Source organism: Sphingobium sp. TKS, assembly GCF_001563265.1.
Lineage (GTDB): Bacteria > Pseudomonadota > Alphaproteobacteria > Sphingomonadales > Sphingomonadaceae > Sphingobium.
In genome coordinates, this window is record NZ_CP005083.1 from 1860863 (window position 1) to 2091548 (window position 230686).

202 protein-coding genes, 1 tRNA gene and 5 pseudogenes (2 of these 208 cut by a window edge) are annotated in these 230686 nt (G+C 64.3%); 108 read left to right on the forward strand and 100 right to left on the reverse strand.

Features of this window, described 5'->3' with window-relative positions:
* Positions 1-348, reverse strand: partial view of a sensor histidine kinase gene (locus tag K426_RS09345; protein WP_237229994.1) — the beginning only. It extends 1326 nt beyond the left edge of the window; 348 of the gene's 1674 nt are visible here — the first part of the coding sequence; the start codon lies at positions 346-348; its stop codon lies beyond the left edge, outside the window.
* Between the two features lie 222 nt (positions 349-570).
* On the opposite strand from K426_RS09345, the gene recO reads away from it, so the two are divergent.
* The 15 genes from recO to K426_RS09420 all read left to right on the forward strand — a co-directional run bounded on the left by recO (position 571) and on the right by K426_RS09420 (position 25129).
* Positions 571-1305, forward strand: a complete 735-nt coding sequence (gene recO / locus K426_RS09350; protein WP_066561584.1) for a DNA repair protein RecO — start codon at positions 571-573, stop codon at positions 1303-1305.
* 126 nt (positions 1306-1431) lie between these two features.
* Positions 1432-2478 carry a 3-isopropylmalate dehydrogenase gene (leuB, locus tag K426_RS09355; protein WP_066556203.1) on the forward strand — a complete coding sequence of 349 codons (1047 nt, stop codon included), beginning with the start codon at positions 1432-1434 and terminating at the stop codon, positions 2476-2478.
* A 24-nt stretch (positions 2479-2502) separates the two neighbouring features.
* Entirely contained in the window at positions 2503-3711 is a 1209-nt protein-coding gene (locus tag K426_RS09360; RefSeq protein ID WP_066556204.1) for a trans-sulfuration enzyme family protein, read from the forward strand.
* 33 nt (positions 3712-3744) lie between these two features.
* Positions 3745-4143 carry a Co2+/Mg2+ efflux protein ApaG gene (gene apaG, locus K426_RS09365; RefSeq protein ID WP_066556206.1) on the forward strand — a complete coding sequence of 133 codons (399 nt, stop codon included), beginning with the start codon at positions 3745-3747 and terminating at the stop codon, positions 4141-4143.
* Positions 4140-4931 carry a LysR family transcriptional regulator gene (locus K426_RS09370; protein ID WP_066556208.1) on the forward strand — a complete coding sequence of 264 codons (792 nt, stop codon included), beginning with the start codon at positions 4140-4142 and terminating at the stop codon, positions 4929-4931. The genes apaG and K426_RS09370 overlap by 4 nt, the downstream gene beginning before the upstream one ends.
* Before the next feature lie 175 nt (positions 4932-5106).
* Complete coding sequence (locus K426_RS09375) at positions 5107-5811, forward strand: tetratricopeptide repeat protein (protein WP_237229999.1); 705 nt, start codon at positions 5107-5109, stop codon at positions 5809-5811.
* Between the two features lie 784 nt (positions 5812-6595).
* On the forward strand, positions 6596-16306 hold the full coding sequence (locus K426_RS09380) for an Ig-like domain-containing protein (RefSeq protein WP_066556214.1): 9711 nt from the start codon (positions 6596-6598) through the stop codon (positions 16304-16306).
* Positions 16307-16358: 52 nt separating this feature from the next.
* The gene (locus K426_RS09385) at positions 16359-17066 is read left to right on the forward strand and encodes an OmpA family protein (protein WP_197672775.1); all 708 of its coding nucleotides are present in this window, start codon (positions 16359-16361) and stop codon (positions 17064-17066) included.
* Between the two features lie 12 nt (positions 17067-17078).
* Positions 17079-18473, forward strand: coding sequence for a TolC family protein (locus K426_RS09390; protein ID WP_066556215.1), 1395 nt, complete (start codon positions 17079-17081; stop codon positions 18471-18473).
* 50 nt (positions 18474-18523) lie between these two features.
* Positions 18524-19513: an ABC transporter transmembrane domain-containing protein gene (locus K426_RS09395; protein WP_237230001.1), complete on the forward strand. Its 990-nt coding sequence runs from the start codon at positions 18524-18526 to the stop codon at positions 19511-19513.
* A 54-nt stretch (positions 19514-19567) separates the two neighbouring features.
* Positions 19568-20923, forward strand: a complete 1356-nt coding sequence (locus K426_RS09400; RefSeq protein ID WP_006473457.1) for an IS1380-like element IS1247 family transposase — start codon at positions 19568-19570, stop codon at positions 20921-20923.
* Between the two features lie 221 nt (positions 20924-21144).
* Positions 21145-21609 (forward strand): HPP family protein, encoded by a 465-nt coding sequence (locus K426_RS09405; RefSeq protein WP_020817765.1) that lies wholly within the window; start codon positions 21145-21147, stop codon positions 21607-21609.
* Between the two features lie 63 nt (positions 21610-21672).
* Positions 21673-22875, forward strand: a complete 1203-nt coding sequence (locus tag K426_RS09410) for an ATP-binding cassette domain-containing protein (protein ID WP_237230003.1) — start codon at positions 21673-21675, stop codon at positions 22873-22875.
* Complete coding sequence (locus K426_RS09415; protein WP_237230005.1) at positions 22872-23858, forward strand: cell wall hydrolase; 987 nt, start codon at positions 22872-22874, stop codon at positions 23856-23858. Before K426_RS09410 ends, K426_RS09415 begins: the two co-directional genes overlap by 4 nt.
* Complete coding sequence (locus tag K426_RS09420; protein WP_066556219.1) at positions 23855-25129, forward strand: HlyD family type I secretion periplasmic adaptor subunit; 1275 nt, start codon at positions 23855-23857, stop codon at positions 25127-25129. The genes K426_RS09415 and K426_RS09420 overlap by 4 nt, the downstream gene beginning before the upstream one ends.
* 50 nt (positions 25130-25179) lie before the next feature.
* Here K426_RS09420 and K426_RS09425 read toward each other — a convergent pair whose 3' ends face one another.
* The 3 genes from K426_RS09425 to K426_RS09435 all read right to left on the reverse strand — a co-directional run bounded on the left by K426_RS09425 (position 25180) and on the right by K426_RS09435 (position 29108).
* Complete coding sequence (locus tag K426_RS09425; RefSeq protein ID WP_066556220.1) at positions 25180-26238, reverse strand: transglutaminase-like cysteine peptidase; 1059 nt, start codon at positions 26236-26238, stop codon at positions 25180-25182.
* 114 nt (positions 26239-26352) lie between these two features.
* Positions 26353-28326 (reverse strand): DNA topoisomerase IV subunit B, encoded by a 1974-nt coding sequence (gene parE / locus K426_RS09430; protein WP_066556221.1) that lies wholly within the window; start codon positions 28324-28326, stop codon positions 26353-26355.
* Between the two features lie 104 nt (positions 28327-28430).
* Positions 28431-29108, reverse strand: a complete 678-nt coding sequence (locus K426_RS09435) for a GcrA family cell cycle regulator (protein ID WP_066556223.1) — start codon at positions 29106-29108, stop codon at positions 28431-28433.
* 117 nt (positions 29109-29225) lie between these two features.
* On the opposite strand from K426_RS09435, the gene K426_RS09440 reads away from it, so the two are divergent.
* A complete protein-coding gene (locus tag K426_RS09440; protein WP_066556225.1) occupies positions 29226-30074 on the forward strand; it encodes an ABC transporter permease in 849 nt (282 codons plus the stop codon).
* A gap of 52 nt (positions 30075-30126) precedes the next feature.
* Here K426_RS09440 and K426_RS32845 read toward each other — a convergent pair whose 3' ends face one another.
* Positions 30127-30252, reverse strand: a complete 126-nt coding sequence (locus K426_RS32845; protein WP_254911636.1) for a hypothetical protein — start codon at positions 30250-30252, stop codon at positions 30127-30129.
* Positions 30252-31571, reverse strand: a complete 1320-nt coding sequence (locus K426_RS09445) for a UDP-glucose dehydrogenase family protein (protein WP_066556227.1) — start codon at positions 31569-31571, stop codon at positions 30252-30254. Before K426_RS09445 ends, K426_RS32845 begins: the two co-directional genes overlap by 1 nt.
* Before the next feature lie 157 nt (positions 31572-31728).
* Here K426_RS09445 and wecB point away from each other — a divergent pair, with 157 nt between their 5' ends.
* The 5 genes from wecB (at position 31729) to K426_RS09470 (ending at position 37745) form a co-directional block, all read left to right on the forward strand.
* Positions 31729-32871, forward strand: a complete 1143-nt coding sequence (gene wecB / locus K426_RS09450; protein ID WP_066556229.1) for a non-hydrolyzing UDP-N-acetylglucosamine 2-epimerase — start codon at positions 31729-31731, stop codon at positions 32869-32871.
* 118 nt (positions 32872-32989) lie between these two features.
* Positions 32990-34285, forward strand: a complete 1296-nt coding sequence (wecC, locus tag K426_RS09455; RefSeq protein WP_066556230.1) for a UDP-N-acetyl-D-mannosamine dehydrogenase — start codon at positions 32990-32992, stop codon at positions 34283-34285.
* A 122-nt stretch (positions 34286-34407) separates the two neighbouring features.
* Entirely contained in the window at positions 34408-35118 is a 711-nt protein-coding gene (locus K426_RS09460) for a polysaccharide biosynthesis/export family protein (protein ID WP_066556231.1), read from the forward strand.
* Entirely contained in the window at positions 35118-37226 is a 2109-nt protein-coding gene (locus K426_RS09465; protein ID WP_066556232.1) for a GumC family protein, read from the forward strand. Before K426_RS09460 ends, K426_RS09465 begins: the two co-directional genes overlap by 1 nt.
* Before the next feature lie 165 nt (positions 37227-37391).
* Positions 37392-37745, forward strand: a complete 354-nt coding sequence (locus K426_RS09470; protein ID WP_066556236.1) for a hypothetical protein — start codon at positions 37392-37394, stop codon at positions 37743-37745.
* A 350-nt stretch (positions 37746-38095) separates the two neighbouring features.
* Here K426_RS09470 and purQ read toward each other — a convergent pair whose 3' ends face one another.
* Genes purQ through K426_RS32000 form a run of 3 tightly spaced genes read right to left on the reverse strand, consistent with a single transcriptional unit; the run spans position 38096 to position 39304 of the window.
* Positions 38096-38770 (reverse strand): phosphoribosylformylglycinamidine synthase subunit PurQ, encoded by a 675-nt coding sequence (gene purQ / locus K426_RS09475; protein WP_066556238.1) that lies wholly within the window; start codon positions 38768-38770, stop codon positions 38096-38098.
* 3 nt (positions 38771-38773) lie between these two features.
* On the reverse strand, positions 38774-39004 hold the full coding sequence (purS, locus tag K426_RS09480; protein ID WP_007682101.1) for a phosphoribosylformylglycinamidine synthase subunit PurS: 231 nt from the start codon (positions 39002-39004) through the stop codon (positions 38774-38776).
* A 54-nt stretch (positions 39005-39058) separates the two neighbouring features.
* Positions 39059-39304, reverse strand: a complete 246-nt coding sequence (locus K426_RS32000) for a hypothetical protein (RefSeq protein ID WP_162492910.1) — start codon at positions 39302-39304, stop codon at positions 39059-39061.
* 37 nt (positions 39305-39341) lie between these two features.
* Between K426_RS32000 and K426_RS09485 the strand changes: the two genes are divergently transcribed.
* Positions 39342-40094 carry a sulfite exporter TauE/SafE family protein gene (locus K426_RS09485; RefSeq protein ID WP_066556239.1) on the forward strand — a complete coding sequence of 251 codons (753 nt, stop codon included), beginning with the start codon at positions 39342-39344 and terminating at the stop codon, positions 40092-40094.
* An 18-nt stretch (positions 40095-40112) separates the two neighbouring features.
* Here K426_RS09485 and purC read toward each other — a convergent pair whose 3' ends face one another.
* The 6 genes from purC to K426_RS32115 form a co-directional block, all read right to left on the reverse strand.
* The gene (gene purC / locus K426_RS09490) at positions 40113-40895 is read right to left on the reverse strand and encodes a phosphoribosylaminoimidazolesuccinocarboxamide synthase (RefSeq protein ID WP_066556241.1); all 783 of its coding nucleotides are present in this window, start codon (positions 40893-40895) and stop codon (positions 40113-40115) included.
* Positions 40896-41025: 130 nt separating this feature from the next.
* Positions 41026-41154, reverse strand: a complete 129-nt coding sequence (locus K426_RS32850) for a hypothetical protein (protein ID WP_254911527.1) — start codon at positions 41152-41154, stop codon at positions 41026-41028.
* Positions 41155-41245: 91 nt separating this feature from the next.
* Positions 41246-42649, reverse strand: coding sequence for an alpha,alpha-trehalose-phosphate synthase (UDP-forming) (gene otsA / locus K426_RS09495; RefSeq protein WP_082748794.1), 1404 nt, complete (start codon positions 42647-42649; stop codon positions 41246-41248).
* Positions 42650-42674: 25 nt separating this feature from the next.
* Positions 42675-44444, reverse strand: coding sequence for a glycoside hydrolase family 15 protein (locus K426_RS09500; protein WP_254911528.1), 1770 nt, complete (start codon positions 44442-44444; stop codon positions 42675-42677).
* A 107-nt stretch (positions 44445-44551) separates the two neighbouring features.
* A complete protein-coding gene (otsB, locus tag K426_RS09505; RefSeq protein WP_066561588.1) occupies positions 44552-45316 on the reverse strand; it encodes a trehalose-phosphatase in 765 nt (254 codons plus the stop codon).
* Between the two features lie 76 nt (positions 45317-45392).
* Entirely contained in the window at positions 45393-45533 is a 141-nt protein-coding gene (locus tag K426_RS32115; RefSeq protein WP_169576061.1) for a hypothetical protein, read from the reverse strand.
* A gap of 129 nt (positions 45534-45662) precedes the next feature.
* On the opposite strand from K426_RS32115, the gene gcvA reads away from it, so the two are divergent.
* From gcvA to K426_RS09520, 3 genes are all read left to right on the forward strand, one after another.
* Complete coding sequence (gene gcvA, locus K426_RS09510; protein WP_197672776.1) at positions 45663-46583, forward strand: transcriptional regulator GcvA; 921 nt, start codon at positions 45663-45665, stop codon at positions 46581-46583.
* 112 nt (positions 46584-46695) lie between these two features.
* Positions 46696-48984, forward strand: coding sequence for a DNA topoisomerase IV subunit A (parC, locus tag K426_RS09515; protein ID WP_066556247.1), 2289 nt, complete (start codon positions 46696-46698; stop codon positions 48982-48984).
* Positions 48985-49066: 82 nt separating this feature from the next.
* Positions 49067-50818, forward strand: coding sequence for a putative bifunctional diguanylate cyclase/phosphodiesterase (locus K426_RS09520; RefSeq protein WP_066556248.1), 1752 nt, complete (start codon positions 49067-49069; stop codon positions 50816-50818).
* Here the strand turns inward: K426_RS09520 and K426_RS09525 are convergent.
* Genes K426_RS09525 through K426_RS09540 form a run of 4 tightly spaced genes read right to left on the reverse strand, consistent with a single transcriptional unit; the run spans position 50782 to position 53712 of the window.
* Positions 50782-51993 (reverse strand): CCA tRNA nucleotidyltransferase, encoded by a 1212-nt coding sequence (locus tag K426_RS09525; protein ID WP_066556249.1) that lies wholly within the window; start codon positions 51991-51993, stop codon positions 50782-50784. The genes K426_RS09520 and K426_RS09525 overlap by 37 nt on opposite strands.
* Positions 51974-52585, reverse strand: coding sequence for a CoA pyrophosphatase (locus K426_RS09530; RefSeq protein ID WP_066556250.1), 612 nt, complete (start codon positions 52583-52585; stop codon positions 51974-51976). Before K426_RS09530 ends, K426_RS09525 begins: the two co-directional genes overlap by 20 nt.
* Complete coding sequence (locus K426_RS09535) at positions 52582-53148, reverse strand: DUF1285 domain-containing protein (protein WP_066556251.1); 567 nt, start codon at positions 53146-53148, stop codon at positions 52582-52584. The genes K426_RS09530 and K426_RS09535 overlap by 4 nt, the downstream gene beginning before the upstream one ends.
* A 45-nt stretch (positions 53149-53193) precedes the next feature.
* Positions 53194-53712, reverse strand: a complete 519-nt coding sequence (locus K426_RS09540) for a GNAT family N-acetyltransferase (RefSeq protein ID WP_066556252.1) — start codon at positions 53710-53712, stop codon at positions 53194-53196.
* Positions 53713-53855: 143 nt separating this feature from the next.
* On the opposite strand from K426_RS09540, the gene K426_RS09545 reads away from it, so the two are divergent.
* Positions 53856-54239 carry a dihydroneopterin aldolase gene (locus K426_RS09545; RefSeq protein ID WP_066556253.1) on the forward strand — a complete coding sequence of 128 codons (384 nt, stop codon included), beginning with the start codon at positions 53856-53858 and terminating at the stop codon, positions 54237-54239.
* 46 nt (positions 54240-54285) lie between these two features.
* On the opposite strand, the gene K426_RS09550 is transcribed toward K426_RS09545, so the two are convergent.
* Complete coding sequence (locus tag K426_RS09550; protein WP_066556261.1) at positions 54286-55230, reverse strand: isopenicillin N synthase family dioxygenase; 945 nt, start codon at positions 55228-55230, stop codon at positions 54286-54288.
* A gap of 105 nt (positions 55231-55335) precedes the next feature.
* Between K426_RS09550 and K426_RS09555 the strand changes: the two genes are divergently transcribed.
* Positions 55336-55743 carry an EVE domain-containing protein gene (locus K426_RS09555; RefSeq protein WP_066556268.1) on the forward strand — a complete coding sequence of 136 codons (408 nt, stop codon included), beginning with the start codon at positions 55336-55338 and terminating at the stop codon, positions 55741-55743.
* 134 nt (positions 55744-55877) lie between these two features.
* A complete protein-coding gene (locus K426_RS09560; RefSeq protein ID WP_237230007.1) occupies positions 55878-56162 on the forward strand; it encodes a hypothetical protein in 285 nt (94 codons plus the stop codon).
* Between the two features lie 64 nt (positions 56163-56226).
* Here K426_RS09560 and K426_RS09565 read toward each other — a convergent pair whose 3' ends face one another.
* Positions 56227-56529, reverse strand: coding sequence for a glycine zipper 2TM domain-containing protein (locus K426_RS09565; RefSeq protein WP_066561591.1), 303 nt, complete (start codon positions 56527-56529; stop codon positions 56227-56229).
* 121 nt (positions 56530-56650) lie between these two features.
* Between K426_RS09565 and K426_RS09570 the strand changes: the two genes are divergently transcribed.
* Positions 56651-57091, forward strand: a complete 441-nt coding sequence (locus K426_RS09570; protein WP_066556272.1) for a cupin domain-containing protein — start codon at positions 56651-56653, stop codon at positions 57089-57091.
* A 484-nt stretch (positions 57092-57575) separates the two neighbouring features.
* Here K426_RS09570 and K426_RS09575 read toward each other — a convergent pair whose 3' ends face one another.
* From K426_RS09575 to K426_RS09595, 5 genes are all read right to left on the reverse strand, one after another.
* The gene (locus tag K426_RS09575; RefSeq protein ID WP_066556274.1) at positions 57576-57956 is read right to left on the reverse strand and encodes a YkvA family protein; all 381 of its coding nucleotides are present in this window, start codon (positions 57954-57956) and stop codon (positions 57576-57578) included.
* Positions 57957-58005: 49 nt separating this feature from the next.
* Positions 58006-58080: transfer RNA gene (locus K426_RS09580), tRNA-Thr, on the reverse strand.
* A 29-nt stretch (positions 58081-58109) separates the two neighbouring features.
* A complete protein-coding gene (locus K426_RS09585; protein ID WP_066556276.1) occupies positions 58110-58970 on the reverse strand; it encodes a hypothetical protein in 861 nt (286 codons plus the stop codon).
* Positions 58967-60280, reverse strand: a complete 1314-nt coding sequence (locus K426_RS09590) for a replication-associated recombination protein A (protein ID WP_066556278.1) — start codon at positions 60278-60280, stop codon at positions 58967-58969. Before K426_RS09590 ends, K426_RS09585 begins: the two co-directional genes overlap by 4 nt.
* Positions 60281-60342: 62 nt before the next feature.
* Positions 60343-61521, reverse strand: a complete 1179-nt coding sequence (locus tag K426_RS09595) for a glycosyltransferase family 4 protein (protein ID WP_066556280.1) — start codon at positions 61519-61521, stop codon at positions 60343-60345.
* Positions 61522-61644: 123 nt separating this feature from the next.
* Between K426_RS09595 and K426_RS09600 the strand changes: the two genes are divergently transcribed.
* Together K426_RS09600 and K426_RS09605 are read left to right on the forward strand one after the other, a co-directional pair.
* Entirely contained in the window at positions 61645-61863 is a 219-nt protein-coding gene (locus tag K426_RS09600) for a DUF2945 domain-containing protein (RefSeq protein ID WP_066556281.1), read from the forward strand.
* Positions 61864-61920: 57 nt separating this feature from the next.
* Positions 61921-62571: an MOSC domain-containing protein gene (locus K426_RS09605; RefSeq protein WP_066556283.1), complete on the forward strand. Its 651-nt coding sequence runs from the start codon at positions 61921-61923 to the stop codon at positions 62569-62571.
* A gap of 173 nt (positions 62572-62744) precedes the next feature.
* Here K426_RS09605 and purU read toward each other — a convergent pair whose 3' ends face one another.
* From purU to K426_RS09620, 3 genes are all read right to left on the reverse strand, one after another.
* Positions 62745-63617 carry a formyltetrahydrofolate deformylase gene (purU, locus tag K426_RS09610; protein ID WP_176392425.1) on the reverse strand — a complete coding sequence of 291 codons (873 nt, stop codon included), beginning with the start codon at positions 63615-63617 and terminating at the stop codon, positions 62745-62747.
* 53 nt (positions 63618-63670) lie between these two features.
* Entirely contained in the window at positions 63671-64699 is a 1029-nt protein-coding gene (locus K426_RS09615; RefSeq protein WP_066556288.1) for a DUF1338 domain-containing protein, read from the reverse strand.
* Positions 64700-64764: 65 nt separating this feature from the next.
* Positions 64765-65793, reverse strand: a complete 1029-nt coding sequence (locus K426_RS09620; RefSeq protein WP_066556293.1) for an SPOR domain-containing protein — start codon at positions 65791-65793, stop codon at positions 64765-64767.
* A 167-nt stretch (positions 65794-65960) separates the two neighbouring features.
* Between K426_RS09620 and K426_RS09625 the strand changes: the two genes are divergently transcribed.
* From K426_RS09625 to K426_RS09635, 3 genes are read left to right on the forward strand one after another with little or no spacing between them, the layout of a single operon-like run.
* Positions 65961-66680: a ParA family protein gene (locus tag K426_RS09625; RefSeq protein WP_066556294.1), complete on the forward strand. Its 720-nt coding sequence runs from the start codon at positions 65961-65963 to the stop codon at positions 66678-66680.
* 15 nt (positions 66681-66695) lie between these two features.
* Entirely contained in the window at positions 66696-67232 is a 537-nt protein-coding gene (locus K426_RS09630) for a hypothetical protein (RefSeq protein ID WP_066556296.1), read from the forward strand.
* Positions 67233-67247: 15 nt separating this feature from the next.
* Positions 67248-68567: an SPOR domain-containing protein gene (locus K426_RS09635; RefSeq protein WP_066556303.1), complete on the forward strand. Its 1320-nt coding sequence runs from the start codon at positions 67248-67250 to the stop codon at positions 68565-68567.
* An 845-nt stretch (positions 68568-69412) separates the two neighbouring features.
* Here K426_RS09635 and groL read toward each other — a convergent pair.
* Both groL and groES read right to left on the reverse strand, forming a co-directional pair.
* A complete protein-coding gene (gene groL / locus K426_RS09645) occupies positions 69413-71038 on the reverse strand; it encodes a chaperonin GroEL (protein WP_066556309.1) in 1626 nt (541 codons plus the stop codon).
* 54 nt (positions 71039-71092) lie between these two features.
* Positions 71093-71407: a co-chaperone GroES gene (gene groES, locus K426_RS09650; protein WP_066556311.1), complete on the reverse strand. Its 315-nt coding sequence runs from the start codon at positions 71405-71407 to the stop codon at positions 71093-71095.
* Between the two features lie 252 nt (positions 71408-71659).
* On the opposite strand from groES, the gene K426_RS09655 reads away from it, so the two are divergent.
* From K426_RS09655 to K426_RS09665, 3 genes are all read left to right on the forward strand, one after another.
* A complete protein-coding gene (locus K426_RS09655) occupies positions 71660-71896 on the forward strand; it encodes a hypothetical protein (RefSeq protein ID WP_066556320.1) in 237 nt (78 codons plus the stop codon).
* Entirely contained in the window at positions 71893-72162 is a 270-nt protein-coding gene (locus K426_RS09660) for an usg protein (RefSeq protein WP_066556322.1), read from the forward strand. The genes K426_RS09655 and K426_RS09660 overlap by 4 nt, the downstream gene beginning before the upstream one ends.
* 74 nt (positions 72163-72236) lie before the next feature.
* Positions 72237-72524, forward strand: coding sequence for a hypothetical protein (locus tag K426_RS09665; RefSeq protein ID WP_236036561.1), 288 nt, complete (start codon positions 72237-72239; stop codon positions 72522-72524).
* Between the two features lie 50 nt (positions 72525-72574).
* Here the strand turns inward: K426_RS09665 and K426_RS09670 are convergent, their stop codons facing one another.
* The 5 genes from K426_RS09670 to K426_RS09690 all read right to left on the reverse strand — a co-directional run bounded on the left by K426_RS09670 (position 72575) and on the right by K426_RS09690 (position 75849).
* On the reverse strand, positions 72575-73135 hold the full coding sequence (locus K426_RS09670) for a hypothetical protein (RefSeq protein WP_145907229.1): 561 nt from the start codon (positions 73133-73135) through the stop codon (positions 72575-72577).
* A gap of 38 nt (positions 73136-73173) precedes the next feature.
* Complete coding sequence (locus tag K426_RS09675) at positions 73174-73662, reverse strand: NADH dehydrogenase ubiquinone Fe-S protein 4 (protein WP_066556325.1); 489 nt, start codon at positions 73660-73662, stop codon at positions 73174-73176.
* Entirely contained in the window at positions 73646-74167 is a 522-nt protein-coding gene (locus K426_RS09680; protein ID WP_066561595.1) for an Hsp20/alpha crystallin family protein, read from the reverse strand. Before K426_RS09680 ends, K426_RS09675 begins: the two co-directional genes overlap by 17 nt.
* Before the next feature lie 96 nt (positions 74168-74263).
* On the reverse strand, positions 74264-74737 hold the full coding sequence (locus tag K426_RS09685; protein WP_066561596.1) for an Hsp20 family protein: 474 nt from the start codon (positions 74735-74737) through the stop codon (positions 74264-74266).
* Between the two features lie 350 nt (positions 74738-75087).
* The gene (locus K426_RS09690; protein WP_066556329.1) at positions 75088-75849 is read right to left on the reverse strand and encodes an AraC family transcriptional regulator; all 762 of its coding nucleotides are present in this window, start codon (positions 75847-75849) and stop codon (positions 75088-75090) included.
* A gap of 93 nt (positions 75850-75942) precedes the next feature.
* Here K426_RS09690 and K426_RS09695 point away from each other — a divergent pair, with 93 nt between their 5' ends.
* The 4 genes from K426_RS09695 (at position 75943) to K426_RS09715 (ending at position 80000) form a co-directional block, all read left to right on the forward strand.
* Positions 75943-77148, forward strand: a complete 1206-nt coding sequence (locus tag K426_RS09695; protein WP_066556332.1) for an MFS transporter — start codon at positions 75943-75945, stop codon at positions 77146-77148.
* Positions 77149-77422: 274 nt separating this feature from the next.
* Positions 77423-78256 (forward strand): universal stress protein, encoded by an 834-nt coding sequence (locus K426_RS09705; protein WP_066556336.1) that lies wholly within the window; start codon positions 77423-77425, stop codon positions 78254-78256.
* Between the two features lie 284 nt (positions 78257-78540).
* Entirely contained in the window at positions 78541-79203 is a 663-nt protein-coding gene (locus tag K426_RS09710) for a hypothetical protein (RefSeq protein ID WP_145907231.1), read from the forward strand.
* A gap of 422 nt (positions 79204-79625) precedes the next feature.
* Positions 79626-80000, forward strand: a complete 375-nt coding sequence (locus K426_RS09715; protein WP_066556348.1) for a response regulator — start codon at positions 79626-79628, stop codon at positions 79998-80000.
* Between the two features lie 58 nt (positions 80001-80058).
* Here the strand turns inward: K426_RS09715 and K426_RS30260 are convergent, their stop codons facing one another.
* On the reverse strand, positions 80059-80400 hold the full coding sequence (locus K426_RS30260; protein ID WP_257721810.1) for a response regulator: 342 nt from the start codon (positions 80398-80400) through the stop codon (positions 80059-80061).
* Here K426_RS30260 and K426_RS09725 point away from each other — a divergent pair.
* Positions 80395-81633: pseudogene (locus tag K426_RS09725) on the forward strand (Tn3 family transposase); the annotation flags it as partial. The gene K426_RS30260 and the pseudogene K426_RS09725 sit on opposite strands and share 6 nt — an antisense overlap.
* A gap of 139 nt (positions 81634-81772) precedes the next feature.
* On the opposite strand, the gene K426_RS30265 reads toward K426_RS09725, so the two are convergent.
* From K426_RS30265 to K426_RS09770, 9 genes are all read right to left on the reverse strand, one after another.
* Positions 81773-82237, reverse strand: coding sequence for an HPP family protein (locus K426_RS30265; RefSeq protein ID WP_020817765.1), 465 nt, complete (start codon positions 82235-82237; stop codon positions 81773-81775).
* A 221-nt stretch (positions 82238-82458) separates the two neighbouring features.
* Positions 82459-83814, reverse strand: a complete 1356-nt coding sequence (locus tag K426_RS09735) for an IS1380-like element IS1247 family transposase (protein WP_006473457.1) — start codon at positions 83812-83814, stop codon at positions 82459-82461.
* Between the two features lie 293 nt (positions 83815-84107).
* On the reverse strand, positions 84108-84728 hold the full coding sequence (locus tag K426_RS09740; RefSeq protein WP_066556351.1) for a response regulator transcription factor: 621 nt from the start codon (positions 84726-84728) through the stop codon (positions 84108-84110).
* Positions 84718-86598 carry a PAS domain S-box protein gene (locus K426_RS09745; protein ID WP_066556353.1) on the reverse strand — a complete coding sequence of 627 codons (1881 nt, stop codon included), beginning with the start codon at positions 86596-86598 and terminating at the stop codon, positions 84718-84720. Before K426_RS09745 ends, K426_RS09740 begins: the two co-directional genes overlap by 11 nt.
* 745 nt (positions 86599-87343) lie before the next feature.
* Positions 87344-87784 (reverse strand): baeRF12 domain-containing protein, encoded by a 441-nt coding sequence (locus tag K426_RS09750; RefSeq protein ID WP_145907232.1) that lies wholly within the window; start codon positions 87782-87784, stop codon positions 87344-87346.
* 29 nt (positions 87785-87813) lie between these two features.
* Positions 87814-88518: a phosphoribosyltransferase gene (locus K426_RS09755; RefSeq protein ID WP_066556358.1), complete on the reverse strand. Its 705-nt coding sequence runs from the start codon at positions 88516-88518 to the stop codon at positions 87814-87816.
* 2 nt (positions 88519-88520) lie between these two features.
* Positions 88521-89174 carry a dienelactone hydrolase family protein gene (locus K426_RS09760; RefSeq protein WP_066556360.1) on the reverse strand — a complete coding sequence of 218 codons (654 nt, stop codon included), beginning with the start codon at positions 89172-89174 and terminating at the stop codon, positions 88521-88523.
* A 2-nt stretch (positions 89175-89176) separates the two neighbouring features.
* Complete coding sequence (locus K426_RS09765) at positions 89177-90514, reverse strand: erythromycin esterase family protein (protein ID WP_066556362.1); 1338 nt, start codon at positions 90512-90514, stop codon at positions 89177-89179.
* Between the two features lie 27 nt (positions 90515-90541).
* Entirely contained in the window at positions 90542-91477 is a 936-nt protein-coding gene (locus K426_RS09770) for a universal stress protein (protein ID WP_237230011.1), read from the reverse strand.
* Positions 91478-91536: 59 nt separating this feature from the next.
* Between K426_RS09770 and K426_RS09775 the strand changes: the two genes are divergently transcribed.
* Positions 91537-91758 (forward strand): hypothetical protein, encoded by a 222-nt coding sequence (locus tag K426_RS09775; protein WP_066556366.1) that lies wholly within the window; start codon positions 91537-91539, stop codon positions 91756-91758.
* A gap of 261 nt (positions 91759-92019) precedes the next feature.
* Here the strand turns inward: K426_RS09775 and K426_RS09780 are convergent, their stop codons facing one another.
* Positions 92020-92673: a BON domain-containing protein gene (locus K426_RS09780; RefSeq protein WP_066556368.1), complete on the reverse strand. Its 654-nt coding sequence runs from the start codon at positions 92671-92673 to the stop codon at positions 92020-92022.
* Between the two features lie 338 nt (positions 92674-93011).
* Here K426_RS09780 and K426_RS09790 point away from each other — a divergent pair, with 338 nt between their 5' ends.
* Genes K426_RS09790 through K426_RS09800 form a run of 3 tightly spaced genes read left to right on the forward strand, consistent with a single transcriptional unit; the run spans position 93012 to position 95381 of the window.
* Complete coding sequence (locus K426_RS09790; RefSeq protein ID WP_145907234.1) at positions 93012-93257, forward strand: hypothetical protein; 246 nt, start codon at positions 93012-93014, stop codon at positions 93255-93257.
* A 56-nt stretch (positions 93258-93313) separates the two neighbouring features.
* Positions 93314-93823 carry an Hsp20/alpha crystallin family protein gene (locus tag K426_RS09795; protein WP_066556375.1) on the forward strand — a complete coding sequence of 170 codons (510 nt, stop codon included), beginning with the start codon at positions 93314-93316 and terminating at the stop codon, positions 93821-93823.
* Between the two features lie 4 nt (positions 93824-93827).
* Entirely contained in the window at positions 93828-95381 is a 1554-nt protein-coding gene (locus K426_RS09800) for a bifunctional aminoglycoside phosphotransferase/ATP-binding protein (RefSeq protein WP_066556377.1), read from the forward strand.
* 54 nt (positions 95382-95435) lie between these two features.
* On the opposite strand, the gene K426_RS09805 is transcribed toward K426_RS09800, so the two are convergent.
* Complete coding sequence (locus tag K426_RS09805; protein ID WP_237230013.1) at positions 95436-96395, reverse strand: L,D-transpeptidase; 960 nt, start codon at positions 96393-96395, stop codon at positions 95436-95438.
* Positions 96396-96735: 340 nt separating this feature from the next.
* Here K426_RS09805 and K426_RS09810 point away from each other — a divergent pair, with 340 nt between their 5' ends.
* From K426_RS09810 to K426_RS09830, 5 genes are all read left to right on the forward strand, one after another.
* Positions 96736-97539, forward strand: a complete 804-nt coding sequence (locus K426_RS09810) for a universal stress protein (protein ID WP_066561599.1) — start codon at positions 96736-96738, stop codon at positions 97537-97539.
* Positions 97540-97588: 49 nt separating this feature from the next.
* Positions 97589-98812 (forward strand): SAM-dependent methyltransferase, encoded by a 1224-nt coding sequence (locus K426_RS09815; RefSeq protein WP_066556379.1) that lies wholly within the window; start codon positions 97589-97591, stop codon positions 98810-98812.
* Between the two features lie 324 nt (positions 98813-99136).
* Positions 99137-100150: a universal stress protein gene (locus K426_RS09820; RefSeq protein ID WP_066556380.1), complete on the forward strand. Its 1014-nt coding sequence runs from the start codon at positions 99137-99139 to the stop codon at positions 100148-100150.
* Between the two features lie 2 nt (positions 100151-100152).
* A complete protein-coding gene (locus K426_RS09825) occupies positions 100153-108609 on the forward strand; it encodes a GH36-type glycosyl hydrolase domain-containing protein (RefSeq protein ID WP_066556382.1) in 8457 nt (2818 codons plus the stop codon).
* Between the two features lie 409 nt (positions 108610-109018).
* The gene (locus K426_RS09830) at positions 109019-111349 is read left to right on the forward strand and encodes a heavy metal translocating P-type ATPase (protein WP_066556384.1); all 2331 of its coding nucleotides are present in this window, start codon (positions 109019-109021) and stop codon (positions 111347-111349) included.
* Positions 111350-111396: 47 nt separating this feature from the next.
* Here K426_RS09830 and K426_RS09835 read toward each other — a convergent pair whose 3' ends face one another.
* Positions 111397-111954, reverse strand: a complete 558-nt coding sequence (locus K426_RS09835; RefSeq protein ID WP_066556386.1) for a nitroreductase family protein — start codon at positions 111952-111954, stop codon at positions 111397-111399.
* Positions 111955-112272: 318 nt separating this feature from the next.
* Between K426_RS09835 and K426_RS09840 the strand changes: the two genes are divergently transcribed.
* From K426_RS09840 to lon, 5 genes are all read left to right on the forward strand, one after another.
* A complete protein-coding gene (locus K426_RS09840; RefSeq protein ID WP_082748509.1) occupies positions 112273-113130 on the forward strand; it encodes an ABC transporter ATP-binding protein in 858 nt (285 codons plus the stop codon).
* Entirely contained in the window at positions 113123-113911 is a 789-nt protein-coding gene (locus K426_RS09845; RefSeq protein ID WP_066556388.1) for an ABC transporter permease, read from the forward strand. Before K426_RS09840 ends, K426_RS09845 begins: the two co-directional genes overlap by 8 nt.
* A 106-nt stretch (positions 113912-114017) precedes the next feature.
* Positions 114018-114575 carry a flavin reductase family protein gene (locus tag K426_RS09850; protein ID WP_197672777.1) on the forward strand — a complete coding sequence of 186 codons (558 nt, stop codon included), beginning with the start codon at positions 114018-114020 and terminating at the stop codon, positions 114573-114575.
* A 225-nt stretch (positions 114576-114800) separates the two neighbouring features.
* On the forward strand, positions 114801-115223 hold the full coding sequence (locus K426_RS09855) for an Hsp20/alpha crystallin family protein (RefSeq protein ID WP_066556390.1): 423 nt from the start codon (positions 114801-114803) through the stop codon (positions 115221-115223).
* Entirely contained in the window at positions 115220-117658 is a 2439-nt protein-coding gene (lon, locus tag K426_RS09860; protein ID WP_082748513.1) for an endopeptidase La, read from the forward strand. Before K426_RS09855 ends, lon begins: the two co-directional genes overlap by 4 nt.
* A gap of 5 nt (positions 117659-117663) precedes the next feature.
* Here lon and K426_RS09865 read toward each other — a convergent pair whose 3' ends face one another.
* Positions 117664-118665 carry a zinc-dependent alcohol dehydrogenase family protein gene (locus K426_RS09865; protein ID WP_066556392.1) on the reverse strand — a complete coding sequence of 334 codons (1002 nt, stop codon included), beginning with the start codon at positions 118663-118665 and terminating at the stop codon, positions 117664-117666.
* Between the two features lie 137 nt (positions 118666-118802).
* Between K426_RS09865 and K426_RS09870 the strand changes: the two genes are divergently transcribed.
* Positions 118803-119627, forward strand: a complete 825-nt coding sequence (locus tag K426_RS09870) for a universal stress protein (protein ID WP_145907237.1) — start codon at positions 118803-118805, stop codon at positions 119625-119627.
* 32 nt (positions 119628-119659) lie between these two features.
* Here K426_RS09870 and K426_RS09875 read toward each other — a convergent pair whose 3' ends face one another.
* From K426_RS09875 to K426_RS09880, 3 genes are all read right to left on the reverse strand, one after another.
* Positions 119660-121402: a SulP family inorganic anion transporter gene (locus K426_RS09875; protein ID WP_066556395.1), complete on the reverse strand. Its 1743-nt coding sequence runs from the start codon at positions 121400-121402 to the stop codon at positions 119660-119662.
* Positions 121392-121601: a hypothetical protein gene (locus K426_RS31235; RefSeq protein ID WP_145907238.1), complete on the reverse strand. Its 210-nt coding sequence runs from the start codon at positions 121599-121601 to the stop codon at positions 121392-121394. The genes K426_RS09875 and K426_RS31235 overlap by 11 nt, the downstream gene beginning before the upstream one ends.
* Before the next feature lie 98 nt (positions 121602-121699).
* Positions 121700-121960 (reverse strand): hypothetical protein, encoded by a 261-nt coding sequence (locus tag K426_RS09880; RefSeq protein WP_066556396.1) that lies wholly within the window; start codon positions 121958-121960, stop codon positions 121700-121702.
* A 111-nt stretch (positions 121961-122071) separates the two neighbouring features.
* On the opposite strand from K426_RS09880, the gene K426_RS09885 reads away from it, so the two are divergent.
* The 4 genes from K426_RS09885 to K426_RS09900 all read left to right on the forward strand — a co-directional run bounded on the left by K426_RS09885 (position 122072) and on the right by K426_RS09900 (position 126621).
* On the forward strand, positions 122072-123109 hold the full coding sequence (locus K426_RS09885; protein ID WP_066561605.1) for a zinc-dependent alcohol dehydrogenase family protein: 1038 nt from the start codon (positions 122072-122074) through the stop codon (positions 123107-123109).
* A gap of 5 nt (positions 123110-123114) precedes the next feature.
* Positions 123115-124230, forward strand: coding sequence for a VIT1/CCC1 transporter family protein (locus K426_RS09890; RefSeq protein ID WP_066556397.1), 1116 nt, complete (start codon positions 123115-123117; stop codon positions 124228-124230).
* Positions 124231-124297: 67 nt separating this feature from the next.
* A complete protein-coding gene (locus tag K426_RS09895; protein WP_066556400.1) occupies positions 124298-124921 on the forward strand; it encodes a hypothetical protein in 624 nt (207 codons plus the stop codon).
* A 98-nt stretch (positions 124922-125019) separates the two neighbouring features.
* A complete protein-coding gene (locus K426_RS09900) occupies positions 125020-126621 on the forward strand; it encodes an MBL fold metallo-hydrolase (protein WP_066556402.1) in 1602 nt (533 codons plus the stop codon).
* Between the two features lie 30 nt (positions 126622-126651).
* Here the strand turns inward: K426_RS09900 and K426_RS09905 are convergent, their stop codons facing one another.
* From K426_RS09905 to K426_RS09915, 3 genes are all read right to left on the reverse strand, one after another.
* Positions 126652-128121 carry an acetyl-CoA hydrolase/transferase family protein gene (locus K426_RS09905; protein ID WP_066556404.1) on the reverse strand — a complete coding sequence of 490 codons (1470 nt, stop codon included), beginning with the start codon at positions 128119-128121 and terminating at the stop codon, positions 126652-126654.
* 163 nt (positions 128122-128284) lie between these two features.
* Entirely contained in the window at positions 128285-130819 is a 2535-nt protein-coding gene (mgtA, locus tag K426_RS09910) for a magnesium-translocating P-type ATPase (protein ID WP_066556406.1), read from the reverse strand.
* On the reverse strand, positions 130816-131541 hold the full coding sequence (locus K426_RS09915; protein WP_082748515.1) for a Bax inhibitor-1/YccA family protein: 726 nt from the start codon (positions 131539-131541) through the stop codon (positions 130816-130818). Before K426_RS09915 ends, mgtA begins: the two co-directional genes overlap by 4 nt.
* 171 nt (positions 131542-131712) lie before the next feature.
* On the opposite strand from K426_RS09915, the gene K426_RS09920 reads away from it, so the two are divergent.
* The 6 genes from K426_RS09920 to K426_RS09950 all read left to right on the forward strand — a co-directional run bounded on the left by K426_RS09920 (position 131713) and on the right by K426_RS09950 (position 139559).
* Entirely contained in the window at positions 131713-133491 is a 1779-nt protein-coding gene (locus K426_RS09920) for a PHA/PHB synthase family protein (protein ID WP_082748517.1), read from the forward strand.
* Entirely contained in the window at positions 133475-134527 is a 1053-nt protein-coding gene (locus K426_RS09925) for a lysylphosphatidylglycerol synthase transmembrane domain-containing protein (RefSeq protein WP_197672778.1), read from the forward strand. The genes K426_RS09920 and K426_RS09925 overlap by 17 nt, the downstream gene beginning before the upstream one ends.
* A 77-nt stretch (positions 134528-134604) precedes the next feature.
* Complete coding sequence (locus K426_RS09930; protein WP_066556410.1) at positions 134605-135213, forward strand: murein L,D-transpeptidase catalytic domain family protein; 609 nt, start codon at positions 134605-134607, stop codon at positions 135211-135213.
* A gap of 928 nt (positions 135214-136141) precedes the next feature.
* Entirely contained in the window at positions 136142-138475 is a 2334-nt protein-coding gene (locus K426_RS09940) for a nitric-oxide reductase large subunit (RefSeq protein ID WP_066556414.1), read from the forward strand.
* 61 nt (positions 138476-138536) lie between these two features.
* Positions 138537-138884, forward strand: a complete 348-nt coding sequence (locus K426_RS09945) for a cupin domain-containing protein (protein ID WP_066556416.1) — start codon at positions 138537-138539, stop codon at positions 138882-138884.
* 267 nt (positions 138885-139151) lie between these two features.
* Positions 139152-139559 (forward strand): DUF488 domain-containing protein, encoded by a 408-nt coding sequence (locus tag K426_RS09950; protein ID WP_237230015.1) that lies wholly within the window; start codon positions 139152-139154, stop codon positions 139557-139559.
* A 227-nt stretch (positions 139560-139786) separates the two neighbouring features.
* On the opposite strand, the gene K426_RS09955 is transcribed toward K426_RS09950, so the two are convergent.
* Both K426_RS09955 and K426_RS09960 read right to left on the reverse strand, forming a co-directional pair.
* Positions 139787-140902 carry a SufD family Fe-S cluster assembly protein gene (locus tag K426_RS09955; protein WP_066556423.1) on the reverse strand — a complete coding sequence of 372 codons (1116 nt, stop codon included), beginning with the start codon at positions 140900-140902 and terminating at the stop codon, positions 139787-139789.
* On the reverse strand, positions 140899-141657 hold the full coding sequence (locus K426_RS09960) for an ABC transporter ATP-binding protein (protein ID WP_066556425.1): 759 nt from the start codon (positions 141655-141657) through the stop codon (positions 140899-140901). The genes K426_RS09955 and K426_RS09960 overlap by 4 nt, the downstream gene beginning before the upstream one ends.
* A gap of 336 nt (positions 141658-141993) precedes the next feature.
* Between K426_RS09960 and K426_RS09970 the strand changes: the two genes are divergently transcribed.
* The 13 genes and pseudogenes from K426_RS09970 to K426_RS30270 form a co-directional block, all read left to right on the forward strand.
* The gene (locus K426_RS09970) at positions 141994-143289 is read left to right on the forward strand and encodes a glycoside hydrolase family 130 protein (RefSeq protein ID WP_066556428.1); all 1296 of its coding nucleotides are present in this window, start codon (positions 141994-141996) and stop codon (positions 143287-143289) included.
* Positions 143290-143358: 69 nt separating this feature from the next.
* A complete protein-coding gene (gene rpiA, locus K426_RS09975; protein WP_066556430.1) occupies positions 143359-144054 on the forward strand; it encodes a ribose-5-phosphate isomerase RpiA in 696 nt (231 codons plus the stop codon).
* A 72-nt stretch (positions 144055-144126) separates the two neighbouring features.
* Positions 144127-146217, forward strand: coding sequence for a transketolase (gene tkt, locus K426_RS09980; protein WP_066556433.1), 2091 nt, complete (start codon positions 144127-144129; stop codon positions 146215-146217).
* Entirely contained in the window at positions 146214-149039 is a 2826-nt protein-coding gene (locus K426_RS09985) for a bifunctional transaldolase/phosoglucose isomerase (protein WP_066556436.1), read from the forward strand. The genes tkt and K426_RS09985 overlap by 4 nt, the downstream gene beginning before the upstream one ends.
* 27 nt (positions 149040-149066) lie before the next feature.
* A complete protein-coding gene (gene gnd, locus K426_RS09990; RefSeq protein WP_066556437.1) occupies positions 149067-150053 on the forward strand; it encodes a phosphogluconate dehydrogenase (NAD(+)-dependent, decarboxylating) in 987 nt (328 codons plus the stop codon).
* Positions 150050-151483, forward strand: coding sequence for a glucose-6-phosphate dehydrogenase (gene zwf / locus K426_RS09995; protein WP_066556438.1), 1434 nt, complete (start codon positions 150050-150052; stop codon positions 151481-151483). Before gnd ends, zwf begins: the two co-directional genes overlap by 4 nt.
* Positions 151480-152295 (forward strand): Cof-type HAD-IIB family hydrolase, encoded by an 816-nt coding sequence (locus K426_RS10000; RefSeq protein ID WP_066556440.1) that lies wholly within the window; start codon positions 151480-151482, stop codon positions 152293-152295. The genes zwf and K426_RS10000 overlap by 4 nt, the downstream gene beginning before the upstream one ends.
* Positions 152292-152960, forward strand: a complete 669-nt coding sequence (gene rpe / locus K426_RS10005; protein WP_066556443.1) for a ribulose-phosphate 3-epimerase — start codon at positions 152292-152294, stop codon at positions 152958-152960. Before K426_RS10000 ends, rpe begins: the two co-directional genes overlap by 4 nt.
* Complete coding sequence (locus tag K426_RS10010; protein WP_066556448.1) at positions 152957-153706, forward strand: HAD-IIB family hydrolase; 750 nt, start codon at positions 152957-152959, stop codon at positions 153704-153706. Before rpe ends, K426_RS10010 begins: the two co-directional genes overlap by 4 nt.
* Before the next feature lie 412 nt (positions 153707-154118).
* A complete protein-coding gene (locus K426_RS10015; RefSeq protein WP_237230017.1) occupies positions 154119-156410 on the forward strand; it encodes a TonB-dependent hemoglobin/transferrin/lactoferrin family receptor in 2292 nt (763 codons plus the stop codon).
* 7 nt (positions 156411-156417) lie between these two features.
* The gene (locus tag K426_RS10020; protein ID WP_066556450.1) at positions 156418-157404 is read left to right on the forward strand and encodes a DUF6607 family protein; all 987 of its coding nucleotides are present in this window, start codon (positions 156418-156420) and stop codon (positions 157402-157404) included.
* A 128-nt stretch (positions 157405-157532) separates the two neighbouring features.
* Positions 157533-157703, forward strand: a complete 171-nt coding sequence (locus tag K426_RS31805; RefSeq protein WP_158511733.1) for a hypothetical protein — start codon at positions 157533-157535, stop codon at positions 157701-157703.
* Positions 157691-158092: pseudogene (locus tag K426_RS30270) on the forward strand (NRDE family protein); the annotation flags it as partial. The gene K426_RS31805 and the pseudogene K426_RS30270, both read left to right, overlap by 13 nt.
* Before the next feature lie 53 nt (positions 158093-158145).
* Here K426_RS30270 and K426_RS31240 read toward each other — a convergent pair.
* From K426_RS31240 to K426_RS10045, 3 genes and pseudogenes are all read right to left on the reverse strand, one after another.
* Positions 158146-158361 (reverse strand): annotated as a pseudogene (locus tag K426_RS31240) (electron transfer flavoprotein subunit beta/FixA family protein); the annotation flags it as partial.
* A gap of 245 nt (positions 158362-158606) precedes the next feature.
* Positions 158607-159500 carry an enoyl-CoA hydratase gene (locus tag K426_RS10040; RefSeq protein ID WP_066556454.1) on the reverse strand — a complete coding sequence of 298 codons (894 nt, stop codon included), beginning with the start codon at positions 159498-159500 and terminating at the stop codon, positions 158607-158609.
* A gap of 360 nt (positions 159501-159860) precedes the next feature.
* Positions 159861-161216 carry an IS1380-like element IS1247 family transposase gene (locus K426_RS10045; RefSeq protein ID WP_006473457.1) on the reverse strand — a complete coding sequence of 452 codons (1356 nt, stop codon included), beginning with the start codon at positions 161214-161216 and terminating at the stop codon, positions 159861-159863.
* 87 nt (positions 161217-161303) lie between these two features.
* Here K426_RS10045 and K426_RS10050 point away from each other — a divergent pair, with 87 nt between their 5' ends.
* Positions 161304-161621, forward strand: a complete 318-nt coding sequence (locus K426_RS10050) for an NRDE family protein (RefSeq protein ID WP_066556455.1) — start codon at positions 161304-161306, stop codon at positions 161619-161621.
* 78 nt (positions 161622-161699) lie between these two features.
* On the opposite strand, the gene K426_RS10055 is transcribed toward K426_RS10050, so the two are convergent.
* Positions 161700-164015: an FAD-dependent oxidoreductase gene (locus K426_RS10055; RefSeq protein WP_237230019.1), complete on the reverse strand. Its 2316-nt coding sequence runs from the start codon at positions 164013-164015 to the stop codon at positions 161700-161702.
* Positions 164016-164378: 363 nt separating this feature from the next.
* On the opposite strand from K426_RS10055, the gene K426_RS10060 reads away from it, so the two are divergent.
* Together K426_RS10060 and K426_RS10065 are read left to right on the forward strand one after the other, a co-directional pair.
* Positions 164379-164564 (forward strand): hypothetical protein, encoded by a 186-nt coding sequence (locus K426_RS10060; protein ID WP_066556458.1) that lies wholly within the window; start codon positions 164379-164381, stop codon positions 164562-164564.
* Between the two features lie 74 nt (positions 164565-164638).
* Complete coding sequence (locus K426_RS10065; RefSeq protein WP_066556460.1) at positions 164639-165232, forward strand: sigma-70 family RNA polymerase sigma factor; 594 nt, start codon at positions 164639-164641, stop codon at positions 165230-165232.
* A gap of 148 nt (positions 165233-165380) precedes the next feature.
* Here K426_RS10065 and K426_RS31245 read toward each other — a convergent pair whose 3' ends face one another.
* The 6 genes and pseudogenes from K426_RS31245 to K426_RS10095 all read right to left on the reverse strand — a co-directional run bounded on the left by K426_RS31245 (position 165381) and on the right by K426_RS10095 (position 170974).
* Entirely contained in the window at positions 165381-165854 is a 474-nt protein-coding gene (locus K426_RS31245) for a hypothetical protein (RefSeq protein ID WP_145907240.1), read from the reverse strand.
* 188 nt (positions 165855-166042) lie between these two features.
* Entirely contained in the window at positions 166043-166690 is a 648-nt protein-coding gene (locus tag K426_RS10075; RefSeq protein WP_066556467.1) for a DUF2059 domain-containing protein, read from the reverse strand.
* A gap of 34 nt (positions 166691-166724) precedes the next feature.
* Positions 166725-167306 carry a glycine zipper 2TM domain-containing protein gene (locus K426_RS32940; RefSeq protein WP_335339803.1) on the reverse strand — a complete coding sequence of 194 codons (582 nt, stop codon included), beginning with the start codon at positions 167304-167306 and terminating at the stop codon, positions 166725-166727.
* Positions 167307-167543: 237 nt separating this feature from the next.
* Positions 167544-169840, reverse strand: a pseudogene (locus K426_RS10085) (NADP-dependent malic enzyme).
* Positions 169841-170037: 197 nt separating this feature from the next.
* Positions 170038-170529, reverse strand: coding sequence for an NUDIX domain-containing protein (locus K426_RS10090; protein WP_066556468.1), 492 nt, complete (start codon positions 170527-170529; stop codon positions 170038-170040).
* Between the two features lie 25 nt (positions 170530-170554).
* Positions 170555-170974 carry a secondary thiamine-phosphate synthase enzyme YjbQ gene (locus K426_RS10095; RefSeq protein ID WP_066561615.1) on the reverse strand — a complete coding sequence of 140 codons (420 nt, stop codon included), beginning with the start codon at positions 170972-170974 and terminating at the stop codon, positions 170555-170557.
* A gap of 359 nt (positions 170975-171333) precedes the next feature.
* Here K426_RS10095 and K426_RS10100 point away from each other — a divergent pair, with 359 nt between their 5' ends.
* The gene (locus tag K426_RS10100; RefSeq protein ID WP_066556471.1) at positions 171334-171813 is read left to right on the forward strand and encodes a hypothetical protein; all 480 of its coding nucleotides are present in this window, start codon (positions 171334-171336) and stop codon (positions 171811-171813) included.
* Between the two features lie 255 nt (positions 171814-172068).
* On the opposite strand, the gene K426_RS10105 is transcribed toward K426_RS10100, so the two are convergent.
* A complete protein-coding gene (locus K426_RS10105; RefSeq protein ID WP_066556474.1) occupies positions 172069-172800 on the reverse strand; it encodes a DUF6629 family protein in 732 nt (243 codons plus the stop codon).
* A 295-nt stretch (positions 172801-173095) separates the two neighbouring features.
* On the reverse strand, positions 173096-175516 hold the full coding sequence (ppsA, locus tag K426_RS10110) for a phosphoenolpyruvate synthase (RefSeq protein WP_066556477.1): 2421 nt from the start codon (positions 175514-175516) through the stop codon (positions 173096-173098).
* A gap of 273 nt (positions 175517-175789) precedes the next feature.
* Between ppsA and K426_RS10115 the strand changes: the two genes are divergently transcribed.
* The 3 genes from K426_RS10115 to K426_RS30280 all read left to right on the forward strand — a co-directional run bounded on the left by K426_RS10115 (position 175790) and on the right by K426_RS30280 (position 177427).
* Positions 175790-176122: a hypothetical protein gene (locus tag K426_RS10115; RefSeq protein ID WP_066556482.1), complete on the forward strand. Its 333-nt coding sequence runs from the start codon at positions 175790-175792 to the stop codon at positions 176120-176122.
* Positions 176123-176258: 136 nt separating this feature from the next.
* Entirely contained in the window at positions 176259-177173 is a 915-nt protein-coding gene (locus tag K426_RS10120; RefSeq protein ID WP_066561618.1) for a class I fructose-bisphosphate aldolase, read from the forward strand.
* A 65-nt stretch (positions 177174-177238) separates the two neighbouring features.
* Positions 177239-177427: a hypothetical protein gene (locus K426_RS30280; protein ID WP_082748524.1), complete on the forward strand. Its 189-nt coding sequence runs from the start codon at positions 177239-177241 to the stop codon at positions 177425-177427.
* Between the two features lie 97 nt (positions 177428-177524).
* Here K426_RS30280 and K426_RS10125 read toward each other — a convergent pair whose 3' ends face one another.
* The 3 genes from K426_RS10125 to K426_RS31250 all read right to left on the reverse strand — a co-directional run bounded on the left by K426_RS10125 (position 177525) and on the right by K426_RS31250 (position 179487).
* Complete coding sequence (locus tag K426_RS10125) at positions 177525-178505, reverse strand: 1-phosphofructokinase family hexose kinase (protein WP_066561619.1); 981 nt, start codon at positions 178503-178505, stop codon at positions 177525-177527.
* A 123-nt stretch (positions 178506-178628) separates the two neighbouring features.
* Positions 178629-179129 (reverse strand): hypothetical protein, encoded by a 501-nt coding sequence (locus tag K426_RS10130; RefSeq protein WP_066556485.1) that lies wholly within the window; start codon positions 179127-179129, stop codon positions 178629-178631.
* Positions 179077-179487: an alpha/beta fold hydrolase gene (locus tag K426_RS31250; RefSeq protein WP_145907242.1), complete on the reverse strand. Its 411-nt coding sequence runs from the start codon at positions 179485-179487 to the stop codon at positions 179077-179079. Before K426_RS31250 ends, K426_RS10130 begins: the two co-directional genes overlap by 53 nt.
* 171 nt (positions 179488-179658) lie before the next feature.
* Between K426_RS31250 and K426_RS10140 the strand changes: the two genes are divergently transcribed.
* The 6 genes from K426_RS10140 to K426_RS10170 all read left to right on the forward strand — a co-directional run bounded on the left by K426_RS10140 (position 179659) and on the right by K426_RS10170 (position 187803).
* Positions 179659-180474, forward strand: a complete 816-nt coding sequence (locus tag K426_RS10140; protein ID WP_066556489.1) for a universal stress protein — start codon at positions 179659-179661, stop codon at positions 180472-180474.
* A gap of 603 nt (positions 180475-181077) precedes the next feature.
* Complete coding sequence (locus K426_RS10150) at positions 181078-183834, forward strand: cation-translocating P-type ATPase (protein WP_237230022.1); 2757 nt, start codon at positions 181078-181080, stop codon at positions 183832-183834.
* A 630-nt stretch (positions 183835-184464) separates the two neighbouring features.
* Entirely contained in the window at positions 184465-185442 is a 978-nt protein-coding gene (locus tag K426_RS10155; RefSeq protein WP_237230023.1) for an MlaE family ABC transporter permease, read from the forward strand.
* Positions 185439-186212, forward strand: a complete 774-nt coding sequence (locus K426_RS10160) for an ABC transporter ATP-binding protein (RefSeq protein WP_066556496.1) — start codon at positions 185439-185441, stop codon at positions 186210-186212. The genes K426_RS10155 and K426_RS10160 overlap by 4 nt, the downstream gene beginning before the upstream one ends.
* The gene (locus K426_RS10165; RefSeq protein ID WP_066561622.1) at positions 186212-187156 is read left to right on the forward strand and encodes an MlaD family protein; all 945 of its coding nucleotides are present in this window, start codon (positions 186212-186214) and stop codon (positions 187154-187156) included. The genes K426_RS10160 and K426_RS10165 overlap by 1 nt, the downstream gene beginning before the upstream one ends.
* Complete coding sequence (locus K426_RS10170; RefSeq protein ID WP_082748529.1) at positions 187153-187803, forward strand: ABC-type transport auxiliary lipoprotein family protein; 651 nt, start codon at positions 187153-187155, stop codon at positions 187801-187803. Before K426_RS10165 ends, K426_RS10170 begins: the two co-directional genes overlap by 4 nt.
* A 43-nt stretch (positions 187804-187846) precedes the next feature.
* Here K426_RS10170 and lptB read toward each other — a convergent pair whose 3' ends face one another.
* Positions 187847-188644: an LPS export ABC transporter ATP-binding protein gene (gene lptB / locus K426_RS10175; protein ID WP_413243696.1), complete on the reverse strand. Its 798-nt coding sequence runs from the start codon at positions 188642-188644 to the stop codon at positions 187847-187849.
* Positions 188645-189028: 384 nt separating this feature from the next.
* On the opposite strand from lptB, the gene K426_RS10180 reads away from it, so the two are divergent.
* The 3 genes from K426_RS10180 to K426_RS10190 all read left to right on the forward strand — a co-directional run bounded on the left by K426_RS10180 (position 189029) and on the right by K426_RS10190 (position 191340).
* Positions 189029-189787, forward strand: coding sequence for a sensor histidine kinase (locus K426_RS10180; protein WP_066556502.1), 759 nt, complete (start codon positions 189029-189031; stop codon positions 189785-189787).
* Positions 189759-190412 carry a BON domain-containing protein gene (locus K426_RS10185; RefSeq protein WP_066556506.1) on the forward strand — a complete coding sequence of 218 codons (654 nt, stop codon included), beginning with the start codon at positions 189759-189761 and terminating at the stop codon, positions 190410-190412. The genes K426_RS10180 and K426_RS10185 overlap by 29 nt, the downstream gene beginning before the upstream one ends.
* A 373-nt stretch (positions 190413-190785) precedes the next feature.
* Complete coding sequence (locus K426_RS10190) at positions 190786-191340, forward strand: HdeD family acid-resistance protein (protein ID WP_066556514.1); 555 nt, start codon at positions 190786-190788, stop codon at positions 191338-191340.
* 236 nt (positions 191341-191576) lie between these two features.
* Here K426_RS10190 and K426_RS10195 read toward each other — a convergent pair whose 3' ends face one another.
* The 10 genes from K426_RS10195 to K426_RS31255 all read right to left on the reverse strand — a co-directional run bounded on the left by K426_RS10195 (position 191577) and on the right by K426_RS31255 (position 201361).
* The gene (locus K426_RS10195) at positions 191577-192107 is read right to left on the reverse strand and encodes a GNAT family N-acetyltransferase (protein WP_066556517.1); all 531 of its coding nucleotides are present in this window, start codon (positions 192105-192107) and stop codon (positions 191577-191579) included.
* Positions 192104-193315: an acetate/propionate family kinase gene (locus tag K426_RS10200; RefSeq protein ID WP_066556520.1), complete on the reverse strand. Its 1212-nt coding sequence runs from the start codon at positions 193313-193315 to the stop codon at positions 192104-192106. The genes K426_RS10195 and K426_RS10200 overlap by 4 nt, the downstream gene beginning before the upstream one ends.
* Positions 193312-194736 carry a bifunctional enoyl-CoA hydratase/phosphate acetyltransferase gene (locus K426_RS10205; RefSeq protein ID WP_066556525.1) on the reverse strand — a complete coding sequence of 475 codons (1425 nt, stop codon included), beginning with the start codon at positions 194734-194736 and terminating at the stop codon, positions 193312-193314. The genes K426_RS10200 and K426_RS10205 overlap by 4 nt, the downstream gene beginning before the upstream one ends.
* Positions 194737-194739: 3 nt before the next feature.
* Positions 194740-196500 (reverse strand): PHA/PHB synthase family protein, encoded by a 1761-nt coding sequence (locus K426_RS10210; RefSeq protein WP_145907246.1) that lies wholly within the window; start codon positions 196498-196500, stop codon positions 194740-194742.
* A gap of 385 nt (positions 196501-196885) precedes the next feature.
* A complete protein-coding gene (locus K426_RS10215; protein ID WP_066561628.1) occupies positions 196886-197686 on the reverse strand; it encodes a universal stress protein in 801 nt (266 codons plus the stop codon).
* A 229-nt stretch (positions 197687-197915) separates the two neighbouring features.
* Positions 197916-199262: an MgtC/SapB family protein gene (locus K426_RS10220; RefSeq protein ID WP_082748537.1), complete on the reverse strand. Its 1347-nt coding sequence runs from the start codon at positions 199260-199262 to the stop codon at positions 197916-197918.
* Positions 199263-199433: 171 nt separating this feature from the next.
* Positions 199434-200495, reverse strand: a complete 1062-nt coding sequence (locus K426_RS10225; RefSeq protein ID WP_066556528.1) for an AI-2E family transporter — start codon at positions 200493-200495, stop codon at positions 199434-199436.
* A gap of 10 nt (positions 200496-200505) precedes the next feature.
* Positions 200506-200844 carry a TraR/DksA family transcriptional regulator gene (locus tag K426_RS10230; RefSeq protein WP_066556531.1) on the reverse strand — a complete coding sequence of 113 codons (339 nt, stop codon included), beginning with the start codon at positions 200842-200844 and terminating at the stop codon, positions 200506-200508.
* Complete coding sequence (locus K426_RS10235; RefSeq protein WP_066556533.1) at positions 200832-201092, reverse strand: YdcH family protein; 261 nt, start codon at positions 201090-201092, stop codon at positions 200832-200834. Before K426_RS10235 ends, K426_RS10230 begins: the two co-directional genes overlap by 13 nt.
* Positions 201093-201103: 11 nt before the next feature.
* Entirely contained in the window at positions 201104-201361 is a 258-nt protein-coding gene (locus tag K426_RS31255; protein WP_145907248.1) for a hypothetical protein, read from the reverse strand.
* An 84-nt stretch (positions 201362-201445) separates the two neighbouring features.
* On the opposite strand from K426_RS31255, the gene K426_RS10245 reads away from it, so the two are divergent.
* The 4 genes from K426_RS10245 to K426_RS10260 all read left to right on the forward strand — a co-directional run bounded on the left by K426_RS10245 (position 201446) and on the right by K426_RS10260 (position 204539).
* On the forward strand, positions 201446-201658 hold the full coding sequence (locus K426_RS10245; RefSeq protein ID WP_066556536.1) for a hypothetical protein: 213 nt from the start codon (positions 201446-201448) through the stop codon (positions 201656-201658).
* Between the two features lie 159 nt (positions 201659-201817).
* Complete coding sequence (locus tag K426_RS10250; protein ID WP_066556537.1) at positions 201818-202558, forward strand: SDR family NAD(P)-dependent oxidoreductase; 741 nt, start codon at positions 201818-201820, stop codon at positions 202556-202558.
* Positions 202559-202607: 49 nt separating this feature from the next.
* Complete coding sequence (phbB, locus tag K426_RS10255; RefSeq protein WP_066556539.1) at positions 202608-203330, forward strand: acetoacetyl-CoA reductase; 723 nt, start codon at positions 202608-202610, stop codon at positions 203328-203330.
* Positions 203331-203354: 24 nt separating this feature from the next.
* Positions 203355-204539 (forward strand): thiolase family protein, encoded by a 1185-nt coding sequence (locus K426_RS10260; RefSeq protein WP_066561633.1) that lies wholly within the window; start codon positions 203355-203357, stop codon positions 204537-204539.
* Positions 204540-204618: 79 nt separating this feature from the next.
* Here the strand turns inward: K426_RS10260 and K426_RS10265 are convergent, their stop codons facing one another.
* Positions 204619-205311, reverse strand: coding sequence for a TetR/AcrR family transcriptional regulator (locus tag K426_RS10265; protein WP_082748827.1), 693 nt, complete (start codon positions 205309-205311; stop codon positions 204619-204621).
* Between the two features lie 169 nt (positions 205312-205480).
* Here K426_RS10265 and phbB (K426_RS10270) point away from each other — a divergent pair, with 169 nt between their 5' ends.
* The 6 genes from phbB (K426_RS10270) to K426_RS10295 all read left to right on the forward strand — a co-directional run bounded on the left by phbB (K426_RS10270) (position 205481) and on the right by K426_RS10295 (position 213264).
* Positions 205481-206209 (forward strand): acetoacetyl-CoA reductase, encoded by a 729-nt coding sequence (gene phbB / locus K426_RS10270; protein WP_066556542.1) that lies wholly within the window; start codon positions 205481-205483, stop codon positions 206207-206209.
* Between the two features lie 108 nt (positions 206210-206317).
* Positions 206318-206746: a hypothetical protein gene (locus tag K426_RS10275; protein ID WP_145907249.1), complete on the forward strand. Its 429-nt coding sequence runs from the start codon at positions 206318-206320 to the stop codon at positions 206744-206746.
* 87 nt (positions 206747-206833) lie between these two features.
* The gene (locus tag K426_RS10280; protein ID WP_145907251.1) at positions 206834-208300 is read left to right on the forward strand and encodes an efflux transporter outer membrane subunit; all 1467 of its coding nucleotides are present in this window, start codon (positions 206834-206836) and stop codon (positions 208298-208300) included.
* Positions 208297-209370, forward strand: a complete 1074-nt coding sequence (locus K426_RS10285; RefSeq protein WP_066556547.1) for an HlyD family secretion protein — start codon at positions 208297-208299, stop codon at positions 209368-209370. Before K426_RS10280 ends, K426_RS10285 begins: the two co-directional genes overlap by 4 nt.
* Positions 209367-212138: a ribosome-associated ATPase/putative transporter RbbA gene (gene rbbA / locus K426_RS10290; RefSeq protein ID WP_066561634.1), complete on the forward strand. Its 2772-nt coding sequence runs from the start codon at positions 209367-209369 to the stop codon at positions 212136-212138. The genes K426_RS10285 and rbbA overlap by 4 nt, the downstream gene beginning before the upstream one ends.
* A 1-nt stretch (position 212139) precedes the next feature.
* Positions 212140-213264, forward strand: a complete 1125-nt coding sequence (locus K426_RS10295) for an ABC transporter permease (protein ID WP_066556549.1) — start codon at positions 212140-212142, stop codon at positions 213262-213264.
* 48 nt (positions 213265-213312) lie between these two features.
* Here the strand turns inward: K426_RS10295 and K426_RS10300 are convergent, their stop codons facing one another.
* Positions 213313-218058, reverse strand: a complete 4746-nt coding sequence (locus tag K426_RS10300; protein ID WP_082748539.1) for a chemotaxis protein CheB — start codon at positions 218056-218058, stop codon at positions 213313-213315.
* Positions 218059-218243: 185 nt separating this feature from the next.
* Here K426_RS10300 and K426_RS10305 point away from each other — a divergent pair, with 185 nt between their 5' ends.
* Positions 218244-218471 (forward strand): hypothetical protein, encoded by a 228-nt coding sequence (locus K426_RS10305; RefSeq protein WP_145907254.1) that lies wholly within the window; start codon positions 218244-218246, stop codon positions 218469-218471.
* Positions 218472-218734: 263 nt separating this feature from the next.
* Here the strand turns inward: K426_RS10305 and K426_RS10310 are convergent, their stop codons facing one another.
* The 10 genes from K426_RS10310 to K426_RS10355 all read right to left on the reverse strand — a co-directional run bounded on the left by K426_RS10310 (position 218735) and on the right by K426_RS10355 (position 226242).
* Positions 218735-219589, reverse strand: a complete 855-nt coding sequence (locus K426_RS10310; RefSeq protein WP_082748541.1) for a F0F1 ATP synthase subunit gamma — start codon at positions 219587-219589, stop codon at positions 218735-218737.
* A complete protein-coding gene (locus K426_RS10315) occupies positions 219586-221097 on the reverse strand; it encodes a F0F1 ATP synthase subunit alpha (RefSeq protein ID WP_066556567.1) in 1512 nt (503 codons plus the stop codon). Before K426_RS10315 ends, K426_RS10310 begins: the two co-directional genes overlap by 4 nt.
* Positions 221087-221818: a F0F1 ATP synthase subunit B family protein gene (locus K426_RS10320; protein WP_066556571.1), complete on the reverse strand. Its 732-nt coding sequence runs from the start codon at positions 221816-221818 to the stop codon at positions 221087-221089. The genes K426_RS10315 and K426_RS10320 overlap by 11 nt, the downstream gene beginning before the upstream one ends.
* 9 nt (positions 221819-221827) lie before the next feature.
* Positions 221828-222076, reverse strand: coding sequence for a F0F1 ATP synthase subunit C (locus K426_RS10325; RefSeq protein WP_066556573.1), 249 nt, complete (start codon positions 222074-222076; stop codon positions 221828-221830).
* Positions 222073-222762, reverse strand: a complete 690-nt coding sequence (locus tag K426_RS10330) for a F0F1 ATP synthase subunit A (protein WP_066556581.1) — start codon at positions 222760-222762, stop codon at positions 222073-222075. Before K426_RS10330 ends, K426_RS10325 begins: the two co-directional genes overlap by 4 nt.
* Positions 222759-223037 (reverse strand): hypothetical protein, encoded by a 279-nt coding sequence (locus tag K426_RS10335; protein ID WP_145907256.1) that lies wholly within the window; start codon positions 223035-223037, stop codon positions 222759-222761. The genes K426_RS10330 and K426_RS10335 overlap by 4 nt, the downstream gene beginning before the upstream one ends.
* Positions 223034-223312, reverse strand: a complete 279-nt coding sequence (locus K426_RS10340; RefSeq protein ID WP_066556585.1) for an AtpZ/AtpI family protein — start codon at positions 223310-223312, stop codon at positions 223034-223036. The genes K426_RS10335 and K426_RS10340 overlap by 4 nt, the downstream gene beginning before the upstream one ends.
* Positions 223309-223734 (reverse strand): ATP synthase F0F1 subunit epsilon, encoded by a 426-nt coding sequence (locus K426_RS10345; protein ID WP_066556589.1) that lies wholly within the window; start codon positions 223732-223734, stop codon positions 223309-223311. The genes K426_RS10340 and K426_RS10345 overlap by 4 nt, the downstream gene beginning before the upstream one ends.
* The gene (atpD, locus tag K426_RS10350; protein WP_082748543.1) at positions 223731-225188 is read right to left on the reverse strand and encodes a F0F1 ATP synthase subunit beta; all 1458 of its coding nucleotides are present in this window, start codon (positions 225186-225188) and stop codon (positions 223731-223733) included. Before atpD ends, K426_RS10345 begins: the two co-directional genes overlap by 4 nt.
* 349 nt (positions 225189-225537) lie before the next feature.
* Positions 225538-226242, reverse strand: coding sequence for a TorF family putative porin (locus tag K426_RS10355; RefSeq protein WP_082748545.1), 705 nt, complete (start codon positions 226240-226242; stop codon positions 225538-225540).
* A gap of 88 nt (positions 226243-226330) precedes the next feature.
* Here K426_RS10355 and K426_RS10365 point away from each other — a divergent pair.
* A protein-coding gene (locus K426_RS10365; RefSeq protein WP_145907259.1) for an IS3 family transposase occupies positions 226331-227478 on the forward strand; the annotation gives its coding sequence in 2 pieces (ribosomal slippage) (positions 226331-226592 and positions 226592-227478; 1149 coding nt in all).
* 262 nt (positions 227479-227740) lie between these two features.
* Here K426_RS10365 and K426_RS10370 read toward each other — a convergent pair.
* From K426_RS10370 to K426_RS10385, 4 genes and pseudogenes are all read right to left on the reverse strand, one after another.
* Positions 227741-227935 (reverse strand): annotated as a pseudogene (locus K426_RS10370) (transposase domain-containing protein); the annotation flags it as partial.
* A 107-nt stretch (positions 227936-228042) separates the two neighbouring features.
* Positions 228043-229050, reverse strand: a complete 1008-nt coding sequence (locus K426_RS10375) for a tyrosine-type recombinase/integrase (protein WP_066556614.1) — start codon at positions 229048-229050, stop codon at positions 228043-228045.
* Positions 229043-229999 (reverse strand): tyrosine-type recombinase/integrase, encoded by a 957-nt coding sequence (locus K426_RS10380; RefSeq protein ID WP_197672780.1) that lies wholly within the window; start codon positions 229997-229999, stop codon positions 229043-229045. Before K426_RS10380 ends, K426_RS10375 begins: the two co-directional genes overlap by 8 nt.
* Positions 229999-230686: the 3' portion of a tyrosine-type recombinase/integrase gene (locus tag K426_RS10385; protein WP_053085704.1), read on the reverse strand. 554 nt of this gene lie beyond the right edge of the window; the window shows 688 of its 1242 coding nt (coding positions 555-1242); its start codon lies beyond the right edge, outside the window — the gene reads right to left on this strand; its stop codon occupies positions 229999-230001. Before K426_RS10385 ends, K426_RS10380 begins: the two co-directional genes overlap by 1 nt.

Here is a 230686-nt window from a genome sequence, read left to right on the forward strand (position 1 = left end):
GACAAGAGCCCCCCGGCCGAACCTGTCGGATGCCGACCATGCGACGAAGAACAGGCATCCCAGCGCCGCGATCTGCAAGGGTTCGCACAGCACGATGATCGTCAGGAAGATGATCAGGTCGAATATCAGGAAAATGGGCCGCAGCAGCAGCCCCAGCGGCGGCGTCAACGAATTTTGGGCGATGCTGATCGCCGTCCATGTCCAGACGGCCGCCTTCAGCAGCAACGCCGTATGAGCGAAATCCGGCTCATTGTTGAACATGGCAGCGATCTGCCAGATCGAGGCAGCCGCAAAGGCGACACGGGATATGGCAAAACCCAGCGTCGGTGAACGTCCGAGCCAAAGCACCAGGTGGTCCATCGCGGACGATGACGCCAAGGGCATGTGATACATGGCGAAATTTGTCCCCCGACAAGTCCCCAGCGATAATTGTGGGCATGACCTGATGGAAAAGCAACTTATATCGAAAGGCAGAAGACTGCGAAACCGCGATTCTGCACGATTTCGGGACAATATGATCCATGCAGGGCGCGGATGGCGCGGCGGGCCATTGGCCGATATGAAGGCGGCATGGCGACGCTGATCACCCCGGCCCTTGTCTGCGCCCTGCGGGCCCATGGCGAACATGGCGCGATCGCGCGGCTGTTGACGCCCGACCATGGCCTGCTGCCCGGCTATGTGCGGGGTGGGCGCTCGCGTCAGATGCGTCCCGTCCTGCTGCCGGGCAATGCCGTCAAGGCCGAGTTTCGCGCCAGGACGGAGGAGCAGTTGGCCGGGCTAACCGTCGAACTGGACCATAGCCGCGCGCCCCTGTTGGCGGAACCGTTGCCGGCGGCGGCGATCGATTGGGCCTGTGCGCTGACGGCGGTCGCCTTGCCGGAAGGAACGCCCTATCCGGCGCTCTACCAGGCGCTGGACGGCGTGCTGGGCGCGGTGGAGGCGGCGCCTGCGGCAAGAGGCTGGGCGGTGGCGCTGATCCGTTATGAATTGTTGATGTTGGCCGAGCTGGGTTTCGGACTGGATCTGACCCGCTGCGCAGCGATGGGCGGCAATGACGATCTGGCCTATGTCAGCCCGCGCAGCGCGGCGGCGGTCAGCCGCGCGGGCGCCGCCGGTTATGAGGATCGGCTGCTGCCCTTGCCCGCTTTTCTGCTGGAGGGCGGGGCAGGGGATTGGCCTGCCATATTGGACGGCCTGCGATTGACTGGCTTCTTTCTCGAACGGTCCGTACTCACGGATTGGCGGATCGATGTGCTCGCCGCGCGGGAGCGGTTGGTTGACCGGTTGAAAAGAGCGGTTGCCTAAACGCTTGCGCTTGCGGGTAGGGCTTCATAAGGGGCGGCACGAAGCGTTCTTGTTGTCGCATTTTCCGAGTCATCGGCCGTGAATGGCCGATTTGAAAATGCTGGTGAGTTTGAAGGAGTTGCCCCCATGTTGATCGCCCTGTTCCCCGGAGATGGCATCGGTCCCGAGATCGTCGCTCAGGCGAAGCGCGTGCTGGATGCGCTGGCGATCCCCGGCATCACCTATGAGGAAGGCCTGGTGGGCGGCGCGGCCTACAAGGCGGTCGGCCATCCGTTGCCGCCGGAAACGCTGGACCTCGCCAGGCGCGCCGATGCGGTCCTGTTCGGCGCGGTGGGCGATCCGGATTGCGACTCGCTGGAGCGGCATCTGCGCCCGGAACAGGCGATATTGGGCCTGCGCAAGGAACTCGGCCTCTTCTCCAACCTGCGCCCGGCCAAGGTCTTCCCCGAACTGGCCGATGCCTCCGCGCTCAAGAAGGAGGTGGCAAGCGCCATCGACCTGTTGATCGTGCGCGAAACCAATGGCGACGTCTATTTCGGTGAGAAGGGCATGCGCAAGACGCCCGAAGGCCTGCGCGAAGGCTATGACATCATGTCCTATAATGAGGAGCAGGTGCGCAAGATCGCCCATAGCGGTTTCCAGGCGGCACGCGCGCGCCGGGGCAAGCTCTGCTCGGTGGACAAGGCCAATGTACTGGAAACCAGCCAGCTCTGGCGCGATGTGGTGATCGAGGTGTCGGCGGACTATCCCGATGTCGCCTTGAGCCATATGTATGTCGACAATGCCGCGATGCAGCTCGTGCGCAATCCTGGTCAGTTCGACGTGATCGTCACCGGCAATATGTTTGGGGACATCCTTTCCGATCAGGCGAGCATGTGCGTCGGCTCCATCGGCATGTTGGCTTCGGCCACGCTCAACGACAGCAATCAGGGCCTGTATGAGCCGATCCACGGCTCCGCGCCCGATATTGCCGGGCAGGGCAAGGCCAATCCGCTGGCAACGGTCCTGTCGGCGGGGATGATGCTGCGCTACTCGCTGAACTTGGCCGATCAGGCCGACCGCATCGAAGCCGCCGTCGCCAAGGCGCTCGCCAATGGCGCGCGCAGCTTCGATCTGGGCGGCACGATGAGCACGGTCGAAATGGGCGATGCCGTGCTGGCGGCGCTGGTCTGAATATTGGGGTCTGAGGGTAAGCACATGAAGCGCAAGAGCGGGCAGAACCCCGAAATCACCAAGCACTGGCGTCCGGCCACTCTGGCGGTGCGCGGCGGCAGCGCGCGCAGCGAATGGGGGGAAACCTCCGAAGCGCTGTTCCTGACCAGCGGCTATAGCTATGACCGGGCGGAAGACGCCGCGATGCGCTTCGCGGGCGAGCAGCAGGGCATGACCTATTCCCGCCTCCAAAATCCTACGGTGGAGATGCTGGAACAGCGCATCGCTTTGCTGGAAGGCGCCGAAGCCTGTCGCGCGACCGCGACCGGCATGGCGGCGATGACGGCGGCCCTGCTCTGCCAGCTTTCGGTGGGCGACCATGTGGTGGCGGGCAAGGCGCTGTTCGGTTCCTGCCGCTGGCTGACCGACACGTTGCTGCCCAAGTTCGGGATCGAGGCGACCACCGTCGACGCGACCGACAATGCGGCGTGGGAAGCGGCGATCCGCCCCAACACCAAGGCCTTCTTCTTCGAGACGCCCGCCAACCCGACCATGGATGTGGCGGACCTCGCTGCGATCTGCGGCATTGCGAAGGCGCATGGCATCGTCAGCGTCGTAGACAATGCCTTTGCGACGCCCGCGCTCCAGCGGCCGATGGAATTCGGGGCGGACGTGGTGGCCTACAGCGCGACCAAGATGATGGACGGGCAGGGCCGCGTTCTGGCGGGCGCGATCTGCGGCACTGAAGATTTCATCATCAACACGCTGCTGCCGTTCCACCGCAACACCGGGCCGACCCTCAGCGCCTTCAACGCCTGGGTGGTGCTGAAGGGACTGGAGACGCTCGACCTGCGCATCCGCCGCCAGAGCGAGAATGCGCTCAAGGTCGCCAAATTCCTTGAGGGGCGCGTGGCGAAGGTGCTCTATCCGGGCCTCGAAAGCCATCCGCAGCACGCCCTCGCCATGAAACAGATGGAGATGGCCGGTCCCATCTTCTCGCTCTATGTCGGCGGCGGCCGCGCGGAGGCGCACGGCCTGCTCAACGGCCTCGAACTGGTCGACATCAGCAATAATATCGGTGACTCGCGCTCGCTGATGACGCACCCGGCCTCCACCACCCATTATGGCATGGCGGAAACGGCGCGGCTGGAGGTCGGCATCACCGAGGATATGCTGCGCCTCAATGTCGGCCTGGAAGACCCGGACGATGTGATCGAGGATCTCGATCGCGCGTTGAAGTCGATAGGCCGTTGACGGATAAGGGGTGAAAGGCGCATTTCTTACCTTGTGAACGCACTTTTCCCCTTCCACGCGACCACGCGCGACATCAACGTGCATGTGGCCGTCACCTTCCTGCCCGAACAGTCGGAGCCGGACCGGGGCCGATGGTTCTGGGCCTATCATATCCGCATAGAAAATGACGGGAACCAGCCGGTTCAACTGCTGACCCGTCACTGGATCATTACCGATGGGCGGGGCACGCAGCATCGGGTCGATGGAGATGGCGTCGTGGGGGAACAGCCAGTGGTGCAGCCGGGCAGAAGCTATGATTATGTGTCGGGCTGCCCGCTCAACACGCCGACGGGTTCGATGAAGGGCCATTATCACATGATCGGCGCGAGCGGCGAGACGTTCGACATCGCCATCCCCCATTTCGCGCTGATCGCGCCGGCGGTGGCTGAATGAAGCGTACCCATTTGCCGTTGAACGGCCTGCGCGTGCTGGATGCGGCGGCGCGGCACCTGTCCTTCACCCGCGCGGCCGATGAACTGGCCGTGACCCCTGCTGCCGTGGGTCAGCAGATCCGCGCCCTGGAAGATCTGCTGGGCGTCGTGCTGTTCCGCCGCACGCCCAAGGGGTTGGAACTCACTCCTGAAACCGAGGCGGGCCTTTCAGCCCTGCGCGCCGGTTTCCTGGAGTTTGAGGAGGCGGTGCGGGCCATGCAGGCGGGCCAGTCCAGCTCCTCGCTCACCATCGCGGCGCCACGCGACCTCACCGCCAAATGGCTCCAGCCGCGCCTCGCGGGCTATGCGGCCAGCCAGCCCGACCTCAAATTCGCGCTGGTCGCGGCGGATGAGACGCTGGACTTCACTGAAGCCAATCTCGACCTTGCCCTGCGCCTTGCCGAAGGGCCGGGCGAGAATGAAGGCATCAAGCTGGGTGAAGCGTCCTTCGTCACCATCGAAGCAGCCGGGGGCGGCCCCGACCACCGCATCGAATGGCCCGGCTGTCCCAAGGGAGACGCGCCCGCGACGATCCGCGTGGCCGATGCGGGGCTGGCGATCGAAGCGGCGGCCAACGGCTTCGGCCATGCCTGCGTGCCCTTTTTGCTGGCGCAGGCGGATATAGCCGCGGGACGGGTCCGGCAGGTCGGTGATCCGGCGCCTTCGCCGCTGGCCTATTGGCTGATCGCGCCGCTGCCGCAATGGCGGCAGAAGAAGGTCAAGGCTCTGGTCGAGGCGCTGACCGGGTAGCGCCGGTCCGCGCTTGCACTTTCTTAAGACTGTTGGGCGTAGAGTGTTTTCGAAGCAGATGGTATCATCTGCTGGCTTGGAAAACGCGTAAAATCAAAAGACTAGAGCATTCGAGCTGATGCAATCGGATCGGAATCCGCTCTAGCATCCATCGGCAAGGGATTGTGTAGGGAGAGTGGCCTTGAGCGGCGGCAAGAGGGTCTGGATGATGCGGGGCGCTTTGCTGCTCTGCCTTGCGGCGCCATTGCACGCGCAGGCGCCCTATGTGCCGGACATTACCGAAGCGCGGGAAAAGGAATGGCGCAAGCTGGTGGCGGCATCCCAGGCGGCCTATGCCTTGGGCAAGCCCGCAGACGGCATCGATCCGGCGCGCAAGGGTTTGGCGCTGGCCGATGAACTGTTCGGCGCGGATGATCCCCGCACGCTGATTTCCGCAAACGACCTGGCGCTGCAACTGGATTCGACCGGACATTATCGGGAGGCGGAGAGCCTGTACCGGCGCGTCTTCGACAGCTATTTGCGGACGCGGGGGGAGGATGATCCCAACACCCAGCTTGCCGTGGAAAATCTGGTCGATTTCTATGTGGCGCGCAAACGCTATGACGCGGCGGGGCCGCTGGCCGATTATGCGCTGCGCAGTTTTCGGCGGACCACCGGCTCGGGCAGCACGCGCAGCCAGCGGATGGAACAGATCGTCGCCGCCATATCGCAGCCTGTTGCCGCCCCATCGGCGTCTGCGGAATCCGCAGCCACCAAGGGCGCGACAATGGATAGCGCCGATCCGGCAGCAACGCCCGTGCCGGAACTGGCGCCCCATGTGGATAACGTGGAAAAAACACCTGCAACGGCAATGGAATCGATAGACGAAAAGCGTCCATGAGGACCGATATGCTTGCATTTTCGTCACATCGTCTTGAAAATTAACCTTGGATATAAGTCATCGGGTTAATTGTTAAAAATATCGCACCCGCTATTCCTGATTCTCATCGGAGGGGGGTTGATTTTCCATAGCTTATCGCCAGTCACAGGCCGACTGGACGAAGCCGGGGAAAGGAAAACACGGCTCCGTAAAGATAAGCCTATGGGTCGCAATTCGGGCGGGCGGCTGGCTGTATAAGCCGGTCGCCCGTTTCCATATCCGCTCGAGCGGGATTTCGGGCTGATCGACCAGCGCCGATGCGCCTTTCCGATAAGTTTCGAAGCCGAACCGCACACAGCTTCCGGAAGAGCCAAAAGCCAATCGACTCGTCCGAGTCGCATATGTCGTAAGCCTTGTTTGTTAACCAAACCCAAGTTCAGCATAGGCTGAAGGATATGCATGGCTGATAAAAACTATATCTTTAGTAATAGACCTTAAGTTATTTTTCAGTCCCTATCGCATTAAAATGGTTAACAAAACTGGAATCTGCGTGACTCATTTCGCACGGCGGCGAATAAGGTCAGCCATCGGGTCAGTAAAAACACAAAAGCAGATGGTTAATCCGGGGCGGCAGTCGACTTTGGCAAAGAGTCCTGCCGGCGGGAGAACGTTGACTAGGGGCAATAGCTGATCCGCTGATTGCCGCAATGTCGGGGAAGGCGCCAGGTCCGTATGCACCATGCATTCGGAGCGAGGCCTTCTGCGCGCTCCTTCCATGCCCCCATGGCGACAGGTGGGATGGACAATGGATTTCGAGCGCGACTGGAACAGCAAAGACACCGCCGACCATCAGCAGACCCTTCATCCTGAAGCGGCTGCTCTGGCCGCAAAGGGCAAGGCGGTCCATCCCGGCAAGATGCATCATGCGGACGTCGTTCGGACGGTCGCTCCCAATCCCGACGGCACCGTCGTGCTGCCCGCCGGAACCGACATCAACCAGATCGAGGTTTCCGGACGCAATCTGATCGTCCACCTGCCCGACGGCACCGACATGGTGATCCTGGACGGCGCGGTGGTCATGCCCCGCCTGGTCGTGGGCGATGTCGAAATTCCTTCGGTCAACCTGGCCGCCCTGCTGATCGGGGAAGAGCCCCAGCCTGCCGCGGGTCCGCCGCGCAGCTCCGGTGGCAATTTCCTCGGTCCGGACGGCAATGTGGGCGATCCTCATGGTCTGGGCGATCTGCTGCCGCCTACCGAATTGCTGTTCCCTCAGCCCGAAACGCGGGAAATCCTGCCGATCGCGCCCGATGAAGAACCGGAAGTCACCATCATCACGCCCGATCAGCCCACCGGCGCCACCGCCGCGACTGCTGGCGTGAGCGAAGCGGGCCTCCCTGCGCGCGGTAATGAACCGGCCGGTTCGGCGGCTGCCAGCGACAGCGAACGCACCACGGGCACGATCGCCATCACCGCCAATGACGGCCTGGCCGGCGTGACCATCAATGGCGTTGCGATCACGACGGTCGGTCAGACGGTCGTGACGCCGCTCGGCGTGCTGACCATCACTTCGATCGCGCAAGACGCCATCGGCTACAGCTATGTGCTGAGCGACAATGTCGTCGGCGCGCCGCCCGCCGAAGTCTTCACCGTTGTCGTCACCGACAATGACGGCGATCAGGCGAGCGCGACGCTGACCATTTCCATCGCGGACGATGCGCCGACCGCCGTCAACGACGTCGACAGCGTGACCGAAGACGGCCCGCTGGTCGCGGACGGCAACGTCCTGACCGGCAGCGGCGGCAGCGATGCGAACGCCACCGATGGCGTTGCCGACATCCAGGGCGCCGACGGTGCCGTAGTGTCGACCACCGGCACCTTTCAGGGGACTTACGGCACGCTGACGCTGACCGCGTCGGGCGGTTACAGCTATACGCTCGCCAACGGCAATGCGGCGGTGCAGTTCCTGGTGCCCGGCCAGACGCTGACCGACAGCTTCAGCTATACGATCACCGATGCCGATGGCGACACCTCCACGGCGACGCTGACCATCACCATCAACGGCGCGGACGATGGTATCACCATCACCGGCCTCAACGGCGCACCGGGGATCGAGGGCGCCGAAGTCATCGTGCTGGAAAATGACCTGTCGGACGGCAGCTCTCCCGACGCGGCGGCGCTCACCAAGACCGGCTCCTTCGGCGTCAATGGCGCTGATGGCCTGTCGGGCGTCACGGTCGGCGGCGTGTCGGTGCTGGCCAATGGCGCATTCGTCGCCGGGCAAGTGGTGACGACGCCGGTCGGCACACTGACCATCACCGGCTTCACCGCGACCGCTACGCAGGGTGGCGTGCCGACGGCCGGAACCTTCACCTACAGCTTCGTGCTGACCGACAACAGCCTGGGCCACAGCGGCGCAGGCGTGGACAGCATCCTGCAGAGCTTCGCCGTGGTGGCGACCGACCGCAACGGGTCGACCGCCAATGCCACGGTCGACGTGCAGATCGTCGATGACGTGCCGACCGCCAACAATGATGTCGATGGCGTCGCGGCTGGCACCTATGGCCCGGAAACCGGCAATGTCATCACCGGGGCGGGCACCGTCTCCGGCGCGGCCGGCGCCGACGTCAAGGGTGCGGACGGTGCCGTGGTGGCGACCACCGGCACCTTCGAGGGCGCCTATGGCACGCTGACGCTGAACGCCGACGGCAGCTACAGCTATGTCCGCGCGGCCGGAACGCCGGGCGGCGTGAGCGACAGCTTCAGTTACACGCTGCGCGACGGCGATGGCGACCTGTCCACCGCCACGCTGCGGATCGATATCGCCAATAGCGACGTCATGATCATCTCCATCCCGAAGGTGGGCGAGGGCACGATCGTCGACGAATCCGGCCTGACCGATCCGGTGGGCTCCAATGCGGGCAGCGGCGTCGACACCACGGACGGCACGATCACCTATACCGCGCCGGACGGTCCGGCGAGCGTCACCATCAACAATATCCCGATCACCAGCGTCGGGCAGGAAATCGTCACCGACAAGGGCATTTTGACGATCACCGGCATCAGCGAAGGCAGCATCGATTATAGCTACACGCTGACCACCAACACGACCGGCGACAATGTGACCGACAGCTTCGTGGTCACTGTCACCGACGTTGACGGCGACCAGGCGACCGACACGCTGACCATCACCATCATCGACGACGTGCCGACCGCGACCAACGACGCGGATTCGGTTCGCGAGGATGGTCCGCTGGTGGCTGACGGCAATGTCATCGCCGGTTCGGGCGGCGGCGACGCCAACGCAACGGACGGCAATGCCGACGTGCAGGGCGCCGACGGCGCGCATGTCAGCGCCATCGTCTTTGGCGAGACGGCTGGGACCGTCGGCGCGCCGCTGGCCGGGCTGTACGGATCGCTCGTGATCCAGGCGGACGGCAGCTATGCCTATACGCTGAACAATGAAAATGGCGTGGTCCAGGGTCTGGACAAGAACCAGACGCTGACCGAAACCTTCACCTACACGTTGACCGATGGCGACGGCGATCCGTCCAGCGCGACGATCACCATCACCATCCAGGGTAGCGACGATGGCGTGACCATCAACGGTCTGGACGGCGAGGGCGCTGAGGAAACCGTCCTCGAAAATGATCTGCCGGGGGGCAGCTCGGAAGATGCGGCGGCGCTGACCCAGACGGGCAGCTTCACCCTGTCCGCGCTGGACGGCGTGGCGACCATCACGGTCGGCGGCCAGCCGATCTTCGGCGCGAGCGGCTTCATCAGCGGCGTCACCCTGTCCAACGCCTATGGCACGCTCAGCATCACCGGCTTCACGCCGACCGTGGGCGCGGATGGCGATGTGATCGGCGGGACGGTCAGCTACAGCTATGTCCTCAACGACAATACGCTGCTGCACACCGGCGCGAACGATGGCAGCCTGACCGACAGCTTTGCGGTCGTCGTCACCGACACCGATGGGTCGACCGATAGCGCCAGCCTGGATATCCGCGTGGTCGACGACGTGCCGACGGCAGTGGACGACAGCGCGGGCCAGCTCACGGAAAATGCGGCGGTCACGATCGACGTTTTCGCCAATGACGTAGCCGGGGCCGACGGCGTCGACCTCGCCAGCGGGGTAGCTCTGGAAACCGGCGCGGCCAAAGGCACCGTCGTCTATCAGGGCAATGGCGTATTCCTCTACACGCCCAATGCGGGCGCGGAGGGCAGCGACAGCTTCACCTACACCATCACCGACGGCGATGGCGACAAGTCGACCGCCACGGTGACGATCAATCTGCTTCAGGATTCGACGCCGACCGTCACCGTGGCAGACATGACCGTGTCCGAAGCCGGCCTGCCCGGCGGCACGCAGGAGGACGGGAACAGCGAGACGGCGACCGGCTCCATGACCATCGCGACCGGCGGCGATACGCTGACCAAGGTCGAGGTGCAGGACAAGAACGGCGCCTGGATCGACGTGACGGCGGCCAATGCGGGAACGCCGGTGGTCGTCGCTGGCGCGGCGGGCATGCTGACCGTGACCTCCGATGGGGCGGGCCATTACAGCTACAGCTACACGCTGGCGGTCAATGATCCGATCCATCCCGACAATAACCCGCTGGATGGTGACGGCATCAGCGGCGCGGCCGATCCCAAGGCGGGCGACGCCTTCGCCGTGCGCGTGACCGACAGCGACGGCGATCTCTCGCCGGCCGATACGATCAATGTCACCGTGCTGGACGACGCGCCGATCGCGGCGCCCGACAGCGGTTCCGTGACCGAAGGCGACTCGCTGGTCGTCACGGCTGGCGACGGCGTGCTCCACAACGACCAGCCGGGCGCGGACGGCTATGCGCCGGGCGTGGTCGGCGTGGCCAAGGGCAGCGACGCGAGCACGTCCGTCAGCGGTGATGTCGGCACGGCGGTCGCGGGCGATTACGGCACGCTGACTCTCTTTGCCGACGGCAGCTATCGCTATGATGCGACGCCCAATGTCATCTCGGCCGACAAGCAGGATGTGTTCGTCTACACGATCCGCGATGCGGACGGCGATCTGGCGACGACGACGCTGACCATCAATGTCGCCAATGTCGCGCTGGCGGCGGACAATCAGACGAAGACGGTCTTTGAGGCGGCGCTGGACACCAGCATCACCGGCGACGACATCGCCGCTGGCAGCGTCACCGGCAGCACGCCGGGTCAGCCGACGGAAACGACGACGGGCCAGCTCAATGTCGTGGGCGCAGTCAGCTACACGCTGACCGGCCCGGCGACTGGCAGCCATGGCCAGCTTCTGCTCAACAGCGACGGCAGCTACACCTATACGCTGACCTCGCCGGTCGATGGCCCGACCGCCAATGACGGCGCCCTGCCGCTGGCGGGTGTGGAGGTCTTCACCTATCAGGCGGTCGACGGCTCCGGCAATATCGCCAACGGCACGATCACCATCGATGTGGTGGACGATATTCCGACGGCGGTGGACGACGCCGCCCAGACCGTGGCGGAGGACGGCGCCAATATCGGCGGCAACGTCCTGACCAACGACACGCAGGGGGCGGATGGCGCCACCCTGACCTCGGTCACGATCGGCGGCGTCACGACGGCGGTCAACGCCGAGGGCACAACCAATGTGAACACGGCCTACGGCGCCTATACCTTCACGGCGGCGGGGGCGTGGACCTTCAACCCGTCGACCAATCTCAACAATGCGAGCGGCGTCAGCGCGGGCTTCTCCTATGTCATCACCGATGGCGACGGCGACCAGTCGACCGCCGTGCAGCCGATCACTGTCACGGACGGCGCCGACCCAAGCGCAAGCGGGCCGGTCAGCCTGACGCTGGACGATCAGAATCTGGCGGGCGGCACCAGCTCCGGCAATCCGGACTCGACCAGCGGCACCATCACCTTCACGCCCGGTTCGGACGCGATCACCTCGATCGTGTTCGGCGGCACGGGCAGCCTGACCGGCGACCTGAACTGGGTGCGGGTATCCGACAATCAGATCACCGGTTCCGACGAGCGCGGCGTGGTGGTGACGCTGGACCTGTCGGTCGTCGGCAATGTCGCGACCGTCACGGCCACGCTCAACGACAATTACGACACGCATCCGGGCATCAATGTCGACGATCTGGTCGCGCTCGGATCGGTACAGGTGATCGCGCAGGACACCGATGGTGATACGGCCACCGGCACCGTCTCGGTCAGCGTATCCGACGATCTGCCGGTGGTCAGCGCCAATCCGGTGGTGCAACTGGACGACGACGCGCTGGGCGGCAATGCCAACGGCACGGGCGACGATGCGAACAGCGTCAACGCCACCGGCACGCTGGGGCATGACTATCGCGCTGATGGCGCGGGCGGCATCACCCTGCTCGGCACCGGCGCGCCAGCCGGCTTCACGTATGAAAGCAACGGCAGCGTGCTGCTGGTGAAGCAGGGCGGCACCACCGTTCTGACCGTGACGCTGACCGATCCGGTCGCCGGCACCTATTCGGTGGCGCAGAATGCCGCGATCGTCCACCCGCTCGGCGGTGACGAGAACAATGTCAGCTTCGACATCGCCTATCGGGTCACGGACGCCGACAATGATACGGCCACCGGCACGCTGACGATCAATGTCGATGACGACACGCCGGTTGCGGCCGACGATACCGACATCGTCAAGGAAGATGTGACGCTCAGCGCCAGCGGCAATGTGCTGACGGGCGTGGGCAGCGACGGCAATCCGGCGGGCGCGGACTCGCTGGGCGCCGACGGTCCGGCGGCGGGCGGCGCGGTGACGGCGGTCACTGGCGGTCCTATCGGCGGCAACGCGATCGGCAGCTATGGCACGCTCGTCCTGAATGCCTCGGGCGGCTATACCTATACGCTGAACAACGGCCTGGCGGCGGTCCAGCATCTGGACGACGGCCAGACGCTGACGGACAGCTTCACCTATACGATCACGGACGGCGACGGCGACAGCACCACGGCTGTGCTGCGCATCACCATCCAGGGCACCAATGACGCGCCGCAGGTCGGCAGCGGTGTTGCGGTTGTTTCGGAAGAGGGGCTGACCGGCGCCAATGCAGATAGCGCACCCGGCCTGCCGAACGACACCACCAATGCGACGGTGGCGACCGGCACGATCACCGCGAGCGACGTGGACGGCGACGGCATCAGCATGACGCTGGACAATCCGGGCGCGGTGCTGACCGCCGACGGCCTGCCCGTCACCTGGAGCGGCGTCGGTACGCAGACGCTGACCGGCTCGGTCGGCGCGGTGCCGGTGATCACGATCACCATCACCAATGGCGGCGCCTATACGGTGACGCTGCTGCAGTCGGTCGATCATAGCGGCATCAATGTTGAGGATGTGAAGAACTTCCTGGTCCCCGTGAACGTCAGCGACGGCACCGCCACGGTCGCCACCAGCATCGCCGTCACGATCGAGGATGACAGCCCGATCGCCGTCGACGACAATGTGACGACCATCGAAAAGGCGGCTGCCTCCACCGGCAATGTCCTCACCAACGACCATGTCGGCGCGGACACGCCTGGCGCCGTCGTATCGGTCGGCGGCAACGCCATCGCCCTGGGCGGTAGCCAGACGATCGTCGGCGCCTATGGCACGTTGCAGCTATTCTCCGACGGCAGCTACATCTACACGCCCAAGGTTTCGGTGCCTTCGGGATCGTTCGACAGCTTCACCTATGTCATGCGCGATGCCGACAATGACACGGCCAGCGCGACGCTGAAGTTCACCTTCCAGGGCGACGCGAACAAGCCGACGGCGGACAACACCGCCGCCAAGCTGGATGATGACGGCCTGACCGGCGGCAACGCGGCCAGCACGACCGGCGACGTCGACGCCAATGTGGGCGACAACGGCTTGGCCGGCCCCAGCGAGGCGAGCTACAGCGGCACCTTGCCCTTCACCTTCGGCGCCGACGGCGGCGGCAGCGTGAGCTTCGCCAATCTGAACGGCACGACCGGCACGGTTGGTACGGATACCGTATCCTATAGCTGGAACGGCACGACCAACACGCTGACCGCGACCATTACGACGGTCGGTGGCCGGGGCACGCCGCTGTTCCAGGTCGTCGTCAATCCGACGACCGGCGCCTATACGGTGACATTGCTCGACAATGTGCTGCACGCGGCCGGCGGGAATGAGAATGACGCCTCGGTCAGCCTCAATTTCCTGGTCACCGACAGCGACTATAACGCTACGACCAACCCGACATCCTCGGCCATCGGGCAGCTCAACATCTCGTTCAACGACGACATGCCCAGCGCCTTCACGCCGGCGGCGGGATCGGTGGCGAACAATGACAGTCCGGCGACGGCCTTCAACCTCAACTTCGCCAACGTGGCGGGCGCCGATGGCGTCGGCAATGCGCTGTTCACCGTCACCGACGGCGCGCCCGCCAAGGATACCAGCGGCGCGACGCTGCGCCTGGCCGGCGAAGACCTGTTCATCTTCGGCAACGGCACGAATGTGCTGACGGCGAAGACGGCGGACGGCGACATCGGCTACACCATCACGCTTCAGCCGGGGACGGACAAATATGTGTTCGACCTTTACGGCACGATCACCAACGGCAGCGAGATTTCGATCAGCAGCTTCAGCGCGGCGAAGGCGGGCAACACCGACTATCGTGGCCTGGGCGTCGATACCACCGATGCCATTGACGTGCTGTTCTCCGGCCGCAGCGCTTCGGGCGCCCGGGGATCGGTCAACACGGACAGCGACTCGATCGGCGTCGACAACCAGTCGGTCAATCCCGACGAGGCGGTGCGCATCGACCTCATCAAGACGCTGGTCGGCAACCCCGCCACCACCACCGGCTTCGCCTATGCCGATCATCAGAGCGTCATCAGCTTCGAGCAGAATATCGCTCAGGTCGGCGGCAATCCCAACAATACGGTGTCGATCAAGGTCACGGCCATCGATGCCGACAACGACCAGGATTTGGGCTTCTCGTCCGCGACGCCAGAGACAGGCGAAAGCTTCGTCCCGATCGCCAAGGTGATCGTGACCGATGTGAGCACGGGCAATATCTACACCTTCACCGGCACAGGCTCGCAGGGCAGCATCGGCGTGACATTCGCTTCAGGCAGCGTCACCATCTCTGGCCTGCAGGTAAACGACAAATATGAGATTGTCGGAACCAAGGGCTTCGATGCGGTGCTGGTGGAATCGCCGCACGTCAACAACCCCTTCGACCTTGGCGTGTTCTCGGTCGAGACGCTGAACAGCGGCGCCCCGATCAACATCAACCACGCCATCGTCGCTTCGGATGCTGACGGCGACAGCGTCAACAGCTCGGTCAGCGTGACGCTGACTCCGGTCGCTGTTCCCCCGGTCGCCATCGATCTCGACGGGGACGGGCTGGAGTTTGTCGGCCTGTCGAGCGGCGTGACCCATGATTATGGTCATGGCGAGGTTGCGACGGCCTGGGTGTCTTCCGATGACGGCCTGCTCGCCCATGCGACGGGTGGCAGCTATGACATCGTCTTTGCCGACGACGCGCCCGGCGCGGCGAGCGATCTGGACGGCCTGCGCCTTGCCTATGACAGCAATGGCGACGGCGTGTTCGATGCCAAGGATGCGGCATTCGCTGAATTCGGCGTGTGGCAGGACGCAAACGGCAATGGCGTGGTCGACGCGGGCGAATTCAAGTCGCTCACCGATGCGGGCATTGCCGCGATCGAACTGAACGCCGACGGCAAGAGCTACACCGCCGCCAATGGCGACGTCACCGTGCTGGGCGAAGCAAGCTTCGTCCGCACCGACGGCACCAAGGGCACGATTGGCGACGTGCTGTTTGCGACCGGCGCCAAGGAAAGCGACGCCAGCAAGACGGAGAGCACGGCCAGCGGCTTCAACCAGGCGCTGGTAGCGGCCAGCCTGGTCGCGGTGGCGGGCGCAACCGCGACCACCACCGAGGAGCAGCCCGCGCCGACCGCGACCGATAGCGCCGCGCCGGTCACGGAAACCGCGCCGGCCGCCACGGTCACGGCCGAGCCGACCACGACGCAGGAAGACTCGTCGACCAAGATCGCGGCAACAGACGACAAGGCGACGCATGAGCAGCCCGCCGCGCCGGCCAGCCATGGCGGCGAGGAAGCCGCGCCCGAGCATGCTACCCTGTCCGGCGGCGGCGATGCGCATGCCGCAGCAACCGAAACGGCTGAGGCGCCTCAGCCCGATCTGGGCGGTCATCAGGGTCTGCTGGCGCAGTCGATCGACCTGCCGCCTGTCTTTGACGGCAATGCGGCGGCGGTTCTGGCGGCCCAGCAGGCGGCTCCCGCTGCGAATGCGGCCGAGGTCGTGAAGGAGGCGCTGGGCGCCCATGATGTGCCGAATATCGATGCGCTGCTGGCCGCCCTGCCGGGTGGCGAGCATGTCGCCGCGCCCTTCCTCCTCAACCCGGTAGCGGGCGAGGCGATGGACAGCGGGCATCTGGCAGCGGCCACCGCCATCTTCGACGCGGCGATGGTGGCGCATGAAGCGATGGCGGTCGCCCATGGCTGATTTTGGGGCTGATCTGGAAATTTTCTCGCGGGGAATTTTGGGGAGAGTGAATATGCGAAATGCGTTGGAAAGGGCGGCGGCCGTCGGGCTGGTGACTGCCATGCTGACGACGACTGCGGCCTGGGCGGCGCCTGCTTCGCCCTTGCTGCAACTCGGCAAGTCCGAACTGAGGGATGCGCTGACCAGCCGTTACGACACGGCGGTCAAGGCTGTGGGCGACGCCAGCGTGCGTGCGGCCCAGGACAGCCGCTGGACCTACGCCGTCGAGGCGAAGAACCAGTGCGGCATCGCCATCGGTTTCATCAAATCCGGCACGAAGGATGCGGACAGCATCAACAAGTGCGACGACTTTGTGGCACGCCTTTCGGCGCCGCCACCGCCGCCGGTGTCGGCAGCTTCAGCCCCACCCGCGCTGGACTGTACGGCACCGGCGGTGTCCATCTTCTTCGACTGGAACATGGACACCCCGCTTTCCGAAGGAGCGAGCACCATCTCCACGCTGACGCAGACGGCGGCGCAATGCGGCTGGAAGCGCTTCGGCGTCACCGGCTACACCGATACCTCGGGCGGCACCCGCTATAATGACGGTCTGTCGCTGCGCCGGGCGCAGAATGTCGCCAGCCTGATGAGCCAGGGGGGCATCGCCACGGATGCCATGACCGTCAACGGTCTGGGCGAAACCCAGTTGAAGATCGAAACCGCAGATGGTGTGCGCGAACCGATGAATCGTCGGGTCGAAATCACCGCCAGCGCGAATTAAGGGGAAGAAGGCATGACTATCATGCGCAAGACATGCGGCAGCCTGATCGCCCTTTGTGCGGCGGCGATGGTTAGCACGGGCTGGGCCCAGACCACCGATCTCAAGAGCGCGATCGCCGCGGCGATCGACAGCCATCCGGAGATCAACCAGGCGATCCAGAACAAGGAAGCGATCGAGTTCGAACGCGAACAGGCGCAGGGTCTTTACCTGCCCCGCGTCAGCGTCGAGGGATCGGCTGGCGTCCGCCGTCTGGAAAACGACACCCGCCGCGCCCTCAACCTTGACAACCAGACGCTCTGGCCGCTGGAAGCGAGCGTGCGGGCCGAAGAGACCGTCTGGGACTCCGGCTATCGCAGCGCGGAAAAGCGGCGGCAGGCAGCGCGGACCGATGGCGCAGCCCTGCGCGTCGGTGAACGCTCGCAGTTCGTGGCGCTGAACGTCACCCGCCAATATCTCGACTATATGCTCCAGCAGCGGGTCGTGGCGGCGGCGGACGACAATATCGCCTTCCACCGCAAGTTGCTGGGCGATTTGGGCGAAGGCGTGACCAAGGGGTCGATCAGCATCGCTGACCAGCAGCAGGCCGAAGAACGGCTGCAAGCCGCCCTCGTCCGCAAGAGCGAGGCGGAGCAGGACATGACCAATGCGGCCATCCAGTTCCGCACGCTGACCGGCCTGTCGATCGATCAGGTCACCATGCCCGATCCGGTGATGAGCGCGGTGCCGCCGACGCTGGACGAAGCCATTGCCGCCGCGCGCACCAACAATCCGCTGGTGCGTGAGGCAGAAGCCGATATTCAGGCGGCCCATGCCGTAGTGGATGAGGCCAAGTCCGAGCTCGGGCCGACGGTCTCGCTGGAAGGAACCGGCCGCGTCGGTCAGGATGTGGACGGCTTCAAGGGCAACACCAACGACATTCAGGGCCGGGTGGTCGTGCGCTGGCAGCTCTATAATGGCGGCATCAACCGGGCGAAGGTCCAGGAAATGACTCGCCGGTCGAGCGAAGCGCGTTTTCGCTTGAGCCAGCGCCAGCGCGAGGCGGAGGAAGATGTCCGCACCGCCTGGAATCGCTGGGACACGGAAAAGAAGCGCGTTACCGACCTGTCGCGGCAGGGCACGGTGTCCGACGGGCTGCTGGTGTCCTATCGCGAGCAGTTCAATGTCGGGCGGCGCTCGTTGCTGGACGTTCTGGATAGCCAGAACACCCGCTTCAACACGCAGGTGCGGACCGAGACGGCGCGTTTTTCCGAGATTTTCGCGCAATATCAGATCCTGGCTGCCACCAACACGCTTCTCGATACTCTGGGCATAGCGGCACCTTCGGGCGCAAACCCCTATGCGCGGAAGAAATATGATGTCCCAGATTTGCCGCCCGCTGAATTGCAGCGGCGGCGTTATCCGGGCTAAGATCCATCTTTGGGGTCATCCGGGCGCAAGCCCGGATGGGCGGGGAAACAATGTTGGAACGAAGCACACTCAGTCTGGCCGAATGGCTGGACCATCAAGGCACGCCTAGCGACGAGCTGGTGGAGAGCATCGCCCATGCGGCGCGGCATTTCGACCGGTCGCCGGGTATCGTAAGCCTTCGCGCCGGCCTCGCCGTCGATGAATCCGGGCGCTTGCCCTTTCATCAGGCGGAATCCGCGCTCGACCAGATCGGTCTCTTGAGCGATCATGTCCGGGGACGGCTGGACAAATGGCGGCCGGGCAATCTGCCCGCCATCCTGCCGCTCCGGGGCGGGCGCTTCCTGCTGCTGCTGGATATCAAGGCCGGCGATGCGCTGGTCCAGCTTCCTCATGCGAGCGAAGCGGTCTGGGCGCCGCTCAGCGATCTGGAAGGCTATTTCACTGGCGAAGCGCTGGTCGTCATGGCCGACCATGGCCGTGAACGCGCCGAGGAACGTCCCTGGGACGAGCGAGTGCGCCAGCACTGGTTCTGGCGGGAAGTCTGGCGCGCGCGCGGCGGCTTCGGCTATGTGATGCTGGCCGCGGCGATCATCAACCTGCTCGCCTTCGCGTTGCCGCTGTTCACGATGAACGTCTATGATCGGATCATCCCGAACAAGGCGGCGTCCAGCCTTTGGGTGCTGGGGGTCGGCGTGATGCTGGCCTTCAGCCTGGATTTCGCGCTCAGGATCGCGCGCGCCAGGCTGGTTGACGAGGCGGGGCGCGAGATTGACGAACGCCTTTCGCAACGCCTGTTCGAAAAGGTGCTGAACACGCCGTTGGCAAGCCGCTCCGGCAGCACCGGCGCATTGGCGCGGCGCGTGTCCGAGTTCGAATCCGTGCGGGAATTCTTCACCTCGACCACCGTGGTCCTGGTGGTGGACATTGCTTTCCTCTTCTTCTTCGTCGGCATTATCGCGCTTCTGGGGGGCTGGCTGGCCATCGTACCGGTCGTCATGATCCCACATTTCCCAAGTAAGGCGCTGATTTCGCTGTCCTGACCATTATATTTCCTATATAAAACATGGTGTTGAAGGCTGCGAGGGGCGCGTTTCATGGATCACCCAGAGGGTGCGGGCTTGCAACGGGCAGATCGGGTGGATTTCGACCCTCGCGTGCGGCTGGAATTTCGCGGCACGCAGCTCAGTTCCGACGGCGGCCTTCTGGTGATGCGCGAGCTTGATGACGCGCTCGGGTTGTCCGATTTGGCGTCAGCGGCGCTGCGCGATACTCGCTCTGGCAAGAACACGGTCCATCGGCTCGACGGCCTGTTCCGGCAATCAGTCTTTGGGCGGCTGGCCGGATACGAGGATGTCAACGACGCCAACCGTCTCGCCTGCGATCCGGTCATGCGCCAAGTTGTCGGCGGCAGAGCGGTCGATGCACAAGCGGCCTCGGCATCGCAGATGGGACGGTTCGAGACCGAGACGCTGGCTCTGGCCGGGAACCGTGCCGCGCTGGCCGACCTGAACGGGCAATGGATCGACCGGTTCCATGACCGTAACGGGCTGAAGTACATCGTTCTGGACATGGACAGCTCGGTCAGCCCGACCCATGGCGACCAGGAAGGGTCCGCCTGGAATGGCCATTTCGACTGTAGCTGCTATCACCCCAACTTTCTGTTCAACCAGTTCGGGATGCTGGAACGCTGCGCCCTGCGCCATGGCAACGTCCACAGCGCCGATGGCTGGCGTGATGTTCTCGACCCCGTCATTGCGCGCTACGCGGAGCGCGACCTTGGTGGCAGGTTCTTCCGGGCCGATGCTGCCTACGCGATCCCGGCGATCTATGAGCGATTGGAAGAAGCGCGGTTCTTCTACGCCATCCGGCTGCCCGCAAACGCGGTCCTCAAGGACAAGATCGCGCATCGGCTAACGCGCCCTGTCGGGCGGCCGTCACTGACCAAGGTCAAGCGGTTCTTCGAGGAATTCGAGTATCAGGCGGCGTCCTGGGACAAGGAACGCCGGGTGATCGCCAAGATCGAATGGCATCCGGGCGAACTGTTCCCGCGTGTCGGCTTCATCGTCACCAACCTGCCGATGGAGCCGGACTGGGTGGTGCGGTTCTACAACCAGCGCGGCACCGCCGAGCAGCACATCAAAGAGGGCAAATACGCCTTTCGCTGGACGCGGCTGTCGTGCCGGAAGTTCCGCGACAATGAGGTGCGGCTGCAACTGCACGCCCTGGCGTACAACCTGGCCACCTTCTTGCGCTGCATCGAGCTGCCCGAGGCCATGGCCGACTGGTCGTTGACCAGCCTGCAACTGAAGCTGATCAAGATCGGGGCACGTGTGGTCCGTCACGCCCGCACCATCACCTTCCAGCTGGCCGAGGTCGCTGTCACCGGCACGATGGTACGCGCCATCCTCGCCGCTATCCGCCGATTGCGAGCGCCACCGCTATGCGCATGATCGCGATCCACGCTCAAACTGAACGAAAGCGGCTGGACAGATCTGTCCGCTGCGCTGAAAAACGCCGCCCCTGGGCAAGGAAACAGCGGCTTCGCGGTCTGATCCGTCCAGATCCAGCAGTCTGCGCGACCGCAGGTGCCGCTTGCGGCAGAAAATCCTTGTCTAGCGCTCGGATACAGGCGATCTTCACCTCAAACGACACGCCACTTGGGGAATGCAGGATGAAGTGGGCGACGACCGATGCGATGTCGTGGCGGCGGATCGGGCTGGCAGGCTCGGTCTTTCTCGCCACCCTCGCGCTGTTCGGTGGGCTCGCTTATCATTTCGCGATCGTTGCGATGTGGATGCCGCTGGTCAATTCGGTCGCGTTGATTGCCACGACCCCCTCGGCTCCCTCGGCGCGGCCCTGGCCGATCATGGCGGGGCATGCCGCGACCGCGTTCGTCGGTTCGCTGGCCGGCTGGATGTTCGGCGCTTCGGTGCTGGTCGCGATCATCGCCGCCACGCTCGGCCTGCTGCTGATGATGGCGGCCCGTGCGGTCCATCCGCCCGCGGCGGCGACGGGGCTCGTCTTCACGCTGCATCCGGTGCCCCCGCATGTCGCGGTGCCGCTGCTGATGCTGGGCGCCGGTGCGGTGACGCTGATCGGCATGGCGCTGCGCCGCTGGGATCGCCCGTCCGCATGACCCCCGGATTGGGCATCGCCTGAATTTCGGCTAGGAGCCGGCGGATCGGGAATGATGGGGATCATGGCGAGCGCAGGATTTTTCCTGCAACGGTCGATGGCCCGCCTGTCACGCGATGCCCAGGCGGATTCGAGCCTGCAAAGCGCGGCGCTGGTCGAAGCCATTGGCGGCATCGAGACGCTAAAGGCCTGCCGGGCCGAAGGGCGCATGCTGGAACGCTGGCGCCGCTACGCCCGCATGAGCGCGGCGACGCAGGAAAAGCTACGGCGCTTGAGTTCGAAGAGCGTGACCCTGGCGGCCCTCTGCCAGCAGGTGACGAGCATCGCTCTGGTGATCGGCGGCTTCTATATGTTCGCGGCGGGCGACATTTCGATGGGCGCGATCATCGCCATCGTCATGCTGGCCGGGCGTTCGCTGGCGCCGGTCGGGCAACTCGCCTTCGTCATTGTGCGGGCGCGGCAGGCGATGACGACGCTCGACAGCCTCCAGACGCTGATCGATCAGCCCGACGAGCGGCTGGACGGCGCGCGGGGCATTATCCCCAAGATCCGTAAAGGCGCCATCGTCGCGCAGGGGCTGGAGTTCGCCTATCCCGGCGCCAGCCAGCCAAGCCTGCGCGGCATCAATCTGCGGGTCGAGCCGGGTGAGCGCATCGGCCTGATCGGCCGGGTGGCGTCGGGCAAGTCGACGCTGGGCCGGGTGATCTGCGGCCTTTATCCGCCCACCGGCGGGTTGCTGACCATCGATGAAATCGACAGCCGCCAATATCATCCGCATGAGCTGCGTTCCGCCTTCCGCTATGTTGGCCAGGATGCCGAACTGTTCAGTGGGTCCGTGCGCGAGAATCTGTTGCTGGGCGCCCGCGAAGCCAGCGAGGAAAAGCTGCTGGAGGCGCTGGAGCGTTCAGGCGCGTCGCGCTTCTTCGGACGCGATGCGGCGGGGTTCGACCTGCATATCGGTGAACGCGGCAGCCGCCTCTCGGGCGGGCAACGCAGCTTCCTCGTCATGGCGCGCGCGCTGGTCGAACCGGCAAAGCTGCTTTTCCTGGACGAGCCGACCGGCGCGATGGACAACCAGACCGAGAATCTCTTCATCGACCATCTGGAAAAGGCGCTGGAGCCCGATCAGACGCTGATCGTGTCGACCCACCGCCATGCGCTGTTGCGGATCGTGGACCGGCTGATCGTGATCGATCAGGGCGTGGTGCTGGCCGATGGACCGCGTGACGAGATCATCGGCCAGCTCCAGCGAGGGACAGGGCTATGAGTGTTCTGGTCCGAAGCGTCGGCATCGCAGCGCCAGTGGCCTTGGCTATCGCAACGGCCGCACTCTGGCACCATGAACAGCCTCGACCCGCCATGCAGGCAAAGATCGTGGAATCCGCTCCTGCAATCCCGCGCCAATATCTCGCTTTGGTCCAGATGACCGAGCAAACCGACACCGCAGCGGAAGGCGACGAGGCTCGCGAGGAAAATCAGCGTCTCGGCTTCTCTGGCGGCATGATCGCTTCGGCCAAGCCCTTCCGCGCTCTGGGACAAGCGGGCGAGGATCATGACCGCGCGCTCCAGTGCCTGACGCAAGCCGTCTATTATGAGGCGGCCCGCGAGCCCGAGAGCGGCCAGCGCGCCGTCGCGCAGGTGGTGCTGAACCGCGTTCGCCACCCCGCCTTCGCCAAGACGGTGTGCGGCGTCGTCTACCAGCGCTTCGACGCGTCGGTCTGCCAGTTCAGCTTCGTCTGCGACGGCTCCCTTGCGCGCCACCCGCTGCCTGACCTCTGGAGCCGGGCGAAGCGGATCGCCGCCGATGCGCTGGCCGGACGGGTCGAGAAAGAGGTGGGCACCGCGACCCATTATCATGCCGATTATGTCTTCCCGCGCTGGGCGCCGCATCTGGCGAAGTTGGCGCAGGTCGGCGCGCATATCTTCTATCGCTGGCCGGGCGGCTGGGGTCTGCCGGGGGCATTCACCGGGCGTTATGCAGGCGGGGAGCATATTCCGGCCTTCGATCCGGCGCGCTTCGCCACGGTCGCGGAACCCGCGATCGACTATCCGCCCGTCGCGGCCTTGCCCGAACGCCGGGCGTCCAACGATGTGGGCGGCCGCATGGATCCGACCAAGGGGTGGAAGCTCTCCATTCCCGATCCTTCGGCAAGCGGCGGCGCGTTGGGCGACATGCTCGCCCGCCAGCAAAAGGCCGCGCCCATAGCGCTGGCGGCCGACGACCATAATCTTCAAGGGGTGCAACCATGATTTCGCGCTGGGTACGCTGGCTGCGGGGGCAACCGGGCAACAAGCAGGTCATTCTTTACAGCGGCGGGGGCATGCTGGTCTTCCTGATGTGGGCCAGCCTGGCGCCGGTGGATGAAGTGACGCACGGGCAGGGCAGGGTGATCCCGTCCAGCAAGGCGCAGGTCATTCAGTCCGCCGAACCGACCACGATCGAGGAAATCCTGGTCCGCTCCGGGCAGAAGGTGGGCAAGGGGCAATTGCTGGTGCGCCTGGATGACGCCATGCTGGCGTCCGAACTGGGGCAGATTCAGGCGGAGACGCGCTCGTTGACCGCGCGCGCCGGACGTCTGGAGAAGGAAGGCACAGGCACCGGTGCGGCCTGCGCGACCGGCGGGCCGGAATGTCAGCAGGAACAGGCGCTTGCCGCAGTCCGCCAGTCCGCGCTGCGCAGCAAGCAGGATGCGATGGCGGCCGCCGTCGACCAGCGCCGCCGCGAACTGGGCGAAGCGCAAGCGACCATCGACAGCCTTGGCGGCAGCGTGCAACTGGCGCGCCAGCGTGTGGCGATGTTGGAACCGCTCGCCGCAAAGTCGATCATCCCGCAGACCGAATTGCTGGATGCGCGCCGCGATCTGGTGGATGCGCAGGGGCGGCTGAACGCGGCGCAACAACAGGCGTCGCGTGCCTCCGCCGCGATCCGCGAGGCGCAGGCGCAACTGTCCGAGGCGAATTTCCAGTTCCGGCAGGACGCGCTCAATGAACGCAGTCAACTCGAGGCCAAGATCGCCGTCAACAGCGAGTCTCTTCGGGGCGCAAAAGGACGGGCGCAGCGGGCGGAGATCCGCTCGCCCGTCGACGGCGTGGTCAATGACGTGCAGGTGACGACCATCGGCGGCTTCGTCAGTCCGGGGCAGAAGATCATGCAGATCGTGCCGGTGGGCGATAAACTGCTGGTCGAGGCGCGGGTGAAGCCCAACGATATCGCCTTCATCAAGACCGGCGACCGCGCCGTGGTGAAGGTGACGGCCTATGACTTCTCCATCTATGGCGGGCTGTCCGGGACCGTGCAGCAGGTTTCGGCCGACAGCGTCTATGACGAAGCGACGCGGGAAGCCTATTTCACCGTGGTTGTGGAGACGGACCGCGCATGGCTCGGCACTGGCGCGCACAAGCTGCCGATCACGCCGGGCATGGTGTGCGATGTGGAGATCATGACCGGCCGCAAATCGGTGCTGGCCTATCTGCTCAAGCCCATCATGAAGGCGCGGTCGGAGGCTTTGAGGGAGCGTTAAGGATAGCGTGCTCCTGCGCAGGCAGGAGCACGGTCACCAGCATAGCTCACTCAGCGCGCGGCGAACTGCACCGGCTGCGGCGTCGTCACGCGATAGCCATGGGTCCAGCGCCCAAAGGCGTTGAAGCTCATGATCGGCCGATAATCGCTGACGCTGGATGAAGGCAGCACCCGGTCGGTCATATTGTCGAGGATCATCAGATCGCCGCCGATCCGCACCGCCAGCACGGCATGGTCCGCCTGCCGCACCAGATCGCGGGCGATCACCAGGAACATGGCATGCCGGTCGAAGCCCGCGGCTTCCAGCAGCTTCATCTTGGCGATGGCATAATCCTCGCAATCGCCGGCGCCGCTTTGCAGCGTCCGCGCCGCCGAACCCCAATTGTCGCCGCCCTGCCGGTCGTCCACGAAACGCAGCCGCCGGTTGACCCAGCTATTGATCATCTCGACCTGCTGCTGCGTCGACGAGCCGCGAGCTGCATTGAGGACAGCGCTCCAAACCCCCTTGCCGGGTAGGGCCGCCGAAACCGAGGCCCATTTGCCGTCGAGCAGAGTCCGGGAGATCGGCATGGCCACCGAGCCGAACACGTCGGGCTGCCCATTGCGTGGCGGCTGGCCCGCCAGAGCGGGAACAGGACGAGCAGGCATGACGAAAGCGCTTGCCTGCGGGATCGCAGCAGCCGTCGGTGCTGGCAGAAAGCCGCGCATGAAGCCGGGCACCAGTTCCGGCTGGCGATAGCTCACCACGGAAAGCTGGACGCCCTGCAACTGCCAGCCGGGCAGCTTGCCGATGAAGCCGTTGATGCGCCGGTCGTTGACGATAGCGTCCGGAACGGCGGGCTGCGCGATCCAGGAGGTTTGGATGCTCCCGCCGCCCTGCTGCGCGCTGATCGCCGCCAGACGGCTCATGCCGCCCGCGAGGAGATTGGCGGAAATTCGTTCGGCCGGCGTATAGGCGGCAACGTTCCGCCCCAGAGCGTCCGGAAAGGCTGCCAGCGGCGCTTGCGCCAGCGCATGACCGCTTGCCGTTGCCAGCAACAGGGCAGGCGCAGCGCGGAGCGCGACACGGCACAGGGCCGGGGAATGAAGGGGCGGGGCGAAGCCTGACATGCTTGCCCGTATCGCGCCAAAAATTGAACATCCGGTGCGCCACGCTGGTTAACGCGGCGCTAGGCAAAAAATTGCCGCCCCTTTTTGCCGCCCCTGTTCAGGCGAGCCTTTCGATCAGGCGTCGATCGCCTCTTCATCCACGGTCGCGGCATTTTCCTGAATGAAGGCAAAGCGATGCGCCGGGTTGGTGCCCATCAGCCGCTCGACCAGTTCGCGCACCTGTTGCCGGTCCTCGATATCGTCGGGCAGGGTGACGCGGATCAGACTGCGTGTCTTGGGGTCCATGGTCGTCTCGCGGAGCTGGCCCGGATTCATCTCGCCCAGCCCCTTGAAGCGGCTGACCTCGACCTTCTTGCCCTTGAATTCCTTGCGCAGAATCTCTTCGCGATGCGCATCGTCCTTGGCGTAGAGGCTCTTGCCCCCGGCAACGAGGCGATAGAGCGGCGGCTGCGCCAGATAGAGGTGCCCGCGACGCACCAGTTCCGGCATCTCCTGGAAGAAGAAGGTCATCAGCAGCGTCGCGATATGCGCGCCATCGACGTCCGCGTCGGTCATGATGACGATGCGTTCGTAACGCAGATGATCGGGGTTGCAGTCCTTGCGCGTGCCGCAGCCCAGCGCCAGGATCATGTCGGCAATCTCCTGATTGGCGAGGATCTTGGCGGTGTTGGCTGATGCTACGTTGAGGATCTTGCCGCGCAAGGGCAGGATGGCCTGCGTCTTGCGATCACGCGCCTGCTTGGCCGAACCGCCCGCCGAGTCACCCTCGACCAGGAAGATTTCCGCGCCTTCGGGATCGTCATTGGAACAATCGGTCAGCTTGCCCGGCAACCGCAGCTTGCGCGAATTGGTCGCGGTCTTGCGCTTGACCTCTTTCTCCTGCTTGCGCTTCAGCCGCTCGTCCATGCGGTCGAGCACATAGGCGAGCAGCGCCTTGCCGCGCTCCATATGGTCGGACAGATAATGGTCGAAATGATCGCGCACGGCGTTCTCGACCAGCCGCGCAGCCTCCGGACTGGTGAGCCGGTCCTTGGTCTGGCTCTGGAACTGGGGATCGCGGATGAAGACCGACAGCATCACCTCCGATGAGGTCACGATGTCGTCGGCGGTGATGTCCTTCGCCTTCTTCTGTCCCACCAGTTCGCCAAAGGCGCGGATGCCCTTCACCAGCGCGGCGCGCAACCCGGTTTCATGGGTGCCGCCGTCGGGCGTCGGGATGGTGTTGCAATACCAGCTATAGCTGCCATCCGACCAGAGCGGCCAGGCGACTGCCCATTCCACGCGCCCGACCGAATCGGGAAAATCCTGCGACCCGGAGAAGAAGGCGCTGGTCGCGCATTCCCGGTCGCCCACCTGTTCCTTCAGATGATCGGCCAAGCCGCCGGGAAACTGGAACACGGCCTCAGGCGGCGTATCGTCGGTGATGAGTTCGGGCGCGCATTTCCAGCGGATTTCGACGCCCGCGAACAGATAGGCCTTCGACCGTGCCAGCCGGTAGAGACGGGACGGCTTGAACTTCTGCTCCCCGAAAATCTCATGATCGGGCACGAAGCTGACCGACGTGCCGCGCCGGTTGGGCGCGGCGCCGACCTTCTCCAGCCCGCTGCTGGGCAGGCCTTGCGTGAAGCTCTGGCGGAACAGCTCCTTGTTGCGTGCCACCTCCACCACGGTGATGATCGAAAGCGCATTCACCACGCTGATGCCGACGCCGTGCAGGCCGCCGGAGGTCGCATAGGCCTTGTCGGTGAACTTGCCGCCCGAATGGAGCGTGGTGAGGATGACTTCCAGCGCCGACTTGCCGGGAAATTTAGGATGCGGATCGACCGGGATGCCGCGGCCATTGTCGGTGATGGTAAGCTTGTTGCCCGGCTCCAGCAGCACCTCGATCCGCGTGGCATGGCCCGCCACCGCTTCGTCCATGCTGTTGTCGAGCACTTCGCTGGCGAGATGATGCAGCGCCCGCTCGTCCGTGCCGCCGATATACATGCCGGGGCGGCGGCGAACCGGTTCCAGTCCTTCCAGCACTTCGATGGTGGAGGCGTCATAGCCGGGGGAAGAAGTGGGCTGGCTCTCGAACAGATCGGACATGGATATAGCTATAAGCGGGTGCGCGTCGTGCGCAAGCGCGACGCGCAAAGGAAAAGGGCCGGCTCTTTCTAAGAACCGGCCCTTTTCCGCATCTATCGCATTTTTTACCGGACCCTGGGTCCGCCAAAGGGCAGTGGCGGCGGCGGACGCCGCGTGCCGCGCGGCAACTGCGCCTGATAGGCACGGCCGCAATGTTCGACGCAATAGGGAAAGCCCGGATTGACCGTCTCACCGCAGAAGTGGAAGTCCGGCTCGCCCGGATGGCCCATCGGCCATTTGCAGATGCGTTCGGTTAGGTCCAGCAGCGTGGTCTTGCCGGCGATTTCCGGGCTGGGCTTGGCCGGCACCAGGCGACGGGGCGGCGCGGGCGGAATCGGCGCCTGCTGGTCGCCGGGCCCTTGGCGCAGGAAGCCGCCCGGCCCGACCGAGATGATGCGCGGCTGCGGCTTGGGCGGTTCCGCATCCGGAGCGGCCGCCACTGGAGCCGGTGCGGGCGTGGCAGGAGCCGCAGGCCGGACCGGCGAGGGGGCGGCGTGATGCACCGGAGCGGCCGGCTTGGGCGCTTCGGCCTCTGGCGCGGGTTTGCGCAGAGGCGGTGCGGCCTTTTTCGGCACTTCGTTGGCTTTAACCGGGGAAGGGCGGGATTGCAGGCCCAGACGATGCGCCTTGCCGATCACCGCATTGCGGCTGACCCCGCCCAGTTCGTCCGCGATCTGGCTGGCGGTCAGACCCCGTTCCCACATTGCCTTGAGCTGGTCGATACGCTCGTCGGTCCAGGACAATGAATGACTCCTCAAAATTTCAAATCCGCGCCCTATATGGGGCGCGCCAGCACAGGTTCAATTTCCCGTGCATAACGCCCTTGCGGCACAACCCCTCAGCCGATAGTCGATCCGATCATGAACGACCAGTCCAAAATTGCTGCCTCCCTGTCGCATCAGCCGCCTTTCCATGAACCCGGCGAGCTGGTCATCCGCAATGTCAACTGGGCGGGAACCCGCGCGCTCTACCGGAAAGAAGTCAGGCGCTTCATGAAGGTGCAGCTTCAGACCATCTGGGCGCCCGCCGTCACGACGCTGATGTTCCTGGTGATCTTCACCCTGGCGCTTGGCGGGGCCAATCGTCAGGTGCTGGGCGTGCCGTTCCCGGATTTCATCGCGCCGGGCCTGATGATCATGGGCATGATGAACAATGCCTTCGCCAATAGCAGCTTTTCCCTGCTCGCGGGCAAGATGCAGGGGACGTTGATCGATTATCTGATGCCGCCGCTGTCGGTCAGCGAATTGCTGCTGGCGCTGGTCGGCGCGGCGGTGACCCGGGCTGTCTGCGTGGGGCTTGCGCTGTGGGGCGCGATGGCGCTTTGGCCGGGCGTGCATGTTACCCCGGCTCACCCCTGGGCGATCCTGTGGTTCGGGCTGATGGGCGCGGGACTGACGGCCTTTATCGGCGTGCTGACCTCGATCTGGGCGGAAAAGTTCGATCATGCCGCCGCCATCACCAATTTCGTGATCGGGCCGATGACGCTCCTGTCGGGCACTTTCTACTCGATCGATCGGCTGGCGCCCGTCTTTCGCGCTATCAGCCATGCCAACCCCTTCTTCTACGCCATTTCCGGCTTCCGCTACGGATTCGTAGCGGCGGCGGACGGCGATGTGGTGGTGGGCAGCCTGGTGCTGTTGGGATTGAATATCGGTCTGGGAGTGCTGTGCTATGTGCTTCTCAAGCGCGGGTGGAAGCTGAAGGCCTGATTGGAGAGACGCCGTCCTCCTGCGAAGGCGGGAGCACGGCATTTTCAGGTACTCAGGTCAGGCCTGCAATGACCGGCACGACCAGTATGATCGCAAACAGGGTAACAGTCGCCATCACCCAATGATGTAGCCGGGGAAGGACGCGCTCCTCGCGCCCTTCCGAGGGTTTCAACAGCATCAGACCGAAACGCCCTTGCCCCCGACCCGCGTCAGCGCAAAGCCCGCCGCTTCAGCCTCCCTGCGCGGATAGATGTTGCGCAGGTCGACCAGCACCGGCCCGTTCATCGAAGCGGCGAGGCGCTTCAGGTCCAGCGCCCGGAACGCGTCCCATTCCGTCACCAGAACCAGCGCGTCGGCGCCGGTCGCGGCTTCATAGGCATCCTTCGCCATGGTCACGCCCGGCATTAGCGGCGCGGCCACCTCCATGCCCTCCGGATCATAGGCGACGATCTTCGCACCCGCATCCTCCAGCGCCTGCACGATGGCCAGGCTCGGCGCATCGCGCATATCGTCCGTATTGGGCTTGAAGGTCAGGCCCAGCAGCGCGACCGTCTTGCCTCGCGCTTCGCCGCCCAGCGCCTTGACGATCTTGCGGCCCATGGCGCGCTTGCGCAGGTCATTCACCTGCACGACGGTTTCGACGATGCGGATCGGCGTGTCGTAATCCTGACCCGTTTTCACCAGCGCCAGCGTGTCCTTGGGGAAGCAGGAACCGCCATAGCCCGGCCCGGCATGCAGGAACTTCGATCCGATCCGATTATCCAGCCCGATTCCCCGCGACACATCCTGCACCTCGGCGCCGACTGCTTCGCACAGGTCCGCCATCTCGTTGATGAAGGTGATCTTGGTCGCCAGAAAGGCGTTGGCGGCATATTTGATCAGCTCCGCCGTCCGCCGCCCGGTGAACATGACCGGCGCCTGATTGAGGTTCAGCGGGCGATAGACTTGCGCCATCACCTCGATCGCTCGCTCGCTGCCGGTGGTGCCGACGACCACGCGGTCGGGCCGCTTGAAATCCCCGATCGCCGCGCCTTCGCGCAGGAATTCGGGGTTGGAGACGACATGGATGTCGAGATCGGGCCGGGCTTCCCTGACGATCCGCTCTACTTCGTCGCCGGTGCCGACGGGGACGGTGGACTTGGTGACGATGACCGTCGGCCCGTCCAGCGATTCCGCGATTTCCTTCGCAGCGGCATAGACATAGCTCAAATCCGCGTGCCCGTCGCCGCGCCGCGAAGGCGTGCCCACGGCAATGAAGATCGCATCCGCGCCCTTCACGCCCGCCGTCAGATCGGTCGTGAAGGTCAGCCGCCCCGCGGATGCGTTGCTGCCCACCAGATGGTCGAGGCCCGGTTCATAGATCGGCATCCGCCCGGATTCGATCGCGGCGATCTTGCCCGCATCCTTGTCCACGCACACCACGTCATGGCCGAAATCGGCAAAGCAGGCGCCTGACACCAGCCCGACATAGCCCGTGCCGATCATCGTGATCTTCATAAAATAACTGAGCCTTCGTTTGGGAAGAGGGTTCGGCTGGCCTCTAGCATAGGTTTTTGCCAATGCGAAAGCGTGCGTCGGGGGTACTCATGTTCAGGGGATGGTTACCATTTTCTGCCAGGCACTTATCCGAATGGCGGCTTGCAAAGGGTAGGAAATGAAGGTTGCGCTGGTGTTCGGGACGCGCCCCGAAGCGATCAAGCTGTTTCCGGTGATTCACGCGCTACGGGAGCGGGAGGATGTGGAAACGCGCGTGATCGTGACCGCGCAGCATCGCGGCCTGCTGGACCAGGTGCTGGAGATTGCCGGGATCGCGCCCGACATCGACCTGGACGTGATGACGCCCAACCAGACGCTGGATGGCCTCACCGCAAAGCTGATCGTGGAACTGGGCCGCGCCTTCGATGCCGAAAAGCCCGACCGTATCGTCGTGCACGGCGATACGCTGACCACCATGGTCGCCAGCCTTGCCGCCTATTACCGGAAGATCCCCGTGGCCCATGTCGAGGCGGGCCTGCGCAGCGGCGACATCCACCACCCCTGGCCGGAGGAAGTGAACCGCCGCGTGGTGGCCTGCATCGCGGACATGAACTTCGCTCCGACGCAGCAGGCCGCCAATGCCCTGCTGGCCGAAAATCGCGATCCGGCGACCATCCACATTACCGGCAACACCGTGATCGACGCCCTGCTGGCCACCCGCCAGCGCGTTCTGCAGGAGCCCAGCCTTGCCGCTGGGCTGGACGATCTCGCCCAGCGTTTCGCGGACAAGCGGATCATCGCCGTCACCAGCCATAGGCGGGAAAATTTCGGCGGCGGCATGGAAGCGATCGCCCGCTCCATCGCGGATATTGCCGGACGGCCTGACGTCGCGGTGATCTTCCCCGTTCACCCCAATCCCAATGTGCGTCCGGTGATGGACGCGGTACTCGGCGGCCTTCCCAATGTCGCGATGATCGAGCCGCTGGACTATCCTCATTTCGTCCGCCTGCTCGACCTGTGCGACCTTGTCCTGACCGATAGCGGCGGCGTGCAGGAAGAGGCGCCCTCGCTCGGCAAGCCGGTGCTGGTGATGCGCGAAACGACGGAGCGTCCCGAGGGGGTGACGGCCGGGACGGCGAAGCTGGTCGGCACGGACCGGGCGGCAATCGTCCGCTCCGTCTTCGCCCTGCTGGATGATGAGGCTGCCTACGCCGCCATGTCCCGCGCCCACAACCCCTTTGGCGATGGCCACGCGTCGGAGCGCATCGGGGACATCATTGCCGCCAGCGCAGCGGCTGACGATCTGGAAGAGGCGGCCTGACGTTTAGCGATGTTCCTGCCTGCGCAGGAACACAACGCATTCAAACCCTCGTTACCGAAATCTTCAGCATTTCCAGTCAGAAACCGGGGGAAATCATCGGCTTCCCCAGGACCTCCAAATGCCCCTCGACAAGCTTCAGCAGAAGGTTTCCGTCATCGGACTAGGCTATATCGGCTTGCCGACCGCCGCCCTGATTGCGCGAGGGGGCGCAAAGGTGGTCGGCGTCGACGTCAGCGCCCATGTGGTGGAGACGGTCAACTCCGGCCGCGTCCATATCGAGGAGGTGGACCTTGACGGTCTGGTCCAGGGCGTCGTCTCCCGCGGCAATCTCCGCGCCAGCATGGAAGTCGAACCCAGCGACGTCTTCATCATCGCCGTGCCCACGCCCGTAGCCGAGGACCGTGCCCCCGACATCAGCCATGTCCTCAAGGCCGCCCGCACCGTCGCGCAGGTTCTGAAAGCGGGCGACACCGTCATCCTCGAATCGACCTCCCCCGTCGGCACCACCGAAGCCATGCGCGACCTCTTCGCCCAGCTTCGTCCCGACCTCAAAATGCCCGAGCCGGGGGTCGCCGGCGACATCGCCATCGCCTATTGCCCGGAGCGCGTCCTGCCCGGCCGCATATTGGTTGAACTGATCGACAATGACCGCTGCATTGGCGGCATCACGCCCCGCTGCGCCCGCAAGGCGCTGGGCTTCTACCGCCAGTTCGTGCGCGGCGCCTGCATCACCACCAGCGCTCGCGCGGCGGAAATGGTGAAGCTGGTCGAAAACAGCTTCCGCGACGTCAACATCGCCTTCGCCAACGAACTGTCCGTGATCGCGGAACGCATGGACATCGACGTGTGGGAAGTCATCCGGCTCGCCAACCGTCACCCCCGCGTGAACATCCTGCAACCCGGCCCCGGCGTCGGCGGCCACTGCATCGCGGTCGACCCCTGGTTCATCGTCCATGGCGACCCGGAAAACAGCCGCCTCATCCGCACCGCCCGCGAAGTGAATGACGGCAAGACCGACCATGTCGTCGCGAAAGCATCCGACCTAATCGACGAATTTCCGCGCGAGCAGGTCGCCTGTCTTGGCCTCGCCTTCAAACCCAATATCGACGATTTCCGCGAAAGCCCCGCCGTGAAGGTCGCCGCGCGCCTCGCCAAACGCTATGGGCGCCGGATCAAATTGGTCGAACCCTATGCCCATGACCTGCCGATGGAGTTCGCCGGGACCGGCGCCGATCTGATCGATCTCGATACGGCTCTGGAACAATGCGGCGTTTTCGTCATTCTTGTCGATCATGACATGTTCAAATCGGTCCCGGTGGACGAACGTTCCGACAAGGCGGTCTACGATACGCGCGGCGTCTGGCCCGATCAGCCCCGGCGAGTCGTCCCGGATCAGGCCCGGATCGCCATCTGATCGGGCGCATGGGCTCGCCTTCCGACGAGCCCATGGTTGCCATGTCCCCGTCGCGCCGTTAACCCCGCCCGCAATGGCAGGCTTCATGCGTGCCCAGAGAATTTGCGGGGATTTTTAACGGCATGAACCGGCCGACCGACAGCAGGAACCAGATGCTGGCCATGATCATGGCCACTGCGCTGCTTGGCGCCTGCTCGACCGTGGAGGACGCGCCGAAGGGGGATGCCGCCTATGCCGCGATCCCGCCCGCCCCGGCGGTAGGTGTCGATTACCGCATATCCCCCGACGATATCCTACGCATCCATATCTATCACGAGCCGGGCCTGTCGCTGGAAGATGCGCAGGTGACGGCGGCGGGCATGGTGCGCATGCCGCTGGTCGGAGACGTCTCCGTCGCCGGTCTTTCCGCCAGCGAAGCCTCGGACGTCATCGCCGGGCGCTTGGGCGACCGCTATCTCGTCTCCCCGCAGGTGACGATATTCGTCAAGAAGGCGGTGGGCCGCCGCATCACCGTCGACGGCGAAGTCCGCGAACCGGGCCTGTTCCCGTTCGACGGCCGCCTCGGATTGTTGCAGGCCGTCGCCTTGGCCAAGGGACCGACCCGGCTCGCCAGCCTCGGCCAGATCGTGGTGGTCCGGCAATCGGACGGCGAGCGCAAGGCCGCGATGTTCGACCTTGGCGCGATCCGTAAGGGGCAGGCGCCCGATCCCGAAATTCTGCCGGGCGACACCATCATCGTCGGCCTGTCGCGAGCCAAGGCGATCCTGGGCGGCGCGCTGCTGGCCCTGCCGGTGGTCGGCGCGGGCTTCGTCGCGCTGGATGGAGGGCTCTGATGGCGGGGCCGGGCCTGTTGATCGACGGCGCCTCCGCCACGATGGAAGGCCGCGCCGCCCGCTTCGCCACTGCCGCGAGCGGAGCTTGGACGGCGGTTCGGCGGCATCGCATCATCCTGTTCGTCACCATGGCGCTTTGCGTGCTGGCGGGCGTGGTCTTCATCCTGCTGTCGACCCCCGATTATCAGGCGACCGCCTCGGTCGAGGTGGAGGATATCCCGGCCGGTGCCGCAGGTGCCGCCGCCGCGCAAAGGCAGGCGACACCGTCCGACAATGAAGCGCTGATGCAGACCGAACTGGAGGTGCTGCGCAGCCGCGCTCTGGCGGAGGATGTGGCCCGCGAACTGGCGTTGGTCGGCAGCCGCACCTTTTTCGACGGCATGGATGTCCGCCGCCCGGACCGGGGAGCGGGATCGCTCACCCAGCGGCAGGTCGAAACCGAGATGGTCGTGGGCCTGCTGCGCGACAATCTGCATGTCGAGCTGCCGGGCAAGTCCCGCGTCATCCGCATCAGTTTCACCAGCGCTGACCCGGTTCTGTCGGCCCGCGTCGCCAACAGCTATGCCGACAGCCTGATCCGCGCCGACCTCCGGCGCGGCTTTGAATCCGGGGTTCAGGCCCGCCGTTTCCTGCTGGGCGAACTGGACGGGGCGCGCAAGGATCTGGAACGAGCGGAGCGCGATCTGGCGGTTTATGCCGCCAATGCCGGCGCGATGGCTCCACCGGGGTCGAAGGACGATGAAAGCGGCGACACGCCGCCCGAAGGCACCACGGCGACCCGGCTGGCCCAGCTCAACGCCTTCCGCGCACAGGCGACGGCGGACCGGATCGCCGCCCAGAAACGCTGGGAAAGCGCGCGCATGTCCAGCGTCGAAACCCTGCCCGAAGTGCTGAACAACGGTGCCATGCAACAGATCATGACGGAGCGGGCCCAGGCGAGGGCGCAGGTCGTGCAGGAACGCCAGTTCCGCAAGGATGCCCATCCCGAAATGCGCGAAGCCCGCGCGCGGCTGGCGGCGCTGGACGATCAGGCCGAAGGTATGGCGAACACCATCCGCGCCTCGCTCAAGGAACAGTTCGACGTCGCCATCCATGGCGAAAAGCAGATCCAGTCCGAAATCGCCAAGGTCGAGCGGCAGGCGCAGGCCGAACGCGGCCGGGGCGTGCAGATGAACATATTGGAACGGCAGGTCGACACCTTCCGCCTGTTGCACGACAGCCTGCTCCAGCGCTATCGCGACATGGCCTCGCAGGCGGGCTTCCAGGCGGGCCGCATCCAGCCGCTGGACCGGGCGGCGGTGCCATCGCGGCCTTCCTCGCCCAATATCGGCGTCACCATGCTGCTGGCGTCGCTGGGCGGGCTGTTCCTCGGATTATTGGCGGTGGCGGGGCGGCATATTTTCGACGATGCGGTGACCTCCGCCGATACGCTGGCGGAGCGGGTCAACCTGCCGCTGCTGGGCGCGGTTCCGGCGGGCGAGAAGCCTGGGGCGGAGATTTTCGCGCCCATGGCCTCCTCGCTGCTGCTGGGTTCTGCGGTGGGCCTGCCGCGCTCGATCCTCGTCACCAGCGCGCAGGAGGGGGAGGGCAAGTCCTCGACCCTATATGCTCTGGCGAAGGCGCTGGCGAAGCTCGACAAGCGGGTGCTGGTGATCGACGCCGACATGCGGCGGCCCAGGCAGCATAGCCTGTTCGGCGTATCGCCCGCGCGCGGCATCAGCGAACTGATGACGGGACAGGCGAAGATGGACGATGTCATCATCGACAGCGGCGTGGCGGGCGTGGCTCTGCTGCCCTGCGGCGCGATCCCGCCCAGCCCGGCCGAATTGCTGGTCACGCCCGCGATGGATTCCCTGCTGGCGACCGTGCGCGAACGTTATGACACGGTGCTGATCGACGCGCCGCCGGTCCTGGGCCTTTCGGACGCCTGCCTGCTGGCGAGCAAGGCGCAGGTGACGCTGCTGGTGGTGGAATGGGGACGCAACCATCATGGCGGCCTGCGCGTGGCTGTCGATCGCCTCCGCCGCGCAGGCGGCGCGATTATCGGCGCGATCCTCACCAAGCAGGAAGGCCGCGCCTTCGAATATGACTATCACCGGGGCGGCTAGAGCGGAAAGCGCACCCTACCAGTCATTCCCGCGGAAGCGGGAATCCATCTCCGGACATTTCCATAAATTTCGGCTGCCAGGGGATGCATATCCGGCAGAGTGGGAGTCTCGTTAAACGGCATTTGCCGCCATCCGTCATCCCAGCGAAAGCTGGGATCTCAGGCGATGATGCAATATCAATCCTCACGGGATTCCAGCTTTCGCTGGAATGACGAAATTGGGTGGAAAGCGGTCATTAACTCGATAGCCTTACAGCGGCGTCGGAAAGGAAACGCCGTGCGGAAAAAGAAGTTGTCTCAGTGGGCGCTTATATATGGGATAGCCTTCGCGTTATTCGCCGCTGGCTTTGCGGTCCGGTTTCTTTCCCTTCCTGCATGGCTCAATCTGACGATTTACGGGATTGTCGCTGCGCCAGTGATATGGCTGGCCTGCCGCGAATTGATCAAACGAAAGGCCGAAAAGCGGATGGACCGAAAGGCAGCTTGGCGCACCTTTATCCGCGACCGCAACGTCCGGTAGTGGTCGTTTTCCGACTCTCCTTTCAATCATCCGGCCCCTGAGCCTGATGGCTGGCTGAGGATAATGGGTGACCCAATGGCCACAGCATCCTCAAAAGCATCCTATTTCTCCAACAATGTACAATTTCGCCTGTCCTATTTCGCGCCGACGGGTCTATCTCGCTTCCCTCTTTGAAACGTCCGACACATCGCGCCGCCACGCATACGCGCGCCCGGGCACGCGCGCGCATACACTGTGAACTTCGGCGTGGAACGCTCGACCGCGAACAGGAAAAAGGCCCGGAAACCGCAGTTTTCCGACCTTCCATAGCGTCAACTATGTCACTCTACCCCTCGGAGGGACAGCGCCTCTTAGGCCCGGGCCAGCAGCCCTTCCACCAGCCCCTCGAACAACCTTCGGCCGTCGGTCGCGCCATGGGCCGCTTCGATCACCCGTTCGGGATGCGGCATCATGCCCAGCACATTGCCCGCTTCGTTGAGGATGCCCGCAATGTTCCGCGCCGAACCGTTGACGCTCTCCGCATAACGCAGCGCCACCCGGCCTTCACCTTCCAGCCGGTCCAGCGTTTCGGCATCGGCAAAATAATTGCCGTCATGATGCGCCACCGGAAAGCTGATCGCCTCGCCCGCGCCATAGCGGCTGGTGAAGGCGCTCTGCGCATTCTCGACCGTCAGCGCCACGTCGCGGCAGACGAAATGCCCGCCCGCATTGCGCAGCAACGCGCCGGGCAGCAGCCCGCTCTCGGTCAGCACCTGGAAGCCGTTGCAGATGCCGAGCACATAAGCCCCGCGCTCAGCCGCTTGTCCGACCGCCTGCATTACCGGCGAACGGGCCGCCATCGCGCCGGAACGCAGATAGTCGCCATAGGAAAAGCCGCCCGGGACGCCGATCAGGTCGATATCGTCCGGCAATTCGGTGTCGCGGTGCCAGATCATGGCAGGCTTCGCGCCGGTCGCCGCCTCGAACGCCACGGCGAGGTCGCGGTCGCAATTGCTGCCGGGGAAGACGATGACGGCGCTCTTCATGGCTCAGGCCTTTTCGATGCGGTAGTTTTCGATCACCGTGTTCGCCAGCAGCTTGCGGCACATGGCGTCGATATCCTCGTCGCTGGTGCCGTCGGCCAGGTCCAGCTCAATCAGCTTGCCCGCGCGCACATCGTTGACGCCGCCAAAGCCAAGGCCTTCCAGCGCGTGGTGGATCGCCTTGCCCTGCGGGTCAAGGACACCGCCCTTGAGGGTGACGAAGATGCGGGCTTTCATGGGGCAAGGAACTCCGTAAACAGGCTTTCGCGCACCCCCTAATCTCCTCGGCTCCTACAGGCAAGGCATTATGCTTTTGTTAGCGACAGCCGCGCTATCTTCCGGGCCGGAGGGAAGGGTTTTTGCATCATGGCTGGTCTTGCTTTGGCGATGTTTGTCGGGCTTTTCGCCTTCGGTCAACAGGTTATGGGCTACGACGATCCCCATGGCCGGGTTCAGCTTGCGCTTCTGGCGACCTTCACCTTCGGCGTCTTGATCGGTTATCGCGCGCATAGCTGACACGCTCGGAAGAAAAAACATGCTCCCGCCATCGGCTTCCTTGCTTTAGGCGGACGCCATGAATCCGGAATATCTCTATTATGCCTGCGCCATCGCAGCGGTGATCCTGTCCGGCCTTGCCAAGGGCGGATTCGCCGGAGTCGGCGCGCTCGCCATGCCGATCATGGCCCTGGGAGTCGATCCGGTGAGGGGAGCGGCGATCCTGTTGCCGATCCTGATCCTGCAGGATGCCGTCAGCGTCTGGTCCTTCCGGCATAGCTGGGACCGGCATGTCCTGAAGGTCATGCTGCCGGGCATGGCGACAGGGATCGGCCTTGGCTATTTCTTTGCGGCCCAGGTGTCCGAAGTCGCGGTGTTGGGGGTGCTGGGCCTGATCTCGACGCTGTTCGGCCTTCAACGCCTGTGGGTCGAGCGGGGAGGGGCAATCGTGCTGCCGTCCACCTCGCCGGCTTGGGTGGGTGTGCTGTTCGGCGTGGCGAGCGGTTTCACCAGCCAGATCGCCCATGCCGGATCGCCGCCCTTCCAGATGTGGGTGCTGCCCAAGCGCCTGCCCCGTGACGTTCTGGTCGGAACGACGGCGATCGCTTTCGCCACGATGAACTGGATGAAGGTGCCCGCCTATGCCGCCCTGGGGCAATTCACCAGAGGCAATCTGCTGGCGACAGCGATGCTGACCCCGTTGGCCGTGGCCGCCACTTTTGCGGGTGTGGCGCTGGTCCGGAGGGTCGATGCCGCGCGTTTCTACACGCTCATCTATGTGCTGATGGTGCTGCTGGGCGTCAAGCTGATGGCGGACGCGCTGCTCGCCTGAGCAGCGCGCCGAACTCCATCAATCCTTGCCGCGCTTCTTGCGGTGGGTGTCGAGGTCGAGCACGGTCGTGTCCGCGCCTTCGGGCATCAGGCCCAGGCGGCGGGCGACTTCCTGATAGGCTTCGACTTCGCCGCCCAGGTCGCGACGGAAGCGGTCCTTGTCCAGCTTTTCGCCGGTGGTCATGTCCCACAGGCGGCAACCGTCCGGGCTGATCTCGTCGGCCAGGATGACGCGGCTATATTCGCCGTCCCACAGCCGGCCGAATTCCAGCTTGAAGTCGACCAGGCGGATGCCGATGCCCGCGAACAGGCCGCACATGAAGTCGTTGATGCGGATCGCCATGTCGGCAATGTCATGCATCTCGTCCTGCGTTGCCCAGCCGAAGCAGGCGATATGCTCTTCGGACACCAGCGGGTCGCCCAGCGCGTCGTCCTTGTAGCAATATTCGATCAGCGTCCGGGGAAGCTGCGTGCCTTCCTCGATACCCAGCTTCTTGCTCAGCGAACCGGCGGCGACGTTGCGCACAACGACTTCGATCGGCACGATCTCGACCTGGCGGACGAGCTGCTCGCGCATGTTGAGGCGGCGGATGAAGTGGGTGGGAACGCCGATCTGGCCGAGCAGGGTGAAGATATGCTCGGAAATCCGGTTGTTGAGGACGCCCTTGCCTGAAATCGTGCCCTTTTTCTGGGCATTGAAGGCGGTCGCGTCATCCTTGAAATATTGGATGATCGTGCCCGGCTCGGGGCCTTCGTAAAGGATCTTTGCCTTGCCTTCGTAGATCTGGCGGCGACGGGCCATATGCGGTTCCTGTCTTCCCAATAATGAATGTGCCCCGGCAAACGCGAATCGGGAAGGATCAGCGGGTGCCGGGGCTGCTTGGGCTGGCCCTTAGACCAAAGTGGGCAAGGGTGCAAATGGATGGCGGCTCCTACAGGACGTCCCCGAACATGAACCAAACCAGCGCGATCCAGGCCACCAGCCCGATCGCGCCCAATATGACGCCCGATCTGGCGCGAATGGCGGCGATCGGGCCGCGTGCTTGTTCTTCGTCTTCCATCGCCGCTCCGAGTCTTTTGTTGACCGCGATTTCTTAACCAGCGATCAATGCTGATCGTTTGGAAATCGCTCTAGCGGCAGATGCGGGAAAGTTAAGCCGGTTCCGCTTCCGGCTTCATTTCGCCGTTGCGCTGCACCGCCATCAACCGCTCGGTAAAGCGCTGGCGCCACCAACTGATGTCCTGTTGTTCCACGCTGTCCATCATGGCGCGCCAGCGGCGCTTGCGCTCATCGAGCGGCATGGCGAGAGCGCGGGTGATGGCGTCGGACATCTCCTCCGGGCTGTAGGGGTTGATCAGCAGCGCGTCCTTGAGCTGCTGGGCGGCCCCCGCAAAGCGCGACAGGATGAGGACGCCGGGATCGTCGGGATTTTGCGCCGCCACATATTCCTTGGCGACCAGGTTCATGCCGTCGCGCAGGGGGGTGACGAGGCCGATCTTCGCCGCGCGATAGATGCCCGCCAGCTTGTCGCGGGGATAGCCCTGGTTGACGTAGCGGATCGGCGTCCAGTCGACATCGCTATATTCGCCGTTGATGCGGCCGGCGAGGGAATCCAGGGTTGCGCGGATATGCTGATAGCTCTCCACCTCCCCGCGTGAGGGCGGAGCTATCTGTGTCAGCACGACGTTGCGATGGTGTTCGCTATGGTCCTTCAGGAAGCGGGCATAGCCGTTGAAACGTTCCTCCAGACCCTTGCTATAGTCCAGCCGGTCGACCCCCACGATCATGACGCGATCCTGGAGGGAGCGGCGGACCTTTTCATACATGTCGCTGGCCGCTTCGCTGACGGCGGCATGGGCATATTCCTGCGCATTGATGCCGATTGGGCAGGCGATGGCCTGAATGGTGCGGTCGCCCAGCGTCACAAAGTCGCCGTCCACGGAGCCGTTCATTTCCCGTTCCACATAATGGCGGAAGGATTCCAGCCATTCCTCGGTATGGAAGCCCACGACATCATAGGCGAAAAGAGCCTGCACCAATTTGGTATGATGGGGGAGCGATACCAGCAGCCGGGTCGGCGGCCAGGGGATGTGCAGGAAGAAGCCCATGCGATTGTCATGGCCTCGGTCCCGCAGCATCCGGCCCAGCGGGATCATGTGATAATCCTGGACCCAGATGACGTCTTCCGGTTCGATCAGCGGGCTGGTGGTGTCCGCGAAACGCTGGTTGACGCGGTTGTAGCCGCCCTCGAAATCGCGCTCATATTCGGCCAGGTCGATGCGGAAATGGAACAGCGGCCAGAGCGTCTTGTTGGCATAGCCGTTATAATATTCGTCGACATCCTGTTCCTCCAGGTCGATGGTCGCGGTCTTGACGCCTTCATCCTCGGAAAAGCCGATCTGCCCGGTGAAATTTTCCGTGACTTCGCCGGACCAGCCGACCCATATGCCGCGGCTTTCCCGCAGCGCCTGGGAAAGGGCGACGGCCAGCCCGCCCTGATTGCCGGTTTTGCTGGGTTTGCTGACCCGGTTGGAAATGACTATCAAACGGCTCATGCCAAGCGCCTCCATGCCAAGCGCCTCATCGCATCACGCTCCATGGTTTGCTCAATAGCACGGCGCAGTTGATAATGCCGACCAATGAGTAGGTTTGAGGATAGTTCCCCCATAACTCGCCGGAAACAGGGTCGATATCTTCGGACAACAGCCCGGCGGCGGTGCGGCGGGAGAGCATTTCCTCGAACAGGGACCGCGCCTCCTCCCCGCGGCCGGTGCGGTGCAGCGCCTCGATCAGCCAGAAGGTGCAGACGTTGAAGGCGGTGACCGGCTCCCCGAAATCATCGGGCGCGCTGTAGCGGAGCATGTCGTTGCCGCGCCGCAAATCCTTTTCCAGCGCCGTCAGCGTCCCCACGAACATGGGATTGTCCGCGGTCAGGAAGCGCAGGTCGAGCAATTGGAGCAGGGAAGCGTCCCGCGCATCATCCTCAAAATTGGCGGAAATGGCATTGCTGTCGGTCCGCCAGGCGGATTGGAGGATGCGGGCCTTCATCACCTCCGCCCGCTCGCGCCAATAGGCTTCGCGTTCTGGCAATCCCACGGCGGTCGCCGCATGGGCAAGCCGGTCGCATGCCGCCCAGCACATGACCGCGCTATAGCTGTGGACATGGGCGCGGGTGCGCAGTTCCCACAGGCCCGCATCGGGCTGGTCATAGACCTGCCAGGCACGTTCGCCCACCGCCTCCAGCGCCTCGAAATCCGCCGGGCCGGCCATGCGCAGCAGCCGCTGGTCGATGAAGCCCTGGACGGAGGACAGGACGATCTGGCCATAGGCGTCATGCTGGATCTGCGAATAGGCGGCATTGCCGATCCGCACCGGCCCCATGCCCCTGTATCCGGGGAGATTTTGGGCCTCCCGCTCCTCCAGCGTGGCATTGCCGCGCACGTCGTAGAGCGGCTGGATATGGCCGCCCCGCGCGCCGTCGACGATGTTGCGCAGATAGACGAGATAACTTTCCAATACGTCCAGCGCACCCAGGCGATTGAGCGCCTCGACAGTATAATAGGCGTCCCTGATCCAGCAGTAGCGATAGTCCCAGTTACGGCCGCTATCGGCATGTTCGGGGATGCTGGTGGTGAGCGCTGCTACGATCGCGCCGGTTTCCTCATGCTGGCAGAGCTTGAGCGTGATGGCGGAACGAATGACCGCCTCCTGCCATTCGGCGGGGATGGCCAGGCTGCGCACCCAGATCTGCCATTCGTGGATCGTATCGTCCAGCATTCGTTCCACCGCTGGGCGGAGGGCATCGGAAAAGCTCTCATCCGGCCCCAGGAAGAAATGCATGTCATGTTCGATGCGGAACCAGCTTTCCTGGGAAATGAGGCCGATGGGCGCGTTGGTGGACATGCGCATCGCCATATAGGACAGCACCAGCCGGATATGGTTGGATCCGTAGCTGATCGGCACTTTTTCAGAATGCCAGGAGGTGGTCGGGCGCAGCCTGACGCGAACGCGTGGACTCCCGGAAATCGGCCGGACGATGCGGGCGAACGCCACCGGCCGGTACATGCGGCCCTGATGCTTGTGGCGCGGGCAGAAATCGTAAAGCTCTATCGCATTGCCCTGGTCATCGGTCTGGCGCGTGACCAGTATCGGCGTGTTGCGAATATAATACTGTTCGATCCGGGTGCAGTTTTCCAGCTCGATGGCCCAGAATCCTCGCGCTTCCGGCTTGTCCCAGGCGGCATCGTCCAGCAGCGCGGAAAAAACGGGATCGCCGTCCACGCGGGGCACGCACGCCCAGACCATCCGCCCGGCGCGGTCGATCAGCGCGGACGCCTGGCAGTTGCCGATGGGCCAAAGGTCGAGCGTACGCTCGTTCCCGCCCGGGCGGTCGTTTTTCTGCGTTGCTATCGGTCCGTCCCCCTAGTTCGTGCACGACGGGGACGACGGACATCGGATCAGTCGGTGCCAGCGAACCCCTGAGCAAGATAATGCCTGACGGCGGCAACCTGTTCCAAAGAGAATGCGGCGAGCGTCGATCTGGGCGCGCCGACCAGAATTCCTGCGCCGCCCAGATCGCGGGCGACGGCAAAGCCTTCCTCATCGGTGACATCGTCTCCGATGAACAGGGGGGTGCCGCCTGTCATGGGCGCGCGCTGCATCAGCGCGCGGACGGCGCTGCCCTTGTCGGCGCCGCCGGGACGCAATTCGTAGAGCATCTTGCCCGGCTGGAGCGCGAGGCCAAACTGATCCGCGAGGCGCGTCGCCAGATCGCCCGCCTCCCGGCCCCACTGGGGCGCACCGCGAAAATGAAGGCCGACGCTGATCGTCTTGCGTTCAACAAGGACGCCGGACTTGCCCGCTGCGAAACTCTGGAAGGCGGCTTCGGCCTCATTGATCGCGGGCAGGCGGGCCGGCGCCTCGGCCAGACGGCCGGGTTCCGCCAATTCCAGCCCATGCGTGCCCGCCAGCAGAAATGCGCCAAAGCCGAAGTCGCGCAGCGTCGCGACCGATCGGCCGCTCACGATCGCGAGCCGTCCCTCCAGACGATCGCGCAGGCGACCGAGCAAGGCGAGCAGATCGTCATCGACCACGACGCTATCGGGGGTATCCGCGATCGGGGCCAGGGTTCCGTCGAAGTCGAGGAACAGCGCGGCCCCGATCAGCAGCGCGGGCGGCGGAGGGGGAAGATCGGGAAGAGAGGAAAGACGGGAATCGGACACGCGCGCAAGGTGGCGCATGGCGCGGAATGTGCAAGCCCCGTCGGACGGTCTTCGCGATTTTTGAGCGGCTTCATCGCTATTCCTCCGTCCAGGGCGCTGACCAGGCGATGCGGTGAAGCGTGCAGAAGGCCTGCATGATGGTGGCGATCAAACCGGAAAGGGCGGTGGATGTTTCATGGCTGTTGGCGCACAGCTGGTCGTCGTCAGACAAGCGCATGACGGGCTCCTTTTTCCATGATTGAAGTGCGAAACGCTTTCGTTTCGCTGGAATGTCTATCGCTTTTTTCCGTAGCGGCCGCCAACAAAAGGATGGACCTTTCATATAAGGTCTGCTTATCAATCCGTCATGAGCCAATTGCCGCCTTTGTCTGCCGTCCGCGTGTTCGAGGCCGCGGCGCGGCTCGAAAATTTCACCGCCGCCGCGCAGGAATTGGGGATGACGCAGGCGGCCGTCAGCTATCAGGTGAAATTGCTAGAAGAGCGGCTGGGGATCGGCCTGTTCCAGCGGGCAGGACGGAAGGTGGCGCTGACCGACAAGGGGCGAGAGATCGCGCCCATCATCACCCGCGCCTTCGACCAGATGCGGCAGGGTTTCGCCGCGCTGACGCAGGATCATTCGACGGTGCTGACGATCAGTTGCTCCATTAGCTTCGCGCATCTCTGGCTGGCGCCCCGGATAGGGACTTTCCAGATGCGCCAGCCAGGGTTGGCCGTGCGGATCGATGCGACAAACCAGGTCGTGGATTTTGCCCGCGACGGCGTGGATGTTGCGGTGCGCGGCGGGGAAGGGAAATGGCCGGGGGTGGAGGCGAAGTTGCTGACCCACAACCGGCTGGCGCCCTTGTGCAGCCCCGGGTGGCTGGCGAAGAACGGGCCGATTGCCGATCCTCGGGCGCTACATGCCATGCCGCGCCTGTCGCCGGATGACATGTGGTGGCATGAATGGTTCGCGGGCGTCGGCGTGGAAGCCGACGGAAAGGTGCTGCCGCCGGGCATCGCGCTGGATTCCCAGGTGATGGAGGGCCGCGCGGCCATGGCGGGACAGGGGGTCGCGATCGTCAACCTCTTCCTGTGGAAGGCGGAGGTTGAGGCCGGGCTGCTGGTGGAGGCTGTTCCATCCTATGTGAAGGAACGGGCGAGCTATTGGGTGGTCTATCCGCCCCACGCCCGCAACATGCCCAAGGTGAAGGCGTTCCGCGACTGGATCAGCGCGGAGTTCGCTCGGGAGATCGCGGCCGATCCGGAAGGGCGGTTCCTGCCGCGTTAGTAATGAGGCGCTCGGTGCTCCTGCGAACGCGGGAGAGCGATTCCTTTAACTGGATCGATCGCCTATCTAAACTTCGTTTCCGTTTTGTCACGGCGCTGCTATTCCGATCTCGATGACCGATTTTCGCGACCCATTCGATGCTATCAAGGACCACCCGTTCGACGATGCGCTGTCCCAGCGCTATCTCGTCTATGCGCTTTCGACCATCACGGCCCGATCGTTGCCGGACCTGCGCGATGGGTTGAAGCCGGTGCATCGCCGGCTGCTCTGGGCGATGCGGCTGCTGCGGATGGAGCCAGGCGGCGCCTCCCCGGACGTGCTGGTCGCCAATCCGGCGCGCAACACCACCTCCTACAAGAAATGCGCTCGCGTCGTCGGTGACGTCATCGGTAAATATCATCCGCATGGCGACGCATCGGTCTATGACGCCATGGTGCGTCTGGCGCAGGATTTTTCGCTGCGCACGCCGCTGGTCGATGGACAGGGCAATTTCGGCAATATCGACGGCGATAATGCGGCGGCGATGCGCTATACCGAGGCGCGGCTGACGCAGGCGGCGGCCGATCTGATGGCGGGGCTGGACGAGGGCACTGTCGAGTTCCGCCCGACCTATAATGGCGAGGATCATGAGCCGGAGGTCTTTCCCGGCCTTTTCCCCAATCTGCTCGCCAATGGCGCCACCGGCATCGCGGTCGGCATGGCGACCAGCATCCCGCCGCACAATGTCGCGGAACTGATCGACGCCGCCAGCCTGTTGATCGACAATCCGGAGGCGGAGCATGCCGATCTGATGCAGATCGTGCGAGGGCCGGACTTTCCGACGGGCGGCGTGTTGGTCGACAGCGCTTCCATCATTTCAGAGGCTTATGCGACGGGGCGGGGATCGTTTCGAACCCGCGCGCGCTGGCACAAGGAGGATGGCGGGCGCGGCACCTGGGTCGCCGTGGTCACCCAAATCCCCTTCCAGGTCCAGAAATCCAAGCTGATCGAGCAGATCGCGGTTCTGATCAACGACAAGAAGCTGCCGATCCTGGCCGATGTGCGCGACGAGAGCGACGAGCAGATTCGCATCGTCATCGAACCACGCGCCCGCACCGTCGACCCCGATGTGCTGATGGACAGCCTGTTCCGGCTGACCGACCTCGAAAACCGCTTTCCGCTGAACCTGAACGTGCTCGACGCCACTCGGACGCCGCGGGTGTTGGGCCTGAAATCCGTGCTGGTCGAGTGGTTGAAGCACCAGATCGATGTGCTGGTGCGGCGCGCGCAGCACCGGCTGGAGAAGATCGCGGCGCGGCTGGAACTGCTCGACGGCTATATCATCGCCTATTTGAACCTCGACCGGGTGATCGAGATCATCCGCACCGAGGATGAGCCCAAGGAAGTGATGATGGCCGAATTCGGCCTCAACGACCGGCAGGCCGAGGCGATCCTCAACATGCGGCTGCGTTCTTTGCGCAAGCTGGAGGAGATGGAACTGCGGCGCGAACATTCGGAGCTGCTGAAAGAACGTGACGAACTGATCAAGCTGGTCGAAAGCCCGACGCGGCAACGGACCCGGCTGAAGAAGGATCTGGCGGACCTGCGCAAGCGCTATTCGCCCGACAGCGATTTCGGCAAGCGGCGCACTTTGGTCGAGGAGGCCGCCCCGGCGCGGGAAATCCCGCTGGAGGCGATGATAGAGAAGGAGCCGATCACCGTGATCCTGTCCGAGCGCGGCTGGATCAGGGCGATGAGTGGACATCGCGACCTTGCCTCGGCAGACACGCTGAAGTTCAAGGAAGGCGACGGTCCGATGATCGCCTTCCACGCTCAGACCACGGACAAGCTGTTGCTGGCCACGGAAACGGGCCGCATCTTCACCCTGGGCGCGGACAAGCTGCCGGGCGGGCGCGGCTTTGGCGATCCGGTGCGGTCGCTGGTCGATATGGATGGGACCGGCAATATCGTTGCCTTGATGCCTGCGCGGATCGGCGGCGAACTGTTGTTGGCGGCCTCTGACGGTCGCGGCTTCGTGGCCGCTGTGGCCGACGTGATCGCGGAAACGCGCAAGGGCAAGCAGGTCGTCAATGTGCGGACCGGCGCGAAGCTCAGCGTCGTGCATCCCATCGCATCCGAGGCGGACAGCGTCGCAGTGGTGGGCGAGAACCGCAAGTTGCTGGTCTTCACGCTGATCGAAATGCCGCGCATGGCGCGTGGACAGGGCGTCCAGATGCAGCGCTATCGCGATGGCGGATTGTCCGACGCCATCGCCTTCCGCCTGTCGGACGGCCTTAGCTGGGCCATGGGCGGAGGATCGGGCCGTACCCGGACGGAAGCGGACATGACGCCATGGCGCGTCGCAAGAGGCGCGGCGGGGCGGATGCCGCCCACGGGCTTTCCCCGCGATAACCGGTTCTGACAAGCTGATTTTTTGCCATTAGCGCATCGGGTACGGGAATGTCGTTTCCCGAAAATTTACCGATTGGGCCTATCGCGGGCCTATGAAATCCATGTCGATGCGCGATCGGACGAGTGAGATGCCGAAGATCGAGCTCCTTAAGGGGGCGGATGACGCGCATCTTTCGCATCGCGTGGCGATAGCCGACTGGCTGGCCGCATTGCCCTATCCGGCGGCGACATTTTCGTTCAAAAATAATAAGTTGTCGATGATGACGAGCAATGTGCCGTTCGGCAATTATTTCAATCCCCGCGGGCCGGGCGAAGCCGAACGATCCCATGTCGCGGAATGGCGCAAGCGCATCGTGCAATGCGTCTTGTCAGGGCGTGATTCGGAAGGTTTCGAATTGCGCCGTGACGGCGTTTTGGGCCCTGAATATTTTTATTGCACGGTGGGCCGCCTGCCCGAAATGGAGGGTGAGTCCAATCTTTTTCTATTCACCGCGCTCGACCGAACCAGCGACCGGACCATCGAGAAGAATTTGCGGCGGGAATTGCTGTCGGACGGCTTGACCGCGCTGCCCAACCGGACCGGCTTTGGCGAGGAAATCGAGGAACGGCTGGCCAATATGCCTTGGCCGGACAATGCGCAGTTCGGGATCATCGCCATCGATCTCAGCCGGTTCAGCCGGGTCAATGAGTCATTGGGACCGATGGCCGGTGACGAATTGCTGATCACGGTCGCCAAGCGATTGAAGTCGAGCCTGCGGCAGGGCGATGTGCTGGCGCGCATTGGGGGCAATGATTTTGCAATTTTTGCTCGCTTGAACAATGGCCTATCGGATGCTCTTCATATCGTTCAGCGCATTCGCGATGCGCTTAGCTATCCGATCAGGCTGAGCGATCTGCAAATCCGGGTCGATTGCGCGATCGGCTGCGCCTTGTCGACCAACCTGACCGAAGACCCCGAAGATGTGGTCCGCAAGGCGCAGGCGGCGGTGAAAATCGCCAAGCGCAGCGGCAAGGTTGAAATCTACCGAAACGGCGTACTCAAGGAGGCGCAGCGGCGCTTTTCCATAGAGAGCCGTCTGCGCGATGCGCTGGCCCAGGGCGGGTTGACCCTGGCCTTCCAGCCGCTCATTCATTTGCAGACCGGAGAAATTACCGGCTTCGAGGCATTGGCCCGGTGGGAGGATGAAGAACTGGGCCATGTCTCACCCACTGAGTTCATCGCCGTGGCGGAGGAAAGCGGGCTGATCACGCCGTTGGGGCGTTGGGCAGCCTATGAGGCGGCGCAGGCAATCAGCCGTTGGGACGCGAAATTCGGCCAGCCGCTGCCGGTGGGCGTCAATGTGAACCTTTCGCCCATTCAAATGGCGCGGGACGATGTCGCTTCCATGTTCGAGGAAGCGCTGCGCTATTCGGGCATTTCGGGCAATCGGCTGACCGCGGAACTGACAGAGAGCGCCATCGTGGCCGATCCGGAAAAGGCGCGGAAGCTGCTTTTCGCGCTCAAGGATCTCCACATGCCGATCGCCATGGACGATTTTGGCACGGGCTATTCGAACCTGGCGAGCCTGCACAGCCTGCCGATCGATATTTTGAAGATCGATCGCAGCTTCGTGACCTCCATGCTGGAGGACCGCGACAAGGAAATCATGGTTCGCACCATCCTGTCGCTGGCCGAATCGCTGGGCCTGCATGTGACCGCCGAAGGGATCGAGACGCAAGAACTGGCCCATGCGTTGCAGAATCTGGGCTGCTGGCAGGGGCAGGGCTATTATTTCGCGCGGCCGATGCCGGAGAGCGAAGCTTTTGATTATTGGCGGGCGCGCTGGAATTTCGAAACGGTCTGATCCGCGATTTCGGCCACGCGGGCGTCATCGGGAAAGCCCTCGGCCACCCAGATCTTCTGAACCTCCGCCAGCGCCTTGGCCACATCTGGGCCGGGTTGCAGGCCGCGCGCGATGAGCGCGCCGCCGCCTAGCGGCAATCGGGGCGGGGTCCAGTCCATGAGCGTCGCTATGCCGTCGAGCGGCGCTTCGGGATCGATCAGGAGGCGATCGATCGCCCCTTCAATGCCGATCTGAAAGGCGAGGGTGCGGGGTGCCGCGCTGGTGGCGCTTCCGTCAAGCGCGGTCATGAGCCGCTTGCGGGCCTTGTTGGACAATTTGAGCCGGGCGCCGACCTGATCGGCTATGCGCGGATCGGGAGGGAGAAGGGCGGCCAGACGGCGCATCGCCGAAGGGCTGGTGCCCGAAGCGGATTCGCGCTCGATCAGCGTGGACAGGCGAGCGAGCCCGCTTCCATCGATCTCGGGAATGACCGGCAGCAATATGCCACCCTCGATCATGAGTTGAAGCGAGGCAAGGGGCCGGGGAATGGCGAGCAATTTGAGCAACTCGTCCGCGATCCGCTCTCGCGAAAGCGCCATCAGGCTGTTGGCGGCGGCACGGCAGGCGGTATAGGCCTCTTCGTCCGGTTCATCTTGACCGAAGCGGGCGAGGAAACGGAAATAGCGCAGGATGCGGAGATGGTCCTCTGCGATCCGGGCGTTGGCATCCCCGATGAAGCGGACGCGGTGCGCCTTCAAGTCAGCCACGCCGCCGAAGAAATCCGTGATTTCGTGGGTGAGGGGATCGGCATAGAGGGCGTTGATGGTGAAATCGCGCCGGGCGGCGTCTTCGCGCCAGTCGTCGGTATAGGCGATGGTGGCGCGGCGGCCATCCGTGCTGACGTCGCGGCGCAGAGTCGTGATCTCGACCGGCCAGCTATTGATGACGGCGGTGATCGTTCCGTGATCTATGCCGGTGGGCACGGCCTTGATCCCGGCGGCTTTCAGCCGGTCGATAACGCCCTTGGGTTCGATGACGGTCGCGATGTCCAGATCGCTTACCGGCAGGCCGAGCAGCCCATCCCGCACCGCGCCGCCGACGAAGCGGGCAAGGCCTTGTTCGCTCCCCAGAGCCTTCAGCAGCGCGTCCAGGCCGGGCCGATGGCGCCAGTCGGCGTCAGGCAACAGGCTGGTCATGGCCGAGCCTTCGCGAAAGATTGGCGAGGATGGCGGCGGTAATCCCCCAGATGCGGCGTCCTTCCCACATTATTTCGTAATAATGCCGTTCAACACCCTGAAATTCTATTGATTTCTTGATTCGATTGGAGGGATCAAGGGCGAAGGAGAGCGGAAGTTCGAACAATTCCGCGACCTCCGTCTCTTGGGGGAAAAGCGGGAGATCTGGCGGGATCACGCCGAGCACCGGGATAATATCGAAGCCAGTAAAGGTGTGATAGCGATCCGACGTGCCGATGATGTCCACCATATGCGGGACGAGGCCGATTTCCTCCTGCGCCTCACGCAAGGCGCCCGCGATTTCGTCTGCATCATCGTCATCGACGCGTCCGCCGGGGAAAGCGACCTGTCCCGCATGTTTGCGCAATCGGGCCGAACGCTGGGTCAGAATGAGGCCGGGTTCGGGGCGGTCGGTAATGGCGACCAGCACGGCAGCGGGGGCCAGGATGAGGTCGCCCTCTATGCGCGGGTCGCGGGTATCGGATAGCAACAGGCCGACTTCGCGCTCATGCCCTTCCTTCAAGGCGGCGCGCAACCGCTCCGCCAGGGTCATGCCGATCCGTCCAGCGCGAAGAAGGCGCCGTTGCTCCACAGGCCGATGGGGTCGGCGCCTTCGTCCAGCGCGAGGTTCATCAACTCATAATAGACGCTGCGGGCGATGAGCGCCTCCAGCCCGCCGCGCACATGCAGATAGGGATGGGGGCCGTCCGGCGTCTCACGCAGGATGAGGGCGTTGTCCGGACCGGCGGCGACCAGATCGCCGGTGTTGAGCCGGAAGGCCAGGCTGCGCTCCCGGCCTTCGCCTTCGGTCTTGAGTTCGACGGCGATGAAGGGCGCGTGCTCCACCTCGATCGACAGCTTTTCGACCGGCGTGACGAGGACGTAGCTGCCATCGGCTTCTCGGCGCAGGATGGTCGAGAAGAGGCGGACCATGGCTTCGCGGCCGATGGGCGAGCCTTGGTGGAACCATGTGCCGTCGCGGGCGATGCGCATGTCGCTGTCGCCGCAATGATCGGGATTCCATTTTTCCACGGGCGGCAGGCGCTTTTCCGCAAGCAGATGCGCAATGTCGGTCAGGGACAGGCTGGCAAGATCAGGAGGCGGTTCCATCGGCATAGGGTCGAGATAGGAGCGCGCGCGTCCGAAGGCAAAAGGGAAATTTCAGGCCTGAACCGTGATCCGCGGGCTGAGCATGCCCCTGCCGTCAATGGGGCGCCCGTCGACGGAGAGCGCCAGCAGGCGGCGCGCCTCGAATGGGCCGGGGCAATCCCAGCCGCTGGTGCCTTCCGCAGAAAAGCCCCAGAAGCGGCCATAATATTCGGGATCACCGATCATCATCAGCGGGTCGCTGCGATGGGCGCGGGCGGCGGTGACGACGGTATCCATCATCGCGCGGCCATGGCCGGTGCCTTGGGCGGACGGGTCGACGGCGACGGGCCCGACCATGATGAGCGGCGTCTGGCTGCCGTCGTCATGAGTGAGGGCGACGGGCCAGCTTTGCAGCGATCCGATGAGCCTGCCCTTCTCATCCTCGATCCCGAAGGACAGTTCGGGCAGCCAGGGCATGCCGTCGCGAATCAGATAGGCGGTGCGGCCGTGCCGGTCAGGGCCGAAGGCGGCATCGAGCAGATGCTCGATCACTTCCTGCGACATGATGTTGAGGGGCACTATCACAGACACGTCTTGCCGATCCGTTCTCAATGGCGCATGGACGCGCCGAGAGCGGCGGGCTTTAGCGCGTGGCTCGCAAAATAAAAGTCTAAACTGGCCCCCGCCCGCAGCAGGCTATATCTGCCGCAGGGACCGGCCGAATGTGGCGAGCTATGAGCAGCGGATTTGACGATTTTCTGACCTTGGAGGTCAATCATCTGGATGTGGATGTCCTGACCGGCATCTATTCCGAAGAGACGCACCTGCCGCAGCCGCTGCGCATCTCGATCCGGGCGAAGCTGAAGATCGCGGATCATTATGAGTCCGATACGCCGCTGTCCCGGTCCAAAAATTATATGGACCTGAAACATGCCGCGACCACGGCGCTGCCGGAAGGGCAGCATTTCACGCTGATAGAGGCGGTGGCGGATCATATCATCGAGACGATCTTTCTTCAGGACGACAAGGTGACGCATGTCGAGGTGAAGATCGTGAAACTCGCCCTTAGCGAGAAGGGCGAGGAGATCGGGATTACCATGGGACGCGGGCGGAGGTAGTTTTCTTCGTGATCCTGTCCGCATAGGCCATGCTGAAGCTCAGCTCTTACCCCTTGATCAGCCCGATTTCCCGCAATCGCTCCGTCAGATAGTCATGCGCAGTGATCGGCGGATCGCGCCGAAGATTCTCCGCGTCCACGCATTGCGGCAGAGCGTCGATCAGGAAATCCGGCCGCAGGTGCATGAAGAAGGGCATGGAATAACGCGAAAAGCCGCGGCGTTCCGGTGGCGGATTGACGACGCGGTGGCTGGTCGAGGGCAAATGATAGTTGGTCAGCCGCTGGAGCATATCGCCCACATTGATGGCCAGCGCACCCGGCGGCGGCACCACAGGTAGCCAGTTGCCGTTGCGATCCTTGAGTTCAAGTCCGCCTTCCTCAGCGCCCAGCAGCAGGGTGATGAGATTGATATCCTCATGCGCCCCGGCGCGGATGCCGGGGGCTTCCGGCGATACGGGCGGATAATGAAGCAGGCGCAGGATCGAATTGCCGTTCTCGATCGGTTTGTCGAACCAGCGCTCCTCCAGGCCCAGATAGAGGGCGATGGCGGAAAGCAGTTCGGCGCCAACGCGGTCGAACTCGGCATAGAGCTGCGCAAAAGTCTCTTGAAATTCGGGCAGCTCGTCCGGCCAGACATTGGGCGGCATGGTTTGCGCCAACGGATCGTCTTTGGGCAGGTCGCGGCCGACATGCCAGAATTCCTTGAGGTCGTTCTCGCTCGCGCCCTTGGCGATTTCCACGCCGAAAGCCGTGTAGCCGCGCTGGCCGCCATTATATTTGGCGTCGTAGCGGCGCTTCGCCTCTTCGGGCAGCGCGAAAAACTGACGAGCCAACGCCCAACCCTTGTCGATCAGCGTCTGGTCCATGCCGTGGTCCTTCACCATGGCAAAGCCGAAGCGCTGGAAGGAGCCACCGAAAGCGGCGGCAAAGTCGGCCTTGGTCATATGGCCCAGGGACAGGACAGGCACTTGTTCCAGCACCGATTGCGACACTTTTAGTCTCCGAAAACAACATGATCGGCCCGGCGCACCGTCCGGGCGCCACGTGGCCATGCACACATCCTTGATCGTCCTTGGCGGCTGATGCAAGGAGGAGCCATGAACTACTGGCTGATGAAATCCGAACCCGATGTCTTTTCCTATGACGATCTGGTCGAAAAGGGAAAAGCGGAATGGGACGGCGTGCGCAATTATGCCGCCCAGAACAATATGAAGGCGATGAGGAAGGGCGACCTGTCGATCTTCTATCACAGCAATATCGGCATCGAGGCGGTCGGCATCATGGAAATTGTCGAGGAAGCTGCGCCCGACAGCACCGACGACAGCGGCAAGTGGATCGCCGTCCATGTGGGACCGAAGGAAAAGTTCGACAAGCCGGTGACGTTGAAGACCATGAAGGCCGATCCGGCGCTGGCCGACATGGCGATGATCCGCCAATCGCGCCTGTCCGTTTCCCCGCTGACGGAGGCGGAGTTCAAGCATATCATCAGTTTATCAAAGGCTTGAGAAAGCGGTTGCGGGAAATGCAATCGTTTCGCCTTTGTTTGCGATTGAGCTTTTGCCGCACTGCACCATAAATTGACGCCAACAGAAAAGAATATTCCAGAGGTGTTTGATCGGCATTCACAAGGAGTTTACCCATGCGAATGCTGTCCAAGTTTGTCCTTTCCGCCCTGTTCGCCCTTGGTGCCGCCAACGCTCCGGTCCATGCCGAAGATGCTGCCAAGCAGAAGTTCACGCACGAGGGTTACACCTATGTGTATGACGTCAAGGACACCAAGACCGGCAAGGTGATTTCGGGTCGTCGTTATCCCGACGCCGTTGCCTTCAATCTGTCTGTCAAGAACGGCCGCGTTTCGGGCGTTTCGGGCGGTCAGGCCGTTGCGTTCAAGGTTGAAGACGCTCGCGGCGCTGCTGCCGAATAGGCGTTTCGAAGCTGATCGATCAAAAAGGGCGGCTCCCCATCGGGAAGCCGCCCTTTTTCATATTTTAGCGGCAGCGACGCTTGCTGTCGATTTCCTTGCCGAGCAGCGCGCCGCCCGCGGCGCCCAGGATCGTGCCGGTGGCGCGATCGCCACGAGTGTCGATCGCGCGGCCGACCAGTGCACCGCCGACGCCGCCGACGATCAGGCCGGTCGTGCCGTTGGACTTGCGGCAATAGGTGCGACCGTCCCGGCCGCGCCATTCGCGATACTCATAATGACGGCGGGCATTCGCGCCATCCGTCGGGACGGCCATCGAAACAGGAATGGCCAGCGAAACGGCGGCCAGGGCCATAAGGGCTTTACGCATTTTATCTCCTCCAAAAGGCGTGCTTTGGTCGTTCAACTCACCCATATTGATCGAGGTTGCATGAACCTGCGACAACGGCACATCATATTGTTTTTTCAAGAATAAAATTTAAGGTAAAGTGATGAACGGATGCGACGAAGCGGCGGCGAAGGCGCTGATCCAGTCTCTTGGCCTGTTGCCTCATCCCGAAGGAGGATGGTTTCGGGAAAGCTGGCGGGCGGCGGCCAAGCCGGGCGAGCGGGCTGCGGGTACGGCAATCTATTTCCTGTTGGAAGCGCATCAGCGTTCGCATTGGCATAGGGTCGATGCCGATGAACATTGGTTCTGGCATGCCGGGGCGCCGCTGACCTTTTCCATCGCTCCGGAGGACGGGCCGGTAAGGGATTGGCTGCTGGGCGGCGATGTGCTGGCGGGGCAGCAGCCCCAAGGGTTGGTTCCGGCGCATCATTGGCAGGCGGCCCGGCCCATGGGCGGCTGGACATTGGTGAGTTGCACCGTGGTTCCAGGCTTTGAATTTTCGGGCTTTACCCTGGCGCCCGAAGGGTGGTCGCCGGGCGGCTGAATCGCCATGAAAAAATTATCCACATTTATCCACAGCTTTAGGGGCAATCCGTCTTCTAGGTGCAAGATTCCGCTTTGAACGACTCGCTTTTGGTGAGAGCATCTTCTTATCGGAAAGGACGGGAGACAGAGGAATCTGAATGCCAAAGTCAGTGAGAAATCAGTGACTTGAAGGACTTTTCGAGCGTCGGGAAAGAAGCATGGACCGGAAGGAAAATGTGGAAAGCCGATGGTTCTCAATAGACGATGCTGTGCACGCGCGTGAGTGAACGTCGGGTATCGAATAAAGAGAACAGGCTGCGCGAGAACGGCCGACCGGCCGGGCAAACGGAGCCGACACGATAGGAAAACCTTGGAGGCAGACCTATCGCGCGCCGAGTCCGATGATCGCATCTTGAAAGAGAAGCGGATCGAGAGACACGACGGAAGTGGGGACCGGCAGAAATGTCGGCCCCCATTTTGCGTTGGGGGGCATCGGGATTTGCTCAGGCCCGGTATCGCAAGATCCAGAGACCGGCCAAAAATGACATGCCCAGCCAGAACAGGATGATCAGCGCCATCGCGGTCCGGCTTTTCGGGCGGTCCGCTTTGCTGCGCGCCTGGAGACGGAATTCGGCCATCAGCGCGGGCGGGATGAGACGGATCGCCAGGGCTATGCCCAAGGGAAGGATGATCAGGTCGTCCAGATAGCCCAGGACCGGGATGAAGTCCGGAATGAGGTCGATCGGGCTGAGCGCGAAGCCGGCGACGCTGGCTGCCACCAGCTTGGCGATAAAAGGCGTGCGACTGTCGCGGGCGGCAAGCCACAGGGCGATGATGTCGACCTTCAGCGCGCTGGCCCAGCTTTTTAGACGTTGAAATGCCATCTGCCGATTTTAGGTGCAAAGGACCGTGCCGCAAGGGCACTGGCCGATATGGTGCCGGATGAGGGGATCGAACCCCCGACCTTCGGTTTACAAAACCGCTGCACTACCGCTGTGCTAATCCGGCCCATCGTTCTGACGGGGAGCGCCTTACTATCAGATGATGCCGAACGTCCAGCCCTCTGTTGCTGCGATTTTTTCGTCGAGGTGCGCGGGTGTCCACAGGCTCGGGCGGGGCGCCGCGCGACGGAGCCAAGCGGCGGTGAGGATCGCGTCGGCGCCGTGATCGTCCGGGGGCGGGCCTTCATGCGGCTGCGATTCGACGGCGAGCAGCGCGTCGTTCAGCGCGGCGAGGCTTCGCATCTTGGCCTTGCCCTTGGGACGCCCGGCGGCGCGCGCGGCTATGCTGGTGTAGATTTCAATGACCAGCGAGCCATTTTGAGGCGGCGGGTCGAACGGCCAGACCGGGACATGGGCGTGGACATGGTGGAGCAGGCGCATGCCTGCAAAGCTCGCCTTGGCGACCTGCGCCGCGCCGATGGCGTCGTAGACCGTGGAGGGCTTGCCTCCGCCCCGCACGTTATAATGCGCTTCGCAGGCGCGGTTGTGCATATAGTCGGCCTTGATGCCATCGGCCTTGCCGAAATAGAAATGGCGGCGGTGGGTGCGTTCGAGCAGGCTGGCGGCGCCCAGATCCTCATCATCGCAGACACTGTCGACATAGGCCCAGAAGGCGGGGCCGGTGATGGGGACTGGATCGCCGGGCAGATAGCTTTGGCGGGCGATATAGGGCGGAGCGAAGCTGAAATCGAAGCCGAAGAGGGTGGGCGCTTCGCTGGCCGTTCGGATGAGCCATGCCGCCACGGCCTGACGCGACCAGAAGCCGCCGCCTTCGGGATGCTGGAGCAGGGGAACCTCGTCGCCCGCTTCGCAGAGGGCGATGGCTATGCCCTTGTGGCGGGCACCTTTGGCCCCGGACCAGTCGATGACGGCATAGCGGGCAAAACTGGGCGTCATTGCTGACGGCGTTCGGCTCTCAAGCGGTCCCAATAGGCCAAACGCTCTGCAATGCGCGCTTCGAATCCGCGTTCGGTGGGGGCGTAGAAGCTTTGGGGCTGCATTTCTTCCGGCCAATAATTGTCGCCGGAAAAGCCGTCCGCCGCGTCATGGTCATAGTGATAGCCTTGGCCATAGCCGATGGTCTTCATAAGCTTCGTTGGTGCGTTCAGGATATTTTGCGGCGGCATCAGCGAGCCGGTTTCGCGGGCGGACTTCCAGGCGGACTTCATGGCGCTGTAAGCGGCGTTGGATTTGGGCGCGGTGGCGCAATAGAGACAGGCCTGGACGATGGCGAGTTCGCCTTCCGGGGAACCGAGGAACTCATAACTGTCCTTGGCGGCCAGGCACTGGACGACGGCCTGCGGGTCGGCAAGGCTGATATCCTCCACGGCGAAGCGGACGAGGCGGCGCAGGACGTAGAGCGGTTCCTCGCCTGCGGTCAGCATGCGGGCGAGATAATAGAGCGCGGCTTGCGGGTCGGAGCCGCGCAGGCTTTTGTGCAGCGCGGAGATCAGGTTGTAATGGCCCTCGCGGTCCTTGTCATAGACGGCGACGCGGCGGTGGAGCAGGGCGGAAAGGCCCGCCGGATCGAGCGGCTCTGGTATGTCAATGGAATAAAGGGTTTCGACCTGGTTGAGCAGGAAGCGTCCGTCACCGTCGGCGCTGGCCAGCAGGGCATCCCGGGCGGCCGGATCGAGCGGGAGCGGGCGGCCGGTCAGGGCCACGGCGCGGTCGAGCAATTGTTCCAGAGCGCTGGCGTCCAACCGGCGTAGGATCAGCACTTGCGCGCGGGAAAGAAGCGCGGCGTTAAGTTCGAAGCTAGGGTTCTCCGTGGTCGCGCCGACCAGGGTGACGGTGCCGTCCTCCACGAAGGGGAGGAAGCCGTCCTGCTGCGCGCGGTTGAAGCGGTGGATTTCGTCCACGAAGAGCAAGGTTTTTTCGCCGCGCCGGGCATATTCCTTCGCTGCGGCGAAGACCTTCTTGAGATCCGCAACACCGGAAAAGACGGCGGAGATCGGCTCGAAGCGCATGCCGACAGCGTCCGCGAGCAGGCGGGAGATGGTGGTCTTGCCCGTGCCCGGCGGTCCCCACAGGATGATCGAGGAAAGGCGGCCAGCAGCAACCATGCGGCCGATCGCACCCTCAGGGCCGGTCAGATGATCCTGCCCCACCACATCGGCCAGGGTGCGGGGACGCAGCTTGTCCGCCAACGGGGCGTCGGCCGGAGTCGCGGTAGGGAGGTCGTCGGGAGTGAAAAGGTCAGCCATCGCCCTCGATATAGGAAGGCTTTGGCTTTCAGGAAATGAGTTTGATCAGGGAGCGCTTCTGATCAGGGAACTGGGCTCGACCTTACCAATGCGCCATGTTCGCGCTGGCGGATGACCCGGACATAGGTATCGACCAGCGCCTGGTTCACCTGATCCCAGCCATAGCGCTCCGCTTCGGCCATGGCGGCTGCGCCAGCGGCGGAGCGAATGGCGGGATCGGTGCAATAGGCGGTCAGCGCATCGGCAAAGGCGGTGATCGCGCCGGGTCGGATCAGGCGGCCGGTGACGCCTTCGGTGACCAGGCTCTCGCTGCCGGTGGCGCGGGCGGCGACGGTGGGCAGGCCACAGGCCATCGCCTCCAGCGTCACATTGCCGAAGGTTTCAGTGACGCTGGGGTTGAACAACATGTCCATGCTGGCGACTGCGCGGCCAAGGTCCGGGCCTTTCTGAAAGCCGGTGAAGACGGCGTCGGGCAGGCGGTTGGCGAACCATTCGCGGGCCGGGCCTTCCCCGACGACCAGCACCTTATGGCGCACATTCTTCGCCGCCAGATGGTCGATCGTGTCGGAAAAGACGTCGAGACCTTTTTCCATCACCAGCCTGCCGATGAAGCCGATCACGGGTTCGTCGCCTGCTATGCCAAGCGACTGGCGCCAAGCAGTGTCACGGCGGCCGGGGTTGAAGATTTCCCGGTCGATGCCGCGGGTCCAGATGCCGACATCATAGCTCATCCGCTGTTCGCGCAGCAGTTGCGCCATCGATTCGGACGGCGCGACGATGGCGTCGCAGCGGCGATAGAAGCGGCGCAGGATCGATTCGATCAGCGGCTCCAGAAAGGCGAGGCCATAATAGCGCGGATAGGTTTCGAAGCGGGTATGGACCGATGCGACGGCGGGCAGGCCGCGCGCGCGCGCCCAACTGATTGCGCGGTGACCGAGCGGGTCGGGACTGGAGACATGCACCAGATTGGGGGCGAAGCGCTTGAGATCGCGGCGGACGGCGCCCGAAAGACGATAGGGAATCCGATATTCGCTGCGCCCCGGCACCGGTACGGAAGGCGTGCTGACCAGGTCGCCCGCAGGGTCGAAGGCCGGAGTATCGGTCGTGGGCGAATAGACGCGCACCGCCGCCCCCTGCCGCAGCAAATAGCCTACGAAGCGGTTGAGCGCCTGGTTCGCGCCGTCTCGCACATAATTATAATTGCCGCTGAAAAGCGCGACGCGAAGCCCCTTAACATCCATCCGCCGCCCTTAACGCAGACAATCGCAAAACCCAAGGGAACCACGACGCCATTTGGGATTTTTGCATGCCGGCAGCAGTGATGCCCGGCCGGCGCGGTTGTTCCCTATAGGAGAGAATGCTTGATGACCGAAAGCTTTCGCAAAGGAGCGAGGGTCAAGTGGAATTGGGGGCAGGGCGTCGGCCGCGGGAGAATATCCGAGCGGTTTGAACGGCATGTCGAACGCAAGATTGAAGGCGCCGTCATCCGCCGCAACGGGTCCAGCCGTAACCCGGCCTATCTGGTGACGACAGACAGCGGCAGCGAAGTGCTGAAATTGGGGTCGGAGCTTTCCCCGGCCTGAGGCCTTTTCCTGTCGACCGGCCTTTCCCCGCCGACGGCTTCCGTGCCAAGAAAAGCCATGACCGCGCTTTCCATGACCATCGACGCGCTGCTGACCGGCAAGCCCGTTCCTTTCCGGGATGGCGAATATAGTGCCATTGCGAAGACGCCGGTGACAGGCGCCGTGCGGATCGGCTGGCTCGGCCTTGAGGGTGACGGGGTAGCCGATACGCTGCATCATGGTGGCTGGGACAAGGCGATCCATCTCTATCCGCAGGACCATTATGACTGGTGGCGCGACCTGAAGCCGGGACATCCTCTGCTCGACGGGCCAGGCGCCTTTGGCGAGAATATCGCGTCGCATGGGATGACCGAGGCGGAAATCTGCCTGGGCGATCGCTTCACCCTAGGCAGCGCCGTGGTGGAGGTGAGCCATGGGCGGCAACCCTGCTGGAAGCTCGACCACCGTTTCGGTGCGCGGGACGTGATGGCGACCATCGTGAAGACGGCGCGTTGCGGCATCTACTTCCGGGTTATCCGGGAGGGACAAGCGGAAGCGGGGACGCAGATGGAATTGCTGGAGCGGCCTTTACCGGACTGGCCGATTGCGCGGGTGTTCCGGTTGCTGATCGGTGGTGGACACAAGGCCGAGCCGGACGCGGTGCGGGCGCTGGCGGATATGCCGGTGCTGGCCGAAGCCTGGCGCGAACGGGCGCGGAAATTGGCGTGATGTTAGCGCGGCAAATTTTGGCCAATAACGCACGTTGATAATGTCGTCATCCCACGGAAAGCTGGGATCTCAGGCGATAGGGCACAGCTTAGTCTCACGAGATCCCAGCTTTCGCTGGGATGACGGGAATGATGTCCCACCCATCACAACCGCACCCTCCGGCTCGCTCGCTCCTAACGGAATACCACCGTCTTCCCGCCATTCTGAAGCACCCGCCGGTCCGCCAGCCAGCCTACTGCGCGGGCCAGCACCTGCGCTTCGATGTCCCGCCCGATCCGGATCATATCCTCCGCCGTTGCGCGATGATCGACTCGCTCCACCGCCTGCTCGATGATCGGCCCTTCATCCAGATCGGCGGTCACGAAATGCGCCGTCGCGCCGATCAGTTTGACCCCACGTTCATGCGCCCGGTGATAGGGGCGAGCGCCCTTGAAGCCTGGCAGGAAGCTGTGGTGAATATTGACGCAGCGTCCCGCAAGCGCCTCAACCAGACCTTCCGACAGCACCTGCATGTAGCGCGCCAGGATCAGATATTCCGACTGCGTCCGCTCGAAAATGCCTAGAAGCGCTTTCTCCTGTGCCGCCTTGTCGCCATTGGGCGGCAACTCATGATAGGGGATGCCGTGCCATTCGGTGATCCGGCGCATGTCGGGATGGTTGGACACCACGCCCATGATGTCGACCGCCAGCGTTCCGGTCTGCCAGCGATGCAGCAGGTCCGCCAGGCAATGCGACCCTTTGGACACGGCGATCAGCATGCGCGGCTTTTCCTCCGCCGCCGTCAACCGCCAGTCCATGGCGAAGCGCGTGCCGACATTGGCGAACTCCTGGCGCAGCCGCCCTGTGTCGCCCATGCGCTCGTCGGTCGCCTCGAACGCGACGCGCATGAAGAAGCGGCCTGCTTCCCGGTCGGCATATTGCTGGCTGTCGGTGATGAAGCCGCCGCGCTCCGCCAGGAACTGGCTCACCGCAGCGACAATGCCCACCCGATCGGCACAGGCCAGAGTCAGCACCCAGGATGGAACAACCGGATCAGTCACGCGCATCTCCCCGCAAACAGGGGAACGCGTTGCCCCAAGCCTGCGCGCCGATCAACCCGTTACGCGCTTCCTTCGCCCTGGGCGCTGGTCATCGCGAAAATGCCTGTCGCATTGCCGGTGTCGAAGGCCAGGTCCAATCCGCCCGTCTCAGGATCGATGTCCCGGCTGATGAATTCATAGAAAGACCCTGGCACCCGGCGCAATTCATCCCCGGCAAAGAGCCGTTCCACGGTATCGGCGCGGAGGGCCGTCTGCCGCACCCGCCCAGTGCGGGAAATCTCCAGCCGATCCTTGATCGGCCAGTCCTCCGCCTTCAGCCGCTCCGCCAGCGCGGCCACATCCGCCACCCGGTCCGTCGCATGATTGAAGGCATTGCCCTCAGTCGCGATCCAGCCCGCTTCATGGGACCGGGAGAGCAGCAACTCATAATCCTCTATGCTGGCGGGTTCATGCTGCCGGTCGAAGGCCGCGACGATCACCGGCAACGCTACCGCAGATTCTGCGAGGGAGACGGGGCGACCGTCCGCATATTTCTCCAACACCGCCTTGGCTTCCGCGGTCAACGGATCGCGGGAGGTGCCGAACACCCGCGCCGCAACCTCGGCAAATTCCGGGTCAAAGCGGTCGACATGCAGTTCGGACAGGAAGAATTGCGGAATGGCTTCGGGCAGATCGGCATGGCGATAGGCCCGCCCGGTCATCCGCAGCCGGTCCAGCGGATAGACCGCCGCCATCTCATAGCCCAGCGGCACCAATATGCGGGTAAAGGCCTCTTCGCCCGGCGGCAATTCGCCGGTCGGGCCTTGGGCCAGCCGCACCGTGCGCAACGCGCCATGATCGAACACCACCTTGCCGCCTCGCGCCAGCCGGTCTTCGACATAGGCCGCGCCGCTCGGCACGCGTTCCAGCAAGTCGTGAAACAGGGCGATGTTCATCGCCATGGCGAAGGCGGCGCGGGATATAGTGGGACCGCGCTCAGCCATTAGCGCGGGATTGATATCGAGCGCCGCCAGCGCTGCCTGCGCTGCCTCCAGACCCAATATCCTCTCCACCAGCGCGTTGATCACCGATTGACTTTCGACCGACATGAGACGCTCCGTGCTGAAGTCCCATTATCGCATGCTTGAAATTAAATTCCAAGCTTTGGCAAGATTTATATCTTCTTGGGCATGCACTCCGCGCCCGCAGCCTTGATCGCGCCGCACAGCTTGGCGGCGTCCGCATTGCTCGCAAGGGGGCCGGCCTGCAACCGCGTCACCCCGCCGCTCGTCAGTATATAGGGGTGATAGCCCGACAAGCCGCTGACCTTGGCGCTGAGCTGGCTCCAGAGCGTCCGGGCGCGCGTTTCCGCACTGAATGCGCCGATCTGCACGCGCCATCCGCCGCTGCTTGCCTTGGGCAAGGCAGGCTTGGGAGCGGTCGGCTTGACTGCTGCCACCTTCGCGGGCGTGGGTGCGGGCTTGGGGGATGGCGCGACTTCAGGAGCCTTGGGTTTGGGCGGAGTGGAGGGCGGCAATTGCGCCGTCCGGATCGGCTTGGGCGCTTCACGCGACACGGGCGCGGACTGGCGAGACTCATCCGCCGTCAGCGCCGTCTTTTCCTGCTGGCCGATGGATCGTGCCATGGCGATGCCATCATTGCGCTGATCCTGCGGAATATATTTGTCCATCTGGCGAAGGCTTGCGGTCGCCTGCGCCAGCCCGGATTCGGACGCCCGCGTCATCAGCGCATAGGCCCGCACCCAGTTCTTTGTCGTCAGGTCGCCGTTGAACAGGGCCGTGCCGACGATATATTGGGCACGCGGCTCGCCCCGGTCTGCGGCACGCTGCAAATAAGGGAGGGCGCCCGCCCGATCGCCCTGCTGGAACATCAGCAGCCCCAGATTGTCCTCGGCGCGGCTATGACCCTGTTTCGCCGCCTTGCGATACCAATCGATCGCGGCGGCTGGATCGGCCTTAACGCCCCGGCCCAGCTTATAGGCCTGCCCCATGTTGAACTGCGCATCGGGATCGCCGGCCTGCGCGAGCGGCTGCCAGACGGTGATGGCCTTGGCATAGTCGCCCTGCTGCCAGGCATCGACGCCCGCCTTCACATCGGCCATCGCGGCCCCGGCCAAGGCCAGTTGCGCCAGGCTCAACATCGTTCCAGCGGCCAGCACGCCCCAAATACGCCTCATGCTCATGCTCCCAATGGGTTCTTGCGCGATCCTATGCCGCATCAAGGTTAATAGCGACTTAGCATTAAGAACATCGCCTTTTTACCGTCCGTCAGGCTTCCACGCGGATTAACCAATTCTTAGGCGGGGCTGTGGCACTCCTTGCCTCAATTGGATTTTCTGGGGGAAGTTGCGTGCGCATATTGGCATTGGCATCGCAAAAGGGGGGATCGGGCAAGACCACCCTGTCGGGGCATCTGGCCGTTCAGGCCCAGATGGCGGGCGCAGGTCCGGTCGTGCTGATCGACATCGACCCGCAGGGGTCGCTGGCCGACTGGTGGAACGAGCGCGAGGCCGAATATCCCGCCTTCGCCCAGACCACGGTCGCCCGCCTGGCCGCCGACCTTGAAATTCTTCGCCAGCAGGGTTTCAAGCTGGCCGTCATCGACACCCCGCCCGCGATCACCATGGCGATCCAGAGCGTCATTTCGGTCGCTGAGCTGATCGTCGTCCCGACCCGTCCCAGCCCGCACGACCTGCGTGCCGTGGGCGCCACGGTCGACCTGTGCGAGCGTGCGGGCAAGCCGCTGATCTTCGTGGTCAACGGCGCGACGCCCAAGGCGCGGATCACCTCCGAAGCCGCCGTTGCCCTGTCGCAACATGGCACGGTTGCCCCAATCACGCTGCACCATCGCACCGATTTCGCCGCCTCGATGATCGACGGCCGCACAGTGATGGAGGTCGACCCCAAGGGCCGTTCGGCCGGAGAGGTCACGCAGCTCTGGACCTATATTTCGGACCGGCTGGAAAAGAATTTCCGCCGCACCGTCTTTTCCGTCCCGCACAATGCGGTCGGCGCGGCAGGCACGGTTCGTCCGGCAAGCGGTGGCTTCGGCCGCCGGGTCTCACAGTAAGGGGAGGGGAATATCATGGTCGAACCGAAACCTCTCGCCTCGCTGACTTCCGGTCTGCTGGCCCGCAAGGGCGCTGCTTCCCCCGCCATGCGCCGTCCGGTATTCGGCCTGACTGCTGGAGCCACTGCGCTCCAGGAGGATCTGGGCTGGAACGACATGGGCTTTGACGTGACGCAGCCCGAACCTGCGCCGACCGAATCCCGCTCCGTGGCCGGTCTGACGCCGATGACCGCCGTTCCGGTCATGGCGCCAGTGCCCGTCGTGGTGACCGAGCGCGAGGAACTGGCCGAACGCATTGCCGAGGCCAGCGTCCCGGCCAAGGTCGAAAAGCCGAAAAGGAAGGCCCATGCTGCCGCCGTGGCGAAGGGCCGCAAGGCCGCCTTCACCCTGCGGCTTGACGCCGACCGCCATCTGAAGCTGCGGCTCGCCAGCGCCATCGTCGGCCGTTCGGCGCAGCAGATGGTGACCGAAGCGCTCGACTCGTTCCTCAGCAGCTTGCCGGATGTCGACCGGCTGGCCCAGCAACTGCCGCGCGTTCGCGGCAACAATTAAGGGTTGGGAAAAGCCATGAAGCGCAAGGCCTTCGCCAAAGCAGCGGTCGCGTCGATGCTTATCGGCACGACCATGGTGGGATGCACCGGCGCGGCCTTCCGCCCCGCCGCGATCGCTCCGCAGCATGATCCTGATCGTCTCGCCGCCAATGTCGAAAAGGCGCTGGCCGATCGCGACGGCGCCCGCGCGGTCGAACTGGCCGAAGCCGCCGTACAGGCAGCGCCGCAGGACGTCCGCTATCGCCAGTTGCTCGGCCGCGCCTATGTGGCGGACGGTCGCTTCGCTTCGGCCGAAACCGCGCTGTCGGACGCGATGACGCTGGGCAATCGCGATGCGCGCACCATCATCACCCTGGCGCTGGTCGAAGTTGCGCTAAGCAAGGATCGTGCCGCCCGCGACCTGCTCGCCAACCATGCCGACATCGTGCCTGCCGCCGACTATGGCCTCGCCATGGCGATGGCGGGTGACGCGCCGGAAGGCGTGCGTATCCTCTCCGAAGTGATCCACGACCCGTCGGCCACTGCGCGCACCCGTCAGAATCTGGCCTATGCCTATGCATTGGCTGGCCGGTGGAAGGATGCGCGCATGATGGCGGGCTTCGACCTCGATCCGCTCGCCGCCAATCAGCGCATCACCCAATGGGCGCAGAACGCCGCGCCTGGCCTTTCGCAGCAGCGGGTAGCCGCTCTGATGGGCGTGACGATCAACGGCGCCGATGCAGGTCAGCCGGTCGTCCTGGCCCTGGCGCCTGCGACCACGCCAGCGCAGATGGCGGAGGCCGTTCCCGTGGAGCAGGCCGTTTCCGCCGCGCAAACCGTCGAAACCGCACCCGTTGAGATCGCCGCTGCCGATCCCGCGCCACAACCGGCCGTTGCCGAAGCGTCCGCACCGATGATCCAGGCCATCGCGACCCCTGTCCGTGTTGCTGCGCCGCATCAGGCCTCGTCTGTTCGTGCCGCTCAGCCTGCGCGCGCCCCGCAATCCGCGCGCATCCAGCAACTCGCCTTCCGTCCGAGCGGCAAGGGCGGCAGCAACTGGGTGGTTCAGCTTGGCGCCTATGACAATGCGGCCATCGCGAAGGAAAAATGGTATGCCATGGCCCGCCGCAATGGCGCTTTGGCGAGCCTGCCTGTCCTCACCAGCCAAGTCACGGTGAACGGCGCGACCTTGGCCCGTCTAGCCGTCGGCGGCTTTGACGATCGGGCTGAGGCGATGGCGCTTTGCCACGCGGTCAAGGCCCGTCGCGGCCAATGTTTCGTGCGGGAAAATGTGGCCGACGCCACGCCGCAACGCTGGGCTCTGGCAACACGGGGCCGGCAATACGCCTCCCGCTGAAACGGGCTTAAAGACTGCATATCTTGCGGGCGGCACCCCTGGTGTCCGCCCGCAACTATTTTGCGGGTACATCCTTGGGCATTCCGGATACCGAACCAGATCCCTGCACAGGCAGGATGGCAGTTCCACCGCCGGAACCGCGGTTAAGGTAAGCCACTGGTCACGCATTGGCGCTGAGCGTCAGGAAAAACCGGTCTGGCCCGGTCAAATTGGCTCCCATTTCCGGATACGTCTAAAACAATTTTACGATTTGCATCAGACGAGGCCCGACAAACCATATCACGATATCGAGCTGTCGCAAGATCTTCCTTATTCCAGCGTGCAGAAGAATCTACCGCATTTGCGTCTGACGCGACCCTCGCACCTCCTCGGGAGCCGACACACGGAATTCGAAAGCGTGACCGCGATCGCGCGGAGCGCGTGCGCTTGGCGGGAGGTCCGAAGCAATCATTGAGGGAGCGTGCCGTCGCCTTCGCTCGAAAGCGAGGTGAGGTTCGGACAAAGGATCTCACCGAGATTGGCGTCCATCGCTGCTATCTAGCCCGCATGTGCGACGAAGGCTTGCTCGTGAAGGTGGGCTATGGCCGCTACCGGGCACCTGATTCAGGGGCTGACCGCGCGGGCGGCGCTGCTTGAGCGTGGGATTACCCAGGTGCAGTCCCATAACTTTTCGTCCCACTGGCGGTCGCGCCTTAGGTGTGATGGAGCCAGCTTATCCGCGGCTTATCCCAAGCAATAGATTGATACACCAAACGTGCTACGTCTTCATTCGAGATCGCTGATCACCTCGGCGCATTGGTGGCCAGAAAGTGAGGCCCGGTCCCGACAGACCGGGCCGTCACGCTTCAATATTCCATCGCCGGCGCAGGCATGGCCGCGCCCTTTTCCTCCTTCGGGGCCTCGGCGACCAGCGCTTCGGTCGTGATGAGGAGCGAGGCTACCGAGGCCGCGTCCTGCAGCGCGGTGCGCACAACCTTGGCCGGATCGATCACGCCCGCCTGGACAAGATCCTGATATTCGCCGGTCGCGGCATTGAAGCCCCAATTATAGTCTGGGCTTTCGAGCAGCTTGCCGACGATCCAGGCTCCGTCCTCGCCGGCATTCTCCGCAATCTGGCGGGCCGGGGCGCGCAGCGCCCGCCGGACAATATCGATGCCCGACTGCTGGTCGTCGTTCGCGGCCTTGAGGCTGTCGAGCGCCTTCAGGGCCCGGAGCAGCGGGACGCCGCCCCCCGGAAGAACGCCTTCCTCTACCGCGGCGCGGGTTGCATGGAGCGCGTCGTCGACCCGGTCCTTCTTCTCCTTGACCTCGACCTCGGTCGCGCCGCCGACACGGATGACCGCGACGCCGCCGGCCAGCTTGGCAAGGCGCTCCTGCAGCTTCTCGCGGTCATAGTCGGATGTGGTGGTGTCGATCTGCTGGCGGATCTGGGCGACACGAGCATCGATATCCGCCTTGGTGCCGACGCCATCGATGATGGTGGTGTTGTCCTTGTCGATCGTGACCTTCTTCGCCCGGCCGAGCATGTTGATCGTGACATTTTCGAGCTTGGTGCCGAGTTCTTCGCTGACGACATTGCCGCTGGTGAGCACGGCGATGTCCTCGAGCATCGCCTTGCGGCGATCGCCGAAGCCCGGCGCCTTGACCGCCGCGACCTTGAGGCCGCCGCGCAGCTTGTTGACGACCAGCGTCGCCAGCGCCTCGCCCTCGACATCCTCGGCGATGATCAGCAGCGGCCGCCCCGATTGGACGACCTTCTCGAGCAGCGGCACCAGCGCCTGCAGGTTCGAGAGCTTCTTTTCGTGGATAAGGATATAGGGATCGTCCAGTTCGACCTTCAGCTGCTCGGCGTTGGTGATGAAATAGGGCGAGAGATAGCCGCGGTCGAACTGCATGCCCTCGACCACTTCCAGTTCGGTGGCGAGACTCTTGGCTTCCTCGACGGTGATCACGCCCTCATTGCCGACCTTCTCCATCGCCTCGGCGAGGATACGGCCGACCTCGCCGTCGCCGTTGGCGGAGATCGTAGCGACCTGCGCGATCTCGTTGTTCGCGCTGACCTTCCTGGCATGGCTTTCGAGATCGGCGACTACCGCGCTGACCGCGAGATCGATACCGCGCTTGAGATCCATCGGATTCATGCCCGCGGCCACGGCCTTCGAGCCCTCGCGGACGATCGCCTGCGCGAGGACGGTGGCGGTGGTGGTACCGTCTCCCGCCAGGTCGTTGGTCTTCGAAGCGACCTCGCGCAGCATCTGCACGCCCATATTCTCGAACTTGTCGGCAAGCTCGATCTCCTTGGCGACAGTGACGCCGTCCTTGGTGATGCGCGGCGCGCCGAAGCTCTTCTCGATCACGACGTTGCGGCCCTTGGGGCCGAGCGTGACCTTCACCGCGTTCGCGAGCGTATCCACGCCGCGCAGCATGCGATCGCGCGCGTCCGACGCAAACTTGACTTCCTTGGCAGCCATCTTGGCTCAACTCCTTTCCAAATTCCTTCCTGAATGTTTGAGGAATGGCGGTGGTCAGGCCGCCTGCTTGAGTTCGGCGTGCGTCTCGATCACGCCGAGGATGTCGCTCTCCTTCATGATGAGCAGCTCCTCGCCGTCGATCTTGACCTCGGTGCCCGACCATTTGCCGAACAGGATCCGGTCACCGGCCTTGACCGACAGGGCAACGAGCGTGCCCTTGTCGTCGCGGGCGCCCGGCCCGACGGCGACGACCTCGCCTTCCTGCGGCTTTTCCTTGGCGGTGTCGGGAATAATAATGCCGCCCGAAGTCTTTTCCTCGGCTTCGATGCGGCGGACGACCACACGGTCGTGCAAGGGGCGGAATTGCATAGGCAGAACCTCCGGTTGCAAAACAAGATGTGATGGTCCTGTCGTTCATCGGAACGACAGGTTCCGCCGAGCTAGGAAAGCCGATTTTTCGGTTCAAGAGGGCATGTGAAAAAATTTGGCACTCGCAGTACAACGGTGCCAATGTTGTCCTTATCAACCACTTGACGCGGCGCGGGGCCGCACCAAAATTCTTCACGCGGCTGTTTGCCGCACCGACGAGAAAGGAGCGACACAAGGAAAGGAGGCGTGCCCATGTCGCAGCCATTTTCGCGTTTTCTGCATCCCTTCGAAGTTGCGCGCCATCCGAGCCTGGAGCCGGAAGTCAAGCGCGCACTGCTCGCATCCTGGGCGTCCGACCGCTCGGCGGTCAGGGATCATCCCGCGCTGCGCAAGCCGCCCGGCGCGCGCCGCGCCGTTCCGATCGACGATGTGCTCGCCGCGATGCGCTCGCTCGACGAGGGTGCCGATCGAGGGCCGTCGCGGCAATGAGCGATCCGGAGTTCATCGCCCAGCTGGAGGGCTATCGCCTCACCACCGCGGAGGTCCACTTTTACCGTCCCGACGCGCCATCGCTGCTGCAGCTGTTCGTCTGGCAGGCGTATGACCTAGCACCGAATTTTCCAGTGCTGTTCGAGTTCCTCGACCATTGGCGGCGCGAGATCGAGGCCGTGCTCCACTCGGTGCGGATCGCGCACGAGCGGCTGATCCGCCCCGCGGAGTGGCGCCCGATCGACGGCGTCATATCGATCCAGTGAAGCGTGGTCCGCTCCGGCGCTGGCGTGAGCGAGGCGGGCGCAACGTCCGCCTCCTGCTCCCGTTCGACGATATCATGGAGTTCGCCTTCGCGCTGCTGTCGCTGTCACCGACCGAGCTGGAAGGCCTGGGCTGGACTTTTGCCGACCGCAAACGGCTGCTCGATCATTTCCTGCGCTCGGGCAAGGCGGCGCAAGGGGTCGCCCCGGACCGTCTCGGAACCATGCCGATCGCGCTCAACCTGCCGCAGCGCGACGTCGACCGGCTGCAGTATTTCGCGCGCCGCGAGCTTCCCAAGGCGGCGAGCAATGCCGGCATGATCGACCGGGTGCTGGCCGCGCTCGATCGCGCTTCCCATCGATAGCGCGGGTGATCCATGAAAGGCCCGGGAGCCAACTGCTCCCGGGTCATCGCTCAACTGCTGTTGGGGCGAGCTTCCGGCTTTTCCGGCGTGGCAACGGCCGGAATTGGCGCGCGCGTTGGCGCTCCGCAGTCGCCCGAGCTGCTCGAGACGACCTTCGGCTGCCGATCGGCCCCGAGCGAGATCACCTGGATGCTTCGGCTGCACATGCCGTTGCCCGTGCTTGTCGAGACGAAGCGATAGCTCACCGTTCCGGCTGGCAGGCTGTCGAACGTGGCGCGGTCCTGGGTTGCGCCGGTTGCCGTCGCGGCGTCGATCATTCGCACCCGCTGCAACATGGCATAAAACTGCCGATCCATGTCGGCGGCGATCCGGTCGAACAGGGTGATAGGCGAGGCGATCGCCAGGTCGGTGAGGCCCACGGGCACGAACTGCAACACCGGTTCGACAGTGACCTTGGGCGCCACATCGCCCTGATACTCGATCCGCGCCAATGAGCCGTCGGGCAGGTCGACGGTCATGACCCGGTTGTGATTGGCGGCCGCCAGGGCCGTTCCCGCAATGGCAGCCGCCGCCGCGCCGGCCAAGACGGCTGTACGAAGCAATTTTCGCATCAAACGTCCTTTCATTGCTGGTTGTGGAGTCGTGAAATCTATCCGGCCAAGCTGAACCGCGGATGACAATCCTCCTCCATATTGGAGACCGGATCGACGGCGCACCAACGTGCAGGCGGCCCCTTGGACGAGCAGCATGAAATGCGGAGCTGCTCTGTTGACAGGGGAGCGGCGACCGAACGCCGATCGGAAGGCGGCCCATGGATCGAGAACCGCACGCCCTGACGCCGGCAAAAGTCCATCGCCGAATCGCGATCGGCGAAGCGCAGCTCGATCGTCTCGAGCGGATCGCCGCTGCCGGTCCAGCCGGTCAGCGGATCCGCTCTCGGGGCCCAGCGGGGCGCGAAGCGGATCCGCCACTGGCCAAGCCGGGCGCGCCCGCCCTGATGGGTGGCGCGCGGCACCGGCTCGACCACGGCGCAGGCATCGGGCGGCAGCGCGCTCGCTGTGCCGGGCCCGGCGCTGTTGTCATTGGCGGATGGCCCGGAACCGGGGTTCCGGGCCGGGCCGTCAGGCCGCCTTGCCATTGACGGGAATGCGGCGGACATTCTCGTTCGCCGCCTCCGTCTTAGGCAGGGTTACCGTGAGCACACCGTTCTTGAAGGTCGCGTTTGCCTTGTCGCGGTCGACACTCTGGGGCAGGCCGATGCGCCGTTCGAAGCGGCCATAGCTGCGCTCCGAATAGCCGCGGTCCCTGTCCTCGACCTCCGAGCGCTTTTCACCCCGCAGGGTAAGGACGCCGTCCTCGACGGTGATCTCGACATCCTTCTCGTCGAGACCCGGCAGTTCGGCCGTGACGCGGATCTCCTTGTCGGTCTCGCCGAGCTCGACATGCGGCCAGCCGGCAGCGCGGTCGAAGCCGGCGAAGGCGGGCACGCCGAAGCCGCGGAAGGCGTCGTCGAACAGCCGGTTCATCCCGCGATGGAGCGAGAGCAACGGATGAGTGTCATTGTCGCGGTTGCGCTCGACGCCGACCGGGACGGGGAGCCGGTTTTCCTGCCGGCTCCAGGGAATGAGATCACGAAATGCCATGATGATCATCTCCTTTTCTGGCTGGAAGTTGGTGGACCCTGCCGGTCGCCGCTGGCGGGGGGTTGCGGCGGCGCCGGCAGGCCACTTTGCCAAGGATCAGGCCGCTTCGAGGGCCTTGTCCTTGGGCGCTTCGATCCGATCCTGGGCAGTCGTGCTGCCGCTGATCGTGATCTTACGCGGCTTCATCGCCTCGGGGACGACACGCTTGAGCGCGATGCTCAACAGGCCGTTCTCGAAGCTGGCGTTGCCGGCCTCGACGAAATCGGCGAGCTGGAAGCGCCGCTCGAAGGCGCGCGCGGCGATACCGCGGTGCAGATACTCGGCCTTGCCGTCGTCGTCGGCGCGCTTGCCGGTGACGCTGAGAAGGTTCTGCTGGGCGACCACCTCGATATCCTCGGGGCGGAAGCCGGCGACCGCCAGCGTGATGCGATAGCTGTCATCGCCTTCCCTCAGAATGTCGAAAGGCGGATAGCCATCGTCTTCACGCGCGCCCGCCTCGAGCAGGTTGAAGAGGCGGTCGAAGCCGACGGTCGAGCGCCGATAGGGCGCAAAGTCGAAGTTGGTTCTCATCTCCAAATCCTCCTGGTGAAGCAACTTGGGCATGAGAAGCGCCGGAAACGGAGAGCCGGCACCCTCTGTGTCCAGCCGGACCCGGTATTGGCGTCCGGCATGGATCAGATAGGAGCGCAAAAGCTCTCTTCAAGATCCTATAAATCATGTCGCAATCGCGTCGGGCGAATTGATATTTCCTCGTCCGTAGATTCGCCAGCGCCGAGAAGGGCGGCCAGCCAAGCTCCCGCCAGGAACCACCAAAATCGAGAAGCAATGATAGCAACCAAATGCTGTTCCTCATTTTCCGATGGCACGTTCGCGCACTGCTAACGACGGGGCGCATCGCCGATTCGCTAGCCTTGTATTGCTCAGGGCAGATATCGGCTTGGAGGAACACCCAAAATACGTCGGAACATCGTCGAGAAGTTCGCCGGGCTGTCATAACCGAGATCGAGTGCGATCGCTGTCACAGATTCGCCCGCAGCGAGCCGCGGCAAGGCCACGGACAGACAAGCCTGCTGGCGCCACTCCGCAAAGCTCATTCCCGTCTCGCGCCGGAAAAGCCGAGTAAAGCGACGGCGATTCATCGCGAGAACATCCGCCCATTGGTCGATCGTCGCTGTCGCTTGCGGTCGCTCCAGAAAAAGGTGGCACTGCGCTGCCAGCTTGGCCTCGCGTGGAAAGGGAACGGCCAGCGGGATCACCGGCGCCTCTTCGAGTTCGGCCACGAGCAGCTTCATGACAAGTCCGTCGCGCCCGACCTCGTCATATTCGAGCGGTACCACGGCGGCTGCGAGCAGGAGCTGGCGCAGCAAAGGTGAAATCGCGACGACGCGACAGGATCGGCCGAAGTCGCGACAGGCACGCGGTTCGATCAGCACGCTGCGGGTTTGGACCGCGCCAACCATGCGTGTCGCATGTGGTGTTCCACCCGGAATCCAGACGGCGCGCTCTGGCGGTGCGACCCAGGCGCCGTCGGGCGTGCTCACTGCGATGACGCCGCTTGCCGCATAGAGCAACTGTACGCGCCGATGCTTGTGCTCGGCGAGCTCGAAGGACGGCGGATAATCATTCCCGATCCCGACCACGGGCCTCGGAACATCCTCATGATCATCTGGATGGCGGTGCATAGGACTGCCCTGCTCTCAAAGTCGATTGGCCCATATGTCGAAGCGGGACGCGCTGGGAAAGGCTAAGCGCCCCTCTCCAGGGAAGGAGCGCGAATGAACGAGACGATAACGCCGACGTCGAAGCCTCAGGCAGCGACCGAGACAGTGTTCGGCGTGATCGTTGCGATCAGCTTCTGCCACCTGCTCAACGACATGATGCAGTCGCTTCTTCCGGCCATCTATCCGGGGCTCAAGGCCGAGTTCGGTCTAAGCTTCGGCCAGATCGGCCTCGTAACGCTCGCCTACCAGGTTACCGCCTCGATCCTACAGCCTTTGGTCGGCCTGTATGCGGACAAGAGGCCGACGCCGCTTGCATTGCCGGGCGGTACGCTCTTCTCGCTCGCCGGCCTCGCGGTGCTATCCGCGGCGCACAGCTACGCCCTTGTGCTGCTCGGCGCGTCGCTGCTCGGTGTAGGTTCTTCTGTCTTCCATCCCGAATCCTCCCGCGTCGCCCGCATGGCCGCGGGGCGACGGCACGGCCTAGCGCAGTCGCTGTTCCAGGTCGGCGGTAATGCCGGCCAGGCGCTGGGCCCACTCGCCGCCGCTTTGGTCGTCGTGCGCTGGGGGCAGTCGAGTCTCGCTTTCTTCGCATTGCTGGCGCTGCTCTCGGGCGCCGTGCTTTGGAACGTCGCCAGCTGGTATCGCCACCACGGCTTGATTCGCTTGAAGGCGGGAGTGCGGGTTTCCGCCGTGGGTCGGCTGGCCGAGGTTCGCGCCGCTCGTGGTATTTCGATCCTGCTGGCGCTGATCTTCTCGAAATATGTCTATCTCGCCAGCCTCACGAGCTACTTCACCTTTTATCTGATCCACCGCTTCGGCGTGTCGGTGCAGAATGCGCAGCTCCATCTTTTCGCCTTCCTCGCGGCGGTAGCGATGGGCACTGTCGCCGGCGGTCCGCTCGGCGACCGCTTCGGACGCAAATACGTAATCTGGTTCTCGATCCTGGGCTGCCTGCCGTTCACACTGCTGCTGCCTCACGTCGGCCTGTTCTGGACAGGGCCGCTGACGATTGTGATCGGCCTGATCCTGGCCTCCGCGTTTCCCGCGATCGTCGTGTTCGCGCAGGAGCTGGTGCCGGGCAAGGTCGGGATGATCTCGGGACTGTTTTTCGGCTTTTCCTTCGGCATGGGCGGGCTCGGCGCAGCGGTGCTCGGCTGGCTCGCCGACCTGACCAGCATCGAGACGGTCTATCAGCTCTGCGCCTTCCTGCCTGCGATCGGGTTGCTCACCGCGCTGCTTCCCGACATCGAACAGAACTGAGTGGCCGGCCTTGCGGTGCCGGTAATGCAGCAATTGCCGCATCTGAAGCGCGCCGATGAAGAGGTCGGTATGCCTTTCATGCCAGAAAAGGAGAGCCGTTGTACCTCTTCGGCTGAGCGCGCCCGGCTATCGGACGCCTTGGCAGATCCCGCAAAGCTGCGGTCGTCTGACCCATACGTAGATGACCCGATAGGGAGGCAAGGCTTCGTGGCCTAGTGACTGCGAAACGCGGGATTAAAGCCCAGCGGACCGACACATCGCAGGAGGTTCACAGGTGAGTTACGCACGTCTGATGGTCCATCTCGAGCTCGGCAAGTCGAACGCCGCGCTGCTCACTGTCGCCGGTGATCTCGCCGAGCGATCTCATGCCAGCCTTGTCGGAATTGCCGCCGCGCAGCCATTGGTCGCCACCCCATATGCCGGCGCCTTCATCTCCGGAGAAGCGATCGAGCTCGACCGAGCGGAGATCGAACGCGAAGCGAAGGTCGCACAGTCCGAATTTCAGACGATATTGAGTGGTCGCGTCGCTGATCTGGAATGGCGCTGCATGGAAACGACCGCGCTGCTTTCGGACTACTTGGCGAGCGAGGCGCGCAGCGTCGATGTCATTGTTACGGCACCCGATCGTGGCGGAGGGTTGCTTCCGGATACCCGACGCACCAGTGTTGGTGACCTGGTGATGCGCGCCGGACGGCCGGTAATCATTGTTCCGACGCATGCTACCGGGCTAAAGCCGGAGCGCGCGCTCGTCGCCTGGAAGGACTGTCGCGAGGCACGGCGCGCCGCGCTCGATGCTTTGCCGCTGCTCGAAATCGCCGGTCATGTGACAGTGGTCGAGGTCGCGAGGAAGGAGGACGAGGCTGCGGCGAGGCGGCGCCTGACAGATGTGGCCGATTGGCTCAAGCGCCATGGGATCCTGGCAGAGATCCTCGTCTCGCCGGCGACCGGTGATGATGTCGCGGCCCTTTCGACACTCGCGAGGGCAGAACGCGCCGACGTCATCGTCGCGGGTGCCTATGGACACAGCCGGCTCCGAGAGTGGACGTTCGGAGGCATGACCGCTGATTTGTTGCTGAATCCCGCATGTTGTGTGCTGCTGTCCCGCTGACCATTTTCGAGACGCTGCAGGACAGCCGGGTTCGGCGCGAATGCGCGATCAATGCCGATGACCGGACATAATCGCGCTGCTCGTGCCGCACACGCGCGCCTCGCCGGCGAATTGACGCTCGCGCCAAATAGCGACGAGTATCCGTAACACTACCGATATGCCCGTCAGGGTCGCAAAGCGAAGCTTTCCTCGCTTACGAAAAGGGGAATCTCCATGCATACGATAGCTAGAATTCGTCAGTCGGTCGATGTCATCTTCCTGTACGGTTTGGCAGCGGGGCTGATGTGGCTCATCGCCGCAACCATCATGGCAAAGCTCCCGGAATGAAGTGTCATCCGCGTGGCGGATGTCTGCTGGCGCTTGGTCTGAGCGCCTTGCTCGCCTTTCCGGTTTCCGCCCCGGCTCGAACCGCTTCTGCCGCCGCCGAAGCAACCACCCCTACCGGCTTCCGCCTCGATCCTGACGGAACCCTGGTGCATGAGGGAAGCGGCACTCGCTTTCCGCGGACGCTCGCGGGCTTCACGCGCGTGACGGAACAGGGCTATGATCCGAGCGGCCAGTATGTTTCGGTCGAATATCGTGCGCCAGCGCGTGATTCAACAATCGTCGTGCGGATTTCACTGGTTCACATCGAGCAGATGTCCGCCAGAGATCACTATGAAATCATGAAATGGCTTGCGCGAAGGTATTTCGATGAAAGCACACCGGTATCCGAAGGCCCCGTTCTTCTTCCCGACATGCCTGAAGATTCGGTGTGGCGCGGGCGATTCCGCGGCAACCGACAAGGCCGGCCGTTTGAATTCAGCCTTACGACGGTCGATTTGGGCTATTGGGGTGCCCGAATTGCAACGGCCTATCCCGAAGCCGGGCATATCGAAGCGGAACAGCGGCTCGATGCATTCATACATGGATTGCGCGCCTTGGCACCGTCCAGGACTGCCCGTTAGGGTCGACTTCTTCCGCTGGCTGTTTGCGCAAGCAGCTCTTCAGGGACGATCTGCGACAATCTATCCTTGGGCGCGCGTCGACCCTTCAATGCGATCTGCAGGATAGGGGTCGCTGCATCTGAAAAGGTCCGGGTGAAAAGCAGTGTTGTGCACGCGCTTTCGCCGACCAGCCGCTGGGCCGCCCACGAGATGGCCAACATCGACGGCTGCTTCCGTCCGAAGCTTCGCGAAGGTAGCGCAACAGCCGGGCGATAATCTCGCGATCGAGTGCCGATCCCGCGATCCACCTTCACCTGGGAAATTTACGGAGTTCGGAGCGTTCACCCTGGCGTTAGATTCTCTGAACCGAATTCCCGGAGGGTAGCTCAGATTGCCTGCTGCGCGTGACAGATAATCCCGCAGATCCGCAGGTTTCAGAACCGATGGTCCTCGTGGTCGAAAGCGACGCCGGGCTAAGGCGCGCGATGCACCTTTTGCTCATCGCGCGGGGTTATGGCGTGAAGGCCTACGCAGATGAGGGCTTCCTCATCGGCGACCCTGCGACGAGGGATGGAGCGTGCCTGATCGCCGAGTACCGCCCCCCATATGCCGACGGCATCGGTCTCCTGCGTCAACTTCGGGCTGCCCGCTGGCACCATCCCGCCATCTTAACAACTGACGATCGTTCGGCCGAGACTGAGTCGCGCGCTCACGGTGCGGGCTATGCGCATGTTCTCCGCAAGCCATTCGCTCATCACGTCCTACTGGACCTCGTCGACGGGGTTCTGTCGCGCGGCCCGCGTCAGGCGCGAGAATGACACTTCCGGCCATCACGCATTTAAGGTTTGATCGCCGGCATAGGTCTGCGGTGCGGTTTCACGAGGGAGCCGTACTGAAGGCGGCTGGGTTCGCCGTGATACGGGCGACTGCGTCAACAAGCGCGTGCTCGCGCAACGGCTTGTCGATGACTATGCTGAAGCCATCCTTCGTCGCCCGCTCCACCAGTTCTGGTGATATATAGGCGGTGATGAGTATCGCCGGTTGCTGCCATCCTCTCGCACGAAGGAATCGCAGAACTTCGATTCCGTCCATTCCCGGCATGCGATAGTCCGCAACGAGGCAGATCGCCTCATCCGCGAGCGGATCTGCAAGCAGCGCCGCGCTGGATGCGTATGACCGTATGTCATGCCAGATAAACCAGAATGGCGCCGGACTCAAGGGCAGTTGCTCATCTCGCCGATTCGGCGATCCCCGTCCGACGATGCCGATGCGCTGAAGGCACGGCTCTACGCGATGCTGCCGCGTGTCCGCATCACCGACCTGCTGGTCGAGGTTGCCGCATGGTCGGGTTTCGCCGACCGTTTCGTCCATGCCCGCAGCGGCGCACCCGCCTCCGACCCGTCCGCGCTGATGGGTGCGATCCTCGCCGACGCGACCAACCTGGGCCTCGGGCGCATGGCGGAAAGCTCGCGCGGGCTGACCTTGCCCCGCCTGCGTTGGACCGCCGAGTGGCATGTGCGCGACGAAACCTATCTGTCGGCGCTGGCCGCGATCGTCGATTGTCATACCGCGCATCCGCTCGCGGCGGTCTGGGGACCGGGTGATACATCGTCGTCGGACGGCCAGTTCTTCCGCGCTGGCGGTCAGGGCGAAGCCCGCGCCGACCGCAACGCCCGCTACGGCACCGAACCCGGCGTGCTGTTTTACACCCATGTCACCGACCGCTTCACACCATTCCATACCAAGGTCATCGCTGCCAATGCCGGTGAGGCCGCGCATGTCCTCGACGGCTTGCTCGACCATGAGAGCGAGCTGGTGATCCGCGAGCACGCGACCGACACCGCCGGCGCGGTCGATCACGTCTTCGGCCTGTGCCACCTGCTCGGCTTCCGATTCGCGCCGCGCATCCGCGACCTCAACGAACGCCGGCTGTATAGCCTGGCGCCGCTCGATCCGTGGCCGACCTTGCGTCCGCTCGTTGCCGGCCCGGCCAACGTCCGTGCGATCGAGACGGACTGGGACGAGACGCTACGCCTTGCCGCCTCGATCCGCGCCGGCACCGTCAGCGCCTCGGTCATGCTGCGCAAGCTGGCGGGTTTTCCACGCCAGAACCCTGTCGCCCGTGCCCTGCGCGAAATCGGGCGGGTCGAGCGCACCCTGTTCATGCTCGCCTGGTTCGATGATCCCGACCAGCGGCGCCGCACCAGCAGCATCCTCAACAAGGGCGAAGCCCGCAACGCGCTCGCCCGCGCTATCTTCTTCAATCGCCTTGGCGAACTGCGCGACCGCACCTTTGAGAACCAGCGGCACCGCGCCTCCGGCCTGACGCTCGTCACCGCGGCTGTGACGCTATGGAACACCGTCTATCTCGACCGGGCCGTCCGGCATCTGCGTGGCAACGGCGTCGACGTGCCCGACGAACTGCTCGCCCATGTCGCCCCGCTGGGCTGGCCCAGTCGGCCCCAAGCTGCGATTTTGGCCAAGTCGGAGAACGTTTTGGGAACGTGGCATTCGGTATTGACGATGGAAATCATAGAAGTCCCGATCCGCCGGCTCCTAGCCGAAATTCAGGCGATGCCCAATCCGGGGGTCATGCGGACGGGCGATCCCAGCGGCGCAGCGCCATGCCGATCAGCGTCACCGCACCGGCGCCCAGCATCAGCAGCGGCACCGCGACATGCGGGGGCACCGGATGCAGCGTGAAGACGAGCCCCGTCGCCGCCGCGGGCGGATGGACCGCACGGGCCGCCATCATCAGCAGCAGGCCGAGCGTGGCGGCGATGATCGCGACCAGCACCGAAGCGCCGAACATCCAGCCGGCCAGCGAACCGACGAACGCGGTCGCGGCATGCCCCGCCATGATCGGCCAGGGCCGCGCCGAGGGAGCCGAGGGGGTCGTGGCAATCAACGCGACCGAATTGACCAGCGGCATCCACATCGCAACGATCGCGAAATGATAAGCGAGCCCACCGAACAGCGCGAGGGTGGCGAGAAAGACCGAGCCTGCCAGCCCGATCCGCCGCCACGACATCGCATCGGTCGTCGCCCACTTCATCCTGCATTCCCCAAGTGGCGTGTCGTTTGAGGTGAAGATCGCCTGTATCCGAGCGCTAGACAAGGATTTTCTGCCGCAAGCGGCACCTGCGGTCGCGCAGACTGCTGGATCTGGACGGATCAGACCGCGAAGCCGCTGTTTCCTTGCCCAGGGGCGGCGTTTTTCAGCGCAGCGGACAGATCTGTCCAGCCGCTTTCGTTCAGTTTGAGCGTGGATCGCGATCATGCGCATAGCGGTGGCGCTCGCAATCGGCGGATAGCGGCGAGGATGGCGCGTACCATCGTGCCGGTGACAGCGACCTCGGCCAGCTGGAAGGTGATGGTGCGGGCGTGACGGACCACACGTGCCCCGATCTTGATCAGCTTCAGTTGCAGGCTGGTCAACGACCAGTCGGCCATGGCCTCGGGCAGCTCGATGCAGCGCAAGAAGGTGGCCAGGTTGTACGCCAGGGCGTGCAGTTGCAGCCGCACCTCATTGTCGCGGAACTTCCGGCACGACAGCCGCGTCCAGCGAAAGGCGTATTTGCCCTCTTTGATGTGCTGCTCGGCGGTGCCGCGCTGGTTGTAGAACCGCACCACCCAGTCCGGCTCCATCGGCAGGTTGGTGACGATGAAGCCGACACGCGGGAACAGTTCGCCCGGATGCCATTCGATCTTGGCGATCACCCGGCGTTCCTTGTCCCAGGACGCCGCCTGATACTCGAATTCCTCGAAGAACCGCTTGACCTTGGTCAGTGACGGCCGCCCGACAGGGCGCGTTAGCCGATGCGCGATCTTGTCCTTGAGGACCGCGTTTGCGGGCAGCCGGATGGCGTAGAAGAACCGCGCTTCTTCCAATCGCTCATAGATCGCCGGGATCGCGTAGGCAGCATCGGCCCGGAAGAACCTGCCACCAAGGTCGCGCTCCGCGTAGCGCGCAATGACGGGGTCGAGAACATCACGCCAGCCATCGGCGCTGTGGACGTTGCCATGGCGCAGGGCGCAGCGTTCCAGCATCCCGAACTGGTTGAACAGAAAGTTGGGGTGATAGCAGCTACAGTCGAAATGGCCATTCCAGGCGGACCCTTCCTGGTCGCCATGGGTCGGGCTGACCGAGCTGTCCATGTCCAGAACGATGTACTTCAGCCCGTTACGGTCATGGAACCGGTCGATCCATTGCCCGTTCAGGTCGGCCAGCGCGGCACGGTTCCCGGCCAGAGCCAGCGTCTCGGTCTCGAACCGTCCCATCTGCGATGCCGAGGCCGCTTGTGCATCGACCGCTCTGCCGCCGACAACTTGGCGCATGACCGGATCGCAGGCGAGACGGTTGGCGTCGTTGACATCCTCGTATCCGGCCAGCCGCCCAAAGACTGATTGCCGGAACAGGCCGTCGAGCCGATGGACCGTGTTCTTGCCAGAGCGAGTATCGCGCAGCGCCGCTGACGCCAAATCGGACAACCCGAGCGCGTCATCAAGCTCGCGCATCACCAGAAGGCCGCCGTCGGAACTGAGCTGCGTGCCGCGAAATTCCAGCCGCACGCGAGGGTCGAAATCCACCCGATCTGCCCGTTGCAAGCCCGCACCCTCTGGGTGATCCATGAAACGCGCCCCTCGCAGCCTTCAACACCATGTTTTATATAGGAAATATAATGGTCAGGACAGCGAAATCAGCGCCTTACTTGGGAAATGTGGGGTCATAGCCTTTGCCATGAAGGAGAAGCTGGAGGGACCGCCGCACGCCCGGGTCGTCCTCCACTAGCAGGATCTTCGGGCGCGCCGTCGGGAGAACTCCGATGTTGCTACTCATGCTCGTCTCACATTGACCGGCTCAAAAAGCTGGCCGGGTGCAAGGAATCGCAGCAAAACCGGATCAAGTCGCTACGTAGAGGTCCCTATGACCCCTGTCCGACATTGGCGGCGAACGCGATACGTAGCGCGTCGGAGAGGCTGCGGACCCCCAGCTTTGCCATCAGATTGGCGCGATGCACCTCCACGGTTCGTGGCGATATGCCAAGATCATAGGCGATCGTCTTGTTGGGCAATCCATCAGCCAGGCCCTTGAGAACGTCCTGCTCGCGCCCCGTCAGCGCCGAAATCATGACCGCGGCGTCGGCGGCGCGGGCCGCACGCCGGCCGCTGTCGTCGAGCCGCTCGAAGGCGGCGGCGATGGCGTCCAGCATCACTGCCTTCTCAAATGGCTTTTCGATGAACTCGACGGCCCCCGCCTTCATCGCGCGCACTGCAATTGAGATGTCCCCATGTCCGGTGAGAATGATGACGGGCATGACGACGCCCCGTTCGCGGAGCGCCTGCTGCACCTCAAGGCCGTCCATCTCGGGCATGCGCACATCGAGCAGGATGCATCCCGGCTCGGCGTGGCGCACCTCGCGAAGAAAGGCGACACCCGACGGATAGGTGGAGACCGAAAATCCAGCAGTCTTGAGCATGAAGCCAGCGGATCGCCGAATCGATTCCTCATCGTCCACGATATGGATCATACGTCTAGTCGTCATTGGCGTTCTCCGGCTCGGCTTCAACGAGCGTAAAGTGAAATTGAGAGCCGCCCTCGGCGCGCGGTTCCAGCCATATTCGACCGCCATTCGCCTCGACGATGGTGCGGCAGATCGAAAGCCCAAGCCCCATGCCCTCGCTCTTCGTGCTGACAAAGGCGGTAAAAAGCTGCTCCGCAACTTCAGACGACACGCCGGGCCCTGTGTCGGCGACCGTGACGCGGATGAAGCCTGCTCTCTCGCGGCGGGAGATGACCCACAGATGCCGTTCGGATGAGCCAGCCATCGCCTCCACCGCGTTGCGAAGGAGATTGATCAGCACCTGCTGGATCTGCACCTTGTCGAGGAGCACTTTCGAGGCGCCGGGATCGAGATCGAACTGGGCGTCGACACCTTTCTCCTGAGCGCCCATAAGCCCCAGCGCCGCCGCTTCATGGATGAGGGAAGGGAGGTCTTCGACCGTCTTCTCGACCTCCCCGCGCGCCACGAAGTCGCGTAGCCGCCGGACGATCTGTCCGGCGCGAAGAGCCTCTCGAACCGTATCCTCGAGGGCTTCGCGGATCATCGGCAGATCCTCGGGATTCGCCTCGGCGAGAAGGTCGCGCACAGCCTCCACATAATTGGCGACCGCTGTGATCGGCTGGTTGAGCTCGTGGGCGAGGGTCGACGCCATGGTCCCCATCGCGCTCACCCGCGCGACATGGATCAGCTTGGACTGCAGTTCATCGAGGCGCTCCTGGGTCTCCTGCCGTTCTGTCAAATCCCGGATGAAGCCGGTAAAGACACGCTGGCTCTCGCCGATGGCTTCACCCACGGACAGTTCCATCGGGAAGGTCGAACCGTCGCGCCGCGCACCGATCACGACACGTCCGATCCCGATGATCCGCCGCTCGCCGGTCGAAAGATAGCGCTGGAGATAACCGTCATGTCGCTCGCGATCGGGCGATTGCATGAGCATGCTCACGTTCAGTCCTCGAACTTCGCTCTCGGAATAGCCGAACATGCGTTCCGCCGCGGCGCTGAACGAGAGAATGATGCCTTGCTCGTCGATCACGATCATTCCATCGGGAACCGTCGAGAGGATTGACCGGAGATGGTTGGCGCTGGCCTTGTGAGCGCTCTCGGCCGCACGTTCGTTCGTCGCGTCGCGGACCACCTTGCCAAAGCCCCGCAACTCTCCACTGTCATCGCGAAGCGCCGTGATCGAGACATGCGCGAGGAACTCGGAACCATCCTTTCGCAGCCGCCAATCTTCCTCCTCGAATTTCCCCTGCTCGCGCGCGCGTCTCAGATCGGCTTCGGGCTTGCCGGCCTGGACGGCATCCGCCGGATAGAAGACGGAACAATGCTTGCCGACGATCTCCTGCTCGGTCCAACCCTTCAGCCGCTCGGCTCCCTCGTTCCAGATCGTGACGCGCCCTTCGGGATCGAGCATGTAAATGGCGTATCCCTGTGCGCCATCGATGAGGAGGTTGAGTTCGTCGGCAATCTCCGAAAGCTGGCTCCGGCGGCGCTGGTCCAGCGCGGCACGTCCGCGTCGCAGGAACGTGCTGCGCACGTCGAGCAGGGCGATGCCTGCGGCCACCAGCAACGACAGCACGAGATCGAAGGAGGTGGTCGCGGGCGATGCGCGATATGTCGCGATCAGCCCGCCGATCAGGATCGCGAGAACGGCCGCGATCGTCGCCGATCCGGTCGGACCCAGTGCTGCGGCGATAATGATCGAAAGAACCAGGAGGAGGTAAGGGCTGTGGTTGACGCCCGAAGCCCGAAGCGCAAGTTCTAAAGGGACGACGAGAAGGACAGGCACGACGGCGATTGCACAAGCCCCGCCGGAGGGAGGAGTGAATTTATCGTCGACATCGCCCTTCATTGCACTTCCATCTAAAATTCGTCCGTTCCTTCGCGCGCGTGCTGCATTCTGCTCCTCGGGATATCCGATTAGACATTTTTTCATCAATCGCTATTCGCCAGGAGAAGATCGTCTGTTTTCCTTCAGCCATCCGCCTTTCTGCGGTTCCAGAGCGCCACCCGGAAAATGTGCGAATCGGTCGATGCGTCCGTTGCGCCGTTCGCACGGCACCCGAGGCTTCTATCTGCGGCGCGGCCATTCGGCAGCATCAAAACGCTCCTCCACGACAGGGCTCGCTCACAATCTCCCGCCGCCCCAACGTCCGGCCGGAGCGGACCGGCTTGCCACAAACAGCCATCCATCGTTTGATCGGGGGGCAGAAATCTAGGATGCATCACGCCGCATAGTGGCTTTCCAATGCTGCCGCGCGCCCCGCCAGCCGGGACGGTTGATCGCGCGCAAACATAGGAAAACGCGCCCGGCGTATTCCCCGAAGGTATTGTATTCCGCAGGCCGCCCGACCGAAGCCGAGAACCCATGTTTGCCGCGCGATTGCGGACCCCTCCTCACGATCAAGATTGGAGGGGCAAGGTGAGGCTATGCCGATCGTATCCGCTTGTCCATAAGCTAACCCGACCGGTGCCTTCGCCGGCGTGCCAAGTTGCTGGAAATTAAGGCTAGTCGCCGACGCATCGGCTAGGCTGGCCCGAGCGATCGCTCGCACCGCGCCGGACCGCGCGACCGCCCCGCCTGGTGTGTGGAGGCTTCAGGGCTGATATGATCGCAGGAGGGCCAGGATATCCGGAGCGTCGCGTTGAGCGAAGTCCTTGGCAATCTCCGCGAGAATTTGGGCATGCCTCTTCGGGTCGAGCTCGCTCCGGAGCGTGCCCAGCATATGCGGCGGCGCGATCAGGATCAGGGGGGCGTCCTCCCGATTGAGCGAGGCGATTGCCTGCAGCGCTGCGTGGCCGAACCTGTCCTCCCTGCGCTGGTGAAGGTCGGAATTCTGATAGGCACTACGTTTCGGAACCGCGCTGCCGAAGCTGCGTCCTGGAGCGCTCGTGCCCATGGCGCTGGTCGGTGGATTTCTAATTGTCTGCTCTTTCAGAAGCTCCAGATCGGGTGCGGCGTCGGTGCCACGGTTGCGCAGCACCTGCATGTGGCTGCCATCGACGACCAGGATTGTCGTATCATGAGGAATGAGCATCTTCTGTTCCTTATCCGAGGGCTGATCTGTCAACCGCGAAAGGAGGGGGCGCGCGCTGGCAGGCGCCTCGGCCGGCCGAAGGCACGGGCCTCGCGAACCAGCCGGATCACCTCCTCGTCCGTCGTCTGGTCGAACACGACATAATGCGCGCCGACGGCATAAAAGGGTTCGGGCTGCGTGAGGCAGACGACCTCGTCGCACTCCGGAGCAATCTCCGCGAGGCTGTCGCGCGGGGCGACAGGTATGGCGAGAACGAGGCGGGCCGGGTGATTCTTGCCCAGCCCCATGACCGCGGCCTTGACGGTGCCGCCGGTCGCGATGCCGTCGTCCACGACGATCACAGTGCGTCCCGTCACCTCCGCGGCGACGCGACTGCCCACATAAGACCGCCGGCGGCGATCGATTTCAGCGAGCTGGCGTCGCATCTCGGCGCGGATATAGTTCGGGCTCGGCGCGAGCTGGCGGACGATGTCCTCGTTGAGCACGAGTTGCGGGTCGGCGCCGTCCACCACCGCGCCGATGCCCAGTTCCTCATGACCCGGCGCCCCGAGCTTGCGGACGAACAGCAGATCCATCTCCGCGTCGAGCGCCCTGGCGACCTCGAACGCGACCGGCACACCGCCGCGCGGGAGCGCCAGCACCAGCGGATGTGCCGCCGCCAGATGCGTCAGCGCCGCCCCCAGCGTGCGGCCCGCCTCAAGCCTGTCCTGGAATTCGGGTTGCTGCTGGACCATGTTCATATGTCCCGGAAATATCGCAGGAACCACCGCGCGGCGTGGTCGATCACTTCGTCGAGCGTTCCCGGCTCCTCGAATAGGTGGGTCGCGCCGGGTACGACCGCCAACTCGCTCTCCGCGTGAAGGTGCCGCATCGCCACGCGGTTGAGCTCGATCACCGGCAGGTCCCGGCCGCCCACGATCAGAAGCGTGGGCGCGCGCACATGTGCGAGGGCGGCCGAGCCCGCGAGGTCAGGCCGACCGCCGCGCGAGACGATCGCGGCCACGCGCGAGGCGCCATCGGACGCGGCGAGCAGGGCGGCGCCCGCGCCCGTGCTCGCGCCGAAATAGCCCACCGGCAGCGCGGCGATCCCGGGCAGCAAACCCGTCCATTCGGTGGCGCCCTTCAACCGGCTCGCCAGGAGCGGGATGTCGAACACATTGGCGCGTTCCTGCTCTTCCCTCGGCGTCAGCAGGTCGACCAGCAGCGTCGCCAGACCCGCATCGCGGAGACCCCGCGCGACATGATTGTTGCGCGGACTGAGGCGCCCGCTGCCGCTGCCGTGCGCGAAAATGACCATTCCCCTAGCGCCGGGCGGCACGCCCAGCAGCCCCTTGAGCCCATCCGGCTGAACGGTGACGGGAATCGGATCGTGCGCGGCGATGGCGACCATGGTCACAGTCCGAAGGGCCAGGTTTCGGGCGCGCCGTGGGGGCGCTCATGTCCCAGCGGGGTCACCGCTGTCGTCTGCTCGAACCAGACCCAGGCATCGAATTGCTCCGCCAGCACGGCCTCGAAATAATGGCTGAGGCGCTCGGTCTCCGGGCGGTAGACGACGCCTATCGCGCGCTCGAGCAATGGCTCGCGCAGCAACTCGGCGAGCGCCGGGTTCCTGCGCCAGTCGGTCAACGTCCGAACGAGGCCGGTGGACCGGAACGCATGCTCGTAGCTGTCGGGGCGTGCCGGCTGCACGGTCTTGATCTGCATGTCGGCGCCCCAGTCGCTGGCGGCGGCGACCGTGCCGGTATCGGTGCCGAAGCCGATCGACACGACGTCATCGCCATGCGCCATCCTGCACAGCTCGCCGATGTTGAACTCTCCCTGCCAGCCCATCGCGGTGGCGGCGGCGTTGCCGACATGGCTGTTGTGCGCCCAAACCACCGCCTTCGCGCCGTCGCCGCGATGCGCGAGCAGCGCTTGGAGCGTTTCGAACATGTGCCGGTCGCGCAGGTTCCAGCTCTCGGTCGAGCTGCGGTACATGGCGCGATAATAGCGCTCGGCCGCCCGCACGATGCGAGCATTCTGCACCGCGTCGAACCAGGCTTCGCCGTCTCCGGCCAGATACTCCAACCGATGGACCAGCAGCTCACGGAGCTGCGCAATCGCCCGGTCCTCGCAACTCGGCCGGCCGCCGTGAACCACCGCGCGACCGTAGTGCGCGGGCTCGTCCTGCCATGGTGTGAGGCAGCCATAGCGATGGCGCGCGTCGGCCGCCGCCGCCGGATCGACCTTGTCGAGATAGGTGAGGACGGCATGGATCGACTCGCTGAGGCTGTAGACGTCGAGACCGTGGAACGAGACGCGTTGCGCCTCGGCCAGCGCGGCGTTGTGGCCGCGCATCCAGTCGGCGAACTGCAGCACCTCGGTGTTGCGCCACGTCCACGTCGGAAACCGCACGAAGGAATCGCCGCGGCGCGGGCGCGGCGCCTGATGGCGGACATAGTCGTCGATCTGCGCCGCATCCGGCCAGTCGGCTTCGACGGCCACGATGTTGAAGCCATGGCGCTCGATCAGGCGGCGCGTGATCGCGCCGCGCGCGCGATAAAATTCGGAGGTGCCGTGGGTCGCCTCGCCCAGCAGGACGACGCGCGCATCGCCGAAGCGATCGAAGAAACCGCCGAACTCGTCGAAGCGATCGGGCGGGGGGAGGGGCTCGGCGTGGCGGCGCAACGCCGCGACAAGGTCCGCCGGCGCTTTCCTGCCGATCGGATCGTGCAGTGCCGCGTTCGCCATCACGCTCTCCTTTCAGCGTCGCCGCGTTCAATGGCCCAGGAGGAGCGGCACCGGGCTCTCGGCGAGCATCCGCCGGGTTACGCCGCCGAGGAGGGTCTCACGCAGGCGCGAATGGCCATAGGCTCCTACAACGCAGTAGGCCGGCTGACGCTCCCGACAGAGAACCAGAAGTGCATCGCTCACCTTCGATTCCGGCGGAACGTCGCGATCGATGCGGGCATGGATGCCATGGCGCGAGAGATAGGCCGCGGCATCTTCCGCGGGCGCGCCGTCGGTCTTGCCGATCTCCAGGATCGTCACTCCGTTCGCGAGTGCGAGGAGCGGCGTCACCGCGCGAAGCGTTTCGGCGACCGCCGGAGAACCGTTCCACGCAACCAGCACATGCCCGCCGGCATCGAGTTTCCGGGCCTGCTGCGGGACCGCCAGGATCGGCTTCCCGGCACGCATCACGACGTCCGATACGATTGCCCGCATGTCTGGAGGTTCGTGATCGGCGAATGCGGTGTTGAGCACGATGATGTCGGCGAGGCCAGCCTCTGCTTCAACCAGCGCCGCAATATCGCCGGTTCCATCAGCCCAGTCCCAGGCGACGTCCTCAACGGCAAGCCGCGCCTCGATCCGGCTCTTATTCAGCGCTTCGCGGTCGCGAGCGTCGGCGAGCAGGGCAACTTCGGCATCGATCATCGTATAGTCCATCACGGCTGGCAGCTGCACGACATCGAGGCACGTGAGATGCCCGGACAGGGCCCGGACGAGATCAAGCGCCGCCTGAAAGCGAGCCTCTTCACCCGCGTCGTCGTGTATCAGCAGCAGAACATTTTTCATGTCGTTCTCCGGTCCGTCCAGCCTGCAAGGGCATTGAAGTGCCGCTAGAATGGCGGCGGACTTTCCGAAGATCATTACGTGAGGATACGGAGGCCGCGGCGGATCTGCGCACTGCGTAGACTTCCGGATATCGAGCATGTGCCGCGCTGCATACGATTGTCCGGATTAGAATTGAGGAACCAAAGTAGGAGGCCAGCATGAACCGGCCAGTCGAAGTACACGCCAAGCGTCCCAGCGACGGTGCCACTCGCTTGCGGATCGGATTGATCATGCTCGGTGGCGTGGTCGCAAGCCAAGTCATCGTAACGGTGGCGGTCGGAGCCGACCCCCTGCAGCGATGGGCGCCGACGCCGACGGTCCACGTCCAGGCCGAAGCGCGCGATTCGGGCGTGACGCAACATCTTGTCAGCTCGCGCTGACGCGCATCCAGCTTGGCTCGGCTGCTGAACGGTCGGCATTCTGGCGCAAGCAAAGGCCGCGCCGGGTCAGAGAAGCAGTCGATCATCACCCGCGCCCGAGATCTCGGATCGCCGGGTTGCTGCAATTTGCTGATGGGATTTCAACTTATTGCAAGGTGCTGATCCTCAGCAACAGCGCGCGCATCCTTCCGTTCGGCGCAGATTGTCAGGAGGGCCGCCGGGCAGGCCCGGCGGCCCTCGACGCATCCGGCTCGGTAACGCTCAGTAGGCGACGACGATATTGTCATCGACCTTGGTGACTCCGGGAGCGGACCATGCGGCACGCTCGGCAATCTGGCGCTCGTTCCACGCCTTGACCTTTCCGCTCAGCGTCACCTTGCCGCCGTCGGTAAGCACCGTCACCGTCGCCGCATCGAGGTCGGCCTGGCGCTTGATCGCGGCCACGATCCGGTCCTTGACATCGTGGGCGGTCGGCAGCCTACGCAGTTCGATCTGGTTGCTGACGCCGGTGACGCCAGTGACCTTTCCGGCGACCTTGCGGGCTTCGTCGCTCTGATAATACCAGTCGACGGTGCCGGTAAGCGTGACCCAGCCATGCTCGACCTTCACCTTGATCTTGTCGTCCGGGATCGAGACATTCCAGGCGAACATGTCGAGGATGCGCTTGGCGATCTCGTGATCGGCCGTCTTCGGATCCGACGCGAAGCGCACCTTGATCTCCTCGGCGATCGCCTTGACGCCGGCCACGCGCCGCGCCGCCTTCTCGGCCGCCAGCTTCTCGGAGTAGGTTTTCACGAACCCCGACAGTGTCACCACGCCATCGGTCACCGCCACGCCGATATCGGCATGGTCGACGCTCGGCTCCCATTCCAGCTCCGCCATCACGTCGCGCTGTAGTTGACTGTCGCTCTTCATCTCAGCTCTCCTTGCTCGCAGAAATGACCGTCCCAAGCCGGGAGGCCACAGATTAAGGACCATCGGCACATCATCGCAGGTTCGCCGACGGCTTGCTCACGCATCGAGGACTCCTGCAGCATCTCTTGTCTGTCGGGCGGCGCGACGGCAGAATCCGTAATGTCCCGGAGGCGTCGAACATCTGCGATCGTGCGCGGCGCCCTGCGGCGCGCCTCCCTCAGCCAGCCGGCAGACTTCACGGTTTGTGTGGCGGGCACGGCGCCGGCTAGGTAAACTCCCCAATATAGACGCTGATGGGCGACCCCTATTCTCCGACAGACTCGGGCAAGGAGGTCAGCATGAGCTACGAGAAGACCATCGGGGCGGGCCAGCGTCCGGGTGATCCCGACCCAGCCGCAGCGGTGCTTGGTGCCGAGGGTTTCTGGCAGCTGCCCCTGACATTCTATACGAACTGGTGGAACGCGGGTGTCGAGGCCCTTTGGCCGCGTACGCATTCGCACCATCCCGTCCATCGCGACGAGCATGACCAGCTCGTGGTTCCCGAGCCGCTCGAGGCTGACGGCGAACATGTCCTGTTCGCCTGATGACGCGTCCTTCCCGCATCACGGGATCGACCATCTTTAACTTGAGGAGAAGCAAGATGAACGATGTGACCAATGTTCCGGTGACCAAAGCGCGTCCGACATCATCGCTGCGCGATTTCGCAGCCCAGTTCGAGCCGGTCGGCTGGTTGAGGTCGGAAATCGACCGCTTGTTCGACGGTTTCGACAGCCCGGCCCGCGGCCTTTTCAGCTTCGCGCCGCGCGGCCCGTTGGCCATCGTGCCGGCGCTCGAGATGGTCGATGATGAGAAGGCCTATCGTCTCACCGCCGAGCTTCCTGGCCTCGACGAGAAGGATGTTGAGATCAACGTCGCCGATGGCGTGCTCAGCATCTCGGGGGAAAAGAAGGAGACGGAGGAGCGCAAGGAAAAGGGCTTCCTGCTCAGCGAGCGCCGTTATGGTTCGTTTCAACGGCAGATTCCACTTCCCGCCGACGTCGATCCCGAGGGCATCAAGGCGCAGTTCAAGGACGGCGTCCTGTCGGTGACGCTGGCCAAGGACGAAAAGGCTGCGGCGCGCACGCGCAAGATCGCGATCGAAAAGGCCTGAGCCGATGGCGGCGACGTCGCATGGTCCCGGGACGCCGGACGGCCAGGCTGATGTCGTCGCCTTCCTCGAAGAAGGCAATGCCTTCGAAGGAACGCGCCCGGCGCGCATCGATACCCACTGCGCGACGATTTTCCTCGCCGGCGACCAGGCATGGAAGCTCAAACGCGCGGTTGAACTCGGCTATCTTGATTTCTCAACGCCGGACAAGCGCCACGCGGCGCTCGAGGCGGAGCTTCGCCTCAACCGCAGAAGCGCACCCGACCTATATCGTGGCCTTCACGCGGTCACGCGGGAATCCGGCGGGCTCCTGGCGATCGACGGCACCGGTGACGTTGTCGACTGGCTTCTCGAAATGCGACGCTTTCCCGATGATGCGCTGCTTACTCACCAGGCCGACCGAAACCGCCTCGATGAGCGCCTGCTGATCCGGCTAGCGGACCGCATTAGCGCCTTCCACTCCGCGGCGGAGATTGATCGGACTCGTACGGGCGCGGCATCGTTCCGGCGCGTCGTGGAAGGCAATATCACCAGTATGGCTGCCTTTTCCGATATCCTCGACCCGGACAAGGCAAAGCATCTCGGCGACAGCCTGCTCCAGATCACCGATCGCATGGCGCCGCTGCTCGACAGCAGGGCTCGGGAAGGCCGTGTCAGACATGGTCATGGCGACCTCCATCTCGCCAACATCGCGCTCGTCGATGGTGAACCGACCTTGTTCGATTGCCTCGAATTCAGCGTCGAACTGGCCACCATCGACGTGCTTTATGATCTCGCCTTCCTGCTGATGGATCTCTGGCATCGCGATCTCCACACTGAGGCGAACATTGTCTTCAACCGTTATCTCGACCTGTCGCAGGCGGATGAGAGCGGATTGGAACTGCTGCCGCTGTTCCTGTCGGTTCGCGCCGCGATCCGCGCGCATGTGCTCGCGGCCCAGAGCTTTCGTGCCAGCCGGGACATGATGCTTGCGCGAGAAGCGCGATCCTATCTGGATCTTGCGCTTGCCATGCTGGCGCCGGTGCCGGCACGGCTGGTTGCGATCGGCGGGCTTTCGGGGACCGGAAAGTCCAGCCTCGCGCGCCGGCTTGGCGGCGCACTCGGACACGCGCCCGGTGCGAGGATCCTTCGAAACGACGTCTTGCGCAAACGGCTTGCGGGCCTGTCTCCGGAGGCCAGGCTCCCCCGCGAAAGCTATTCACCGCAAGCTGCCAGGCGAGTTTATGAGACCACCGACACGATGGCCGCGTCGGCGCTCGCGGTCGGTCAGTCCGCCGTGGCCGATGCAGTGTTCGCACAGCCGGTCGAGCGCGGGAGGATCGAAGCCGTTGCGCGCCAGCTGGGCGTCGCCTTCGACGGGATATGGCTCGAGGCACCGGTGGCGGCGCGGCTCGGTCGGGTCGAGACGCGCGCCATCGACGCGTCGGATGCCGACGTTGCCGTAGCTCAGGCCCAATCCGAGCTGGACATTGGCGACCTCGGCTCCTGGCACATCGTCCAGGCCGGCGGATCGCCAGACGAGACGGCTGCCAATGCCCGCCTCACGCTGAAACTCGGCTGAGAAAGCGAGTCCTCGACAGGCCGAGGCGCACGTCGCGTCGCGTGCTCGGGCAGCCTATTGACCCTCGCCGGTAATGACCGTGAGCTGCCTTCCGGTTTCACTCCTGGCGAGGCTATCATTCGTGACCAACACGGTTGTCCCCTCGGTCAGAATGGCTGCCACCGAACGCCGGAATTCCTCAGCGACCCGGAATCGATTCCGGCCATCGGAGATGGCGTCTTGCGCGGGAGATGTGTCCGCGAACAAGGGGATTCGCAACCAGTGAAGCCCGGCGCTGTCGACAGCGCGCAGCGTGTAGGCCGTCGTCCGGTCGGTGCCGGCGTCGGCTGCGATGGACGCCGAACCGATTTGGCGACCATTGCGCAATACCACCATCCGCCGATCCGCGGTGCTGATAACGATGGAGACGGGCCCCGAGGGCGACCGCTCGGGATGCCACGTGAACCCGCCGGGGGGTGGAGCATCATCGATATCGGAGGCGACCGGCCGCAAGGGATCGGGCACTGGCGCAAGGCGAGGAACAGACGACTCGTTCGTGATCACGACGGTCAAGCCGAGCCGCGTGATCCCATAGAGCAGTTTGGCGAAGCCCAGGGGCAAGCGGATGCAGCCATGGGACGCGGGGTAGCCGGGAAGGTTGCCGCCGTGCAGCGCCACACCCCCCCATGTCAGGCGTTGCATAAAGGGCATTGGAGCATCGTCGTAGAGGTTGGATTTGTGATCGATATCCTTTTGAAGGATCGTGAAGATCCCCGTCGGCGTCTCATATCCGGCCTTTCCCGTCGAAACCGTCGACACGCCGATCGGGATCCCGTTTCTGTAGGTGACGGCTCGCTGGTTGGTAAGGCTCACGACGATCAGCACAGGACCCGCCGGAGCGATGTCGGGCGCCCAGATATATTCCCCGGGCTTGAGCCGCTCGACCGCTTCAAGGGCCGACCTCGTGTCGGGCGCCGGTTGCAGCGCGAACAACGGCGAAGATGCGCCAAGCAGCAATGTCAGCATGAGGGCCATGCCGGAATGAGGTCTCCAACTATCGGTCATGCGGCGTTCGTCCAACGTCCTTTGCCTGGGTCACTGGGTTGTCCTTTGCCCTCGCGGATGCTTGCACGGAATTACTCCTCGTCGCGCACGATAGGGTCGGGTCCGACGCACCACTCCGATTCAAAGCTCCGAGGTCTCTCATATCGCTCCTGCCAAACAGAATGTCTCGCAATCGCCGAGGGTGATAAATGATGCCCGCCGCACCATTTCGGCATTGGTATTATCCCCTAGTGACCGGCGCTGCCTCCACCCTTAGCGTTTGCTTTCAAAACGGAATCATAGCGAATGCGAGGAGACCCGCGTGAAATCGATGCTCCTTCACGTCCACCACGATAGCGGCCAGGAGGAGCGGCTTGCCGTGGCACTGGATCTTGCGCGCGCACATCAAGCGCACATCACCTGCGTCCAGGTCACCCCGTTCAACAGCTATGTCATCGGGGACCCCTTCGGCGGCCTCTATGCCTCCTCGCAGCTGCTCGAGGCCCTTCAAGCCCACGACGCTGCAGAGCGCGAGCGCATCGAGCATCGCCTCAAGAACGAAGGCGCTTCCTGGGATTGGGCGCACGTCGACGGAAATCCCGCCGATGCACTGGTCAGCTGCGGACGCCTGGCAGACGTGCTCATACTGAGCCGCCAGAACAAGGGACAGGATGACGCCGCGGAGCCTCTTCCGATCGTCGCTGACGTGGCCGTCCATGCGCGCGCGCCGGTGTTGGTGGTGCCCCCCGGCACAACCTGCTTCATTGCCGATAACCCCGTCCTCATCGCCTGGAACGGATCGATCGAAGCCGCGCATAGCCTGCGCCTGACGCTTTCTTTCCTGCGGCTGGCGACGGAGGTCCACATCGTCACCATCGCAAGCAGTGGTAGCGATTTTCCATCGACCGACGCGAGCCGTTACCTCGCCCGGCATGGCATAGCTTCTCAGCTGCACGAATGGCCCGCGGAAGGGCGGACTATCGCCCAGGCGCTTTCGGACGCCGCGCGAGACCTGGGGGCATCTTCTCTCGTCATGGGCGCTTACGGGCACTCGAGGCTGCGCGAGACGGTGCTCGGCGGCGTGACCCGCGAGCTGCTGTCCGATACGTCCGTTCCGTTGCTTCTGGCGCACTGACCCGTCCAACCGCCGATTGTTCTTGCGCTCCTCGATCAGGACCCTGCGAATGTGGCTGTTGGACAAATTGCTTTCTCGCCTCATCAAGTCCGGCGAGCTCATCCTGTTCGAGGCGGATGGCACCCGACATGACTACGGCTCTCCGCAAGAAGGGCGCCAACCGGTGACGGTCCGGTTCACCGATCGTGGCGCGCCGAATGCCGTCGCCAGAAATCCGCGTCTGGGGGCTGCCGAGACCTGGATGGATGGCAGGCTGCTAGTCGATGGCGACGACATTCTCGGTCTCATCGATCTCGTCCAATCCAACGCAGCGTGGGAGGAGGAGGAAGGCGACGCGTTGCGCGGAAATCTCATAACAAGTCTCGCCTCTTCACTGATGTCCCGGCAGGACCGGCTCAACTGGAAGCGCCGCTCGAAACGCAATGTCGCGCATCATTACGATCTCGACCACCGCCTCTATGATGCCTTCCTCGATTCCGACCGTCAGTACAGTTGCGGTTATTTCAGCGACTTGGCCGCCGGCCTTGAGCAGGCGCAGACGGACAAGAAGGCGCACATCGCCGCGAAGCTTCAACTCAAGCCAGGTCAGCACGTACTTGACATCGGATGCGGCTGGGGCGGGATGGCCCTCTATCTGAACCGCGTAGCTGACGTGGATGTGCTGGCCATCACGCTCAGCGAGGAGCAGCTCGAAATAGCGCGACGGCGCGCTCAAGAGGCAGGGGTGGCCGGCCGTGTGAAGTTCGAGCTGATCGACTATAGAGACCTAACCGGCACATTCGACCGTATCGTTTCGGTCGGCATGTTCGAGCATGTCGGACCACCCTATTATCGGCGCTTCTTCCAAAAATGCCGCACGATGCTGGCGGAGGACGGCGTGATGCTTCTGCATACCATAGGGCGGATGGGCAGGCCTGGCAGCACCGATCCCTTCACCAGCAAATATATTTTCCCGGGAGGGTATATTCCCGCTCTGTCGGAGATCATTCGCTCGAGTGAAGTCATGAAGTTGATCGTCGCCGACGTAGAGACATTGCGGCTCCATTACGCTCATACGCTCGAGCATTGGTATCGCCGAACAGTAGCAGGAAAAGATAGGATCGCAGCGTTGTACGATGCGCGTTTCTACCGCATGTGGACGTTCTACCTGGCCGGTGCGCTCGCAGCCTTCCGGCACGGAGAGCTATGCAATTATCAGATACAATATATCCGCCGCCGCGACGCCCTCCCGATTGTCCGTGACTATATGCTGACGCTTCCGGAGCGAAAATGAGGTTCCGGATCGGCGCCAGAGCGAGAGATATTCACAAGCTGCACTGTGGCGACCTTTCCTGATGCGGCGGGAGCGCAATCCGCTTCCGGATCACCGCTACCAGCGCGCGCCGTGCCTCGGTTCCCGTCCGGCAACGGCTTCCACCTAGCGCCCACCTCCGTAAACACCCGTATTTCGAGCCATTCCGGGATGGCTCACCGTGCCCGAAAGCCAAGGCGCGGCGTTGAGGCGAGCGGAGAGTCGCGCTCGAGCTCGGCGCTGTGCGCGATACCGCCCATGCTGGTGGGCCGGAAATAGCCGCGTAAGGCAACAGGAGGCCGGAACATGTCGAGATCAAGCGCACTCTTCCCCGTCGGTGTCGACTCGCAGGCGGGAACCGGCCACGTCGTCGCATGCCTCGATCGGTCCGAACACGCCGCCGGCGTCGTTTCCCATGCCTTCGCGATCGCCCAGGCGCTCGAAGCTCCGATTACCTTGCTGCAGGTGCTCGAAGCACAGCCCGCCAAGGAGATTAGGCCTGATCCGATCGAGTGGGATCTGCGCCGACATGAAGCGAGGCGCACGCTCGGGAAGCTCGCGGCCCCTCCGGTTCCTGCGAAGACGATCGCCGAGGTCCAACTTGCCGAAGGCGCGACCGCCGAGGAGATCTGCAGATTTAGCTGCGGACAGCCTGATTGCCTTCTCGTGCTTGGCACCCGTGGCGAGAATGGCGCAAGGCAAAAGGGCATCGGCGGCACCGCCCACAATGTTCTCGATCGCGCCCCCGGCTCGATTCTGCTCGTGCCGATCGCAGCGTCTCCGGCGCCAGCACCGACGTATCGGCGCATCCTGGTCCCGCTCGACGGATCGAGTTGGGCAGAAAGCGTCCTTCCGCTTGCGGTGCGGCTTGCCAAAGCGGCGCAGGCCGAGCTGGTTCTCGCGCACATCGTGCCGAAGCCGGAACTCACCGAGACGAGGCCGCTCGAGCCGCGCGATCTCGAACTCCAGCGCAATGTGGTCGAACGAAACGAAGAGACGGCGCGCGGCTATCTCGACCGCGTCCGGACCTATGTTGCAGCGATGGGGTTGAGGGTTCGAACGATTTCGGCGCGTGGCGACGATGTTCGCACTTCGCTGGCCGGGCTGATCCGCTCCGAGTCCGCCGACCTTGTCGTGCTGTCGGCGCGCGGGCATGGCGGGCGGCATCATGCGGACGTTCCCTATGGCAGCGTCGCCGCCTATCTCATGGGCCATTCGGCAACACCAATGCTGATCGTCCGGCCGTCCGGCATGCCCCAGGAGCCCGCCCCATTGAAGACGATCCAGGATACGCGCCTCCCGGCCGTGGGGCCGGCTTGAGGATGGCTGACATTGAAGGTGCGGACCCGATAGTCGCCGCAGCGCACGAGCTTGCGCGCCGTCACCGTCTCGCAGGTTTGACCCGCAAACCGTCAGCGCTCGCTGCCTGGTCCGATCTGCCGGAGCTGCGTGGGTGGCTGAACATGGCGCGCGCCGCCGCAGGTGCCGCTGAGCCGCAAAGCAGCTCAGCGGCCGAATGGCTGCTCGACAACGATTATCACGTGCAGCGCGCAATTCTCCAGATCAAGGAGGACATGCCTGCCCGTTTCTATCGACGCCTGCCCGGGCTCGCAGGCGAGGCGGCGAGGGGCCTTCCTCGCATTTATACGCTGGCCCACGGGTTGCTCCACGCTTCCCATCTGCAGGTGTCGCTCAACACCGCCATCCTGTTCATGGCACGCTATCAGGATGACGAACCGTTGAGCATCGCCGAGCTTTGGGCATTTCCGGCGATGCTCCGCCTGGCCTGTCTCGAGATTCTGATCATCGGCTTCGGCCGCATCTTCCCGGATGTGACGCCGCCGTTCGAAGTCGGCCCCGACGCCGCCTTGTCCGCGGCGGCGGACGACACCGAATGCGTCTCGCGCGCGATCGCCAATCTCGCGGTCATCTCGACGATTCAATGGAAGGAGTTTTTCGACAAGACGAGCCGGGTAGAGGCGATCTTGAGGCGCGATCCCGCCAAGGTCTATCCGCACATGGATTTCGACACCCGTGACCGTTACCGCCACGCGATCGAGCAGCTGTCGGATCATGGCGGATTGCCCGAATGGGAAGTTGCCGAGCGGCTGCTCGTGCAATGCCGAGCCGATGACGAGGTGGCGGCCGATCACGTCGGCTACTGGCTGGTCGGCGACGGCCGACCGGCATTCGAGGACGCGATCGACGTCCGGCCGCTGGCGCTGGAGTCGATCGGCCGAAGACTTTTGCGCTATCCAGCCGCGCTATATACGGCAGCGCTGTTCCTGGCCGGCTTCGTCAGCTTTCTCGTTCCCGCTCTCTACCTCGCCTTGGTCGAGGCGACCGCGACCGGCTGGCTTCTGGGCATCGCGCTTACGACGCTCCCGGCTACGATCCTGAGCGTCACCCTCGTCAACTGGATCGCGACATCGCTTGTCTCGCCGCGTGTCCTGCCGAAACTCGACTTCGAGAAGGCGATCGCCGACGATTGCCGTACGGCGGTCGCAATGCCGGTTCTCGTCGGACATGCGGAGGATGTCGCTGCGCTTCTCCAGCGCCTGGAAGGCCATTATCTCGCCAACCCCGACCCAAGGCTGCAATTCGTTCTGCTGAGCGATTTTGCCGATGCGGACGAAGCCAGCGTTCCGGGCGATGCTGATGTCGAGGCGGCGCTGACCAATGGCATCAAGCGCCTCAACGACACCTATGGCAGCGCGGGCAACGGTCCGTTCCACGTGCTGCACAGGCCGCGTCTCTATAATCCTGCCCAGTCGGTCTGGATGGGGTGGGAACGCAAGCGCGGAAAGCTCGAGCAGTTCAACGGCTATGTTCTGCGCGGGGATCTTGCCCCTTTTTCGCTTACCGAAGGCCGTATCGAGGCGCTGCGCGCGGTACGGTTCGTCGTCACCGCCGATGCCGACACCCGCCTGCCGACCGGTGTGGTCAACCGGATGGTGGCGACGCTCGCCCATCCGCTGAACAAGGCGCGTTTCAATCCGCGGACCGGGCGGGTGGCCACCGGCTACACGATCCTCCAGCCCCGCGTCGAGATTGCCCCGGAAACCAGCGGACGGTCGCTGTTCACCCGTTACTTTGGCGGTGATACGGCCATCGACATCTATTCGCGCGCCGTGTCCGACGTCTACCAGGACCTGTTCGGCTCGGGCATCTATGTCGGCAAAGGAGTCTATGAAGTTGCTTCGTTCGAGCGCAGCGTCGAAGGACGAATTCCCGAAAACAACCTGCTCAGCCACGATCTGTTCGAGGGACTCCATGGCCGCGCGGCGCTCGCCAGCGACATCATCGTCTATGAAGGCTTCCCCTCCGGCTATCTCGAGTACCGCAGACGATGGCATCGGTGGGTACGCGGCGATTGGCAGCTGCTGCCCTGGCTTTTTCCCTTTGTCCCCGGCCGCGGCGGAACGCGCCTACACAACCGTCTCACCTGGTTCGACCGGCTCAAGATCTTCGACAATCTGCGCCGCAGTCTCGTTCCGCCCAGCCTCGTCGCTCTCCTGCTGGGCGGATGGTTCGTCCTCGGCGGCAGCCCCTGGATATGGACGCTTCTCGCGATCGTCGCACCGGCGGCCTATCTCTTCACGGATGTCGTCACCGGTCTGGCGCGCGGCCGGCGGCGCGGCGTTCTCCAGGGGGTGCTGCGACGCCTGGGCGACGAACTGGGGCGATGGGCGCTCTCGATTGCCTTCCTGATCAGCGATGCAGCCATCGGACTCAATGCCATCCTGATCACGCTCTGGCGGCTCGGCACCGGGCGCGGGCTGCTGGAGTGGACATCGGCAGCGCACACGACCGCGCATTTTGCCACGCTCGACCCGCGTCGGGCCGCCTGGCGCGAGATGTGGGCGTCACCCGCATTCGCGATCGCGGCCGGCTCGGCATTGGCGCTCCAACATGCGGCGGCGCTTCTGCCCGCCGCGCCGCTCCTGCTGCTGTGGCTGCTCGCGCCTGAAATCGCCTACCGGATCAGCCGTCCGCGGCGCCCATCGGTCGAGACACTCGGCGCCGACGACCGCCTGTTCCTGCGCAGCATCGCGCGGCGCACCTGGCTGTTCTTCGAAACCTTCGTGAGGCCGGAGGACAACTGGCTGCCGCCCGACAATTATCAGGAGCCGCCCGAGGAGGAGATCGCCCACCGTACATCGCCGACCAATGTCGGGATGATGGTGCTGTCGATGTTGACGGCATGGAAGCTGGGGCACATCGGCGCGACCGATCTCGAGACGCGGCTGCGAAATGCGCTGGATGCCCTGGATCGTCTCGAGCGCTACCGGGGGCATATGCTCAACTGGTATGACACACGCTCATTGCAGCCGCTCGAACCGCGCTACGTCTCGACCGTTGACAGCGGCAATCTTGCCGTCAGTCTCGTCGTCGTGAGCGAGGCGTGCGGCGAAGCCGTGCGGGGACCCGTGCTATCAAAGGCGTTGTGGTCCGGCCTGGACGACACGCTTGCTATGCTCGCGGGCGCCCTCGCAGCCGATGGCTTCGATGGCGATCATGCCTGTGGCACGCTTATCGCTGCGATGCGGCACTCAGCCTCCCTAGCGGCTGACGATGGGGCCGGCTGGACCGATCGGCTGGACGCGCTTGTCGATCGCGATTTTCCCGAGCTTCAGGAGCGTATCCGGAAAGGCGTTGCCACTGCGGGGACGCTGCAGACGAAGATCATCCGCGATGTTCAGGTGTGGCTCGAGCGGGTCGAACATCATCTGCACAGCATGCGCCGCGAGGTGGGGATGTACCTCCCCTGGCTGCCGCTGCTGGCGCGCGCGCCGGCCGATTGCGCAGAGATCGCCACCCGGATAGCGACGGCGCTGGCCGGCGAGCGTGCGTCCGCCGAAGTCGAGACCGCATGCGCGCAGGCGCGTGCGCCGCTCGACGAGTTCGCTCGTTCTCTCGACCCTTGCGAGGCGAAGACCTGGGCGGAAGAACTTGACTCGGCTCTCGACCGAGCGGCAGGGGCGCACAGGGCGATCCACGATCGGCTGAACGGCATTGCCCAACGAGCGCGCGATTGGGCGGCTGGCATGAATTTCAGCCTGCTCTTCGATCGCAGCAGCCGGCTGTTTCATATCGGCTACAATGTCACGGCCGACCGGATCGATCCGCACCATTATGACCTGCTCGCGAGCGAGGCGCGGCTGGCGAGCTTCTTTGCCATCGCCAAGGGCGACGTGCCTCCCGAACATTGGTTCTTCCTCGGGCGTCCGATTACCAAGAAGGCCTCCGGGCTGTCGCTGGTCTCGTGGAACGGATCGATGTTCGAATATCTCATGCCGAATCTGTTCCTGCGAAGCGATCCCGAGACGCTTCTGGGCCAAAGCGACCGGACCGCCGTTGACCTTCAGCATTCTTACGGCGCTAGCCACGGCATCCCGTGGGGCATCTCGGAATCCGCCTTCGCCTCGATGGGCCCCGATCGCGTCTATCGCTACCATGCTTTCGGCGTCCCCGGGCTGGGCCTTCGCCGTGGGCTCGCCCGCGACCTGGTGGTGGCCCCTTATGCGACCGTGTTGGCGCTCGCCGCGCGAACGACAATGGCGGTCCGCAATCTTCGCGAGCTGGCCGGGCTAGGCCTGGTCGGGCGATATGGCTTCTATGAAGCCGCCGACTTCACGCCCGAGCGCGTGCCGGAGGGAGAGCGCTTTGCGGTCGTCCGATCCTATATGGCGCACCATCACGGGATGAGCATGGCGGCGCTCGGCAATGCGCTGTGCGGGGACATGTTCGTCCGCTGGTTCCATGGCGATCCCCATATCCGAACGATCGACCTGCTCCTCAACGAGCGCATTCCCTGGGAACTTCCGCCCGAGATTTCGCGGATTGAAATCCGCGAGCCGCAGCCGGTCGCCGAGGGGGCCATCCCCCGCCTGCAGCCGTGGATCCCCGAGTCCATCGGTGGCACGATGCCGCTGCATGCGATCGGCAATGGCCGACTGACCAGCCGCATGGCCGTGAATGGCGGCGGTGGCCTTTCCTGGCAGCGCTATGCGCTCACCCGCCCCGATCGGATGGCTGGCGATGCTGGGCTCTGGATCTATGTGCGCGACAGGGAGAGCGGCGCTCTCTGGTCGGCGACGCCGGAGCCGGTTCGCGCGCCGGCGACCGATGCGCGCATCGTCTTCCAGGCGCACCAGGTGGAATATCATCGCCGCGACCATGACATCGCCCTGAACATGGTCGTCGGCATCCCGCACGGGGATGATCTGGAAGTGCGCCGGATCACGGTCGTCAACGAGAGCGATCGACCGCGAACGCTCGATTTCACGAGCTATGCCGAGGTCATGCTCGCACCCCCGCTCGACGCTGCGCGTCATCCGGTATTCAGTAAGCTCTTCGTTGGCAGCGAACTGCTGCCCGGCACGAACGGGCTGCTGTTCACCCGCCGACCCCGCGATGCGGGCGAGCGGCCGCCCGTGCTGCTTCACAGGGTGATCGCCGACGACAAGGGCTTCAGGCCACGTGGCGTTGAAACCGACCGCGCGGCCTTCTTGAAGCGCCATGGCGATCAGGGGAGCCCAATGGCGATGCAATCCGATGAACTGGGCGGCACCACCGGCTGGACCCTCGATCCGATCCTGGCGATCCGCGCCGAGGTGCAGCTTCCGCCACATGGGCGGCGCGAACTCGCTTTCGTCACGATCGTTGCCGGCTCGCGCGAATCCGCCGTGGAGATCTCGGAACGCTACGCAACCTTGACGGCGCTCGAATGGGCAATGAGCGACGCCGTGGCGGATACGGCGCGTGAGATGCATCAACTCGGCCTGCCGCCCGACCGCGTGCCCGACGCGCAGAAACTGCTGTCCGCTCTGCTCCAGCCCGTTCCGGCGTCTGCCGATAGCCAGGGCGCGCTTGCTGCCGATCATCATGGCCGAGGCGATCTCTGGGCGCTCGGAATATCGGGCGACAATCCCATTCTGCTGGTGCGCGCAGGCGATGGCGAGCGGACCGCATTGCTACGGTTTCTTGCCGCGGCCCAGCAGCTATGGCGGCGGCGTGGAATCGCGATCGATCTCGTGATCATGCATGAGGGAGCGGCGGGCTATCTCGAGCCGGTGCGCGAGCGGCTGATAGAACTGCTCCGGGATACCGGCGTTCAGGAACAACTCGGGCAAAATGGCGGCGTCCACCTGGTCGGGATCGGCCACGCCGACGCCGACCGTGGCCGGTTTCTGGAGCGCGCCGCGCAAATCATACTCGATGAGGCGGCCGGCGCGCTGCACGATCAACTTGCGGGTGCCGATTCTGCCCAGCGCCGCAGCCCGCGGTTCGAGCCGGTCGGCGGGATCGGATCGCGGTCGACGTCATCCATCGCGATTGCCGCACCGGGGGAGCTGACATTCGAGAATGGCCTGGGCGGGTTCACGCCGGAGGGCGATACGTATGTGATCCATCTCGCGCCCGGCGAGGCCACCCCCGCACCTTGGTCCAATGTTCTCGCCAATGACGGCTTTGGCACGATTGTCACCGAAGCCGGCCTCGGGTTCACGTGGGCAATCAACAGCGGCGAGAACCGTCTGACTCCGTGGAGCAATGATCCCCTCAAGGATCCTCAGACCGAAATCCTTTATCTGCGCGACGAGGAGAATGCGCGCCTGTGGACCCCGACGCCGGAGCCTGCCGGAGCCGGGTCCGCCTGCAACATCCGGCATGGGGCCGGGTATACGAGCTGGGAAAGTGCCAGCGAAGGCCTGGATCAGGAGCTTGTCGTCTTCGTTCCGGTCGACGATCCGGTCAAGATCGTTCGGCTGCGGCTTCGCAACCTCCTGCCGCAGGCCCGCCGGATCACGGCCACCTATTATGCCGAATGGCTGCTGGGCGCGGTTCAAGGCGAGCCGGCTCCGCTACGAACCGCGGAATATGATGCCGAGGCCCATGCACTGATAGCGAACAATCACTGGAATGACGAGTTCGGCGACCGGACGGCCTTCCTGACGAGCACTCGTCCTCCACACAGCCTCACGACGTCTCGGCTGGATTTCCTGGGCCACGACGGCAACTCGCGCCGTCCCGAAGCGCTGCTCAACTGGGATCTTGGAGGGTGCCAAAGTTCAACGGGTGCCGACTGTTGCGGTGCCTTTCAAGTTCATCTCGACCTGGCACCGGGAGAAAGCAGCGATGTCGTGTTCATACTGGGCCAAGGAGATCACCAGGCCCATGCAAAAACGCTGGTTCGACGGTGGCAGGATCCGGCCGAGGTCGAGCGCGCCCTCCAGGAATGCCGGGATGATTGGGACAGGCGGCTGGGCGCCGTCACGGTGAAGACGCCGGATCCCGCGTTTGACACACTCGTCAACAGATGGCTCCCTTACCAGACCACCAGCGGGCGTTTACGGGCTCGCGCGGGCTTCTATCAGGCCAGCGGCGCGTTCGGATATCGCGATCAGCTTCAGGACGTGCTCGCCTTGCTTCATGCCGACCCCGACCTGGCACGCCGGCACATTCTTGCAGCCGCAGCACACCAGTTCGAGGAGGGTGACGTCCTCCACTGGTGGCATCCGCCGCTGGACCGGGGTGTCCGGACACATTGTTCGGACGATATGCTGTGGCTGCCTTATGTCACGGCCGCCTATGTGGAAGCCACGGGCGACGCCAGTCTTCTCACTGAAGACGTGCCCTTCCTGCGCGGACCTCCGCTCGCCAGCGATGAGCCTGACCGCTACGCGCGGTTCGACGTCACCGAAGAGCGCAGAACCTTGTTCGAGCATTGCGAGCGTGCGCTTGAATGGGGCCATCGGCTCGGAAGCCACGGACTACCGCTCATCGGGAGCGGCGACTGGAACGACGGCATGAATCGCGTGGGGGATCAGGGCCGCGGTGAGAGCGTCTGGCTGGCATGGTTCCTGATCGCCACGATCGATGGCTTCGTCGGCCTCTGTAGCCGGCTGGAACGCAGCGATCTGGCTGAACGCTGGAAGCCCCGGGCGGCTGCGCTGGCCAAGGCGGCCGAGCAATCCGCCTGGGATGGCGAGTGGTATCTGCGGGCCTTCGACGACGACGGTCGGCCATGGGGCTCGGCTACCGATACCGAGTGCCAGATCGATTCGATCGCTCAATCCTGGGCGGTGCTGTCGGGCGCCGGCAGTCGCGAGCGGATCGCGCGCGCCATGGCCGCAGCCCAGCAGCATCTGGTACGCGACGACGACAGGCTCGTCCGGCTTCTCTCGCCTCCGTTCGATACCACGCCGCGCGATCCCGGCTATATCAAGGCCTATCCGCCCGGCATTCGCGAAAATGGCGGCCAATACACGCATGCGGCCGCCTGGCTCGGCATCGCGCTGGCCCGGCTCGGCGACGGCGAGGGAGCGATGCGGGTCTTCGACCGCATCAACCCGATCAACCAGACCCGGTCGGCCGAAGACGTCGCGCGGTATCGGGTCGAGCCTTATGTGGTTGCCGGCGATGTCGGCGGTACTCCCCCGCATGTCGGCCGTGGGGGCTGGAGCTGGTACACGGGCGCTGCCGGGTGGACATGGCGACTGGCGGTCGAGGAGATATTGGGACTGCGGCTGGCCGAAGGAAGGCTTCATCTTGCGCCTTGCCTGCCAGCGAAATGGCCGTCCTTCGAGGCGACCATCACAAGGGCGGCGGGCAGCCTGCATATCCGTGTCGAGAATCCCGAGGAACTTAGCTCAGGAGAGGCGCGCATCGCCGTCGATGGCGCGGATTGGCCCTCGGAGGGAATTCCCTTTCCGCGGAAGGGCGAAACCCGCGAGGTGCGATGCCGGCTGACGCGCCGTGCCGCCTTGGCGTCCTGAATCTGCGGCTTGTCGACAAACCGATTGCTGGCAAGGCTGATACCAGAAGCATGTGCCCTTATCGCGCGCTTCGTGACCGCTGACGCTTGCGCACCGGTCGTGTGCGATGTTGTCGGTGCGCGCCGCCATGGAGGTGCCTCGGGGGACCAATCGGCCTGTGCTCGCGGGGGCCGGTCGGCGGTCAGCACCCGGAATAGACAAACGTCATCCCAGCCGTGGCTGTCGTCGTTGAGAGCATAGCAGGAAAACCCGTGCTCCGATTGCGGGGCTTTCATAGGTACTGTTACGGAACCCGGTCGGCTTTTCCGGCTGCTATCACCTCAATGCCGGTCACCCTACGGCCGATCTCGGCGCCTCGATCTCGACAGACGTCAAACCCCGATGCGATAGCGTCGCACAGGAGCAATCGATGGAGCATGCGCACGGTCACCATCACCAAGGGGCGTTCGCCGCGGGACAGGCGTTGACCAAGGATCCTGTCTGCGGGATGACCGTCGATGCGCAGAAAACCGCCCATCACGCCAAGCACGCAGGTACCGATTGGCATTTCTGCAGCGCCGGATGCCACGACAAGTTCATCGCCGACCCCGATCATTATCTTGCCGGGCCGCGGGTCGCCCCGTCCGGCACGGATTGGACGTGCCCGATGCATCCGGAGGTTCGGCAGGATCATCCCGGCAGCTGCCCGATCTGCGGGATGGCGCTTGAGCCTGCCATGGTGACGGCGGATACCGGGCCAAGCCCCGAACTTGCCTACATGACGCGGCGCTTCTGGATCGCGCCCGTGCTGACGCTGCCCGTGTTCGTCCTCGAGATGGGCAGCCATGTCTTCCCTGCGCTGCACCATCTGGTCCCGATGCGGATTTCGGCATGGGTCCAGCTCGTGCTGGCGACTCCGGTGGTGTTGTGGGGCGGCTGGCCATTCTTCGAGCGCGGCTGGGCCTCGCTCCGGACACGCCACCTCAACATGTTCACCCTCGTCGCGATGGGAACGGGGATCGCATGGTCCTACAGCATTGTCGCGACGCTGGCACCGTTCGCCTTCCCGCCGGCGTTTCGATCACCGGATGGGACGGTCGCGATCTATTTCGAGGCGGCAGCGGTCATTACCGTGCTGGTGCTGCTGGGGCAGGTGCTCGAATTGCGCGCGCGCGAACGGACGTCGGGGGCGATCAGGGCGCTGCTCGACCTCGCGCCCAAGACCGCGCGACGGGTGACGGCGGGCGGCGAGGACGAAGACGTCGAGCTCGACCGGATCGTGGTCGGCGATCGCCTGCGTGTCCGGCCGGGCGAGAAGGTGCCGGTCGATGCGGTGGTCGAGGAGGGCCGCTCGTCGCTCGACGAGTCGATGGTCACCGGCGAGTCCATGCCGACGACCAAGGCGGTCGGCGACACGGTCATCGGCGGCACGCTCAACCAGACGGGCGGTCTTGTCGTCCGGGCCGACAAGGTCGGCCGCGACACGATGCTCGCGCGGATCGTCCAGATGGTCGCCGCGGCACAGCGCTCGCGCGCGCCGATCCAGCGCATGGCCGACCGGGTCGCCGGCTGGTTCGTGCCGGCGGTGCTGGCGATCGCGGTGCTCGCCTTTGCGGGCTGGGCGATCTGGGGACCGGAGCCACGCTTTGCCTACGGTCTGGTTGCCGCCGTCGCCGTGCTGATCATCGCCTGTCCTTGCGCACTGGGTCTCGCGACACCGATGTCGATCATGGTCGGCATCGGCCGCGGCGCGAGCCTCGGCGTGCTGATCAAGAATGCCGAGGCGCTCGAGCGGATGGAAAAGGTCGATACGCTGGTCGTCGACAAGACCGGAACGCTCACCGAAGGCCGTCCATCGGTGATCCGCATCGTCGCGGCCCCGGGTTTCGATGAAGAGGAAGTGCTGCGGCTGGCGGCCGGGGTGGAGCGCGCGTCCGGGCATCCGCTGGCGCGGGCCATCGTCGAGGCGGCGGGCAGCCGTCGGATCGCCATTCCCGAGGTGAGCGATTTCGACTCGCCCACCGGCAAGGGGGCGCTCGGCACGGTGGAGGGCAGGCGAGTACTGCTTGGCAACGCGGCGTTTCTGACGGAGCAAGGCGTCGATGCCGCGCCCCTGTCCGGGCAGGCCGACACATTGCGGCGCGACGGCGCTACCGCCATCTTCGCGGCGCTCGATGGCCTGGCAGCGGGCGTGCTGGCGATTGCCGACCCGATCAAGACAACGACGCCCGAGGCGCTCGCCGCGTTGCGCGCCGAAGGCATTCGCGTGGTCATGCTGACCGGCGACAACCGGACCACCGCCGAGGCCGTGGCGCGGACGCTCGGGATGGAAGAGGTCGAGGCCGATGTGCTCCCCGAGCGCAAGAGCGCCGTCGTCGACCGGCTGAAGCGCGAGGGCCGCATCGTTGCGATGGCCGGGGATGGCGTCAACGACGCGCCCGCGCTGGCCGCTGCCGAAGTGGGGATCGCGATGGGCTCGGGCACCGATGTCGCGATCGAGAGCGCGGGCATCACTCTGGTCAAGGGCGACCTGATGGGGATCGTTCGCGCGCGCCGGCTCAGCCAGGCGACCATGTCCAATATCCGCCAGAATCTGGTCTTCGCGTTCATCTACAATGCGGCGGGCATACCGCTTGCGGCGGGTCTGCTCTATCCGCTCTTCGGAGTCCTTCTATCGCCGATGTTCGCCGCCGCCGCGATGGCGCTGTCTTCGGTCAGCGTGGTGACCAACGCGCTTCGGCTCAACCGGCAGCGGCTCTGAGCGGCGGCCGGCTGGGATGAACAGGTCGCCGCTCCGAGGCGAAGCGGTCAGCCGATCAAGCGCAGCTGGGGAGGGCGGCGCGGGACGGGTGCGGCGGATGCGGCGGGATGGCCGATAATGATCGGGGCAACCGGAACGAAATTGTCCGGCACGCCCAGTGCACGCTTGCCCTCCGCCGTCTCGAGCCATCGCTGGGCAAAGCCGATCCAGCACGATCCCAGGCCCTGCGCGTGAGCAGCGAGCATCAAATTCTCGGCCGCCAGCGTGGCATTTTCGACAGCCCACGCCCCCATGCGTGCCGAGATGGTGATGAGCACGGGCGCGTGATAGAAGACGTGGAAATCGGGGCTTTCGAGACTCTCGTGGAGATGCTCCGGAAAGGATACGCTCGGCACCGTCGCGGTCATATGCGCCTTTGCCGCCGTGGAAATCCGGTCGAGCAGCTGTGTGTTTTGAATAATGGTAAAGTCCCAGGGCTGTTCGTTGACAGCGCTGGGCGCCTGAATGGCGGCATCGACCAGCCTTTCCAGCACTTCCTTCGGGACAGGAGCCGCTGTGTAGGCACGCGTCGCGCGGCGTCCGTAGATCGCATCGGTCAGATCCATCTCATGCACTCCGCAATAGATTGAGCTCGTATTACGTCCGATTCCACTGGCCTCCCGCGCGGAGCGCGGGGTCCGCGGACTCTCAGTTGGTCCAGATTCGATCGGAAATGCAGTGTCTCCTATCCGTATAAGAACGGAGTGTCCGGCCCGTCGGTGGGAATAAAGTGCCTGCAAAATTCTCTTTTGAGCGGTTCCCAGGATGGACAGGATCGACGTGGTGGCGAGGCCGGGAGCAAGGAGGCCTAAATCGGCCGCCGCGGTCATTCTGGATTGCCTTATGTGGCGCAACCACAGCCAATCGCCGCGCGGGGATATGGCATGACGGAGCCAGCGAGATCGATAGATCACAGTGCGGTGCCTGGAGTCTCCACGGGGGAGGCGGCCCTGGTCATTCAAACTTCGGGACTATCGAAATCGTTCGACCGCCGGATTGTGGTGGACCGTGTCGATCTGAAAATCCGCAGCCGGGAGATTTTCGGGCTGATCGGGCCGAACGGCGCGGGCAAGTCGACATTGATCAAGATGCTCACGACCTTGCTACCGCCATCTGCCGGCAGCGCCCGGGTCGCCGGCTATGATCTGACTCGAGAGCCCAGGGCGGTGCGCAGTCACATCGGATACGTTCCCCAGCTGCTGTCCGCCGATGGCTCCTTGACCGGCTACGAAAATCTTCTTCTCTCCGCGCGCCTGTATCTCATTCCTCGTGTCGAGCGTGCACAGCGGATCAGGGAAGCTCTTGAACGAACAGAGCTGACCGATGCCGCCGATCGACTGGCGCAGCATTACTCTGGCGGCATGCTCCGCCGACTCGAAATCGCCCAGAGCACGATGCATCGGCCCGCGCTGCTCATCATGGACGAACCCACGGTCGGCCTCGATCCGGTGGCCCGCAACACGGTGTGGACCCACGTCCGCGATCTTCGCGACAGCTACGGGACGACAATCCTGCTGACGACGCATGTCATGGAGGAAGCCGATGCGCTGTGCGACCGGGTCGGCATCCTGCACGGCGGGAGGCTCGAGACGGTGGGAACGCCAGCCGAGCTGAAGGCCGAGATCGGCGCGGACGCCACGCTCGACGACGTCTTTGCACGTATCGCAGGAAGCGACGAGCGGACGGGCGGCGACATCCATGACGTCGCCCAGACGCGCCGGAGTGCGGCCGAGCATGGCTGACATCACTCGCATCGGGAACTATGCCACGGAGGTCCATGCGGTGGCGGACGCCGAGGTGCGCAAGCTCCGGCATGACCCGACTGAACTGCTCACCCGCGCCATCCAGCCGGCGATCTGGCTCGTGCTATTCGGCGAGGTGATGGCACAGGTCCGCGGGCTGACGAGCGGCAATGGGCGGTATCTCGATTTCCTTGCTCCGGGCATTCTCGCCCAGAGCGTCCTGTTCGCGGCGATCTTCTATGGCATCGCGGTCATCTGGGAGCGCGACCTCGGCGTCCTTCATCGCTACATGGTCAGTCCGGCGCCCCGCAGCGCCCTTGTCCTCGGGAAGGCGATTTCCTCGGCGGTTCGGGGCCTTTCACAGGCAATCATCGTCTATGTGCTCGCATTGGCGCTGGGCATCGCGATCGATCTCCATGTCCCGCATCTCCTCGGGGTTGCCGCGCTGATCGTCCTGGGCTCGGGTCTGTTCTCGACTTTCTCGCTCATCATTGCCTGTATCGTGCGCACCCGGGAGCGATTCATGGGGATAGGGCAGGTGCTGACCATGCCGATTTTCTTCGCCAGCAATGCCATCTATCCGATCGAGATCATGCCCGGATGGCTCAGGGCGATTTCGCGCGCGAATCCGCTCACCTATGAGGTCGATGCCCTGCGGGCGCTGATGCTGACCGGGGAGGCGAGCAAGTTCGGCGTCGGCATCGATTGCCTCGTGCTCGTTGCGATCTCCAGCCTTCTCGTCGTCATCGCCACGCGTATGTATCCTCGCATGACGACATAGCATGGAGCGCGAGGGCGATGGGAAGTGCTGGTGCCTTTGGCCCGGAGCCCGGCCGAATTGCGACATCGTGGCGCACCCGCGAGACGGCAGCATGAAGGGAACGGCAATGCGTGGACCTGACGACCGCGGTCCGATGCGGCCATTTCCATTGTCCGAGGTCTACCGTCTGCTCGAGCCGGGTCCGGTGGTGCTGCTGACGACGGCGCATCAAGGTCGAAGCAATGTGATGACCATGTCCTGGCATATGATGGTCGAGTTCACACCGCCATTGATCGCCTGTACTGTCAGCGATGCCGACTTCAGTTTCGTCGCCCTGCGCGCGACAAGCGAATGCGTGATCGCGGTCCCGGCAATGGAACTCGCATCCAAGGTTGTGGAGATCGGCAATTGCTCCGGTCGCGATGTCGACAAGTTCGCGGCGACCGGTTTGACGCAACTGCCAGCCGCCGCGGTGACTGCACCATTGGTTGCGGAATGTTTCGCCAATCTCGAATGCCGGGTCGTCGAGACGAGCCTGGTCGGCAAATATAATCTGTTCGTTCTGGAGGTCGTCGCGGCCTGGCATGATCCTGCCCGGGACAATTCGCGGACGATCCATCATCGCGGCCACGGCACGTTCATCGTGGATGGCGAGACGATCCTTCTGCCGTCGAGGATGCCCTGATTTCAAGACGGAGCATGGGCGAGGAGTTTGGGGTCAATACGTATGGCGCATCTTCCGTACGCGCGGGATGCTGACAAGCTGAAAGGACCAAAATGCTTGTACGAAATGAGATACTCTGGCGCATCGCGCGTTCGGAGTGGGTCGGAACACAAAAACGATAAACCACATTCGGGCTTTTGATTGCGGGCGAGCGAGACGCGCCCCGGCCCCGCTGAGGAAATGCCAATGGCTGTCATGGGTTCACGAAACTGGATGTGGTCCGAGGCGATTGCGATGCTTGAACGGGTCGAGCGGCTACATCGCCAGAGCTTCGAGCCAGAATCGTCGAAGACGCTGCCATGCTGGGAGCCGCCAGTCGACGTGCTGGAGACGGATCGAGAGATACTCATCCTCGTCGCGCTGCCTGGCGTCGACCCTGAGCAGGTGGCCGTGACGATCGAGAAGGGCACGCTTCTGGTCATCGGACAACGAGTCCTGCCGCCCGAACTGCGCACAGCCGTCATCCATCGGCTGGAACTGCCGCAGGGACGGTTCGAACGGCGGCTGCCGTTGCCCGCGGGGCGCTACGACGCCGTGCGAAAGCTCGGCGTCAACGGCTGCCTGCTGGTGGGCTTGCGCAAGGTATCCGACATAGGAAGTCGCCCGTGACCGATCATCCCCATGCGCCCGACGCAACGCAGGCCAGCCTTCAGCCAGAAAAGGAAGCGGCCCCGAGGCCGGTCCTGCCGCCCGACGGCATCATCATCGTGCCCGTACGCAACTTCGTGATGTTTCCCGAAGTCGTGCTTCCGCTCACCATCGGCCGGCCGGGATCGATCGCTGCCGCCCAGGCGGCGGTCCGCGAGCAGAGTCCGATCGGCGTCCTCGCGCAGCGCGACGCCGAGCTTTCCGATCCGGCCGCAGCCGACCTGCACCAGATGGGCACAATCGCAACGATCTTGCGCTATGTGACAGCACCCGATGGCGCGCATCATTTGATCGTGCAGGGCCAGCAGCGTTTCCGCGTCATCGAATTTCTCGAGGGTTGGCCCTATCTGGTTGCAAGAGTCCTGCGCATCGAGGAGCCTGAGGCGGCGGGTCCGGAGATCGAAGCGAGGCTCATGCATCTGCGGCAACAGGCGCTGGAAACGCTGCAGCTGTTGCCGCAGGCTCCGCAGGAGCTCGCCGCCACAATCCAGAACATCACCTCTGCGGCGGCGCTTGCCGACATGGTGGCGGCCTATCTCGATCTGTCGCCCCAGCAGAAGCAGGAGATACTGGAGACGATCGGACTCCAGGAGCGCCTCGACAAGGTGTCGCGCCTGCTTGCCGAGCGCATGGAGGTGCTGCGGCTGAGCCAGGAGATCGGCCGCGACGTTCAGGCGAAGCTCGGAAACCGCCAGCGCGAGGCGCTGCTGCGCGAGCAGATGGCGGCGATCCAGCGCCAGCTCGGCGAGGGCGATGACAAGACGGCCGAGATCACGGAACTGACCGAAGCCATCATCAACGCTCACATGCCGGCCGAGGTCGAGGATCAGGCCCGCAAGGAGCTGCGCAGGCTTGAACGGATGCCGGAGGCGGCCGCCGAGCATGGCATGGTCCGGACCTATCTCGACTGGCTTACCGAATTGCCCTGGGCTCTGCCCGAGGGCGCGCCGATCGACATCGCCGACGCCCGGCGCATTCTCGACGCGGACCATTATGATCTCGACAAGGTCAAGCGGCGAATCGTCGAATATCTCGCCGTTCGCAAGCTCGCGCCGCAGGGCAAGGCGCCCATCCTCTGCTTCGTGGGGCCGCCCGGCGTCGGCAAGACTTCGCTCGGTCAATCGATTGCCCGCGCGATGGACCGCAAGTTCGTTCGCGTCAGTCTCGGCGGCGTGCATGACGAGGCTGAGATCCGCGGTCATCGCCGCACCTACATCGGCGCGTTGCCGGGTAATATCATCCAGGCGATCCGCAAGGCCGGCACGCGCAATTGCGTGATGATGCTCGACGAGATCGACAAGCTCGGCAGCGGCGTCCATGGCGATCCTTCGGCGGCTTTGCTCGAGGTGCTCGATCCGGAGCAGAACGGGACATTTCGCGACAATTATCTCGCAGTCCCATTCGATCTCAGCCGGGTGGTGTTCCTCGCCACCGCGAATATGCTCGACAGTGTACCCGGACCCCTGCGCGACCGCATGGAAGTGATCGCGCTCTCCGGCTACACGAGTGAGGACAAGCTCCATATCGCCCGCCGTTTCCTGCTTCCGCGCCAGATGGAGGCGAACGGATTGCAATCTGGGCAGGCGGAGATCGCCGAAGCGGCGCTGATAGCCATCATCGAGAAATATACCCGCGAAGCCGGCGTGCGCAATCTGGAGCGCGAGATTGGCCAGCTGTTGCGCCACGCTGTGGTGCGGATCGCCGAGGGAGACGTCAGCGACGTGCACATCACCGCCGATGATGTCGTCAGCATTTTGGGCGCGCCGCGCTTCGAGAATGAGGTCGCGCAGCGGACGAGCGTTCCCGGCGTCGCGACCGGGCTTGCCTGGACGCCGGTCGGCGGCGACATATTGTTCATTGAGGCCACCCGCATGCCGGGCGCCGGCAAGCTGATCCTGACCGGTCAGCTCGGCGATGTGATGCGGGAAAGCGCGCAGGCCGCTCTCAGCCTGATCAAGAGCCGCGCCCAGAGCCTCGGCATAGAATCCGAACGGTTCGAAAAAAACGACATCCATATCCATGTTCCGGCAGGCGCCACGCCCAAGGACGGACCAAGCGCGGGCGTCGCGATGTTCACCGCGCTGCTCTCGCTGTTGACCGATCGGACGGTTCGCAGCGACACCGCGATGACCGGCGAGATTTCGCTGCGCGGCCTTGTGCTGCCGGTCGGCGGCATCAAGGAGAAGGTGATCGCCGCGGCCGGCGCGGGGATCAAGCGGGTGATGCTGCCGGCACGCAACCGCCGCGACTATGATGACATCCCCGAGAGCACGCGTGCGCAGCTCGAGTTCGTCTGGCTCGAGCGCATTGAGGATGCGATCGCAGCGGCGCTTGATCCCTTGCCAACAAGTCCGGCCGGTAAGGCCGCAGCGGGTACGCTGGTCGACGCGCAGTAGCCCGCCTATGCTTGCGCGTCGGGACAGATCACGGCGGCGCCGGTCAGCTGCCCGTCGCGCAGCCGCTGCAATGCCTGGTTCGCATGGTCCAGCGGAAAGCGTTCGGTCACGGTCCTGACTCCGGCCTTTTCGATCATCTCGAAGAAGGAGGTGCCGTCCTCCCGGGTCAGATTGGCCACGGACATGATCGCGCGCTCACCCCACAGATCGGCATACGGAAAGGCGGGTATGTCGCTCATGTGGATGCCAGCGCAGACAACCCGTCCGCCCTTGCGCACGACCTTGAGCGCGGCCGGCACCAGCGCCCCCACGGGCGCAAAGATCAGCGCGGCATCGAGCTGAACCGGAGGTGCCGTTTCGGACGAGCCCGCCCAAACGCAGCCAAGCGACCGCGCGAAGGCCTGACCGTCCTCGTCGCCGGGCCTGGTGAAGGCGTAGACCTCGCGTCCCTGCCAGGTCGCGACCTGGGCGAGGATGTGCGCGGCAGCGCCAAAACCGCACAGCCCGATCCGCCGCCCGTCGCCGGCGAGACGCAGCGCGCGCCACCCTATCAGGCCGGCGCACAGCAGCGGCGCGGCCTCCACGTCCGTGAAGCGATCGGGCAGCGCGAAGCAGTAGCGAGCGTCCGCCACGACATGGCTGGCATAGCCGCCGTCGCGCGTGCAGCCTGTAAACTCGGGCCGATCGCAGAGGTTTTCGTGCCCGCTTCTGCAAAAGCCGCAGACACCGCAGGTGTGCCCGAGCCAGGGAACGCCGACGCGTTGCCCGATAGCGAAGCCCGAAGTCCCCTTGCCCACGGCAAGCACGCGTCCGACGACCTCGTGGCCGGGAACAATCGGATAATGGGCGGGGATTTCCCCGTCGAGCACATGGAGGTCGGTACGGCAGACACCACAGGCCGCCACCTTGATCAGGAGCTCCGCCGTACCGGCAACGGGCAACGGCCGCGTCACCATGCGCAGTTGCTTGCCGGGTCCATCGAGCTGCATGGCGCGCATCCGGCCCATCTCATCATCCTATCATCGCGGATGGGACCAGTCTCGCATGCTTTGCATCGCGCTGCCCTAAGTAGACTTACGCAATGCGGTCGCCGGTTCGACGCGCCATCCCCTGGCTTGAGATCGATCCAGCCTGGGAGACCTGTATGCTGAAGGACATCCTCGCGATCATCGAGGGCGGCGATCAGTCGGTTCCCGCGATCGATGACGCGGTTGCTCTGGCCGAACTGCACGGCGCCCATCTCGGGCTGACAGTGCTCACCAAGCGCCTTCTGCTGATCGCCGCTTTCGACCCAATGGGATATTGCTGGCCCGAGCCGGAACGCGAGGCAGAACATGCACAACATCTCGCGGATGTCCGAAAGCGGACGGCAAGGACGACCGCTCCCGTCGATGTTCGGGGACTCTGCGACGAACCCGCGGTGCTTCCGACTCTGGTCAATATCGAGGGCCGCTACGCCGATGTCGTCTTGGTCGGTCCCAATCCCTGCTGGACAGACCACAGGCTGCGTCACCATGTCGTCGAGACGACCCTGCTTGGGTCGGGGGCGCCCATGCTCCTCCATCCGATCGGCTGGATACCGGCGCCGGTGCGCCACGCCATTCTCGGCTGGAACGCATCGCCGGAGGCGTCGCGCGCCGCGCGCGCGCTCATCGCGCTTGCAGAGCCGGCCGCCAGGATCGATGTCCTGGTCATCGACGCCGAACCATCCGCCAATGGCCACGGCCCGACGCCAGGCAGCGATATCGCGCGGCACCTGACGCGCCATGGCTTCGGAGTGGAGGTCCATGCTCGCAGATCCGATGGTCGCCCTGTGTCCGAGGTGCTGCAAAGCTTCGCGGTCATGGCCAAGGCCGACCTGCTCGCGATCGGCGCCTATGCCCATTCACGCTTCCACGAGGTTCTGTTCGGCGGCGTCACGCGCGACCTTCTCGAGACTGAACGTGTTCCGATCCTGATGGTACACTGATGGTGGAGACCCGACGGTTTTCCGTTGTCGGATCAGGGTTGCGCCGCCATCGGATTCTTCCCGTCGCCGTCTGTGAAACAGGTTGCCCGAATGTCGGCATGCGCCGCCTCGACTGCCCCCGCGAGCGTCGTCCTGTACCGGACGCGGGGCGGGCGGGCGCCATGGGTCAGAAGGGTCCGGCGAACAGCCGGCCGAGCCCCGGCGATATAGACGATGGCGCCCTGCCGATGCGCTTTGCGCACGAAGCCCTCGATCGTCGCCGCCGCGGTCGAATCGAGCAGCGACACCGCCGAGAAATCGATGACATAGGCCTTGGGATGCTCGCCGATGCGATCGAGCGCCGCCGCGACGCTCGCCGCCGCGCCAAAGAAGAAGGCGCCGGAGATCCGATAGACGATGACGTCGGGATTTGTCGCCAGGGCAACGTCATAGGGCGTATTGCCGTCGTCCCCTTCGCTGTCGGCCAGGTCTGCGTCTGCCGTGGGATGGGGGCGTTCGATCTCGACCGCCTGCGCCATGCGATGGAGGAAGAGCAGCGCGCCGATGCCGAACCCGACCAGGATGCCCTCGGTCAGATCGCGGAAGATGACGAGCAGCAGCGTCGCGAGCAGCACCACCGCATCGCCGCGCGAAGCGCGCAGGAGCGTCGCGATCTCCTGTTTCTCGATCATGTTCCAGGCGACCACGACCAGGACCGCGGCAAGCGCAGCCAAGGGGATATAGCCCAGAAGCGGCGCCGCGATCACCATGAACAGCAGCAGGCAGACGGCGTGGAGCATGCCCGAGACCGGCCCGCGCGCGCCGGCGCGCACGTTGGTCGCGGTGCGCGCGATCGTGCCGGTCACGCAGAAGCCGCCGAACAGCGCCGAGCCGATATTGGCGATCCCCTGGCCGACCAGCTCCGAATTGGAGCGGTGCCGCCGCCCGGTCATGCTGTCGGCAACCACCGCCGAGAGCAGGCTTTCGATGCCGCCGAGCAGCGCGAAGGAGAGGGCGGCGGGCAAGACGGCGCCGACCTTGGCGAGCGAGAGGCCCGGCAGATGCGGTGACGGGAGCGCCTGGGGGATGCCGCCGAAGCGCGTGGCGATCGTCTCGATCGGCAGTGCCAGCATCCAGCTGGCAAGCGATCCCACGCAGACGGCGATGAGAAAGGCCGGCCAGTGCGGACGGAGCCGCCGGACCGCGACGATGATCAGGATCGACAGCAGCGAAACCGCGGCCGCCGGCTCGCTGATCGTCCTCCATGCGCCGGCCAGCGCAGCGACCTTGGGGATGATCGCGCCGGGCTCCTTGCCGAGCAGGGTCAGGCCCAGCAGCTCCTTGAGTTGGCTCGTAAAGATGATGACGGCGATCCCCGCGGTGAACCCGACCGTGACCGGATAGGGGATATATTTGATGAAGGTGCCCAGCCGGAGAAAGCCCACCGCGAGCAGGATCACACCGGACAGCAGCGTGGCAAGGATCAGCCCGTCAAGCCCGTGTTGCGCGACGGTGGCCGCCACCAGCACGATGAACGCCCCGGCCGGTCCGCCGATCTGGAACCGGCTGCCGCCGAGTGCCGAGACGAGGAAGCCGCCGACGATCGCGGTGTAGAGGCCCCGGTCCGGCGTCACGCCCGAGGCGATCGCGATCGCCATCGAAAGCGGCAGGGCGACGACCGCGACTGTCAGCGCGGCTACCGCATCGGCCTTCAGCGCGGAAAAGCCATAGCCCTCCCGCAGCACAGTGAGGAGCTTGGGCGTGAACAGCTCCGCGAAGGTGGGCTCATGCGTCATGGCGGTCGTCCCTGGGACGGAACAGGTTGCCCAATTCCCCAGCGCCGGACCGATGCACTCGGTCGGAACGTGGTGCCACAAAGCGAGAGACATGCACCAGCAGCAGGGATAGACCCAGAAACGGCATGTGGCTCGACGGCACGAGCCCGAAAGCTCGTACGACCGGGCTATCGAGGCGCAATCCTTGCGTATCGATCATGGTAACGTCTCCTCTGCGCCGGGACGATTGGTTGCTAGCCTCGGGCAATATCCAGCACACTCCGTTTATCTACGCATTGTCGGTTCGCTCCGTGCGGTTCAGTTCAGTTCCTTGTCCAGACAAGGCCGGCGCGAACGCCGGCGTCGTGGCAGGAGCCTGGAGATGCGGCGGCCGATGACGAAATCCCGAGCAACGATGGGCGGCAGCCGCAGTCGGACAGGACTTCTTGCGCCGTTGATGGTCGAACAGAGTTCGTCGTCACAGGACGGCCCGACAACCTGCCGGACGGCCTGTTCACTGTCGGGCATTCCGTCCGCGCTGCCCCGCATCCCCTCCATCGGGTGAGCGATGGCGACCATCAGCTGTCGGCGCCTTTGAGAGGCGAGCATGATCCGCTTCTCTCGCGCGCATTCGGTCCGCATCCGGCACACGGGACGAACGAGCGGCCTGCTCATCAGGAAGGGAGTCACATGAAAGCACTCGTTTACCAGGGTCCAGGCGCCAAAGCCCTCGAAGAACGGCCGGAACCAGCAATTCGCGATGCCGGTGACGCCGTCGTCCGGGTGACGCGCACGACAATCTGCGGCACCGACCTGCATATCCTCAAGGGCGATGTCGCGACCTGCGCGCCGGGCCGTATCCTTGGTCATGAAGGCGTCGGGGTTATCGAGGCGGTCGGAGCCGGCGTTACCGTCTTCAAGACCGGCGACCGCGTCCTGATCTCCTGCATCACCGCCTGTGGGCGGTGCGACTATTGCCGCCGCGGCATGTACTCGCATTGCACGACGGGCGGCTGGATCCTTGGCAACGAAATCGACGGAACCCAGGCGGAATATGTGCGCATTCCCCATGCCGACACCAGCCTTTATCCGATCCCCGAGGGGGCCGACGAGGAAGCTTTGGTGATGCTGAGCGACATCTTGCCCACCGGCTTCGAGTGCGGCGTGCTCAACGGCAAGGTCGCGCCCGGGAACAGCGTCGCCATCGTCGGCGCGGGGCCAATCGGACTTGCGACGCTGCTAACCGCGCAATTCTATTCGCCCGCAATGATCATCATGATCGATCTCGACGACAATCGGCTCGAGGTCGCCCGCCGTTTCGGCGCGACGCACACCGTCAACAGCGCCGACGGCAAGGCAGCCGATGCGGTGAAGGCGCTGACCGAGGGGCGCGGCGTCGATACCGCGATCGAGGCGGTCGGCATTCCCGCCACTTTCCTGCTGTGCCAGGATCTCGTCGCGCCGGGCGGCGTGATCGCCAATATCGGCGTCCATGGCTCCAAGGTCGACCTCCATCTCGAACGGCTGTGGTCGCAGAATATCTCGATCACCACGCGTCTGGTCGACACCGCTACGACCCCCATGCTGCTCAAGACCGTGCAGGCCAAGAAGATCGATCCGAATGTGCTGATTACGCATCGCTTTACACTGGCCGATATTCTGGACGCTTATGACACATTCGGCCGTGCTGCCGAGACGCAGGCGCTCAAGGTCATCATCGAGGCTTGAGGACCATGCCCGCCCCTGACGCGCTGAGGCGCTATCGTGCCAATCTCCAGGGCGAGGTCGACGGCGCGACCGTCTATGCGGCGCTGGCCGAGAGCGAGACCGACCCGAAGCTCGCGGAAGTGTTCCAGCGGCTGGCGGCGGTCGAGCAGGCCCATGCCGAATTCTGGCGCAAGCGGATCGGAGCGGACGGCGGTCATTTTTCGCCCGCGCCTTCGACAAGGGCACACATCCTCGCCTGGCTCGCGCGGCGGTTCGGCCCTGCTTTCGTGCTTCCCGCCCTCGCGGTCAGCGAGACGCGCGACAGCGCCGTGTATGACGCGCAGCCCGAGGCGAAGGCCGCCGGCCTCCCAGCCGACGAGCGGTCGCACGCACTGCTGATGCGGGCAGCGGCGGGAAAGGGAGGACTCACCGGATCGACGATCGCACTTCTGGAAGGGCGCCACCGGGGCGGCGGCAACACGTTGCGCGCCGCGGTGCTCGGCGCCAACGACGGCCTCGTCTCCAATCTGAGCCTGGTGATGGGCGTCGCCGGCGCCGCCGCGACCGAGAGCACGCTCCTGCTCACGGGACTTGCCGGGCTGTTCGCCGGCGCCTGCTCGATGGCGATGGGCGAGTGGCTGTCGGTCACAAGCTCGCGCGAACTCTATCAGAGCCAGATCGCGACCGAAGCCGAAGAGTTGCGCGACACGCCGCAGGAAGAGAAAGAGGAGCTTGTCCTGATCTATCAGGCCAAGGGCATCGCCGAACCGCAGGCCCGCGCCCTGGCGGATCGGCTGCTGGGCAACGAAGGAACCGCTCTGGACGCGCTTGCGCGCGAGGAACTGGGAGTCGATCCTGATGAGCTGGGGGGGTCGGCGTGGACCGCAGCAACATGGTCCTTCCTGCTCTTTTCGGCGGGCGCCATCGTCCCGGCCGCCCCGTTCGCCTTTCTGTCGGGCGTAACCGCGCTGCTCACCGGCATCGGCGCTAGCGCTCTCGCGCTCGTCCTGATCGGCGCCGCCACAAGTCTTTTCACCGGGCGTTCGGCCCTGTTTTCGGGAATCCGCCAACTTCTCATCGGTCTGGCGGCCGCAGCCGTCACCTACGGCGCAGGGGCAGTTGTCGGCGTCTCGCTCGCTTGACGAGCATGGAGCCGTCAACAGGCTGGAAGCGGGCACGGCTGCATGATCGCGGATGGAGGCAGGAATAATGACACGGCGAATGCAGGAGCTGGCCCGGGAGATTGTCCTCCTTCAGACCGAACTCGATCGCGAAATAGAGCGGCGGCGCAATCTTCTCGGCGTCACGGTGCGGGAACGCCTCGTCGGATTCGAGCATGGGATCGCAACCGAGCATCGCCGCTTGCGCATGGGTGTTGGCAGGTTCCTCGCGCGGTCGTCCATCGCTACCAGTCTGGTGTCTCCGATCATCTATTCGGTCATCGTGCCATTGTTGCTGCTGGACGCCTGGATGAGTGCCTATCAGGCCATCTGCTTTCGAGTGTATCGGATCCCGCGCGTGCGCCGGAGTGATTACATTGTCATGGACCGTGGCCAGCTGAGCTATCTCAACTGGATCGAAGCACTCAACTGCCTCTATTGTGGCTACGCCAACGGGCTGATCGGATATGTTCGCGAGATCGCGAGCCGAACCGAACAATATTGGTGCCCGATCAAGCATGCGCTGCGCATCACCGACCCGCATCAGCGCTATTACGAGTTTCTGGAATATGGTGATGCCGGAGGCTATCGCGCCCGGCTCTCCGAGTTTCGCGACCGCCTGCGCGCGGACACTGCGCCCGATGCCAGCCCGCCGGCAGCGAGCGAGTCATGACTCGCGCTGGGCTCGCGCAAGACCGGCTCAGCCATCCCCGCTTCCGTTGAGACCCGCGCCTCATCCGCAGCCACTCCAGGACAATGATCCGACACCTCATGACCGATGACCTCACGCTCGCCTTTCACGGAGCTGCCCGCACGGTTACCGGCTCCTGCATGGAATTCCGCCAGGACGGAAGGCGGCTGCTGGTCGACTGCGGGCTCTTCCAGGGATCCCGTACGTTGGAAACGCTCAACCGGACCGCTTTTCCGTTCGACGCGGCCGAAGTCGATGCGGCCATCCTGACCCATGCCCATATCGATCATTGCGGCCTGCTGCCCAGGCTTGTGGCTGAAGGCTTCGCCGGCGAGATATGGTGCACCGCCCCGACGGCGGATCTGCTCGAGTTCATGCTGGCCGATGCGGGGCGGATCCAGGAGAGCGATACGGCCCGACGCAATCGACGCAAGGACCGTGCGGGCCAGCCGGAGATCGTGCCGATCTACACCGAGCAGGACGCCATCGCGGCTTGGCGGCGGGCGCGGCCGGTCGAGCCTGAAACATGGTTCGAGCCTGTCCCTGGGTTCAGGGCACGCCTTTGGAACGCCGGACACATCCTGGGCTCGGCATCGGTCGAGCTCGAAATCGGCGATGTCCATCTCCTGTGTTCCGGCGACCTCGGCCCCGAGCACAAGGCATTTTATCCCGATCCCGCGAGCCCCGCAGGTTTCGATCACGTTATCTGCGAATCCACTTACGGCGACCGCAAGCGGGCTCACCTCACCCTGGTCGAGCGACGAGCCTTGCTCGAACGCGAGATCAGGGACGCGCTGGTCCGCGGCGGCAATCTGATCATTCCGGTGTTCGCGCTCGAGCGCACGCAGGAACTGTTACTGGATTTCGCCGCCCTGATCGACGAAAGCCGCATTCCGTCCGTCCCGGTGTTTATCGATTCTCCACTGGCCAATCGGGCGACGAGCGTGTTCGCCAAATATGCCGGCTCGCTGGAGGACATGGGCGGCGCGAACGTCTTTCGTCATGCCGCCTTCCATTTCGTCAACGATGTCGCGGAATCGATCCGGCTCAACAGCGTTTCGGGCGCCATCATCATGGCGGCATCGGGCATGTGTGAAGGCGGCCGCATCCGGCACCATCTCCGGCACAATCTCTCCAGGCAGGATTCCACGATTCTGTTCGTCGGGTTTCAGGCTCAAGGCTCGCTCGGACGCGTCATTCTCGAAGGCGCCAAACGCGTCCGCATGTCGGGCGAGGATATCGCCGTGCGCGCCCAGATCCGGCCCATCGACAGCTATTCGGCGCACGCCGATCAGGACGGCCTGCTGGCGTGGATCGAGGCGCGCCGTCCCATCGGGGGCAGTCTATTCCTCTCGCATGGGGAGACGACGGCGATCGATAGCTTGCGCCGCATCGCCCGCTCGCGCGACTTGAGCGCGTCCATCGTCGCTCCGGAGATGGGCGAGGTGTTCCGACTGTCCGCCGGGACACCCGCGGCCCGGACCAAGACCGCAGACCCGAAGCGCCGACAGGCCTTCGGTCGCGACTGGCAGAACAGCTACGCTGACTTCGCCACGAGCCTGAAGCGCGAGCTGGGGGAAATACAGGATTCCAACAGCCGCCAGCGCGCGATCGACGATATGCGCGCGGTCCTCGAAAGCTACAAGAAGGTCTGGGAAAAGCGGGCCGCCCCGCGGCCTTGATGGACATTTTCCTCAAGGCCTCGGCTTTGGTCAGCCCATCATCGTACCTGTCTCGACGAACCGCTGGTGCCAGGACAGGGCCTCGGACAGCAGGCACGGAGAATGCTTGCCATAAGACGATCTCAGCGCCCGCTCGAAATAGTCGGACAGTGCCGGCCTGTAGCGAGGGTGCGCGCACTTCTCGATGATCAGTCTCGCCCGCTGCTTGGGTGAGAGACCGCGCAGGTCGGCCAGGCCCTGTTCGGTCACGAGTATCTGGACGTCCTGATTGATGTGGTCGACATGGCTTACCTGCGGCACGATCGCGGAAATCGCCCCAGCCTTGGCGAGTGAGGGCGTCATGAAGATCGAAACATAGGCGTTGCGCGCGAAATCGCCCGATCCGCCGATGCCGTTCTGAATGCGCGAGCCCATCACATGGGTCGAATTGACGTTGCCGTAGATGTCGGCCTCGATCAGTCCGTTCATGGCGATACAGCCCAGCCGCCGGATCAGCTCGGGATGGTTGCTGATCTCCTGCGGACGCAGCACCATCTTGTCCCGAAAACGCTCCATGTCGGCGTTGAGCCCGGCGGCGGCCTCGGGACTGAGCGAGAAGGCGGTGGCGGATGCCATCCGCAGCTTGCCAGCGGCAAGAAGATCCAGCATTCCGTCCTGGATCACCTCGGTATAGGCGGTCATGTCCTCGAAAGCGCTGTCGACAAGGCCGGTCAGCACTGCGTTGGCGATGTTGCCCACGCCCGACTGGATCGGCAGCAGCGACGCAGGCAATCGGCCCCGCGCGACCTCATGGCCGAAGAAATCAAGCAGGTGGCCGGCTATGGTCCTGGCATCCTCGTCGGGCGCCTTGAACGGCAGATTGCGGTCGGGCGCGTCCGTTTCGACGATCGCGATGATCTTGGCGGGGTCGCACCGGAATGCGGTCTCACCGATCCTGTCGTCGGGCCTCGTGAGGGGGATCGGCACGCGGTGCGGCGGCAGGGCGGTGCCGTAATAGATATCGTGCATGCCCTCGAGAGCCGGGTTCTGCCAATTGTTCACCTCGAGGATGACCTGGCTCGCACGGTCCAGCCACGTCTTGTTGTTGCCGACCGACGACGACGGGATCAGCGAGCCGTCCGGCCGGATGCCGCTGATCTCCACCAGCGCCGTGTCCAGGGGACCGAGGAAGCCCTGCCACGCCATCGGCGCGACCTGGCTCAGATGCATGTCGAAATATTCCATCTCGCCGCGGTTGATCTTGTCGCGGGCAACGGGGTCGGAGTTATACGGCAGACGGAATTCAATACCATCGGCCTTGGCCAGCGCGCCGTCGAGTTCAGGGCCCGTCGAGGCACCAGTCCAGACACGGATCGAGAAGGGGTTCCCGGCCGCGTGTTCCGCCTCGATCCGCTCTGCAAGGGCGACCGGGACGGCCTTGGGATAGCCCGAACCTGTAAAACCGCTCATGCCGACCGTGGTGCCGGGGGCGATCAACCGGGCCGCGTCCGGCGCGCTCATCAGCTTCGACCGCAATGCCTGGCAACCAATACGCTCGTTCACTGTCCCTGATCTCCGATTCCATTCAACCTTGCTCGCATGCAAGTGTCATACAAGCTCAGTGCCATCGGCGCGCCTGCATGCGAAAGCGGAAGCCGGCTTGAGCCCTGCACCGATTGGCTGCTCATCGGCGCGCCGGACTCGCCGGTCGCAATGCGAAGCGCTTGAGGAACTCCGCGCCCGCCAGATAGCCGACCACCAGAAGCGCGATGGCGCCGAATATGGCTGCGCCCGGTACGGCGAAACCGAGCAGTCCGGCCCAAGGCAACAGCGGCAGCAGCAGCGCCGCCGCCAGACCGGCCAGCGCCGTAACGGTCAACACGATGTGCGGGCGGCTCGACCAGGCCGGGCGGGACGTGCGGATCACGAAGACCACCAGGATCTGCGTCAGCATCGATTCCATGAACCAGGCCGTCCGAAACTCCGGTATCCCGACGTGGAAGACGCCGAGCAGAAGCGCAAAAGTGGCGAAGTCGAAAAGTGATGATAGCGGCCCCATGATCGCGGTGAAGCGCACCAGCCCGCGAATATCCCAGCCCTGCGGGCGCGCCAGATCTCCGCTATCGGCGGTGTCGAACGGAATGCCGATCTCGGAAAGGTCGTAGAGAAGGTTGTTCAGCAGCACCTGCACCGGGGTGAGCGGCAGGAACGGCAGAAACAGCGACGCGATCGCCATGGTCAGCATGTTGCCGAAGTTGGAGCTCGTTCCCATCCGGACATATTTCATGATGTTGGCATAGGTCCGCCGTCCCTCGGCGACGCCATCGGCGAGGACGCCGAGATCGGGGGCGAGCAGGATCATGTCGGCCGCCTCGCGCGCCACGTCGGTGGCGCCGTCGACCGACAGGCCGACATCGGCGGCGCGGATCGCCGGCGCGTCGTTGATGCCGTCGCCGATGAAGCCTACCGTATGGCCGCGCGCGCGGAGCGCGCGGACGATCCGCGTCTTCTGGTCGGGCGTCACCCGCGCGAACAGATCGACCTGACCCGCGCGCGCCGCCAGCGCCTGGTCGTTGAGCCTGGCGATTTCCTCGCCGGTCAATATGCCTTCGACCGGCAGGGCGAGCGCCGCCACCAGATGCTCGATCACCGGCGCGGCGTCGCCCGAGATCACCTTGATGCGAATGCCCGCCGCTTCGAGCCGGGCGATGGCGGAGGTGGCGCTCGGCTTGGGCGGATCAACGAACACGCAATAGCCCGCGAAGACCAGTTCGTCCTCGCCGTCGGCGTCGATCCGCTCCTGCCCGGCGGCGGGCTTCCATGCGATCGCCAGCAATCGCAGCCCTTGCGCCGCGCGATCGTCGCGCAGCGCACACAGGCGGGCGCGCAATGCATCGTCGAGCGGCACGAGCCCTCCCGATCGGTCCTGCGCCCTGGTGCACAGCGCGAGCAGCGTCTCGGGCGCGCCCTTGACGATCTCGATCCGTTCGCTTCCCTGCTCGGCAAGCACCGCGACACGCCGCCGCTCGAAATCGAACGGACGTTCATCCAGCTTGCGCCAGCCCTCGAGCGAGCGACCGGTCATGTGGAGGAGCAGGGCCTGGTCGAGCGGGCTTTTCAGGCCGGTCTCGAAGCGCGCGTTGACCGCCGCCAGCTCCGCCACCCGCTCGTCGTCCTCGCCATCGATGCCCGGATGGCCGACGAGCGTGATCCGCGCCTCGGTCAGCGTGCCGGTCTTGTCGGTGCATAATATATCCATCTGGCCCAGGTCGTGGATCGCCGACAGTCGCTTCACCACGACCTTGGCTCTCGCCATCCGCTGCGCGCCGCGGCCGAGCGCGACGGTCATGATCATCGGCAGCAGCTCGGGCGTCAGGCCCACCGCCAGCGCCATCGCAAACAGGAAGGATTGCAGCGGCGGGCGGCCGAGCGCGAGATGGGCGAGCAGCACGAACAGCACGAGGAAGATCGTGAGCCTGACGATCAGCACGCCGAGCCTATGGATGCCATGCTCGAACGCGGTCGGCGGCTGCTTGCCGGCGAGCGAATGCGCGATCGCGCCGAACCGCGTGCGCGGACCGGTCTGGACGACAAGCATCGTCGCGGTGCCGCCGATCAGCGAGGTTCCATGGAACAGGGCATTGTGCGCGTCCGCCGGCGTTTCGGCGGCGGTTGCGGGCTCGATTCGCTTCTCGACCGGATAAGGCTCACCCGTCAGAAGGGCCTCGTTGACCTGCGCGCCGTTCGCCGCCAGCACGATGCCGTCGGCGGGAACGAGATCGCCCGCCGCGAGCATGACGATGTCGCCGGCCACCAGCTCGCGCACGGGCAACTCGGTCGACTTGCCGTCGCGCATCACGGCCGCATGGAGGGCGATCGCCTGCTTCAGCGCCTCCGCGGTCGCCTCGGCCCTGTGCTCCTGGACGAGATCGAGTGTGGTCGACAGCACGACGACGATGAAGATGATCGCAAAGCTCGCGACGTCGCCGGTGACTCCGGCGATGACGGCGGCGACGAGCAGCATGGCGATCAGCGGATTGGCAAGGCGGCGAAGGAGGTCGGTGAGGAGGTGGCGCTGCTTCGCCGCGGAGATTTCGTTCGGGCCGTCACGCTCGAGCCGCGAGGCAGCCTCGTCCGACGACAGGCCGTCGCGCGTCGCGGTGAGTGAGCGCAGAGCGTCGTCGGGCGTGGCTTGCCAGAATGCGTGCGGCTCGGTCACCGCCGCTCCCGTCCGGTGAAGGGCAGCAACGACAGGAACAGGTTCAGGAAATCGAGATAGAGTGCCAGAGCCCCCAGTACCGCGGCATTATTGCGCCCATCCGCAGCGCGGTCCTCATATTGACGCTTCAGACGCTGGGCATCGAAAGCGGTGAGTCCGGCGAAAAGCAGGATGCCGACCCCCGAGGCAAGAAGATCGAGCGCGCCCGATCGCACCAACAGATTGAGCAGCATCGTCACGACGAGCCCGACCAGGGTGATCGTAAAGAAGGCGCCCAGGCCTGACAGATCCTTGCCGGTGGCTGTGCCGACCCAGGCCAGCGCGGCAAAGCCCGCGCCGGCGGCGACGAAGGTATAGCCGACGCTGCCGCTGCTGTAGGTGAGTAGCACGCTGCCGAGCGACAGTCCCACGAGCGCGGCGTAGAGGGTGAAGATAACCCTCGCGGTTGACGCAGACAGCCGGTCGATCCCGGCGCCGAGCAGGATCACCAGCGCCACAGGCGCCAGCGCCACGATCCACCCGAGCGTCGTGAGCCCCGCAGGTCCGAACAGTGCGAGCGCGAGCGATCGGCTGTGGGCGACCAGAAGAGCGAATGCCGCCGATATGATGACGCCGCCCGCCATATGGAGATAGACCGCGCGCATGTAGGCGCCGACCCCCGGATATGAGCCGTTCGATTTGCCGGATGGCGGCCATTCAAATTCACGGCTTCGCTGAAGCATTCCCCGGTCCTCGCTTCTTGCGGGAAGCAAGGTTCGACCCTGTGCCGACGTGCCGCTGCGACCAATCCGCAAAGCTACGTAGCGGAACTGCGCGCCGGGTCCGTAGGCTTACCTAATTCATGGGGGTGCCGAAATCCCTATGGACGACTGAGAGGCAACGAGGAGCAGACCATGGTTTCGCCATCGAGGCCCAGCAAGCCGGCTACAGAAGGGAGCGGCGATCGAGCCGGCGCATGGGCCGAACTGTTCGCTCGCCCCGCGGCGGCGGCGGTCGCGACGCTCACCGGTGGTCTGTCACCATCGTCGATTGGTGACGCTTTCGCCGACTGGGCACTCCATTTCGCCGCCATTCCCGGCAGCCGGGTCCATATTGCCGCTGAGACCGCCCGCGGCTTCATGGCGCTGGCCGGCTATGCATGGGAAGCGGCTCTGACCAACGACGGGGCCGAACCCGGTATCGCTCGCCGGTCTCAGGATCACCGCTTCGACGATCCTTCCTGGGAATCATGGCCCTTCAACCTCATTCGCCAGTCCTTCCTGCTGAGCGAACGCTGGTGGGATTGCGCGGCGAACGATATTCTCGGTGTCACGCCACGGCATCGGGCAATTGTGGGCTTCTCGGTCCACCGGCTGCTCGACATGGTTGCGCCCTCGAACTTCGTTGCCACAAATCCGGTCCTGCAGCAGCGGATCATCGAGACCGGAGGCAAATGCCTCGCCGACGGCACGGCGGCCCTGGTCGAGGACTGGCGTCGCTTGCTGGCAGGGCAGCGGCCGGCCGGCGCCGAATGCTATCGTCCCGGCATCAACGTCGCGGTCACGCCGGGCAAGGTGGTCTATCGGAACAATCTGATCGAGCTCATCCAATATGCGCCGACGACGCAGGCTGTCCGTCCGGAGCCCATCCTGATCGTTCCGGCCTGGATCCTGAAATATTATGTGCTCGACCTGTCCCCGGAAAATTCGCTGGTGCGCTGGCTCGTGGCGCAGGGCCACACGGTGTTCATCATCTCCTGGCGCAATGTCGGCGAAGACAGCCGGGGGCTCGATCTGGAGGATTATCGCCGGCTGGGGATCATGGCGGCGCTCGACGCGATCTCCGCGATCACGGGCGCTGGCGGTATCCACGCTGCGGGCTACTGTCTCGGGGGGACCTTGCTCGCGATCGCAGCGGCGACGATGGCACGCGATGGCGATGATCGTCTGGCCTCGATGACCCTGTTCGCGGCGCAATCCGATTTCAGCGAACCCGGCGAAGTCAGCCTGTTCATTGATGAGGCGGAGCTTGATTTCCTCGAAACGATCGCGCGCGCGCGTGGTTATCTCGACAGCGCGCAGATAAGCGGCGCCTTCCAGGCGCTCCGCTCGAACGATCTCATCTGGCCCCTCCTTGTCCGAGACTATCTCTTGGGTGCACGCGAGCCGATCACCGACCTACGCGCATGGCATACCGACGGCACCCGCCTGCCTTTTGCAGCGCAGTGCCAATATCTGCGCTCGCTGGTCCTCGCCAACGATTTGGCCGGAGGACGATATCAGGTCGAAGGCCGGCCGATCGCCCTCCGGAAGGTCCGCGTCCCGGTCTTCGCGGTCGGTACCGAAGATGATTATGTCGCGCCCTGGCGCTCGGTCTACAAGATACATCGGCACGTGGACAGCGAGGTGACATTCCTGCTCGCAACCAATGGTCATGATGATGGAATTGTCTCCGGGCCGGATCAGCCGGGGCGATCCTATCGCCTGCTCGCGCGGCCCGCAAAAGCAGGCTGCCTTGATCCCGAAGCCTGGCTGTCCAGGGCACGACCCGGAGCCGGTTCGTGGTGGCCGGAGTGGGCCGCCTGGATCGACATGCATTCAAGCTCTCCGCGCGCGCCGCCGCCACTCGGCGGCTCCGGTGCGGACGCTGGGGCGCTCAGGGATGCGCCGGGCAGCTATGTCCTCGAAAGCTGACGAGAAGATCGCCGCCAGACCCTCGAGTGCATGGCGGTCATGGTTCCTCGGCATCATTCTCACAGCTGCGCTGGTGGGGGCGGTGCTGCATTTCGGCGAGATCGAGAATTTCGCCCGCCTCCTCGTTCGCGCCAATCCTTTCTGGCTCGCTGTTGCCGTGCTGTTCCAACTTTCGACCTATGCCAGCGTGGCTGCGGGCTGGGCGGCGGTGCTGCGCAGCGCCGGCACGCCGCGAGCGCTGCCCAGGCTGATGCGCATCGCGCTCACAAAATTGTTCGCGGACCAAGCGGTGCCGAGCGCGGGATTGGGGGGCAACGTCCTTCTCGTCGACCAGTTGGTGCGATTGCGCGTGCCGCGCGGGACGGCGGTGGCAGCCTTGCTCGTCTCGATGATCGGCTATTACGCCGCCTTCGCCTTCTTTGCGGTAGGCATGCTGGTCCTGCTGTGGCTCCACGACAAGGCGACGCCGCTGATGGCCGGCGTCGTCACCACATTCCTGCTGGTCGCGCTCGCCATTCCGTCGCTCGCGCTTTGGCTGAGGCACCGCGGCAGCCAGCCCCTGTCGCCGCGGCTCGAGCGGGTGGGAGTCGTCCGCGAATTGCTCGAGATCGTCGGCCAGGCCCCGGCAGACCTGATCGGCGACCGTGCCCTGCTGCTTCGCGTGACAGGCTTCAATGCCTTGGTCTTCATCGCCGACGCCGGGACGCTTTGGGCCTGTCTTGACGCTCTCGGAGGACCCGCCGGCTTCGGAACCGCCTTCATCGCGTCGATCATGGCATCGATCGTCGTGACGCTTGGGCCGATCCCGCTTGGTCTGGGCAGCTTCGAGGCGACGTCGACTGCAACGCTCGGTCTGCTGGGCGTCCCCATCGAGAATGCCTTCGCGGCGACGATGCTGCTACGGATCCTGACATTGTGGCTGCCGCTGCTGCCCGGCCTGATGATGATGCGTTCCGCGCTCAGGCGGCGTCCGCCTCGCTCCCACCGATCACGGCGGACCGGCTCCGGCTGCAAGCGCTCTGATCCCAGGGTTTAGCGCCTGTCTGGAAACTGGCACGTATCATGCTTATCTCCAGTGTTCCAAACAGTAATAGATAGTGGTTTGAGACAAGCGTGACAGTCATTTCGAGGCGCCACCTGCTTCTGGGTGGCGGGGCCGTCGTTCTGGGCATGGTACAGACGAGAGTGTTCGCCGTCCCACCGGCTCCAGTTCCGCCGCGCCCGATTTTGCTTCAACGTGCTTTGGGTGCGCTGGATCGCCACCGGGCAACGATAAGGTATCGCGACGTCATCGGTATCGTGGATTTCAGCCAGGCGTCGCGCGTTCCCCGGTTTCACATCGTCGACGTGATGAGCGGGCGAAGCCAGAGCCTGTTGGTCGCGCATGGGCGAGGATCCGATCCGGATCATAGCGGGTGGCTCGAACGGTTCTCGAACTCACCGGGATCGCAAGCGTCTTCGGCCGGCGCCTATCTGGTCGGCAGCGGCTATTCCGGCAAGCATGGTCGCTCGCAACGCCTGATCGGCCTTGACTGCGAGAACAGCAACGCCGAAGCGCGCGCCATCGTTATCCATGCGGCGTCCTATGTGTCGCAAGACATCGCACTTGCCAGCGGCAAACTCGGGCGAAGCCAGGGGTGCTTTGCTGTTTCGCAGGCCGATATCGGTCAAGTTCTCGAACGGCTCGGGCCAGGCCGGATGATCTACGCCGGCAAGATCTAGTCGGACGAACCGGGGACGAACGGAAGGTCGACGATCTCTGCTGTAAGCGGATTCCCACTGCGGTACTTCAGTCGCACCCATGTTCTGCAATTTTCAATATCTGGGCGGACCCGCGGATCGTCAGATGCTGGTTGTGGCTGGCGAGGAACCCGGCCCTATCCCAGGCGGTGCATCCGGCTGGCCCTGCGCAGCGTTTATGCAGGGATCCGCCACATCCTTGCCCTCGGCAGAAAGCGATCGCCGTTGCGTCTATCGAGCTGTGATCGGCCTGGCGCGCAAGCCGGAGCATGGCACTAGCGCCTCGACGGTCGGCGCGCTGAGTCGCAATCTCGCGCTCCCGCTCGTGCAACTCGTGGAGGCGCCTGCCGATGGTGCGACTGACATGACGCCGATTTGGGGATAGTCGCGGATTAACTTGAGCCTTCGGCCTCGCTCCAGCTCGTCTCCAGCCCGTCGGCGATGGCGATGGCGTCGGCGGGAGAGCGACCATCGGTGAACAGCGATACCGCGCCGACGGTCTCAAAGCACCGAAGGCGGGAGCCCCTGGAATAGATCGAGCGCGGCGAAGGGTCCGGGGCAGGGCTGAGGGGTCGTTGCCATGCACGTAAGTTGCCGGGCTACCTAGAAGAATGGGGGAAGTTTGCGCCAGCGCAAACCGCCGATCCCCAACGACGATATAATCCTTCCAAGTGCAAAGCGGAATCAACCAGTTGCCCGTCGATAATGCCCGGAATCCAGGCCGTCTGGGCTCGCCCGAGTCGGGTAAATTGGTGGGCGATGTCGTCGTCGCCCGGGCACCGGCACCGAGTGTCCTGGCGCTTGTCACAAAAACGGGAACGGAGGGTTGTCGATCGCCTAAAACAGGGGAAGGGTGTCTCGCAAACAGGCATCGGTCCGCCGAGACGGAACGGGAGAGGATCAAAGATTGATGTTGGAGGCCTGCCGCATCGATCCACCGGATAGCGACCCGGTGAGCGCCGTTCTCAAGTGGGTGTTGCTGGTTGTCGCGATAGCCACATTCGGTCTGCTCGCCTGGGCGACGGTGATGACTTACCGCGCGGCGCCGCCACAACCCGAGCGGCTTGTTTCCGCGAGCGGCGCCGTGCTGATGACGAACGCGGACATCGTGGCTGGCAAGGGCGGTTTCCAGAAAGCCGACCTGATGGATTATGGCAGCCTCTACGGCATGGGCTCCTATTACGGCGAGGATTATACCGCGTCGATCCTGGTGCGGCTCGGCACCGCTTCCCGGGAGGCTGCCGCGCGCGCCGGCGGTGGCAGCTCCTTCGCCGCGCTTCCGCCCGACCAACAGGCCGCGGCGACCGCGACGATGCAGCGCGCGTTGCAGGAGATCGATCTTACCCGGCGTGACGTCATCCTGTCAGACCCTGTCGCCGCCGCGGTCCTTCAGGTCCGAAATGAGGTGGCGGGGACGCTCAACATCGCCGATCCCGCGAGCGGCTGGACCTCCGCTTATAGTCTGACGCCGACGCTCGCTCGGCAGACCGCCGATTTTCTCGTCTTTTCCTCGCTCACTACGGTCGCGCGGCGGCCCGGCGTCACCTGGTCCTGGACCGAGAACTGGCCCTATGAGCCCCTGGTTGGAAACACGCCGACCACCAATACGTTCAAATGGACCTGGATCAGCTTCTGTTTCACCTTCTTCGCCTTCGGCCTTGTGCTGTTCATCTACGAGTTCTTCCTCAGCAATCCCGACGATGCGCCCATGGATCCGGTGCTGTCGACCTTCCGGCCGCTAACCCGCAGCCAGAAGCGAATCGGCAAATATTTCCTGGTCGTGGCGGCTCTGCTGCTGGTGCAGATCGGCGCGGGTACCATCATGGCCCATTCCTACTACGATCGGACGAGCTTTTACGGCTATGACGTCAACAAGCTCTTCCCGTTCAACTTCCTGCGTGACGTCCACATCCAGGCGCCGATCGTCTGGATCGGTCTGTCCTGGATCGGAACCGCCCTGTTCCTCGCGCCCGCGATTGCCGGCGGCCGGGAGGCAAAGGGCCAGCATCTGCTGGTCGACTTGCTGTTCTGGGTCACACTATTCGTCGTCGGGGGCGCGCTCATCGGCGACTATCTCGGCATCATGGGCGTTATCGACCAGAACTGGTTCTGGTTCGGCAATCAGGGGCTGTCCTACATCCAGCTCGGCCGATTCTGGCAGATCGGCTTCTTCATCGGGCTGGCGCTGTGGAGCCTGTTGGTGATGCGCGCGCTGTGGCCCACCCAAGCCCTCTGGCGCACTGCGGCAGCGCAGTTCTGGACCGGGCGTATCCGCATGGAGCACCTGATCTGGGCGTCAACCATCAATATCGCCGTGCTTTACGTGTTCGGCATGATTCCGCTGACCGGCATCGAGAAATCGTTCACGCTCACCGATTTCTGGCGCTGGTGGGTGGTCCATCTCTGGGTCGAGCAGTCGTTCGAGTTCTTTGCCGCCTGCATGACCGCCTATCTGCTGATGTCGGTTGGCCTCGTGTCACGCAAGCTCGCCGAGCGCGCGACCTATTTCGAGATCATCCTGATCTTTCTTGGCGGGGTTATCGGCACCGGTCACCACCTCTATTGGGCCGGCGGCCCGAGCATGTGGGTGCCGATGGGGAGCATGTTCTCGTTCATCGAGGTGCTGCCGCTGGTGCTCCTGATCATCGAGGCGATCAACCATTACCGGTTGATCAGGGCGCATCAGGAGTTCAAGTACCGGCTCGCCTATACCTACGTCATCGGCGCGGCTTTCTGGAATTTCGTGGGCGCCGGCGTGTTCGGGGGCGGCACGCTCAATGCGCCGCTCGTCAATTATTACGAGCACGGCACCTTCCTGACGCTCAACCATGCGCACACGGCGCTGTTCGGAGCTTTTGGCGAGCTTGCGATCGGGCTCATCTATTTCTGTCTGCGCTATATCCACGCCGACCGTCCGCGTTTCAGCGAGAAGCTCGGGAGGGCGGCCTTCTGGTTCTATAATGGCGGGCTGGTGCTATGGATCGTTTTCAATTTCTTTCCGATCGGTTGGTCGCAACTCGATGCGGTCTATGAGCATGGTCTCGCCTATGCGAGGAGCAGTACGTTCTACGGCACTGTGCGGTTTTGGCAGTGGATGCGGCTGCCGGGTGACGTGCTGTTCGCCATCGGCGCGGTGCTGATGGCCGTCGATTTCATCATGAAGCTGCGGCCGCTTTACCCGATGGCGCTCGACGGGCTGATCTTCCGCAGGGCGCTGCCGGTCAGCTCGCCGGCGGCGGAGTAATCATGGGCAGGCCACGTTCGTTTGAGCGTGACCGGCGGCACAAAAATGAGGACCACGGCTTATGGCACTGCATCACGCCAAACGAGGCGAAATCGTCGATCTGGGGCCGCTCGGGCCGGGCTTGGGTGACGCTCGAACCGCTGCAATTATCAAGACCGATTATTTCGAGGCCATTCGGCTGATCGTCCATGCTGGTGCCGAAATCCCGCAGCACAGCGTTTCCGGGGAAATGACGCTGCATTGCCTGGAAGGGCGTGTCGAGCTTGCCATCGACTCCGCACCCGTCACCCTGAAGGCGAACGAGTGGGTCTATCTCGACGGGGGAGCGCCGCACTCGGTGAGGGCGATCGAGAATTCTTCCCTCCTTCTGACGATCTTCCTTGGCCGAACTGCGGCCAGTCGGACATAGTTCGCGGCTCCGAGACCGGCCGCCGAGAGAAAGGATGCACGATGCCGCGTATCGCTCCACCCATCAACGCGGCTCGCAAGGAAGCGCGATCCGCCGCGGAGACCACTGAACAGATCTGCCCGAGATGCGGTCGGCCGCTAGATGCAGGCTATTCGTGCGATTGTCCCGAGCGCTGGGAAAACGAGGGCGGCGCGCCGCCGCCTGACGATCGGGACTCTCCGGAAGGACGAAGGTCGTGATCGGGTCTGCGGAAAGCAGCCACGCCCGGTGAATTCAGCTGAAATGGCCAACTCGCTCCCCGACATCCGGATCAAGCGTATCTACGAACCTGCGCATAAAGATGATGGTGCGCGGGTGCTGGTGGATCGGCTTTGGCCGCGGGGTGTGGACAAGGAAAGGGCGGCCCTGACCTTGTGGCTGAAGGAAATCGCGCCGAGTCCCGAGCTGCGCAAATGGTTCGGGCATGATCCGGCGCGGTGGAGCGAGTTCAGCCGCCGCTACCGGGACGAACTGGCACAAAACGATAGCGCTGTCGCGCGTCTCGCTCCATTGTCGGCCAACGGTCCGGTGACGCTCCTCTATGCCGCTCGCGACACCGAGCACAACCACGCGCGCGTGTTGGCGGATTATCTGCGCCTTCCCGGGAACGCGGAACATGGCCAACAGACGATATGAGCCCGCGGGAATTCGAGCCACGCTCAGTCTTGTCGCACCCGTTGGGAACGCCTCTTGCTTCGGGGGCCGAGCTTCTCATGCCGGAGCGGCGGATCTCTTTCGAGCGACCGACTCCGCGCTTCCTGGGGCCAGCGGGTTTGGCGCTGCCCCCGTGCGGCAATCGCCCCTGTCCGATCCGCAAAGCGGGAGGCTCGGTCACGAGATCGCTCGCCGGTGAGATGCGATGATCAGAGCGATCCGGAGTTCGCGGCGGCTATCATCTTCTTCACCTCCTCGCCGACGATCTCGGGCAGTAGCTCATCCTTGAGCGTGAGGAATCCCTGAATAATGAGATCGCGGGCGGCATCCTCGCTCATGCCGCTGGACATCAGATATGCGAGCTTCTCCTGGCTGATCATGCCGATGGACGCCTCATGCGAGAGCTGGGCTTCGCTGCTCCGCGCCAGGAGAGACGGTACGGAAAGGATCTCGCCTTGCTCGGTGAGCTTGAGCCCGTTGCAGCCCAGGAAGCCTTTGGTGGCCTTCGCCTCGCCCACGAGCAGGGCCTTGTTCGAGATGCTGCCACCGGCTGAAACCATACGCGTGAGGCTCTCCGAATGCGCACCGCCGCCCTTCAGATGTATCTCGCTTTCCATGATCCGCTGTGTTCCGGCCGGTGCGAAGATGACCGACTGGTCGCTGGACATGCCGCCCTCCTCGATAATCGTCCGGCTCTCCGCATAGTGATGCTTTATGGGCGACATCTGGACCTTGCTGTCGGTGGACCGCGCGCCCTTGCCGACATGGCTGCGAGCATAGCTGTGAACCTCCATGCCTGCGCCCCATTGCTCGATCGACACCGAACGGCAGATCGCACCCTCGCGCAGGTAGGTTTCGGAGAGCGAGATATGGTGGCCTGAATGCACCCTCTTCGGCACAGCCGAGCCGGAGATCATCTCGACCTCCGCGTCCTTCTCGATCAGGGTGACGTTGTGGTGGAATTGTCGTCCCTGCGGCATTTCCAGGAGCGTGAAGAGCTGCACCGGCAGCTGGACCTTCGCGCCGGCGCGGATCCGGACAAAATGGCCAACCGGCGCGTGCCGGCTCTCGGCGGCCTCGCGGACATGCGCATTCGCGTCCGGGTCGACGAGTCCGAACATTAGATCCTGCACCCAATCGTAGCGGAGTAGCGCATCCTTGAGCGGCAGGATCTCGACCTTCTCGTCATTGACACCGATGTGCCTGACATCCTGGTTCACCACGACGCACGTCCCGGCACGCTCGCCTTCGGCGCCATAGCCGACATTGGCGAGCCGTTCCTTCTCTTCGGCCGTTACGCCGGGATCGATATGCAGGGTGGTCATGGCTGCGTTCCTTTTTCCGGAGCCTGGAGCAAGGCGGTTGGCTTGGTGTAGCCGTTGCGCTGGATGTGCTTGAAAATTGCCAGGGGATCGCCCGAGAAGAGGATGCGACCATCGACCAGCATATGGCCGACGTCGGCCTGGATATGATCCAGGATGAAGCCGGTATGCGTGATGACAAGGCCTGAGCGGGGCGCTTCGTCCCGCTCAGGCGCCCGCAGCAGCCGGTTGATGGCATTTCCGACGGCGGCGATGTGCTCCAGGTCCACGCCGCTTTCGGGCTCGTCGAATAGGCAGAGGCGGGGTCGCTGGAGGAAGAGTTTGAGCACTTCCCAGCGCTTTATCTCGCCGCCAGAGAAGCCGACATTGATGTCGCGGCCTGAGAAATCTCGAAGATCCAGCGCCGCGGCCTCCCGTCCGAGAATGTCTTGCGACCCGAGTGCCTTACTGAACTGGTCGACCGTCACACCTTCGAGGCCTGGTGGCCGCTGGAATGACATGCCCAGACCGAGCCGGGCACGCTCGTCTATGGGCAAAACGTCTATGCGGCGGCCGCGGAAATGGATTTCGCCGCTGGATATCAGGAAGGGCGGGAGCCCCATGATCGTCGCGAGCAGGCAGGATTTCCCCGATCCGTTGGGTCCGAAGAGAACGTGCAGCTCGCCCGCACCAACGGTCAGGTTGATGTCATGGAGGATCGCCGTTCCACTCGCTGAAACATCGAGATGGCGGATTTCGAGAGCGTCCGACGCCGACATCTGGACTCCTTTCGCCAAGGCGATGGTTCCACGCGCGCACGGGCTGAGGATATCGGTAAAGATACTGAGGGACCGCTTTGTCGTCCGCCTGGGCCGCGATCACCAAGGGCACCCGCTTGCGGCGCGAACGCGTTCGGAACCGAGCTCTGGCTTGGTTCACTTATAGGCGGGGGACGATCTCCCAGCTCGCGATGGCCCAGGGGACACGGAAGTTCTCGAGCTCCAGCGCGGATAGAAGGGTGACGGAGTTCAAGACAGAACGGCTCCGGATGGCTACCCTCGGGCGGCCTTCCCCCGGGCAGCGAGTGATCTGGCGCAATCGAGAGTGGATAGATGATGAGTGATAATGGGCTTTTTCGCCATTCCGAGATTCACCTGCGACCCGATCCTTCCCGCACTGTTATCCGACCGTTCGACCTCGACTATCCGCAAGCATTCAGGAACGATGCGCATCCCCGGATGCAGCAGATCGCCGAACGCGTTCTGTCGCTTGATGACGCACGACTGCTCAAGGAGCATGAGGCGATCATCGCCTCGCTCGCCGATCGGCACCGCGATATCGACAAGATCCTTCTTCGCCGATTCGACGAGATCCGCGAGCGCTTGCCGGCGGCGCAAGGGGCCAGCCGGGAAGCCGCGCTCGCGATCGGCGCCTATTTCAGCGAGGAATACTCCTACGAGGCTGCCGCGCTGTTCAATCCCAGCATGGTTTTGCGCGCGGACCAGACGGGCGCACCATCGGGCGGCGTGCGCTTCCTCCTGTCGTTGCGCGGCATCGGCGAAGGGCATATCTCCTCGGTCACCTTCCGGACTGGCACCTGGAGTCCATCGGGCGGCTTCGCGCTCGACAAAGGCAGCAATCAGGCGATTTCGCCGCGCATCGACGCTCCGGCCGAGGGCGTCGAGAACGGCATGACGCGTGTGGTGTGCGAGGGAAGTGAAGACGTCTCCGAGAGTGTGCTGTTTCCAGTCACCGCGAGCCAGCAACGCGGTATCGAGGATCTGCGGCTGGTCCGCTTTGTCGAGGAAGACGGGCACGTCGAGTATCTCGGCACCTATACCGCGTTCGACGGCCGAGACGCGCGATCGGAGGTGCTGCGCGCGACCGGCTTCAGAAATTTCGAAATGCATCCGCTCGCCGGATCGGCCGCTGCGGAGAAGGGCATGGCGCTGTTCCCGCGAAAGATCGACGGGCGGTTCGCGATGCTCGGGCGGCAGGACAGCGAAAGCATCTGGCTGCTCGCTTCGGATAGCCTCTACTCATGGGACGGCGGCATCAAGGTCGTCAGCCCGCGCTTCCCCTGGGAGTTCGTCCAGCTGGGCAATTGCGGCTCGCCGATCGAGATCGACGAGGGCTGGCTCGTCCTCACCCATGGAGTCGGCATGGCCCGCAATTATTGCATGGGAGCATGCCTGCTCGACAAGGCGGATCCTTCAAAGCTACTCGCCCGCACCCGCGAACCAATCCTGCGGCCAAGCCCGCATGAACGGGACGGTTATGTGCCCAATGTGGTCTATAGTTGCGGATCGATCGTTCATGATCGGACGCTGCTGCTGCCTTATGGAGTCGCCGACAATTTCGCCGCCTTCGCCACCGCGTCGGTCGATGAGCTGTTGAAGGCCATGGAATAGGCTGGCCAGCTTTAGCCCAGCCTGTGCCCCGCAATAGATGCATATCGGGTACATCGCGTGACAAGCGTCTTGAAGAGCACGGATGAGCAAAAGCGTGCAGCCGCGGAAGCGGCGGTTGCCGAGATCGCCGACGGTATGCTCATAGGGCTGGGGACAGGCACCACGGCGAGCTTCGCTATCCAGGCGCTGGGCCGACGCGTCGCCCATGGTCTGTCCGTCCGTGCGGTCGCGACATCCGACCGCACCGCAGCTGCCGCGGCGGCAGCGGGCATCGCGCTTGTCGATCCCGCCGACGTCGCCGCGCTTGATCTGTGCATCGACGGCGTCGACGAGATCGATCCTTTCTTCCGTGCCATCAAGGGCGCCGGCGGCACGATGCTGCGCGAGAAGATCCTTGCTTCGGCGGCACGGAGGATGGTGGCGATCGCGGACAGCTCGAAAGCCGTCGGACGACTTGGCGCACGCCCTGTCCCGGTCGAGGTGCTGCCGCTGGCGAAGCGGTTTGTGGAACGGGGGATAGTGGCCGCGGGCGGAGAGCCGCAGCTCCGTCTCGACGCGCGGGGTTGCCCCTGGCGAACCGATCAGGGCAACATCATCCTCGACTGCGCCTTCGGCCCGATCGGTGATCCGGTCGCGCTGGCGGCTCGGCTTGCCGAAATTCCGGGGTTGCTGGGGCACGGACTCTTCGTCTCGGAAGTTGATGCCCTGTACCTCGGCACTCCCGACGCAGTTGTCAGGAGTGAACGGGGCGATTGCGCGTGGTGAACAGTCTGTACTGTCGCATCCTTCACCGGATTGTATCGCTGCTCCGGCGCCGCGGAAGGATTGCGAGCTGACATGACGGATTTGGCCTATCCTACTCGCTCTGCCGTCCATGAGGACGGATCGGCCGAGCGGCTTGCGATCGACACCATCCGCACGCTCGCCATGGATGCAGTCCAAAAGGCGAACTCGGGGCATCCTGGCACGCCGATGGCGCTTGCGCCCGTCGCCTACACGCTGTGGCGTGAGTTCCTGCGCTACGATCCTGACACGCCCGACTGGCCGAACCGCGATCGGTTCGTGCTTTCGGTCGGGCATGCCTCGATGCTGCTCTATGCGGTGCTGCATCTTGCCGGGGTGAAGGAAATCGATGCCGATGGAAAGCCGACGGGCAGTCCGGCGGTGAGCCTGGCCGACATCGAGCAGTTCCGCCAGCTCGGCTCCAAGACGCCGGGCCATCCCGAATATCGCATGACCACCGGGGTCGAGACCACGACCGGCCCCCTGGGGCAGGGTTGCGGCAATTCGGTCGGCATGGCGATCGCGGAACGCGCGCTCGCCGCCCGCTTCAACCGCGAAGGCTTCACGCTCTTCGATCATGACATCTACGTGCTGTGCGGCGACGGCGACATGATGGAAGGCGTGTCCGGCGAAGCGGCGTCGATCGCCGGCCATCTCGCCCTCTCCAATCTCTGCTGGATCTATGACAGCAACCACATCTCGATAGAAGGGTCGACCCAGCTCGCCTTCACCGAGGATGTCGGCGAGCGCTTCCAGGGCTATGGCTGGAACGTCATCCACGTCGACGACGCGAACGATACTGACGCGATCGCCCGCGCGCTCGAGACGTTCAGGGCGACCGACGACCGGCCCACCTTCATCGTCGTCCATTCGGTGATCGGATGGGGCAGCCCGCGCGCCGGCAGCGAGAAGGCGCATGGCGAGGCGCTGGGCGAGGAGAATGTCCGCAAGACCAAGGAAGCCTATGGCTGGCCGGCGGATAAGCAGTTCTACGTGCCGGATAGCGTGGCGGAGGCGTTCCAAGATGCCGTGGCCGCCCGCGGCCAGCCGGCGCGCGAGCAATGGGAGGCGCTGTTCGCGCGCTACCAGCAGGCATTTCCGGCAGAGGCGCAGGAGTTCGCGCTGGCGCGGGAGGGCAAGCTGCCCGACGGCTGGGACGCCGATGTCTCCGGCTTCCCCGCAGACGCCAAGGGCATCGCCTCGCGCGACAGCGGCGGCAAGGTGCTCAACGCCATCGCCCAGCGCGTGCCGCTGCTGATGGGCGGCGCCGCGGACCTGTCCCCGTCGACCAAAACCAATCTGACCTTCCCGGGCGCGGGTTCGTTCGAACCGGGAGACTATGCGGGCCGCAACTTCCACTTCGGCGTGCGCGAGCATGCGATGGGGGCGATCGCCAACGGCATGGCGCTGTCTTACCTGCGTTCCTACACGGGCACCTTCCTGGTGTTCGCCGACTATATGCGCGCGCCGATCCGCCTCGCCGCGATCATGGAACTGCCCGTCATCTTCGTGTTCACGCACGATTCGATCGGCGTGGGCGAGGACGGGCCGACGTACCAGCCGATCGAGCATCTGGCGACACTGCGCGCCATTCCCGGGCTCGACACGATCCGGCCGGGCGACGCCAACGAGGCCGCGGCCGCATGGAAGGTTGCGCTCGGGCATAGCAGCGAGCCGACCGCGCTGATCTTCTCGCGCCAGGCAATCCCGACGCTCGACCGCCAGAGATATGCGTCGGCCGACGGCCTCGAGAAGGGCGGCTATATCCTCGCCGATGCCGATGGCGACCCGGACATCATCCTGATCGGCACCGGCTCCGAGCTGCCGCTCGTCGCCGCCGCGCACGAGACGCTGACGGCTGAGGGCGCCAAGTCGCGCGTCGTGTCGCTGCCGAGCTGGTATCTGTTCGAGAAGCAGGACCAGGCCTACCGCGACAGCGTCTTTCCGCCCGCCGTCCGCGCGCGGCTGGCGGTCGAGCAGGCCGGGTCGATGGGCTGGGACCGCTATGTCGGTCATGACGGCGCGACCGTGACCATGTCGACGTTCGGAGCGTCGGCGCCACTCGCCAAGCTCCAGGAGAAATTCGGCTTCACCGTCGACAATGTCTGCAAGGTCGCCCGCGCGGTGATGGAGAAGAACAAGTGAGCACCGTCCTCGATAATCCGCGGGTCGCCAGCCGACTGAAGCAGCTCCACGAAAGCGGGCAGGCGGTGTGGCTCGACTTCGTCGATCGCGGCTTCCTCAATCAAGGCGGCCTCAGGGCGCTGGTCAGCGAAGACGGCGTCTCCGGCGTGACGTCCAATCCGTCCATTTTCGAGAAGGCGATGGGTCAGGGCGAGGCCTATGATGAGGGCTTTCGGACATTCCTCGGCAAGGCTGATGCGAGCGTCCAGGACACCTATGAAAGCCAGGCCATTGCCGACATCAAGGCCGCCGGCGGCGATCTGCGAGCAATCTATGATCGGCTGGGAGGCAAGGACGGCTATGTCAGCCTCGAGGTCTCTCCCTATCTCGCAGACGGAACCCAGGAGACGATCGAGGAGGCGCGCCGGCTCTGGAAGGCGGTCGGGGAGCCCAACCTCATGGTCAAGGTGCCCGGCACCAGGGCAGGCACCCCCGCCATTCGCCAGCTCGTCGAGGACGGGCTCAACATCAACGTGACGCTGCTCTTCGCGATCGAAGCCTATCAGGCGGTGGCCGAAGCGTTCATGGCGGGGCTCGAGGCGCGCCTGGCCAAGGGCGAGCCGATCGACCGGGTGGCGAGCGTCGCGAGCTTCTTCGTCAGCCGCATCGACAGCCAGATCGACAAAAAGATCGACGCGCGGGTGAAGGTCGGGGACAAGGAAGCGGCCGCGCTCGAGGCGCTGCGCGGCAAGGTCGCGATCGCCAACGCCAAGCTCGCCTACGCCTGGTACGAGGAGATGATCGCCTCGGATCGCTGGCAGGCGCTGGCTGCCAGGGGCGCGATGCCGCAAAGGCTGCTCTGGGCGTCGACCGGCACCAAGGACCCGGCCTATCCCGACACGCTCTATGTCGACGCGCTGATCGGCCCGGATACGGTCAACACGATGCCGCCCAAGACGATGGATGCGTTTCGCGATCACGGGACGATGCGGCCGACGCTCACCCAGGATCTCGACGGCGCGCGCCACGTGATCGCCGAGGCCGAGCGACTGGGGCTGGACCTGCCGGGCGTCACCGAGATGCTCGTGAAGGATGGCGTCAAGCAGTTCGCCGACGCCGCCGACGCGCTGCTGGGTGCGGTCGCCGCCAAGCGGGCCACCTTCCTCGGCGACAGGCTCAACCACATGGAAGCGTCGCTTCCCGGACCGCTGCAGAAAGCGGTGGATGCGCGACTGGAGACGGCACGCGCCGATCGTTGGGCGCGGCGGCTGTGGAAGGGCGATCCCTCGCTCTGGACCGGCAAGGATGAGGGCAGGTGGCTCGGCTGGCTCGCGGCCGCCCGCGGCCAGCAGGTCGATCCGAACGCATTGAGAGAATTGGAGCAGGAGGCAAAGCGCTACAAGAACGCGGTGCTGCTCGGCATGGGCGGATCGAGCCTCGGCCCCGAGGTGCTGTCGCTGATTCTCGGCTCGGCCGGGGGAAATCCCGGGCTGCACGTGCTGGATACCACCGATCCGGGGCAGATCGCGTCCGTTCTCGCCGAGATCGATCCAAAGGAGACGCTGTTCATCGTCTCATCCAAATCCGGCTCGACGATGGAGCCGGAGCTGCTCCGCGCTTTCTTTTTCGAACGGAGCGGAAAGCAGGGCGGCCACTTCGTCGCCGTGACCGATCCGGGATCGAAGCTCGAGAAGACAGCGGAGACGGACGGGTTCGCCCATGTCTTCCAGGGCGATCCGGCGATCGGCGGCCGCTATTCGGTATTGTCCGCCTTCGGCATGGTGCCGGCCGCGGTGATGGGCATCGACACGCACGGTTTTTACGAGGCGACGGCGCCGATGGTGTTCGCCTGCGGGGGCGATGTGCCTCCGGCGGCCAATCCAGGCATCAGGCTCGGCGCGATCATCGGCGAGGCTGCGGTTTCTGGCCGCAACAAGCTGACCTTCATCGCCTCGAAGGGACTGGAGCCCTTCGGCGCCTGGCTCGAGCAGCTGCTGGCCGAATCGACCGGCAAGCAGGGCAGGGGCATCGTTCCCGTGGACCTCGAGCCGCTGGGTTCGCCGGAGAGCTATGGCACGGACCGGCTGTTCGTCGTCCTCGCGCTCGCCGGCGACAAGGACAATGCCGCCGACGCCAAGCTCGAGGCGCTTGCCGACAGCGGTCAGCCGGTGATCCGCATCAGCGTCGCCAGCCCGCAGCTGATCGGCCAGGAATTCTTCCGCTGGGAAGTCGCGACCGCGATCACAGGTGCCGTCATCGGCATCGACCCGTTCGATCAGCCCGACGTCGAGGATGCGAAGGTGGCAACGCGCAAGCTCGTCGACGCCTATGAGGCCTCCGGTACGCTGGAATCTGAAACGCCAGCCGCCGAGACCGCCGACTTTGCGCTCTTCGTCGCCAAGGGCAGCGCATTGCAAGGGAACGCCGAGAGCCTGTTACGGCAGCATTTCGCTGCCTTGCGGGCGGGCGACTACGCGGCGTTTCTCGCCTACGTCGAGCGCAACGACGTCGACAGCGCGGCCATCACCGCAATGCGCAGGGCCGTGCGCGACGCGAAATCGGTCGCGACCGTCGCAGGCTTCGGTCCGCGCTTCCTTCACTCCACGGGGCAAGCCTATAAGGGCGGCCCGAACAGCGGCGTGTTCCTGACGATCACGCGCGATCCCGATCCCGATCTTGCCATTCCCGGTCACAAGGCGAGCTTCGGCACCGTCCAGATCGCCCAGGCGCGCGGCGACATGGACGTGCTCGCCGAACGCGGCAGGCGCGTGCTGCGCATCCATCTCAAGCAGGGCGGCGGCGGCATCGAGGCGCTCGAAGCGGCCGTCGCAGCGGCACTCTGAGCAATTTTGACAGAAGGAGCGTGGCGGATGCGTCTGGCGATGATCGGCCTTGGCCGAATGGGCGGGAATATCGCGCGCCGTCTGATCCGCGGCGGCCATGAGGTCGTTGTCTTCGACCAATATGCACCGGCGATCGAGGAACTCACCAAGGAAGGTGCAATCCCCTCCGGCTCGCTGGACGAGGTCGCGGGCAAGCTCGAAGGCCCCCGGATCTTCTGGGTGATGCTGCCTGCGGGAGCCCCGACCGAATCGACGATCGAAGCGCTGCTGGGCCTCGCCTCGCCCGGCGACGTTATCATCGACGGCGGCAACAGCTTCTACAAGGACGATATCCGGCGCGGCAAAGCCTGTTCGGAGAAGCAGATCGCCTATGTCGACGTCGGGACCTCCGGCGGCGTGTGGGGCCTCGAACGCGGCTACTGCATGATGATCGGCGGCGACAAGGCGACCGTCGACCTGCTCGACCCGATCTTCGACACGCTCGCGCCGGGCTACGGCACGATCCCGCGCACGCCCAACCGCATGGAGAACGAGGGCGAGGATCCGCGCGCCGAAAAGGGCTATATCCACGCCGGTCCCGCCGGTGCGGGCCATTTCGTCAAAATGGTCCACAATGGCATCGAATATGGTTTGATGCAGGCCTATGCCGAGGGCTTCGACATCCTCAAGGGCAAGTCCTCGGACAAGCTGCCCGAGGAGGAGCGGTTCGACCTCAATCTCACGGACATCGCCGAAGTCTGGCGGCGCGGCAGCGTCATCTCGTCGTGGCTGCTCGATCTCTCGGCGGCGGCGCTCGCGAAGGACCAGATGCTCGAAGCCTATAGCGGCAATGTCGCCGACTCGGGCGAGGGTCACTGGACGATCGACGCGGCGATGGAGGAAGCGGTGCCGGCCTATGTCCTGTCGGCCGCGCTGTTCGCGCGCTACCGCAGCCGGGTGGATACGACCTTCGGCGACAAGCTCCTGTCGGCGATGCGCTTCGGCTTCGGCGGCCACGTCGAAATGCCGCAATGAGCACGGCTCCTGTCGCACCGCCCGCGACGTTCGTGATCTTCGGCGCTCTGGGCGATCTGACGCGCCGGCTGCTGATGCCGGCGATCGTCAACGTCGAACGCTCAGGCCTGCTCGATCCGAACACCGGCTTCCTCGGCATCAGCTATCATGATGCCGACGACGATGAGCTTCGCGACCAGCTCGGCGAGTTCCTCGAGGCGGGCGCGGAATGGCAGCGGCTGCGCGAGCGCATCCACTATCTGAAGGGCGACTTCGGGGACGATGCGCTGTTCGAGACGCTCGCGGGGAGGATCGCCGGCAACACCGTCTTCTACCTTGCGACCGCACCCGGCTTTTTCGGCCCCATCGTCGAAAGCCTCGGAAAGGCGGGGTTGCTGAACGAGGCGCAGGGCTTCCGCCGGGTCGTGATCGAGAAGCCTTTCGGCACCGATCTCGCGTCCGCGCAGGCGCTCAACGGGCTGATCCTCGCCTGTGCCCATGAGGAGCAGATTTACCGGATCGACCATTTCCTGGGAAAGGAGACGGTCCAGAACATCATGGTCGCGCGGTTCGGCAACGCGCTGACCGAGGCGGTCTGGAACAACCGCTATATCGATCATGTCCAGATCACGGCCGCCGAGACGGTGGCGGTGGGCGGTCGGGGCAAGTTCTACGACGCCACCGGCGCGCTGCGCGACATGGTGCCGAACCATCTCTTCCAGCTGCTCGCGCTGGTCGGCATGGAGCCGCCCAACAGCTTCGGCGCCGAAGCGGTGCGCACCGAGAAGGCGAAGCTGATCGCCGCCCTGCGGCCGCTGGAGCCCGACGATGCGGTGCGCGGCCGCTATGGGGCAGGCGAGGCGGGCGGCCAGAAGGTCGTCCCGTATCGCGATACCGTCGACGTGGATCCCGCGAGCCGCACCGAAACCTACGTCGCGCTCAAGGCGGCGGTCGAGACGTGGCGCTGGCACGGTGTGCCCTTCTATCTGCGCACGGGCAAGGCGCTCGCCGCCCGTGACACGGAGATCGTCATCAAGTTCCGCAATGCGCCGTTGATGCTGTTCCACGACACGCCGACCGGCGCGCTCCCGCCCAACCAGCTCGTGCTGCAGATCCAGCCGCATGAAGGCATCTGTCTCGAGCTCGCGGTGAAGCAGCCGGGGCCGCTCGTCGAGGCGGTGCCCGCCAGCCTCCATTTCGCCTATTCCGAGCAGTTCGACCTCGGACACCAGACCGGCTATGAGACGCTGCTCTATGACGTGCTGATCGGCGACCAGACCCTGTTCCAACGCGCCGACCAGATCGAAGGTGGCTGGCGGGCGGTGCAGCCGCTGCTCGACGCGTGGAGCGTCTCCGGGGAACCGGAAGACTATGCCGCCGGAAGCGCCGGGCCGGTGGCCGCAGAGGCGCTGCTCGCGCGCGACGGGCGCGCCTGGCATCCGGTCGCATGAGCGCCATCCGCCTCGTCGTCTCGGATATCGACGGCACGCTCGTGCGCGACGACAAGAGCCTGAGCGAGGCGGTGATCGCGTCGTGCGGGCGCCTGCAGGCGGCGGGCGTCGCGCTCACGCTGATCAGCGCGCGGCCGCCGAGCGGGATGCTGTGGATCGCGGAGCGCCTTGGATTGAAGGCAGCGTTTGGCGCGTTCAATGGCGGCACCATCGTGCGGCCGGACGGCATGATCATGGCAGCCGCGCGCCTCGACCCGGCGGTCGCGAAGCGCGCGCTGACGCTGATCGACCGGCCGGGCATCACCAAATGGCTGTTCCGCGAGGGATGCTGGCATGCCGAGCGCCTCGACCAGGTCCACACCCCGCGTGAACGCAAGGCGGCCAATCAGGAGCCGATCGTCGGCTCGGACTTCTCGCAACTGCTGGATGCGGCCGACAAGATCGTGGCGGTAAGCGACGATCATGCGATGCTGGCTGTCCTTGAGATCGAGGTCGCGAATGCGCTGGGCCGGGATGCGACTGTGGCGCGGTCGCAAACCTATTATCTCGACATCACCGCCCTGGCGGCGAACAAGGGTGATGGTGTGGCAGCGCTTGCGCGGGCGGCAGGCGTTCGACTGGAGGAGGTCGCCGTGATCGGTGATCAGCGCAACGATCTGCCGATGTTCGCCCGCGCCGGCCTGTCGATCGCGATGGCGCAGGGACCGGAAGAGGTCCGCGAGGCTGCGGATCACGTAACGCGCTCGAACGACGAGGATGGCGTCGCCCACGCGATCGACGAGATTCTGCTGCCGATGGCGGCGCGCGGATGACGGGGGATGTCCTCGTCGCGCCGTCGGTGCTCGCGGCCGATTTCGGTCATCTCCACGAGGAGGTGCGTGCGGTCGATCGGGCAGGTGCAGACTGGATCCATGTCGACGTGATGGACGGCCGCTTCGTGTCCGAGATCAGCTTCGGGCCGCCGGTCCTCCGCGCGATCCGCAAGGCGACGGAAAAGCCGCTCAACGTCCATCTGATGGTGATCGAACCCGAGCGGTCGCTCGCCTCCTACGCTGAGGCCGGCGCGGACCATCTGCTGGTGCAGGCGGAGCCTGGCTCGACCGTCCATCTTCACCGCGTGCTCGGCCAGATCGGTGAGCTTGGCTGTCGCGCGGGTGTCGTGATCGATCCCGCGACGCCCGTCGAATGGATCCAGCATGTCCTCCACCTCGTGGAGATCATCCTCGTGATGACCGTCAACCCGGGGTTCGGCGGTCAGAAGTTCCTACCCGAGATGCTTCCGAAGATCGCGGCGCTGCGCAAATTGTGCGACGAGCGCGGCCTGCGCCCGCACATCGAGGTCGATGGCGGGCAGGATTCGCATACGGTTCGCTCGGTCGTCGAAGCGGGCGCCGACGTGATCGTTGCGGGCACCGCGATCTTCGGCGCTGACGACTATGCGCAGGCCATCGCCGCGATAAGGGGTTGTGCCGAATGAAGCAGTTGATCGCCTTCGATCTCGACGGGACCCTCGCGGAAAGCAAGCAGCCGATCGGCGAGGAGATGGCCGGTCTGCTCGCCCGGCTGCTAGACGTCGCCAAGGTGGGGGTGATTTCCGGTGGGGACTGGCCGCAGTTCGAGATACAGGTGGTCGCGCGCCTGCCCGGCGCCGCCGATCTGGCCCGGCTCTTCATCATGCCGACCACCGGCACCAAGCTCTACCGCTTTCAGGATGGCAGCTGGCGGCAAATCTATGCGGACAGCTTCGACGCCGCCGAACGTGACAGGATCATGCGCGCGCTCGACCAGGCGGCGACGCAAGCGGGCCTCGTCGAAACGCAGACCTGGGGTGAGAAGATCGAGGATCGCGGCACGCAGATCACCTTCTCGGGATTGGGCCAGCAGGCGCCGCTCGCTGCGAAAGCCGCATGGGATCCCGACTTTACAAAGCGCAAGCGACTGCAGGCGCTGCTTCGCGCGATGCTGCCCGGTCTTTCGATCAACACCGGCGGATCGACCTCCATCGACATCACGCGCAGCGGCGTCGACAAGGCTTACGCGATGCGCAAGCTGAGCGAGCATTCCGGCGTTCCGGCGGACGCCATGCTGTTTCTCGGCGATGCCATCTATCCGGGCGGAAATGACGAGCCGGTACGCGCAGCCGGGTTCGACACGATCGCCGTGCGTGACGTGCGGGAAACCGGTAACGTCGTCCGAGCGATCATCGGCTGCCTGACTGCCTGAGTGCGTTGACGGTATGATCAAGCAGATTCCGCGCTCGCGGCAAGGCTCGAGGGCGAGATGAAGATGCTGCGACCCTCGACGATTCTCCCCGCTCAATGGGGCTTGCATCGACACAAAAGGGCCCGCCCGGCATCTAATGCCGCGCTCCGTATGCGGAGCATGGCGCCGACTGAGCCCGCTCGCCGGCAAGGACGCGACACCGGCGCACCGCCCGATCGTCGATAATGCAGCAACCACGACGGAAGGAGGCGCTCCAGGTGCGGCCGTGGGACGCGGTGCAGTGCGATCACCACATGATCCAGCGCCGAGGACCGACACATATCCTCTCATGTTGACGCTTCCCAATCAACTCCGTAAGTCATCCTAGTGCGACTGATTCGCATTAGCATAACATTACGTTTGGGGGCGGTGGGTGGATTATTCTGTTTCGCGAAGCGCGGTGGGCCTGCGTCACCGGTCGACCTGGTATCGCCGGGCGAACTGTGGCGCTGCGGGCGCTGTTCTGGTGCTGATCGCTGCGCCGCCCGCGGCGGCACAGGACGGGGATCCGCTCATATTGACCGATCCGCGTAACACCATCACGGTCACCGCCACCCGTTTGCCCGCATCCGTCCTCGATGTTCCTGTGACCGTCACCGTCATTGACGACAAGAGGATCGCCGACGAGCTCGTCTCCGACGTCAAGGACCTTGTCCGGTTCGAGCCGGGCGTGAGCGTGCGCCGGGCGCCGACGCGCTTCGGCGCGGCGCTCGGGGCGACGGGGCGGGACGGCAATGCCGGTTTCAACATCCGCGGTCTTGAAGGCAATCGTGTGCTGATCCAGGTCGATGGCGTGCGCGTGCCCGACGGCTTCGACTTCGGCGCGCAATCGGCCGGCCGCGGCGACTATGTCGATCTCGGCCTCATCAAGTCGGTCGAGATACTGCGCGGCCCGGCATCGGCGCTCTACGGCAGCGACGGGCTGGCCGGCGCGGTGAGCTTCGTCACCAGCGATCCGGCGGATTTCCTGAAGGATGGCCACGGCTTCGGCGGCATGGCGCGCGCCGCCTACGATTCCGCCGACGAGCAATTCTCGGAAACCGGCATCGTCGCGGGACGGAGCGGCGACTGGTCGGCGCTGCTCGCCTACACGCGGCGCGACGGCCACGAGCTGGACAACAAGGGCAGCAACGGCGCGCCCAATGCCACGCGTACCGAACCCAACCCGCAGGATACGCGCTCGAACGCGGTCCTCGGCAAGCTCGTCTGGAGCCCGGACGACGCCAATCGGGTCCGCCTGACGCTCGATCATCTCGATGATCATGTCCGCAGCAACGTGCTCAGCGGCGTCGCGGCCGTGCCGACGAGCCCGACCAGCGTGCTCGCCCTTTTCGCGCGCGACAGGACGCGCCGTGACCGCGTGAGTCTCGACTGGCTCTACAAGGGATCGGGCGCGATCGGCGGCGCGCATACCACAGTCTGGTTCCAGGACGGCGAGAACCGGCAGTTCACTGCCGAGGACCGCAACACGGCTGCCGATCGCACGCGCCGCAACACCTTCGAGAACCGCGTCCTCGGCGCGAGCGTGGAGCTGCGCAGCGATTTCGCGACGGGCGGGCTCACCCATCGCCTCGTCTATGGCGCGGATGCCAGCATCACGCGCCAGAAGGGCCTGCGCGACGGCACCGTGCCGACCCCACCGGACGTCTTCCCGACGCGCGCTTTCCCCGTGACCGATTATACGCTGGCCGGCGGCTATGTGGCGGACGAGATCGCCTTCGCGAATGGCGCGATAACGCTCTTCCCCGCACTGCGCTTCGACTATTACAAGCTCGATCCGAAGGAAGATCCGCTGCTGCCGGCGTTCGCGACAGCCGGGCAGGACGGATCGCGCCTTTCGCCGAAGATCGGCGCGGTGGTGCGGCTTGGCAACGCTGCGAGCCTGTTCGCCAACTATGCCCGCGGCTTCAAGGCGCCTTCGCCGAGCCAGGCCAACCAGTTCTTTGAAAATCTGGCGCAGGGCTACACCTCGATCCCCAATCCCGATCTCCGCCCCGAGACCAGCCAGACATGGGAAGGCGGCGTCAGGCTGGAGCAGGGGCCCCTGAGCGCGGGCGTCACCGGCTTCACGGGCCGGTACCGCAACTTCATCAGCCAGCAGGTGGTGAGCGGCAGCTTCGCGCCGGGCGATCCGGCCGTGTTCCAGTTCATCAACCTCGATCGGGTGCGCATCAAGGGCGTGGAGGGCAGGCTGGACCTGCGCGACCGATCGGGTCTGAGCGCGCGCCTCGCAATCAGCTACGCCACCGGCACCACGATCAGTGGGGACGGCTCGCGGTCGCCGCTTTCGTCGATCGATCCGCTCAAGCTCGTCGTCGGGATCGGCTATGACCATCCCGACGGGAGGTTCGGCGGCCAGATCATCGCCACCCACGCAGCGCAGAAGGAACTCCGTCGCACCGTCTATACGGACGCCGGGGGCGATCCTGCGACGATCTGTGATGGCGCGCCCTGTTTCCGCCCGGGCGCCTTCACGATCCTGGACGCGACCGCCTATGTGCGGATCGGCGCGGCCTTCACGCTGCGGGCCGGCATATTCAATCTGCTCGATCGCAAATATGCCTGGTGGAGCGACGTGCGCGGGCTCGCCGCCACCTCCCCGGTCACCGACGCCTATACCCAGCCCGGCCGCAATGCGAGCGTATCGCTGACGGCGCGATTCTGACGAGAGGATGATGATGAAGCCCGTTTTCCTGAAGGCCGCTCTGCTCGCGGCATCGCTGCTGACGGCGATCCCTGCCGCTGCGGACGGCCCTGTCGCGCCCCGCGACGCAGCGGCCGCAAACGCCGCCTTCGCGGCCGATCGCGCCTCGATCCTCGCGATGGCCGGCAATTACAAGGTGACGTTCGACATGCGCGAGACAACGCCCTGGCGGGCCGGCTACACCCCGATCGAGCCCAAGGTCTCGGGCGGACATGAAAGCATCCGCGTGATCGAGGATGCGGGCCGGCGGATCGTGCTCCAGCATCTCCTCGTCGTGAAGGACGACAAGGGCAAGACCCTCGTCATCAAGCATTGGCGGCAGGACTGGACCTACGAGCCTTCCAGCGTGCTCGTCTATGCGGGCCAGGGACGTTGGACGATCGAGGCGGTGCCCGAGCGGATGCGTGCCGGCCGCTGGTCCCAGACGGTATGGCAGACCGACGATTCGCCCCGCTACGGCGGCTGGGGCCAGTGGACCGAGGAAGGCGGCGTGCGCCGCTGGCGGAGCAACTGGACGTGGCGCCCGCTCGCCCGGCGCGACGCGGTGCGCCATCCGCCCTATGACCGCTATCTCGCGATCAACCGGCATTCGCCCTCGCCCGCGGGCTGGATCCACTGGCAGGACAACATCAAGATGGGGCTGGTCGACGGCAAGCTCTCGCCGTTCGTCCAGGAATCGGTGCTCAACACCTATGCAAAGGCCGACGATTACGACATCGCCGCGGCGGACGCCTATTGGGCCGCGACGAAGGACTATTGGGCGGCGGTGCGCACGGCCTGGGACGAGGCGATCGCGAAAGGGCAGGGCGTGAGTGTCGCCGAGGTGGCCGAAACCGGCTCCGCCTCCGGCGAACGGCTGATGGATTTCGCTGATCAGATTGAGGAGCGCAAGCTCACCAGCGCCGCTGCGATTGCACGTGCCAGGACGGTAATTGCCGAAGTCACCTCGCACTGACGGCCAATAGTCTCTGTTTTCCTGTCATCGCCTACTTCGCAACGAAGCATAGCCGGCGACCACCGCATTTCCAACGATTTGCCCATCCGGCCCGTGAAGCTGCTATGGCGATAAGCGGGAGGAATATCATGGCGGGGCTTCATGCCATCGAGGCCGATCGCGGCGGCGCCCGCAACGATGGCCAGCAGACGAAAATTCCAGGGGTGCTGGTTCATGCGCGCTCGGAGCGGAGCCATGTTTCCTCAAGCGGCGGTCGACTCGCCTCGATGAGCACCGGCGATGGCGTATGTGCGTCTTAGCACTGGCGTGGCGCGTCCATGCGAATTGGCCCTTCATCGTGGCAGGCAATCGCGACGAGTTTCACGGACGCCCGGCACGACGGCTGCAGCGATGGGACCAGCCGGATCATGTCCTGGCTGGCAAGGACCGGCAATCGGGTGGCACATGGCTGGGTGTGTCGGAGGAAGGGAGGTTTGCCGTAGTCACGAACCTGCGAGGGTTCGGGCCGTCGGAGACGGGCCGGCCATCGCGCGGCGTCCTTCTGAGGGATCTGCTGGCGGGTGAGGGGCGGTATGCCGAGCCATCCGATACCGATCTCATGGATTTCAATCCGTTCAATCTGATCCTCATCCGGCCGGCTCATGCCGAATTCTGGTCGAACAAGCCCAATCCAGCGCGGCGCAGGCTGCCCTCGGGGGTCTATGGCCTGTCCAACGGCGCACTCGACGAGTCCTGGCCCAAAAGCGTATCCTGCGCCTTCGCATCACCGATCGAGACCGCCACGATCTCGGTGCCTTGGCCCTTCTCTTTCAGGCGGATTGCCTCCTCGACGGCGATCTCATCAAAGGGGTTCATGGACATCTTTACGTTGGCGAGATCAACTCCCGTACCATCGGGCTTCACTCGAGGTTTAACATTGTAGTCGATCACTCGCTTCACAGGCACGAGAATGATCACTTGACGCCTTTCAAATTCTCGCGACGGGGTTTCCTCAATCTTCGCGGAACTGTTCGATCTTGTGTATGCACCTTCAATCCAGTTAATAACCCATCATGGTGCGAAGACACATCGCTGATCCCTGATGTACTAACCTAGACCACTGCCTCGCAAAGCTACTCTTCGATGCAAACTTATTGAAGCAAACAAGGGCGCACGGAGGCGCTTCGGCTACCCTGGCGCTTTATGCGCTCGAGCATAGCTGCCTACTGCTCGACGCGAAGGGCCGGAATCTCCGGGAGCTTGCCATCCGGGAGCGAGCGGCGGACCGATTCAGCTAGTCCCGTGGGATCGACCAGGGTGCCATATTTCAGCCGATTCTGTGCATGGCACAGCTGATGAAGCGCGAAGGCATGGTCAATCGAAGTGGAAAAGCCTTGCTGGTCAAGGCAGCTGTTGACCAGTTCCTTTGTAAGTTTGACACCGAAGGACGGCTTGGCAGCAATTCGGCGGGCCAGAGCAAGAGTTGCCTCTTCCAGCTCCTGCCGGGGAACGACGTGATTGACCATTCCCCATTCCAGCGCGTCCTTGGCTGACCAACGATCGGCCGTGAACAGCTTTTCCTTCGCCCGCCTGCTGCCAATCTCCCAGATATGGGCGAAATATTCCACGCCGCATACGCCGAGATCAACAACCGGATCCTGGAAAAAGGCGTCTTCCGAAGCGACGATCAAGTCTGCAGTCCATGCCACCATGAGCCCACCGCCAATGCAGCCCCCCTGCACCTGCGCGATCACCGGCTTGGCGATAGCTCGCCAGCGACGACACATGTCGAGATACATCTCATGTTCCCAACCATGCCATCCTTCGATAGTTGAGGTGCCCACGCCGCTCCATCCGGAGGTGAGAGGATAATCGCGCCCTACTTCCTGTAGCCCCTCCAAACCCTTCCGTAGGTCATGCCCGGCCGAGAAGTGCTTTCCAACCGCACCGAGGATGATGACGCGAATCCGGTCGTCGCGGGCCGCAGTCATCAAAGCCTCATTGAGTTCGTAGAGCATTTTCACGTCTTGCGAATTTGCGTTCTCCGGCGAGTTCAGCTGCACACGGCAGATGTCATCGGCGAGCGTCTCCACAATAATTTTTTCGAACTGGGCCATAAAACAATCCTTGATCCTGATCTTGATGGCCGAAACTGGCGCCGCAATAGCCGCCGCTAGGCTCCTCTTAGGGGTTGGTTTGAGCTCAACGAGGTCGCGTAGGGAATTCCCAGATTTGAGAGTGGATCAGAGCTTTCAGCCTGCATTCCCCAAGTGGCGTGTCGTTTGAGGTGAAGATCGCCTGTATCCGAGCGCTAGACAAGGATTTTCTGCCGCAAGCGGCACCTGCGGTCGCGCAGACTGCTGGATCTGGACGGATCAGACCGCGAAGCCGCTGTTTCCTTGCCCAGGGGCGGCGTTTTTCAGCGCAGCGGACAGATCTGTCCAGCCGCTTTCGTTCAGTTTGAGCGTGGATCGCGATCATGCGCATAGCGGTGGCGCTCGCAATCGGCGGATAGCGGCGAGGATGGCGCGTACCATCGTGCCGGTGACAGCGACCTCGGCCAGCTGGAAGGTGATGGTGCGGGCGTGACGGACCACACGTGCCCCGATCTTGATCAGCTTCAGTTGCAGGCTGGTCAACGACCAGTCGGCCATGGCCTCGGGCAGCTCGATGCAGCGCAAGAAGGTGGCCAGGTTGTACGCCAGGGCGTGCAGTTGCAGCCGCACCTCATTGTCGCGGAACTTCCGGCACGACAGCCGCGTCCAGCGAAAGGCGTATTTGCCCTCTTTGATGTGCTGCTCGGCGGTGCCGCGCTGGTTGTAGAACCGCACCACCCAGTCCGGCTCCATCGGCAGGTTGGTGACGATGAAGCCGACACGCGGGAACAGTTCGCCCGGATGCCATTCGATCTTGGCGATCACCCGGCGTTCCTTGTCCCAGGACGCCGCCTGATACTCGAATTCCTCGAAGAACCGCTTGACCTTGGTCAGTGACGGCCGCCCGACAGGGCGCGTTAGCCGATGCGCGATCTTGTCCTTGAGGACCGCGTTTGCGGGCAGCCGGATGGCGTAGAAGAACCGCGCTTCTTCCAATCGCTCATAGATCGCCGGGATCGCGTAGGCAGCATCGGCCCGGAAGAACCTGCCACCAAGGTCGCGCTCCGCGTAGCGCGCAATGACGGGGTCGAGAACATCACGCCAGCCATCGGCGCTGTGGACGTTGCCATGGCGCAGGGCGCAGCGTTCCAGCATCCCGAACTGGTTGAACAGAAAGTTGGGGTGATAGCAGCTACAGTCGAAATGGCCATTCCAGGCGGACCCTTCCTGGTCGCCATGGGTCGGGCTGACCGAGCTGTCCATGTCCAGAACGATGTACTTCAGCCCGTTACGGTCATGGAACCGGTCGATCCATTGCCCGTTCAGGTCGGCCAGCGCGGCACGGTTCCCGGCCAGAGCCAGCGTCTCGGTCTCGAACCGTCCCATCTGCGATGCCGAGGCCGCTTGTGCATCGACCGCTCTGCCGCCGACAACTTGGCGCATGACCGGATCGCAGGCGAGACGGTTGGCGTCGTTGACATCCTCGTATCCGGCCAGCCGCCCAAAGACTGATTGCCGGAACAGGCCGTCGAGCCGATGGACCGTGTTCTTGCCAGAGCGAGTATCGCGCAGCGCCGCTGACGCCAAATCGGACAACCCGAGCGCGTCATCAAGCTCGCGCATCACCAGAAGGCCGCCGTCGGAACTGAGCTGCGTGCCGCGAAATTCCAGCCGCACGCGAGGGTCGAAATCCACCCGATCTGCCCGTTGCAAGCCCGCACCCTCTGGGTGATCCATGAAACGCGCCCCTCGCAGCCTTCAACACCATGTTTTATATAGGAAATATAATGGTCAGGACAGCGAAATCAGCGCCTTACTTGGGAAATGTGGGCCAAAACCGTTCGGCTCAAAAGCATCCTGAGCCACTGGGTCGACGCCGGCGCACGCCACCCTGAATATCTCCTTGATGGACTACGGGAAGAAGGTCGTCCGCGAAGCTTCGATCCGGAAGTCGGCCCCTCGGACGTGCCGCAAGAGCCACGCCTCTCACCGATCTTCATCAACAATCCGGTCTACGGAACGCGGTGCAGCACGGTGGTGGCGATCGATGATGGCGGGCGCGGTTTCATCCTCGAACGTCGATTCGATGAGAATGGAGACAGACGAGGCGAGACGGCCATGCCGTTTTCCTGGCCGCGGTGATGATCTCCAAAATTCCGCCTGGCGTGCGAATCCGTGGCGTTTGGACTTGAGAAGAGCGGAGCGTGGCCATCCCGGAGACTATGCCCCTGCAGGATGGTTCGGCGGCGCGTGCGTCTCGCCAAGTATTGTCTTGGCGACTGCATAGCCTTCGGACCGGCTGGCCTCGATCGCCACATCCGAAAAATCATAGTCGGCCGAAGAATGCTCATTCGATCGCCCTGTCCGGACGAATCTGGTGATCCTCGTCGGCGCGCCGTCGCCCATAAGCTGGATAAAGCCCGGGAGATGCTTGACGCGCGCCAGTTCGGCGGGCTCGACATAACCGAGAATATGGTCGATGAGCCTGCGATAGCTATCGACCGTCTCGCGGTAGCGCAGATCGCTTCGCACGCGCTCGGAATAGACGACCTCGTCGCGGCGGGCGAGAACCTCGATCATGTTGGCCGGGAGCGCCCGCTGACCAGAATAGAGATCCACGATGAAGACCCGTTTGCCATCCGGGCCGCAGCGGTCGACGACGAGGTCGAGCGGCGAGTTGCTGATGATGCCCCCGTCCCAATAGGCCTTGCCGTCGATCACCGTCCACGGGAAGCCAGGCGGCAAGCTTCCGCTGGCGACGATATGGTCCGGGGTCAGGTCATCGACGTAGCTGTCGAAGACCTCGAGTTCCGCGGTGGCCACGTTCACGGCGCTGATCAGCAGGCGCACCGGGCTCGCCTTGAGCGTGGTGAAGTCCACATGTTTCGCGATCAGTTGACGCATGGGCGTCGTGTCATAGAAGCTCGTCCAAGTCGCGGGCCACTCCCATGGAGTGAACGGTGGCAGCCATCTCGCCCTGAAGAAGCTCGGCACGCCACAGGTCAGGATTTGGGCTGCGGCGACCGCCTGCCTGAAGATGGTGGGTGAGGGTGCCGGAGTGATCACCGCGAGTTCGTTCCAGAAGGCTTCGAGGGCACGCGTCGCTTGCCTGGGATTGCTCGCGATGATGGCCCCGTTGAAGGCGCCGATCGAAACTCCCGCGACGATGTCCGGATAAAGCTGCTGTTCCTCGAGGGCCTTGACGACGCCGCATTCGAAGGCGCCCAGTGCGCCGCCGCCCTGGAGAATGAGCGCCGTCTGCGTCGGAATTTGCTCGAGCGGGAAGTCCGCCTGCTGAAGCCGTGCCTTCACCGAGCCGAGGTTGACGCGGTAGCGAATGAGCCCTTCGGACACGCGCGTTTCGTCGGCAGGCCGTCCCGTCGAGAACAGCGCGCGCAACACCTCACCCTTGAGATAGAACAGCGCAAATGAGTGATCGTCGAGCGAACCCCGGCTGATCCATTCGTCGGCTTCCTCGGTCGCGCCCAGCACATTGAAGCCGATGTCGCCAACTTCACAGAAAAAATAGGAGACCTCATCATATCTCAGGCGCCGGCCCAGCATGTTACGCGCGGCAAGGCGAGCCTGTTTTATGGCGTTGTCCCAATGCTCGATATGGCGTTGGCGCGCAAAGACGGGATCGTAGAAGCTTGTGACGTCGCCTGCCGCGAAGACGTTGGGAGCGCTCGCCCGCAGCTGTGAGTCGACGGCCACATAGCCGTCTTCCAGCTTGATCCCGCTTTCTTCCAGAAACCCGGTGGCGGGAATGACGCCGACGCTGACCACTACAAGATCGCAAGCTATCCGTTGCCCGGCAGCCGTCTGGATTTCCGTGACCAGCTTACTCCCGTGGAATGCGACCGGGACGTCGTTCAGCACGACTGTCGCGCCCCGCTGCCGCATATGGCGCTCGAAATAGCCGGAGAGGCCCGGCGCCTCGAGATGCGGAAGGAGCGCGCTTCCGCGCTCGATAACGGTGACATCGAGGCCGCGCTCCATCAACGACATGGCGATTTCCATGCCGAGGAAGCTTCCGCCGATGACCACTGCATGTTTTGCGGTTGCCGCCGCCTCGCGGATGGCATCCGTATCGGCCTTGGTCCGCATGGCGTGGACACCATCGAGCGCTTCTCCAGGAATCCCGAGAGCTTTCGGTGTTGCGCCCGAGGCGATGAGGAGCTTCCCATAAGCGAATCTTTCGCCGTCCGCAGTGCGCACGATCTGATGAGCGGCGTCCACGTCGACGACGGCCCTGTTAAGGCGCAGCTCGATTTGGTGATCGCTGTAAAAGCTCAGCGGATGAACGAAGATCCGAGCCTCATCGTCATGTTCCGGCAGGAGCTGCTTCGACAGGGGCGGGCGATGATAGGGCGGCAATTCGTCCGCCGACAACAGGAGAACGGAGCCGCTCGCTCCCTCGACGCGCAGCGTCTCGGCGGCGATCGCGCTCGCGACCCCGCCGCCGACGATGAGAAAGTCGATGTGCCTTGGCTTGCTGCGGATGTCGTCGTCGGTTTTGACGGTCTTTTTTTTCACAGCCATTCCCTGTCTCGGGTCGATTCATGAACGGATATGCCGTCCGCTTGCGCACCTTCGTGGCACTTCCGGACCATAGGAAGACCGACGGTTGGCGGGCAATGCGCAAAAGCCCTTAAACGACCGGTGCGGGCCGATGACCCATATGGGTGAACGGGCATCCTGCGCTTCGATCAGCCTCGCCCGTGCCGACAAGCGGCGGCCAGATCGCTGCAATGATTTGGTAATCTTACGTATGCTGGCCCGGCCCTTCCTCGGCTAATCTCTCGCCTAAAGTTCGGTGACCGCCTGCCCCGCGCGGGTGCATCGCCGCAACGATAGCCAGGACGTGCCGTCCTGGCTCTATGAAGTCAGGATGGACCGATGGCTTGGATTGCCAGGTTGCTGCTGTTGATACCCGCGCTGATCGCTGGCTGGTTCGTGTCGCGAGAAGATCCTCGATTCTGGGTCGTGACCATGGTCATAGCTCTCGTGTTCATCGCGCTGACCTGCATCCTCGGCATCTACGCACCGGGGCTGCGCATGTGGCCGCGCCGCGGGGAACGGTGACCAGGGCGATCGGCCTCCCGCGGTAAGCGACAGTTCTCGGCATCATGTGTTGGCCTTTCAGGAGAGAGCAGACGATGACCCCAAGTGAGTTCGAGGATGCAGCCCGGGCATCGCTGCCGGCGCTGACCCGCTATGCGAACCGGCTGACCAGCGGTGCCGACGGCGCCGAGGATCTCGTGCAGGAGGCATTGTCGCGGGCATGGAAAGCGCGTGCGCGGTTCCAAGCCGGAAGCAACTTCAAGGCATGGACCTTCACGATCCTGCGCAACCTCTTCCTGTCGCATGTGCGGCGCGAGCGTCGGCAGCGTGATCGGGCCAATCTCGCACTGCATAGCGCGCCGGTGTCGCCACCGGATCAGGACACCGCTCTCCTGCGCGATGAGTTCAAGGCGGCCCTCGAAGCACTCTCCGCATCCCACCGGCAGGCCCTGCTTGCCGTGATCGAGGACCAACTTGCCTATGAGGCCGCTGCGGAAAAGTGCGGCATATCGCTCGCGGTTCTGAAAAGCAGGGTTCATCGGGCGCGCGCTGCCATACTTGCCTATCTCGCCGGTACCCATCGATCGCAGCTGCAAAAGTCTCCGCAGCGATGCGTTTACTATGGATTCGTCCGCGCGACCGGCGCTGAAGAAGGCCCAAATGGGATGACTTTGTGCCGAGCCGCTTGAACGGCGAATTGCTTGAACGCGCATCTATGCTCGCAACGCGAGTTGAAGCTGCGGTCGAGACCCCGGGTCGATCAATCCCCTTGGCGGCATAGGCCCGCGCTCCATCGGCCGATAGCGCCCAAAACCGCGGCGCCGCCATCTCTGACGCCTATCGCGGAACCTGCTCGCGTCGCGCGCGCTCCCAGGCCTCCATCTCCGCGCGATGCTTGGCGAGCGCATCCTGATATAGCTTCTCCTCGATCCGTGATCTTGCCAACGCCTCCTCGTAGTTGCGCTGGATCGCATCCGCACGCTGCCTTGCGGCATCAAGCATAATCGCGCCCTGTCGGTTGAGGTTGCGCACCTGACGGCGTTCGACCTCGTCCTTGTCGGTCTGGCCATCGACCGAAACGCTGGGCTCGACCTCCACCTCCCGGATCGCAGCGGTCCACCCTGGAGGCTCATTCGGGAGAGGAGCGGCGGTTGTTTGGGCGACGGCAGGAGCGGCCTCGGCCACCGCAAGCAGCAGGGCCGTGCCGAGCCAACTCCATTTGGACGTCGCCGGCCCGGTCTGACCGGCGGAAGTCGCGGACCCGGGACGGCGAGCGACGCGAGGGCGTGGTATGCCATGGTTACTGACCATCTGAGCGTCTGGCGGCTGGCGACCCCCAGCGCACCGTCTCTTCTCGGTGTTTCTGGCTAGCAAGCTTCGCATGCCCCGGTCTCTACCTGCTTTCCGCAGGTTTCGGCCGATTCGGATTGTCCTCGGCGTGGGTGCCGTTCGATATCCGCCACTCTTGCAGCCGTCGTCGGCGTAATTGCCGGACATTTTCACAGTGTCGGATGAGCAGGGGGTATCGCCGGCTCTTTCTTGCAGCCGCCGACCCGGGCGCAAAAGCGTCTTTGGGCGTCGACAATCATCTCGGGGGTGACATCGCTCACCGCCTTCTCAAGTGCCGGGATCATGAGCGTGCGGCTCTTTTCGAGCCAGGCACGACCGGCATTGCTCTCGTAGAAGGCGTTGATTCCGGTCAGCTCCTCCACGCTGAACGCCGCCGCACAGCTCTCGCGAAGTCTCGAAAGGACCGGGCCCTTCGCGGCCGACATCGCCTCGGCAAGTGAATCGCGATAGGCGGAGATCGTATCCGTTTCATCCGGGAAGGCCGCCGAAAGCGTTCGGAAGGAATCTTCGACGGCTTCGCGGATGTTCGTGTCCATCACCTGATCGAGGCCGGACAGCGCAATCGATCGGATGCAGAGTTCCCGGCGCTGCGGAATGTCGTTCTCCGCAGCGGCGGCTTGGGCGGGAGCAACCGCCGGCAAGAGAGAAGCAGCCAGCACCAGCGCGCGGGCAAGCCAGCGCCGGCAGTGGGCCGCGCGCCTGGAATGGGTACGACTGTTTTGGGTCATGAAGATGTCCTCGGGCTTGCCAATCTGAACCGGCACCAGGTCTGCGAGAAAGCCGATAGGGTCGGCCACGGTCGCGACATGAGGCCGTCCGTGCACCGGGCGCCTAGCGGCAGCGGATGTCGTTCTGTTCGATCGAACGGCCGGCAAGCGCGCCCAGCGCGCCGCCGATCAACGTGCCGGCGGCACGATGGCGACCGCCATCGATGATGTTGCCGAGGATTCCGCCGCCCGCTGCTCCGACGATGAGGCCTGTCGTCCCGTCGCTGCGCTTGCAGTAGTAGCGTCCATCCGATCCACGATAGACCTCGTCGCGATCGGAGAGGCGGCGCTCGCCATAACGGGGATCGTCCCGATAGTGGCGGGCCGCGTCGTAATCGGTCGCATAGGGATCGCCGCGCCGGCCGGCCGCGTCAGGATGATCGGCGCGCACGACGGCTTCATATCGATCACGCTCGGCTTCGTAGCGGGCAACCTCCGCCCGGTAGCGATCCTGGGCGTCCGTCCAACGCCGCTGGTCGGCGGCGCTTTGCGCGAGCGCGGGTCCGCAGATCAACGGGAGGGCAGCGAGGGCGAGCGGGGAGAACGCGATGGTCCATCCGCGCGTCTTCGAACTGATTCCTGCGCGCCTGATCATCGCGTCGTCAGGTCCGGTAATGCCATTATCGATGAGGGAAACCCGGGACATGACATTCTCCTCGTTCGGTCAGGATCTTTAGCGAACGGGGTACAGGCCGCGATGCCGCCACAGTATACGCAACATTACCGAACCGCCGCGCGAGCATGGCTTGGAAGCTGCTCGAGCGTGGGGCAGCCTGCCGGGCGCCGCGCTTGCCGTACGGGGCCGTCGCGATCGATGGCGATCAATCTCGTCGCTGGATAAGATTCACCGACGGCATGATGGCCCGCGTCGATCTGCGGGTGGTCACGCCATGTCAAAAACCCGGGCGCTGTCTTGAGGAACCGCAGCCTCGGCGACAGAAATCGCCGTGAGATTGACGATCGCGCGGGCTGTCACGGTCGGAACAAGAAGCTGGATGGGCTTGGACATGCCGAGCAGGATCGGGCCGACAGTCAATGCCTCCGACGAGGCTGCCAGGAGGGTGACGGCGATATTCGCTGCATCGAGCGAGGGCATGACCAACAGGTTGGCCGATCCCTTCAGCCGGCTGCTGGTTACGAACCGGTTCCGCAGTGCTTCGCTCAGCGCGGCATCCGCGTGCATCTCCCCGTCTATCGCCAGATCGGGCGCTTCCTTGCGGATCAGCGCCAAGGCCTGCCGCATCTTGCGCGCGCTTGGCGAGGCCGAAGCTCCGAAATTGGAGTGCGAGAGAAGCGCCGCTCTAATCGGCTCCCCAAATCTTCGTACCGCATCGGCCGCAAGCCGGGTCATCTCGGCGACCTGCTCCGCCGTCGGATCGACATTCATATGCGTGTCGCAGAAGAAGAGCGTACCATTTTTCAGGATGAGACCGGTCATAGCATAGGCGCGGCTCACGCCTGGCTGACGTGGGATGATAGGCAGCACCCAAGCCATCTGCTGCCACCAGTCGGCCGTACCGCCGCACAGCGCGGCATCCACTTCCCCAGCCTCCAGCAGCATCGCGGCCGCAACGGCCGGCCGACGCTTGACTGCGCGCGCCGCAGCCGCCGGATTGATGCCCCTTCGGTCTACGAGCTGTTGATAGCGCGCGTCCAGGGGGGTGAACAGCGCGTCGTCGCTCTCAGGATCGAGGACTGTCACATCGCCGCCGATCTGCAGCCTTAGCCCCAATCGCCGGATGCGCGCCGCGATCGTATCGCGCCGGCCGATAAGCACCGGTTCGGCCAGGCGTTCGTCCACGACCGTCTGCACCGCGCGCAGCACGCGCTCGTCCTCGCCTTCGGCATAGGCGACCCGCTTGCCCGTGTCGCGCGCCTGATTGAAGACGCCGCGCATCAGCTGGCCCGAACGATAGACGAGCTTCTCCAGCTCGGTCTGATACGCGCCGAATCCGCGATGGGGCGGCGGGCGACGCCGCTCTCCATCGCCGCCCGGGCGACCGCAGGCGCGATCTTGAGGATCAGCCTGGGATCGAAGGGCTTCGGGATGATGTGCTCTGGGCCGAACAGGAGCGCCGCGTCGCCATAGGCCTGCGCCACCTGTTCGGTCGCTTCGGCGCGGGCCAGGCTTGCCAGCGCCTCCGCCGCCGCCAGCTTCATCGCCTCGTTGATCTCGGTGGCGCCGACGTCGAGAGCGCCGCGGAAGATGAAGGGGAAGCACAGGACATTGTTGACCTGGTTGGGATAGTCTGACCGGCCCGTTGCGACGATCGCGTCGGGACGCGCGGCTGCGACGAGTTCGGGGAGGATCTCAGGATCGGGGTTCGCAAGCGCGAGGATCAGCGGCCTTTCGGCAAAGAGCGGCAACCATTCGGGCTTGAGCACGCGCGGCGCGGACAGGCCGAGGAAGACGTCCGCATCCTCCAGCACCTCCGGCAAGGTCCGGGCATTGGTGACGCGGGCGTAGCGGGCCATGTTCGGCGCCATGCCCGGCCGGTCGGCATGCACCACACCGTCAATGTCGGTGATCGTGACATTGTCGATCTTCAGGCCCATGGCTACCAGCAGGTCGACGCAGGCGAGCGCCGCAGCGCCCGCGCCGGAGGTCACGAGCCGCACATCCTCGAGTTGCTTGCCTTGCAGCGTAAGGCCATTGCGGATCGCGGCGGCGCATACAATCGCGGTGCCGTGCTGGTCATCGTGAAAGACGGGGATGTTCATGCGTTGGCGCAACGCCGCCTCGATGACGAAGCATTCCGGCGCCTTGATGTCTTCCAGGTTGATGCCTCCGAACGTGGGCTCGAGCGCCGCCACAACTTCGATGAAGCGATCCGGATCGAGCGCATCGACTTCGATGTCAAATACATCGATCCCTGCGAACTTCTTGAAGAGGACGGCCTTGCCTTCCATCACCGGCTTGCTGGCCAACGGTCCGATATTGCCCAAGCCCAGCACGGCTGTTCCATTGGAAATCACAGCGACCAGATTGCCGCGGGCCGTCAGATCCCGCGCCGCCTCGGGATCACTGCCGATGGCGTCGCACGCTGCGGCGACGCCCGGCGAGTAGGCCAGCGCCAGGTCGCGCTGGTTCGACATACGCTTGGTCGACTCAACGCTCAGCTTTCCCGGCTTGGGGAACCGATGGTAATCGAGTGCTGCCCGCCGGAAGTCATCGTCCATGATTTCATGTCCCCGTCGATTTTGGACAGCCGGCATGCGGCGCCTGCTGCCTCAATACGGCCCCAGCCGCGCGCACGACGGCATACCGGGTCTCGCGTGGTTATCATTTCTGCGAGGGACAGCTCATCGGTAGAGTCACGGAAGCACAGGATCGGTTCCCGCTCGAACGCCCGGCCGTCGCCGGCTGCTGCTGCCGGTTATCGTTCCAACCGCGAACGCGAATCATCGCCGCTCCGCAGATAATCGGCAAGCCGATCGAGCAGCGGACGCTGGCTTGCGAGCATGCTGGGAAGCGCGCTCGAGAGAGCGAACCAGCGCGCTTCATCGATCTCCGGGAACGACCCTATCTTGCCGGATCGCGGCGGCCATTCCAGATCGAACCGATTGCTCGCGATAGCCTCGATGTCGACCTGCTGCTCCGATGCGAATGCCTCGACCAGTTTGCCGCCCGCCTGCTTCAGCTGTCCCAGCCGATGGAGCTCGCCGGTGAGGCGGATGCCAAGCTCCTCTTCGACCTCGCGCCGTGCCGCCGCGGATGGTTCCTCGCCCGGCTCGATCAAGCCTTTGGGAATCTGCCATGATCCGGCGTCCTTGTTCCGCCAGAAAGGCCCGCCGGGATGGACAAGCAGGACCTCAACCTCCGTACCGCGGCGCCTGTACAGCAGAATTCCCGCGCTCATCCGCGCCATGGCGATGCCTGTCGGACGGCTGCGCTCATGCCCCGATCAGATGCACCGCGATGCTGCGTCGATGCGGCCGCCGGCGGTGCTCGAACAGATAGATGCCCTGCCAAGTGCCGAGCGCCAGGCGCCCATCGATCAGCGGGATCGACAGCTGCACCTGCGTCAGCGCAGCGCGCAGGTGCGCCGGCATGTCGTCCGAGCCTTCGTCGTCATGCGCGTAGGCTGCCGGATCTTCCGGAGCGATTCGCGCGAAATAGGACTCGAGATCGGCACGCACCTCCGCTGCCGCGTTCTCCTGGATCAGAAGCGACGCCGAGGTGTGGCGGCAGAACAGCGTGAGCAGCCCCTCCTGTACTCCCGCTTCGGCCACCCAATCGGTCACCTCATGGGTGATCTCGACGAGCCCCTGCCGGAGCGTCGAGAACTCAAGAATGGTCGAGATCTGCTTCACCAGCAGATAGTGGCACCACTGGCGCGTCTGCGCACCCCCTCGGTCGGACAATTCGCCTCTCAGATTTTCCGTGTGCGAAACGCTTGACGAAATGGTCCGGATTGACCTGCGTGACGTGGATCGGCAGGGGATGCCGATCGGCGCCTCGGCGCGACCATCAGGGGGCGGGAAATGGGAGATCAAGGCTTTCATTACGGCTCGTTGACGGCGCCGGACGCGACTTCCCCAAGGCACGGCCTGCGCAGCGCACGAATGTCGCCTTGTCGCCTCGAGAGACAGGTCAATCGGATTTGCCTCGGCGCGCTCCGCACATCGGGCGACGCGTCTGCCTTGATCAGCGACCCGTTGGCGCAGCTGCGATGAGTGACCTCTGGCTCCAGACAATCGGCGGTGGCTTGGGAGACTGGATCGATCCCGAGGCGATCCCGCCTGATCGCCTCGCCGCAGCGCGCTCCGCCATTCAAAGGGCGCTTGTCGCGGGCAAGGACGGCGTCCTGATAGTCCAGCGGCTTGGCTACCGTCTCTGTGCGACGGTCGACGAGAGCCGTCTGTTGCTCACCATGCTCGCTGCCGGGGGCGAGCCGATCGTCACGATCGCTGTGGCGCCCCGCGCTGGCGATGGCGACAAGCTATGGCCGATGATGGTCAAGGCTGCCTCCGAGCAGGGCCAGCCCGTGACATTCAGGCGGCCCCAGGAACCATGGGCGCTGGTGCTCGCGTATCCGTCGGCGATGATGCGTCTTGCCTCGGACGACGATCTTGGTTGGCTCGCCGTGCTTGAGGCCGAGCTGTCCTGTGCATGGCTGGAGAAGACCCTCGACAAGCCATCGCTTGGCTGACGACGAGCCCAGCGTCGCAGATTTGGCGGGTCTCGTTCAAGTCGGGTCCGGGCGAATGGATCGCGCGTGGAGGGAACCGATCGCACCATGGCAGGGTCAGCCGCGTTCCTCTTGCCAGCGGAGCTGAAAGCTGAGCTCCACCGCGACATTCTGGCCCCTCTATAGGAGCGATTCCGTGACGAGCCCCAATACGGGTAGCGGTAGTGGATTGCCGCGAAGCCTCGAGCCGCACGCACGGCTCTCTTGACCGGGCCATCAGGAATCAAGCTTGCTCGCGACAACGGCGGTCCGCGGACGCAGCCAGGGGAAAAGCAGCGGCTTGACGTCGTCCGACGCGCCGTTGGGCGTTCCAATATCGATATTGCGGCGGTTGAAGTGCCAATAAATGATGACGCTCAAGATGGCGGCATAGAAGCACCAGACCGAGGCGAAGGCATATTCCTTGACGATCTGGACGATAGTCAGCCCGATCACATTCAGTACGCCATAACCCCGGACGACGCGGTGGCTTGAAAGCAGGAGGGCCCCGCAGGTGGCGAGGATATACAAGCAGGATATCCCGAAATTGCCGGTTAGCTGATTGCGATAGGCGATCGAATGGTGCTCGACGAACACATGGCTTGGAAGAGAGATCAGCCCATAGACGTCCCATACGCACACCAAAGCCCCAATGACCGTCAATCCGAGGATAGCGCCGCGACGCCAGCCGGGCGGTTCCATCAGCGCGACCGCGGCCGGCATCAGGAGTGGGAGAATCCCCTGCGCGTAGAGCATGAACAGGAACGCGAGGTGGTCGAGCGCCATCTTCCCGATCCGGCCATCCAGCCCGAGCCAGACAAATCCCTCCGAAAACTGGTGCAGCGCAAACAGCATCGGCACAGACGCGAAAAGCAGCGCGCGGGGCTCGCGGACATGCCGGAGAGTCGCCACGCCGATCGCTCCGATCACGCCGGCGGCGACAAAGCTGGAAGTGGCCGAAAAGCACATGCGGTCTACTCGGCCGAAGAGGTGTGAACCCCTGTGCGGCGCTTCCCTAGATATAGCCAGCCCGATGCGTTCGCCCGAGAATCGCGGCGGTCTGCTTTGAAGCACCTGCTCCGGGCAAACGGAGCGTACCGCGACCGCGCGGTTTTCGCCCGGCGGATTGCTTCTACGCCATGTTCATGCCCATGCGGCGGTCTTACCCGATAGAGCGGCGGCCGCGCACCCCGGACGCGGATTTCAACGATAGACGAGCGGCGCCTCCTTCCAAGATCAAGACCATATGCGCCGGCCGCGGCGCTCAATGCTCTTGCGCGGCCAGCAGAAGGGCCGTGTCCACCTGTGCAGACTGCTCGGCCTCGCTGATATGGGTGATGGTGCGAACGAAGCTGTCGGGATTGAGCGAGATCGAGTCGATACCCTCACCAACCAGGAAGGCCGCGAAGTCGGGATAATTGCTGGGCGCCTGGCCGCAGATACCGATCTTGATGCCCGCAGCATGGGCTTTGCGGATCGCTTCGGAGACCATGCGCTTGACCGCTTCGTCGCGCTCATCGAACAGCGTCGCGAGCAGATCGGAATCCCGGTCGACGCCGAGCACGAGCTGCGTGAGGTCGTTCGATCCGATCGAGAAGCCGTCGAAGCGCTTGGCGAACTGCTCCGCCAAGATGACGTTCGAGGGGATCTCGCACATCATATAGACTTGAAGCCCGTTCTCGCCGCGGCGCAGCCCATTTTCGGCCATCACCGCGAGTACCCGGTCGGCCTCCGCCGGCGTGCGGCAGAACGGGACCATGACGATCACGTTGGTGAATCCCAGCGTCTCCCGAACGCGCTTGAGCGCGCGGCATTCGAGCGCAAAGCCTTCACGATAACGGTCATCATAGTAGCGGGAGGCGCCGCGAAAACCGAGCATCGGATTTTCCTCCTCCGGCTCGAATGCGCGTCCGCCCAGCAGATGGGAATATTCGTTGGTCTTGAAGTCACTCAGACGCACGATCGCCGGATGCGGGTGATAGGGCGCCGCCAGCTTCGCGATCCCGCGCGACAAGAGATCGACGAAATAGTCGGCCGGGCTCGCATGACCGCGGGTCAGTTCGCCGATCAGGCGATTATCCTCCGCACTGACCCGCTCGGGATGGAGCAAGGCCATCGGATGCGCCTTGATCAGCGCATTGACGATGAACTCCATGCGAGCGAGCCCGACGCCTTTGGCCGGCAGACGCCACCACTGGAAGGCGGCGGCTGGATTCGCGATATTGACCATCACGTCGGTTCTGGTCCGGGGAAGGGCGCCCAGATCGATCTCCTCCCGCTCGAAGGCGAGGCGGCCGGCATAGACGCTGCCCAGGTCGCCTTCCGCGCAGCACAGCGTGATGTCCTGCTCGCGGCTGAGGACCGTCGTGGCATTGCCGGTTCCCACGACGGCGGGAACGCCCAGTTCGCGGCTGACGATGGCGGCGTGGCTGGTGGCGCCGCCATGATCGGTTATGATGCCGGCCGCGCGCTTCATGATCGGAACCCAGTCCGGGTCGGTCGTGCTGGTGACAAGGATCGCCCCATCGCGAAACTGGTCGATATCCGCGGCGTTGCGGATCACGCAGGCCTGCCCTGTCGCAATCGCGCTGCCGATGGCGGCACCCGTCACCAGCGGTGTGCCGCCTTTGGCCTTGAGTTGATAGCGCAGGAACGAGGAGCGGCTGAGCCCGGCCTGGACGGTTTCCGGGCGTGCTTGGACGAGGAAGAGCGTCCCGGTCTCGCCGTCCTTGGCCCATTCCATGTCCATCGGCCGGCCGTAATGTCCCTCGACGATGACCGACCAACGGCCGAGCTCGAGGATGTCGTCGTCATCGAGCACGAAGGCTTCTCGTTCGGCGCGACTGGTCTCGACGATCCGGGTGCGCTTGCTCCCGCCTTCGGCGTAGCGCATTTTCAGCGCTTTCTTGCCCAGTATCTTTTCGATGATCGGCCGCGCGTCGCGCCTTTCGAGCAGCGGCTTGAAGACCAGATATTTGTCCGGGTCGACGCTCCCCTGCACGACGGTCTCGCCCAGGCCCCATGCGGCACTGATCACCGTGACATTGGGAAAGCCGCTCTCGGTATCGATCGAGAACATCACGCCCGATCCGGCAAGATCGGATCGCACCATCTGCTGGACGCCGATTGAGAGCGCGACATCGAAATGATCGAACCCCTTGGTCTGGCGATAGCTGATCGCCCGATCCGTGAAGAGCGACGCAAAGCAGCGGCGGCAGGCGTCGAGCAGCGCCCGGTGACCGCGCACATTGAGAAATGTTTCCTGCTGGCCAGCAAAGCTGGCGTCCGGCAAATCCTCCGCTGTGGCGCTGCTGCGCACCGCGACGGCCAGATGGGGCGCGCCCGTCCTCTGCTTGAGCTCGTCATAGGCGGTCCGGATGGCCTCGGCGAGGGCAGGGGGAACGTCGCCGTCCAGGAACAGCGAGCGTATCGCATTGCCCGCTACTTGAAGCGTCGCTTTGCCATCCTCATAACCGGCGAGCTCCGCCCGGATTGCGGCCTCTATCCCGTTGGCCGCAATGAAGCCGCGATAGGCGTCAGCAGTGATGGCAAAACCGGCAGGGACCCGCACGCCCGTGGCGGAAAGCGTGCTCACCATTTCGCCGAGCGAAGCGTTCTTGCCGCCGACCATGGCGATATCGCCGATTCCGATCTTGTCGAACCAAAGTATCAGGCTTGCGGTCATTATGCGGTCCGTCGTCATGGCGATGCGCGACGAGGATGATCGGCATGATATGGCTTGTCAGTCGGGGATGATACGTAGTCGCGCGGCCACCGAGTCCGAGTAGCCGACCGACATGCCTATGTGCAATCCTGGCCGCTTTCCGGGGCGATTAGGTGGAGCTTCCATTGGTCCGCGAGTCGCCTCGGACCTGGAGCACGGGGCTTGCCGATCCGGAAATATACGCATTGGCCCGGTCAGATCGAACGACCATCCTTGCCTCAACAGCGGAGAAGCATGATGCGTACGATCGTCACGACCATAGCGCTCCTCGCGCTCGCCGCATGCGGCAGGGCCGACAAGGACGCCACTGACACGGCCGACGCGGGAGGCAACGTGACCAATTACGTCGCAGAGGTTGGGACGCTCAACGTGCCTCAGCGGAACGCGGTGTTCTTCCGTGCGATCCGAGACGCGGGTTTGCCCTGCCAGAACGTGACCGGGTCCGAGCAGATCGCCGCGCCCGCCCAACGGCCAATGTGGCGTGCCCGTTGCGAGGACGGTGCCGCGCACCTTATCCAGGTGATGCCCGACGGGACCGTCAACGTCGTCAGCCGGGCCACGCCATGATGGAGGCCGGGGACGAGAGAGCAGCCGATGGCCTCGGCGGGCTGCACGCGAACCTGCTGTGACGGTCGAGGAGGAGGCAGACGCGCAGGAGCGCGAGGGCGATCCCGACAGCCTCGATCGAGGGCATCCCGCACGAATGCACATCTCTGACCGGGTTCACAAGATTCTTGCCCGGTATGAAGGCGAATCGGCCGAAACCAAGATGAATTTGGCGCGCATCCTGATGCAGGGCCGAGTCGGCGGGACCGGTCACCTCGTCATCCTTCCCGTAGACCAGGGGCTCGAGCATGGTCCTGCGCGAAGCTTCGCCGCAAATCCCGCCGCCTATGACCCTCATTATCATTTTCGGCTCGCGATCGACGCCGGTCTATCGGCCTTCGCGGCGCCGCTCGGGATGCTGGAGGCTGGAATCGACACCTTCGCCGGACAAATCCCCACGATCCTCAAGCTCAATTCCTCGAACTGCCTCTCCGCTGTCAAGGATCAAGCCGTCTTCGCAAGCGTGGATGACGCGCTGCGCCTCGATTGCGCAGCAGTTGGATTCACACTCTATCCTGGCTCCGATGGCTTTTTCGGCCAGGTGGACGAGCTGCGCACCGTGGCCCGGGAAGCGCGCGCCGCCGGTCTCCCGCTGCTCCTATGGTCCTATCCGCGCGGCGGATCGATTACCGCGGTCGGCGAGACGGCGCTCGATATCGTCGCATACGCCGCGCATATCGCCGTCGAGCTGGGAGCCCACATCGTCAAGGTGAAAGTTCCCAGTGATCATGTCGAACAGGATGCCGCCAAATCCGCTTACGCCGGCCGGCAATGGGCTGATCCGGTCGACAGAATTCGGCATGTGGTCGAGGCCGCTTTCGCCGGACGGCGGCTCGTCATCTTCTCGGGAGGCGCAGCCACGGATCCGGAGACGCTGTACCGGGACGTCCGCGCGATCCGCGAGGGTGGCGGTGGCGGTTCGATCATCGGCCGCAACAGCTTCCAGCGGCCACGGTCCGAGGCTCTGGCGATGCTGGACAAGATCGTGCGGATCTACTCCGGGGAAGCTTGACGTTCGCGGGCTTGTCCGGGCGTGAGGCCCTGCCGTGGGCGCGTGTTGGAAAGAGGAGAAGCATAATGGCAACCCAGCCCGAATTTCCGCCGCCGGATACTATTCAGCCCCAGTCGCCACCGGAGACGCCGCCCGGTCCGGGGCCGGCCGAAAATCCCTTTTCAGAGCCCCCGGAGATCATTCCAGACGTTCCCGATCAGGATAATCCCGGCCGCGAGCCTGGTCCCGGCTCCTCGACCTATCGGTCATCGTAGCTGCTTTGCCTCCCGATGCGTGGACGTCCGCGACACCGGTCGGCGGCGGCCGCTTCGAGAGGTCAGGCGCTCGCGCGTCGCCCCTGAAGCGCGTTCCTCATTCGCTGGCGGCGGGCCGTATCGGACTGGTCGTAGATTTCCATTGCGTTCCGCCAGGAGCGACAAGCGCGTGCATGCGCTCGACGTCATCCCGACGGCAAAGATTATTGCCCGGGGAAAGGACCGCCGCGGCGCCTGCCGCGATTCCATACCGGAAGGCCTCCACGAGCTCCCGCCCGCAAGCGAGCGCGAATGTCATAGCCGCCAGGAAGCTATCTCCGGCGCCGACTGCGCTTTTCGCATCAACCGGCACCGCCGGCAGGCTCAACACTCCGGAGCGCTGCGCGAGCAGGGCGCCGTCCTGTCCCATGGTCACTGCCACATATTTGGCCTGATCGCGGTTGACGATGTCGGACGCGGCCGCTGCGATGTCGTCGAGCTCCATTAGGGGAGTGCCCACGAACTGTTGAAGCTCGCCCAAACTGGGCTTGACCAGGAAAATGCCGCCGCCAGCGAGGCCGCGCTTCAGGGCGGAACCCGAACTGTCAAGAATGAGCTCGATTCCGCGGGCAGCGGCTATCCGCTGGACACGGTTGTAGAAGTCCTCGGGCACGCCCGGCGGGAGCGATCCGCTTGCAACCAGATAATCACATTCGATGCCGTCAAGATGATCCAGGCATGCTTGCCATTCCTGTTCGGCCACGACAGGCCCACGCGGCACTAGCCTGAATTCCTTGCCGGTTTCCCGTTCGTAGACAGCCGTGCTGATACGCGTATTGCCCTCGATTGGAATACGGGCTCGGACCATTTGATGGAGATCGAGAAGGCTGTCGAGCGTGGCGCCGGTGGCGCCGCCCGCCAGATAATGGGCTCGCGCCGTGCCGCCAAGCCGGGCAATGACGCGCGTAACATTGATGCCGCCTCCTCCCGGATCATACTGTTCCTGGCTAGCCCGGATCTTGTGCGTGTGAAAGACACGATCCGCCTCGTACGCCACGTCTATGGCCGGGTTCATCGTGAGGGTCGCAATGTTCTTCATGTCCGCGACGGCTATCATCGCAAGCGGCCGCGTCAGAATAAGTATATATCCCAAGATCGCATCAGTAATCGCCTAATCACATTCGAATCATGCCGGCGACGTCTACGCGGAGAATGCCAAGCCTCAGCCTGGCGCGACTGAGTCGGGTCGCTGCGCGTCGGCCTTTTCGGTGAGAACGACCGGCCACGGCGTCAACACCAACTCGCCTCGTTCCTCGGCTGGCCGAGCCATGGTCCCGCCGCCGGCCCACGCGCGCTGCCAATCCTGCCAAGCCGCGACCAACCCTTCGGCGGCCTCCAGTCGCCATTCCTCGATATCGGCGATGATGTCCTCCCATCGGCCGGGACGAACATCGTCTTCACCGTCGCTGCCGCCGGTGTTCGCCGCCCGGCGCAGCATGGCGCTGCCTTCCGCGCCGCATTCGATAAACGCCTTCTCGCCGATCTGGCTGAGACGCTCCCAAGCGGCCCGAAGTCCGTCCCCGAGCCTCAATGCGAGTCGCATGTTCGCCTCACTCAGGCCAGCGACTCCGCCGAGGGCCCAGTCCAGCGGGAAGGCATGTTCCCCATTTTCAGCCGATGCGATCGAGCCGGCATCGCGCGGATGTGTGACGTCGCTGTCCATGATGGGCCTCCTGACCCAGGATTATCCCAACACGCGCGCGTGCGTCTGTACGTGCTTTCCGCAATGACGCCCGGATGGCGAGACTATTCAGCAGCGCCGTGACCGACCGATGGAAACTGACGGGATCTTGCTGCGGTCCGCCGTGGCTGACATTCGGCAGGATGAGCAGCCTGGCTCCTGGAATCAGGCGCGCAAGCCGCTCGCTATGCTCGCGGGCGATGAACTGTTCGTGCTCGCCATCGGCGATAACCGTCCTGGCTTTGATGCTCCCAAGCTCGCCCGCGGTAAGGTTCGGCTCCTTCTCAAAAAGCTGCCCGAGCTTCGCCCGCAGGACGGGAAAGCCATCCGAATCATACATAACGGGCGTTCGCCGCCCGACCCCGGTTGCTGATGCGTTGCGCGCGACTAGCATGACCTTCTTCGATGCGTTCGATCGGAGGCGCTCGCAGTGCTTGGCCTTCCGTCGTGCTGCGATCTTACGTAAATATCCTAAATGCGACCGCCCTGATCGTGCGGCATTGCCGGCAGCATGATCAAACAGATCCTCGCCATCGTTGAAACTGGTGTTCTGGAGGAGCAGTTTCTGACCGACGCCGTGCGGCTTGCACGACTTCATGATGCCGGGTTGATCGTGGTCGCACTTTCAGCGGTTGCCATGCCGAGCGGCGACCTTTCCGTCGGCTCAGCCGTAGTCAGGGACGAGCTGATCGCAGCGATCGAGGCCAAGGGGGCAGAAGTCGAAAAGCGCGCCCAGCGTGAAGGATTCGAGCTGCGGAACATCCCTCGAGATGCGGCTAGCCTGATCGGGCAGATTCCGGTCGAGGCCCGTTATGCTGATCTGGCTCTCCTCGCTCCGACCTCCGCCTACGGCAATCCTCGGCTTCGGCGTCAGCTATTCGAGGCTCTCGTACAGGCTTCCGGACGTCCTCTGCTTGTTTTGCCCGTAGCGTGGGTACCCGCGCCGTTCGAAGGTCTTCTCGTCGGCTGGAATAGCACTTGGGAGGCCGCCCGCGCGCTTGCCGACAGCCTCATCCTTGCCAAACCAGGCGCCCAGGTGGACGTGATCACGGTGGATGCCGCAGATACGCTCAAGGGCCATAGCACCCACTCGGGGACGGACGTTGTCCGATACATTCGCCGCCACGGCTTTGTCGCCCATTTTCAAGATATCTCTTCGGATGGCCGGAGCGATGCCACGGCGCTGACCGACTTTGCGGCCGCCCAACGGTCGGACCTGCTCGTGCTGGGTGCCGCCATTCATTCCCGGGTGCACGAATTGCTGTTGGGGGGCGTGACGCATGATCTGCTTGACGGCGCAAAGATCCCCCTCCTGTTCAGCCGCTGATTCCATCCTTGGCTCTTCCAGGATTTCCCCGGGGTCCTCTTCGGGCAATCTCACGATTCCCGGATCACCCGGAAATCCGCATCCTCATCACCCGAAGCCGAGTTCATCGCCGAAGGTCTCACGCATGCGGCGGCGCCAGACTCCCGTCAGCCTCGATGGCCAATCCGGCCGATTAGTGAGAGCCGCAGCCAGCGATCCTGGCCGCTTGCGCTTTGGATGTGACGGGCGGTTGCTCGTGTGGGCGGAGCCCGAGGGTCAGCGGCTAGCCATGTCGGGCCACGACCTTCATGTGATCGATGGCCCCCGCCGGGCGCCGAAGCCTTCCGCCCGCGGCAGAGACTGTCGGCGCTTGAGCGCGGCGCTCGAGCATCCCAACGCGCATTGCCTTGCTGCGATCGCGCCGCGCACCGCCTATAGCGAGAGGAGTCGGCGTTTTGGCGGATGCGATCCGGTAAGCGCACGGTGCGACGCATCGGCCGCGTGGAAAAGATCGGCGGCTGAATGCCTGCCGTTGACCGAGGCCGTGGCAGCATCGAAGGAGTGAACATGGCTGACACGCCCGGTCAGGCCGAACCGGAAGGGACCGGACCCCACCGGCAATCCGTGGAAGCGGTCCTCGCCTTGTTCGGCGCGGATGCCGCGGCCGGACTGACCCGGGCGGAGGCGCTCGCCCGTCTCGACCGATATGGCCCCAATGCGCTTGCCACCGCCAAACCCGTGCCGATCTGGCGAAAGATCCTGGCGCAGTTCTCCGACGTGCTGGTCATCCTGCTGCTCGTCGCGGCGTTCGTCTCGGCCGGCCTTTGGTTCTACGAGCGCGACTCGTCCTTGCCCTTCGAGGCGATGGCGATCTTCGCCATCGTCCTCCTCAATGCGGCCATGGGCTATGTCCAGCGGGTCCGCGCCGAACAGGCGGTCTCCGCCCTGCAGAAGATGTCGGCGGCGCGGGCCAGCGTCATGCGGGGCAGCGCGCGGCAGAGCATTCCGGCGAGCGAGCTCGTCCCGGGCGACATCATCTTTGTCGAAGAGGGCGTTACCGTGCCCGCCGACGCCCGCCTGATCGAGTCCGTTTCCCTGCAGACGGGCGAGGCGTCGCTGACCGGAGAAAGCCTGCCCGTGGCCAAGGACGTCGACCCGATCCAGGACGACGTGCCGCTCGGCGACCGCCATAACATGATCTTCGCCGGCACAAGCGCGACCTACGGCCGGGGCAGCGCGGTCGTCACGGCGACCGGCATGCGGACCGAGATGGGACGAATCGCAGGCCTGATCGAGGACGCGCCGAAGGAGATGACCCCGTTGCAGCGGGAGCTCGACCGCACCGGCCGGCTGTTGGGCGTGATCGTCGTCGCGATCGCCGTCGTGATGATCGCGACGATCCTCCTGGTGGAGGATATTCGCGGCTTTTCGGCGGTCTTCGACGTGCTGATCCTGGGCGTCGCGCTCGCCGTCGCCGCCGTGCCCGAGGGCCTGCCGGCGATCGTGACCGCGGTGCTCTCGCTCGGCGTCCAGAGAATGGCCAAGCGGCACGCCATCGTGCGTCATCTGGCTGCGGTCGAGACGCTCGGCTCGGCCGACGTCATCGCCTCCGACAAGACCGGCACGCTGACCCGCAACGAGATGACGGTGCGGGCGGTCGTCACCGCGAGCGGCCGCGTCACCCTGGCTGGAACGGGCTATCGCCCGGAGGGCGAACTGCGCGACGAGCGGGGCGAAGGTGTCGATGGTGATCTTCGGACCGAATTGCTGCGTACGCTCACCGCGGCCGATCGCGCCAACAACGCCGTGCTTCAGGAGCATGACGGACAATGGTCGGTGCAGGGCGATCCCACCGAGGGCGCGCTCCTCGTCGCCGCGCGCAAGGCGCGCCTCGCAAGCGATGCGCTCGAAGCCCGTTTTTGTCGGATCGGCGAGGTGCCGTTCTCATCCGAACGCAAGTTGATGAGCACGGTCCATAGCGATGCGGAACAAGAGGAACGGCTGCTGACGCTGACCAAGGGTGCGCCGGATGTGCTGCTGGCGCGCTGCTCGCATGAACTTGTGGGCGGCGGGACGAGGCCTCTGACCGACGCACGTCGAACCGAGATCGGACAGATCAACGAGGGGCTGGCAGGCGAGGCGCTGCGCACGCTCGGCCTGGCCTTCCGCACGCTGCCCAACGACGGTTCGACGCCGAGGGCGTTCGACGATGGCCTGGAACATGACCTCGTGTTCCTCGGGCTGGTCGGCATGATCGATCCACCGCGGGACGAGGCCAAGGCTGCAATCGTCCACGCCAAGCATGCGGGCATCCGCCCGATCATGATCACCGGCGACCATCCCAAGACCGCCGCGGTCATTGCCGTGGAACTCGGCGTCTCCGATGACGGCCGCGCCGTCACCGGGGCGCAGATCGACGCGATGTCGGATGCGTCGCTCGATGAGACCGTGCGCACCATCTCGGTCTTCGGGCGGGTCGACCCCGAGCACAAGTTGCGTATCGTCAAGGCATTCCAGCGCAACGGCATGACGGTCGCGATGACCGGCGACGGCGTCAACGATGCGCCGGCGCTCACCACCGCCGACATCGGGATCGCCATGGGCATTACCGGAACCGACGTGTCCAAGCAGGCAGCCGACGTCGTGCTGGCCGACGACAATTTCGCGACCATCGTCGCCGCGGTCGAGGAAGGCCGCGCGATCTACGCCAATATCCGCAAGTTCCTGCGCTACCTTCTCTCCTCGAACATTGGGGAGGTGATGACGATGTTCTTCGGCGTCCTGCTCGCGGATGCGCTTGGTCTGACCGCAGCGAGCAGCGGTGGTCTCGTCTTGCCGCTGCTGGCGACGCAGATTCTGTGGATCAACCTTGTCACCGATGGCGCGCCGGCGCTCGCGCTCGGGATAGAGCCGCCGGACAGCGGCACGATGGCGAAGCCCCCGCGCGCCCGCGAGGAGCGGGTCATCACGCCGCGCATGTGGGCAGGCATATTGTTCGTCGGCATGGTGATGGCTGCAGGCACGCTGCTGGTGCTCGACGCGGGCCTGCCGGGCGGTCTGATCGAAGGAAGCGGCACGATCGGCTATGCCCAGACGATGGCGTTCTCGACATTGACCCTCTTCCAGCTTTTCAACATCTTCAACGCGCGCTCGGACGAGCAAAGCGCGTTTCACGGCCTCTTTGCCAATCCCTGGCTGTGGGCGGCGGTGGGGCTGTCACTCGTGCTGCAGGCGGGCGTGGTATATCTGCCCATTCTCCAGCAGGCGTTCTCGACGACGAGCCTCGGCGCGGGGGACTGGGCGCTCTGCACGGTGACCGCGAGTTCGGTGCTCTGGCTGCGCGAACTCAGCAAGATCGTGGTGCGGGCAAGCCGGCGCTGATCCGGCATTCGCGCGCTTCGGCGCATGTTCGGGGCCCGGAAGCGCAACGCCGCGGCCCCGGAGCCTCCCGATCGAAGTCACGCGCGGCTGCTGCGGCGGTTTGTGAGATGGACCAAGCGCCTTTTCCGCCCCGATAGGCGAACGCGAATTCCTACGCGTCGCGGCCGTTGAGCACCAAAAAACCTTCCGCGCAGAAAATCGGAAATCTACGACCAGTAGCCCCGGCCCAATCATTACGTAGCATTGCGGATTATCGACCATAGCCGTCGGCATCATGAACAAAAGCGGAAGGTCTCGGGAGGCGCATCTTGCAAAGCCGACCCCCGGCCTCGCTATGGTGGAGGCTGATGATGTCCTGTGACCAGGAGACGACCGGGCGCTCTCCGGAGCCAATCGCATCTCGCCGCAAGTGGCCGGCGGCCTCTGCTCGGCCGCCTTGCGGCGGGTGAGGGCAGGCCCATGCCGCCTTCCCGAACTGCCTCTTCAGCCCGACACCCGCCCGAACCGGCCGATTATGCACTTCGCACGTCGGGTCGCGGGCATGAGCTTGTCGCGCGCGGAGATTGGACGGTGCTGATGCTTGGAAGTGTTCCTGCGCGGCTGGAACGCGAAATCGGTCGGGGCGGGCGCATGGTGGCGGTCGACATATCACAACTCGGACGGGCCGACAGCGCGGGAATCTATGCTCTGCTCGGTGCGCTCACGACGGGCGCCGAGAAGCGCTTCGATCGGGAGGATTTGCGGCGGCTCGCCGAGATCGTGCATCCTGCGCTCGAGGCCGCGCCGACGGCGGTGCGCGCCGATCACGGCATCACGGCATTCTTCGAGCGGCTGGGGAGGGCAGTCGTAGCCGAGGGCATCGAAGTCTACCGTGCCCTGGCGTTTGCAGGCCAACTCATCCTCGCTCTGATCCGAACGGCGCTCCGGCCGCGGCGGTTGCGCCTGACGCCGCTTGTGGCGGTCATGGAGGAAGCGGGTCTCGACGGCATTCCGATAACGGTCATTATGACGTTCTTCATCGGAGCTGTCGTGGCGCTGGTGGGCGTCAACATCCTCGTCGAATTCGGCGTGTCGGTCTTCACGGTGCAAATGGTCGGCGTGGCGATTCTGCGCGAGTTTGGCGTCGTCATCGCAGCCATTCTTCTCGCCGGCCGATCGGCATCGGCCTTCGCGGCGCAGATCGGCGCGATGCGGATGAACCAGGAAATCAACGCCATGCAAGTAATGGGCGTCGATCTGTTCGATGCGCTCGTCGTCCCGCGCGTTCTTGCGGCCCTGCTGATGATGCCGCTGATGACGTTCTGCGCGGATATCGGCGGTATCGTCGGGGGATTGCTCGTCAGCTGGCTGACGCTCGACATCAGTCCGGTCTTCTTCATCAACCGCACGCTCGAATCCGTCGAGATCAGGCATTTTTGGATCGGCATGAGCAAGGCCCCCTTCCTTGCTGTGGTGATCGCCGCCACCGGTTGCCGGCAGGGTTTCATGGTCGAGGGCGATACAGGGAGCCTCGGTCGCCGCGTTACCGCCGCGGTCGTTCAGTCCGTGTTTCTCATCATCATGTTTGACGCGATCTTCGCCATGATCTTCACGGAGCTCGATCTGTGAGCCAGGAAGAGGGCGACCTGCCGCTGGTTCATGTAAAGGGCTTGCGGACAGTGTTCGGCGAAAAGGTCGTTCACGACGGCCTCGATCTCGATCTGAAGCGTGGCGAAATCCTGGGGGTGGTGGGCGAATCGGGTTCCGGAAAGTCAGTCCTGCTCAACTCCATACTTGGTCTCAAGCGACCCGATGCGGGCGAGATCTCAGTTCTTGGCCATGACGTTCTCGATCCGAACCGGCAGGCCGATGTCGAGCGACGGATCGGCGTCATGTTCCAGCAGGGTGCTCTGTTTTCAGCACTGTCGGTCCAGGAGAATGTCGAGGCGCCGTTTCTTGAACATGCCGACCTGCCCATCGGCTTCGTCCGCGCCATGGCAGCGTTGAAGATCAAACTTGTCGGTCTTCCCGATCATGCCGGCGCGCAGATGCCGGCCGAGCTGTCGGGCGGCATGCGAAAGCGGGCCAGCGTCGCCAGGGCGATCGCCCTCGATCCGGAGTTGCTTTTCCTCGACGAGCCGACTTCCGGTCTCGATCCGATCGGTGCCAATGCGTTCGATGAGCTTGTCCGCGCGTTGCGCGACGCGCTCGGTCTCACTGTCTTCATGATCACGCACGATCTGGATACACTGTACACCATCTGTGACCGAGTGGCGGTGCTGGCGGACAAGCGGGTGATCGCCTTGGCATCGCCCCGGGAGGTCGAGCATTCCGCACATCCATGGATCAAGGCCTATTTCGGGGGTCCGCGTGGACGCGCGGCACGGGAGGCGCATTGATGGAGCGCCATGCCCGCTATGTCCTGGTCGGCGTTTCGTCGGTCGCGATCCTCTTCGCTGCGATGATCTTCATCATCTGGTTGGGGCGGACCGATTTCAGCAGAAGCTATGATGAGTATCGCATTGTCTTCGAGGGTCCCGTTCGCGGTCTGACCGACGGCGGAGACGTCCAGTTCAATGGCATCACAATGGGCCGCATCCAGGCTATCGCGCTTGACGAGCATGATCCCAGCCACGTCCTCACCGATATCCAGTTGCACGCGGGAACCCCGGTTCGAGCGGATTCGGTGGCTATGATGGAGACCCAGGGCATTTCCGGCGTGAATATCATCCAGATAACGTCCGGTTCCATACATCGCCCGCTCTTGAGGACCGTGCCGCACAGCGGCCGGCCAGTCATCCAAAGCAGCACCGATTCCATGGCCGCGCTTTCTGCCCTGTTCCCGGGGGGTGGAGAGATGGTGCGAAGCGCCACCGAGGCGCTCAACCGGGTCAACCGGCTTCTTTCCGATCGGACAATCACGGATTTGGCCGCGACGGCGCATGACGTACGTCTGACCGCCGGCGCGATCGCCGAAAACCGCGAAATGTTTACCCGTGCGTCTTCAACCCTCGCGAAACTCGACGATGCCGCGACCGACATTCAGCGTGCCGCCGCCTCGGTCCGGAATATCGCCGAGGGCGACGGTCGCCGGGCGGCTTCAGACATCGCGCAGACGGCGGACGACCTCAAGCTCGCGATCCGGGACGCGCGTGGGACGCTGGAGAGGATTGACGGCCAGACCCAGAGAATTTCGACGACCACGCTGCCCAACTTCGATCGCACCTTGACGAGTATCGAGCGGGCCGCAGACTCGCTTGACCGGCTGCTTCGCGAAGTGCGCCAGAACCCGCGGGGCATCCTGGGCAGGGCGGGCGAAAAGGAACTGGAACTGCGCCCATGACTATGTTCCGCCACGGCGCCGCCCTGCTTCTGCTCATGCTTTGCGGCTGTGCGGGCTCTCTCCTGGCGCCACCGAGGCCGGTCGTCCTCTATCGGCTCGAAGGAGCCGCGACCACGCCGCCAATCCCGCAGCTTGCGATCGAGCAACGGCAGAGCGTGCATCTGACAATCGGCTTCGCTTCAGAAATCGATGGCGACCGGCTGCTCACAGTTCGGGGCCCGCGGGCGATGTACCTCAAGAGTGCGCGGTGGATCTCGCCGGTGCCGGATCTCTTCCGCAAAGGCATCGAACAGGCCTTCGCCCGCCGCGCCCCCTTGGTCATGCTGTATCCCGTCCGCCCGCCTGCGAATTTCGGCTATCGGTTCGAGTTGAGGATCGACCATTTCGAAGCGGTCTATGCCGACGTCGCAACTGCCGATGCTCCCCCTATCGTGAGACTGGATGGCGAAGCCCGGCTTCTTCGGCGCGACGGCACAGAGCCTCTCGCGGTCTGGGCGCTGGCAGCCCACGCGCGCGCGAAGGAGAACAGTGTCGGTGCGATCGTCGAGGCCTTCGGTGTCGCGGCTGACCGCTGCTTTGACGAGACCGCCGATAAAACGGCCGGGCTCATCGCAGGCGCGCTCCGGGAGAACGGACCGGCACGATAGGATATCGCTGCTTTCGTGTTCGGGTGGAGCGCAGCGGAATCGGCTACAGCGAGAAGCCTTCTCCGAGATAGAGGCGCCTGACGTTCGCATCGAGGACCAACTGCGCGGGCGTGCCCTGCGTGAGCAAAGCGCCTTCGTAGAGGATGTATGCCCTGTCGACGAGCTCGAGTGTCTCGCGCACATTATGATCCGTGATCAGAACGCCGACATCGTGCTTCTTCAAGTCGCGCACCATGCGCTCGAGGTCCGCGATGGATAGTGGATCGATACCGGCAAAGGGCTCGTCGAGCAGGATGATGGTCGGATCTGCCGCCATTGCCCGCGCGATTTCGCAGCGCCGCCGCTCGCCGCCGGAGAGCGACTTGGCAGGTGTGTCCCGTAAGGATTCGATGCGGAATTCTTCGAGAAGAGCGTTCAGACGGCGCCCGCGTGCGTCCCTATCGGGTTCGACGAGTTCCAGCACGGCCTCGATGTTCTGCGAGACAGTCATCCCCCGGAAGATGGATGGCTCCTGGGGCAGATATCCGAGGCCGAGACGAGCCCGCCGGTACATGGGAAGCTTGGTGACATCGAGGCCGTTGAGGAGAATGCGCCCGGCGTCCGGCCGCACAAGGCCGATGATCGAGTAGAAGCACAGCGTCTTCCCCGCGCCGTTGGGTCCGAGCAGTCCAACAACCTGGCCATGAGCGACGTCAAGCGAGATGTCGTTCAGTACCTTGCGCCCGTCATAGGCCTTGTCGATCCCAACAACCGAGAGTCCGCGAGGATGGGAGGCGTCGGATTGTGCCCGGGGCTCGCAGGCATGGGGTTCCGCCGTTTGTGCTGAAGGCACCTGCTTCAATTCAGGCGGCGCCGGCGTCCTTCCGGAGCCGTCTGCAGAGGCGGCGTTGACTGCGTGGGTCGGAGTTTCGGCCATGATCCTTGAGGCAAAAGGGGCGCATCGCCTGGACGCATCCCATCCCTGTGACGTTCAGGCGACTATCGGAGGGGACGAACCCGGTCTTTACGTAGTTACCTCCAAGCGCCGGCGAACGGCCGATGCGGCTCGCCACGAACGATGCAGAACCGCTTGCAGCGCTCGCGGCGCCGGCGCCCCGCGGTTCTGGTTAATGCTGCGAATGCTTCATGGCTTCAGCCCGATCCGCCGAGCGATCTAAGTAACATTCCCAATTTCCGGGACTGTCCCTTGCCGAGACAATCGCCTCGTTCGACAGGGAGGCGCTCGATGCACATCGGAACCGGTCATCAGGACCCTGGCACCTCCGCTCGGGAAGGTATCCATGATCTGAGGAATCTGTTCAGCGTCGTGGCATCGGCCCGCCACATGCTGGATGATCCGCTTACGACAGAGCGGCGCGCTTTGCTCCTCGATGCCATCGAAGACGCCGCAGAGCGTGGCGGCCGCCTCACGACCACTCTTCTCGCTCGCTCAGATGGTGCCGGTGCGACGGAGGATCTGGAGGTAAACGGTCATCTGGCAGGTCTTGAGCCACTGATGCGCGCGCTCGCCGGCCGACATGTGGAGGTCGTGCTGGACCGCACGAGCAAACGGTTGCCAGCGAAGTTCGAAGCGGCCGCCTTTGACGCGGCGATTCTCGAACTGGTGGCAAACGCAAGCGCATCGCTGGTGACGCCGGGTAAGATATGGATCCGCATCAAGGGGATCAACAACCGGATCTGGATCGCTATTGCCGATACCGGCCGCGGCCTCACTCTGTGCGAATTGCATCGCGCGCTCCAAGGGAACGTAGCGCCCGCCGCCAACGGGACAGGACTGGGCCGCGTACGCCATTTCGTCCGGGCTGCTCACGGCCGCTTCCGTATTCGCAGCCGCGCGGGCCATGGCACCGTCGTTTCCCTGATCTTGCCGATGGTCCTCAAGGTGGCCGTCGACAAGCCGTGCACCGTCGCCACATCCCGCGTGCGGCGGATTTCAAAGCGAAAGGAGACCGCAAATGACAAGCGACAGCCAACTACAGCGTGACGTCATGGACGAACTGACTTGGGAGCCGAGCGTCGACCACGCCGATATCGGCGTGGCCGTGACCGACGGCGTGGTGACACTTTCCGGCTATGTGAAGAGCTATCCGGAGAAGCTGGCGGCCGAGAAGGCGGCGCGGCGCGTGGCCGGCGTCAAGGCGATCGCCGAGGAGATCAAGGTGCGCTTCGCGTCGGATCCGAAGACGGCGGATCATGAGATTGCCAAGCGCATCCTCGACATGTTCGCCTGGAATGTCTCGATCCCGGACGACAAGATCAAGGTGAAGGTCGAGCATGGCTGGGTCACGCTTACCGGCACCGTCGACTGGTATTATCAGAGCGACGAAGCCCGCAAGGTCGCCGGCAAGATCACTGGCGTGATCGGCGTCGGCAACCAGATCGAGATCAAGCAGCACGTGCCGACCGCCCACGATGTCAAGGACCGGATCGTCGCCGCCTTCAAGCGCCAGGCCAACCTCGATGCGGCGACTGTGACGGTGCTTACCGACGGCGGCAAGGTGACGCTGGGGGGAAAGGTCAAGGCGTGGAACGAGCGCCAGATCGCCGAACGCGCCGCGTGGGCCGCGCCCGGCGTCGTTCGGGTGGAGGACAATATCGTCGTCGCCTGATCCCCGTGCGGGGATATCAGCTTGCAACGGTCGCGAGGAATGTCTGGCGACCGTTGCAGGCCGTCCGGCCGAGGCGAAGGTTGCCGCGAGCCATGACCTCATGGCGGTCGATCAGCTTGGCGCCCGACCGTGCAAACAAAATCGCGTCCGACCATGTGCCGACCCTAGAGACGGTCCATTGTCGCAAGGGAAGGACCACCGATCGAACGTCCGGCGCTGCATCTGCGGCGGATTGCACAAGCCGACGCTCGCACGCGCCGCCGGGGCCTGGCCGCCTCGTGCAAGGAACCAGATCTGGAACTGGCCCGCCAACTCGCTCATTCTCGTCACGGGCGATGTCCCCGGCTTGGGCGACCGAACAGGGAGAATATTGATGGCCGCGAAAAACTGGAACCTCGAGCCTGGCCTTGCCCAGGGCACAGGATGGGGCTGGATCCTCGCCTACGGCATCCTGCTGGCGATCGTCGGAATAGTGGCCCTGCTCGAGCCACTTGCGACAGGCCTTGCCACCGGCCTGTTTATTGGCTTCGTGCTGCTGAGTGGTGGCGTTCTCGGGCTGGCGGCTGGCTTTTCCGGGAAGGGCTGGCGCAGCCGTTGGCTCGACATCGTCCTGGGGCTGCTCTCGCTCGCCCTCGGGCTGCTTGTCCTGTGGCACCCTTTTGCGGGCGCGTTCTCGCTCGTCTGGTTCATCGCCGTCTGGCTGATCGTCGGCGGCGCGCTTGAGATTTCAACCGGCTTGGGAGGAGCACATCACCGGGGCTGGCTCGTCTTCCTCGGGCTGATCGACATCGCCCTCGGCGTGATCCTGTTCTTTGCAGGGCCGGCCAGCGCGCTCATCTTTCTGGCGTTCATCATCGGTACGAGCTTTATCTTTCGGGGCGTGTTCCTCTGTATCTTTGCGCTGCGCCTGCGAAAGCTCGCGGACTAGCAGCGACCGGTCTGAGCGCGGTACGATAATCACATACGAGGCGCCGTCCGCTCGGTCGCGCCAGATCGTCCCGGTGGCTTGCTTCGGCCAGAGCCCGGTGGATGATCATCGCGTGTCTGTGACATTGTCGAGTGCATGATCGGCGTCAGGCGATTCCGTATAGCTTGCCTACGGTTTGCGTGGACGCTGACACGCTCCGCCAGTCGAGGGCGGTGCATCCTGTCCTGTCTCACACATTATCCGCCGGACGCCGGGATCTCGAGCGTCCTCCTTACGATCACCAGCGTCGGGTCTCCGGGGCACTCCTCCACCGTGAAACCGACGTCGCGTTCCACTTCGATCGCCTCGTGATTGGCGCGGCTTTCGAGGGACTCGATCACCTGAACGCCGCGCTGCCTCGCGTGCTCCGCTACGAAAGACAGCAAGGTCCAACCGATGCCACGACGCTTGTAATCGGCGTCTACCGAGATCGCGACCTCGCCGCGCTTGCCCTCGGCATCGAGGGCAAGCATCGCCGTGGCGACAGCTTTGCCATTTGCGGCGTCGAACGCGATGAAGCTTTCCGGGTTTCCGTGATCGATGGCGGTCATGGCGCGCAGCTGCTCGGGTTTCACTTCGTTGATCCCACTCAGGAAGCGGAACCGCAGATCCTCCTGGCTCACATGATGGAAGAGTTCATCCAATATGGAGATATCGCCAGGACCCGCCGGACGAACGGACAGCCGTAGGCCTGTTCGCGTTTCACATTCAAATGCCGAGCCGGTCATGATCTCGCCTTTCCGTCAAGAAGTGAGCCCGAATTGAGCACGTTCAGCATATGGATTGCGATCATCCGCTCCTCGTCGGTTGGAATGACGCGGACCGCGATCCTGCTGTTCCCGGCACTGATCACCGGCGTATTTCGCGCATTGCTTTCCGGATCGAGCACGATGCCGGCCCAGGCGAGGCGTTCGCAGATCGATGCACGAACAACCGGATCATTTTCACCGATGCCGGCGGTGAAGACCAAACCGTCCAGTCCCTCGAGCGAGGCAATGAGCGCTCCCGCCTCGCGCGCCGCGCGCCACGCAAAGAGCTCGACCGCCTCGGCCGCACGCGGATCCGAGCTGCCGTGCAGCGCGCGCATGTCGCTCGAGACTCCGGACACGCCGAGCAAACCCGATTTGTTGTAAAATAGATCTTCGACCTGAGCGGGGCTCATCCCGATCTGGGTCTCAAGGTGGAGCGCGACGCCGGGATCGATGCTGCCGCAGCGCGTGCCCATCATGAGACCGTCGAGCGCGGTGAAGCCCATGGTCGTATCGACGCTCTTTCCACCGCGGATCGCGCAGAGGCTGGCGCCGTTGCCGAGGTGCGCGGCGATGACCCGGCCGCCGGCGAGCGGCGGGTCGAGCTCGGCCAAGCTGCGCGCGATATATTCGTAGGAGAGACCATGAAAGCCATAACGACGTATGCCCCGGTCATGGAGCGCGCGCGGTATGGCGAGGCGAGCGGCTATTTCCGGCATGTCGTGATGGAAGGCAGTGTCGAAGCACGCCACCTGTGGCAGGCGGGGCTGGAGTTTCGCGATCGCCCGGATCGCGGCGAGATTATGGGGCTGGTGGAGCGGGGCGAGCGGACAGAGCGCCTCGAGTTTCTCCAGCAGCGCATCGTCGACCAGGCGAGGGCTCGCGAATTCGGTGCCCCCGTGAACGACCCGATGCCCGATCGCGATCACCTCGTTATCGCCGAGATGGCCCGCCGACCATTCGAACAGGTCGGCGAGCAGGGCATCGTGCCCGAGCGAGGCACCGTCCTTCCACGACCGCTCGACAAGGACTTCTCCTCCTGTCGCCCGCCCGACAAGATGCGGCGCGACGCCGATGCCCTCTATCTTGCCTCCGGCAGAGAAGCGCGGCGCGCCTTGCGGGTCCATGGTGAAGAGCGCGAATTTGATGCTCGAAGAGCCCGAGTTGAGGCTGACGACCGCCTTCATGCGCTTGCCGCCTGAGTGACCCCGGGCGCCGCCTTGGTCGCTGCACGGGCCATCAGAACGGCGACGGCGCAGGAGGCAAGGCGGGTGCGCAGGCTGTCTGCGCGGCTCGTAAGGATGATGGGAACGCGTGCTCCCAGGACGATCCCCGCAGCGTCGGCGCCGCCGAGAAATGTCAGCTGCTTGGCGAGCATATTGCCTGCCTCGAGGTTGGGTACGATGAGGATCTCCGCCTTGCCGGCGACGGGCGAGGCAATACCCTTTTCGTTTGCCGCCGCCTCACTGATCGCATTGTCGAAGGCGAGCGGCCCATCGAGCACGCCGCCTGTGATCTGGCCGCGATCAGCCATCTTGCAGAGCGCGGCCGCATGGAGCGTGGACTGCATGTCCGAATTGACCGTTTCGACAGCAGAGAGAATCGCGACCTTTGGCGTCTCGATCTCGATCACATGAGCGAGGTCGATCGCGTTGCGAACGATGTCGGCCTTTTCCTCAAGCGTCGGTGCAATGTTGATCGCCGCGTCGGTGATGATCAGCGGCGTCGGATGACCCGGGACATCCATGATATAGGCGTGGCTGATCCGCCGTTCGGTTCTGAGGCCGGCGGCGGAAGGCACGATCGCGCCCATCAATTCGTCGGTGTGGAGCGACCCCTTCATCAGCAGCTTCGCCTCACCCGCCCGGACGAGCGCGACCGCCTTGGCAGCGGCATCATGGCTGTGATCTGCGGCCACGAGCCGAAGGAACGAAATGTCCTTGCCCGCCTCCTCGGCCGCCTGACGGATCTTCGCCTCCGGACCCACAAGGATCGGAACGATCAGATTGGCCTCGGCCGCCTCGATCGCGGCGAGGAGCGCCGCCGCGCTGCACGGATGCGCGACGGCGGTCGCGACCGGCTCGCCCCCGGCTGTCTTGTCGATCAGCCGACGATAGCGGTCGTGGTCGGAAAGGCGCACATCGGGAAGCGTCGCGCGTGGCCGGCGGACCTTTTGCGTCGGCGCCTTGACCTCGGCCTCCCCGAGAATGACGTCCTCACCATTCTGGTTGGCGCACCGGCAATCAAGGACGACTATATGATGTTCGGCCCGCTTTTCGGTGACCGTCACCGAGGCGGTGATCGTGTCGCCCAGACCGACCGGCCGTGTGAAGCGCAGCGATTGGCTCAGATAAATTGCACCCGGTCCCGGCAGTTCGGTGCCGAGCACGGCGGAGATCAGGCCGCCGCCCCACATGCCATGCGCGATCACGTGGCGGAACATGTCGGTCGCGGCGTAAGCCGAATCGAGCACTGCCGGGTTCACGTCCCCCGAGACGAGCGCGAAAAGCTGGATGTCCTTTTCGTCCAACCTGCGCGTGAGGCTCGCGCGATCGCCAATCCGGATCTCGTCGAACGTCTTGTTCTCGATCATCGCATCGTCAGCCACCGCTCAATGCTCCAGCACGTAGAGCCCGGGCGCGTCGGCGATCGGCCCATAACCCTTGTCCGACGCGCCCATCGGCGGCGGCGCGACGGGATTGCCGGACTGGCGGTCAAGCCACTCGCCCCATTCGATCCACCATGAACCGTGCTTCTGCTCGGCTCGCGCCGACCATTCCTCCGGGTCGTAGGAGATGCCGTCGGGTTCGCGGGTGAGCACTCGGTATCGGCGGCCCTTGTGACCGGGTTCCGAGACGATGCCGGCATTGTGGCCGCCGCTCGTCAGCACGAAAGTGATCTCCGCGCCGGTCAGCAGATGGATCTTGTGCACCGAACGCCAGGGCGCGACATGATAGCGTTCGGTGCCGACCACGAACAGCGGCTTGCGGATCGCCGAGAGGCTGATCGTCCTTCCCTCGACCTTGTACCGGCCCTCGGCAAGATCGTCGTCGAGGAACAGGCGCCGCAGATACTGGCTGTGCATCGCGTAGGGCATGCGCGTGCCGTCGGCGTTCCAGGCCATGAGGTCGTTCATCGGCTCGCGTTCGCCCATCAGATAGGTGCCGAGCACGCGCGACCACACCAGGTCGTTGGACCTGAGGATCTGGAAGGCGCCACCCATCTGGCTGCTGTCGAGATAGCCGCGGCTCCACATCATGCTGTCGAGCAAGTTCAACTGCGCCTCGTCGATGAACAGGCCGAGCTCGCCGGGCTCGCTGAACTCGCTCTGGGCGGCGAACAGGGTGACGCTGGCGAGGCGGTCGTCGCCGTCGCGCGCCATCGCAGCCGCCACGATCGAAAGCAGCGTGCCGCCGAGGCAATAGCCGACCGAATGGATCGCGGAGGCGCCGGTGATCGCAGTGACTGCTTCGAGCGCGGCCATCGGCCCCATTCTTCTATACGCTTCCATGTCCAGGTCGCGGTCGGCGCTGCCGGGATTGTGCCAGGAGATCATGAACACGCTATAGCCTTGGCCTGTCAGCCATCTCACCAGAGAATTCTCCGGAGACAGGTCCAGGATGTAGTATTTCATGATCCAGGCCGGCACGATCAGCACCGGCTCTGGCCGCACCTTCTCGGTCGTCGCCTCATACTGGATGAGCTCGATCAGCTGGTTGCGATAGACGACCTTGCCTTTGGCGGTCGCGACATTGTCGCCGACCCGGAACTGCTCGGCGCCAACATCCGGCAGGCCCCGCACGGTGTGCTGGATATCCTCGAGCAGATGCTTGAAGCCCTCGACGAGACATTGGCCGCCGGTTTCCAGGATCTTCCTTTGCAGGACCGGATTGGTGGCAAGGAAGTTGGAGGGCGCAAGCATGTCGAGCATCTGTCGCGTGGCGAACTCGACCATCGCTTCATGATGCCTGGTGACGCCGTGCACGTCCGTGGTCGCCGCATGCCACCATTGCTGGCTGAGCAGGAAGGACTGGCTGATGAAATTAAACGGTGCCTCGTTCCAGGCCGGATCGGAAAATCGGCGGTCCTGCGGCAAGGGCTCGATCGCGAGCGGGGCCTCAGCGTCGCCGGTGCTGCGGAGGGCATAATCGAAGAGTCGCGCATATTTACGGGCGATCTTCGCGCCGAGCAGCAGGGTCTTCCCGGGCGAAATGGCGAGGTGGATCCCCCAGTCGGAGAAAGCCTGGACGATGGTCGCGGGCGAAAGCCCGGACGTCAGCTGAGCAATGGCGGCGACCGCGGCGCGGTCGAATGTCTCAGCGAGGCCATCCAGCGGATCGGGGGGCGATGGCGCTGCGGCAGGGCTGGTCATGCAGAAGGCTCCTGGATCGGCGGTGTCCCATCATCGCTTTGCGTGCACGCGCGCGCACTACGTAATTGCACTGCCCCGTCTCGAACTCCCGGCGTGCGGCTCATCCGGGGCGTGCTCGCGCGGCTGCGTCGCCGCCGCTCCGCGAACAGGGGCCGCAAACGCCTCGAACGCCATGTCCGCCCGGACGCTTGGAAAGAGCAAGAACTGGAACTCTGTGCTTCCCTTCTGCGATGGACACGAAAGACGCCCGCCCAGATATCTGGCGGCGGGAGTTCCGCGCGCGGGTAGCACTTCTCTCCTTGATGGCGGTCAAATCGGCCGCTGTGAGCGGACATTCCGGCGGCGGCCGATTCTGAGCCGACCGCGGCTTGCACGGGTGATTTCTTCAGTGCCCGAGCACCAGCGGCAGGTTGCTCTTGTTCAGCATCCGCTTGGTGACGCCGCCAAACGCTTCCAGCAGGCGGCCGTGGCTATAGGCCCCCATCAGCACATAGTCGGCCTGCCAAAGCGCCGCTTCCTCGGCAATCAGCGCATCAGGCGCGTGCAGGCCATCGTCGATGATCTTGACGCTCGCATGGATGCCGTGGCGGGACAGATATTCGGCCGCTTCGGTGGGTTCGGTCTTCTCGGCGCCATCGCGGGCCATGAAAATGTGGACATTGGATGCAAGCCGCAGAAGGGGCACGCACACGCGCATCGTGTCAGCCGCAGATGCCTGGCCATCCCAGGCGATGAGCGCGCGACCCACGGCGTTGAACCGATCCAGCTTCTCGGGGACAGCGACGATGGGCTTGCGCGCATGCATCACTATCCGGCTGGCGATCGTACGCATATCGGGGAGAGGATATGCGTCGAGCGTCCGATTGAGCACGATCAGATCGGCGAGCGTCGCCGCCTCGAGGACGCAGCTGGCGATATCACCGGTGGCATCGGCCCAATCCCAGGGAACATCTTCGCGCGAGAGGCGCTCCGTCAGGGCAGCCTTGTTCTTCGCCTCGTTCTCCCGCTCATCGGTCAGCATCACGGCTTCACCAAAGCCCGCATAAATGTCGCCCGCGACTACGGGGGATTGCGTGACGTCGATGCAGGTCAGATGGCCATCAAGCGCACGTGTCAGATCGAGCGCCGCCTGCAGTCGGGCTTCCTGCCCCTCGTCGTCGTGAACCAGCAAAAGAATGTTTTTCATGGTCGCCTCCATCGCAATGGAACGAGGCTATCGACGGCGCCTGACTCAGAATATGCGTGACTATACCTATGGGAGACGTTCTCGCGGCGGCCGCAGTGCACCCTGGACGGCTACGCTCACGCCTACCGCGACAACGCGGTCTCATGTCGCTCCGGCGGTCAGGCAGGTACGCAGACCTGCGATCTCCCGGCCATGAGCTTCGCTCCCAGCAGGCGCTCCCGACCGGCCATCACAACACCGCAGGCAGCATGAGCATGCTGGCTGCGACGCTCGCAATCAGGGACAGGGCGGCGGACGAGCCTCGCTGCCTTCCGGCGAGGCTGATCGTGGCTCCGGCCTTGACGAGAGTGTTGAGCATGACCGGGGTGGCCAGAACGAGGCCCGCAGTTGGTCCTTCCAGCACGCCCTTCGGCAACCCACCCATCGTGATGATGGCGGAATCGACGTCCACCATCCCCGACAGGGCGAGGATCGTGGCCAAGCCGGCATCACCAAATCGATCGAGCACCCACCGCGAGGCGAGCGACAAAACCATTACCAGCGCCATCAGGCCGAGCGCCGGCGCAAGGTTGAACGGGTTGCGAACAGGAACCTCCTGGCTGGACCGTGAGGGCAAACGCGCTGCTGCCCGAAGAAGCCAGACGGTGGCGAGGGCGCTGACCAGCATCGCGGGCGCAACCAGCACCGCTAGCGCCGGCAACGCGAACGGAGCCAGGACGCCCACCAGCACCAGTACGCGCGCCAGCATGATGACGGAGGCGACGGTGATTCCCGCCATGAGAATGGGACCGTTTTCCGCTGGGTCGCGCAGCCGGGTCGCCAAGGCGGCGGTAACCGCCGTCGACGAGACCATGGCGCCGGCAGCTGCAGTCGCGAGCGTCCCGCGCGAGGCGCCGAGGCGCTTGCTCGCCATATAGCCGGCGAAGGAAAAGCCCGACACGAGGACAACCACCATCCACAGTTGCTGCGGATTCCAGGCACCGTAGGGACCAAAAGCGCGGTCGGGGAGAAGCGGCAGGATAGCGAGGGAAATCAGAGCGAAGCGGGCGATCGCCCTCACCTCGACTTCGCTCAACCTCTCGATCCAGCCATGAAGCTGAGATCGGAGCGCAAGCACGAACGTCATTATGACGGCGACGATCGTCGCGAGGCGTTCGTGCTGGCTGCTCGCGAGGAATCCGCAGCCTAGCGTCAGAAGCCCGGCAAGGCTCGCTGTTCCACTGACCGGGCCGCCCCGCCATGCGGCCTGCGCATATCCCATCAGAACCAACATCGCGGCAGCCGCGACCAGGATGATCGCCACGCCGGGCTCGATCGACCTGAGCGCGCCCGCGACGCCTCCCGCCAGCCCGAGCAGTCCGAAGGTCCGGATGCCGGCGAAGCGGGAGCCGGCCGGTTCACGGCGCAATGTCCAGCCACGTTGGACGCCGATCAGCAGCCCGAGGCCAAGCGCAAGCGCGATGCCGGCGATGGCGGCAATATCCCCGGCTATCGTTAGGTCCGTATGAAAGATTGTCACTTCTGGTTCAGATTTCCTCAGCACAACAGCGTTCGAGGACCGCTCGATGGCCCGCATGGCCCGAAATGAACACGACTACCCATTGCTGGGCGCGCGGCACGACGCCTCACTGCACTAGGCCGACAGAATAGGGCCAAGGGAATGCGTAACTACCCGTAACCTGTCCCCATAGGCCAGCGCCTGTCGGCCGCTCCAATTGCGTCGCTCATTGCAAGGCACTCGGATTGCCTATGTTGGCCCTGCCTGCGGCTTTAGTCGTGAGCGCGCGAAGATATCCCATGCTGCGATGAAGAGCGCCGCCGTCACCGGACCGATCACCAGGCCGTTGAAGCCGAGCACCTCCAGACCACCGAGAGTGGAGATCAGGACGACATAGTCGGGCATGCGCGCATCCCGTCCCACGAGGATCGGGCGCAGGAGATTATCGACGAGCCCGATAATGAAAAGGCCGCACAATATGAGAATGATGCCTTCCCAGACTGCGCCCGTCACGAGCAGATAGACGGCAACGGGCACCCAGACGATGCCCGTCCCGATCGCCGGCAGAAGGGACAGAAAGGCCATCAGGACACCCCAAAGCAAGGCGCTATGGATCCCGAGTATCCAGAAAACGATCCCGCCGATAGCGCCCTGAATGACCGCGACCACGAGGCTGCCCTTGATCGTTGCGCGAATGACCGCAGTGAATTTTGCAAACAGTGCCGCGCGCTGCTCCGGATCGAGCGGAATGGCGGCTTCCACTCGGGCAGCCACCTGCTTGCCATCGCGCAAGAGAAAGAACGACAGGTAGAGCATGACGCCCAGCCCGATGACGAAGCCAAAGGCGCTCTGGCCGATGCTGAGAGCTCGCGCCGTCAGCGTCTGGAAGCTCGCGGCGATCCCGGCTGTCAGCCTTGCCCGCACGGCCTCGAAATCCGTCAGACCCAACCCGGTCAGCAGCGACTTCACCCATCGTGGCAGACGTTCCTGAAATTGCAGGAAATAGGCGCCCGGATCGACATCTCCGCTCTGCATCCGCGCGTATACGCCTGCCAGCTCCTGAAGAAGGAAAGCGGAAAGCAGGATTGCCGGAAGGATTACCATCGCCATGATTGCGAGCAGTGTCAGCAGAGCGGCAAGATTGTTGCGCCTCGGCATTGCGAGCAACAAGCGGTCGTTCAGCGGCGCGAAGAGGATCGATGCGATGACGCCCCAGAGAATGGCGCCAAACAGTGGCTGGACGACCCACGCGAAGGCGAGCGATACGGCCAAGATGAGCACAGTGAAGCTCGTGTCCTCGATACGGCGCATGGACGTTCCGTCAGACTCTGTCGTGCGCCGCCGAGCTTGCGCACCGGATGCACTGCGCCGCGGCTGGTAGCGCTTCGAGCCGCGCTGCCGCGATGACCTTCCCGCAGTTGGTGCACAGGCCATACGTGCCCGCGTCCAGCCTTGCGAGCGCCTGTTGCGTCAGCGCAATATGAGCCAGCGTGGACTGTTCGACGGCGTCCAGTGCTTCATCATCCTCGCGGGCGACCGCCTGCTCTTCGAAGTCGTCATCGAGCGGTTGACCCTGCTCCTCCTCGATGCGCGCAACCTTGGCGTTCAGCTCGCGGAGCTTGTCGGTGAGGCGATAGCGTATCAGATTCAGATCCGGCATCGCGCGTCCAGCTTATCTGCAATCAGTTCTGCGACCTCGTCGAGCAGCCTCAGGTGCTGCTTTTTCAGGTCTTCGAGTCGGTCATCGGAAGTGGCGTCCAGTCCTCCTTCGATCCGGTATATCTGCCGAGTCAACTCGTGATGGCGATGAGCCAGTTCACGATAGTGCGGGCTTTCCAGTTTCAGTGCGTGAAGGATCTCGCGGTGCGCGGGAAAGAGCGTGTGCAGATCGTGGCCGAGTTCGCTCATTATTTCTCCAGTCAGAGTTGCATTGGGATGGTGTCGCGTTGAACGCGCGGGCCCGCCGGCACCCGCGCTTGGAGCGAGCCGGCCATGCGGCCGGCCGCGCCTGTACAGCGGAGTTGCCGGCGCTCGCGAGCGTCGGCGAGCCTGATTGGCGGATGACTGCTGACGAACTGCTGATGAATGGAGCGGGCTTCGGCGCAGGCCGTGACACGGGCCGGCGTTCGGCGTGAGCGGCGTCGGCCCAGCAGGCAGGAAATGCCGGAATCATTCATGGCAGGCCTCCTTCCCCGAGAAGATTGCTGCAAGCTAGCCGCCATGTCGCTACGTGAATCTCCGCACCAGCTGGATCGATCGCGATGATGATCATTGCTGCCCGGAATGCCGCGGCCTCTTTGCTTATGGCGCGCCAACGCGGTCCGGGGTCCATCTTTGGCAAGCATGAAAAGCAGACGGGCGAGCCCGCCGCGGCGCAGGATGTCCATCGCCCATCCGTTTGGTTGATCCACTGCTTCCACGGTTGCCCGACCTCCGGCTTTGCGCATCAGCGCGCCGACGCGAGCTTGAATTGAACGCATAAGTAGAGTTCCCGATGGCGGGCCGCTCTACCGCGATGCACATCAACGGCAGTTCCCGCCAGGATCGGGAAATCCACAACTCTAGGGTGAGGTGCCGATCGGTCTGACAATGCCCGTTTTCGGGCGGCGCTTCCGCGCGCTCTGGAGGACAAGATGTTCGACTTCAATGGCAAGATTGCGATCGTGACAGGAGCCGCCAGCGGGCTTGGCGAGAGCAATTCCCGCGAGTTGGCCGCCGGCGGCGCGCGGCTTGTGCTCGCCGATCTCGACGTTGACCGCGCGCATTCTCTCGCCACCGACATCGGAGACGGTCGGGCCTTTCCGCTGCGGACGGACGTGGCGAACCCCGCCGATGTCGAGGCGATGGTTGCCTTTACAGTGAAGACCTTCGGCCGGCTCGATCTTGCCGTGAACAATGCGGGCGTCGGCGGGATCTCCGCCCCGGCGGGCGAGTATGATCTCGCCGATTGGCGGCGCGTGCTCAGCGTCGACATGGACGGCGTCTTCTACGGCATGCGATATCAGATCCCCGCCATGCTCGCCTCGGGCGGCGGTGCGATCGTCAACATGAGTTCGATCTGCGGCATGCTCGGCCTGCCCGGCACCATCGCGTATACGGCCGCCAAGCACGCCGTCGTCGGCATGACCCGGACTGCGGCCGTCGACTACGCCCGCCAGGCAATCCGCGTCAACGCCGTCGGACCAGCCGTCATCGATACGCCCCTTATCCGGGCACAGGGCGAGCCGTCGCCCTCACTGATCGAGCAGCACCCGATCGGCCGACTCGGCCGGCCCGAGGAGGTTGCTGCGCTTGTCGCGCTTCTTCTTTCGAACCGTGCCTCGTTCATGACGGGCGGCTACTATCCCGTCGATGGCGGCTATCTCGCGCAGTGACCGCGCCGCTCCAGGCCGCCTCCACCAGCACCAGCAGCAAGGAAATCCTATGTCTCGTATAGCGCTCATCACCGGCGGCGTGAGCGGCATCGGCGCCGCGACCGCACGACTCCTCAAGGCCCATGGCTACACCGTCATTGCCAATTATTTCGGCAACGACGCCGACGCCCAGGCCTTTCACGACGAGACGGGCGTCGCTGTCTACAGCTGGAACGTGGGTGATTTTGCCGCGAGCCAGGCCGGCGTAGCCAGGATCGTTGCGGAGATCGGGCCGGTCGACATCCTTGTCAACAACGCTGGCATCACCCGCGACGGCACGCTCCACAAGATGACGGAAGAGCAATGGCGCAGCGTGATCGATGTCGACCTTGGCGGCTGCTTCAACATGTGCCGCGCGGTCATCGAGGGCATGCGCGAGCGGCGCTTCGGCAGAATCGTCAATGTGAGCTCGGTCAACGCCCTGTCGGGGCAGTTCGGCCAGACCAACTATGCGGCGGCCAAGGCGGGCGTGATCGGCTTCACCAAGGCGCTGGCGCTCGAGGGCGCGGCGCGCAACGTCACGGTCAATGCGATCGCGCCGGGCTATACCGACACCGCGATGGTCGCCGCAGTCCCGGCAGAGGCGATGAAGAATGTTCTGGCCGCCGTTCCCGTCGGACGTCTCGGCGCGCCCGAGGAGATCGCTCGGGGCGTCCTCTTCCTGGTCGAGGACGAAGCCGGTTTCGTCACCGGCGCCACGCTTTCGATCAACGGCGGCAAATACATGGCCTGAAGCGGCCGAATGGAGGAAAAGATCATGACCACGAATGTCGTTCTCTGCGCGCCCGTGCGAACCGCGATCGGGAGCTATGGCGGCAGCCTCAAGGACATGGCCGCGCCGAGGCTCGGCAGTATCGCGATCGCGGAGACGCTGAAGCGCGCCGGCGTGACCGGGGACGCGATCGATACGGTTGTCATGGGCCAGGTGGTGCAGGCCGGCGCGAAGATGAACCCGGCGCGGCAGGCGGCGATCGGCGGCGGGATCCCCGACACTGTGCCGGCGATGACCGTCAACCGGGTCTGCGGCTCCGGTGCCCAGGCGATCGCCACCGCTGCGCAGGAGGTCATGCTGGGCCTGACCAATGCCGCCGTCGCTGGCGGGATGGAGAATATGGATCAGGCGCCGTACCTCATCGAGAAGGGCCGCTGGGGCTACCGGATGGGAGACGGCAAGCTGTTCGACAGCATGCTCCATGACGGCCTCAACGACGCGTTCGTCGACCAGCATTCGGGCTGGGTGACCGAGGATCTCGTGACGAAATTCCAGATTTCGCGCGAGGCCCAGGACGCCTGGGCCGTGCGATCACAACAGCGGTTCGGCGCCGCCCAGGCGGCGGGCAAGTTCGACAGCGAGATCGTGGCGGTCGAAATTCCAGGACGAAAAGGACCGACCATCTTCTCGCGGGACGAGCAGAATCGGCCGGACGCGACGCCCGAAAGCCTCGCCCACCTCAAGCCCGCCTTTCGCCCGGAAGGAACAATCACTGCGGGCAACGCCCCAGGGCTCAATACCGGCGCGGCGGCGATGATCGTCGCAAGCGAGGACTGGGCCGGCCGGAATGGTGCCGCTCCCCTGGGGCGTCTGGTCGCGTTCGGCGTGGGCGCGGTAGCGCCGGGCCTGTTCGGTCTCGGCCCGGTCCCCGCCGCGCGCCAGGCGCTTGCCCGTGCGGGCTGGTCGATATCGGACCTCGAACGGGTCGAGATCAACGAAGCCTTCGCCGCGATCGCGATCGCCGTCATCCGCGAGCTGGGCCTGCCCGAAGATATCGTCAACGTCGAAGGTGGCGCCATTGCCCATGGACATCCGATCGGTGCGACGGGCGCCGTGCTGACCACGCGGCTGCTCCAGTCGATGCGCCGCGACGGACTGCGGCGCGGGCTCGTCACGCTCTGCATCGGAGGCGGGCAGGGCGTGGCGCTGCTCCTGGAGAGCGTCACCTGAGCCGGAAGCGGGCGATCGACCATGATGGCCGTGTTCTTCGCACAAAGGGGCCGCCGCTATGAGATGGGCGGCGCGCAGTCTAATCGGGCGAACACCTGCCGAGGAAGGGCATTCCATCGGCAATCAATTCCATCGTGCGCTCGAGATAATCCGACTTGGCTTGCGCGGTGTTTTCCAGTTCGCGGCGCTGGAGAATGCGATGCCGCGGGCTTGTGACGAGCGCATCGAAAAGGAAAGCCGCCAGGAACGGCAGGTCCGTGTCGCTCTCGCGTGCGCGTGTGCCGCAGGCCTCTTCAAGAATGGACTGGATGATCGCAATTCCTGCCTTCGCACCCATCGAGGGCTTCGCCTGACCGACTTCCGATTCATGGTCGGCAACACAATTGACAAGGGACTCCAGGCCGATCACCTCGCGTTTGAGCGACGAATCGAGAATTTTTCTGCCGACATGGAGCAGCTTGTCCCGCGCCGAGCCGGCCGGAATGTTCGACGCGATCGGCCGGAGATGATGCGCGATTCCGTGTTCCACGGCCGAGACGAGCAAGCGCGCCTTTGCGCCGAAGCGCGCGTAGAGCGTCCGCTTCGAAACGTTGGCGGCAGCCGCTATCCCTTCCATGCTGGCGCCTTCGACGCCATGGGCGACGAACTGTTCGAGAGCGACGTCGAGGATATGCGTGCCCAACCGCGCCGCGACATCCTGCCTTGGCCGACCGCCCTTGGGGTCGCGCGGCGGCAGACGCCTCGTCCTTCCTGAAGATTTCACTCGCGTCATGACGTCGCCTTCAACGAGGCCATCTGCATTCCGCCTTGGCCTCCGGACTTGCTCCTCGAATGCAAGGCGATAATAACAAAACCGATAAGTATACATACGCATTGTCCGGGGGAGGCTCTGTAAGGGACACGTCGCAGCGTAGCTGAGGCAGAAACGGGACCGGACGACCATGACGGATATTGCACTCGTTACCGGTGGCACGCGCGGGATCGGCGCGGCCATTGCCCGCTCGTTGAAGTCGGAGGGCCGCGAGGTAGCCGCCATCTACCATGGCGATGACGACGCTGCCGCCGAGTTCAGGCACGACACCGGGATCCCGGTGTTCAAATGGGACGTCGCCGACGAGACCGCCTGTCGCCAAGGCGTCGCCCTCGTCGAAAAACAGCTCGGACCCGTGTCCGTTCTTGTCAACAATGCAGGCATCGCCCGAGACGGATTATTCCACAAGATGAGTTGGGACCAGTGGCGCGCGGTGCTGGCGACCAATCTCGACTCGATGTTCACGATGACCCGCGCGATCATTGAGGGCATGCGCGAGCGACGCTTCGGCCGGATCATCAACATCTCATCGATCAATGGTCAGAAGGGCCAGGTCGGGCAGGTCAACTATTCCGCGGCCAAAGCCGGTGTGATCGGCTTCACCAAAGCACTCGCCCAGGAAAATGCCTCGCGGAACATCACCGTCAATGCCGTCTGCCCCGGCTATATCGACACGGATATGGTCGCGGCGGTCAAGGAGGAGGTGCGCGACGGAATCATCGCCAGCATTCCGGTGGGCCGTCTCGGCGAGCCCGACGAAATCGCGCAGGCCGTATCCTATCTTGCTTCGCCAAAAGCAGCGTTCTGCACGGGTTCGGTGCTCACCATCAACGGAGGTCAATATATCGCCACTGGCTGAACCTTCCCGCGGGTTCGCGCCATTCCTACGGGCATTCCCTCATATCGCGGCGCAGCATTGTAAAGGATGCTGTTCGTCCCCCAAGCCTTATTTCGAAAGGACCGATTCATGAGCTATCCCCTCGACCAGATCACTGCCCTTGCCAGGGCCAATGGCGAGCTAGCGCTCAAATTCGCCGAGATTGCCCGGGCCGGCGGCGAGGAATGCGCGCAGATCGGCAGCAAGGCAGCCGCCCTCTTCGTCGATCAGCTGAAGGAGCTGAAGCCCGGAACGGTCCCCAGCTTGAAGAGCGAAGCGGTCACCAGCATGTTCAACGAGGCGGAAAAGAGCCGCGAGGTGGCGGCAACCAAGTTCAAGGCTGCGATCGACGAGTGGCAGGGTAGCTGGAAGGACCTGCTCTCGCAGGCAACCAACCAGCAGCAACTGACCGATACCCTCCAGGCGTGGTTCCGGCCACTGGCCAAGACAGCGGCGACCGAGCCCGCGAAGCCCAGCGAGCCGGCGCGCTCGCCCGCAAAGGTCCCTCAAGCGGCCTGAGCCCTCACGTAAGACATGAACCGGCTTCCGCCCGCTCTTGGGCGGGAGCCGGTGCTCTTGAATCGAAGCGGGGACCGGCGAAGCAACATGGCGGATCTGACGATCACAAGGATCGCGCGGCGTGGCGGCGTCTTCACGCCCGTTCTCGCGGCCCTGCCGATGCTTCTGGCCGGCTGCTCGTTCGCCCCTGCGCATGTCCGCCCGCCGCAGCCCGTGCCGCAGGCCTATGCCGCCGCGCCCGCCGCCGGGCTCTCCGTCGCCCAGGTCGGCTGGTACGATTTCTTCCGCGAGGAACAGCTGCGCGCGCTCATCGCGGCAGCGCTCGATAACAACCGCGACATCCGGGTCGCTTCCGGACGCGTCGCCGAGGCTCGGGCGGCATGGCGGATCCAGGGGTCGGCGCTCTATCCGGAGCTGGACGCGGTCGCGACCGGAACGCGGGGACGAACCCCGGCCGATCTGTCGGGGTTCGGGCAGGCGGTCACGGGAAACCAGATCTACGCCCAGCTGAGCGCCGGTTGGGAAATCGACTTCTGGGGCCGCCTGCGCAATCTCAACGAGGCGGCGCGGGCGCAATATCTGGCGACGGAAGAGGCGCGACGCGCGGTCGCCACCGACCTCGTCGCCCAGGTTGCCAACGGCTATCTTCTCGAGCGCGAATATGAGGAGCGCGCCGAACTGGCGGTCCGGACGATCAAGACCCGCGAGGACGCGCTCCGAATCATGCGACGGCGCTACGAGGTCGGGTCAGGTTCGAAGCTCGAGATGACGCAGGCGCAGACCCTGCTGGCGCAGGCCCAGGCGGCGCTGCAGGCGCTCGATCAGGATCGCGCGGTCAACCGCAACGCCCTGGCGCTGCTGGTCGGGCGGCCCGTCGACATCCCGCCCGGGCCGCTCCGCCTCGCGGAAGCCGCGCCCGAGGTGGCGCTGCCCACGGGCCTGCCGTCGGCGCTTCTCACCAATCGACCCGACATCGTGGCGGCCGAATATTCCCTGCGCGCAGCCGAAGCGAATATCGGCGCCGCGCGCGCCGCTTTCTTTCCCAATATCAGCCTGACAGGCGCCTTCGGCACCGCGAGCAGCGACCTGGACGGCTTGTTCAAGGATGGAAGCCTGTCCTGGAATTTCACGCCGACCTTGAGCCTCCCCTTGTTCAATGCCGGACGCCTCAAGGGTAACCTCGACGTGGCCAAAGCCCGTCAGGTGATCGCCGTCGCAGATTATGAGCGGACGGTGCAGGCAGCATTTCGTGACGTCTCCGACGCACTCGTCCGGCGCCGGCAACTCGGCCTCCAGATCGAGACGACGCGGACCATGCTTGCGGCGTTGCGCGAACGCGCGCGGCTCGCGCAGCTGCGCTTCGACAACGGCCGCTCGGCCTATCTCGAGGTTCTCGACGCGCAGCGCGACCTGTTCGACACCGAGCAGGCGCTGGTCGAGCTTCGGCGGGCCCATCTCGCGAGCGCCGTCGCCCTCTATGCGGCGCTGGGCGGCGGCTTCGTCCAGAACCCTGCCTTCGACATCAACGCAGCTCCCGGGAATCGAGCACAATGACGACCCCTCAGAAGAAATGGATCATAAGGGGCGGCATCGCCGCGACGGCTGTTGCGGTCGGCCTCATCCTGTGGCTGCTGCTCAGGCCCGCCGATCTTCCGGAGGGCATTGTCGGGGGCAACGGACGGATCGAGGCGATCGAGATCGACGTGTCGGCCAAGACCCCGGGACGCATCCGCGACATCGTCGCCGATGAGGGCGACTTCGTGAAGGCAGGCCAGGTCGTCGCGCATATGGACGTCGACGTCCTCAACGCCCAGCGCTCCGAGGCTCAGGCTCAACTCGCCCAGGCTCTCAATGCCATCCAGATCGCGCAGAGCCAGGTGGCGCAGCGCCAGAGCGAACGCGCGGCGGCGCTTGCCGCCGTCCGGCAGCGCGAGGCCGAACTCAACGCCGCCCGCAAGCGGCTCGCCCGCTCGGAAACGTTGGCGCGCGAGGGGGCGACCGCGGTTCAGGAACGCGACGACGATCAGGCGCAGGTCGAGGGCGCGACGGCGGCGGTCGAGGCGGCGCGCGCGCAGATGGCGGCGGTCGACGCGGCCATCGGCACCGCGCGCAGCCAGGTGATCGGCGCGCGGTCGAACGTCGACGCCGCGCGCGCGACGATCGAACGGATCGAGGCGGATATCCGCGACAGCGACCTGCGCGCGCCAGTGGCTGGGCGTGTTCAGTATCGCGTGGCTCAACCAGGCGAGGTCGTCGCGGGCGGCGGGCGGGTGCTCAATCTCGTCAACCTCGGCGACGTGTACATGACCTTCTTCCTGCCCGAGACGGTGGCGGGGCGCGTGGCGCTGGGAAGCGAGGTCCGGATCGTGCTCGATGCCGCGCCCGATTACGTCGTACCGGCCAGGGTCTCGTTCGTGGCCGATGTCGCCCAGTTCACGCCCAAGACGGTCGAGACGGCCAGCGAGCGGCAGAAGCTGATGTTCCGCGTCAAGGCGCGGATCGATCCCGCCTTGCTCGAACGCCACATCACCCAGGTCAAGACCGGGCTCCCCGGCATGGCCTATGTCCGGACCGACCGCGAGGCGCAATGGCCGGCGAAGCTGACCGTCAACGTATCGCGATGACTGCGAGCGGCACGACGGAGAGCGCCTCGCCGGAACCGGCGGCGCGCCTTTCCGGGGTCGGCATCCATTATGGCAAGACGCTGGCGCTCGACGACGTCGACCTGGAGATCCCGGCCGGGCGCATGGTCGCCTTGATCGGCCCCGACGGGGTCGGCAAGTCCACGCTGTTCTCGCTCGTCGCGGGCGCCCGGGTCATCCAGAAGGGGCGGGTCGAGGTGCTGGGCGGCGACATGAGCGACAGGGGGCACCGCGAGCTGGTGTGCCCGCGGATCGCCTACATGCCGCAGGGACTCGGCAAGAATCTCTATCCCACCTTGTCGATAGCCGAGAATCTGGAGTTCTTCGGCCGTCTCTTCGGCCAGGACGCGGACGAGCGCGACCGGCGGATCGCCGATCTTCTCGATAGCACCGGACTTGCCGAGTTTCGCGATCGTCCCGCCGGCAAGCTGTCGGGCGGCATGAAGCAGAAGCTGGGGCTGTGCTGCGCGCTGATTCACGATCCTGATTTCCTGCTGCTCGACGAGCCGACCACGGGCGTCGATCCGCTCTCACGCGCGCAGTTCTGGGACCTGATCGATCGCATCCGCGCCGGACGGCCCGGCATGAGCGTGCTGGTCGCCACCGCCTATATGGAGGAGGCCGCGCGGTTCGACTGGCTGGTGGCGATGGACGCGGGACGGATCCTCGCGACGGGAACGGCGCAGCAGTTTTACGAGCGGACCAATACCACGACGCTGGAGCAGGCCTTCATTGCGCTGCTGCCCGAGGAGCGTCGACGCGGTCACAAGGCCGTGACGATCCCGCCGCGCAGCGACGGACGCGAGGCCGAGATCGCCATCGAGGCCAAGGGACTGACCATGCGCTTCGGCGAATTCACCGCGGTCGATCATGTCGACTTTCGGATCGAGCGGGGCGAGATCTTCGGCTTCCTCGGCTCCAACGGCTGCGGCAAGTCGACGACGATGAAGATGCTGACCGGCCTGCTCAAGGCGAGCGAGGGTCAGGCGTGGCTGTTCGGGCGCGAGGTCGAGAATGACGACATGGCGACCCGCCGGCGCGTCGGCTACATGTCCCAGGCCTTCTCGCTCTATTCCGAGCTCACCGTCCGGCAGAACCTCGAACTGCATGCGCAGCTTTTCCACGTCCCCGCCGCCCAAATTCCCGCGCGGATCGAGGAGATGGCCGGACGCTTCGGCCTGACCGAGATCATGGATGCGCTGCCGGACGCGCTCCCGCTCGGCCAGCGGCAGCGCCTGAGCCTCTCGGTCGCGATGATCCACAAGCCCGAGATGCTGATCCTCGACGAGCCGACCTCGGGCGTCGATCCGATCGCGCGCGACCAGTTCTGGCAAATGATGATCGACCTGTCCCGCAACGACAAGGTGACGATCTTCATCTCGACCCACTTCATGAACGAGGCCGAGCGCTGCGACCGCATCTCGCTGATGCACGCGGGCAAGGTGCTGGTCAGCGATACGCCGGCGGCGATCGTCGAGAAGCGCGGCAGCAAAAGCCTCGAGGACGCATTCATCAGCTATCTGGAGGACGCGGCGGGCATAGACGAAAGCGCAGAGACGGGAACGGCGGCCGCCGCACCGGCCGTCGAGACAAAGGACCAGCCCGCTTCGTCCTTCTCCCGCGCCTTCAGCCGCCGGCGCATGATGAGCTACAGCCGGCGCGAGGCGCTGGAGCTTCGTCGCGATCCGATCCGCGCGACGCTCGCCCTTTTGGGGAGCGTGCTGCTCATGTTCATCATGGGGTACGGCATCAGCATGGACGTGGAGGATCTGCCCTTCGCGATCCTCGACCGCGACGGAACCACAACGAGCCAGAACTATGCGCTCAACCTGGCCGGCTCGCGCTATTTCATCGAACGCCCGCCGATCACCGATTACGCCCAGCTCGACAGGCGCATGCGCTCCGGCGAACTCAGTCTTGCGATCGAGATCCCGCCCAACTTCGCCCGCGATCTGAGGCGTGGCGATCCTGTCCAGGTCGGCGTGTGGATCGACGGCGCGATGCCGCAGCGCGCCGAGACCGTGCAGGGCTATATCCAGGCGTTGCACGCTCAGTGGCTGAGCGAGACGGCGACGCAGGAACTGGGCGTTCGGCCATCGGCGGGCCTCATCACCATCGAGACCCGCTATCGCTATAATCCCGACGTCAAGAGCCTGGTGGCGATCGCACCTGCGGTCATTCCCGTCCTGCTGCTGCTGTTCCCCGCGATGCTGACGGCGCTCAGCGTCGTGCGGGAGAAGGAACTCGGCTCGATCATCAACTTCTATGTCACGCCGATAACGCGGATCGAATTCCTGCTCGGCAAGCAGCTTCCCTATGTCGCGCTCGCCATGCTGAACTATGTCCTTCTGGTGTTGCTGGCGGTGCTGGTGTTCCGCGTGCCGATCACCGGCAGCGTGCTGGCCATGACGGTGGGGGCCTTGCTCTACACGCTGTCCGCGACGGCGATCGGACTGCTCTTCTCGATCTTTATGCGCAGCCAGATCGCCGCGATGTTCGCCACGGCGATCGGCACCATCCTGCCGGCGGTGCAATTTTCCGGGCTGATCAATCCGGTATCGTCGCTCGAGGGGGCCGGAGCATTCGTCGGCGCCATTTTCCCGACCACCCATTTCGTCACCATCTGCCGTGGCGTCTTCTCCAAGGGCCTGGGTTTCGGCGATCTCGTCCGGCCGCTTCTCGCACTGGCCGTGGCGGTGCCGGTGCTGTTGGCGCTGTCGGTCGCGCTTCTCAAAAAGCAGGAGAGCTGAGATGCGGCAGGCAGCCAATATCCTCCGCCTCGGGATCAAGGAACTGCGCAGCCTGTGGCGCGATCCGATGATGCTGGTGCTGATTGTCTACGCCTTCTCGCTCGGCATCTATGTGGCAGCCTCCGCCATGCCCGAGACCTTGCACAAGGCGCCGATCGCGATCGTCGACGAGGACCAGTCGCCGCTGTCGAACCGGATCACCGGGGCCTTTTATCCGCCGCACTTCACGCCGCCAGCGTTGATCTCGCTGGGCGAGGTCGATCCGGCCATGGACGCCGGGCGCTACACCTTCGCGCTCGATCTGCCGCCCGATTTCCAGCGCGATGTCCTCGCCGGCCGTCAGCCGACCGTCCAGCTCAACATCGACGCCACGCGGATGAGCCAGGCCTTCACCGGGGGGGGGTATATCCAGCAGATCGTCCAGGGCGAGGTGTCCGAATTCATGCAGGGGACCCGCGCCACGGCCGCGCCGCCCGCCGACCTCGCGCTGCGCGCCCGCTTCAATCCGACGCTGGCGCAGAGCTGGTTCGGATCGGTGATGGAGATCATCAACAACGTCACCATGCTCTCGATCGTGCTGACCGGCGCGGCGCTGATCCGCGAGCGCGAGCACGGCACAATCGAGCATCTGCTGGTAATGCCCGTCACACCGTTCGAGATCATGGCGAGCAAGGTCTGGGCGATGGGGCTCGTTGTCCTGCTCGCCTGCGCCTTCGCGTTGCTCGTGGTGGTCGAGGGGATATTGAAGGTGCCGATCGAGGGATCGATTGCGCTGTTCCTGGCCGGCGCCGCGCTACACCTGTTCGCGACCACGTCGATCGGCATCTTCATGGGCACGATCGCGCGTTCGATGCCGCAGTTCGGGCTACTGCTGATGCTCGTGTTGCTGCCGCTCCAGCTGCTTTCCGGGGGCATGACGCCGCGCGAGAGCATGCCCGAGATCGTGCAAACGGTGATGCTCGCCGCGCCGACGACGCATTTCGTCAAGCTGGCCCAGTCGATCCTCTATCGCGGCGCCGGACTGGATGTCGTCTGGCCCCAATTCCTCGGGATCATCGCGATCGGTGCAATCTTCTTCCTGATTGCCCTTGGACGCTTTCGCAGGACGATTGGCATGATGGCGTGATCCAGGTCTCGCCACGACACGAGGGCTCGATCTCTGGTGACAATGGAGTCAATGCGCGGTCAGCACCAGACGGACGAGTTCCGCAACCGAGGTCGCGCCCATTTTCTTCATGATCAGCGCGCGGTGACTTTCGACGGTGCGCTGGTTGATCCGAAGGCTGGCCGCTATTTCCTTGTTGACCTTGCCGGCAAGAATCAAGTCTAGCACCTGGCGCTGGCGCTTGGTCATGCTCGCGAGCGCTTGCGTAGCGCTGGCGCGCGATTCGGACTCTTCGGAGGCTATCCTTGCCCGCTCGAACGCCCGGTTGATCGTCGCGATCAGTTGAGCCGGGTCGACCGGCTTCTCGATGAAATCTATTGCCCCAGCCTTCATGGCCGTCACCGCCGTCGCTATGTCGCCTTTCCCGGTGATCATGCATATGGAGAGTCGGCTGTCGCGCCCCTTGAGATGTTCAAGAACCTCAAGGCCGCCCATGCCGGGCATGTTGGCATCAAGGATCAGGCATCCCTGCATTCCGGGGCTGTCGGCCTTCAGAAGCGATTCGCCGTCGGAATAGGTTTCGACCTGATAACCCTTGATCTCCAAGAGCTCGCGAAGCGTGTCGCGTATGCCCCGGTCGTCATCCACGACGAACACCCTCAAGTCGGACGAGGCGGAAATCCGCTCAGGAGCGGCCGGCGATTGGGGCGACGCCGCGAGCAGTCGGGCGACCATTCCGGCCAGACGATCGCCCGTCACCGGCTTTGCGAGGTGGAACTCGCCGCGTCTCGTGATCGCCTGGAGAGTGACCGTTGAAATGTCTCCGGTGAGCACGATTGCCGGCAGCTTTGCATTCAATGCCTTGCGAATATTGTCGATAGCTGCGAATCCGTCTGCGCCGTCGGGCAAGCTATAGTCCGCGATCAAAAGATCCGGCGCCTCCGCTACCTTATAGACTGCGTCCAGCGCCTCCTGCCCATCGGCCGCCAGCACCACATGATGTCCAACGCCGCTGAGAAACATTCCGAGCATTTCCCGGACGGGAGCGTCATCCTCGATGACGAGAATTCTCCCCTTGCGCGAGGGTATCATGCCGCCATCCGCCCGCAGCTCCATTGTCCTGTGATCGGCGCTCCTGTCGGTCCCGATCGGCACCTTGATTTTGAATGCCGAGCCCTTGCCGACGCGCGAGCAGACATCGATCGGGTGGTCCAGAAGCTCGCCCAGCCGGCGAACGATCGACAGCCCGAGCCCGAGCCCGGGGTTCGGGTCCGGTGTGGCCATACCGCCCGTTCGATGGAACTCGTTGAAGATCGTCGGTAGGTCTCCCTCAGGAATGCCCGCGCCCGTGTCCCAGACCTCGATGGATAGCCTGTCGCCATGGGCGCGGCAGCCAAGAAGAATCTTGCCGCGCCTTGTGTATTTGAAGGCGTTGGAGAGCAGATTGCGGAGCATTCGTTCAAGGAGGTGTTGGTCGCTTTTGACCAGTCTCTTAGATGGGATCACCCGCCATGCCACGCCCGCCGCCTCGGCGTGGACGGCGAATTCGCTCCGAAGCCGATCGAGAAGGTCATGGATGGGAAATGCATCCACTTGCGGGAGGATCGTACCCGCCTCGAGCTGGTTGTTGTCGAGCATCGAATCCAGCAGGCCGTTTAGCCCATCGAGGGTCTCGCCCGCTCTCTTCATCAGTTGCACCGTCTCCGGGTCGACAACCTTTTGCTCGATGATTCCACGCAGCAGCCGAAGCGTCTGCAATGGCTGACGCAAATCGTGGCTGGCCGCGGCGAGAAAGCGGGATTTCTCGAAATTGGCCTCTTCGGCCGCCTTCCGTGCATCGACGAGCGCCTGCTCGGCCTCGACACGCTCGGTGATGTCGTCGATGGCGACCAGAACCCGCCGTTCGTCCGCCGGGCGGTTCTCGATCTCGCGCGCGCGCAGCATCAGGACCCGGCGGCCGCGGCCCTTCCGCTCGATCTCGATCTCATGGTCCTGTGCGATCTTGCCGGCGCGAATCTCGTCGATAAACCTATCCAGTCCCGGGACGCCCAGTTCGCCAGCACCCGATTGTCCTAAGGTGCGTCCGAGCGTGTCCTCGGCGGTTGCGGCAAAATATCGGTAAAAGGATGTGTTCGCCGAGACGATGCCCATGCTGCCATCGAGGACGACAAGGGGCTCTCGGATCGTATCGATTATGCTCACGGCATAATTTCGGGCGTCGCGAATCTGCTCTTCCACGACCTTCATCTGGCTGACGTCGGAGAAAGTTATGATGATGCCGGCAACTTGATCGTCCTGCGTCCGGATCGGAAGGATCCGCCGGATGTACCAGGCGTCATTCTCTGCCTTGATCTCCCGCTGAACCGGCGAGAGATCGCGCAGGACGAGACCGGCGTCGTCAAGGAGCGTTGCATCGGTGCGCGGCAATGCGAGGTTGGCAAGCGGCCGCCCGACATCGGTGTCTATGATTCCAAAGAGCGTCTTTGCGCTCGGCGTGAAGAACCGGATGTTGAAATCCCGGTCAAGGAAGAGCGTGGCAATGTCCGTGCTGTTCAGGATGTTCTGCAGGTCGCTGGCGGTGCTGCGCTGCTTCTCCAGGGCTATCTGAAGCTGGCCGTTGACAGTCGTCAGCTCCTCGTTCAGCGATTGCAATTCCTCCTTCGAGGTCTGGAGTTCTTCGCTGGTCGCGTGAAACTCCTCGTTGACCGACATCGCCTCTTCATTGTTCGCCCTCAGTTCCTCATTCGCATGCTCCAGTTCGCGGATCGTCTGTTCCAGCTCCTGGCGCGTGGTTGCGACGTCATTTTCAAGCTCGGCGATCCGCGCCGCATCCGACAGCGACCGCGGAGAGCGCCGCACTTTGGCCTTGTGCCCGGGTTCATCGAAAAAGCTGACCAGGAGCAGTTCCTGGCCTTCCACATCGAGCGGTCTGACGGTAGCGGTCGCGAAAAACGTCTTGCCGTCGCGTCTGATTTCGGCACCCGTGGCGGTCACCGCCTCATGTCGCTGCCGCGCCTGCCTGACGGCGATCCTGAGCTTCAGGCCGAGGCCGTCGCGCGCCATCGTGAACAGATCGCGGCTGAACTCTCCGGGTGAGACTCGCAGATAGCGATCGATCGGACCGAAGTGATAGAGACTCTCATGCTTGGCATTGATCAACACCGACGCCGGCGCATAGGCATCGGCAAGGATGCGATGCGTGATATTCCCAAGATTTTCCAGCCGCCGCTCGGAGGCTCGATCGACATTTGGCCAGGTCACGCGGGTCCTTTCCAGAGTATCGATCGGGAATTGCAGCTGACTTGCCCGGCCCTGGCCGACTCTCCGGTAGAGGTGGTGAGCGTGCGATATTGGCTTGAAGAGATCCGAAGGATCGCCCGGCGTTTCGGATGCGCCGAGAAAAAGAACGCCGTCTTGCCGCAGTGAAAAATGAAACAACCCGATGATCTTGTCCTGCGCTTCGGGGCGCAAGTAGATCAAGAGATTCCGGCAGGATATGAAATCAATTCGTGAAAAGGGTGCATCCTTCAAAATGTCGTGGGCCGTAAAAACAATCGTTTCCCGGAGGCGCGTCGAAGCGCGGTATCCGTCCGTCTCCTTGATGAAAAAATGTTCCAGGCGTTCCGGATCAATTTCCGATTTGATCGATGGGGAGTAAACGCCCTGCCGGGCTATTGAAATCATCTCCTCATCGATGTCGGTGGCGAATATCTGGAGGTTTATATTCCGCCCGCGTCGTGCCATCTCCTCGAAGAAGAGGATCGCGATCGAGTAGGCTTCCTCTCCGGTGCTGCAAGCCGTCACCCATATCCTGAGCGGCACGTCGTCCCGGTGTTGGCGAACGAGATCCGGAATAACACTCGACGCGAGCGTCTCGAAGTCCTTGGTTCCCCGAAAGAACTGCGTGACGTGGATCAGCATATCTTTCGCCAGCAAGGCAATTTCGCTGGGATCGGCGCGAAGGAGCTTCAGATATTCATCGAGGGTCTCGCTTCCGCGTATCGCCATGCGCCGTTGGATGCGGCGCAACAGGCTCGCCTCCTTATAGGCGCCGAAATCGCGCGAGGTCTTTTGGTGCACCAGCGCCAGGATCTGCGCGAGAATGGTGTCGGGTCCCACGCCTGCGTCGGTTTCGCCGGGAGCGGTCGTCCGCGCATGCGCGCACTGCTGCAACAGCGCTTCGGCGATTTTGACGAGCGGAAGGACAAGATCGACGGCTCCCGTGCCGATCGCGTTGCGGGGCATGCCATCGAAAGCGGCTTCATCGGGATCCTGGGCGATGATGAGGCCGGCATGCTCGTTGATGGCCTTCAACCCCAGGCTGCCGTCCGTTCCGGTGCCGGTCAGGATCACGGCAACCGTCCGTGCGCGATTTTCCTCTGCGAGCGACGTCAGGAATCTGTCGATGGGGAAGCGTGCGCCATGCTTTTCCCGCTCGATCGAAACCCGCAGCATGCCGTCCTTTACCGTCAGGTAGGCATGGCGCGGAATGACATAGACATGGTCCGGTTCGAGGGCGGTGCGATCGGCCGCTTCGCTGACGATCATGCCTGTGTGCTGGGATAGAATCTCGGGCAGCGTGCTTTCATGCGTGGGATCGAGGTGCTGGATCAGGACGAATGCCATTCCGCACCGATCCGGCAGCATATCAAAAAGCTCCATGAAAGCCTCGACGCCGCCGGCGGAGGCTCCGATCGCGACGATCGGGAAGGCGTCTCCCTCGATTCGATCCCGCTTGGCGGCCACCACGGGCGCGTTATCGGTACCTGCAGCTACGATTGCCGGTGGCTTTGCCGAAGAGCGCTTCCTCGTCATCCGGCCTGCCTCACATGCCTTTGCCAGGCGTGGGACCACAAGGCTTTATGCCGGCGCGCGCACGCCACTCGGTATTTTCCGAGTCTGTGCAAGCAACCCCGTTTGGGCGAACACTCATTCACCCAGAGCCTTTCAGATATCAGATTTCGAAAGTCCGAGCATTGCTGCTTGGAATGGAGGCGGCGATGACTGAAGAATGGGTGATCAAACAGAACATTTCTCGATACCGGCGGCTTCTGGAGGCCGAAACCGATCACGATAAACAATTGACGCTTCGGAACTTGCTTGCCGAGTCCCGCGAACGATTGGCCCGCGGCGATCGGAAGAGCGACTCGTCTATTGCGGCTAAAGGGCGCGGTTCCACTGAGACCAGCTTGAGTCCTAAACCTCCATCCAACCAACACACTGAGTGACCCCGACATTTCCGACCGCCTTCGGGAGCCGTTTTGAATAGATCATGGAGCGATGACAAGCGATCTGTCGAACAGCCGGCGCTCGTCAGGGGCGATGTCGCCGGGGGAGATGCCGCCTAGCGAAGGGATTCCGTGCCGGTCGAGCCCGACAGTGGGCGGTCCTTATCCTCGCTCGGGCGGTTGCGAGGCGAACTCGGTGCGGATGCGGCCAAAAGCAAGATCAGGGCAATCGGCGAGGTCGGTGTGCGGCTTTCGAATCGTCCTCAACGGAAACCCGCCGCGAGTTCCACCACTTCCTCTGTGATCGCGTCCTGACGGCCTTGGCGAAAGACAGCAGCGAGCACATCGCTCGTCTTTGCGATATTCTCGCTGACCGACATCATCGCGCGAAGACGCGCCTCGCTCTCGGCGGCGAACGCCAGCATGAGCGCTTCGCAAAGCTCGGCGAATACATATTCCTCGGCCAGCATCGCCACCAACCGATCCGCGGGCATCGTCACAAGCGGCGGAATCGCGCGCGGATGCGAGGAAAAGCGGGCATAGTCGAACGGAATCAGCGTCTTCGCGCGGAAAGGCTGTAACGCGGAGGCGCCATCGGGCGAGGCATGGAGCAGCGTCACGCTGCCGACTCCACCGTGTGCCAGCAGCGCATAGAGAGTCTGGGCAATATGGTTGGCCGTGTCGGCGACCTCGCGGACGTGCAGCGGCATGGTGGTCGTCCAGGCGGGTTTGAGGCCCTGCGCTTCCGCCAGCATCCGTCCGCGGCTGCCGGCGAGCATCAGCGTCGCGGGAGGTCCGTCGGCGGACTGCCGCAAATGGGCAAGCGCGGCCTGGATCGCGCGGTCGCTGTAGGCGCCGGCGAAGCCCTGCTCGCCCGCCAGGAGAATCAATATATCGCCTTCCGCCTTGCCGTTCCGCGGCGCGGCGCTGCCGTGCGCGAGCGCAAGCGCTTCGCCGATGGCGCTGCCCATCGTCGCGGCATAGGCGCGTATCGCCTCCAGCCGGCTTTCCGCCTCACGCTGCCGGGCAGCGGCAATTCCGCGCATCGCCGTCGCGACGGCTCCGAGCTGGCGAACGGTCTCCATGCGCCGTGTGATTGCGGCCAGGCGGTCCATCATGGCCGGATCGTCTCGGCGATCAGATCGCGGAGCACGGCAAGGAGGGCTGCGTGAGCGGCATCGTCCAGTTCACCGCGCTGGATGAGCTTTGCGACCACATCGCCCGCATCGGCATCCAGCCGCGCGGACAGCCTATCACGGATCGCGTCAATGTCGGCCACCGGCACGGGGTCGAGCAGCCCTGCGGCGAGCCCGGCCAGGAGCGCCACCATGTCGGCCGTTTTGAGCGCTCTCAGACGCGGCTGGGCGAGCAGCGCGCGGATGCGCTCGCCGCGCAGGATGCGCCCCTTCAGCCGCTCGTCGGACAGGCCGCCGAAGCGGGTGAACATCTCCAGCTCCTGGAACTGGGCATAGTCGAGCCGGATACGTCCCGACGCCTTGCGTAGCGCCGGATTCTGCGCCTTGCCGCCGACGCGGCTGACACTGAGCCCGACATCCACCGCCGGGCGCTGGCCGGCCGCGAACAGGTGACGGTCCAGAACGATCTGTCCATCGGTGATCGAGATCAGGTTCGTCGGGATATAGCCGGAGAGGTTGCCCGCATCTGTCTCGGCGATCGGAAGTGCGGTCAGCGTACCGCCGCCCAAGGCGGGGGACAGCCGTGCGGCGCGTTCGAGCAGGCGGGCGTGGAGATAGAAGATATCCCCCGGATAGGCCTCGCGACCCGGCGGCTCGCGGGTGAGCAGCGAAAGCTCACGGTGGGTGGCCGCGTGCTTGGTGAGGTCGTCGAGCACGATCAGCACATGCTGGCCCTTGTCGCGGAAATATTCGCCCATGGCGAAACCAGCGAAGGGGGCAATCCATTGCATGCCCGCGGTCGAAGAAGCCGAAGCGATGAGAAAGATCGTGCGCTCGGGAGCGCCGTGCGCCCGTATGTCCTCGATCACGCGCTCGACCGCCATGCTCCGCTGGCCGATCGCCACATAGACGCAGATCATGTCGGCGCGGCGCTGGTTGACCATCGCGTCGACCGCGATGGATGTTTTCCCGGTGGCGCGGTCGCCGATGATGAGTTCGCGCTGGCCGCGGCCGATGGGAAACAGAGTGTCGACCACGACCAAGCCGGTCTCGACCGGCTCGCTGACGAGGTCGCGCTCGATGATGCGCGGTGCGTCGCGCTCGATCGGATGCATCGCCTCGGCCGTGATCGCCGGCCCGTCATCGAGCGGACGGCCGAGCGGGTCCACGATCCGCCCTAGCAGCGCTTCTCCGACCGGCACGCGGACAACCTCGCCGGTGCCCGCGACGCGCGAGCCCGCTTCGATTTTCTGACCCTCGTCGAGCAGCACCACGTTCACGCCGTCGGTTTCCAGGCTGAGCGCGAAACCATAGCGGTCCCCTTCGAAGCGCAGCAATTCGTCGAGCCGGGCCTCGGGCAGCCCCGAGACGTAGGCGATATTGTCGCCCGTGCGCTCGACACGGCCGAGCGACATCGCCTCGGGACCGATCGCCGCCCCGGCGATGCGGCCGCGCTCACGCTCGAGCCAGGCATTCTCGTCAATCGCCATCGCGACCGAGCTCCGCCGTGATGTGGTCAAGGTCGGCGCGCAGGCTGTTGCGTACGACGGCGTGCGCGCCTTCCAGCTCGATCCCGGCGATGAGCGCGGCGTCGACCACGATCTCCGGCTCGGCCGGCGCGCCAAGCTTTTCCGCCAGCAGGACGCGAAGTGCGCGGATATCGGTTTCATCCGGCGGCGCGGCGACGCGGGCGCATGGCTGCTCGGCAAGGCCGGCCTTTGCTTGCGGCGAAAGCGCATCGATGGCCTTGCCCAGCGAGGGCAGGAACGGGGCGATCCGCAACGCTTCCGGCAGATGCGCAAGCACGCGGCCAGCGATGATAATGGCAAGTTGGGAGGCGCGGGACTGGGCTCGACGCTCCACGTCGGTGCGCATCCTTTCGATCTCTGCGACGGCGGCGGCACGTAGCCTGGCGGCCTCGTCATGGGCCGCCGTGACGAGGCGTTCGCGCTCTCCGGCAGCGGCGTCAGTCGCCGCCTTGAGCTGCGCGGCGCGGCTGGCGGCCATCTCGGCTTCCGCCGCCGCCGCCGCGTCGCGATCCTGCTCTGCCGATGCTCTCAGGGCTTCGGCCTCGGCGCCAATCCGCTCGGCGGCGGCTTGGCGCTCCGCAATCATCGCGGCGACCGGCTTGAACAGGAAACGGGACAGCAGCCAGATCAGGACGATCGCGTTGATCGCCTGCAGCCCCAGCGTCCACCAGTCGATCCGCACCGCCTGCGCTCAGCCGGCGAAAGGGTTTGCGAACAGCAGCAGCAGCGCCACGACGAGGCAGTAGATCGCCATCGTCTCGATCATCGCAAGGCCGACGAACAGCGTGCGCGACAGCGTGCCCGCCATTTCGGGTTGGCGCGCGATCGCGTCCATCGCCGCGGCGACGGCGCGTCCTTCGGCGAGCGCCGGCCCGATCGCACCGAAGGAGACGGCGAGTGCCGCGGCAAATATACTGGCGATGTGTGCCCAGTTGGTCATGGCGTCGTTTCCGTAGCTGCTTGAGGGGAGGGCGCGATGGCGGCGCCGATGAACACCATGGTCAGCACCGCAAAGATATAGGCCTGGATGGCGCCGGTCAGCAGATCGAGCGCCATCAGCGGGATGGGCACCAACAAACCCGCGAGGCTCAACAGGATGCCGATGATGAACACGCCGCTCATCACATTGCCGAACAGGCGCACGATCATCGAGAAGGTGCGCGTGATCTGTTCCAACAGCGTGAGCGGCGCCATGAACCAGCTCGGCTCGGCGAAGCTCTTGAGGTAACCGAGCGCTCCGCGCGTGCGCACGCCGTGGAAGATCATCGCTGCGAATACGATGCCGGCAAGCGCCGCGTCGGTTTCAAGATGGGCCGTGGGCGGCTCGACGCCAGGGAGGAGCGACGACCAGTTGGCCGTCAGGATGAACAGGAAGATGGCGCCCACGAGCCCGCGATAAGGCGCGGGATCGGCCTGCATCGTATCGCGGATCTGGCTGTCGATCGTCGCGACGGTCAGCTCGAGGGCGGCCTGCGTCTTGCCCGGAACGATCCGCAGCCGCCGAGTGAAGAGCGCCGATCCGCCCACGAGAAGCAGCATGATCGCCCAGGTGACGAGCACGGGCGCGGTGATCGCCACCGGACCCAGGTGAAAAAGCGGATGGAGGGTGAGCGGCGATTCTCTCATAGTCCACCGCTCTTTCTCGCCTGGCGTCGCATCATCAGCGCACGCACGGCCACGAGCGCGACGGCGGCCGAGATCAGGTCCACAGCCCCGAGCCTGGCGAGCAGGACCAGCACCAATGCGAGCAGCGCAAACCGTAGCGCCTGCAACCCGGCTGCCGCACCCACACGCCCCTCGGTGATCCAGCGCACGCTTGGCGACAGGGTATGGAGATGCGCAAAGCCGATCATGACACCGGCCATTGCGCCGAACGCGGCGTGCTGGATGGTGGCGATCATGGCCGCCGCATCCATCGCCACGCCATCCAGAAGCCGAGTGCCGCGCCCAGCATCAGCAGAGCGGCGGTGATCTCGATGCCAGTATGCAAGCGCTTGTCGAGTAGACGACCGACCAGCGCGCCGCCGAGCGCCGGCAGCACGATCATCCAGCCGAGCACACCGATCTGTCCGAGCCGCGCCGCGAGCGAAGGTTCGGGATGACGAGCCGCCTGTTCGGCGCGGCGGCGGGCTTCGCGCGCCGCCGCGGCCAGCGGGTCCGGTCGCTCGCGGTTCATGCGTAGCTGTCCCCATCCGCCGAAGGCGCCTTCAGGTGCGCGACGAGGCTGCGCACCGCCTGTGCATGTAGGCGAGTGGCGGCCACGCGTTCATGCTTCGCCGTCTCGAGTTCCCGCTCGCGGGCGGCGCCGATCTCCTGCTCGAGCGTGTCCAGGCGTTCGCCCCGCAGCGCCTGGCGCGCCGACACGCGCACGTCGGAACCCCCGTCGACGACGAGCAACGCGCCTTCGACCGCACAATAGCCGTGCGTTCCATCCGGCTCGCGCCAGCGCAGGATGGTGCGCCGCATCATCGTCAGCAGGTCCGCGTGACCGGCCATCACGCCGAAGCTCCCTGAATCGTCGTCCGCACGCACGACGGCCACCGGGAGCCGATCGACGACCACTTCCCCCGGTGTCGCGATGGTGAGGTGGAGCGTCATGAGGCGGGCCCTTCGGATGCGTCATGCCGCGCCTCGCCGATGGCGCCGATCATATAGAGCGACTCCTCGCTCCACCCATCGCAGTCGCCGGACAGAATGCGCCCGCACCCCGTGATCGTGTCTTTGAGCGCCACCGAGCGCCCGGGCACGCCGGTGAACGCCTCGGTGACCGAGAAGGGTTGCGTGAGGAAACGCATGAGCCGGCGCGCCCGACCGACGATGCGGCGATCTTCCGCGCCGAGTTCCTCGACCCCCAACAGCGAGATCACGTCCTGCAGCTCGCGATAATGTTCGATCGTGCGGCGGACCTCGCGGGCCGTTCGGGCATGGTCCTCACCCACGATCAGCGGATCGAGCAGCACCGAGGTCGAACCGATCGGGTCGACCGCCGGATACATGCCCTCCGCTGCCATCGACCGGGAGAGCAGCACGGTGCTGTCGACATGGGCGGCGATCGCAGTGACGGCGGGATCGGTGAAGTCGTCAGCGGGAACATAGACCGCCTCGATCGCGGTGACCGCCGCATCGCCCACCGAGGCGATCCGCTCCTGGAGCGCCGCGACCTCGCTGGCCAGCGTGGGCTGATAGCCAACGCGCGACGGGAGTCGCCCGAGCAGCCCGGACACTTCCGAGCCCGCCTGGACGAAGCGAAAGACATTGTCCATCAGGAGCAGCACGTCGCGATGCTGTTCGTCGCGGAAATATTCGGCGATGGTGAGTGCCGTCATCGGCACGCGCCAGCGCGCGCCCGGCGGCTCGTTCATCTGGCCGTAGACGAGGACCGCGCGATCGAGCACGCCCGACGCACGCATGTCGAGCAGCAGTTCATGTCCCTCGCGCGATCGCTCGCCGATGCCGGCGAAGACCGACAGGCCGTGATAGGTTTCCGCCATCGCGTGGATCAATTCCATTACCAGCACGGTCTTGCCGACGCCGGCGCCGCCGAACATGGCCGCCTTCCCGCCCCGGCTCAACGGTGCGAGCAGGTCGATAACCTTGATGCCGGTGGCGAAAATGTCGGCGGAGCCAACCTGACTCGAAAGCGGCGGGGCAGGCCGATGGATCGGACGGCGCGGCACATCGCCGGTAAGTGCGGGTCCGTCGTCGCCGGGTCGGCCGACGACGTCGATCAGCCGGCCCAGGACTGCGTCTCCGACCGGCACCTCGAGCGGTCCGCCGGCCCGACGAGCCACGCCGCCACGACGCAGTCCGGATGTCGAGGTAAGCGCCACGGCGCGTACCGTGTGACGGTCCAGGTGTGCCTGCACCTCGGCGGCGATCGGCGTGCCCGGCTCATTGAACAATAGCAGAGCATCTTCCACCAAGGGCAGCGAACCGGACGGAAAGGTGACGTCAACAACCGCACCCCGCACCGCGCTCACGCGCCCCGCTGGAAAGGGTGTGATTTTGCCGCCGTCGCCGGGTTGCGGCCTGGGAAGCACAGCTGTCGGCATCGTTCGGGCAACCTCCGTCCCCGATCTGCCGCTTGAGCGCGCGCCCGCCTATCGGGGATGGTACTTAACCGATCGGGACCCATGCCAAGCTTGCGGGCAAGAAGGGCAGGGTGGAGCGCGTGATCCGCGCGATCGGCCAGCACTCTTAGAGATGCCGCTGACTCGGTGTCCTACGGGCACCCGGTCGCCATGGCAAGGTATTGAATTTACGGCGGTATTTGCTTTAAGCTGGCCACGCATACCATCAGACATGCCCTCTGTCCAGTGAGATTGCATGGGCCTGAATGACGCTTGTTGAGCGTAGCATGGGCCGTTTCTGTTTGAGGCAGATTTGAGCCACGCAATCCAATTAGAAGCGAACTTTCATTGCCCCTACAAGGCTCCCGGCAGCGTTCCTTCCGGCATATCGTTGATAGTCGGAGTCGACATAGCTCAATGAAGCTTCCAGCTTTCCCTTCGTATATCGCAAGCCAACACTCCAATCTTGCTTGTCGTCATACATACCCTCTTCCCAGCCATAGTGTAGGCGGAGAACGAGCCGGTTAGGCGCGAGCGGAAGAGTGACCGTTTCCGACAAGTAGACATTTGTGCGGGGAGCGTTCCCTTGGCGAGGCGCGAGAGCAATAAGCGTATCAAAGGTAGCTGCGCCAACCATCCTCGTAAGCGATGCTTCTATGTCGTAGGTGTTGACACTATCGCCGCCTGGATAAACAAAGCCATAGGCTAGGATAGTGATTTGCGTTTCTCCGATGGAACTGCGGAATCCGCTATAAAAATCGAGTTCGATATTGGAACCATGATAGTCGGCTATCGACGACGCCCAAACGCCCACCACAAGTCCGTCGCCGCTCGCCATTTCGACGTTCGCCTGTATCGCTGGCCCGCGCTCTGATGCGCTGATCCCACGAAACCTGTAGTCCGAAACTATAGCCAATTCTGTGACGATGGATGGGCTATCCCGTGCAAGTGCGGGGTCGCACGCTGACGCGCACGCAGGCAAGAACAGTAAGATACGAAGCCCCCATATGACCTGACGGGCCGGTGGCTTCGCCACGGCTCAAGGCCAAGCATAAAGCGATACGTGAGCTGCTGCCGGTTCCGTGGACACCGAGATAAGGTGTTTTTGGGACCGGAGGGTGTGGATGCAACGACGGAAGTTCAGCCGGGAGTTCAAGCTCGAGGCGGTGAAGCTGGTGCGGGAGCGCGGGGTGTCGGTGGCGCAGGCGGCGCGCGATCTGGACGTCCACGAGAACGTGCTGCGTAAATGGGTTCGCGACCATCAAGCCGATCCGGGATCGGCATTTCCCGGGCACGGCGTGATGAAGCCCGAGCAGCAGGAGATTGAGCGGCTGCGCCGCGAGTTGGCCCGGATGAAGGCGGAGCGCGACATCCTAAAAAAAGCGGCGGCCTACTTCGCGAAGGACTCGATATGAGGTTCGCCTTCGTCGCGAAGCACCGAGGGATCTGGCCAGTGTCTTGGATCTGCGAAGCGCTCGGTGTTTCGCGCAGCGGCTTTCACGCCTGGTTGGTCCGAGCGCCCAGCGCCCGTGCCCGCAGCGATGAAGAGTTCGGCGCCAAGGTCCGCGCCAGCTTCATCTCCAGCTATCGGACGTACGGTGCGCGCCGGATCTGGCACGACCTTCTGGCCGAAGGCCTTTCATGCGGCCTGCATCGCATCGAGCGGCTGATGCGTGTTCACGGCCTGAAGGCTCGTCCCCGGCGCCGCGGGCTGCCGAAGGATGACGGCCTGCGGTCCGTGATCGCCGACAACCTGCTCGATCGCCAGTTCACGGCCGAGGCGCCCAACCAGAAGTGGATCGCCGACTTCACCTACATCTGGACCGCCGAGGGATGGCTGTACGTCGCCGTCGTTATCGACCTGTTCTCCAGGCGCGTGGTCGGCTGGTCGATGAGCGACACCATGACCGCCCAGCTCGTGACCGACGCGTTGATGATGGCGATCTGGCGCCGCGCAAAGCCCGACGCCCTGCTGCACCACTCGGATCAGGGCAGCCAATATACGAGCGAGAAGTTCCAGCGGCTGATGGCCGACAATGGCGTGGCCTGTTCCATGAGCCGGTCGGGCAACGTCTGGGACAACGCGGCGATGGAGAGCTTCTTCTCCTCGCTGAAGACCGAGCGGATCGGGCGTAAAACCTACCGCACGCGCAATCACGCGAAGGCAGACGTGTTCGATTACATCGAGCGCTTCTACAATCCGACGCGCCGGCACTCGACCCTGGGCTATCTCAGCCCCATGGACTTCGAGCGGCAAGCGCAGCTAGCTTAACCTCGCGTCCATCGAACCGGCAGCAGCTCAACGATCTCGACGACCGCGACGGGGCGACCAGCGCGAGCGACATGACCGATGATAGAATAACTTGGGTTCTCTCCTGCACGGTGAATGAAGCGGGTTAGTGAGACATTGAGCCGATCACCCGGCTGCACTGCAACAGGAGCCATAGCTAAGAATACGGGAGCCCATGACGATCCGCGCCAGGAGCAGATAACATGCTCTTCATCAACGTGGAGTTCTATCGTAAGCGGTGTTTTCAGGCCACGGCGGTCCAAGGCATGAGTTCGCCGACGCTGTTGGCATGATGCCCATCGGCAAGTCTGGTGAGGGTTCTGGTCAGCCATTCGTGCGGGTTGATCTCATTGAGCTTGCAGCACTCGATGAGCGTGGCGATCACCGCCCAGTTGTCGCCGCCCTCATCGGAGCCGGCGAACAGGGCATTCTTGCGATTATGGAAAGGTATGCATAATCGCAATTATGCGAAGCGCCGGATTATGCGCAGGTGCCGACGGCGGGTCCAGTTGTTGCACCAGACCCGCCGCCACAAACTTCACATAATCACAACGACTGCAGGAAGCTCATCAGATTGTCGGAGGCTCGGAAGCGCCCTGGCGCGGCGGCGCTTGGTTGCAGCTTCATCAGAGCCTGTTCCTTCATCGCGAGATCGGCTTCGACGTACATATGCGTCGTTGCCGTATCCTCATGACCGAGCCACAGGGCGATGACGGTGATATCGACGCCCGATTGAAGCAGGTGCATCGCCGTTGTGTGTCGAACCGTATGGGGTGTGACCGGGCGGTCAAGGAGCCCCGGATTCTTGCGACCTGCAGTCGCAACGGCAAGGTTCAAGCGCTGGGTGACGTTCGAGCGGGTCATGCGGCCGCCACTTCGGTTCGGAAACAAGATACTATCCCCCGAGGGATCGCCGATCTGGCGGCGCCAGGACCTGATCAGCGCGGCAGTTGGGCGCCAGAGCGGCACGCTGCGTTCTTTGCGGCCCTTGCCACGCAGATGCGCGGCGGGCTGCCCTTCAAGGACAACGTCCCGGCACCGCATGCCGATCATCTCGGAAACGCGGGCGCCCGTGTTGTACATCATGCTGAACAAGGCGCGGTCGCGTTGTCCGGCCCAGCTAAGCCGGTCAGGTGCTTCGAGAATGGCGCTGATCTCGGGCCGTGACAAAAACCCGACCATTGATCGATCGAACCGCTTGAGCGGGATCGCCAGCGCCCGTTCGATCGTCGCCAGCGACGCAAGGTCGTGATGCGATGCATATTTAAGGAACGTCCTGATCGCGGCGAGACGTGCGTTGCGGCTTCGAACGCTGTTGCCTCGATCCTTCTCGAGATGGTCCAGGAAGGCGAGCAACAACGGCGCGTCGAGATCGGGCAAAGTGATGGCGGTGGGCGTTCGACGGAGTGCTGCCGCCGCGTAGTTGAGGAGCAGGCGCAAGGTATCCCGGTATGCCGCTACGGTCTGAGCGCTGACCGCACGCTGCTCGCCGAGATGATCCAGAAAGAAGCGCTGGACGAGCGTCGGCAATGTCGGGGGAGTAAGCTCAGCCATGAGCTGCCTCCCCGAAAGCGAAGTCTTCAAAGCGGTTGCCTGCGGTGGCCATCAAATCCGGGATGCCGGTCAAATACCAATAGGTGTCCGATACCTTTGCATGGCCAACATAAGTCGAGAGCGCCGCGATCGCATTGTCGATATCGGCACCTTCGGCTTGCCACCGTTGGATGCGTCTGCAGATGAACGTGTGCCTGAGGTCATGGATACGAACGTCGCGATAGGCACCCCGGGCAACGATGCCCGCTTCGTTGCGCAACTTCTGGAAGGTCCAATGTACTGCGCGCTTTTTTAGCGACCGTGATGGGGTCGAGACGAAAAATGCGTCCTCAGCCACGCGCGGTAGAAAACGATCCCGCATGCCAAGATAATCGGCGAGTGCGACGGCGACGGTGGCGTGGAAAGGCACATGCCGCGATTTGTTGAACTTCGTCATCCGGACCGTCAGACATCGACTTCCGAGGTCCACATCAGCGCAGCGCAGCTTGATCGCTTCGGAAACGCGCAAGCCGGTTGCGGCGATCAATCCGTAAAAGGCCTCGAACGCCGCGGGTCGAAGCCCGCCTTCCGGATCGAGACGGCGTGCCGCTGCGAGCAACGCCAAGATCTCGTCTTCCGTGTAGATATGGGGCGTGGCCCGGCGATGGGACTTGCCGAATATCTGAGTCTGCGGGAACTCCGTGGCCGGATCTTCCCGCAGAAGGTAGGCGGCGAAGGGCCGAAGTGTATCGAGCCGGCGAGCCCACGCCCTCGGCTCGCGGCTGCGAGCATGCCCCTTCGCCCACTCGATCGCGAGGTCCGATGTGAGAGAACTCCGATGGCCAGAGCCGTCGAAGAATCTGGCGAACGAACGAAGCTGGCTGGCGTTCGGCCCGGCGCCAAGAAATCCCAGCGTCGTACGTTCAGCAAGATAGGCCTCTACCTGCGCTGTCATGGTGATCGTCATCATCACGCCCTCCCTGGCCAGGGCATGGCCACGACCGACAGGCGGCGAAGATCGATCTTGGTATAGATCTTCGACGTGTCCAGGCTACGGTGACGCAAGACATCGGCGATGTGCTTCATGGGCGTGCCGTCGGCGAGCAGGCGGCTCGCGATGCTGTGACGAAGAACGTGGGGATCAGTTCGATCCAATCCGCATCGTATGAAAGCTGCGATCACCGCATGCTTGGCGACGCCTGCCCTGATCGGGACGTCATACGGCGCGACATGGCGAACGAAGATCGCACGGTTGCTGGTCTTCGGTCGCTCATGGCGCAAATAGTCTGCGATGGCGTCGCCGGTGGCAGCCGGCAATGGAAGGCTGTCGGTGAAATGCGTCTTGGTCCTCGCTATGCGAATGATCCCGTTGCGCCAGTCGACGTCGTCGAGGCGAAGTTTTACGACCTCGGAACATCGGAGCCCGAGATCGGTGACGCATCTGACCATCGCGTAGGCGCGCCGCCGTGAGGGCAGATCATCGTCGAATGACGCGAGAACCGCGTCAATCTGAGTTGGCGACAACACGTCGGGCAACTCCGCCAGGCGCCAATGCGCGGCCCGAGGAATCGCTTGCAAGAGCCGACCGACATCATCGCCCAACATCTTGCGAAACTTGAAATAACAACCGACTGTGCCGCCAGCGACACGCACGGCG

What these genes read in the sequence shown, in the direction of transcription:
- recO (WP_066561584.1), top strand. Translation starts at nt 571, where the DNA reads ATGGCGACGCTGATCACCCCGGCCCTTGTCTGCGCCCTGCGGGCCCAT.
- leuB (WP_066556203.1), top strand. Translation starts at nt 1,432, where the DNA reads ATGTTGATCGCCCTGTTCCCCGGAGATGGCATCGGTCCCGAGATCGTC.
- K426_RS09360 (WP_066556204.1), top strand. Translation starts at nt 2,503, where the DNA reads ATGAAGCGCAAGAGCGGGCAGAACCCCGAAATCACCAAGCACTGGCGT.
- K426_RS09370 (WP_066556208.1), top strand. Translation starts at nt 4,140, where the DNA reads ATGAAGCGTACCCATTTGCCGTTGAACGGCCTGCGCGTGCTGGATGCG.
- K426_RS09380 (WP_066556214.1), top strand. Translation starts at nt 6,596, where the DNA reads ATGGATTTCGAGCGCGACTGGAACAGCAAAGACACCGCCGACCATCAG.
- K426_RS09385 (WP_197672775.1), top strand. Translation starts at nt 16,359, where the DNA reads ATGCGAAATGCGTTGGAAAGGGCGGCGGCCGTCGGGCTGGTGACTGCC.
- K426_RS09390 (WP_066556215.1), top strand. Translation starts at nt 17,079, where the DNA reads ATGACTATCATGCGCAAGACATGCGGCAGCCTGATCGCCCTTTGTGCG.
- K426_RS09395 (WP_237230001.1), top strand. Translation starts at nt 18,524, where the DNA reads ATGTTGGAACGAAGCACACTCAGTCTGGCCGAATGGCTGGACCATCAA.
- K426_RS09400 (WP_006473457.1), top strand. Translation starts at nt 19,568, where the DNA reads ATGGATCACCCAGAGGGTGCGGGCTTGCAACGGGCAGATCGGGTGGAT.
- K426_RS09405 (WP_020817765.1), top strand. Translation starts at nt 21,145, where the DNA reads ATGAAGTGGGCGACGACCGATGCGATGTCGTGGCGGCGGATCGGGCTG.
- K426_RS09410 (WP_237230003.1), top strand. Translation starts at nt 21,673, where the DNA reads ATGGCGAGCGCAGGATTTTTCCTGCAACGGTCGATGGCCCGCCTGTCA.
- K426_RS09415 (WP_237230005.1), top strand. Translation starts at nt 22,872, where the DNA reads ATGAGTGTTCTGGTCCGAAGCGTCGGCATCGCAGCGCCAGTGGCCTTG.
- K426_RS09420 (WP_066556219.1), top strand. Translation starts at nt 23,855, where the DNA reads ATGATTTCGCGCTGGGTACGCTGGCTGCGGGGGCAACCGGGCAACAAG.
- K426_RS09425 (WP_066556220.1), bottom strand. Translation starts at nt 26,238, where the DNA reads ATGTCAGGCTTCGCCCCGCCCCTTCATTCCCCGGCCCTGTGCCGTGTC.
- parE (WP_066556221.1), bottom strand. Translation starts at nt 28,326, where the DNA reads ATGTCCGATCTGTTCGAGAGCCAGCCCACTTCTTCCCCCGGCTATGAC.
- K426_RS09440 (WP_066556225.1), top strand. Translation starts at nt 29,226, where the DNA reads ATGAACGACCAGTCCAAAATTGCTGCCTCCCTGTCGCATCAGCCGCCT.
- K426_RS32845 (WP_254911636.1), bottom strand. Translation starts at nt 30,252, where the DNA reads ATGCTGTTGAAACCCTCGGAAGGGCGCGAGGAGCGCGTCCTTCCCCGG.
- K426_RS09445 (WP_066556227.1), bottom strand. Translation starts at nt 31,571, where the DNA reads ATGAAGATCACGATGATCGGCACGGGCTATGTCGGGCTGGTGTCAGGC.
- wecB (WP_066556229.1), top strand. Translation starts at nt 31,729, where the DNA reads ATGAAGGTTGCGCTGGTGTTCGGGACGCGCCCCGAAGCGATCAAGCTG.
- wecC (WP_066556230.1), top strand. Translation starts at nt 32,990, where the DNA reads ATGCCCCTCGACAAGCTTCAGCAGAAGGTTTCCGTCATCGGACTAGGC.
- K426_RS09460 (WP_066556231.1), top strand. Translation starts at nt 34,408, where the DNA reads ATGAACCGGCCGACCGACAGCAGGAACCAGATGCTGGCCATGATCATG.
- K426_RS09465 (WP_066556232.1), top strand. Translation starts at nt 35,118, where the DNA reads ATGGCGGGGCCGGGCCTGTTGATCGACGGCGCCTCCGCCACGATGGAA.
- K426_RS09470 (WP_066556236.1), top strand. Translation starts at nt 37,392, where the DNA reads ATGATGCAATATCAATCCTCACGGGATTCCAGCTTTCGCTGGAATGAC.
- purQ (WP_066556238.1), bottom strand. Translation starts at nt 38,770, where the DNA reads ATGAAGAGCGCCGTCATCGTCTTCCCCGGCAGCAATTGCGACCGCGAC.
- purS (WP_007682101.1), bottom strand. Translation starts at nt 39,004, where the DNA reads ATGAAAGCCCGCATCTTCGTCACCCTCAAGGGCGGTGTCCTTGACCCG.
- K426_RS32000 (WP_162492910.1), bottom strand. Translation starts at nt 39,304, where the DNA reads ATGTTTTTTCTTCCGAGCGTGTCAGCTATGCGCGCGATAACCGATCAA.
- K426_RS09485 (WP_066556239.1), top strand. Translation starts at nt 39,342, where the DNA reads ATGAATCCGGAATATCTCTATTATGCCTGCGCCATCGCAGCGGTGATC.
- purC (WP_066556241.1), bottom strand. Translation starts at nt 40,895, where the DNA reads ATGGCCCGTCGCCGCCAGATCTACGAAGGCAAGGCAAAGATCCTTTAC.
- K426_RS32850 (WP_254911527.1), bottom strand. Translation starts at nt 41,154, where the DNA reads ATGGAAGACGAAGAACAAGCACGCGGCCCGATCGCCGCCATTCGCGCC.
- otsA (WP_082748794.1), bottom strand. Translation starts at nt 42,649, where the DNA reads ATGAGCCGTTTGATAGTCATTTCCAACCGGGTCAGCAAACCCAGCAAA.
- K426_RS32115 (WP_169576061.1), bottom strand. Translation starts at nt 45,533, where the DNA reads ATGCGCTTGTCTGACGACGACCAGCTGTGCGCCAACAGCCATGAAACA.
- gcvA (WP_197672776.1), top strand. Translation starts at nt 45,663, where the DNA reads ATGAGCCAATTGCCGCCTTTGTCTGCCGTCCGCGTGTTCGAGGCCGCG.
- parC (WP_066556247.1), top strand. Translation starts at nt 46,696, where the DNA reads ATGACCGATTTTCGCGACCCATTCGATGCTATCAAGGACCACCCGTTC.
- K426_RS09520 (WP_066556248.1), top strand. Translation starts at nt 49,067, where the DNA reads ATGAAATCCATGTCGATGCGCGATCGGACGAGTGAGATGCCGAAGATC.
- K426_RS09525 (WP_066556249.1), bottom strand. Translation starts at nt 51,993, where the DNA reads ATGACCAGCCTGTTGCCTGACGCCGACTGGCGCCATCGGCCCGGCCTG.
- K426_RS09530 (WP_066556250.1), bottom strand. Translation starts at nt 52,585, where the DNA reads ATGACCCTGGCGGAGCGGTTGCGCGCCGCCTTGAAGGAAGGGCATGAG.
- K426_RS09535 (WP_066556251.1), bottom strand. Translation starts at nt 53,148, where the DNA reads ATGCCGATGGAACCGCCTCCTGATCTTGCCAGCCTGTCCCTGACCGAC.
- K426_RS09545 (WP_066556253.1), top strand. Translation starts at nt 53,856, where the DNA reads ATGAGCAGCGGATTTGACGATTTTCTGACCTTGGAGGTCAATCATCTG.
- K426_RS09555 (WP_066556268.1), top strand. Translation starts at nt 55,336, where the DNA reads ATGAACTACTGGCTGATGAAATCCGAACCCGATGTCTTTTCCTATGAC.
- K426_RS09560 (WP_237230007.1), top strand. Translation starts at nt 55,878, where the DNA reads ATGCGAATGCTGTCCAAGTTTGTCCTTTCCGCCCTGTTCGCCCTTGGT.
- K426_RS09565 (WP_066561591.1), bottom strand. Translation starts at nt 56,529, where the DNA reads ATGCGTAAAGCCCTTATGGCCCTGGCCGCCGTTTCGCTGGCCATTCCT.
- K426_RS09570 (WP_066556272.1), top strand. Translation starts at nt 56,651, where the DNA reads ATGAACGGATGCGACGAAGCGGCGGCGAAGGCGCTGATCCAGTCTCTT.
- K426_RS09575 (WP_066556274.1), bottom strand. Translation starts at nt 57,956, where the DNA reads ATGGCATTTCAACGTCTAAAAAGCTGGGCCAGCGCGCTGAAGGTCGAC.
- K426_RS09585 (WP_066556276.1), bottom strand. Translation starts at nt 58,970, where the DNA reads ATGACGCCCAGTTTTGCCCGCTATGCCGTCATCGACTGGTCCGGGGCC.
- K426_RS09590 (WP_066556278.1), bottom strand. Translation starts at nt 60,280, where the DNA reads ATGGCTGACCTTTTCACTCCCGACGACCTCCCTACCGCGACTCCGGCC.
- K426_RS09595 (WP_066556280.1), bottom strand. Translation starts at nt 61,521, where the DNA reads ATGGATGTTAAGGGGCTTCGCGTCGCGCTTTTCAGCGGCAATTATAAT.
- K426_RS09600 (WP_066556281.1), top strand. Translation starts at nt 61,645, where the DNA reads ATGACCGAAAGCTTTCGCAAAGGAGCGAGGGTCAAGTGGAATTGGGGG.
- K426_RS09605 (WP_066556283.1), top strand. Translation starts at nt 61,921, where the DNA reads ATGACCGCGCTTTCCATGACCATCGACGCGCTGCTGACCGGCAAGCCC.
- purU (WP_176392425.1), bottom strand. Translation starts at nt 63,617, where the DNA reads ATGCGCGTGACTGATCCGGTTGTTCCATCCTGGGTGCTGACTCTGGCC.
- K426_RS09615 (WP_066556288.1), bottom strand. Translation starts at nt 64,699, where the DNA reads ATGTCGGTCGAAAGTCAATCGGTGATCAACGCGCTGGTGGAGAGGATA.
- K426_RS09620 (WP_066556293.1), bottom strand. Translation starts at nt 65,793, where the DNA reads ATGAGCATGAGGCGTATTTGGGGCGTGCTGGCCGCTGGAACGATGTTG.
- K426_RS09630 (WP_066556296.1), top strand. Translation starts at nt 66,696, where the DNA reads ATGGTCGAACCGAAACCTCTCGCCTCGCTGACTTCCGGTCTGCTGGCC.
- K426_RS09635 (WP_066556303.1), top strand. Translation starts at nt 67,248, where the DNA reads ATGAAGCGCAAGGCCTTCGCCAAAGCAGCGGTCGCGTCGATGCTTATC.
- groL (WP_066556309.1), bottom strand. Translation starts at nt 71,038, where the DNA reads ATGGCTGCCAAGGAAGTCAAGTTTGCGTCGGACGCGCGCGATCGCATG.
- groES (WP_066556311.1), bottom strand. Translation starts at nt 71,407, where the DNA reads ATGCAATTCCGCCCCTTGCACGACCGTGTGGTCGTCCGCCGCATCGAA.
- K426_RS09655 (WP_066556320.1), top strand. Translation starts at nt 71,660, where the DNA reads ATGTCGCAGCCATTTTCGCGTTTTCTGCATCCCTTCGAAGTTGCGCGC.
- K426_RS09660 (WP_066556322.1), top strand. Translation starts at nt 71,893, where the DNA reads ATGAGCGATCCGGAGTTCATCGCCCAGCTGGAGGGCTATCGCCTCACC.
- K426_RS09665 (WP_236036561.1), top strand. Translation starts at nt 72,237, where the DNA reads ATGGAGTTCGCCTTCGCGCTGCTGTCGCTGTCACCGACCGAGCTGGAA.
- K426_RS09670 (WP_145907229.1), bottom strand. Translation starts at nt 73,135, where the DNA reads ATGCGAAAATTGCTTCGTACAGCCGTCTTGGCCGGCGCGGCGGCGGCT.
- K426_RS09675 (WP_066556325.1), bottom strand. Translation starts at nt 73,662, where the DNA reads ATGGCAAGGCGGCCTGACGGCCCGGCCCGGAACCCCGGTTCCGGGCCA.
- K426_RS09680 (WP_066561595.1), bottom strand. Translation starts at nt 74,167, where the DNA reads ATGGCATTTCGTGATCTCATTCCCTGGAGCCGGCAGGAAAACCGGCTC.
- K426_RS09685 (WP_066561596.1), bottom strand. Translation starts at nt 74,737, where the DNA reads ATGAGAACCAACTTCGACTTTGCGCCCTATCGGCGCTCGACCGTCGGC.
- K426_RS09690 (WP_066556329.1), bottom strand. Translation starts at nt 75,849, where the DNA reads ATGCACCGCCATCCAGATGATCATGAGGATGTTCCGAGGCCCGTGGTC.
- K426_RS09695 (WP_066556332.1), top strand. Translation starts at nt 75,943, where the DNA reads ATGAACGAGACGATAACGCCGACGTCGAAGCCTCAGGCAGCGACCGAG.
- K426_RS09715 (WP_066556348.1), top strand. Translation starts at nt 79,626, where the DNA reads ATGGTCCTCGTGGTCGAAAGCGACGCCGGGCTAAGGCGCGCGATGCAC.
- K426_RS30265 (WP_020817765.1), bottom strand. Translation starts at nt 82,237, where the DNA reads ATGAAGTGGGCGACGACCGATGCGATGTCGTGGCGGCGGATCGGGCTG.
- K426_RS09735 (WP_006473457.1), bottom strand. Translation starts at nt 83,814, where the DNA reads ATGGATCACCCAGAGGGTGCGGGCTTGCAACGGGCAGATCGGGTGGAT.
- K426_RS09740 (WP_066556351.1), bottom strand. Translation starts at nt 84,728, where the DNA reads ATGACGACTAGACGTATGATCCATATCGTGGACGATGAGGAATCGATT.
- K426_RS09745 (WP_066556353.1), bottom strand. Translation starts at nt 86,598, where the DNA reads ATGAAGGGCGATGTCGACGATAAATTCACTCCTCCCTCCGGCGGGGCT.
- K426_RS09750 (WP_145907232.1), bottom strand. Translation starts at nt 87,784, where the DNA reads ATGCTCATTCCTCATGATACGACAATCCTGGTCGTCGATGGCAGCCAC.
- K426_RS09755 (WP_066556358.1), bottom strand. Translation starts at nt 88,518, where the DNA reads ATGGTCCAGCAGCAACCCGAATTCCAGGACAGGCTTGAGGCGGGCCGC.
- K426_RS09760 (WP_066556360.1), bottom strand. Translation starts at nt 89,174, where the DNA reads ATGGTCGCCATCGCCGCGCACGATCCGATTCCCGTCACCGTTCAGCCG.
- K426_RS09765 (WP_066556362.1), bottom strand. Translation starts at nt 90,514, where the DNA reads ATGGCGAACGCGGCACTGCACGATCCGATCGGCAGGAAAGCGCCGGCG.
- K426_RS09770 (WP_237230011.1), bottom strand. Translation starts at nt 91,477, where the DNA reads ATGCTCGATATCCGGAAGTCTACGCAGTGCGCAGATCCGCCGCGGCCT.
- K426_RS09775 (WP_066556366.1), top strand. Translation starts at nt 91,537, where the DNA reads ATGAACCGGCCAGTCGAAGTACACGCCAAGCGTCCCAGCGACGGTGCC.
- K426_RS09780 (WP_066556368.1), bottom strand. Translation starts at nt 92,673, where the DNA reads ATGAAGAGCGACAGTCAACTACAGCGCGACGTGATGGCGGAGCTGGAA.
- K426_RS09790 (WP_145907234.1), top strand. Translation starts at nt 93,012, where the DNA reads ATGAGCTACGAGAAGACCATCGGGGCGGGCCAGCGTCCGGGTGATCCC.
- K426_RS09795 (WP_066556375.1), top strand. Translation starts at nt 93,314, where the DNA reads ATGAACGATGTGACCAATGTTCCGGTGACCAAAGCGCGTCCGACATCA.
- K426_RS09800 (WP_066556377.1), top strand. Translation starts at nt 93,828, where the DNA reads ATGGCGGCGACGTCGCATGGTCCCGGGACGCCGGACGGCCAGGCTGAT.
- K426_RS09805 (WP_237230013.1), bottom strand. Translation starts at nt 96,395, where the DNA reads ATGGCCCTCATGCTGACATTGCTGCTTGGCGCATCTTCGCCGTTGTTC.
- K426_RS09810 (WP_066561599.1), top strand. Translation starts at nt 96,736, where the DNA reads ATGCTCCTTCACGTCCACCACGATAGCGGCCAGGAGGAGCGGCTTGCC.
- K426_RS09815 (WP_066556379.1), top strand. Translation starts at nt 97,589, where the DNA reads ATGTGGCTGTTGGACAAATTGCTTTCTCGCCTCATCAAGTCCGGCGAG.
- K426_RS09820 (WP_066556380.1), top strand. Translation starts at nt 99,137, where the DNA reads ATGTCGAGATCAAGCGCACTCTTCCCCGTCGGTGTCGACTCGCAGGCG.
- K426_RS09825 (WP_066556382.1), top strand. Translation starts at nt 100,153, where the DNA reads ATGGCTGACATTGAAGGTGCGGACCCGATAGTCGCCGCAGCGCACGAG.
- K426_RS09830 (WP_066556384.1), top strand. Translation starts at nt 109,019, where the DNA reads ATGGAGCATGCGCACGGTCACCATCACCAAGGGGCGTTCGCCGCGGGA.
- K426_RS09835 (WP_066556386.1), bottom strand. Translation starts at nt 111,954, where the DNA reads ATGGATCTGACCGATGCGATCTACGGACGCCGCGCGACGCGTGCCTAC.
- K426_RS09840 (WP_082748509.1), top strand. Translation starts at nt 112,273, where the DNA reads ATGACGGAGCCAGCGAGATCGATAGATCACAGTGCGGTGCCTGGAGTC.
- K426_RS09845 (WP_066556388.1), top strand. Translation starts at nt 113,123, where the DNA reads ATGGCTGACATCACTCGCATCGGGAACTATGCCACGGAGGTCCATGCG.
- K426_RS09850 (WP_197672777.1), top strand. Translation starts at nt 114,018, where the DNA reads ATGCGTGGACCTGACGACCGCGGTCCGATGCGGCCATTTCCATTGTCC.
- K426_RS09855 (WP_066556390.1), top strand. Translation starts at nt 114,801, where the DNA reads ATGGCTGTCATGGGTTCACGAAACTGGATGTGGTCCGAGGCGATTGCG.
- K426_RS09865 (WP_066556392.1), bottom strand. Translation starts at nt 118,665, where the DNA reads ATGGGCCGGATGCGCGCCATGCAGCTCGATGGACCCGGCAAGCAACTG.
- K426_RS09870 (WP_145907237.1), top strand. Translation starts at nt 118,803, where the DNA reads ATGCTGAAGGACATCCTCGCGATCATCGAGGGCGGCGATCAGTCGGTT.
- K426_RS09875 (WP_066556395.1), bottom strand. Translation starts at nt 121,402, where the DNA reads ATGACGCATGAGCCCACCTTCGCGGAGCTGTTCACGCCCAAGCTCCTC.
- K426_RS31235 (WP_145907238.1), bottom strand. Translation starts at nt 121,601, where the DNA reads ATGATCGATACGCAAGGATTGCGCCTCGATAGCCCGGTCGTACGAGCT.
- K426_RS09880 (WP_066556396.1), bottom strand. Translation starts at nt 121,960, where the DNA reads ATGGTCGCCATCGCTCACCCGATGGAGGGGATGCGGGGCAGCGCGGAC.
- K426_RS09885 (WP_066561605.1), top strand. Translation starts at nt 122,072, where the DNA reads ATGAAAGCACTCGTTTACCAGGGTCCAGGCGCCAAAGCCCTCGAAGAA.
- K426_RS09890 (WP_066556397.1), top strand. Translation starts at nt 123,115, where the DNA reads ATGCCCGCCCCTGACGCGCTGAGGCGCTATCGTGCCAATCTCCAGGGC.
- K426_RS09895 (WP_066556400.1), top strand. Translation starts at nt 124,298, where the DNA reads ATGACACGGCGAATGCAGGAGCTGGCCCGGGAGATTGTCCTCCTTCAG.
- K426_RS09900 (WP_066556402.1), top strand. Translation starts at nt 125,020, where the DNA reads ATGACCGATGACCTCACGCTCGCCTTTCACGGAGCTGCCCGCACGGTT.
- K426_RS09905 (WP_066556404.1), bottom strand. Translation starts at nt 128,121, where the DNA reads ATGAGCGCGCCGGACGCGGCCCGGTTGATCGCCCCCGGCACCACGGTC.
- K426_RS09915 (WP_082748515.1), bottom strand. Translation starts at nt 131,541, where the DNA reads ATGCTTCAGCGAAGCCGTGAATTTGAATGGCCGCCATCCGGCAAATCG.
- K426_RS09920 (WP_082748517.1), top strand. Translation starts at nt 131,713, where the DNA reads ATGGTTTCGCCATCGAGGCCCAGCAAGCCGGCTACAGAAGGGAGCGGC.
- K426_RS09925 (WP_197672778.1), top strand. Translation starts at nt 133,475, where the DNA reads ATGTCCTCGAAAGCTGACGAGAAGATCGCCGCCAGACCCTCGAGTGCA.
- K426_RS09940 (WP_066556414.1), top strand. Translation starts at nt 136,142, where the DNA reads ATGTTGGAGGCCTGCCGCATCGATCCACCGGATAGCGACCCGGTGAGC.
- K426_RS09945 (WP_066556416.1), top strand. Translation starts at nt 138,537, where the DNA reads ATGGCACTGCATCACGCCAAACGAGGCGAAATCGTCGATCTGGGGCCG.
- K426_RS09955 (WP_066556423.1), bottom strand. Translation starts at nt 140,902, where the DNA reads ATGACCACCCTGCATATCGATCCCGGCGTAACGGCCGAAGAGAAGGAA.
- K426_RS09960 (WP_066556425.1), bottom strand. Translation starts at nt 141,657, where the DNA reads ATGTCGGCGTCGGACGCTCTCGAAATCCGCCATCTCGATGTTTCAGCG.
- K426_RS09970 (WP_066556428.1), top strand. Translation starts at nt 141,994, where the DNA reads ATGAGTGATAATGGGCTTTTTCGCCATTCCGAGATTCACCTGCGACCC.
- tkt (WP_066556433.1), top strand. Translation starts at nt 144,127, where the DNA reads ATGACGGATTTGGCCTATCCTACTCGCTCTGCCGTCCATGAGGACGGA.
- gnd (WP_066556437.1), top strand. Translation starts at nt 149,067, where the DNA reads ATGCGTCTGGCGATGATCGGCCTTGGCCGAATGGGCGGGAATATCGCG.
- zwf (WP_066556438.1), top strand. Translation starts at nt 150,050, where the DNA reads ATGAGCACGGCTCCTGTCGCACCGCCCGCGACGTTCGTGATCTTCGGC.
- K426_RS10000 (WP_066556440.1), top strand. Translation starts at nt 151,480, where the DNA reads ATGAGCGCCATCCGCCTCGTCGTCTCGGATATCGACGGCACGCTCGTG.
- rpe (WP_066556443.1), top strand. Translation starts at nt 152,292, where the DNA reads ATGACGGGGGATGTCCTCGTCGCGCCGTCGGTGCTCGCGGCCGATTTC.
- K426_RS10010 (WP_066556448.1), top strand. Translation starts at nt 152,957, where the DNA reads ATGAAGCAGTTGATCGCCTTCGATCTCGACGGGACCCTCGCGGAAAGC.
- K426_RS10020 (WP_066556450.1), top strand. Translation starts at nt 156,418, where the DNA reads ATGATGATGAAGCCCGTTTTCCTGAAGGCCGCTCTGCTCGCGGCATCG.
- K426_RS31805 (WP_158511733.1), top strand. Translation starts at nt 157,533, where the DNA reads ATGGCGGGGCTTCATGCCATCGAGGCCGATCGCGGCGGCGCCCGCAAC.
- K426_RS10040 (WP_066556454.1), bottom strand. Translation starts at nt 159,500, where the DNA reads ATGGCCCAGTTCGAAAAAATTATTGTGGAGACGCTCGCCGATGACATC.
- K426_RS10045 (WP_006473457.1), bottom strand. Translation starts at nt 161,216, where the DNA reads ATGGATCACCCAGAGGGTGCGGGCTTGCAACGGGCAGATCGGGTGGAT.
- K426_RS10050 (WP_066556455.1), top strand. Translation starts at nt 161,304, where the DNA reads ATGTGGGCCAAAACCGTTCGGCTCAAAAGCATCCTGAGCCACTGGGTC.
- K426_RS10060 (WP_066556458.1), top strand. Translation starts at nt 164,379, where the DNA reads ATGGCTTGGATTGCCAGGTTGCTGCTGTTGATACCCGCGCTGATCGCT.
- K426_RS10065 (WP_066556460.1), top strand. Translation starts at nt 164,639, where the DNA reads ATGACCCCAAGTGAGTTCGAGGATGCAGCCCGGGCATCGCTGCCGGCG.
- K426_RS31245 (WP_145907240.1), bottom strand. Translation starts at nt 165,854, where the DNA reads ATGGTCAGTAACCATGGCATACCACGCCCTCGCGTCGCTCGCCGTCCC.
- K426_RS32940 (WP_335339803.1), bottom strand. Translation starts at nt 167,306, where the DNA reads ATGTCCCGGGTTTCCCTCATCGATAATGGCATTACCGGACCTGACGAC.
- K426_RS10090 (WP_066556468.1), bottom strand. Translation starts at nt 170,529, where the DNA reads ATGGCGCGGATGAGCGCGGGAATTCTGCTGTACAGGCGCCGCGGTACG.
- K426_RS10100 (WP_066556471.1), top strand. Translation starts at nt 171,334, where the DNA reads ATGAGTGACCTCTGGCTCCAGACAATCGGCGGTGGCTTGGGAGACTGG.
- K426_RS10105 (WP_066556474.1), bottom strand. Translation starts at nt 172,800, where the DNA reads ATGTGCTTTTCGGCCACTTCCAGCTTTGTCGCCGCCGGCGTGATCGGA.
- ppsA (WP_066556477.1), bottom strand. Translation starts at nt 175,516, where the DNA reads ATGACCGCAAGCCTGATACTTTGGTTCGACAAGATCGGAATCGGCGAT.
- K426_RS10115 (WP_066556482.1), top strand. Translation starts at nt 175,790, where the DNA reads ATGATGCGTACGATCGTCACGACCATAGCGCTCCTCGCGCTCGCCGCA.
- K426_RS10120 (WP_066561618.1), top strand. Translation starts at nt 176,259, where the DNA reads ATGCACATCTCTGACCGGGTTCACAAGATTCTTGCCCGGTATGAAGGC.
- K426_RS30280 (WP_082748524.1), top strand. Translation starts at nt 177,239, where the DNA reads ATGGCAACCCAGCCCGAATTTCCGCCGCCGGATACTATTCAGCCCCAG.
- K426_RS10125 (WP_066561619.1), bottom strand. Translation starts at nt 178,505, where the DNA reads ATGAAGAACATTGCGACCCTCACGATGAACCCGGCCATAGACGTGGCG.
- K426_RS10130 (WP_066556485.1), bottom strand. Translation starts at nt 179,129, where the DNA reads ATGGACAGCGACGTCACACATCCGCGCGATGCCGGCTCGATCGCATCG.
- K426_RS31250 (WP_145907242.1), bottom strand. Translation starts at nt 179,487, where the DNA reads ATGTATGATTCGGATGGCTTTCCCGTCCTGCGGGCGAAGCTCGGGCAG.
- K426_RS10140 (WP_066556489.1), top strand. Translation starts at nt 179,659, where the DNA reads ATGATCAAACAGATCCTCGCCATCGTTGAAACTGGTGTTCTGGAGGAG.
- K426_RS10155 (WP_237230023.1), top strand. Translation starts at nt 184,465, where the DNA reads ATGGTGGCGGTCGACATATCACAACTCGGACGGGCCGACAGCGCGGGA.
- K426_RS10165 (WP_066561622.1), top strand. Translation starts at nt 186,212, where the DNA reads ATGGAGCGCCATGCCCGCTATGTCCTGGTCGGCGTTTCGTCGGTCGCG.
- K426_RS10170 (WP_082748529.1), top strand. Translation starts at nt 187,153, where the DNA reads ATGACTATGTTCCGCCACGGCGCCGCCCTGCTTCTGCTCATGCTTTGC.
- K426_RS10180 (WP_066556502.1), top strand. Translation starts at nt 189,029, where the DNA reads ATGCACATCGGAACCGGTCATCAGGACCCTGGCACCTCCGCTCGGGAA.
- K426_RS10185 (WP_066556506.1), top strand. Translation starts at nt 189,759, where the DNA reads ATGACAAGCGACAGCCAACTACAGCGTGACGTCATGGACGAACTGACT.
- K426_RS10190 (WP_066556514.1), top strand. Translation starts at nt 190,786, where the DNA reads ATGGCCGCGAAAAACTGGAACCTCGAGCCTGGCCTTGCCCAGGGCACA.
- K426_RS10195 (WP_066556517.1), bottom strand. Translation starts at nt 192,107, where the DNA reads ATGACCGGCTCGGCATTTGAATGTGAAACGCGAACAGGCCTACGGCTG.
- K426_RS10200 (WP_066556520.1), bottom strand. Translation starts at nt 193,315, where the DNA reads ATGAAGGCGGTCGTCAGCCTCAACTCGGGCTCTTCGAGCATCAAATTC.
- K426_RS10210 (WP_145907246.1), bottom strand. Translation starts at nt 196,500, where the DNA reads ATGACCAGCCCTGCCGCAGCGCCATCGCCCCCCGATCCGCTGGATGGC.
- K426_RS10215 (WP_066561628.1), bottom strand. Translation starts at nt 197,686, where the DNA reads ATGAAAAACATTCTTTTGCTGGTTCACGACGACGAGGGGCAGGAAGCC.
- K426_RS10220 (WP_082748537.1), bottom strand. Translation starts at nt 199,262, where the DNA reads ATGCGGGCCATCGAGCGGTCCTCGAACGCTGTTGTGCTGAGGAAATCT.
- K426_RS10225 (WP_066556528.1), bottom strand. Translation starts at nt 200,495, where the DNA reads ATGCGCCGTATCGAGGACACGAGCTTCACTGTGCTCATCTTGGCCGTA.
- K426_RS10230 (WP_066556531.1), bottom strand. Translation starts at nt 200,844, where the DNA reads ATGCCGGATCTGAATCTGATACGCTATCGCCTCACCGACAAGCTCCGC.
- K426_RS10235 (WP_066556533.1), bottom strand. Translation starts at nt 201,092, where the DNA reads ATGAGCGAACTCGGCCACGATCTGCACACGCTCTTTCCCGCGCACCGC.
- K426_RS31255 (WP_145907248.1), bottom strand. Translation starts at nt 201,361, where the DNA reads ATGAATGATTCCGGCATTTCCTGCCTGCTGGGCCGACGCCGCTCACGC.
- K426_RS10245 (WP_066556536.1), top strand. Translation starts at nt 201,446, where the DNA reads ATGATGATCATTGCTGCCCGGAATGCCGCGGCCTCTTTGCTTATGGCG.
- K426_RS10250 (WP_066556537.1), top strand. Translation starts at nt 201,818, where the DNA reads ATGTTCGACTTCAATGGCAAGATTGCGATCGTGACAGGAGCCGCCAGC.
- phbB (WP_066556539.1), top strand. Translation starts at nt 202,608, where the DNA reads ATGTCTCGTATAGCGCTCATCACCGGCGGCGTGAGCGGCATCGGCGCC.
- K426_RS10260 (WP_066561633.1), top strand. Translation starts at nt 203,355, where the DNA reads ATGACCACGAATGTCGTTCTCTGCGCGCCCGTGCGAACCGCGATCGGG.
- K426_RS10265 (WP_082748827.1), bottom strand. Translation starts at nt 205,311, where the DNA reads ATGACGCGAGTGAAATCTTCAGGAAGGACGAGGCGTCTGCCGCCGCGC.
- phbB (WP_066556542.1), top strand. Translation starts at nt 205,481, where the DNA reads ATGACGGATATTGCACTCGTTACCGGTGGCACGCGCGGGATCGGCGCG.
- K426_RS10275 (WP_145907249.1), top strand. Translation starts at nt 206,318, where the DNA reads ATGAGCTATCCCCTCGACCAGATCACTGCCCTTGCCAGGGCCAATGGC.
- K426_RS10280 (WP_145907251.1), top strand. Translation starts at nt 206,834, where the DNA reads ATGGCGGATCTGACGATCACAAGGATCGCGCGGCGTGGCGGCGTCTTC.
- K426_RS10285 (WP_066556547.1), top strand. Translation starts at nt 208,297, where the DNA reads ATGACGACCCCTCAGAAGAAATGGATCATAAGGGGCGGCATCGCCGCG.
- rbbA (WP_066561634.1), top strand. Translation starts at nt 209,367, where the DNA reads ATGACTGCGAGCGGCACGACGGAGAGCGCCTCGCCGGAACCGGCGGCG.
- K426_RS10295 (WP_066556549.1), top strand. Translation starts at nt 212,140, where the DNA reads ATGCGGCAGGCAGCCAATATCCTCCGCCTCGGGATCAAGGAACTGCGC.
- K426_RS10300 (WP_082748539.1), bottom strand. Translation starts at nt 218,058, where the DNA reads ATGACGAGGAAGCGCTCTTCGGCAAAGCCACCGGCAATCGTAGCTGCA.
- K426_RS10305 (WP_145907254.1), top strand. Translation starts at nt 218,244, where the DNA reads ATGACTGAAGAATGGGTGATCAAACAGAACATTTCTCGATACCGGCGG.
- K426_RS10310 (WP_082748541.1), bottom strand. Translation starts at nt 219,589, where the DNA reads ATGATGGACCGCCTGGCCGCAATCACACGGCGCATGGAGACCGTTCGC.
- K426_RS10315 (WP_066556567.1), bottom strand. Translation starts at nt 221,097, where the DNA reads ATGGCGATTGACGAGAATGCCTGGCTCGAGCGTGAGCGCGGCCGCATC.
- K426_RS10325 (WP_066556573.1), bottom strand. Translation starts at nt 222,076, where the DNA reads ATGACCAACTGGGCACACATCGCCAGTATATTTGCCGCGGCACTCGCC.
- K426_RS10330 (WP_066556581.1), bottom strand. Translation starts at nt 222,762, where the DNA reads ATGAGAGAATCGCCGCTCACCCTCCATCCGCTTTTTCACCTGGGTCCG.
- K426_RS10335 (WP_145907256.1), bottom strand. Translation starts at nt 223,037, where the DNA reads ATGATCGCCACCATCCAGCACGCCGCGTTCGGCGCAATGGCCGGTGTC.
- K426_RS10340 (WP_066556585.1), bottom strand. Translation starts at nt 223,312, where the DNA reads ATGAACCGCGAGCGACCGGACCCGCTGGCCGCGGCGGCGCGCGAAGCC.
- K426_RS10345 (WP_066556589.1), bottom strand. Translation starts at nt 223,734, where the DNA reads ATGACGCTCCACCTCACCATCGCGACACCGGGGGAAGTGGTCGTCGAT.
- atpD (WP_082748543.1), bottom strand. Translation starts at nt 225,188, where the DNA reads ATGCCGACAGCTGTGCTTCCCAGGCCGCAACCCGGCGACGGCGGCAAA.
- K426_RS10375 (WP_066556614.1), bottom strand. Translation starts at nt 229,050, where the DNA reads ATGGCTGAGCTTACTCCCCCGACATTGCCGACGCTCGTCCAGCGCTTC.
- K426_RS10380 (WP_197672780.1), bottom strand. Translation starts at nt 229,999, where the DNA reads ATGATGACGATCACCATGACAGCGCAGGTAGAGGCCTATCTTGCTGAA.